The 230686-nt window shown below is 54.8% G+C and carries 199 protein-coding genes, 4 tRNA genes, 3 rRNA genes, 4 pseudogenes and 2 riboswitches (2 of these 212 running past the window's edge); of the genes and pseudogenes, 132 read left to right on the forward strand and 78 right to left on the reverse strand.

Annotated elements, in window-relative coordinates:
- From rplL to rpoC, 3 genes are all read left to right on the forward strand, one after another.
- Positions 1-263 carry the 3' portion of a 50S ribosomal protein L7/L12 gene (rplL, locus tag AC6I77_RS01065; RefSeq protein WP_008927142.1) on the forward strand. It extends 100 nt beyond the left edge of the window, so the window shows 263 of its 363 coding nt (coding positions 101-363); its start codon lies off the left edge, out of view; its stop codon occupies positions 261-263.
- A gap of 329 nt (positions 264-592) precedes the next feature.
- Entirely contained in the window at positions 593-4621 is a 4029-nt protein-coding gene (gene rpoB / locus AC6I77_RS01070; RefSeq protein ID WP_008927143.1) for a DNA-directed RNA polymerase subunit beta, read from the forward strand.
- 129 nt (positions 4622-4750) lie between these two features.
- Positions 4751-8974 carry a DNA-directed RNA polymerase subunit beta' gene (gene rpoC / locus AC6I77_RS01075; protein WP_003850116.1) on the forward strand — a complete coding sequence of 1408 codons (4224 nt, stop codon included), beginning with the start codon at positions 4751-4753 and terminating at the stop codon, positions 8972-8974.
- 54 nt (positions 8975-9028) lie between these two features.
- Here rpoC and AC6I77_RS01080 read toward each other — a convergent pair whose 3' ends face one another.
- Positions 9029-9211 (reverse strand): DUF1127 domain-containing protein, encoded by a 183-nt coding sequence (locus tag AC6I77_RS01080; protein WP_039660706.1) that lies wholly within the window; start codon positions 9209-9211, stop codon positions 9029-9031.
- 174 nt (positions 9212-9385) lie between these two features.
- On the opposite strand from AC6I77_RS01080, the gene AC6I77_RS01085 reads away from it, so the two are divergent.
- Positions 9386-10840: an aminotransferase-like domain-containing protein gene (locus tag AC6I77_RS01085; RefSeq protein ID WP_039660698.1), complete on the forward strand. Its 1455-nt coding sequence runs from the start codon at positions 9386-9388 to the stop codon at positions 10838-10840.
- Between the two features lie 193 nt (positions 10841-11033).
- On the opposite strand, the gene thiE is transcribed toward AC6I77_RS01085, so the two are convergent.
- The 3 genes from thiE to AC6I77_RS01100 all read right to left on the reverse strand — a co-directional run bounded on the left by thiE (position 11034) and on the right by AC6I77_RS01100 (position 14433).
- Positions 11034-11660, reverse strand: coding sequence for a thiamine phosphate synthase (gene thiE / locus AC6I77_RS01090; protein WP_110411737.1), 627 nt, complete (start codon positions 11658-11660; stop codon positions 11034-11036).
- Positions 11661-11662: 2 nt separating this feature from the next.
- The gene (thiC, locus tag AC6I77_RS01095; RefSeq protein WP_039660700.1) at positions 11663-13585 is read right to left on the reverse strand and encodes a phosphomethylpyrimidine synthase ThiC; all 1923 of its coding nucleotides are present in this window, start codon (positions 13583-13585) and stop codon (positions 11663-11665) included.
- Between the two features lie 87 nt (positions 13586-13672).
- Positions 13673-13773, reverse strand: a riboswitch (TPP riboswitch).
- Between the two features lie 153 nt (positions 13774-13926).
- Positions 13927-14433: an Rsd/AlgQ family anti-sigma factor gene (locus tag AC6I77_RS01100; protein WP_003850126.1), complete on the reverse strand. Its 507-nt coding sequence runs from the start codon at positions 14431-14433 to the stop codon at positions 13927-13929.
- Positions 14434-14522: 89 nt separating this feature from the next.
- On the opposite strand from AC6I77_RS01100, the gene nudC reads away from it, so the two are divergent.
- From nudC to AC6I77_RS01130, 6 genes are all read left to right on the forward strand, one after another.
- The gene (gene nudC / locus AC6I77_RS01105) at positions 14523-15293 is read left to right on the forward strand and encodes an NAD(+) diphosphatase (protein ID WP_039660701.1); all 771 of its coding nucleotides are present in this window, start codon (positions 14523-14525) and stop codon (positions 15291-15293) included.
- A 40-nt stretch (positions 15294-15333) separates the two neighbouring features.
- The gene (gene hemE, locus AC6I77_RS01110) at positions 15334-16401 is read left to right on the forward strand and encodes a uroporphyrinogen decarboxylase (RefSeq protein ID WP_008927148.1); all 1068 of its coding nucleotides are present in this window, start codon (positions 15334-15336) and stop codon (positions 16399-16401) included.
- Between the two features lie 2 nt (positions 16402-16403).
- Entirely contained in the window at positions 16404-17072 is a 669-nt protein-coding gene (gene nfi, locus AC6I77_RS01115; protein ID WP_003850133.1) for a deoxyribonuclease V, read from the forward strand.
- A 63-nt stretch (positions 17073-17135) separates the two neighbouring features.
- Positions 17136-17726 carry a YjaG family protein gene (locus tag AC6I77_RS01120; RefSeq protein WP_003850135.1) on the forward strand — a complete coding sequence of 197 codons (591 nt, stop codon included), beginning with the start codon at positions 17136-17138 and terminating at the stop codon, positions 17724-17726.
- A 188-nt stretch (positions 17727-17914) separates the two neighbouring features.
- Complete coding sequence (gene hupA, locus AC6I77_RS01125) at positions 17915-18187, forward strand: nucleoid-associated protein HU-alpha (RefSeq protein WP_003850136.1); 273 nt, start codon at positions 17915-17917, stop codon at positions 18185-18187.
- A gap of 69 nt (positions 18188-18256) precedes the next feature.
- Positions 18257-18919, forward strand: a complete 663-nt coding sequence (locus tag AC6I77_RS01130) for a DUF1481 domain-containing protein (RefSeq protein ID WP_078805341.1) — start codon at positions 18257-18259, stop codon at positions 18917-18919.
- Between the two features lie 32 nt (positions 18920-18951).
- Here the strand turns inward: AC6I77_RS01130 and purD are convergent, their stop codons facing one another.
- Positions 18952-20232, reverse strand: a complete 1281-nt coding sequence (gene purD / locus AC6I77_RS01135) for a phosphoribosylamine--glycine ligase (RefSeq protein WP_039660705.1) — start codon at positions 20230-20232, stop codon at positions 18952-18954.
- Positions 20233-20251: 19 nt separating this feature from the next.
- Positions 20252-21841, reverse strand: coding sequence for a bifunctional phosphoribosylaminoimidazolecarboxamide formyltransferase/IMP cyclohydrolase (gene purH / locus AC6I77_RS01140; RefSeq protein ID WP_003850143.1), 1590 nt, complete (start codon positions 21839-21841; stop codon positions 20252-20254).
- Between the two features lie 632 nt (positions 21842-22473).
- Here purH and AC6I77_RS01145 point away from each other — a divergent pair.
- From AC6I77_RS01145 to aceK, 8 genes are all read left to right on the forward strand, one after another.
- Positions 22474-24016: ribosomal RNA gene (locus AC6I77_RS01145) — 16S ribosomal RNA — on the forward strand.
- A gap of 86 nt (positions 24017-24102) precedes the next feature.
- Positions 24103-24178 (forward strand) — tRNA-Glu (locus tag AC6I77_RS01150).
- 212 nt (positions 24179-24390) lie between these two features.
- Positions 24391-27298 (forward strand): 23S ribosomal RNA (locus AC6I77_RS01155).
- 93 nt (positions 27299-27391) lie between these two features.
- Positions 27392-27507: ribosomal RNA gene (gene rrf / locus AC6I77_RS01160) — 5S ribosomal RNA — on the forward strand.
- Together the 16S, 23S and 5S rRNA genes with 1 tRNA gene alongside form the textbook arrangement of a ribosomal RNA operon.
- A 211-nt stretch (positions 27508-27718) precedes the next feature.
- Complete coding sequence (metA, locus tag AC6I77_RS01165; protein WP_090963629.1) at positions 27719-28648, forward strand: homoserine O-acetyltransferase MetA; 930 nt, start codon at positions 27719-27721, stop codon at positions 28646-28648.
- Positions 28649-28910: 262 nt separating this feature from the next.
- Positions 28911-30509 (forward strand): malate synthase A, encoded by a 1599-nt coding sequence (gene aceB, locus AC6I77_RS01170; protein ID WP_140033698.1) that lies wholly within the window; start codon positions 28911-28913, stop codon positions 30507-30509.
- Positions 30510-30526: 17 nt separating this feature from the next.
- Entirely contained in the window at positions 30527-31828 is a 1302-nt protein-coding gene (gene aceA, locus AC6I77_RS01175) for an isocitrate lyase (RefSeq protein WP_003852771.1), read from the forward strand.
- A gap of 62 nt (positions 31829-31890) precedes the next feature.
- Complete coding sequence (gene aceK, locus AC6I77_RS01180) at positions 31891-33639, forward strand: bifunctional isocitrate dehydrogenase kinase/phosphatase (protein ID WP_140033699.1); 1749 nt, start codon at positions 31891-31893, stop codon at positions 33637-33639.
- Here aceK and iclR read toward each other — a convergent pair.
- Positions 33614-34441: a glyoxylate bypass operon transcriptional repressor IclR gene (iclR, locus tag AC6I77_RS01185; protein WP_140033700.1), complete on the reverse strand. Its 828-nt coding sequence runs from the start codon at positions 34439-34441 to the stop codon at positions 33614-33616. The genes aceK and iclR overlap by 26 nt on opposite strands.
- A 242-nt stretch (positions 34442-34683) precedes the next feature.
- On the opposite strand from iclR, the gene metH reads away from it, so the two are divergent.
- A complete protein-coding gene (gene metH, locus AC6I77_RS01190; protein ID WP_420372168.1) occupies positions 34684-38319 on the forward strand; it encodes a methionine synthase in 3636 nt (1211 codons plus the stop codon).
- Positions 38320-38600: 281 nt separating this feature from the next.
- On the opposite strand, the gene AC6I77_RS01195 is transcribed toward metH, so the two are convergent.
- The 5 genes from AC6I77_RS01195 to pgi form a co-directional block, all read right to left on the reverse strand.
- Entirely contained in the window at positions 38601-40691 is a 2091-nt protein-coding gene (locus AC6I77_RS01195) for a YjbH domain-containing protein (RefSeq protein ID WP_039660686.1), read from the reverse strand.
- Positions 40691-41434 (reverse strand): capsule biosynthesis GfcC family protein, encoded by a 744-nt coding sequence (locus AC6I77_RS01200; protein ID WP_003852765.1) that lies wholly within the window; start codon positions 41432-41434, stop codon positions 40691-40693. The genes AC6I77_RS01195 and AC6I77_RS01200 overlap by 1 nt, the downstream gene beginning before the upstream one ends.
- Complete coding sequence (locus tag AC6I77_RS01205) at positions 41431-42078, reverse strand: YjbF family lipoprotein (protein WP_003852764.1); 648 nt, start codon at positions 42076-42078, stop codon at positions 41431-41433. Before AC6I77_RS01205 ends, AC6I77_RS01200 begins: the two co-directional genes overlap by 4 nt.
- A 194-nt stretch (positions 42079-42272) precedes the next feature.
- Entirely contained in the window at positions 42273-42530 is a 258-nt protein-coding gene (gene yjbE / locus AC6I77_RS01210) for an exopolysaccharide production protein YjbE (RefSeq protein ID WP_008926598.1), read from the reverse strand.
- A gap of 566 nt (positions 42531-43096) precedes the next feature.
- Positions 43097-44743, reverse strand: coding sequence for a glucose-6-phosphate isomerase (gene pgi / locus AC6I77_RS01215; protein ID WP_008926599.1), 1647 nt, complete (start codon positions 44741-44743; stop codon positions 43097-43099).
- Positions 44744-45134: 391 nt separating this feature from the next.
- Positions 45135-45327: riboswitch (Lysine riboswitch) on the forward strand.
- 113 nt (positions 45328-45440) lie between these two features.
- Between pgi and lysC the strand changes: the two genes are divergently transcribed.
- On the forward strand, positions 45441-46793 hold the full coding sequence (gene lysC, locus AC6I77_RS01220) for a lysine-sensitive aspartokinase 3 (RefSeq protein WP_003855819.1): 1353 nt from the start codon (positions 45441-45443) through the stop codon (positions 46791-46793).
- Positions 46794-47053: 260 nt separating this feature from the next.
- A complete protein-coding gene (gene panS, locus AC6I77_RS01225) occupies positions 47054-47971 on the forward strand; it encodes a ketopantoate/pantoate/pantothenate transporter PanS (protein WP_003855809.1) in 918 nt (305 codons plus the stop codon).
- A gap of 85 nt (positions 47972-48056) precedes the next feature.
- Here panS and AC6I77_RS01230 read toward each other — a convergent pair whose 3' ends face one another.
- From AC6I77_RS01230 to AC6I77_RS01255, 6 genes are all read right to left on the reverse strand, one after another.
- Positions 48057-49682, reverse strand: coding sequence for a Na/Pi cotransporter family protein (locus AC6I77_RS01230; protein ID WP_003855807.1), 1626 nt, complete (start codon positions 49680-49682; stop codon positions 48057-48059).
- 109 nt (positions 49683-49791) lie between these two features.
- Positions 49792-50784 carry an ABC transporter ATP-binding protein gene (locus AC6I77_RS01235; RefSeq protein WP_003855804.1) on the reverse strand — a complete coding sequence of 331 codons (993 nt, stop codon included), beginning with the start codon at positions 50782-50784 and terminating at the stop codon, positions 49792-49794.
- A gap of 2 nt (positions 50785-50786) precedes the next feature.
- Positions 50787-51572, reverse strand: coding sequence for an ABC transporter permease (locus AC6I77_RS01240; RefSeq protein ID WP_003855803.1), 786 nt, complete (start codon positions 51570-51572; stop codon positions 50787-50789).
- An 11-nt stretch (positions 51573-51583) separates the two neighbouring features.
- Positions 51584-52429, reverse strand: coding sequence for an ABC transporter permease (locus AC6I77_RS01245; RefSeq protein WP_003855801.1), 846 nt, complete (start codon positions 52427-52429; stop codon positions 51584-51586).
- Complete coding sequence (locus AC6I77_RS01250) at positions 52426-53238, reverse strand: alkaline phosphatase family protein (protein ID WP_003855799.1); 813 nt, start codon at positions 53236-53238, stop codon at positions 52426-52428. The genes AC6I77_RS01245 and AC6I77_RS01250 overlap by 4 nt, the downstream gene beginning before the upstream one ends.
- Before the next feature lie 20 nt (positions 53239-53258).
- The gene (locus AC6I77_RS01255) at positions 53259-54320 is read right to left on the reverse strand and encodes an ABC transporter substrate-binding protein (protein ID WP_008926600.1); all 1062 of its coding nucleotides are present in this window, start codon (positions 54318-54320) and stop codon (positions 53259-53261) included.
- A 206-nt stretch (positions 54321-54526) separates the two neighbouring features.
- Between AC6I77_RS01255 and AC6I77_RS01260 the strand changes: the two genes are divergently transcribed.
- From AC6I77_RS01260 to ubiA, 4 genes are all read left to right on the forward strand, one after another.
- Entirely contained in the window at positions 54527-55234 is a 708-nt protein-coding gene (locus tag AC6I77_RS01260; RefSeq protein WP_008926601.1) for a UTRA domain-containing protein, read from the forward strand.
- A gap of 69 nt (positions 55235-55303) precedes the next feature.
- Positions 55304-55714 carry a phosphate-starvation-inducible protein PsiE gene (psiE, locus tag AC6I77_RS01265; protein ID WP_003855792.1) on the forward strand — a complete coding sequence of 137 codons (411 nt, stop codon included), beginning with the start codon at positions 55304-55306 and terminating at the stop codon, positions 55712-55714.
- Positions 55715-55800: 86 nt separating this feature from the next.
- The gene (gene ubiC, locus AC6I77_RS01270) at positions 55801-56313 is read left to right on the forward strand and encodes a chorismate lyase (RefSeq protein WP_003855790.1); all 513 of its coding nucleotides are present in this window, start codon (positions 55801-55803) and stop codon (positions 56311-56313) included.
- Positions 56314-56323: 10 nt separating this feature from the next.
- Entirely contained in the window at positions 56324-57208 is an 885-nt protein-coding gene (ubiA, locus tag AC6I77_RS01275) for a 4-hydroxybenzoate octaprenyltransferase (protein WP_039660681.1), read from the forward strand.
- A gap of 60 nt (positions 57209-57268) precedes the next feature.
- On the opposite strand, the gene plsB is transcribed toward ubiA, so the two are convergent.
- The gene (gene plsB / locus AC6I77_RS01280) at positions 57269-59692 is read right to left on the reverse strand and encodes a glycerol-3-phosphate 1-O-acyltransferase PlsB (protein WP_497817210.1); all 2424 of its coding nucleotides are present in this window, start codon (positions 59690-59692) and stop codon (positions 57269-57271) included.
- Positions 59693-59820: 128 nt separating this feature from the next.
- Between plsB and AC6I77_RS01285 the strand changes: the two genes are divergently transcribed.
- The 4 genes from AC6I77_RS01285 (at position 59821) to AC6I77_RS01300 (ending at position 62707) form a co-directional block, all read left to right on the forward strand.
- Entirely contained in the window at positions 59821-60189 is a 369-nt protein-coding gene (locus AC6I77_RS01285) for a diacylglycerol kinase (RefSeq protein WP_003855779.1), read from the forward strand.
- Positions 60190-60294: 105 nt separating this feature from the next.
- On the forward strand, positions 60295-60909 hold the full coding sequence (gene lexA / locus AC6I77_RS01290) for a transcriptional repressor LexA (protein ID WP_003855777.1): 615 nt from the start codon (positions 60295-60297) through the stop codon (positions 60907-60909).
- A gap of 98 nt (positions 60910-61007) precedes the next feature.
- Positions 61008-62330 carry an MATE family efflux transporter DinF gene (dinF, locus tag AC6I77_RS01295; protein WP_039660678.1) on the forward strand — a complete coding sequence of 441 codons (1323 nt, stop codon included), beginning with the start codon at positions 61008-61010 and terminating at the stop codon, positions 62328-62330.
- Positions 62331-62494: 164 nt separating this feature from the next.
- Complete coding sequence (locus AC6I77_RS01300; RefSeq protein ID WP_003855774.1) at positions 62495-62707, forward strand: CsbD family protein; 213 nt, start codon at positions 62495-62497, stop codon at positions 62705-62707.
- An 89-nt stretch (positions 62708-62796) separates the two neighbouring features.
- Here the strand turns inward: AC6I77_RS01300 and zur are convergent, their stop codons facing one another.
- The gene (gene zur / locus AC6I77_RS01305) at positions 62797-63318 is read right to left on the reverse strand and encodes a zinc uptake transcriptional repressor Zur (protein WP_033763401.1); all 522 of its coding nucleotides are present in this window, start codon (positions 63316-63318) and stop codon (positions 62797-62799) included.
- A gap of 450 nt (positions 63319-63768) precedes the next feature.
- On the opposite strand from zur, the gene AC6I77_RS01310 reads away from it, so the two are divergent.
- From AC6I77_RS01310 to pspG, 3 genes are all read left to right on the forward strand, one after another.
- A complete protein-coding gene (locus tag AC6I77_RS01310; protein ID WP_003855763.1) occupies positions 63769-65019 on the forward strand; it encodes a conjugal transfer protein TraF in 1251 nt (416 codons plus the stop codon).
- A 105-nt stretch (positions 65020-65124) separates the two neighbouring features.
- A complete protein-coding gene (gene dusA, locus AC6I77_RS01315) occupies positions 65125-66117 on the forward strand; it encodes a tRNA dihydrouridine(20/20a) synthase DusA (protein WP_008926606.1) in 993 nt (330 codons plus the stop codon).
- A 180-nt stretch (positions 66118-66297) separates the two neighbouring features.
- Complete coding sequence (pspG, locus tag AC6I77_RS01320; RefSeq protein ID WP_003855759.1) at positions 66298-66564, forward strand: envelope stress response protein PspG; 267 nt, start codon at positions 66298-66300, stop codon at positions 66562-66564.
- A gap of 211 nt (positions 66565-66775) precedes the next feature.
- Here the strand turns inward: pspG and AC6I77_RS01325 are convergent, their stop codons facing one another.
- A complete protein-coding gene (locus AC6I77_RS01325; RefSeq protein WP_003855757.1) occupies positions 66776-67759 on the reverse strand; it encodes a quinone oxidoreductase in 984 nt (327 codons plus the stop codon).
- Between the two features lie 96 nt (positions 67760-67855).
- Between AC6I77_RS01325 and dnaB the strand changes: the two genes are divergently transcribed.
- The 6 genes from dnaB to AC6I77_RS01355 all read left to right on the forward strand — a co-directional run bounded on the left by dnaB (position 67856) and on the right by AC6I77_RS01355 (position 72825).
- Complete coding sequence (gene dnaB, locus AC6I77_RS01330; protein ID WP_003855755.1) at positions 67856-69262, forward strand: replicative DNA helicase; 1407 nt, start codon at positions 67856-67858, stop codon at positions 69260-69262.
- Between the two features lie 129 nt (positions 69263-69391).
- Entirely contained in the window at positions 69392-69871 is a 480-nt protein-coding gene (locus AC6I77_RS01335; RefSeq protein WP_003855753.1) for an Lrp/AsnC family transcriptional regulator, read from the forward strand.
- A 241-nt stretch (positions 69872-70112) separates the two neighbouring features.
- The gene (locus AC6I77_RS01340) at positions 70113-70727 is read left to right on the forward strand and encodes a YitT family protein (protein WP_003855751.1); all 615 of its coding nucleotides are present in this window, start codon (positions 70113-70115) and stop codon (positions 70725-70727) included.
- 40 nt (positions 70728-70767) lie between these two features.
- Positions 70768-71961 (forward strand): amino acid aminotransferase, encoded by a 1194-nt coding sequence (locus AC6I77_RS01345; RefSeq protein ID WP_110411787.1) that lies wholly within the window; start codon positions 70768-70770, stop codon positions 71959-71961.
- Positions 71962-72082: 121 nt separating this feature from the next.
- Positions 72083-72502: a secondary thiamine-phosphate synthase enzyme YjbQ gene (locus tag AC6I77_RS01350; protein WP_003855749.1), complete on the forward strand. Its 420-nt coding sequence runs from the start codon at positions 72083-72085 to the stop codon at positions 72500-72502.
- Positions 72502-72825 carry an MmcQ/YjbR family DNA-binding protein gene (locus AC6I77_RS01355; protein ID WP_003855748.1) on the forward strand — a complete coding sequence of 108 codons (324 nt, stop codon included), beginning with the start codon at positions 72502-72504 and terminating at the stop codon, positions 72823-72825. The genes AC6I77_RS01350 and AC6I77_RS01355 overlap by 1 nt, the downstream gene beginning before the upstream one ends.
- Before the next feature lie 53 nt (positions 72826-72878).
- Here the strand turns inward: AC6I77_RS01355 and AC6I77_RS01360 are convergent, their stop codons facing one another.
- Entirely contained in the window at positions 72879-73943 is a 1065-nt protein-coding gene (locus AC6I77_RS01360) for an NAD(P)-dependent alcohol dehydrogenase (protein WP_003855747.1), read from the reverse strand.
- Between the two features lie 233 nt (positions 73944-74176).
- A complete protein-coding gene (gene uvrA / locus AC6I77_RS01365; RefSeq protein ID WP_003855745.1) occupies positions 74177-77005 on the reverse strand; it encodes an excinuclease ABC subunit UvrA in 2829 nt (942 codons plus the stop codon).
- Positions 77006-77229: 224 nt separating this feature from the next.
- Between uvrA and ssb1 the strand changes: the two genes are divergently transcribed.
- Positions 77230-77781 carry a single-stranded DNA-binding protein SSB1 gene (ssb1, locus tag AC6I77_RS01370; RefSeq protein ID WP_003855743.1) on the forward strand — a complete coding sequence of 184 codons (552 nt, stop codon included), beginning with the start codon at positions 77230-77232 and terminating at the stop codon, positions 77779-77781.
- Positions 77782-77864: 83 nt separating this feature from the next.
- Here ssb1 and AC6I77_RS01375 read toward each other — a convergent pair whose 3' ends face one another.
- On the reverse strand, positions 77865-78386 hold the full coding sequence (locus AC6I77_RS01375; RefSeq protein ID WP_140033703.1) for an isochorismatase family protein: 522 nt from the start codon (positions 78384-78386) through the stop codon (positions 77865-77867).
- Between the two features lie 119 nt (positions 78387-78505).
- Here AC6I77_RS01375 and AC6I77_RS01380 point away from each other — a divergent pair, with 119 nt between their 5' ends.
- Entirely contained in the window at positions 78506-79333 is an 828-nt protein-coding gene (locus tag AC6I77_RS01380) for an AraC family transcriptional regulator (RefSeq protein ID WP_140033704.1), read from the forward strand.
- A gap of 77 nt (positions 79334-79410) precedes the next feature.
- The gene (locus AC6I77_RS01385) at positions 79411-80370 is read left to right on the forward strand and encodes a DMT family transporter (RefSeq protein WP_003855735.1); all 960 of its coding nucleotides are present in this window, start codon (positions 79411-79413) and stop codon (positions 80368-80370) included.
- A 923-nt stretch (positions 80371-81293) separates the two neighbouring features.
- Here the strand turns inward: AC6I77_RS01385 and AC6I77_RS01390 are convergent.
- The gene (locus AC6I77_RS01390; RefSeq protein ID WP_003855733.1) at positions 81294-81689 is read right to left on the reverse strand and encodes a transposase; all 396 of its coding nucleotides are present in this window, start codon (positions 81687-81689) and stop codon (positions 81294-81296) included.
- Positions 81690-82214: 525 nt separating this feature from the next.
- On the opposite strand from AC6I77_RS01390, the gene AC6I77_RS01395 reads away from it, so the two are divergent.
- Both AC6I77_RS01395 and AC6I77_RS01400 read left to right on the forward strand, forming a co-directional pair.
- Positions 82215-83471: an oligosaccharide flippase family protein gene (locus AC6I77_RS01395; RefSeq protein WP_003855732.1), complete on the forward strand. Its 1257-nt coding sequence runs from the start codon at positions 82215-82217 to the stop codon at positions 83469-83471.
- An 8-nt stretch (positions 83472-83479) separates the two neighbouring features.
- Positions 83480-84430 carry an ATP-grasp fold amidoligase family protein gene (locus tag AC6I77_RS01400; RefSeq protein ID WP_008926611.1) on the forward strand — a complete coding sequence of 317 codons (951 nt, stop codon included), beginning with the start codon at positions 83480-83482 and terminating at the stop codon, positions 84428-84430.
- A 66-nt stretch (positions 84431-84496) separates the two neighbouring features.
- Here the strand turns inward: AC6I77_RS01400 and AC6I77_RS01405 are convergent, their stop codons facing one another.
- Together AC6I77_RS01405 and soxS are read right to left on the reverse strand one after the other, a co-directional pair.
- Positions 84497-84778 (reverse strand): YjcB family protein, encoded by a 282-nt coding sequence (locus tag AC6I77_RS01405; protein WP_008926612.1) that lies wholly within the window; start codon positions 84776-84778, stop codon positions 84497-84499.
- 253 nt (positions 84779-85031) lie between these two features.
- Positions 85032-85457 (reverse strand): superoxide response transcriptional regulator SoxS, encoded by a 426-nt coding sequence (gene soxS, locus AC6I77_RS01410; protein WP_003855727.1) that lies wholly within the window; start codon positions 85455-85457, stop codon positions 85032-85034.
- A 100-nt stretch (positions 85458-85557) separates the two neighbouring features.
- Between soxS and soxR the strand changes: the two genes are divergently transcribed.
- From soxR to AC6I77_RS01430, 4 genes are all read left to right on the forward strand, one after another.
- Complete coding sequence (gene soxR, locus AC6I77_RS01415) at positions 85558-86043, forward strand: redox-sensitive transcriptional activator SoxR (RefSeq protein WP_003855725.1); 486 nt, start codon at positions 85558-85560, stop codon at positions 86041-86043.
- 39 nt (positions 86044-86082) lie between these two features.
- A complete protein-coding gene (locus AC6I77_RS01420) occupies positions 86083-86748 on the forward strand; it encodes a glutathione S-transferase family protein (protein ID WP_003855723.1) in 666 nt (221 codons plus the stop codon).
- A gap of 358 nt (positions 86749-87106) precedes the next feature.
- Positions 87107-88456, forward strand: a complete 1350-nt coding sequence (locus tag AC6I77_RS01425; protein ID WP_003855722.1) for an NCS2 family permease — start codon at positions 87107-87109, stop codon at positions 88454-88456.
- 145 nt (positions 88457-88601) lie between these two features.
- Entirely contained in the window at positions 88602-90251 is a 1650-nt protein-coding gene (locus tag AC6I77_RS01430) for a Na+/H+ antiporter (protein WP_003855721.1), read from the forward strand.
- A gap of 44 nt (positions 90252-90295) precedes the next feature.
- Here AC6I77_RS01430 and AC6I77_RS01435 read toward each other — a convergent pair whose 3' ends face one another.
- The gene (locus AC6I77_RS01435; RefSeq protein ID WP_008926616.1) at positions 90296-91198 is read right to left on the reverse strand and encodes a LysR family transcriptional regulator; all 903 of its coding nucleotides are present in this window, start codon (positions 91196-91198) and stop codon (positions 90296-90298) included.
- Between the two features lie 102 nt (positions 91199-91300).
- Between AC6I77_RS01435 and AC6I77_RS01440 the strand changes: the two genes are divergently transcribed.
- From AC6I77_RS01440 to AC6I77_RS01450, 3 genes are all read left to right on the forward strand, one after another.
- Complete coding sequence (locus tag AC6I77_RS01440; RefSeq protein ID WP_033763398.1) at positions 91301-91726, forward strand: CidA/LrgA family protein; 426 nt, start codon at positions 91301-91303, stop codon at positions 91724-91726.
- Positions 91719-92414, forward strand: a complete 696-nt coding sequence (locus AC6I77_RS01445) for an LrgB family protein (RefSeq protein WP_039660666.1) — start codon at positions 91719-91721, stop codon at positions 92412-92414. Before AC6I77_RS01440 ends, AC6I77_RS01445 begins: the two co-directional genes overlap by 8 nt.
- Before the next feature lie 140 nt (positions 92415-92554).
- Positions 92555-93100 carry a YfaZ family outer membrane protein gene (locus AC6I77_RS01450; protein ID WP_003855717.1) on the forward strand — a complete coding sequence of 182 codons (546 nt, stop codon included), beginning with the start codon at positions 92555-92557 and terminating at the stop codon, positions 93098-93100.
- Positions 93101-93182: 82 nt separating this feature from the next.
- Here the strand turns inward: AC6I77_RS01450 and AC6I77_RS01455 are convergent, their stop codons facing one another.
- The 3 genes from AC6I77_RS01455 to acs all read right to left on the reverse strand — a co-directional run bounded on the left by AC6I77_RS01455 (position 93183) and on the right by acs (position 97260).
- The gene (locus tag AC6I77_RS01455; protein WP_003855716.1) at positions 93183-94838 is read right to left on the reverse strand and encodes a cation acetate symporter; all 1656 of its coding nucleotides are present in this window, start codon (positions 94836-94838) and stop codon (positions 93183-93185) included.
- Positions 94835-95164, reverse strand: a complete 330-nt coding sequence (locus AC6I77_RS01460; RefSeq protein WP_078804884.1) for a DUF485 domain-containing protein — start codon at positions 95162-95164, stop codon at positions 94835-94837. Before AC6I77_RS01460 ends, AC6I77_RS01455 begins: the two co-directional genes overlap by 4 nt.
- Before the next feature lie 140 nt (positions 95165-95304).
- The gene (gene acs, locus AC6I77_RS01465; RefSeq protein ID WP_008926618.1) at positions 95305-97260 is read right to left on the reverse strand and encodes an acetate--CoA ligase; all 1956 of its coding nucleotides are present in this window, start codon (positions 97258-97260) and stop codon (positions 95305-95307) included.
- A gap of 585 nt (positions 97261-97845) precedes the next feature.
- Between acs and gltP the strand changes: the two genes are divergently transcribed.
- The 6 genes from gltP (at position 97846) to AC6I77_RS01495 (ending at position 104841) form a co-directional block, all read left to right on the forward strand.
- Positions 97846-99147: a glutamate/aspartate:proton symporter GltP gene (gene gltP, locus AC6I77_RS01470; protein ID WP_039660663.1), complete on the forward strand. Its 1302-nt coding sequence runs from the start codon at positions 97846-97848 to the stop codon at positions 99145-99147.
- A 217-nt stretch (positions 99148-99364) separates the two neighbouring features.
- Entirely contained in the window at positions 99365-99640 is a 276-nt protein-coding gene (locus AC6I77_RS01475; protein WP_497816685.1) for a type II toxin-antitoxin system RelE family toxin, read from the forward strand.
- A 116-nt stretch (positions 99641-99756) separates the two neighbouring features.
- Positions 99757-100131 carry a helix-turn-helix domain-containing protein gene (locus tag AC6I77_RS01480; RefSeq protein ID WP_003855711.1) on the forward strand — a complete coding sequence of 125 codons (375 nt, stop codon included), beginning with the start codon at positions 99757-99759 and terminating at the stop codon, positions 100129-100131.
- Between the two features lie 572 nt (positions 100132-100703).
- Positions 100704-101615, forward strand: a complete 912-nt coding sequence (gene murQ, locus AC6I77_RS01485; protein ID WP_003855710.1) for an N-acetylmuramic acid 6-phosphate etherase — start codon at positions 100704-100706, stop codon at positions 101613-101615.
- Positions 101615-103069 carry a PTS N-acetylmuramic acid transporter subunit IIBC gene (gene murP / locus AC6I77_RS01490; RefSeq protein WP_003855709.1) on the forward strand — a complete coding sequence of 485 codons (1455 nt, stop codon included), beginning with the start codon at positions 101615-101617 and terminating at the stop codon, positions 103067-103069. Before murQ ends, murP begins: the two co-directional genes overlap by 1 nt.
- Positions 103070-103296: 227 nt before the next feature.
- Entirely contained in the window at positions 103297-104841 is a 1545-nt protein-coding gene (locus tag AC6I77_RS01495; RefSeq protein WP_003855708.1) for a methyl-accepting chemotaxis protein, read from the forward strand.
- On the opposite strand, the gene AC6I77_RS01500 is transcribed toward AC6I77_RS01495, so the two are convergent.
- Entirely contained in the window at positions 104838-105803 is a 966-nt protein-coding gene (locus AC6I77_RS01500) for an AraC family transcriptional regulator (protein WP_003855707.1), read from the reverse strand. The genes AC6I77_RS01495 and AC6I77_RS01500 overlap by 4 nt on opposite strands.
- A gap of 104 nt (positions 105804-105907) precedes the next feature.
- On the opposite strand from AC6I77_RS01500, the gene AC6I77_RS01505 reads away from it, so the two are divergent.
- Positions 105908-107095, forward strand: coding sequence for an MFS transporter (locus AC6I77_RS01505; RefSeq protein ID WP_003855706.1), 1188 nt, complete (start codon positions 105908-105910; stop codon positions 107093-107095).
- Between the two features lie 212 nt (positions 107096-107307).
- Complete coding sequence (locus AC6I77_RS01510; protein ID WP_003855705.1) at positions 107308-107517, forward strand: YdgH/BhsA/McbA family protein; 210 nt, start codon at positions 107308-107310, stop codon at positions 107515-107517.
- A gap of 154 nt (positions 107518-107671) precedes the next feature.
- On the opposite strand, the gene sbmA is transcribed toward AC6I77_RS01510, so the two are convergent.
- Positions 107672-108916 carry a peptide antibiotic transporter SbmA gene (gene sbmA, locus AC6I77_RS01515; RefSeq protein ID WP_003855704.1) on the reverse strand — a complete coding sequence of 415 codons (1245 nt, stop codon included), beginning with the start codon at positions 108914-108916 and terminating at the stop codon, positions 107672-107674.
- A 275-nt stretch (positions 108917-109191) separates the two neighbouring features.
- On the opposite strand from sbmA, the gene AC6I77_RS01520 reads away from it, so the two are divergent.
- Genes AC6I77_RS01520 through AC6I77_RS01530 form a run of 3 tightly spaced genes read left to right on the forward strand, consistent with a single transcriptional unit; the run spans position 109192 to position 113034 of the window.
- Positions 109192-109926 (forward strand): gluconate 2-dehydrogenase subunit 3 family protein, encoded by a 735-nt coding sequence (locus AC6I77_RS01520; protein WP_008926626.1) that lies wholly within the window; start codon positions 109192-109194, stop codon positions 109924-109926.
- Positions 109927-109928: 2 nt separating this feature from the next.
- Positions 109929-111713 (forward strand): GMC family oxidoreductase, encoded by a 1785-nt coding sequence (locus AC6I77_RS01525; protein WP_497816686.1) that lies wholly within the window; start codon positions 109929-109931, stop codon positions 111711-111713.
- Positions 111714-111723: 10 nt separating this feature from the next.
- On the forward strand, positions 111724-113034 hold the full coding sequence (locus AC6I77_RS01530) for a c-type cytochrome (RefSeq protein WP_008926628.1): 1311 nt from the start codon (positions 111724-111726) through the stop codon (positions 113032-113034).
- 45 nt (positions 113035-113079) lie between these two features.
- On the opposite strand, the gene AC6I77_RS01535 is transcribed toward AC6I77_RS01530, so the two are convergent.
- Positions 113080-114489, reverse strand: a complete 1410-nt coding sequence (locus AC6I77_RS01535) for an MFS transporter (protein ID WP_375150994.1) — start codon at positions 114487-114489, stop codon at positions 113080-113082.
- Between the two features lie 380 nt (positions 114490-114869).
- Here AC6I77_RS01535 and nadS point away from each other — a divergent pair.
- Positions 114870-114989, forward strand: a pseudogene (nadS, locus tag AC6I77_RS01540) (NadS family protein); the annotation flags it as partial.
- Between the two features lie 80 nt (positions 114990-115069).
- Here nadS and abgT read toward each other — a convergent pair.
- From abgT to AC6I77_RS01555, 3 genes are all read right to left on the reverse strand, one after another.
- On the reverse strand, positions 115070-116587 hold the full coding sequence (abgT, locus tag AC6I77_RS01545; protein ID WP_008926630.1) for a p-aminobenzoyl-glutamate transporter: 1518 nt from the start codon (positions 116585-116587) through the stop codon (positions 115070-115072).
- 159 nt (positions 116588-116746) lie between these two features.
- On the reverse strand, positions 116747-118189 hold the full coding sequence (locus AC6I77_RS01550; RefSeq protein WP_003855696.1) for a M20 family metallopeptidase: 1443 nt from the start codon (positions 118187-118189) through the stop codon (positions 116747-116749).
- Positions 118186-119499, reverse strand: a complete 1314-nt coding sequence (locus AC6I77_RS01555; RefSeq protein ID WP_286865711.1) for an amidohydrolase — start codon at positions 119497-119499, stop codon at positions 118186-118188. Before AC6I77_RS01555 ends, AC6I77_RS01550 begins: the two co-directional genes overlap by 4 nt.
- Before the next feature lie 114 nt (positions 119500-119613).
- On the opposite strand from AC6I77_RS01555, the gene AC6I77_RS01560 reads away from it, so the two are divergent.
- The gene (locus tag AC6I77_RS01560; RefSeq protein WP_003855692.1) at positions 119614-120510 is read left to right on the forward strand and encodes a LysR family transcriptional regulator; all 897 of its coding nucleotides are present in this window, start codon (positions 119614-119616) and stop codon (positions 120508-120510) included.
- 72 nt (positions 120511-120582) lie between these two features.
- Positions 120583-121020: a VOC family metalloprotein YjdN gene (gene yjdN, locus AC6I77_RS01565; RefSeq protein WP_003855690.1), complete on the forward strand. Its 438-nt coding sequence runs from the start codon at positions 120583-120585 to the stop codon at positions 121018-121020.
- 119 nt (positions 121021-121139) lie between these two features.
- On the opposite strand, the gene AC6I77_RS01570 is transcribed toward yjdN, so the two are convergent.
- The 3 genes from AC6I77_RS01570 to AC6I77_RS01580 all read right to left on the reverse strand — a co-directional run bounded on the left by AC6I77_RS01570 (position 121140) and on the right by AC6I77_RS01580 (position 124297).
- Complete coding sequence (locus AC6I77_RS01570; RefSeq protein ID WP_033743432.1) at positions 121140-122006, reverse strand: nucleoside-specific channel-forming protein Tsx; 867 nt, start codon at positions 122004-122006, stop codon at positions 121140-121142.
- 279 nt (positions 122007-122285) lie between these two features.
- Positions 122286-123641, reverse strand: coding sequence for a sensor histidine kinase (locus AC6I77_RS01575; protein WP_003855688.1), 1356 nt, complete (start codon positions 123639-123641; stop codon positions 122286-122288).
- A complete protein-coding gene (locus tag AC6I77_RS01580; RefSeq protein ID WP_003855687.1) occupies positions 123638-124297 on the reverse strand; it encodes a response regulator in 660 nt (219 codons plus the stop codon). Before AC6I77_RS01580 ends, AC6I77_RS01575 begins: the two co-directional genes overlap by 4 nt.
- A gap of 462 nt (positions 124298-124759) precedes the next feature.
- On the opposite strand from AC6I77_RS01580, the gene AC6I77_RS01585 reads away from it, so the two are divergent.
- The 3 genes from AC6I77_RS01585 (at position 124760) to AC6I77_RS01595 (ending at position 127508) form a co-directional block, all read left to right on the forward strand.
- Complete coding sequence (locus AC6I77_RS01585; protein ID WP_003855685.1) at positions 124760-125128, forward strand: helix-turn-helix domain-containing protein; 369 nt, start codon at positions 124760-124762, stop codon at positions 125126-125128.
- A 167-nt stretch (positions 125129-125295) separates the two neighbouring features.
- A complete protein-coding gene (locus AC6I77_RS01590) occupies positions 125296-126192 on the forward strand; it encodes a LysR family transcriptional regulator (protein ID WP_039660644.1) in 897 nt (298 codons plus the stop codon).
- Positions 126193-126302: 110 nt separating this feature from the next.
- On the forward strand, positions 126303-127508 hold the full coding sequence (locus AC6I77_RS01595) for an MFS transporter (RefSeq protein WP_105099491.1): 1206 nt from the start codon (positions 126303-126305) through the stop codon (positions 127506-127508).
- A 56-nt stretch (positions 127509-127564) separates the two neighbouring features.
- Here the strand turns inward: AC6I77_RS01595 and AC6I77_RS01600 are convergent, their stop codons facing one another.
- A complete protein-coding gene (locus AC6I77_RS01600) occupies positions 127565-129955 on the reverse strand; it encodes a glucose/quinate/shikimate family membrane-bound PQQ-dependent dehydrogenase (protein ID WP_008926635.1) in 2391 nt (796 codons plus the stop codon).
- Between the two features lie 276 nt (positions 129956-130231).
- Entirely contained in the window at positions 130232-130831 is a 600-nt protein-coding gene (locus AC6I77_RS01605) for a hypothetical protein (protein ID WP_033763389.1), read from the reverse strand.
- A gap of 401 nt (positions 130832-131232) precedes the next feature.
- On the opposite strand from AC6I77_RS01605, the gene AC6I77_RS01610 reads away from it, so the two are divergent.
- Complete coding sequence (locus AC6I77_RS01610) at positions 131233-132480, forward strand: MFS transporter (RefSeq protein ID WP_003855675.1); 1248 nt, start codon at positions 131233-131235, stop codon at positions 132478-132480.
- 459 nt (positions 132481-132939) lie between these two features.
- Here the strand turns inward: AC6I77_RS01610 and AC6I77_RS01615 are convergent, their stop codons facing one another.
- On the reverse strand, positions 132940-134097 hold the full coding sequence (locus AC6I77_RS01615; protein WP_003855673.1) for a Gfo/Idh/MocA family protein: 1158 nt from the start codon (positions 134095-134097) through the stop codon (positions 132940-132942).
- 271 nt (positions 134098-134368) lie between these two features.
- Here AC6I77_RS01615 and AC6I77_RS01620 point away from each other — a divergent pair, with 271 nt between their 5' ends.
- Positions 134369-135253 carry a glucosamine kinase nucleotide-binding domain-containing protein gene (locus tag AC6I77_RS01620; RefSeq protein WP_039660639.1) on the forward strand — a complete coding sequence of 295 codons (885 nt, stop codon included), beginning with the start codon at positions 134369-134371 and terminating at the stop codon, positions 135251-135253.
- Between the two features lie 40 nt (positions 135254-135293).
- Positions 135294-136412: an ROK family transcriptional regulator gene (locus AC6I77_RS01625; RefSeq protein WP_003855670.1), complete on the forward strand. Its 1119-nt coding sequence runs from the start codon at positions 135294-135296 to the stop codon at positions 136410-136412.
- 58 nt (positions 136413-136470) lie between these two features.
- Here AC6I77_RS01625 and AC6I77_RS01630 read toward each other — a convergent pair whose 3' ends face one another.
- Complete coding sequence (locus tag AC6I77_RS01630; RefSeq protein WP_008926639.1) at positions 136471-137562, reverse strand: ABC transporter ATP-binding protein; 1092 nt, start codon at positions 137560-137562, stop codon at positions 136471-136473.
- A 12-nt stretch (positions 137563-137574) separates the two neighbouring features.
- Positions 137575-138174, reverse strand: coding sequence for a GNAT family N-acetyltransferase (locus AC6I77_RS01635; RefSeq protein ID WP_039660638.1), 600 nt, complete (start codon positions 138172-138174; stop codon positions 137575-137577).
- Between the two features lie 550 nt (positions 138175-138724).
- Between AC6I77_RS01635 and AC6I77_RS01640 the strand changes: the two genes are divergently transcribed.
- The 4 genes from AC6I77_RS01640 to AC6I77_RS01655 all read left to right on the forward strand — a co-directional run bounded on the left by AC6I77_RS01640 (position 138725) and on the right by AC6I77_RS01655 (position 143236).
- Positions 138725-140056: an extracellular solute-binding protein gene (locus tag AC6I77_RS01640; protein ID WP_003855662.1), complete on the forward strand. Its 1332-nt coding sequence runs from the start codon at positions 138725-138727 to the stop codon at positions 140054-140056.
- A gap of 57 nt (positions 140057-140113) precedes the next feature.
- Positions 140114-140986, forward strand: coding sequence for a carbohydrate ABC transporter permease (locus tag AC6I77_RS01645; protein ID WP_003855659.1), 873 nt, complete (start codon positions 140114-140116; stop codon positions 140984-140986).
- Positions 140986-141801: a carbohydrate ABC transporter permease gene (locus AC6I77_RS01650; RefSeq protein ID WP_003855657.1), complete on the forward strand. Its 816-nt coding sequence runs from the start codon at positions 140986-140988 to the stop codon at positions 141799-141801. Before AC6I77_RS01645 ends, AC6I77_RS01650 begins: the two co-directional genes overlap by 1 nt.
- A gap of 103 nt (positions 141802-141904) precedes the next feature.
- Positions 141905-143236, forward strand: coding sequence for a glycoside hydrolase family 28 protein (locus AC6I77_RS01655; RefSeq protein ID WP_008926641.1), 1332 nt, complete (start codon positions 141905-141907; stop codon positions 143234-143236).
- Between the two features lies 1 nt (position 143237).
- Here the strand turns inward: AC6I77_RS01655 and AC6I77_RS01660 are convergent, their stop codons facing one another.
- On the reverse strand, positions 143238-144308 hold the full coding sequence (locus AC6I77_RS01660; protein ID WP_008926642.1) for a tartrate dehydrogenase: 1071 nt from the start codon (positions 144306-144308) through the stop codon (positions 143238-143240).
- 64 nt (positions 144309-144372) lie between these two features.
- Between AC6I77_RS01660 and AC6I77_RS01665 the strand changes: the two genes are divergently transcribed.
- The gene (locus tag AC6I77_RS01665; RefSeq protein ID WP_008926643.1) at positions 144373-145311 is read left to right on the forward strand and encodes a LysR family transcriptional regulator; all 939 of its coding nucleotides are present in this window, start codon (positions 144373-144375) and stop codon (positions 145309-145311) included.
- 201 nt (positions 145312-145512) lie between these two features.
- The gene (locus AC6I77_RS01670) at positions 145513-146607 is read left to right on the forward strand and encodes a YncE family protein (RefSeq protein WP_105099497.1); all 1095 of its coding nucleotides are present in this window, start codon (positions 145513-145515) and stop codon (positions 146605-146607) included.
- Positions 146608-146636: 29 nt separating this feature from the next.
- Here the strand turns inward: AC6I77_RS01670 and AC6I77_RS01675 are convergent, their stop codons facing one another.
- From AC6I77_RS01675 to AC6I77_RS01690, 4 genes are all read right to left on the reverse strand, one after another.
- Complete coding sequence (locus AC6I77_RS01675; protein WP_008926645.1) at positions 146637-146930, reverse strand: DUF1330 domain-containing protein; 294 nt, start codon at positions 146928-146930, stop codon at positions 146637-146639.
- A 10-nt stretch (positions 146931-146940) separates the two neighbouring features.
- The gene (yghU, locus tag AC6I77_RS01680; protein WP_003855644.1) at positions 146941-147804 is read right to left on the reverse strand and encodes a glutathione-dependent disulfide-bond oxidoreductase; all 864 of its coding nucleotides are present in this window, start codon (positions 147802-147804) and stop codon (positions 146941-146943) included.
- 217 nt (positions 147805-148021) lie between these two features.
- A complete protein-coding gene (locus AC6I77_RS01685; protein WP_003855643.1) occupies positions 148022-148900 on the reverse strand; it encodes a sugar phosphate isomerase/epimerase family protein in 879 nt (292 codons plus the stop codon).
- 18 nt (positions 148901-148918) lie between these two features.
- Positions 148919-149962 (reverse strand): Gfo/Idh/MocA family protein, encoded by a 1044-nt coding sequence (locus AC6I77_RS01690; protein WP_008926646.1) that lies wholly within the window; start codon positions 149960-149962, stop codon positions 148919-148921.
- A 327-nt stretch (positions 149963-150289) separates the two neighbouring features.
- On the opposite strand from AC6I77_RS01690, the gene AC6I77_RS01695 reads away from it, so the two are divergent.
- The 12 genes and pseudogenes from AC6I77_RS01695 to AC6I77_RS01750 all read left to right on the forward strand — a co-directional run bounded on the left by AC6I77_RS01695 (position 150290) and on the right by AC6I77_RS01750 (position 160889).
- On the forward strand, positions 150290-151315 hold the full coding sequence (locus tag AC6I77_RS01695; protein ID WP_008926647.1) for a LacI family DNA-binding transcriptional regulator: 1026 nt from the start codon (positions 150290-150292) through the stop codon (positions 151313-151315).
- 150 nt (positions 151316-151465) lie between these two features.
- Positions 151466-152383 carry a TIM barrel protein gene (locus tag AC6I77_RS01700; protein ID WP_008926648.1) on the forward strand — a complete coding sequence of 306 codons (918 nt, stop codon included), beginning with the start codon at positions 151466-151468 and terminating at the stop codon, positions 152381-152383.
- A 10-nt stretch (positions 152384-152393) separates the two neighbouring features.
- Positions 152394-153563 carry a Gfo/Idh/MocA family protein gene (locus AC6I77_RS01705; protein ID WP_003855639.1) on the forward strand — a complete coding sequence of 390 codons (1170 nt, stop codon included), beginning with the start codon at positions 152394-152396 and terminating at the stop codon, positions 153561-153563.
- Positions 153564-154570: 1007 nt separating this feature from the next.
- Entirely contained in the window at positions 154571-155071 is a 501-nt protein-coding gene (tssB, locus tag AC6I77_RS01710) for a type VI secretion system contractile sheath small subunit (RefSeq protein ID WP_003855638.1), read from the forward strand.
- 24 nt (positions 155072-155095) lie between these two features.
- Complete coding sequence (tssC, locus tag AC6I77_RS01715; protein ID WP_438477251.1) at positions 155096-156643, forward strand: type VI secretion system contractile sheath large subunit; 1548 nt, start codon at positions 155096-155098, stop codon at positions 156641-156643.
- 17 nt (positions 156644-156660) lie between these two features.
- Positions 156661-156735 (forward strand): annotated as a pseudogene (locus AC6I77_RS01720) (hypothetical protein); the annotation flags it as partial.
- Positions 156719-156877, forward strand: a pseudogene (locus tag AC6I77_RS01725) (type VI secretion system baseplate subunit TssF); the annotation flags it as partial. The pseudogenes AC6I77_RS01720 and AC6I77_RS01725, both read left to right, overlap by 17 nt.
- Positions 156841-157926 (forward strand): type VI secretion system baseplate subunit TssG, encoded by a 1086-nt coding sequence (gene tssG / locus AC6I77_RS01730; RefSeq protein ID WP_314509791.1) that lies wholly within the window; start codon positions 156841-156843, stop codon positions 157924-157926. The pseudogene AC6I77_RS01725 and the gene tssG, both read left to right, overlap by 37 nt.
- The gene (gene tssJ, locus AC6I77_RS01735; protein ID WP_003855571.1) at positions 157904-158449 is read left to right on the forward strand and encodes a type VI secretion system lipoprotein TssJ; all 546 of its coding nucleotides are present in this window, start codon (positions 157904-157906) and stop codon (positions 158447-158449) included. Before tssG ends, tssJ begins: the two co-directional genes overlap by 23 nt.
- Positions 158449-158904: a type VI secretion system baseplate subunit TssE gene (tssE, locus tag AC6I77_RS01740; protein WP_003855573.1), complete on the forward strand. Its 456-nt coding sequence runs from the start codon at positions 158449-158451 to the stop codon at positions 158902-158904. Before tssJ ends, tssE begins: the two co-directional genes overlap by 1 nt.
- A gap of 14 nt (positions 158905-158918) precedes the next feature.
- A complete protein-coding gene (locus AC6I77_RS01745) occupies positions 158919-159389 on the forward strand; it encodes a hypothetical protein (RefSeq protein WP_003855575.1) in 471 nt (156 codons plus the stop codon).
- A 108-nt stretch (positions 159390-159497) separates the two neighbouring features.
- Positions 159498-160889, forward strand: a complete 1392-nt coding sequence (locus tag AC6I77_RS01750; protein WP_438477250.1) for a VasL domain-containing protein — start codon at positions 159498-159500, stop codon at positions 160887-160889.
- Positions 160890-161423: 534 nt separating this feature from the next.
- Here AC6I77_RS01750 and AC6I77_RS01755 read toward each other — a convergent pair.
- The 6 genes from AC6I77_RS01755 to aspA form a co-directional block, all read right to left on the reverse strand.
- Positions 161424-161499: transfer RNA gene (locus AC6I77_RS01755), tRNA-Phe, on the reverse strand.
- A 107-nt stretch (positions 161500-161606) separates the two neighbouring features.
- The gene (gene dicD / locus AC6I77_RS01760; RefSeq protein ID WP_003848326.1) at positions 161607-162185 is read right to left on the reverse strand and encodes a division control transcriptional repressor DicD; all 579 of its coding nucleotides are present in this window, start codon (positions 162183-162185) and stop codon (positions 161607-161609) included.
- Between the two features lie 62 nt (positions 162186-162247).
- On the reverse strand, positions 162248-163948 hold the full coding sequence (locus AC6I77_RS01765) for a protein-disulfide reductase DsbD (RefSeq protein WP_438477249.1): 1701 nt from the start codon (positions 163946-163948) through the stop codon (positions 162248-162250).
- Positions 163924-164238: a divalent cation tolerance protein CutA gene (gene cutA, locus AC6I77_RS01770; protein ID WP_003848322.1), complete on the reverse strand. Its 315-nt coding sequence runs from the start codon at positions 164236-164238 to the stop codon at positions 163924-163926. Before cutA ends, AC6I77_RS01765 begins: the two co-directional genes overlap by 25 nt.
- Positions 164239-164302: 64 nt before the next feature.
- On the reverse strand, positions 164303-165604 hold the full coding sequence (locus AC6I77_RS01775) for an anaerobic C4-dicarboxylate transporter (RefSeq protein ID WP_008925391.1): 1302 nt from the start codon (positions 165602-165604) through the stop codon (positions 164303-164305).
- Between the two features lie 111 nt (positions 165605-165715).
- The gene (aspA, locus tag AC6I77_RS01780; protein WP_003848319.1) at positions 165716-167152 is read right to left on the reverse strand and encodes an aspartate ammonia-lyase; all 1437 of its coding nucleotides are present in this window, start codon (positions 167150-167152) and stop codon (positions 165716-165718) included.
- Between the two features lie 328 nt (positions 167153-167480).
- Here aspA and AC6I77_RS01785 point away from each other — a divergent pair, with 328 nt between their 5' ends.
- The 4 genes from AC6I77_RS01785 to AC6I77_RS01800 all read left to right on the forward strand — a co-directional run bounded on the left by AC6I77_RS01785 (position 167481) and on the right by AC6I77_RS01800 (position 170835).
- The gene (locus AC6I77_RS01785; RefSeq protein WP_181405311.1) at positions 167481-167942 is read left to right on the forward strand and encodes an FxsA family protein; all 462 of its coding nucleotides are present in this window, start codon (positions 167481-167483) and stop codon (positions 167940-167942) included.
- A 229-nt stretch (positions 167943-168171) separates the two neighbouring features.
- Positions 168172-168465 (forward strand): co-chaperone GroES, encoded by a 294-nt coding sequence (locus AC6I77_RS01790; protein WP_003848316.1) that lies wholly within the window; start codon positions 168172-168174, stop codon positions 168463-168465.
- A 49-nt stretch (positions 168466-168514) separates the two neighbouring features.
- Positions 168515-170164, forward strand: a complete 1650-nt coding sequence (gene groL, locus AC6I77_RS01795; RefSeq protein ID WP_003848314.1) for a chaperonin GroEL — start codon at positions 168515-168517, stop codon at positions 170162-170164.
- Positions 170165-170487: 323 nt separating this feature from the next.
- Entirely contained in the window at positions 170488-170835 is a 348-nt protein-coding gene (locus AC6I77_RS01800) for a DUF4156 domain-containing protein (protein WP_008925394.1), read from the forward strand.
- 53 nt (positions 170836-170888) lie between these two features.
- Here the strand turns inward: AC6I77_RS01800 and epmB are convergent, their stop codons facing one another.
- Positions 170889-171917 (reverse strand): EF-P beta-lysylation protein EpmB, encoded by a 1029-nt coding sequence (gene epmB, locus AC6I77_RS01805; protein WP_033743098.1) that lies wholly within the window; start codon positions 171915-171917, stop codon positions 170889-170891.
- Between the two features lie 43 nt (positions 171918-171960).
- Between epmB and efp the strand changes: the two genes are divergently transcribed.
- The 3 genes from efp (at position 171961) to AC6I77_RS01820 (ending at position 172946) form a co-directional block, all read left to right on the forward strand.
- Entirely contained in the window at positions 171961-172527 is a 567-nt protein-coding gene (gene efp, locus AC6I77_RS01810) for an elongation factor P (RefSeq protein ID WP_008925396.1), read from the forward strand.
- A 51-nt stretch (positions 172528-172578) separates the two neighbouring features.
- Positions 172579-172710 carry an entericidin A/B family lipoprotein gene (locus AC6I77_RS01815; protein ID WP_003848306.1) on the forward strand — a complete coding sequence of 44 codons (132 nt, stop codon included), beginning with the start codon at positions 172579-172581 and terminating at the stop codon, positions 172708-172710.
- 101 nt (positions 172711-172811) lie between these two features.
- A complete protein-coding gene (locus tag AC6I77_RS01820) occupies positions 172812-172946 on the forward strand; it encodes an entericidin A/B family lipoprotein (protein ID WP_003848302.1) in 135 nt (44 codons plus the stop codon).
- Between the two features lie 55 nt (positions 172947-173001).
- Here the strand turns inward: AC6I77_RS01820 and AC6I77_RS01825 are convergent, their stop codons facing one another.
- Entirely contained in the window at positions 173002-173526 is a 525-nt protein-coding gene (locus AC6I77_RS01825; protein WP_039658952.1) for a lipocalin family protein, read from the reverse strand.
- A 135-nt stretch (positions 173527-173661) separates the two neighbouring features.
- Between AC6I77_RS01825 and epmA the strand changes: the two genes are divergently transcribed.
- The gene (gene epmA, locus AC6I77_RS01830; RefSeq protein WP_008925398.1) at positions 173662-174639 is read left to right on the forward strand and encodes an elongation factor P--(R)-beta-lysine ligase; all 978 of its coding nucleotides are present in this window, start codon (positions 173662-173664) and stop codon (positions 174637-174639) included.
- Positions 174640-174790: 151 nt separating this feature from the next.
- Here the strand turns inward: epmA and degS are convergent, their stop codons facing one another.
- The 3 genes from degS to zapG form a co-directional block, all read right to left on the reverse strand.
- On the reverse strand, positions 174791-175852 hold the full coding sequence (degS, locus tag AC6I77_RS01835) for an outer membrane-stress sensor serine endopeptidase DegS (protein WP_003848295.1): 1062 nt from the start codon (positions 175850-175852) through the stop codon (positions 174791-174793).
- Positions 175853-175941: 89 nt separating this feature from the next.
- Positions 175942-177315 carry a serine endoprotease DegQ gene (degQ, locus tag AC6I77_RS01840; RefSeq protein WP_008925399.1) on the reverse strand — a complete coding sequence of 458 codons (1374 nt, stop codon included), beginning with the start codon at positions 177313-177315 and terminating at the stop codon, positions 175942-175944.
- Positions 177316-177425: 110 nt separating this feature from the next.
- Positions 177426-177827: a Z-ring associated protein ZapG gene (gene zapG / locus AC6I77_RS01845; RefSeq protein ID WP_003848291.1), complete on the reverse strand. Its 402-nt coding sequence runs from the start codon at positions 177825-177827 to the stop codon at positions 177426-177428.
- Positions 177828-178005: 178 nt separating this feature from the next.
- Here zapG and zapE point away from each other — a divergent pair, with 178 nt between their 5' ends.
- The 5 genes from zapE (at position 178006) to sspB (ending at position 181659) form a co-directional block, all read left to right on the forward strand.
- Positions 178006-179133, forward strand: a complete 1128-nt coding sequence (gene zapE / locus AC6I77_RS01850) for a cell division protein ZapE (RefSeq protein ID WP_033743099.1) — start codon at positions 178006-178008, stop codon at positions 179131-179133.
- A 227-nt stretch (positions 179134-179360) separates the two neighbouring features.
- Complete coding sequence (gene rplM, locus AC6I77_RS01855; protein WP_008925400.1) at positions 179361-179789, forward strand: 50S ribosomal protein L13; 429 nt, start codon at positions 179361-179363, stop codon at positions 179787-179789.
- Positions 179790-179804: 15 nt separating this feature from the next.
- Entirely contained in the window at positions 179805-180197 is a 393-nt protein-coding gene (gene rpsI / locus AC6I77_RS01860; RefSeq protein ID WP_008925401.1) for a 30S ribosomal protein S9, read from the forward strand.
- Positions 180198-180528: 331 nt separating this feature from the next.
- Positions 180529-181170 carry a stringent starvation protein SspA gene (gene sspA, locus AC6I77_RS01865; RefSeq protein ID WP_003851135.1) on the forward strand — a complete coding sequence of 214 codons (642 nt, stop codon included), beginning with the start codon at positions 180529-180531 and terminating at the stop codon, positions 181168-181170.
- A gap of 3 nt (positions 181171-181173) precedes the next feature.
- On the forward strand, positions 181174-181659 hold the full coding sequence (gene sspB, locus AC6I77_RS01870; RefSeq protein ID WP_003851133.1) for a ClpXP protease specificity-enhancing factor: 486 nt from the start codon (positions 181174-181176) through the stop codon (positions 181657-181659).
- Positions 181660-181772: 113 nt separating this feature from the next.
- Here the strand turns inward: sspB and AC6I77_RS01875 are convergent, their stop codons facing one another.
- On the reverse strand, positions 181773-183530 hold the full coding sequence (locus AC6I77_RS01875) for a sulfite reductase subunit alpha (protein WP_008925402.1): 1758 nt from the start codon (positions 183528-183530) through the stop codon (positions 181773-181775).
- 185 nt (positions 183531-183715) lie between these two features.
- Complete coding sequence (locus AC6I77_RS01880) at positions 183716-189247, reverse strand: glutamate synthase-related protein (RefSeq protein ID WP_485525850.1); 5532 nt, start codon at positions 189245-189247, stop codon at positions 183716-183718.
- A gap of 889 nt (positions 189248-190136) precedes the next feature.
- On the opposite strand from AC6I77_RS01880, the gene arcB reads away from it, so the two are divergent.
- Positions 190137-192470: an aerobic respiration two-component sensor histidine kinase ArcB gene (gene arcB / locus AC6I77_RS01885; RefSeq protein WP_003851122.1), complete on the forward strand. Its 2334-nt coding sequence runs from the start codon at positions 190137-190139 to the stop codon at positions 192468-192470.
- 887 nt (positions 192471-193357) lie between these two features.
- Positions 193358-194077 carry a monofunctional biosynthetic peptidoglycan transglycosylase gene (gene mtgA / locus AC6I77_RS01890; protein ID WP_033762315.1) on the forward strand — a complete coding sequence of 240 codons (720 nt, stop codon included), beginning with the start codon at positions 193358-193360 and terminating at the stop codon, positions 194075-194077.
- A 3-nt stretch (positions 194078-194080) separates the two neighbouring features.
- Here mtgA and npr read toward each other — a convergent pair whose 3' ends face one another.
- The 11 genes from npr to AC6I77_RS01945 all read right to left on the reverse strand — a co-directional run bounded on the left by npr (position 194081) and on the right by AC6I77_RS01945 (position 202061).
- Entirely contained in the window at positions 194081-194353 is a 273-nt protein-coding gene (gene npr, locus AC6I77_RS01895) for a PTS phosphocarrier protein NPr (protein ID WP_003851116.1), read from the reverse strand.
- Positions 194350-195204, reverse strand: a complete 855-nt coding sequence (gene rapZ / locus AC6I77_RS01900; RefSeq protein ID WP_003851114.1) for an RNase adapter RapZ — start codon at positions 195202-195204, stop codon at positions 194350-194352. The genes npr and rapZ overlap by 4 nt, the downstream gene beginning before the upstream one ends.
- Before the next feature lie 47 nt (positions 195205-195251).
- Positions 195252-195731, reverse strand: a complete 480-nt coding sequence (gene ptsN / locus AC6I77_RS01905) for a PTS IIA-like nitrogen regulatory protein PtsN (RefSeq protein WP_008925405.1) — start codon at positions 195729-195731, stop codon at positions 195252-195254.
- Between the two features lie 152 nt (positions 195732-195883).
- The gene (hpf, locus tag AC6I77_RS01910; RefSeq protein WP_003851111.1) at positions 195884-196171 is read right to left on the reverse strand and encodes a ribosome hibernation promoting factor; all 288 of its coding nucleotides are present in this window, start codon (positions 196169-196171) and stop codon (positions 195884-195886) included.
- Positions 196172-196192: 21 nt separating this feature from the next.
- Entirely contained in the window at positions 196193-197626 is a 1434-nt protein-coding gene (gene rpoN, locus AC6I77_RS01915; protein ID WP_008925406.1) for an RNA polymerase factor sigma-54, read from the reverse strand.
- 48 nt (positions 197627-197674) lie between these two features.
- Positions 197675-198400 (reverse strand): LPS export ABC transporter ATP-binding protein, encoded by a 726-nt coding sequence (lptB, locus tag AC6I77_RS01920; protein ID WP_003851107.1) that lies wholly within the window; start codon positions 198398-198400, stop codon positions 197675-197677.
- Positions 198401-198405: 5 nt separating this feature from the next.
- Positions 198406-198957 carry a lipopolysaccharide ABC transporter substrate-binding protein LptA gene (gene lptA / locus AC6I77_RS01925; RefSeq protein ID WP_033762313.1) on the reverse strand — a complete coding sequence of 184 codons (552 nt, stop codon included), beginning with the start codon at positions 198955-198957 and terminating at the stop codon, positions 198406-198408.
- Positions 198932-199504 (reverse strand): LPS export ABC transporter periplasmic protein LptC, encoded by a 573-nt coding sequence (gene lptC, locus AC6I77_RS01930; RefSeq protein ID WP_008925408.1) that lies wholly within the window; start codon positions 199502-199504, stop codon positions 198932-198934. The genes lptA and lptC overlap by 26 nt, the downstream gene beginning before the upstream one ends.
- Positions 199501-200067 (reverse strand): 3-deoxy-manno-octulosonate-8-phosphatase KdsC, encoded by a 567-nt coding sequence (gene kdsC, locus AC6I77_RS01935; RefSeq protein WP_003851104.1) that lies wholly within the window; start codon positions 200065-200067, stop codon positions 199501-199503. The genes lptC and kdsC overlap by 4 nt, the downstream gene beginning before the upstream one ends.
- Before the next feature lie 13 nt (positions 200068-200080).
- Complete coding sequence (gene kdsD, locus AC6I77_RS01940) at positions 200081-201064, reverse strand: arabinose-5-phosphate isomerase KdsD (protein WP_078804849.1); 984 nt, start codon at positions 201062-201064, stop codon at positions 200081-200083.
- A 16-nt stretch (positions 201065-201080) separates the two neighbouring features.
- On the reverse strand, positions 201081-202061 hold the full coding sequence (locus AC6I77_RS01945; RefSeq protein ID WP_003851100.1) for a calcium/sodium antiporter: 981 nt from the start codon (positions 202059-202061) through the stop codon (positions 201081-201083).
- Between AC6I77_RS01945 and AC6I77_RS01950 the strand changes: the two genes are divergently transcribed.
- From AC6I77_RS01950 to murA, 8 genes are all read left to right on the forward strand, one after another.
- Positions 202060-202317: a hypothetical protein gene (locus AC6I77_RS01950; protein ID WP_128755139.1), complete on the forward strand. Its 258-nt coding sequence runs from the start codon at positions 202060-202062 to the stop codon at positions 202315-202317. The two genes, AC6I77_RS01945 and AC6I77_RS01950, sit on opposite strands and share 2 nt — an antisense overlap.
- On the forward strand, positions 202289-203104 hold the full coding sequence (gene mlaF / locus AC6I77_RS01955; RefSeq protein WP_497816687.1) for a phospholipid ABC transporter ATP-binding protein MlaF: 816 nt from the start codon (positions 202289-202291) through the stop codon (positions 203102-203104). The genes AC6I77_RS01950 and mlaF overlap by 29 nt, the downstream gene beginning before the upstream one ends.
- Positions 203105-203108: 4 nt before the next feature.
- Complete coding sequence (gene mlaE / locus AC6I77_RS01960; protein ID WP_008925410.1) at positions 203109-203891, forward strand: lipid asymmetry maintenance ABC transporter permease subunit MlaE; 783 nt, start codon at positions 203109-203111, stop codon at positions 203889-203891.
- 4 nt (positions 203892-203895) lie between these two features.
- Positions 203896-204441, forward strand: coding sequence for an outer membrane lipid asymmetry maintenance protein MlaD (mlaD, locus tag AC6I77_RS01965; RefSeq protein ID WP_008925411.1), 546 nt, complete (start codon positions 203896-203898; stop codon positions 204439-204441).
- A 15-nt stretch (positions 204442-204456) separates the two neighbouring features.
- Positions 204457-205092 (forward strand): phospholipid-binding protein MlaC, encoded by a 636-nt coding sequence (gene mlaC, locus AC6I77_RS01970; protein WP_008925412.1) that lies wholly within the window; start codon positions 204457-204459, stop codon positions 205090-205092.
- A complete protein-coding gene (mlaB, locus tag AC6I77_RS01975; protein ID WP_008925413.1) occupies positions 205092-205397 on the forward strand; it encodes a lipid asymmetry maintenance protein MlaB in 306 nt (101 codons plus the stop codon). Before mlaC ends, mlaB begins: the two co-directional genes overlap by 1 nt.
- A gap of 113 nt (positions 205398-205510) precedes the next feature.
- Positions 205511-205768, forward strand: a complete 258-nt coding sequence (ibaG, locus tag AC6I77_RS01980) for a BolA family iron metabolism protein IbaG (protein WP_003851098.1) — start codon at positions 205511-205513, stop codon at positions 205766-205768.
- 67 nt (positions 205769-205835) lie between these two features.
- Complete coding sequence (gene murA / locus AC6I77_RS01985) at positions 205836-207095, forward strand: UDP-N-acetylglucosamine 1-carboxyvinyltransferase (RefSeq protein ID WP_008925414.1); 1260 nt, start codon at positions 205836-205838, stop codon at positions 207093-207095.
- A gap of 73 nt (positions 207096-207168) precedes the next feature.
- Here the strand turns inward: murA and AC6I77_RS01990 are convergent, their stop codons facing one another.
- Together AC6I77_RS01990 and ispB are read right to left on the reverse strand one after the other, a co-directional pair.
- Positions 207169-207453, reverse strand: coding sequence for a helix-turn-helix domain-containing protein (locus AC6I77_RS01990; RefSeq protein WP_003851095.1), 285 nt, complete (start codon positions 207451-207453; stop codon positions 207169-207171).
- Between the two features lie 238 nt (positions 207454-207691).
- Positions 207692-208665: pseudogene (gene ispB / locus AC6I77_RS01995) on the reverse strand (octaprenyl diphosphate synthase).
- A gap of 256 nt (positions 208666-208921) precedes the next feature.
- Here ispB and rplU point away from each other — a divergent pair.
- From rplU to cgtA, 3 genes are all read left to right on the forward strand, one after another.
- On the forward strand, positions 208922-209233 hold the full coding sequence (gene rplU / locus AC6I77_RS02000) for a 50S ribosomal protein L21 (RefSeq protein WP_008925416.1): 312 nt from the start codon (positions 208922-208924) through the stop codon (positions 209231-209233).
- Positions 209234-209248: 15 nt separating this feature from the next.
- The gene (gene rpmA / locus AC6I77_RS02005; RefSeq protein WP_003851093.1) at positions 209249-209506 is read left to right on the forward strand and encodes a 50S ribosomal protein L27; all 258 of its coding nucleotides are present in this window, start codon (positions 209249-209251) and stop codon (positions 209504-209506) included.
- 242 nt (positions 209507-209748) lie between these two features.
- Positions 209749-210921, forward strand: coding sequence for an Obg family GTPase CgtA (gene cgtA, locus AC6I77_RS02010; RefSeq protein WP_003851092.1), 1173 nt, complete (start codon positions 209749-209751; stop codon positions 210919-210921).
- Between the two features lie 170 nt (positions 210922-211091).
- On the opposite strand, the gene dacB is transcribed toward cgtA, so the two are convergent.
- On the reverse strand, positions 211092-212525 hold the full coding sequence (gene dacB / locus AC6I77_RS02015) for a serine-type D-Ala-D-Ala carboxypeptidase (protein ID WP_033743117.1): 1434 nt from the start codon (positions 212523-212525) through the stop codon (positions 211092-211094).
- A gap of 248 nt (positions 212526-212773) precedes the next feature.
- On the opposite strand from dacB, the gene greA reads away from it, so the two are divergent.
- Positions 212774-213250, forward strand: coding sequence for a transcription elongation factor GreA (gene greA, locus AC6I77_RS02020; protein ID WP_003851087.1), 477 nt, complete (start codon positions 212774-212776; stop codon positions 213248-213250).
- Positions 213251-213356: 106 nt separating this feature from the next.
- On the opposite strand, the gene yhbY is transcribed toward greA, so the two are convergent.
- Entirely contained in the window at positions 213357-213650 is a 294-nt protein-coding gene (gene yhbY, locus AC6I77_RS02025; protein ID WP_008925418.1) for a ribosome assembly RNA-binding protein YhbY, read from the reverse strand.
- 127 nt (positions 213651-213777) lie between these two features.
- Between yhbY and rlmE the strand changes: the two genes are divergently transcribed.
- The 17 genes from rlmE to AC6I77_RS02110 form a co-directional block, all read left to right on the forward strand.
- Positions 213778-214407: a 23S rRNA (uridine(2552)-2'-O)-methyltransferase RlmE gene (gene rlmE, locus AC6I77_RS02030; protein ID WP_008925419.1), complete on the forward strand. Its 630-nt coding sequence runs from the start codon at positions 213778-213780 to the stop codon at positions 214405-214407.
- A 113-nt stretch (positions 214408-214520) separates the two neighbouring features.
- Entirely contained in the window at positions 214521-216446 is a 1926-nt protein-coding gene (gene ftsH, locus AC6I77_RS02035) for an ATP-dependent zinc metalloprotease FtsH (protein WP_033743100.1), read from the forward strand.
- Between the two features lie 79 nt (positions 216447-216525).
- A complete protein-coding gene (gene folP / locus AC6I77_RS02040) occupies positions 216526-217365 on the forward strand; it encodes a dihydropteroate synthase (protein ID WP_140033740.1) in 840 nt (279 codons plus the stop codon).
- Entirely contained in the window at positions 217362-218696 is a 1335-nt protein-coding gene (gene glmM / locus AC6I77_RS02045) for a phosphoglucosamine mutase (protein ID WP_003851080.1), read from the forward strand. The genes folP and glmM overlap by 4 nt, the downstream gene beginning before the upstream one ends.
- Before the next feature lie 216 nt (positions 218697-218912).
- Positions 218913-219251 carry a preprotein translocase subunit SecG gene (gene secG, locus AC6I77_RS02050; RefSeq protein WP_003851074.1) on the forward strand — a complete coding sequence of 113 codons (339 nt, stop codon included), beginning with the start codon at positions 218913-218915 and terminating at the stop codon, positions 219249-219251.
- A 37-nt stretch (positions 219252-219288) separates the two neighbouring features.
- A tRNA-Leu gene (locus AC6I77_RS02055) sits at positions 219289-219375 on the forward strand.
- 59 nt (positions 219376-219434) lie between these two features.
- Positions 219435-219511 (forward strand) — tRNA-Met (locus tag AC6I77_RS02060).
- Positions 219512-219722: 211 nt separating this feature from the next.
- Positions 219723-220175, forward strand: a complete 453-nt coding sequence (gene rimP / locus AC6I77_RS02065; protein WP_010251795.1) for a ribosome maturation factor RimP — start codon at positions 219723-219725, stop codon at positions 220173-220175.
- A gap of 24 nt (positions 220176-220199) precedes the next feature.
- Complete coding sequence (gene nusA / locus AC6I77_RS02070; protein ID WP_003851070.1) at positions 220200-221687, forward strand: transcription termination factor NusA; 1488 nt, start codon at positions 220200-220202, stop codon at positions 221685-221687.
- Positions 221688-221704: 17 nt separating this feature from the next.
- Positions 221705-224398, forward strand: a complete 2694-nt coding sequence (infB, locus tag AC6I77_RS02075; protein WP_003851068.1) for a translation initiation factor IF-2 — start codon at positions 221705-221707, stop codon at positions 224396-224398.
- Positions 224399-224463: 65 nt separating this feature from the next.
- Complete coding sequence (gene rbfA / locus AC6I77_RS02080) at positions 224464-224871, forward strand: 30S ribosome-binding factor RbfA (protein ID WP_033731320.1); 408 nt, start codon at positions 224464-224466, stop codon at positions 224869-224871.
- On the forward strand, positions 224871-225815 hold the full coding sequence (gene truB / locus AC6I77_RS02085; protein WP_003851064.1) for a tRNA pseudouridine(55) synthase TruB: 945 nt from the start codon (positions 224871-224873) through the stop codon (positions 225813-225815). Before rbfA ends, truB begins: the two co-directional genes overlap by 1 nt.
- Positions 225816-225946: 131 nt before the next feature.
- Entirely contained in the window at positions 225947-226216 is a 270-nt protein-coding gene (gene rpsO, locus AC6I77_RS02090) for a 30S ribosomal protein S15 (protein ID WP_003851063.1), read from the forward strand.
- A 310-nt stretch (positions 226217-226526) separates the two neighbouring features.
- Positions 226527-228662, forward strand: coding sequence for a polyribonucleotide nucleotidyltransferase (gene pnp, locus AC6I77_RS02095; RefSeq protein ID WP_003851060.1), 2136 nt, complete (start codon positions 226527-226529; stop codon positions 228660-228662).
- Between the two features lie 129 nt (positions 228663-228791).
- Positions 228792-229676 carry a lipoprotein NlpI gene (nlpI, locus tag AC6I77_RS02100; RefSeq protein WP_003851059.1) on the forward strand — a complete coding sequence of 295 codons (885 nt, stop codon included), beginning with the start codon at positions 228792-228794 and terminating at the stop codon, positions 229674-229676.
- Between the two features lie 105 nt (positions 229677-229781).
- Positions 229782-229838 (forward strand): protein YrbN, encoded by a 57-nt coding sequence (gene yrbN / locus AC6I77_RS02105; RefSeq protein WP_098053093.1) that lies wholly within the window; start codon positions 229782-229784, stop codon positions 229836-229838.
- 16 nt (positions 229839-229854) lie between these two features.
- On the forward strand, positions 229855-230686 hold the 5' end (the start) of the coding sequence (locus AC6I77_RS02110) for a DEAD/DEAH family ATP-dependent RNA helicase (RefSeq protein ID WP_003851058.1). Its footprint extends 1097 nt past the window's final position; 832 of the gene's 1929 nt are visible here — the first part of the coding sequence; it begins with the start codon at positions 229855-229857; the stop codon falls past the right edge of the window.

Raw genomic sequence — 230686 nt, forward strand, 5'->3', positions numbered from 1 at the left:
CTGCTGCTGCTGCTGTAGCTGTTGCTGCTGGCCCGGCTGAAGCTGTTGAAGAAAAAACTGAATTCGACGTAGTCCTGAAAGCTGTTGGCCCGAACAAGGTAGCAGTAATCAAAGCCGTACGTACTGCAACTGGTCTGGGCCTGAAAGAAGCCAAAGACCTGGTTGAAGCAACTGGCGTGATCAAAGAAGCAATCAGCAAAGACGACGCAGCTGCACTTGAAGCTGCTCTGAAAGAAGCTGGCGCTGAAGTTGAAGTTAAGTAAGACAACCTTCGGGTTGCAGTCTGAGTAGTTTCAGACTGATGGCTGGTGACTTTTTGGTCACCAGCCTTTTTGCGCTACAGGGTCTCAATGGGGTTTCACACTGTTTGTCCATTGTTACTCTTCAATATCTTTCTCTATCGACGACTTAATATACCGCTTTCCTGTGCGGGTTCCCTGCCTTCTCAAAAGCGATGAAATGATTTAAGCGTGATAGAAAGAGGTATTGCACTGCTGCCGCGCAGCCAGTGAATCAAACAAAATCGTGTTGCATGAACTGTCCTGTCAGGACGGACAGCGTGGGTCGACTTGTCAGCTAGCTGAGGAACCCTATGGTTTACTCCTATACCGAGAAAAAACGTATTCGTAAGGATTTTGGTAAACGTCCGCAAGTACTGGACATACCTTATCTCCTTTCCATCCAGCTCGACTCGTTCCAGAAGTTTATCGAGCAAGATCCAGAAGGTCAGTACGGACTGGAAGCTGCATTCCGTTCTGTATTCCCTATTGCGAGCTACAGCGGCAACTCTGAGTTGCAGTATGTGAGCTATCGCCTGGGTGAACCTGTCTTTGACGTGAAAGAGTGTCAGATCCGTGGCGTGACCTATTCGGCACCGCTGCGCGTGAAACTGCGTCTGGTGGTCTATGAGCGCGAAGCGCCAGAAGGCACCGTAAAAGACATTAAAGAACAAGAAGTCTACATGGGCGAAATTCCGCTCATGACCGACAACGGTACCTTTGTTATCAATGGTACCGAACGCGTTATCGTTTCTCAGCTGCACCGTAGTCCTGGCGTGTTCTTTGATAGCGATAAGGGTAAAACTCACTCATCGGGTAAAGTGCTGTACAACGCACGTATCATCCCTTACCGCGGATCATGGCTCGACTTTGAGTTTGACCCGAAAGATAACCTGTTTGTCCGTATTGACCGTCGTCGTAAGCTGCCGGCCACTATCATCCTGCGTGCGTTGCAGTTCACTACACCTCAGATCCTCGATATCTTCTTCGAGAAAGTGGTGTTTGAAATCCGTGACAACAAGCTGCAGATGGAGCTGGTGCCTGAGCGCCTGCGCGGTGAAACCGCTACCTTCGATATCGAAGCGAACGGCACCGTCTACGTCGAAAAAGCACGCCGTATCACTGCGCGCCATATCCGTCAGCTGGAAAAAGATGGCATTCAGCACATCGAAGTTCCGGTTGAATATATCGCGGGCAAAGTGGTCGCTAAAGACTACATCGATGAGAGCACCGGTGAGCTGATCATTGCAGCGAACATGGAACTGTCACTGGATCTGCTGGCTAAACTGAGCCAGTCCGGTCACAAGCGCATCGAAACGCTGTTCACCAACGATCTGGACCACGGTCCTTATATCTCCGAGACCCTGCGTGTCGACCCAACCAGCGATCGCCTGAGCGCACTGGTTGAGATCTACCGCATGATGCGTCCTGGTGAGCCGCCAACACGCGAAGCAGCAGAGAACCTGTTTGAGAACCTGTTCTTCTCTGAAGATCGTTACGATCTGTCTGCTGTTGGTCGTATGAAGTTCAACCGCTCATTACTGCGTGATGAAATCGAAGGTTCAGGCATCCTGAGCAAAGACGACATCATCGAAGTGATGAAGAAGCTGATCGACATCCGTAACGGTAAAGGCGAAGTGGACGATATCGACCACCTCGGTAACCGTCGTATTCGTTCAGTCGGTGAAATGGCTGAGAACCAGTTCCGTGTGGGTCTGGTGCGTGTTGAGCGTGCGGTTAAAGAGCGTCTGTCACTGGGCGACCTGGATACCCTGATGCCACAGGACATGATCAACGCGAAGCCGATTTCGGCCGCGGTGAAAGAGTTCTTTGGTTCAAGCCAGCTTTCTCAGTTCATGGATCAGAACAACCCGCTGTCAGAGATTACGCACAAACGTCGTATCTCTGCTCTCGGCCCGGGTGGTTTGACGCGTGAGCGTGCCGGCTTCGAAGTGCGTGACGTACACCCAACGCACTACGGTCGTGTCTGCCCAATCGAAACCCCTGAAGGCCCGAACATCGGTCTGATCAACTCCTTGTCTGTTTATGCACAGACGAACGAGTACGGTTTCCTTGAGACACCTTATCGCCGTGTTATCGACGGTCTGGTTTCTGACGAGATTCATTACCTCTCTGCTATCGAAGAGGGTAACTACGTTATCGCTCAGGCGAACGCCCCTCTTGATGATAACGGCGCGTTTGTTGATGACTTAGTCACCTGCCGTAGCAAAGGCGAATCAAGTCTGTTCAGCCGTGATCAGGTTGACTACATGGACGTTTCGACCCAACAGATCGTTTCTGTCGGTGCGTCCCTGATCCCGTTCCTGGAACACGATGACGCCAACCGCGCCCTGATGGGTGCGAACATGCAACGTCAGGCCGTTCCGACTCTGCGTGCTGACAAGCCGCTGGTTGGTACCGGTATGGAACGTGCTGTTGCTGTTGACTCCGGTGTTACCGCCGTTGCGAAACGTGGCGGTACCGTGCAGTACGTCGACGCATCACGTATCGTTATCAAAGTGAACGAAGACGAAATGCATGCTGGCGAAGCCGGTATCGACATTTATAACCTGACCAAATATACCCGTTCTAACCAGAACACCTGCATCAACCAGATGCCATGTGTTTCTCTGGGTGAGCCGGTTGAGCGCGGCGACGTGCTGGCAGATGGCCCGTCCACCGATCTGGGTGAACTGGCACTGGGCCAGAACATGCGCGTAGCGTTCATGCCTTGGAACGGCTACAACTTCGAAGACTCCATCCTGGTCTCCGAGCGTGTGGTTCAGGAAGATCGCTTTACGACTATCCATATTCAGGAACTGGCTTGCGTGTCGCGTGACACCAAACTGGGGCCGGAAGAGATTACCGCTGATATCCCGAACGTGGGTGAAGCCGCTCTCTCTAAACTGGATGAGTCAGGCATTGTCTACATCGGTGCTGAAGTGACCGGTGGTGACATTCTGGTGGGTAAGGTCACGCCGAAAGGTGAGACCCAGCTGACGCCAGAAGAGAAACTGCTGCGCGCTATCTTCGGTGAAAAAGCCTCTGACGTGAAAGATTCGTCACTGCGCGTACCGAATGGCGTGTCAGGCACCGTGATTGACGTTCAGGTCTTTACCCGCGATGGCGTGGAAAAAGACAAACGTGCGCTGGAAATTGAAGAGATGCAGCTGAAGCAGGCCAAAAAAGACCTGTCTGAAGAACTGCAGATTCTGGAAGCGGGCCTGTTCAGCCGTATTCAGAACGTCCTGATTTCTGGTGGCGTTGAAGCAGACAAACTGGACAAGCTGCCGCGCGAGCGCTGGCTGGAACTGGGTCTGACTGACGAAGCCAAGCAAAACCAGCTGGAGCAGCTGGCAGAGCAGTACGACGAACTGAAGCACGAGTTTGAGAAAAAACTCGAAGGTAAGCGTCGTAAAATCACCCAGGGCGATGATCTGGCACCAGGCGTGCTGAAAATCGTTAAGGTTTATCTGGCTGTTAAGCGTCAGATTCAGCCGGGTGACAAAATGGCAGGCCGTCACGGTAACAAAGGTGTTATCTCCAAGATCAACCCGATCGAAGATATGCCTTACGATGAAAACGGCACGCCGGTTGACATCGTTCTGAACCCGCTGGGCGTACCATCGCGTATGAACATCGGTCAGATTCTGGAAACCCACCTGGGCATGGCAGCGAAAGGCATCGGCGAGAAGATCAACGCCATGCTGAAGAAGCAGGAAGAAGTCGCGAAACTACGCGAATTCATCCAGCGCGCCTATGACCTGGGTAGCGATCTGCGTCAGAAAGTTGACCTGAACACCTTCTCCGATGACGAAGTTCTTCGTCTGGCAGAGAACCTGAAGAAAGGTATGCCAATCGCCACTCCGGTGTTTGATGGCGCGAAAGAGAGTGAAATCAAAGAGCTGCTGCAGCTCGGCGGCTTGCCTTCTTCCGGTCAGATTACCCTGTTTGACGGCCGTACCGGTGAGCAGTTCGAACGTCAGGTAACCGTTGGCTATATGTACATGCTGAAACTCAACCACCTGGTTGATGACAAGATGCATGCACGTTCAACCGGTTCCTACAGCCTGGTTACTCAGCAGCCGCTGGGTGGTAAGGCACAGTTCGGTGGTCAGCGCTTTGGTGAGATGGAAGTATGGGCACTGGAAGCATACGGTGCCGCGTATACCCTGCAGGAAATGCTTACCGTTAAGTCTGATGACGTCAACGGCCGTACCAAGATGTATAAAAACATCGTTGACGGTAACCATCAGATGGAACCGGGCATGCCGGAATCCTTCAACGTACTGTTGAAAGAGATTCGCTCGCTGGGTATCAACATCGAGCTGGAAGACGAGTAACCCCTTTTCAGGCTGCGGTTCGCCGCCGCCTGATAGCGCAGGGTTTAAAGCGCTCGCAATTGTACTGGTTACGGGGCGTTCAATTTCGGTTGGACGCCCTCTGAGTCTCACTCCGACGGGAGCTAATCCGTGAAAGACTTACTTAAGTTTCTGAAAGCGCAAACTAAGACCGAAGAGTTTGATGCGATCAAAATTGCGCTGGCTTCGCCAGACATGATCCGTTCCTGGTCTTTTGGTGAAGTGAAAAAGCCAGAAACCATTAACTACCGTACTTTTAAGCCAGAGCGCGATGGTCTGTTCTGTGCCCGTATCTTCGGGCCGGTAAAAGACTATGAGTGCCTGTGCGGCAAGTATAAGCGCCTGAAACACCGTGGTGTGATTTGTGAGAAGTGCGGCGTTGAAGTGACCCAGACTAAAGTACGCCGTGAGCGTATGGGCCACATCGAACTGGCGTCGCCGACTGCGCACATCTGGTTCCTGAAGTCACTGCCATCGCGTATCGGCTTACTGCTGGATATGCCACTGCGTGACATCGAGCGCGTGCTCTACTTTGAATCTTACGTGGTAATCGAAGGTGGCATGACCAACCTCGAGAAGCGTCAGATCCTGACTGAAGAGCAGTACCTTGACGCTCTGGAAGAGTTCGGTGACGAGTTCGACGCCAAAATGGGCGCCGAAGCGATCCAGGCCCTGTTGAAAAACATGGATCTGGAGCAGGAGTGCGAGCAGCTGCGTGAAGAGCTGAACGAAACCAACTCCGAAACCAAACGTAAAAAGCTGACCAAGCGTATCAAGCTGCTGGAAGCGTTCGTACAGTCTGGTAACAAGCCAGAGTGGATGATCCTGACCGTGCTGCCTGTTCTGCCACCGGATCTGCGTCCGCTGGTACCGCTGGATGGTGGCCGTTTCGCAACGTCGGATCTGAACGATCTTTATCGTCGCGTGATCAACCGTAACAACCGTCTGAAGCGCCTGCTGGATCTGGCTGCGCCAGATATCATCGTACGCAACGAAAAGCGTATGTTGCAGGAAGCGGTCGATGCACTGCTGGACAACGGTCGTCGCGGTCGTGCGATCACCGGTTCCAACAAGCGTCCGCTGAAATCGCTGGCTGACATGATCAAAGGTAAGCAGGGTCGTTTCCGTCAGAACCTGCTGGGTAAACGTGTCGACTATTCTGGTCGTTCGGTTATCACCGTTGGTCCATACCTGCGTCTGCATCAGTGCGGTCTGCCTAAGAAAATGGCACTCGAACTGTTCAAACCGTTCATTTACGGCAAGCTGGAACTGCGTGGCCTGGCCACCACCATCAAAGCCGCGAAGAAAATGGTTGAGCGCGAAGAAGCGGTTGTCTGGGATATCCTCGACGAAGTGATCCGTGAGCACCCGGTTCTTCTGAACCGTGCGCCTACGCTGCACCGTCTGGGTATTCAGGCCTTTGAACCGGTTCTGATCGAAGGTAAAGCAATCCAGCTGCACCCGCTGGTTTGTGCGGCCTATAACGCCGACTTCGATGGTGACCAGATGGCTGTTCACGTACCGCTGACGCTGGAAGCCCAGCTGGAAGCGCGTGCGCTGATGATGTCGACCAACAACATCCTGTCACCTGCGAACGGCGAGCCAATCATCGTTCCTTCTCAGGACGTTGTACTGGGTCTGTATTACATGACCCGTGACTGTGTTAACGCTAAAGGCGAAGGCATGGTGCTGACTGGCCCGAAAGAAGCTGAGCGTGTTTATCGCGCTGGCCTGGCCTCTCTGCATGCTCGCGTTAAAGTGCGTATCACTGAACACGAGAAAAACGAGCAGGATGAGTGGGTTGCTAAAACCAGCATCATCGATACAACGATTGGCCGTGCCATCCTGTGGATGATCGTGCCGAAAGGTCTGCCGTTCTCTATCGTTAACCAGGCGCTGGGCAAAAAAGCTATCTCCAAAATGCTTAACACCTGTTACCGCATTCTGGGTCTGAAGCCGACGGTTATCTTTGCTGACCAGACCATGTACACCGGTTTCGCTTACGCTGCCCGTTCAGGCGCGTCAGTCGGTATCGATGATATGGTTATTCCAGAGAAGAAAGTGGAAATCATCACCGAAGCGGAAGCGGAAGTGGCTGAAATTCAGGAACAGTTCCAGTCTGGTCTGGTAACCGCAGGCGAACGTTACAACAAAGTCATCGATATCTGGGCAGCAGCCAACGAACGTGTTGCCAAGGCGATGATGGAAAACCTCTCTACCGAAGTTGTGATTAACCGCGACGGTGCAGAAGAGCGACAGGTTTCCTTTAACAGCATCTTTATGATGGCCGACTCCGGTGCGCGTGGTTCTGCTGCACAGATTCGTCAGCTGGCCGGTATGCGTGGTCTGATGGCGAAACCAGATGGTTCCATCATCGAAACACCAATCACGGCGAACTTCCGTGAGGGTTTGAACGTACTTCAGTACTTCATCTCAACCCACGGTGCACGTAAAGGTCTGGCGGATACCGCACTGAAAACGGCGAACTCCGGTTATCTGACGCGTCGTCTGGTTGACGTTGCACAGGATCTGGTTGTTACCGAAGATGACTGTGGTACACACGAAGGCATCATGATGACGCCTGTCATCGAAGGTGGCGACGTTAAAGAGCCACTGCGTGAACGTGTACTGGGTCGTGTGACGGCAGAAGACGTTCTGAAGCCGGGCACTGCTGACATTCTGGTCCCACGCAACACGCTGCTCGATGAGCACTGGTGTGATGTGCTGGAACTGAACTCAGTTGACAGCCTGAAAGTCCGCTCTGTTGTAGGTTGTGAAACCGACTTTGGTGTGTGCGCGCATTGCTACGGTCGCGACCTGGCACGTGGTCACATCATCAACAAAGGTGAAGCGATCGGTGTTATCGCAGCACAGTCCATCGGTGAGCCAGGTACACAGCTGACGATGCGTACGTTCCACATCGGTGGTGCGGCATCACGTGCGGCTGCTGAATCCAGCATTCAGGTGAAGAACAAAGGTACCATCAAGCTGACCAACGCCAAGTCCGTAACGAACTCGGCAGGCAAGCTGGTGATCACCTCGCGTAACGTTGAACTGAAAATGATCGACGAATTTGGTCGTACCAAAGAGAGCTATAAAGTTCCTTATGGTTCTACCATGGCGAAAGGTGATGGTGAGCAGGTTGCCGCGGGCGAAACCGTTGCAAACTGGGATCCGCATACCATGCCAGTCATCACCGAAGTGGGCGGTTTCATTCGATTCACTGACATGGTTGATGGCCAGACCATTACCCGTCAGACAGATGACTTAACCGGTCTCTCTTCGCTGGTGGTTCTGGACAGTGCTGAACGTACTGCGGGCGGTAAAGATCTGCGTCCTGCGCTGAAAATTGTTGATGCCAACGGCAACGACGTTCTGATCCCGGGCACCGATATGCCGGCTCAGTACTTCCTGCCAGGTAAAGCGATTGTTCAGCTGGAAGATGGCGTTAAGATCAGTGCCGGTGACACGTTAGCGCGTGTTCCGCAGGAATCTGGCGGTACCAAAGATATTACCGGTGGTCTGCCACGCGTTGCTGACCTGTTCGAAGCGCGTCGTCCGAAAGAGCCCGCTATTCTGGCAGAGATCAGCGGCATCATCTCCTTCGGTAAAGAGACCAAAGGTAAGCGTCGTCTGGTCATTACCCCGCTGGATGGTAGCGAGCCGTACGAAGAGATGATTCCGAAATGGCGTCAGCTGAACGTGTTCGAAGGTGAACGTGTTGAGCGCGGTGACGTGGTTTCCGATGGCCCAGAGTCTCCACATGACATCCTGCGCTTGCGTGGCGTGCATGCGGTGACCCGTTACATCACTAACGAAGTGCAGGAAGTTTACCGTCTGCAGGGCGTTAAGATTAACGATAAGCACATCGAAGTCATCGTTCGTCAGATGCTGCGTAAAGCAACCATCGTGAGCGCAGGAAGTGCAGACTTCCTGGAAGGTGAGCAGGCTGAATTCTCTCGCATCAAGATCTCTAACCGTGATCTGGAAGCGAACGGAAAAGTTGGCGCAACCTTCATGCGTGACCTGTTGGGTATTACCAAAGCGTCACTGGCTACCGAATCGTTCATCTCTGCAGCATCGTTCCAGGAGACGACACGTGTCCTGACCGAAGCAGCAGTTGCAGGCAAGCGCGACGAACTGCGCGGCCTGAAAGAGAACGTCATCGTGGGTCGTCTGATTCCGGCCGGTACCGGTTATGCGTACCATCAGGATCGTATGCGCCGTAAAGCGGCAGGTGAAGTGCCGGTTGCACCGCAGGTTACTGCGGATGAAGCCTCAGCCAGCCTGGCTGAACTGTTGAACGCCGGTCTCGGCGGCAACAAAAACGATTAATCGTTCTTTGCCTGATAAAAACCCTGCCTCGGCAGGGTTTTTTTTGTCTGTCATTCAGGCATTCCAGTCGTTGCGCCTGAGACCAATGTCTTTCAACTGACTGTCACTCAGTTTCGACAGGATGACACGGGTTTCACGCCGTAGTTGCCAGCGTTTATAACTACGCCACACGAAACGAACCAGCTGGTAAGGTGTGCCTGTAAAGGGTTTAGCTGCGCGATTCTCGTCGTATCCCATGATAGTGCCCTCAGTGAAGTATCTGAGGACCATTTTCATCGCATCGCTCTGTATGATACAGACGCAAAAATCACCTTTTTTTAACATACAGATTGCGGTTGTCGTGATCTGAATGGTAAAAAAGAAGCATAACTGTACTGGTTAATGCTCATCATCTGAGACAGAGGAAATACAATGACGCGATATGAACATCTGGCCACACTGCTGGCTCAGCGCATTGAACAGGGTTTATATCGCAGTGGTGAGCGCCTGCCTTCGGTACGCAGTCTGAGTGCCGAACATGGCGTCAGTATCAGCACCGTACAGCAGGCTTATCATCTGCTGGAAGAGAAGCAGATGATCACGCCGCAGTCTCGCTCCGGCTATTTTGTCGCCTCGCGCAAAGCGACACCCCCGATGCCTGCGCTTACCCGTCCTGCACAGCGGCCGGTTGAGGTGACGCAGTGGGATGCGGTGCTGGAGCTGATTAACAGCCGACTGGAGGATGATGTGTTGCAGCTGGGCAGCGGCATGCCGGATGTGACTCAGCCGACGCTTAAGCCGCTGTGGAAAGCATTCAGCCGTCAGGCGCAGAAGCAGGACATGGCGCTGCTGAATTATGACAACCTCTATGGTGTTCTCGCGCTGCGACAACAGGTTGCACGGCTGGCAATAGACAGCGGCTGCCAGCTCACCGCCGATGACATTGTTATTACCACCGGCTGCCATGAGGCGTTATCGGTCGCCGTTCGGGCTGTCTGCGAGCCGGGCGATATCATTGCCGTTGAGTCACCGTCGTTTCACGGCATCATGCAAACCCTGCGCGGCTTTGGCATTCGTGCCATTGAGATCCCAACAGATGCGGTCACCGGTATCAGTCTGGAAGCGCTGGAACTGGCCTTTGATCAATGGCCGATTAAAGCAGTCGTTGTTGTGCCGAACTGCAATAATCCGCTGGGATTCATCATGCCTGAACAGCGTAAGCGGGCATTGCTGGCGCTGGCGCAGCGGTTTGATGCGGCGGTAATCGAAGATGATGTTTATGGTGAGTTAGCCTGGGAATACCCGCGCCCACCTACTATTAAAGCGCTGGATCTCGATGGCCGGGTTCTGCTGTGCAGCTCTTTTTCTAAAACGCTGGCGCCCGGTTTACGTGTCGGCTGGGTTGCACCAGGACGCTATCGCGACCGCGTGCTGCACATGAAATATATCGTCACAGGCTCCACCGCCACGCAGCCTCAGCATGCGGTTGCGGAGTTTATCCGCCAGGGCCATTATCAGCTGCATCTACGGCGGATGCGGCAAATCTATCATCGTAACTATGAAACCTTTAGCTGCTGGGTGCGCCACTACTTTCCCTGCGGCATCTGCGTTTCCCGCCCTCAGGGCGGTTTTCTGATGTGGATTGAACTCCCGGAAGCATTTGATGCGGTCCTGCTTAACCGGGAACTGCGCGAGTCAAAAATTCAGATTGCCGCAGGCTCACTCTTTTCGGCCTCGGGCAAATATCGCAACTGCCTGCGCTTAAACTACGGGCTGCCAATAAACGAGCAAACTGAACAGGCGCTGGCGCGGGTGGGTGCGGCTGTCGAACGCGCTATGCTCTCGTGTCAGCATGAGCCGCAGACTTCAGCCTCTGCTATCGTATAGAGGAAAGAAGAAGCAGGGCCGGCAAGAGGAGGGAACCGGCCCTGGTCAGTTAACCTTAACCTGACGGATGCCACGTTAAGGTTTTGGCTCACAGCACGCCAGCGGCAACCCTCACGTTTGCGCGCTGCTTTCCCGGAAGAATGCGGGCATTACCCGTTTTGCAGCGGCTATGTGGTACAGCTTCCACAAATCCTTAATGGCCAGGTTCTGCCAGCGCCATCAGTGTCCGGGTTGCTTCACGCCAGTCATCTGCCTGAGTAATCGCACTCACTACCGCAATACTCCCAACGCCGGTTGCCAGTACCTCAGGTGCTCGCGCAATCGAGATACCGCCAATCGCCACAGTGGGAATATGCGTCAGGCGTGCCAGATGTCGCTTCAGCTGCTCAATGCCCTGCGGCGCAGAAGGCATCTCTTTAGTCTGCGTCGGGAAAATATGCCCAAGTGCGATGTAAGAGGGCTGGATTGCCAGCGCGCGATCCAGCTCCGCGTCGTCATGGGTGGAGAGCCCCAGACGCAATCCGGCCTGATGAATGCGGGCAAGATCGGCCACATCCATATCCTCCTGCCCCAGATGTACGCCATAAGCCTGATGTTTAATTGCCAGCTGCCAGTAGTCATTGATAAACAGGCGTGCGTCATAGCGTTTTCCCAGTGCAATCGCATGGGCAATAGCGGGCTCAGCGATCGCATCGGGCTGATCCTTAATGCGCAGCTGCAGCGTGCGAACGCCCATCTCCAGCAGGCGTTCAATCCACTCGGGGCTATCAACCACCGGATAAAGCCCCAGGCGCGGGGCGGTAGCAGGGAATGCGGGCATCGTTACTCCTCCTTAATGGCATCGGCAGGGTGATAAAGCTCACCGCCGTGGCTGCGAAAACGGTCTGACATCTGCGCCATGCCCACTTCAACCGGCTCGGCACGCGCATCCTGGCGTGCTGCAAACTCGCGCACCTCCTGAGAAATTTTCATTGAGCAGAATTTAGGGCCACACATCGAGCAGAAATGAGCCACCTTTCCTGACTCCTGCGGCAGGGTTTCGTCATGCATAGCCCGCGCCGTGTGGGGATCCAGCGCCAGATTGAATTGATCTTCCCAGCGGAATTCAAAGCGCGCTTTGGACATGGCGTTATCACGGATCTGCGCAGCGGGGTGGCCTTTGGCCAGATCGGCGGCATGCGCCGCGATTTTGTAGGTGATCAATCCTTGTTTCACATCCTCTTTGTTGGGCAGACCCAGATGCTCTTTAGGTGTGACATAACACAGCATCGCACAACCAAACCAGCCAATCATGGCGGCACCGATACCCGAGGTGAAATGGTCATAGCCGGGCGCGATATCGGTGGTCAGCGGACCGAGGGTGTAGAAGGGGGCTTCATCGCACAGCTCGAGCTGTTCCGTCATGTTGCGGCGGATCATATGCATCGGCACGTGGCCCGGACCTTCAATCATTACCTGAACATCATATTCCCAGGCAATACGGGTCAGTTCACCCAGGGTACGCAGTTCGGCAAACTGCGCTTCATCGTTGGCATCCTGAATCGAACCCGGACGCAGGCCATCGCCCAGCGACAGGGAGACATCGTACGCCGTACAGATTTCACAGATCTCACGGAAGTGCTGATAGAGGAAACTCTCCTGATGATGGGACAGGCACCACTTCGCCATGATCGATCCGCCCCGCGAGACGATGCCGGTCAGACGTTTCGCCGTCATCGGGACATAACGCAGTAGCACGCCCGCGTGGATAGTGAAGTAATCGACGCCCTGTTCCGCCTGTTCAAGCAGCGTGTCACGGAATATTTCCCAGTTCAGCGCCTCCGCCACGCCATTCACTTTTTCCAGCGCCTGATAGATCGGCACCGTACCAATAGGCACCGGGCTGTTGCGCAAAATCCATTCGCGCGTTTCATGAATATAACGACCGGTAGAGAGATCCATCACCGTATCGGCACCCCAGCGAGTTGACCAGACCAGCTTTTCCACTTCTTCTTCAATGGAAGAGGTCACCGCCGAATTACCGATGTTGGCGTTAACCTTAACCAGAAAGTTGCGGCCTATGATCATGGGCTCTGATTCAGGGTGATTGATATTCGCCGGGATGATAGCGCGTCCGGCAGCAACTTCCTGACGCACAAACTCGGGGGTGATGCGGGCGGGAAGATGCGCACCAAAGCTGTGACCCGGATGCTGTTGCAGCAGCACCTCACTGCGGATTCGCTCGCGCCCCATGTTTTCGCGCAGAGCGATAAACTCCATCTCCGGGGTGATGATCCCCTGGCGGGCATAGTGCAGCTGCGTGACGCGGCGCCCGGCACGGGCACGGCGCGGTGTCGGAAGGTGATCGAAGCGCAGATGATCCAGCCCCTCGTCAGCCAGTCGCTGTTGGGTATAGCCTGAGCTGTTCTGTTCAAGAAGTTCGCTGTCGCCGCGTTCAGTAATCCAGCGCGCGCGCAGCTTTTCCAGGCCACGATGCACATCAATCTCTGCCGCGGGATCACCATAAGCGCCTGCCGTGTCATAGACCGGCACCGCTTCATTTTGCTCATAGAGAGGCTGTTCTTTGCTACCGCCAGTGTGGGTCGGGCTCAGGGTAATTTCACGCATGGGTACGCGAATATCCTTCCGGCTGCCGGTAATCCAGATGCGACGGGACTGGGGAAAGGCACTGCCGCTTTGCAGAGAATCGATAAATTCCTGCGCCTGGGCACGCTGTTCACGACGGGTCATTTTTGGGTCAGACATAGCAATCTTCCTGTTAAGAGGGAACGATGCTTGTCCGGAGTTCGGAAGGAGTAACCGTATAGACAGCGTAAGCGTGCTGACATACAGAGAATATTTACTCTTGTTCCCTTCGCAGGTTCTAACCTGATCAGGTTCCGCGGATCCCGAATTAACGGTCTCAGCCCAACTGGGCACTCCGACAAGAAGCTACTTTTTGCACTGGCGTCCTGTAACAGACCCCGGCGTAAAAAGCTTAAATTTCAATGCACAAATAAAAAAGGTTCTTTGGAAAGCGCTCCGCAGAACCTGTTTAGCATAAAAGGGCTGGAAGATAATCTCAACCCCTTTCCCGACGGCGATAATCAGGCCGGGCGGGCGATTTGGCTGTCATTCGCCACTGGCGGGGGGACGAGCTTGTTGTCCCATGCCAGCTGAATCAGCTTATCTTCAAGTGTAAACCGGGCTTCCAGCACTTCGCCCACTTCGGACAACGCCTGCTGGAAGGTCATGCAGTTTTCGTCATCAATCGCCTGCTGAAGGTGGCCGTCATAGAGCTGCATCAGACGTTCCGTATTGGCCTCCAGCGGGGGATAAATCTGCGCGGCAGCGATCATCGGGCTGTCGCCACTCATTTCACTGATCACACGCTCATAGATACTGAAGTGACCCGCAGAAAGATAATCGACCAGGCCATGACAGAAGTTGTCGAGCGCCTGTTCATCCAGACGCGTCAGCGCCTCTTTATTAGGTTTAAGACCCACCAGGTGATAATAGGTCACCAGTAGCTGACGACGGGCTTCAAGCCACGAATCGACCAGTTCATTACTGCCACCTACGCGTTCAGCCAGGACGTCTAACTGGTTAAGCATATCTAACTCCATGTGAGTTATAGTTGTTTATCTACACACTTAACATCAGGGCTTCAGCGTGCGATTTGACGCTAAGGATGACGAAATAAATGCAATGCGAAATCTCAAGCGTAGACGCTGGATGGTGGATTGTCAGCCATGAACAGAAAATTTGGTTGCCACAAGGTGATTTACCCCACGGAAACGCCGAAAAATTTGGTTTAACTGGCAGTATGGCCCGGACCATTGGTGAGTGGCAGGGCGAAAAAGTCTGGCTGATTTGTGAACCGCGTTCTGCCGATATGTTCTCAGTCCGTCAGCTAATCGATCAGGATGCAGCGCTGTTTCAGCTGGTGGGTCGCGGTGTTCAGCTGGCGGAATTCTACCGTTCTCATCGCTGGTGCGGTTATTGCGGCCATGAAATGCATCACAGCAAACATGAGTTTGCCTGTCTCTGCAGCCATTGCCGCGAGCGTTACTATCCGCAGATTGCACCCTGCATTATTGTGGCGATCCGTCGCGGCGATGAAATCCTGCTGGCGAACCATGCCCGCCATCGCAATAAGGTCTATACCGTGCTGGCGGGGTTTGTCGAAGTTGGTGAGACACTGGAGCAGGCCGTGGCCCGTGAAGTGATGGAAGAGAGCAATATCCGCGTCAAAAATGTCCGTTACGTGACCTCCCAGCCGTGGCCCTTCCCGCAATCGCTGATGACAGCATTTATGGCAGAGTATGACAGCGGCGATCTGCAACACGACGGCAAAGAACTGCTGGATGCGGCCTGGTTCCGTTTTGATGACCTGCCGTTGCTGCCACCTCCCGGCACCGTGGCGCGTCGTCTGATTGAAGATACTGTCGCCCTGTGCCGCGCCGAAGCGTGAAAGTGCTACACTACACGCCTGTTATTGAGAGAGTGTTGAGATGAGTGAACTGAAGAACGATCGTTATTTGCGTGCCCTGTTACGCCAGCCAGTTGATGTCACGCCGGTATGGATGATGCGACAAGCCGGTCGCTATTTGCCGGAGTACAAAGCGACACGCGCCCAGGCGGGTGACTTTATGTCGCTATGCAAAAACGCCGAGCTGGCCTGCGAAGTCACCCTGCAGCCGCTGCGCCGTTATCCGCTGGATGCCGCTATCCTCTTCAGTGACATCCTGACCATTCCTGATGCGATGGGACTGGGTCTCTACTTTGAAACCGGCGAAGGCCCGCGTTTCTCTAACCCTGTGACCTGTCGCGCTGACGTTGAGCGTTTACCGGTACCCGATCCAGAAATGGAACTGGGCTACGTGATGAATGCGGTCCGCACCATCCGTAAGAACCTGAACGGCGATCTGCCGCTGATTGGCTTCTCAGGCAGTCCATGGACGCTGGCCACCTACATGGTGGAAGGTGGCAGCAGCAAGGCGTTTACCAAAATCAAAAAGATGATGTATGCCGATCCGGCTACGCTGCACGCGATGCTGGATAAGCTGGCCGACAGCGTCATCCTCTACCTCAATGCTCAGATCCGCGCCGGTGCGCAGTCTGTCATGGTGTTTGATACCTGGGGCGGCGTGCTGACCGGTCGTGATTATCGCGAGTTCTCACTTCACTACATGCATAAAATTGTTGATGGCCTGCTGCGTGAAAATGACGGTCGCCGCGTGCCGGTGACGCTCTTCACCAAAGGCGGCGGGCAGTGGCTGGAAGCGATGGCAGCCACCGGTTGTGATGCGCTGGGTCTCGACTGGACCACCGATATTGACGACGCCCGCCGTCGCGTGGGCGACAAAGTTGCGCTACAGGGCAACATGGATCCTTCAATGCTCTATGCGGCACCGGAGCGTATTGAACAGGAAGTGGCCGGCATCCTGGAACGTTTTGGCTCGGGTACCGGGCATGTCTTCAATCTGGGTCACGGCATTCATCAGGATGTACCACCTGAAAATGCGGGTGTCTTTGTTGAAGCGGTGCATCGTTTATCACGTCCCTGGCATCAGGAGTAATTATGGACATTGCCGCACTCCGCGCTGAGCAGTTACAACGCGCCGCTGAGGTAGTGCGTGAGGATGACTTTGATGTGCTGCCGCCCCGTTTTATCGGCGGGGCGGACGTTGGATTTGAGCAGGAAGGCACCGTAACGCGGGCGGCGATGGTGATACTGGAGTATCCCTCGCTAACGCTGGTGGAGCATCGTATCGCGCGCGTTGAGACCACCATGCCCTACATTCCGGGCTTTCTCTCATTCCGCGAGTATCCGGCACTGATGGCCGCCTGGCAGATGCTGGAACAAAAGCCGGACCTGCTGTTTGTGGATGGGCACGGTATTTCGCATCCAAGACGACTGGGCGTCGCATCGCATTTTGGCCTGCTGGTGGATGTGCCGACGATTGGCGTTGCGAAAAGCCGTTTGTGCGGTCGTTTTGACGATCTGGACGCGCAGCCCGGGAGCCGGCAGCCGCTGATCGACAAAGGTGAGCAAATTGGCTGGGTATGGCGCAGCAAGCTGCGTTGTAATCCGTTGTTTGTCGCCACGGGTCATCGCGTCAGCCTGAATACTGCGCTGCAGTGGGTCGAAAACTGTACGCGCGGTTACCGGTTGCCGGAACCGACCCGCTGGGCCGATGCGGTTGCCTCGAACAGAACCGCTTTCCAGCGCTGGCAAAACGCGCTTTAACACTGTTTGTGCTGCGGTTTTGCAGTTACACTGCGGCCAGCGAAACGAATAAGAGCCACCTTTATGTTACAAAATCCCGTTCATCTGCGTCTGGCGAAGCTGGAAAGCTGGCAGCACCTTACGTTTATGGCCTGCCTGTGCGAGCGCATGTATCCCAACTATCGGGCGTTCTGCGAGCAGACTGAATTTGCCGATCCGGCGCTCTATCGTCGCATTCTTGATCTGATCTGGGAAAACCTGACGGTCAAAGATGCGAAGATTAACTTCGACAGCCAGCTGGAAAAGCTCGAAGCTGCCATTCCGGATGGCGATGCGTTTGACGTTTACGGCGTTTACCCGGCTATTGATGCCTGCGTGGCACTAAGCGAAGTCGTGCATGCGCAGCTGAGCGGTGAAACGCTTGAACATGCAATTGAAGTCAGCGAGACGTCAATTACCACTGTCGCTATGCTGGAGATGACCCAGGCTGGACGCGAAATGACCGATGACGAGCTGCGTGAAAACCCGGCTATCATCGATGAGTGGGACCTTCAGTGGGAGATTTTCCGCCTGCTGGCGGAGTGTGAAGAGCGCGACCTTGAATTGATTAAAGGTCTGCGATCTGATCTGCGTGAAGCTGGAATTAGCAACATCGGTATAAATTTCCAGCAGTAAGGCGATAAAACGTGACTTCAGGCCCGAATTAGCGCGCCTGGAGGCTTCACATTGGCCCCCTGTCTGGTCTACATTTGGGGGGCTGAAAATTGTGGCTATCGGTGCGTGCAGGCAGAAGAGTGCCAGAATATGGCTTTTCCCTCGCACTCGTTGCTTAGCAAGCGATAAATACACTTTAAGGATAACTTATGAACAAGACTCAACTGATTGATGTGATCGCAGAAAAAGCTGACCTGTCTAAAACCCAGGCAAAGGCAGCGCTGGAATCTACTCTGGCTGCGATCACTGAGTCTCTGAAAGATGGTGATGCTGTACAACTGGTTGGTTTTGGTACTTTTAAAGTGAACCACCGCGCTGAGCGTACCGGTCGTAACCCGCAGACTGGCAAAGAGATCAAAATCGCTGCAGCAAATGTACCGGCATTCGTGTCTGGTAAAGCGCTGAAAGACGCCGTTAAGTAAGACGTCGCACTGCGGTTAAGCTTTAAAACAGGGGGCGTTTCGCCCCTTTTGTTTAAGAGGCCAGCCATCATGACCCCGCTGTTTCAGCGTTTTTCTATTCTGTTTCTCTCCCTGATTCTTTTCGGTTGCAGCTCAACTCCGGATATTCCTCCTTTTTCTGCCAGTGGCTATCTTGCCGATCGTGGTGTTGTCCGTATCTGGCGCAAAAATAGCGATCATCAGTCGGTCCATATTCGCACCCTCTATACACCCTTCAGTGGCGGTGAAGGTGAAGTGACAGATTACGTCTGGCTGGAAGGGTCGTTGATCAGCATTCAGCGCCAGGTAAAGGGCAAACAGCCTGACGATGTGACCCTGCGCTTTGATCAGGCGGGTGGTCTCAACTTCATGCAGCGCCAGCTTGCAGGGCGGCGTGAGGCGGTCAGCCCGGATGCCATTGAGCTCTATAAGTTTGATGCGGAGCGGATGCGTAACCTCAGCGATGCGCTTTTAAGCGGCAGGGTGTTTCTGAAGCAGGGACACTGGCTGGGAAGCGATCGACTGGAGACGTGTGAAGGCCAGCAGGTCAGACCCGCTTTTGACGCTGACGATCGGCAGTTGCTGATACAGCAGCAGCAGAGCGCATCGGCACCGCTCATGGTGTCGTGGCTTGAAGCGCCGGAAGGGCTACAGTTGTTGCGGGTCAGTCAGCAGGATGACTGCTCACAGCAGCCGACAGAAGACGATATGTGAAGTGAAAAGGGGGCACGCTGTGCCCCCTGTGCTTATTTACGATTAATGGCGCGGTAGCCAATGTCGCGGCGACAGAAGCTACCCTGCCATGAGATCGGCTTTGTCAGCTCGTAAGCCCGCTTTTGTGCGGCTGCTACGTCGTCGCCCAGCGCGGTGACACACAGCACGCGGCCACCGTTGGTCAGCACCCGATCTTCTTCCAGACGTGTTCCGGCGTGGAATACCTTACCGTCAGCCACTTCCTCCAGTGGCAGACCATGAATCTGGTCGCCCTGCGCATAATCACCCGGATAACCGCCTGCTGCCAGTACCACACCCAGCGCAGGTCGTGGATCCCATTGTGACGTTTTCTGATCCAGCTTACCGTCACAGGCAGCCCGGCAAAGATCGACCAGATCCGACTGCAGGCGCAGCATGATCGGCTGCGTCTCCGGATCGCCAAAGCGGCAGTTGAATTCGATCACTTTCGGCTGTCCGGTATGATCGATCATCAGGCCCGCATAAAGAAAACCGGTGTAGACGTTGCCTTCAGCGGCCATGCCACGCACGGTCGGCCAGATCACCTGATCCATCACGCGCTGGTGGATCTCATCGGTAACCACCGGCGCCGGGGAGTAGGCACCCATGCCGCCCGTGTTGGGACCGGTGTCGCCATCACCCACACGCTTGTGATCCTGGCTGGTGGCCATGGGCAGCACATGCTCGCCGTCCACCATCACGATGAAGCTGGCTTCTTCGCCCTCCAGAAACTCTTCAATCACAATGCGGTGTCCGGCATCACCAAAGGCATTACCGGCCAGCATATCCTGAACCGCATCCTCCGCTTCCTGCAGCGTCATCGCGACAATCACGCCTTTACCTGCGGCCAGGCCGTCGGCTTTTATAACGATTGGCGCGCCTTTCTCGCGCAGATATGCGAGAGCGGGCTCAACCTCGGTGAAGTTCTGGTATTCGGCACTCGGGATCTGATGACGTGACAGGAAATCTTTGGTGAAGGCTTTAGAACCTTCCAGCTGTGCAGCGGCCTGAGTCGGACCGAAGATAGCGAGGCCTGCCTTACGGAACGCATCGACCACGCCGATCACCAGCGGCGCTTCAGGTCCGACAATCGTCAGATCGATCTTTTCGCGCTGGGCAAATTCCAGCAGGGCGGGAACATCTGTCGCACTGATCGCAATATTCTGAAGCGCAGGCTCTAATGCGGTGCCCGCGTTACCCGGCGCGACAAACACCGTTTCCGCTAACGGCGACTGAGCCGCTTTCCAGGCCAGAGCATGTTCACGTCCGCCATTACCGATTACTAAAATTTTCATCTGTTACTCTCCAGAACAATTAATGGCGGAAGTGGCGCATGTCGGTGAAGATCATGGCAATGCCGTGCTCATCAGCCGCCGCAATCACTTCTTCATCACGGATGGAGCCGCCAGGCTGGATAACACAGCTCACGCCGGACGCCGCTGCAGCATCAATTCCATCACGGAACGGGAAGAAAGCATCTGACGCCATGGCGGATCCTTTTACTTCCAGACCTTCATCGGCTGCTTTGATACCTGCAATTTTAGCGGAGTAGACGCGGCTCATCTGCCCGGCACCTATACCAATTGTCATGTTGTCGCGCGCATAAACAATGGCATTGGACTTAACAAACTTCGCCACTTTCCAGCAGAACAGCGCATCACGCAGCTCCTGCCCGGTTGGCTGGCGTTTGCTGACCACGCGCAACTGGCTGGCATCCACCATACCGAGATCGCGATCCTGGACCAGCAGGCCACCATTGACGCGTTTGAAATCCAGTGCGGCAGTACGGTTTTGCCACTGACCACAGATCAGCACACGGACATTCTGTTTAGCCGCGGTAATTTTCAGCGCGGCTTCGGAAACGGCGGGTGCGATGATCACCTCAACAAACTGGCGGCTGATAATCGCCTGAGCCGTCGCTTCATCCAGCTCGCGGTTAAAGGCGATGATGCCGCCGAACGCGGAAGTTGGGTCGGTCTGATAAGCCCGCTCATAGGCTGCCAGCAGATCATCACCGGTTGCGACACCACAAGGGTTTGCATGCTTGACGATGACGCAGGCGGGTTCACTGAACTCTTTGACACACTCGAGTGCAGCATCGGTGTCAGCAATATTGTTATAGGAGAGTGCCTTGCCCTGAACCTGCTGCGCAGTGGCCACTGAGGCTTCACTGATATTCTCTTCTATATAGAAGGCTGCATCCTGATGGCTGTTTTCGCCGTAACGCATGTCCTGCTTCTTAATGAAGTTCAGATTCAGGGTACGCGGGAAACGGCCAGCGGGCTGATTGCGTTCACCGTGATAGGCGGGTACCAGGGTGCCGAAGTAGTTAGCGATCATGCTGTCATAAGCGGCGGTGTGTTCGAAGGCTTTGATTGCCAGATCGAAACGGGTCTCAAGCGTCAGTGCGTTCTCATGAGCGTCCATTTCAGCAATGATGGCATCGTAGTCGCCGCTGCTGACCACAATGGCGACATCTTTATGGTTCTTTGCAGCAGAGCGCACCATGGTCGGGCCACCGATGTCGATATTTTCCACTGCATCTTCCAGTGAACATCCTTCACGGGCGACAGTCTGTGCAAAGGGATAGAGGTTAACGACCACCATGTCGATTGGGCTGATGTCGTGCTGCGCCATGATGGCATCATCCTGGCCGCGACGACCTAAAATGCCGCCATGCACTTTCGGATGCAGGGTTTTGACGCGTCCATCCATCATTTCCGGGAAGCCGGTGTAGTCAGAGACTTCAGTGACAGCCAGACCCGCATCCGCCAGAAGGCGAGCTGTTCCACCTGTGGAGAGCAGCTCGACACCGCGACTTGAGAGCGCCTGAGCAAATTCGAGGATACCGGCTTTGTCAGAGACACTGAGCAATGCGCGGCGTACAGGACGAGGTTGTTGCATGGTGGTTTATCCCTTGGCTTTGTTTCGCGTATATAAGAGCGTTACGTCAGGCTTCATAGCGGTTTTCTCTTCTATATAGGAAGAAAAGATCAAAAACCTCAGGTAACGCCCCGAAAAGGGGTGTCCGGAATATTGCCCGGCATTGTAGCGAAAACGTTTGCGCGATGCTCGCCTAAATTCATATAGCCCGCTCTGTGTGGATAACATTGTGTGTAACTGCGTATAACAGCGGCTTTTGCTGTGGAATGCAGCGAACGCTCTCTTTTATGCAATTTATGGGTTGCGACTCTCCGACAACTCCCTATAATGCGCATCCATCAACACGGAACACCGGCAACGGGAAGCGGGTTGAGAGGCACAGGAGACTGCGCCGCCGGAGAAAAACTTCTGAAATAGAGGTTGACTCTGCAGGAGGAAAGCGTAATATACGCCACCTCGCGACAGGACGCTAACGCACTGTTCGCACTGCTCTTTAACAATTTATCAGACAATCTGTGTGGGCACTCGCAGGATTGATATCAGCGTCTCCGGACGCAACAAAATATCAAAGCCTCACGAGTGAACACATAATGAAATTCATTATGACGTTTTACAGATGAGCACCGCTTAACTTGTTTAAGCAAATCAAACTTAAATTGAAGAGTTTGATCATGGCTCAGATTGAACGCTGGCGGCAGGCCTAACACATGCAAGTCGGACGGTAGCACAGAGGAGCTTGCTCCTTGGGTGACGAGTGGCGGACGGGTGAGTAATGTCTGGGGATCTGCCCGATAGAGGGGGATAACCACTGGAAACGGTGGCTAATACCGCATAACGTCGCAAGACCAAAGAGGGGGACCTTCGGGCCTCTCACTATCGGATGAACCCAGATGGGATTAGCTAGTAGGCGGGGTAATGGCCCACCTAGGCGACGATCCCTAGCTGGTCTGAGAGGATGACCAGCCACACTGGAACTGAGACACGGTCCAGACTCCTACGGGAGGCAGCAGTGGGGAATATTGCACAATGGGCGCAAGCCTGATGCAGCCATGCCGCGTGTATGAAGAAGGCCTTCGGGTTGTAAAGTACTTTCAGCGGGGAGGAAGGCGATGTGGTTAATAACCGCATCGATTGACGTTACCCGCAGAAGAAGCACCGGCTAACTCCGTGCCAGCAGCCGCGGTAATACGGAGGGTGCAAGCGTTAATCGGAATTACTGGGCGTAAAGCGCACGCAGGCGGTCTGTTAAGTCAGATGTGAAATCCCCGGGCTTAACCTGGGAACTGCATTTGAAACTGGCAGGCTTGAGTCTTGTAGAGGGGGGTAGAATTCCAGGTGTAGCGGTGAAATGCGTAGAGATCTGGAGGAATACCGGTGGCGAAGGCGGCCCCCTGGACAAAGACTGACGCTCAGGTGCGAAAGCGTGGGGAGCAAACAGGATTAGATACCCTGGTAGTCCACGCCGTAAACGATGTCGACTTGGTGGTTGTTCCCTTGAGGAGTGGCTTCCGGAGCTAACGCGTTAAGTCGACCGCCTGGGGAGTACGGCCGCAAGGTTAAAACTCAAATGAATTGACGGGGGCCCGCACAAGCGGTGGAGCATGTGGTTTAATTCGATGCAACGCGAAGAACCTTACCTACTCTTGACATCCAGAGAACTTTCCAGAGATGGATTGGTGCCTTCGGGAACTCTGAGACAGGTGCTGCATGGCTGTCGTCAGCTCGTGTTGTGAAATGTTGGGTTAAGTCCCGCAACGAGCGCAACCCTTATCCTTTGTTGCCAGCGCGTGATGGCGGGAACTCAAAGGAGACTGCCGGTGATAAACCGGAGGAAGGTGGGGATGACGTCAAGTCATCATGGCCCTTACGAGTAGGGCTACACACGTGCTACAATGGCGCATACAAAGAGAAGCGACCTCGCGAGAGCAAGCGGACCTCACAAAGTGCGTCGTAGTCCGGATCGGAGTCTGCAACTCGACTCCGTGAAGTCGGAATCGCTAGTAATCGTGGATCAGAATGCCACGGTGAATACGTTCCCGGGCCTTGTACACACCGCCCGTCACACCATGGGAGTGGGTTGCAAAAGAAGTAGGTAGCTTAACCTTCGGGAGGGCGCTTACCACTTTGTGATTCATGACTGGGGTGAAGTCGTAACAAGGTAACCGTAGGGGAACCTGCGGTTGGATCACCTCCTTACCTGAAGATACCTTCCCGCGCAGTGTCCACACAGATTGTCTGATAGAAAATAACGAGCAAAGTGTCTTTCGAAGACAGACTTAATTGTCCCCTTCGTCTAGAGGCCCAGGACACCGCCCTTTCACGGCGGTAACAGGGGTTCGAATCCCCTAGGGGACGCCAAAGCTTGGTGACAGGTGAAAGATGTTGCCCACATATCTTAAAGATGACTTACGAGTCATGTTTAAGATATTGCTCTTTAACAATCCGGAACAAGCTGAAAATTGAAACGACGTGTCGTTTTCATTCTCCGTAATAAGAATGAAAAACGCGACACGTTCGAGTCTCTCAAATGCTTGCAGCTCGCAGCGTTGTAAAACGCCTGTGGGTTGTGAGGTTAAGCGACTAAGCGTACACGGTGGATGCCCAGGCAGTCAGAGGCGATGAAGGACGTGCTAATCTGCGTAAAGCGACGGTAAGGTGATATGAACCGCTACAGCCGTCGATGTCCGAATGGGGAAACCCGGTGCACTCTGTGCATCATTGCAGCATGAATACATAGTGCTGCAAGGCGAACCGGGGGAACTGAAACATCTAAGTACCCCGAGGAAAAGAAATCAACCGAGATTCCCCCAGTAGCGGCGAGCGAACGGGGAGCAGCCCAGAGCCTGAATCAGCATGTGTGTTAGTGGAAGCGTCTGGAAAGTCGCAGGGTACAGGGTGATACTCCCGTACACAAAAGCACACGTGCTGTGAGCTCGATGAGTAAGGCGGGACACGTGGTATCCTGTCTGAATATGGGGGGACCATCCTCCAAGGCTAAATACTCCTGACTGACCGATAGTGAACCAGTACCGTGAGGGAAAGGCGAAAAGAACCCCGGCGAGGGGAGTGAAACAGAACCTGAAACCGTGTACGTACAAGCAGTGGGAGCCCTCTTTATGGGGGTGACTGCGTACCTTTTGTATAATGGGTCAGCGACTTATATTCTGTAGCAAGGTTAACCGTATAGGGGAGCCGCAGGGAAACCGAGTCTTAACTGGGCGTTAAGTTGCAGGGTATAGACCCGAAACCCGGTGATCTAGCCATGGGCAGGTTGAAGGTTGGGTAACACTAACTGGAGGACCGAACCGACTAATGTTGAAAAATTAGCGGATGACCTGTGGCTGGGGGTGAAAGGCCAATCAAACCGGGAGATAGCTGGTTCTCCCCGAAAGCTATTTAGGTAGCGCCTCGTGAACTCATCCTCGGGGGTAGAGCACTGTTTCGGCTAGGGGGCCATCCCGGCTTACCAACCCGATGCAAACTGCGAATACCGAGGAATGTTATCACGGGAGACACACGGCGGGTGCTAACGTCCGTCGTGAAGAGGGAAACAACCCAGACCGCCAGCTAAGGTCCCAAAGTCATGGTTAAGTGGGAAACGATGTGGGAAGGCACAGACAGCCAGGATGTTGGCTTAGAAGCAGCCATCATTTAAAGAAAGCGTAATAGCTCACTGGTCGAGTCGGCCTGCGCGGAAGATGTAACGGGGCTAAACCATGCACCGAAGCTGCGGCAGCGACACTATGTGTTGTTGGGTAGGGGAGCGTTCTGTAAGCCGTCGAAGGTGTGCTGTGAGGCATGCTGGAGGTATCAGAAGTGCGAATGCTGACATAAGTAACGATAAAGCGGGTGAAAAGCCCGCTCGCCGGAAGACCAAGGGTTCCTGTTCAACGTTAATCGGAGCAGGGTGAGTCGACCCCTAAGGCGAGGCCGAAAGGCGTAGTCGATGGGAAACAGGTTAATATTCCTGTACTCGGTGTTACTGCGAAGGGGGGACGGAGAAGGCTATATCAGCCGGGCGACGGTTGTCCCGGTTTAAGCGTGTAGGCGGAGGGTCCAGGTAAATCCGGTCCCTTATTAACGCTGAGGCGTGACGACGAGGCACTACGGTGCTGAAGTGATAAATGCCCAGCTTCCAGGAAAAGCCTCTAAGCATCAGGTAACACAGAATCGTACCCCAAACCGACACAGGTGGTCAGGTAGAGAATACCAAGGCGCTTGAGAGAACTCGGGTGAAGGAACTAGGCAAAATGGTGCCGTAACTTCGGGAGAAGGCACGCTGGCGCGTAGGTGGAGGGACTTGCTCCCCGAGCCGAAGCCAGTCGAAGATACCAGCTGGCTGCAACTGTTTATTAAAAACACAGCACTGTGCAAACACGAAAGTGGACGTATACGGTGTGACGCCTGCCCGGTGCCGGAAGGTTAATTGATGGGGTTATCCGCAAGGAGAAGCTCTTGATCGAAGCCCCGGTAAACGGCGGCCGTAACTATAACGGTCCTAAGGTAGCGAAATTCCTTGTCGGGTAAGTTCCGACCTGCACGAATGGCGTAATGATGGCCAGGCTGTCTCCACCCGAGACTCAGTGAAATTGAACTCGCTGTGAAGATGCAGTGTACCCGCGGCAAGACGGAAAGACCCCGTGAACCTTTACTACAGCTTGACACTGAACATTGAGCCTTGATGTGTAGGATAGGTGGGAGGCTTTGAAGCGCGGACGCCAGTTCGCGTGGAGCCAACCTTGAAATACCACCCTTTAATGTTTGATGTTCTAACGTAGGCCCGTGATCCGGGCTGCGGACAGTGTCTGGTGGGTAGTTTGACTGGGGCGGTCTCCTCCTAAAGAGTAACGGAGGAGCACGAAGGTCAGCTAATCACGGTCGGACATCGTGAGGTTAGTGCAATGGCATAAGCTGGCTTGACTGCGAGAGTGACGGCTCGAGCAGGTGCGAAAGCAGGTCATAGTGATCCGGTGGTTCTGAATGGAAGGGCCATCGCTCAACGGATAAAAGGTACTCCGGGGATAACAGGCTGATACCGCCCAAGAGTTCATATCGACGGCGGTGTTTGGCACCTCGATGTCGGCTCATCACATCCTGGGGCTGAAGTAGGTCCCAAGGGTACGGCTGTTCGCCGTTTAAAGTGGTACGCGAGCTGGGTTTAGAACGTCGTGAGACAGTTCGGTCCCTATCTGCCGTGGGCGCTGGAGAATTGAGGGGGGTTGCTCCTAGTACGAGAGGACCGGAGTGAACGCACCACTGGTGTTCGGGTTGTCATGCCAATGGCATTGCCCGGTAGCTAAGTGCGGAAAAGATAAGTGCTGAAAGCATCTAAGCACGAAACTTGCCCCGAGATGAGTTCTCCCTGACTCCTTGAGAGTCCTGAAGGGACGTTGAAGACTACGACGTTGATAGGCCGGGTGTGTAAGCGCAGCGATGCGTTGAGCTAACCGGTACTAATGACCCGTGAGGCTTAACCTTACAACGCCAGAGGCGTTTTTGAGAGACACGATTTTCAGCCTGTACCGGATATATCTGCGCGGCCTTAAGGGGCGGCGCGGAGAACAGAATCTGCCTGGCGGCTTTAGCGCGGTGGTCCCACCTGACCCCATGCCGAACTCAGAAGTGAAACGCCGTAGCGCCGATGGTAGTGTGGGGTCTCCCCATGCGAGAGTAGGGAACTGCCAGGCATTATATAAGTGAAGAAGCCCCGCACGAGAGTGCGGGGCTTTTTTACGTCTGCATTATTTTGCGTCTGCGCTATGTCCCTTTAACACTATCCCCCTTTAAGCTGAAACATTTTCATTTTCCGCATGAAACCTCGACATCTCACAACGATCAGGCTAATGTTGGGCATCCAGATGTCTAAACGTTTATATGGTTACGAGAGGTGAGCAGGTTATGCCAATCAGGGTTCCCGACGAATTACCGGCAGTGAATTTTTTGCGTGACGAAAACGTCTTTGTCATGACGTCGTCGCGCGCCAGTGTTCAGGAGATCCGACCGCTTAAAGTGCTCATACTGAATCTGATGCCGAAAAAGATCGAAACAGAGAATCAGTTTCTGCGTCTGCTTTCCAACTCGCCCTTACAGATCGATATTCAGCTGCTGCGCATCGACAGCCGCGAGTCACGCAATACGCCCACTGAGCACCTCAACAACTTCTACTGCAATTTTGAAGATATCCAGCATGACAACTATGACGGCTTAATCGTGACAGGTGCGCCACTGGGGCTGGTCGATTTTAATGATGTTGCTTACTGGCCTCAGATTCAGCGCGTGCTGCACTGGGCAAATGAGCACGTCACCTCAACGCTGTTTGTCTGCTGGGCCGTGCAGGCGGCGCTTAATATTCTGTATGGCATTCCCAAGCAAACCCGGCATAACAAACTGTCCGGCGTCTATGAGCATCAGATATTGCATCCTCATGCCTTACTGACCCGGGGTTTTGATGATAATTTCCTCGCACCACACTCTCGTTATGCTGATTTTCCTACTCAACTGATCACGGATTACACCGATCTTGAGCTGTTTGCTGAATCGGAACAAACCGGTGCCTATCTGATGGCGAGTAAAGACAAACGCCTGGTATTTGTTACTGGCCATCCGGAGTATGACGCGCTGACGTTGTCTGGTGAGTATCATCGTGATTATGAAGCGGGTGTGAATCCGGAAGTCCCCTATAACTATTTCCCACAGGACAATCCGGCCCTGCCACCGCGCGCGACCTGGCGTAGCCACGGTAATCTGCTGTTCTCGAACTGGCTCAACTACTACGTTTACCAGATCACGCCATTCGATCTGCGTCGCATGAATCCAACGCTGGAGTAGTCCCGCCCGAAGATCAACTGAACCGTGTTAGCCGATGGCAACACGGTTTTTTTTCGCCTGAAAAACAGCAATGAAAGTCGTTCCTTTAATAAATAAAACTTTAAATCCATATAAAACATCAGGATAGCTGGGTTAATGTATAAAAATGGAAATAGTTTTTGATTTAGAAAAATAAATGCTTATGCTCTGATTCTGTAGCTCACAAAATAAACACCGTGTGGATCCGCTGCATTCGATCCTTTGAATACAGGAGAACGCCAGCATGACAGACTCAGTGATCAGCCCTGCGCTGAATTTCAGCCAGCCCTTTAGCCATGCCGAACAACAGCTGTTAACGCCCGAAGCGGTTTCTTTTCTGGAAGCGCTGGTCGCACGCTTTGCATCGCAACGCAACGAGCTGTTGTTGGCACGCCAGCAGCGTCAGCAACGCTATGACCAGGGCTATCTGCCAGACTTCGATATGGAAACTGCTTCCATAAGAGAGGGTGCGTGGCGTATTCAATCCATTCCGGCCGACTTAGAAGATCGTCGGGTTGAGATCACCGGCCCACCGGATCGAAAAATGGTCATTAATGCCCTGAACTCAAACGTAAAAGTCTTTATGGCCGACTTTGAGGATTCGCTGTCACCGGAGTGGTCAAAGCTGATGGAAGGGCAGCTCACACTGCGCGAGGCGGTGCAGGGCACGCTGAGTTACACCAGCGACAAAGGCAAAATTTATCAGCTCGGCGCAAACCCAGCGGTGCTGATGTGCCGGGTTCGCGGTCTGCATCTGTCAGAAAAACATGTCAGCTGGCAGGGTGAGGCGATTCCGGGCGGGCTGTTTGATTTCGCGCTCTATTTCTTCCACAACGTCCGGCCTTTACTGGCCAAAGGCAGCGGGCCTTACTTCTATCTGCCGAAAACAGAGAGCAGGCAGGAGATCGCCTGGTGGCGTGAGATCTTCAGTTTCAGCGAGGATCAGTTCGATCTGCCGCGCGGTACGATCAAGGCTACCGTCCTGATTGAAACGTTACCCGCCGTGTTTCAGATGGATGAGATCCTGTGGAATCTTCGCGATCATATTGTGGGGCTCAACTGCGGCCGCTGGGATTACATCTTTAGCTACATCAAAACCCTGAAACAGCATACGGATCGCGTTCTGCCGGATCGCCAGTCAGTCACCATGTCGCAGCCGTTTCTGGATGCTTACTCACGTCTGCTGATTAAAACCTGTCATCGTCGGGGAGCCTTCGCGATGGGGGGAATGTCAGCCCTGATTCCTGCTAAAGACCCAACACGTAATGCCTGGGTACTGCAGCGCGTGACGGAAGATAAACAGCGTGAGGCGGGCAACGGGCATGACGGTACCTGGATTGCGCATCCGGGCCTGGCAGACACCGCTATGGCGGTCTTCAATGCCGTGCTGGGCGACCAACCCAACCAGTTGCATGTTATGCGGGAAGAGGATGCCCCGATCACGGCGGAGCAGTTACTTGCGCCCTGTCAGGGTGAGCGCACCGAAGCAGGGATGCGCGCCAACATCCGCGTCGCGCTGCAATACCTTGAAGCCTGGATCAGCGGTAACGGCTGTGTGCCGATTGACGGGCTGATGGAGGATGCCGCCACCGCTGAGATTGCACGGACCTCAATCTGGCAATGGATTCGTCATCAGCAAATCCTGAACAGCGGCCAGCAGGTTACGGCCGAACTGTTTCTGCGCTGGCTGAACGAAGAGCTGCACCTGCTGCAAAACGCGCTGGGCGAAGCCCGGTTCAGCGCTGGTCGCTATGACGACGCGGCACAGCTGATGGCGCAGATCACCACCGAACGCGAACTGGTTTCCTTTCTTACCCTGCCAGGCTACCGCCTGATCCCCTGAACAGAGGAGCTATTGCCATGACACGTACTCAACAGATCGATCAACTGGAACAACTCTGGCAGACCGCACGCTGGGAGGGCATTATCCGCCCTTACAGCGCAGCAGAGGTGGTTAATCTGCGCGGCTCGGTTCTGCCTGCCTGTACGCTGGCAGAGCGCGGTGCCGAAAAGTTATGGGCGCTGCTGAACGGCGAGGCGAAGAAAGGTTACATCAACAGCCTGGGTGCGCTCAGTGGCGGGCAGGCACTGCAACAGGCCAAAGCGGGCATTGAAGCGATCTATCTCTCTGGCTGGCAGGTGGCTGCGGATGCCAATGTGGCAGGACAGATGTATCCCGATCAGTCGCTCTACCCGGTGAACTCCGTACCGGAAGTGGTGACCCGCATTAACCAGACGTTTCAGCGTGCCGATCAGATTCAGTGGTCCAGCGGCATTGAAGAGGGCGACAGCCGGCATACTGATTTCTTCCTGCCGATTGTTGCCGATGCTGAAGCCGGTTTTGGCGGCGTGCTCAATGCCTATGAGCTGATGAAGGCGATGATTCAGGCGGGGGCGGCGGCTGTCCACTTCGAAGACCAGCTGGCGGCGGTTAAAAAATGCGGTCACATGGGTGGCAAAGTGCTGGTACCGACCCAGGAAGCGATTCAGAAACTGGTAGCGGCACGACTGGCGGCCGATGTAATGGGTGTGCCAACCGTGCTGCTGGCTCGCACCGACGCCGACGCCGCTGACCTGATTACCTCAGACTGCGATGAATACGATCGACCTTTTATCCGTGGCGACAGGACGGCAGAAGGCTTCTTCCGCACTCATGCCGGTATTGAACAGGCGATCAGTCGCGGACTGGCCTATGCACCTTATGCTGACATCCTTTGGTGTGAAACCTCAACACCGGATCTGGCGATGGCGCAGCGTTTTGCCGACGCTATTCATGCGCGTTTCCCCGGCAAGCTACTGGCCTACAACTGCTCGCCCTCGTTTAACTGGAAAAAGAACCTCGATGACCGCACTATCGCGCAATTTCAGCAGGCGCTCAGCGACATGGGGTATCGCTTCCAGTTCATCACGCTGGCAGGCATCCACAGCATGTGGTTCAACATGTTCGATCTGGCCCATGCCTATGCGCAGGGTGAAGGGATGCGCCACTATGTGGAAAAGGTTCAGCAGCCTGAGTTCGCGGCCCGCGATCGCGGTTACAGCTTCTCGTCACATCAGCAGGAAGTGGGCACCGGCTATTTCGATCAGGTGACCAACATCATTCAGGGCGGTAAATCCTCGGTCACCGCGCTCACCGGCTCGACCGAAGAGCACCAGTTCTGACGCTTCTCCTCTGACGGATTCCCCGCCCGCACCATGCGGGCGGGCATTGACCGGAGCTGACTATGCCGCCACGCGAATCGTTGATTGCCCACACTATCCTGCAGGGATTTGATGCTCAGTATGGCCGCTTTCTGGATATTACTGCCGGCGCGCAGCAGCGCTTTGAGCAGGCAGAATGGCAGGCAGTGCAGCATGCCATGAAGGCTCGCATTCATCTCTATGATCATCACGTCAGCCTGGTTGCCGATCAACTGCGCGTGCTGAACGGTGCGGCAAGCTGGGATGCGATGTTCTGGCTGAGGGTTAAAGATCACTATCAAAGCCTGCTACCTGGCTATCCGCGGCACGAAATTGCCGAAAGCTTCTTTAATTCCGTCTATTGCCGGCTACACGGACATGCCGACCTGCAACCTGAACGGCTGTTTATCTTCAGCTCTCAGTCCCTGACCGCGCCGGTCACACCTCTGCGCCCCTTATCACGGCGTTACCAGCCGGAGCGGGGCTGGCGGGCATTGGTAGATCAGATACTGGAGGATCTACCGCTGACGCTACCGTGGCAGCACCGCGCGCGCGATGTGGGCTGGATTGTCCGCCACCTGGAGTCGCATTTTCCCCGGCTGAGCGAGGGCTGGCTCGAGGTCAACAGTGAACTCTTTTATCGCAATAAAACGGCCTGGCTGGTGGCGCGTCTGCATCTGCCAGCGGGTATCTTTCCCTGTCTGCTGCCGATCCAGCGGACGGAAACCGGCGAACTGTGGATCGACACCTGTCTGACGGATGTAAATGACGCCAGCATTGTCTTTGGTTTTGCCCGCGCCTATTTCATGGTGTATGCCCCGGTACCTGCGGCACTGGTCGCCTGGCTGCAACCCATTCTGCCCGCCAAAACACTGGCCGAACGCTATATGGCGATTGGCTGCCAGAAGCACGGTAAAACAGAAAGCTATCGCGAATATCTTCAGGCGCTGGCAGAGAGTGAAACGGCCTTTGAGATCGCGCCTGGCGTGCGCGGCATGGTGATGCTGGTCTTCACGCTGCCGGGCTTTGACTGGGTATTCAAGGTCATCAGGGATCGCTTCGCACCACAAAAAGAGGTGACGGAAGCACAGGTCCGCGCCTGTTATCAGCAGGTCAAAGAGCACGACCGCGTGGGGCGCATGGCAGATACCCAGGAGTTTGAACAGCTTGCACTGCCGCTGGCGCGCATCTCACCAGCGCTGCTGGCGGAACTCCACGCCTGTGTGGCAGAGAAGCTGTATATCGAAGGCGATCGCCTGATTATTCGTCATCTGTGGCTGGAGCGCCGTATGCAGCCGCTGAATCTCTATCTTGCCCAGGCCAGCCCAGCAGAGCGACGTCATGCCATTGAAGAGTATGGCAATGCCATTCGACAGCTGGCGGCAGCCAATATCTTTCCCGGCGATATGCTGTTTAAAAACTTCGGCATAACCCGTCATGGGCGGGTGATATTTTACGATTACGATGAGATCCGCCCGATGCAGGAGCTGAACTTCCGGGAGGTGCCCGCGGCACGCTATGAGGAAGATGAACTCAGTGCCGAGCCGTGGTATAGCGTGGGGCCAGACGATGTCTTTCCCGAAACCTTCCGCTATGCGTTATGCAGCGAAACCGCGACCGGCGCTTTGCTGCTGGAACTGCATCCGGAAATATTCGACGCCAGCTGGTGGCGCGCACAGCAGCAGCGCATCGCGCAGGGCCACGTCGAAGAGGTGATCGCCTGGCGGCAGACGCAGCGTTTTAGCGTCTGCTATACGCCAGAGAGGGTTAGCGACCGCTGTACGCCAGCGTAACCTGACGCGCTTCGCGGATGACCAGCGCACCTAATTCCGTAATCCTGTCGTCTGTCATGCGGGCGATAGGGCCGGAGATGGAGAGGGCAGCAAACGCCTCGCCATGTTCATCATAGATGGGTGCAGCGACACAGCGCAGTCCGAGTGCATGCTCTTCATCATCCAGCGAAAAGCCCGCTTTACGCACCTGTTCCAGATTCTCTTTCAGACTCTGTGGCGACATCAGGGTTTTTGGCGTGTAGTAGTGCAATCCTTTCTGATGCAGCAGGGCAGTAATCTGTTCTTCCCCCAGATGGGCCAGAAAGGCTTTGCCTGCACCTGACGCATGCATCGGCAGCTTGCCGCCAATCGGTGCTGACATCCGCATCAGCTGGGTACACTGCACCTGATCAATGATCACCGCCTGATAGTCACTGAGGTCCAGCACCGCCAGATTCACTGTTTCACCGGACTGCTCCATCAGGCTCCGCAACACCGGATGAACCAGCGCCAGCAGATTACGGCTTTGCAAAAAACTGCTGCCAACCACAAAGGCGTGTGCGCCAATCGTCCATAGCCCGAGATCGCCCACCTGGCGGACAAAGCCCTGTTGCTGCATGGTGCTGAGCAGGCGATGTGTGGTGGAGTTAGGCAAACCCGCCTGCTGCGCGAGCTCGGTCAGCGCCACGCTGCCATGTGAATCTGCAATCAGCTCCAGCAGCGTCAGGCCGCGTGTCAGCGATTGAACCTGACCGCCCGCGGGTGCGGCGACAGGGGTGCCGCGGGGTTTCTTACCGCGCTTAACAGGAACGGGCGTGGCCATTGTTGTCTCTCCTTTTGCATTGTGGAAATCATTTTCGTTTTAATCGCGCGGTTTGCAAACGCTGGTTTTCTGGTCAGACCTGTGAGGCGATGATCTGAAAATCTCTCAGGTGAGGTTACTTTGTCGCCAGACAGGGTTGTGCCAGAATGGAAAACAGGGTTTTCCGCCAGCAGACTGACGTGAATGGGGCAACAGTGAGCAATAAAATCGACGCGCTACATCAGCAGCTCGCACAACGCATTATGGTGTTGGATGGTGGCATGGGCACCATGATCCAGAGTTACCGGCTGGAGGAAGAGGATTATCGCGGCAGCCGTTTTGCTGACTGGCCCTGCGATCTCAAAGGCAACAACGATCTGCTGGTGCTGAGTAAACCGGACGTGATCCGCGAGATCCACGACGCTTATCTGGCTGCAGGTGCAGATATCCTCGAAACCAATACCTTTAACGCCACGTCGATTGCGATGGCGGACTACCAGATGGAAAGCCTGTCGGCGGAGATCAATTATGAAGCGGCCCGGCTGGCACGAGCCTGCGCAGATGCGTGGACGGCGAAAACACCGGACCGCCCGCGTTATGTCGCGGGGGTACTCGGCCCGACCAACCGCACCTGCTCGATCTCACCCGACGTCAACGATCCGGCTTACCGAAACGTCACCTTTAATCAGCTGGTAGAGGCATACCGCGAATCAACCCGTGCGCTGGTGGAGGGCGGTTCCGACATCATTATGATCGAAACGGTGTTCGATACGCTGAATGCCAAAGCCGCCATCTATGCAGTGCAGACCGAGATGGAAGCGCTGGGTGTCACGCTGCCGCTGATGATCTCCGGCACCATCACCGATGCGTCAGGCCGGACGCTCTCCGGCCAGACCACGGAAGCCTTTTACAACTCACTGCGCCATGCCGAACCGCTCTCTTTTGGCCTGAACTGCGCGCTGGGACCGGATGAACTGCGTCAGTATGTGGCGGAGCTGTCACGCATTGCTGAAGGCTACGTGACTGCCCATCCTAACGCCGGTCTGCCCAACGCGTTCGGCGAATACGATCTTGATGCAGAGTTGATGGCGCAGCAGATTGGTGAATGGGCGACCTCGGGTTTCCTGAATATTATTGGCGGCTGTTGTGGTACGACGCCGAAGCATATAGCTGCCATGGTCGCGGCGGTTGAAGGTGTTGCGCCGCGTCCATTGCCGACGATTCCAGTGGCCTGTCGTCTCTCGGGTCTTGAGCCGCTGAACATCACCGCAGAGTCACTGTTTGTTAACGTTGGTGAGCGCACCAACGTCACTGGCTCCGCAAAATTTAAGCGGCTGATCAAAGAAGAGAAGTACAACGAAGCGCTTGAAGTGGCGCTGCAGCAGGTGCAGAGCGGCGCACAGATCATCGACATCAACATGGATGAAGGGATGCTCGATGCTGAAGCAGCGATGGTGCGCTTCCTGAATCTGATTGCAGGCGAGCCCGATATTGCCCGCGTGCCGATCATGATCGACTCCTCCAAATGGGAGGTCATTGAGAAAGGGCTGCAGTGCATTCAGGGCAAAGGGATCGTGAACTCGATTTCGATGAAAGAGGGTGAAGCCGCCTTTATCCACCATGCGCGGCAGGTCCGGCGTTATGGGGCGGCGATGGTAGTCATGGCGTTTGACGAAGTGGGCCAGGCGGATACGCGTGCCCGTAAAATTGAGATCTGCCGCCGTGCTTACCACATCCTCACCGAGCAGGTCGGTTTCCCGCCGGAAGATATTATCTTCGATCCCAACATTTTTGCAGTCGCCACCGGCATCGACGAACACAACAACTACGCCATTGATTTCATCGGTGCCTGTGAAGATATCAAGCGTGAACTGCCCCATGCCATGATCTCCGGCGGCGTCTCCAACGTATCGTTTTCATTCCGGGGCAACGATCCGGTTCGTGAAGCAATACACGCGGTGTTCCTCTACTACGCCATCCGAAACGGCATGGATATGGGCATCGTTAACGCAGGTCAGCTGGCCATCTATGACGATCTGCCGACAGAACTGCGCGAGGCGGTAGAAGATGTGATCCTTAACCGCCGGGATGATGGCACCGAGCGGCTGCTGGCGCTGGCGGAGAAATACCGTGGCGGCAAAAGCGATGGTGCGCAGGAAAAGCAGCTCGCCGAGTGGCGAAGCTGGGACGTGGTGAAGCGACTGGAGTATTCGCTGGTTAAGGGGATCACGGAGTTTATCGAGCAGGATACCGAAGAGGCGCGCCAGCAGGTGCCGCGTCCGATAGAAGTGATTGAAGGTCCGCTGATGTCCGGCATGAACGTGGTCGGTGACCTGTTCGGCGAAGGCAAAATGTTCCTGCCGCAGGTGGTGAAATCGGCACGCGTAATGAAGCAGGCGGTGGCTTATCTGGAGCCTTTTATCGAAGCCAGCAAAGAGGCGGGGCGCAGCAACGGTAAAATCGTGCTGGCCACCGTTAAAGGTGACGTACATGACATCGGCAAAAACATTGTCGGCGTGGTGCTGCAGTGTAATAACTACGAAATTGTCGACCTTGGCGTGATGGTGCCGGGCGAAAAAATCCTTAAAACGGCGCGCGAAGTGAATGCGGACATCATTGGCTTATCCGGTCTGATTACGCCGTCGCTGGATGAGATGGTCAATATGGCGAAAGAGATGGAGCGTCAGGGGTTTACCTTACCGCTGCTGATTGGCGGCGCGACCACCTCAAAGGCACATACTGCCGTCAAAATTGAGCAGCACTACAGCGGCCCGACGGTCTACGTGCAGAACGCCTCACGCACTGTTGGCGTCGTTTCATCACTGCTCTCCGCCACCTTAAAAGACGATTTCGTTGCCCGAACGCGCAAAGAGTACGAAACCGTACGCATCCAGCATGCGCGCAAAAAGCCGCGCACGCCGCCGGTCTCGCTGCAGACGGCGCGCGATAACGCCACGTCGATTGACTGGGAAAGCTACTCGCCGCCGGTGCCACACCGTCTCGGTGTCAGCCAGGTGGAGGCCAGCATTGCCACGCTGCGCCACTACATCGACTGGACGCCATTCTTTATGACCTGGTCGCTGGCGGGCAAATATCCCCGCATTCTTGAAGATGAGGTGGTCGGTGAAGAGGCGCAGCGTCTGTTCGCCGATGCCAATGCGATGCTCGACAGATTAAGTGATCAGTCACTGCTGAAACCGCGTGGTGTGGTCGGTATTTTCCCGGCTAACCGGGTCGGCGATGATATTCATCTCTACAGTGATGAGCGGCGCGATGAAGTGTTGTGTGTGAGTCATCACTTACGTCAACAGACCGAGAAAACCGACTTCGCCAACTACTGCCTGGCGGATTTTGTCGCGCCGAAAACCTCCGGAAAAGCGGATTATCTTGGCGCGTTCGCGGTGACAGGCGGACTGGAAGAGGATGCGCTGGCGGAGGCCTATGATCGTCAGCACGACGACTACAACAAGATCATGGTGAAAGCGTTGGCTGACCGTCTGGCGGAAGCCTTCGCCGAATACCTGCACGAGCGGGTGCGTAAGGTGATCTGGGGCTTTGCGCCCAACGAGAATCTCAGCAACGAAGAGCTGATTCGCGAAAATTATCAGGGGATACGTCCGGCGCCAGGCTATCCGGCCTGCCCGGAGCATACCGAAAAAGCCGCTATCTGGCGTCTGCTGGCAGTGGAAGCGCAGACCGGCATGAAACTCACCGAATCTTATGCGATGTGGCCGGGTGCGGCGGTGTCTGGCTGGTATTTCAGCCATCCTGACAGCCGCTATTTTGCCGTGGCGCAGATTCAGCGTGATCAGGTGGAAGATTATGCGGCACGCAAAGGGATGTCGGTTACGGAGGTGGAGCGCTGGCTGGCGCCGAATCTCGGCTACGATGCGGACTAAATAAAAAAAGCGGCCCGAGGTGGTTGATAAAGCCTGGTCCGCACTGCTGTGATACCGGAGCGGCGCAGGAAAGACGGTCAGATCGGAAAGGCGCTAAAGCCAGTCTTTGGCCGCTCGGCCCGCGCAATTACGCACCTCATTCCTGAGGTGCGCCCGTAAACGGACCAACGCGTTGCGTTGTTCAAAAACGCTCCTGGCGTTTTTTGCGTCTTTACGCAGGGCGTTTGCTCCCTGAGCCTGCTTCTGTAAACAGCGTTGAGCGGCCCGAAGGCCGCCTCTGCTTAGTTGAAGCGCGCGTCGCGATCCGACGTCAGATCATACAGCTGGTACTTACGGCCCAGCATCTGACCACCATCACGCGTCAGCGGCACCCAGTTCACCTGCGCGCGACCACGCGTTGGTGTCACGGTGAACAGATCCATCGGGATGGAGATATAGAAGCCTTTGGTGAAGTCGCCTTCGCCATACTCTTCAGACGACACATTAGTTTTGGTAGCATAAACACCGACCATCACGCCGCTGTCGAAGCGCTTCGACACATCAACCGTCACGCCTTTATCTTTCGCCAGATACTGACCGACGCTGGTTTTCACCAGTACATCCTGCATGAACCATGGACGCCAGTAGCCCGTCAGGTTGCCGGTTGCCGCTTTATAGCGGTTAAACTGCATCATATTGTCCCAGTCACGCTGACGAACGTAGTTGGCATCGACGCCCACCGCCCAGTTCGCATCGACCGGACGATAAAGCACCTCGCCACCCACGCCGCCGTACATTGTCTCCAGATAGCCGCCGTAGACCTGACCATAGAAGCCATTACCGAGCTGGCCCATATAGTTCGCCTGCAGATCGTTGACGTAGACATTGTTCTCAACGTAGTCGCGGATATGGGTACGCACGCGCGGCAGGGAAGAGTCCGCCGGTGCGCCGTTGTAGTTGAACTTGTCATAGTTGTTGGCGAGGTTACCAAACAGACTGCCGCCCACCAGCAGGTGGTCCGTCAGCCAGTAATCCGCGCTGGCCATCACGCCGACCTGATACATATAGAAGCTTTCCGGGCCGCCCACCGACTGATTCAGCACCGGCGACAGGCTGTAGTTCAGGCGATCTTTACGGATAAACATGCCCTGCTCAGTGGTACCCGGATCGACCGGTTCTTTGCGTGTCTGTTGCAGCGGCTTCTCATGGCCCAGCGGATAGCCTTCCAGATCGTTACGCAGGCTGGCGACTTTCGTCTCCGTGGTTACCTGCGGCATGTTAAAGCGCGACTCGGTGACATTGATCGTGTCGATGCCGTCAGGCAGGTGGTTCATGATAATGCGGTTAGCGCGATCCACCCCTTCACGGGTATCGCGATACTTCGTCTGCTCGCCTGACACATACAGCGTATGGCCCTGAGTCTGAATACGCGGACCGTCGAGACCGGCGTTGTATTTCAGATCGGTCAGCTGAGAACCCACCACCGTCGTCTCCAGCAGTTTTGGCTGCGGCTGCGGATTGTAGGCCGGCTTCTCGCTGTCGATGTGCGCCTGGCGCAGATCGTTGAAGTTGGTTCGGATGGTGACACCAAACATAAAGGTATTGCCGCGTTCGTAGCTGGCGTTGATGTCGGCCCAGTCGGTCACACGATAGATTGCCCCAACGTTGAGCTTGCTGCGCTGATCAAGGCGGCCAGCAAAGTCATTCTGGTAGTCGTTGCCTTCATATTCCATCTTAAGGCGCAGCGGCTGCCAGGGCGTCTGATACTCCACGCCGCCAAACAGCGCCGTCGGACCATGGAACATCTGCGAGCCATTGATCGAACCCGCTTCGCCCACTTTCGGACGCTGACAATAGCTGTCGCTGTATGAGCAGAAGGGGTTCTTCAGCGTGCCGCTGTTGCCGAGGTAGCCCCAGCCGACGCCCAGCGTAAAGTCGAACGGCCCCCAGGCTTTGGTTCCCACCAAGTATTCGCTGTCGAACAGGCCAGTACCGCCGAGATCGCGGGTTCCCACCGCCACCTCTGGCAGCCAGAAACCTTCCTGCCACAGGCGCAGTTTCAAATCGAAGGCTTTATCTTTGTAGCTCTGTGTGCCGCTGAATTCTGATACCGCACTGTATTGACGGGTCCGCACGTCGGTATAACGCACCGTAGTTTCCAGCCAGGGGAAGAGCTGCAGTGAGGCAGAGTAGTAACGATACTGATCGTTGTCGCGGGCGTTGAGGCTGAATTCACCCTCTCTGGACATGCGCGCCGTCGGCACCTGCATCAGGCCAACACCACCGAAATCGGATTGTGAAGGACCCACCGGCGCGGGGAAAGTGTCAGCCTGCGCCTGACAGGCTGCCGCCACGGAAACAGCCAACAGGCTGAAGAGATAACGTTTTTTCATCAGTCTGGTATCCGGTGAGTCAGTACGGAAAGGATGCGATCGTTCAGGTCTTCATCACTGCCTGGCAGGCTCCATGACGAAAAGCCCAGCCAGATAACGCTGCCTGGCTCCACTTCCGCATGGCGGCGATTCCAGTAAGCAACCGGCACCTGCTGTGTGGCGCCTGAAGGGGCAATCACCGTGACAAAATTGCGTTCTGCCCCGGAGAGTGCGTCATGACCATCCAGATAGTCGCGTACTGATTTACCCGGCTGCCAGCTCACCTTGCCTGCGCCGCTCAGTGCGCCGAGCAGCAGCACTGAATCGGTGGGCGCCTGCAAATAGAGGTCATAGCTGCCTTCCAGCCGACGGTTGTCCGCCGGATGCAGACGAATCCAGTCCGGGTCAAGCGAAGTAAACTGGCGACCTGTCACTTTGATGGCGCTCAGCTGGCGAATCACCTCATCAATGGCCACCGCCCGATCGCCGCTGCTGTCGGCACGCCAGGCCCGTAACGCGCCCAGCGTCTGTTGATATTGCTGCCGGGCGACTGCGGTTGCGCCGCGCTCGGCAATAAAGGTACCGCGCCAGTCCGTGTTGACCTGCAGTGGAGGCAGGGTCACCAGCTGTGAGAGATCAGTGATCTGGCTCAGCTCAGCCTGACCGCCATTGTGCGGTGTATGGACAGTAACCTGCGCAGCAGCCTGCGCCCCTGCGACGCTGAACAGGCTCAGCCCGGCCAGCAAAATAGTGATTTTTTTCATGATTTCGCCGGCTTCAGAATAGTGATATCAACAGGGAAGGCATCGGCCGCCAGCATCTGATGAGCCTGCACCACATCGCCGCTGCTGTTATCGATCCAGAAGGTGTTTTCCCACTCGCGGTTACTGCTGTCGATGCTCACCTGCTCATGCCAGACACGACAAGGGATGCGGTTGCCTGCAACCGTCAGCACCTCGTCGGTGCCGCGCTGGAAGGTTGAACGCACGGTCGCGCCGCGAACCTTACCCTGCTCGGTCCACTGCACGATGCGGGTCCAGCCAGCGCCGTTGCTGATATGCAGACTGTCAGCGAGCGGATCCTGTTGCAGATTGCTGACGCTCAGCAGGTTATCGGGTAAGCCCAGAGTTTTAACCAGACGGCCATGCTGTGTTACCAGCATCGCCTGATCCTGAGTGACCCATTTCTGCTGTCCCTGCTCGCTGTAGCCCAGCACCACAAAAATGCGCGGACCGTCATTCAGACGAGCGTAGAGACTGGCATAGGGGAGATTGTTGACCTGTTGATCGGTAACGGTGACGTCATCCGGACCGTTAACCGCGAGCAGCAAAGTCTGTTCAAGACCTTTTTGCGTTTGTGTACAGGCCTGCAGCAGCAGGCAAGCGAGCAGCAGAGGAAGTTGGCGCACTGTGTGTCCCTGATAAGTCATGCCAAAGTAAAAATAACCACACAGGCGTGTGGTTATGTTTAAAGGTGCTCTGCCCGTCCCGTCTGGCTGCAAAGCGGCAGACAATGTGGCTCCGCTGAAATCCTCACCGTAGTCAGTTTTTCAGCCTCGCCGGTTTGTTACCGTTCAGTAATCAGACGCGTTTCGGGCATCCATCAACGAGTGGTGCTCGTCGTGGTTGTGGTTGTTGTACCGGTATTTGCACCGTCACCACCGCCAGAAGCGGCAATGCCGAGCCCGACCAACGCACCAAGTGCGCCGATACCGACAGCGGTAGAAGCACCAGCAGAGATTGCTCCCGCCTGCGCGCCTGCTGCCGTACCTGCTTCACCTGCTTCCTGCGGCGCAGCAAATGCGCTTGAGGAGGCGGCAACGAGGATCAAGGCTGCACCGGCAACCATAGTTTTTTTCATAACAACGTTTCCTGCATTGAGTGAATGAAGGATCTCTGACCAGCGACAATGGCTATGCAGACAGGCTGCGACCAGTGCGACGGACAGTCCCATTGCGGGCGCGTTCATTATAGGGCAACAAAATATCAGAGTTCAGTGCTATAAAAACCAGGTCAAATGGCGGGATGATTGCGTGATTTAATCAGTAATATTGGGGATAACTGCTTTTTATATCGGAGTATTTCCGGTTGATACCCTATATTTCGCTGCTGCTAAGGGGAATGCAAAGCGTAATGTTCTTTTTTATTTATAAATGGTACGGAATAAGAATAATCAGAATTTACTCAGAAGGTCTTAAATTAAATATGGCTATGAATCAATAGTTAACCTCGTAAAGTCGCTATTATCAGATCCACTTTATACTGGATTAAACGCTGTTCCGGAGCGTGATGTTCAGAATTATCCTGGGGTATTTTAAGACTTTTCCCGTGCTGGCAGGCATCTCTGTCCTGATGAATTACCCAATAAGATGTTAAAACAGACAAAAAAAGGGCGACAAGGTTGCCGCCCGGTAAAATTAATGCCGATTAACGCCAGGATTTATAACGATTAATTAAGGCATTGGTGGAACTGTCGTGAGTGGTAATTTCATCCTCATTTTCCAGTTCCGGCAGAATACGGTTTGCCAGCTGCTTACCTAATTCCACACCCCACTGATCGAAAGTGTAGATATTCAGGATGGCGCCCTGAGTGAAGATTTTGTGCTCATACAGGGCAATCAGCGCACCCAGGCTGTATGGGGTGATCTCACGCAGCAGGATGGAGTTAGTCGGGCGGTTCCCTTCAAACACTTTGAACGGCACGATATGGGCCACTGACTCTGCAGATTTACCGGCATCGGTAAACTCTTTCTCGACAACGTCGCGTGATTTACCAAACGCCAGCGCTTCGGTCTGGGCAAAGAAGTTAGAGAGCAGCTTCGGATGGTGATCTGTCAGCGCGTTATGGGTAATAGCCGGCGCAATAAAGTCACACGGAACCAGCTTGGTGCCCTGATGGATCAGCTGATAAAACGCGTGCTGACCGTTAGTGCCAGGTTCACCCCAGATGATGGGGCCAGTCTGGTAGTCCACCGGATGACCGGCGCGATCCACATACTTGCCGTTTGACTCCATATTTCCCTGCTGGAAATAGGCGGCAAAGCGGTGCATGTACTGGTCATAAGGCAGAATCGCTTCGGTTTCAGCACCAAAGAAATTGTTGTACCAGATGCCAATCAGCGCCAGCAGCACCGGCAGGTTCTGCTCAGCCGGGGTCGTTGCGAAATGCTGGTCCATGGCATGTGCGCCGCTCAGCAGCTGCTCGAAGTTTTCGAAGCCAATTGAGAGAATGATCGACAGACCGATGGCTGACCACAGTGAATAGCGGCCGCCAACCCAGTCCCAGAATTCAAACATGTTGTTGGTGTCGATACCGAATTCACCCACCGCTTTGGCATTGGTCGACAGCGCAGCAAAGTGTTTCGCTACGTGCTGCTGATCGCCAGCAGTTTTCAGGAACCAGTCGCGCGCACTGTGGGCGTTGGTCATAGTTTCCTGAGTCGTGAAGGTCTTGGAGGCAACCAGGAACAGGGTGGTTTCCGGGCTGAGGTCTTTCAGCGTTTCGGCGATATGGGTGCCGTCAACGTTGGAGACAAAATGCATGTTCAGATGGTTTTTATACGGGCGCAGCGCCTCTGTCACCATAAACGGGCCGAGGTCGGAGCCGCCGATGCCGATATTCACCACGTCAGTGATCGCTTTACCGGTATAGCCTTTCCATTCGCCGCTGATGATGCGCTCTGAGAAGCCTTTCATCTTGTCCAGCACCGCGTTGACGTCTGGCATCACATCTTTGCCATCCACCAGAATCGGCGTGTTGCTCCGGTTGCGCAGTGCGACATGCAACACCGCACGATCTTCAGTGCGGTTAATCTTCTCACCCGAGAACATAGACTTGATGGCACCGCTGAGATCGGTCTCTTTGGCCAGCGCCTGGAGCTTATCGAGCGTTTCCTGGGTGATGCGGTTTTTGGAGAAATCCACCAGCATCTGATCATCAAAGGTGGCAGAGAATTTGGCAAAACGATCGGCATCCTGGGCGAACAGATCGGCAATTTCTACCGATTTCATCTGCTCAAAATGCTGTTGCAGCGCTTTCCAGGCTGCGGTTTGTGTCGGATTGATATTTTTCATGGCAACACTCTTGTTGATATTAAGAACCGTCATTCCATCGGAGGCACATCATGCCCGTTTAGCGTTTCAGTATGACCACAGTTGTAACTGAAAGGAAAAATTTTGTCAGCGCGCACCGGACAGGCGATCGGCACGCTGTGGTTTATCGTCAGCATTCACTGGCGCGAACACCCTGCGGTGCACAGACCCCGCGCGCAGCAAAGTGTGGCGCAAAAGTCTGCGCAAAACGTTGTGCCGTATCAGGGATTGCTGCAGGTGCTGAACCCATTAAGCACTGTAGCCGCTGCGGCGCGGGTTAATTTGTTTTCTGATGCGGCTCTCCAGCCATCGCTGACATTGACAGCAGGTCCAGAAAAGGCTAAACCTATGCGCCTACTTGCGCACCTGTGCGCAAGCCAGAAGAGGCGCGTCGCCCAGGTAGTGTGTTGGAGGAACCGTATCCGGTGAAAACACATAATGGGGAGCGACGCCGAGGTGGGTCAGCACACGGTGTGCTGCCTGTCGGCTACAGGGGCTGAATCCTCTGGGTTGTCACCAGAAACGTCTGCAGTCGACGTTTCGCAAGGTGGGGCGCTTCTGGGTGACTCGTCTATCTGATCTTGTCCGCCCGTTTCTGCTCTTTCCTTGTGCCTGGCTGAAAGAATGTTTCTCGACCCTTTCATCGGCGAGAACAAGATAACCTGACACGAGGTCCTACATGTCTCAAACTCTGATAGTGGCAAAATTTGGCGGCACCAGCGTAGCCGATTTTGAAGCGATGAACCGCAGCGCCGATGTGGTGTTGCAGGACGCCAGTACGCGTCTGGTTGTGCTCTCTGCTTCGGCGGGCATTACCAATCTGCTGGTGGCGCTGGCTGAAGGCCAGCAGGCTCCGCAGCGCGCTGTTCTGCTTGATGATATCCGCCGTATCCAGTATGCCATTGTCGATCGCCTGCAGCATCCGGAAGTGATCCGCGATGAAATCGATCGGATGATCGACAATATCAGCATGCTCTCTGAAGCGGCTTCACTGGCCACCTCTAACGCCCTGACTGATGAACTGGTCAGCCACGGCGAGCTGATGTCATCACTGCTGTTTGTGGAAATTCTGCGTGAACGTCAGGTTAACGCGGAGTGGTTCGATGTCCGTAAAGTGATGCGCACCGACGATCATTTTGGCCGGGCTGTACCGGATGTTGAGGTGCTGGCGGAGCAGGCGACGGCGCAGTTACAGCCGCGCATCGGGCAGGCATTGGTCATTACTCAGGGCTTCATTGGCAGTGAACGTGAGGGGCGCACCACCACCTTAGGGCGTGGCGGCAGTGATTACACCGCCGCGCTGCTGGGCGAAGCGCTGAATGCGGCGCGGGTGGATATCTGGACAGATGTGCCAGGCATCTACACCACCGATCCCCGCGTGGTGCCGACGGCGAAGCGCATTGACGAGATCACTTTTGAAGAAGCCGCCGAAATGGCGACGTTTGGCGCGAAAGTGCTGCATCCCGCGACACTGCTTCCTGCTGTGCGTCGGGGTATTCCGGTCTTCGTCGGTTCCAGCAAGGATCCGGCAGCGGGCGGAACCCGCGTCTGCAACGAAACCCGTAACCCGCCGTTGTTCCGGGCGCTGGCTTTACGCCGCAAGCAGACGCTGTTAACGCTGCATAGCCTTAACATGCTGCATACGTTTGGTTTCCTCGCCGAACTCTTCAACATTCTGGCTCGTCACAACGTCTCGGTTGACCTGATCACCACCTCCGAAGTGAGCGTGGCGCTGACCCTCGACACCACCGGCTCGACCTCAACCAGCGCCAGTCTGCTGACCCAGGCCTTGCTGACTGAACTCTCGTCGCTGTGCCGGGTAGAGGTGGAAGAAGATCTGGCGCTGGTGGCGATTATCGGCAACCAGCTGTCAAAAGCGTGCGGTGTCGGCAAAGAGGTGTTTGGTGTACTCGATCCGTTCAACCTGCGGATGATTTGCTACGGTGCTAGCAGCTACAATCTCTGCTTCCTCGTGCCCGGCAACGATGCGGAAAGCGTGGTACGTACCCTGCATCGCAATCTGTTCGAGTAATCCTCTGGTTAATGCCGATTATCGGTGCCGTGCCAGGTGGTTCGATCTACCGCGGTTTAGAGGAAAAAGCAGCGTAATTTCGCCAATATTCTGCGGATCGGCAGCAGTCGATCCGCATTTTGCCGCCTCGCCCCATCTTCGCCTTACGCCGTGATAATGAAATGTTATGATCCCGCCTTCGTCACGGCAGTCGTTCCTGTCTGGCGATTCTCTATGGCAAACCTGCATAAAACATAACATTCTTATAAGGAAGTCTGGCTATGCTCGCCACGTTAACCCGCCTGTTCCCGCTCTGGGCCGTGCTGTTGTCTGTCGCCGCGTATTACTCTCCTGGTACCTTTCTCGGCATCGGCCCCTGGGTCACCTATCTGCTGATGCTGATTATGTTCGGCATGGGTGTGACGCTGAATATCGACGATTTCAAACGGGTGCTGACCCGACCTGCGCCGGTAATTGCCGGAACTTTCCTGCACTATCTGGTGATGCCGTTAGCCGCCTGGGGACTGGCAAAACTGTTTCATATGCCGCCCGATCTGGCAGCCGGTATGATTCTGGTCGGCTCCGTGGCCAGCGGCACCGCCAGCAACGTGATGATCTATCTGGCGAAAGGGGATGTGGCGCTGTCGGTCACGATCTCGTCAGTTTCTGCGCTGGTGGGGGTGTTCGCCACGCCGTTGTTAACCCGCTTTTACGTTGATACCCACATTCAGGTTGATGTGGTGGGTATGCTGCTGAGTATTGTGAAGATCGTGGTGATCCCGATTAGCCTTGGGCTGATCATTCATCACAGCATGAACAGCGTGGTTCGCCGGGTGGAACCCTGGCTGCCTGCATTTTCCATGGTCTGCATTCTGCTGATCATCAGCGCGGTGGTGGCGGGCAGTCAGGGCTTTATTGGATCGGTGGGTCTGATGGTGATCGCGGCGGTAATCCTGCATAACGCGATTGGCCTGCTTGGTGGTTACTGGGGTGGCAAGCTGTTTGGTTTCGATGAGTCGACCTGCCGTACGCTGGCGCTGGAAGTCGGCATGCAGAACTCCGGGCTGGCGGCCACGCTGGGCAAACTCTACTTCTCACCGCTGGCGGCATTGCCGGGCGCGCTGTTCTCGGTGTGGCACAACCTGTCAGGTTCACTGCTGGCGGGTTACTGGTCCGGTAAGCCGATTAAGAAGAAGTAACTGTGGCGGCGCATGATGATGCGCCGCTTCTCATTATTGTTGCGCCGGGTGTTTTCAGCCTGACACAACGGTCTGTTCACACGCCTTATTCGTAATCCCGCTCATCGTCGGGCTGTTCCAGCACGGTATAGGCCACGCTGCAGAACAGCGAATTCAGGCGCTTCATGTCGCCGAGTAGACCGAGGTGCAGCGAGCTGGTCTCAATGCTCTGCACGTTCTGCTGGTGCAGGCGATCAACATGGGCGTGAGAGTAGCGGCGAATCATCAGGCGGAAGCGATGTTTCGCGCGGCGCAGCCGTTTGGCGCTGGTGACATCGTGCGACAGAAACACCGACAGGCTCATTCTGAGGTTGGCAATCAACAGCTCCTGCAGCTCCTGCAGCTCTTTTAATCCCTCGGCAGAAAACGCGCGGCCCGCTGCCAGCGACTTGTCAGCCACATCGCCGCTCATCCGCTCAATAATGTCACCGGCCTGCTCCAGATTCAGCGACATCTCAATAATTTCGCCCCAGCGGCGCGAATCCTCTTCGGGGAGATCCTCTTTTGGCATCCGCGCCAGATAGAGCTTGATGGCGGTATAGAGCACATCGACATCATCATCCAGCCGACGCACCGTGCGCTCCTCGCGGGATTCGCCATGCACGACTTTATTAAACGCCTCCAGCATCTGTTCCACCACGTCACCGATGCGCAGCGCTTCGCGGGCGGCATTCACCAGCGCCAGCGCCGGGGTATCCAGCGCGCTGCGATCGAGATGCTTAGGCTTGAGGTGCAGTGCGTTATCGACGTCGTCGGCAATCATACGACGGCAAAGGCGCGCCATCAGGTCAGCAAACGGCACCATCGCCACGCAGCGAATCAGGTTGTAAAACACATGGAAGAAAATCACTAACTCTTCATCGTTAACCGGCAGCTTATCAAGCCAGGTTGCCACAATATCGACAAACGGCAGGATTACGATGCAGCCAACGAACTTAAATAGCAGGCTGCCGAGCGCCACGCGTTTACCGGCGGCATTCGAGCCGCTGGCGTTGATCATCGCCAGCAGGCCACTCCCAAGGTTGGCACCAATCACCAGACAGAGCGCGACCTTGAACGAAATGACCCCGGTGGCGGTCAGCGTTGCGGTGATCAGCACGGCGGCCAGACTGGAGTAACTGATAATGGCGAATACCGCACCCAGCAGTGCATCAAGCATCACGTCGCCGGTCAGGCTGGAGAAGAGGACCTGGACACCGGCGGCCTGGGTAATCGGACGAGCCGCTTCAACAATCAGCTGCAATGCCAGCAAAATCAGGCCCAGACCAATGCTGGCCCGGCCTAACTGACCGGCGCGGGTCTGCTTGCGGCTGAGGAAAAAGACCACGCCAAAAAAGATAAACAGCGGTGAAAGCCAGGAGAGATCAAAGGTCAGGATACGCGCCATGATGGCGGTACCGACATCCGCACCCAGAATCACTACCAGCGCGGGTGTCAGGCTGACCAGATTCTGCGCCACAAACGAGGTGACCAGCAAGGTCGTGGCGTTGCTGCTCTGCACCAGGGTGGTCACACCGATGCCCGCCAGAAACGCCATCGGTTTTTTTTCTATGCTGCGGCTCAGGACGCGGCGCAGATCGGCACCATAGACCCGCATGATGCCGGTTCGCACAATATGCGTGCCCCAGACCAGCAGGGCCACTGCAGAGAGCAGATTAAGCAGGGTTAACACGTGGTGTCGCTCCTTGTGTCAGGCTGCAAGCAGCACAGACTGCCAGCCTGACAGAGAGAGCAATCTGTGAAAGGGGATTGCCGTACTATGCGTGATTTTTTCCTGTGTTTTAAGCAACCTGGCGCAAAGTCGACATCTCTAATTGTAGACCAATCTTCCTGCCTGCGGGGTGCAAATCCGCCGCCGAGCGGTTTAGCACATCCACTGAAAGTTCCACGTCATGCGCGCGGATCCGATAGCGGATCACGTTGCCCAGCAGACTGTGGCTGAGAATTTCCGCAGGAATGCCCTGGTCTGGCGCGGTGAACAGCATCGATTCCGGACGAATGGCCACCTGGCTATTAAAAGGCTGACCAGTCAGTCGCGTTGCCTGTTCAGCACTCAACAGGTTGTAGTTGCCAATAAATCCGGCGGCGAACAGATCGACCGGCTGGGTATAGAGTGCTTCGGCGTCGCCGTTCTGCACGATTTTACCCCGGTTCATCAGCACGATGCGATCGGAGAGCGTCAGCGCCTCCTCCTGGTCATGGGTCACGAACAGGGTGGTGAGATTCAGCTCACGCTGGATGCGCCGGATCTGATCGCGCAGATGACGACGGATACGCGCATCCAGCGCCGACAGCGGCTCATCCAGTAGCAGCAGTCGCGGACGCGTCACCAGTGAACGCGCCAGCGCCACGCGCTGACACTGCCCGCCCGACAGCTGGTGCGGATAACGGCGCGCATAGTCGCTGAGTTCAACCAGCTCCAGCACCTCCAGCACCCGCTGGCGGATTTGTGCTTCGGGCAGTTTCTGCATCTTCAGGCCAAACGCGACGTTCTTCTCCACCGTCATGTTGGGAAACAGCGCATAACTCTGGAACACCATGCCGATGGCGCGCTTCTGCGGGGCCAGCGGCACAATATCTTTGCCTTCCAGCCGGATTTCACCGCTGTCGACGCTGGTTAGTCCCGCCAGACAGCGCAGCAGCGTTGATTTACCGCAGCCGCTGGGGCCAAGCAGGGTGACAAATTCCCCTTCAGCGGCGCTGAAATCGATCTGCTCGAAAATGGGCGTCGGTCCATAGGACTTGTTCAGCTCTCTGACCTCAAGGTAACTCATATTCAGCCTCGTTCGGGATTCAGGGCGTTGGCCAGCCAGGTGACCAGCAGCACCACAAAGAAGTAGGAGATCACCAGCGCGCTGGTGAAGTGACCGCTGCCGTTACGCATGTTGAAGAGGTAAACCTGCAGGGTTTCATAGCGGTTGCCGACCAGCAGGTTAGCGAAGACAAACTCACCAATCAGAAAGGAGAAAGAGAGCAGTACGGCAATCAGCATCCCTTTGCGCAGGTTGGGGAGCACCACCCAGATCGCTGCCTGCCAGGTACTGGCCCCCAGCAGCTGTGCAGCATCAATCAGCTCTTTGAGATTGATCGCCTGCATATTGTTCGACAGTGCCCGGTAGATAAAGGGGAGTGCGATAGTGAAATAACAGCCAATCAGGATCCACGGCGTGCCGGTCAGCATCAGTGGTGACGACGAGTAGAGCTGGAGTAATCCCACGGATGACACCACTGGCGGCACGGCGAACGGCATCAGGATCAGGATGTTCATTACTGAATCCAGCCGGGGGAAGTAGTAAGCAATTACAAACATGGCAGGCAGCACCAGCGCTAGCGAGAACAGCAGCGCACCAAAGCAAATCAGCAGCGAATGGCCCAGCGCCGTCAAAAATCGCGGGTCGCTCCAGAGCTGGATGAACCACTTCAGGCTGTAGCCCTGCGGCAGAATGGTATTGCTCCAGTCGGAGGAGATTGCATAAAGCAGCGTGGCCAGCAACGGCAGCGCCAGCAGGGTAAAGAGTAACCCGACCATGATTCGATGATAGAGGTGCTCAGCACGTGACATGACGGCTCCTTTCATGGCTGTTTCGCATTGAGATAGCTGCGGCGCACCAGATACTGCTGTACCAGGGTAATCAGCGCCATGATAGCCACCAGCAACATTGCCAGCGCGCTGCCGGTGTTGGGATCCAGCGAGATATCACCGGAAACCAATGCAGCGATGCGCACCGGAACCACGTTGAAATTACCGGTGGTCAGGGCGTAAATCGTGGCGTAAGCGCCGAGGGCATTCGCCAGCAGAATCACAAAGGTTCCGAGCAGCGCCGGGAAAAGAATTGGCAGTCCGATGTGCCACCAGTAGCGCCAGCGGCTGGCGCCCAGTAGTGCGGCCGACTCCTGCCACTCTTTTTTCAGCCCGTCGAAGGCGGGATAGAGCAGCAGCACGCCCAGCGGAATCTGAAACCAGGTGTAGACCAGTACCATGCCGTTGCGCGAGAAGAGTCTGAAGCTCTCAATCACACCATAATGGCGCAGCAGCAGCGTCAGGCAGCCGTTCAGCCCCAGCAGAATCACAAAGGCAAACGCCAGCGGGACACCGGCAAAGTTACTGGTCATGTTGGTAAAGGAGATAAGAAAGCGCTGCAGTCGTCCGCCGCCGAGCTGATGCAGCGAATAGCCGGTGACCAGCGCAATCAGTAATCCCCAGACGCTGGACCAGAGCGAGATATCCAGCGAAAATCGAAATGCCTGCTGGTAGAAGGGTGAGGTGAGGATGTCGTGATAGTTATCCCAGCCCCACTGGCTGTTCATGTCACTCCAGAAGCTGTTGATGGCGATCCACAACAGCGGTGCCAGCTGGAAGGCGACCCAGAACAGGGTGAAAGGTAACAGCAGCAGCAGTGCGACGCCTTTTCCCTTCATCTTTGTGACTCCGCCAGCAGGCCGCGGCAGACCGGCTTGTCATGCGCCACCTCAAGCAGTTCACACAGCGTGCCACACAGGTCGGTTTGCTGCGGCGCAAGGTCAGGCTGCAGCGAGAAAGCATGACCAAAGACAAACAGCGGCACCGTGGTCTCCTCCGGCAGAATCCCGCCGTGGGAGCGATCGTCATTCATGCCGTGATCGGCGGTCACCATCACCTGATAGCCCTCGGCCAGCCACAGCGGCATCCACTGCGACAGCAGGCCGTCGGCGATACGTGCCCGGTTGCGGTACTGCGGCGAAGAGAGCCCCGACTTATGACCGGCATCGTCGATATTCATCGGGTGGATCAGCAGAAAATCGGGATCGTGACGCAGCCGCAGGCTCTCCGCATCTTCAAACAGATGCGAGTCAGGATAGCTATCGTCAGAGTAGAAGTGGCCGAACTGAATGGGCAGGTCCGGCGCATCGGTGTGACGATCGCGCGCCGGAACGAACGGAGTGCGGTTGTAAAGCTCACTCACCCAGTGGTAGGCCGCCGCCGCCGTAGTCAGGCCCGCCGCACGCGCAAAGTGAAACACGCTGCGCTCGCGACTTAACCGGCTGACGCCATTATGAATAATGCCGCTTCTGACCGGCGGAACCCCGGTCAGAATGCACTCATAAAGCGGGCGCGACAGCGACGGCAATTCACAGGTCATACGGTAATAGAACCCGTTGCCCTGTGAACATTCGGCATGCAGGTAACCCATTGCATGTTGTGCGACCTGATTGCTCAGGCCGTCCAGCACTACCAGGATGGTCTTCATTCCGTTCTCCCTGCCGCGAATTACTGCTGCATGTTGATGATGACGTTTTCCTGCCACAGGCGCGGCAGCATTTTCGACGATTTATCCCAGGCAGCCTGATCCTTAACCGGACGGGCATTTTTATATTCTGATTGCGGCAGCAGGCGAGCCTGAACGTCTGCTGGCAGCGTCAGATGCTCAGCACGAATCGGGCGCGCATAGCCTTTAGCCAGATTGATCTGTCCCTGGTCTGAGAAGATATATTCGCGCGTCAATTTTGCGGCGTTAGGGTGTTTCGCATATTTGTTGATGATGGTGGTGTAGCCGGAGGTCACTGAGCCATCAGACGGAATCACCACTTCGTAGCGATTTCTGTCAATCTGGTCGCGGTAGTTAAGGGCGTTAAAGTCCCACACTACTGCCATCTGCACTTCACCTTTTTCAATGTTGGCAATCACCGGATCGGTCACGCCAAGACGCCCCTGTTTTGCCAGATCGGCAAAGAAGGCCAGCGCCGGTTTCAGGTTCTTCTCATCACCGCCTAAGGCGTAGTTGGCAGCCAGGACGCCGTTGGCCGCCTGAGCTGCCACGCCGACGTCACCGATAGTAACCACATACTTACCTTTCTTCAGATCGGCCCAGCTGTGGGGGATATCTTTAACCTGCTGCTTGTCGATCAGAAAAGCGATGGTGCCGGTATAAGCCAGTGCCCAGTTACCCTCTTTATCTTTGGCCCAGGCCGGAATCTGATCCCAGTGCGTCGGTTTGTAGGGCTGGGTTACACCCTTCGCGACAGCGATTGGACCAAAGGCGGCGCCCACATCGCCGATGTCAGCGCTGGCGTTCTCTTTCTCTGCATCAAATTTCGCCAGCTCCTGCGCCGATGACATATCGGTATCGCTGTGCTTAAGGCCATATTTGGTGCTGATGTCGTTCCAGGTATCTTTCCAGTTGGCCCAGCTGTCTGGCATCCCGACGCTGTTGACCTGACCTTCACTGCGCGCCGCTTTTTCCAGCGCGGCGAGGTCGTTATCGGCGGCCTGCGCAACGGGCAGGGTGAGGACTACAGCACTGGCTACTACAGAGGCGATAAACGCTTTCATCTCAGTTGCTCCGGGTGTAAGTTGATGGGCCTGGCTGGTCTAGTCCAGCAAGAACCGAGCCAATGTAGCCCCTCTATATGAACGATTTATGACAAAGCGGCGCTGTGCGGGGAATGGGCGATGAAAGACGTGGCGCGTTCGCCCGCCACAGGCGTGTTTATCTGACCAGTAAAAGTGCGAAGTCGCACCAAAATGAGGCTACTGTTGTGGAGTCGATAGCACTCAAAACGGCGGATGCGATAGCCAGCGCACTGCTGACACGCATTCAGGCAGGTGAGTTCAGCGGCGGACGCCTGCCGGCAGAGCGTGCCTTAAGCGAGGCGTTCAGCACCACGCGGATTACTCTGCGGGAAGCGCTGGGCAAGCTGGAAGCGCAGGGGATGATCTACCGTGAACTGCGTCGTGGCTGGTTTATCGCACCGCCGCGTCTGATCTACAACCCGCTGCATCACAGCCACTTTCATGCCATGGCGACGCAGCAGGGGCGTCAGGCAACCACTGAGGTGATCGCCGCTGAGCAGGTCGCGGCGCACGAGAGCGTAGCCACTGCGTTGCGGCTGGCACCCGGCTCGGCGGTTTACTGCATACGCCGCCTGCGGCGCATTGATGGGCGTGCGGTGCTCTATGTTGAGCACTACCTCAACCCCCGTTTTTTCCCTGGCCTGCTTGATGAAGACCTGACCCGTTCCCTGACCGATCTCTATGACCAGCGCTACGGTATTCGTTATGGCGGCGCGCGTTTTACGATTATGCCAGGCCCTTTACCCGAGGTCGCAGCGCCCACACTGAATGTGGCACCGGGCAGCCCCGGCTTGCTGATCACCCGCATCAACCGCAATCAGCAAAAAGAGGTGATTGACTGCGATTGTGAATACTGGCGTTACGATGCGCTCTGTGTTGATGTGGAGGCCTGAGGCGTTATTGTGATTTGCGTCACACTCGCGCATGATGCTGCGCTAATAACTCCTTTTTAAAGGCGCAACATGAGTGACAAAAATCCTTTGGCCCGCCACCTTGCAACGGTACTGCAATGGGTGCTGAATCTGGGGCTGCTGAGTCTGGCGATTATCCTGATCGTCTTTTTAGGCAAAGAAACGATTCATCTGGCAAACGTGCTGTTTAACACCAGCGAGCAGGCTTCCTCCTATCTGCTGATTGATGGAATCGTCATCTATTTCCTCTATTTCGAATTTATCGCCCTGATTGTTAAGTACTTTCAGTCGGGCTATCATTTTCCCCTGCGCTATTTTGTCTATATCGGGATCACGGCGATTATCCGCCTGATCATCGTCGACCATAAAAATCCCTTCGATACGCTCTGCTACTCTGCGGCGATTCTGATTCTTGTCGTCACCCTGTGGCTGGCAAACAGCAACCGGCTGAAACGCGAGTAATCCTCCTGCCGTCTGACACGACGGCAGGTGTTCGCATCGCCTCTCTGCGCTAAACTAGCGACCTGAAAATTATCGGGAGTGGTGCTATGTCGCAAGACGCACTCAGCTTATTACGTTCGCTCAACTGGCTTTCTCCGTCGCAGGCCACCCTTGCGCCGCCATTGCTTGACTGGCTGATGGAGGAGGATTCAATGACGCGCCGTTTTGAACAGCACTGTCAGCGGGTCACGGTTCAGCCGCTGCGTGAAGGCTTTATCGACGCCAGCGAGTTGGGTGAGGAAAGGGCGTTATTGCCAGACGACGAACGCTTCTGGCTGCGTGAAGTGCTGCTGTTCGGCGACGATCAGCCCTGGCTGGCTGGCCGCACGCTGGTGCCGGAAAGTACCCTCAACGGGCCAGAGGCGATGCTGCAACAGCTGGGCACCCGTCCTCTGGGTCGCTATCTTTTCTCCTCGTCGACGCTGACCCGCGATTTTATTGATCCGGGCCAGGTAGAGGGATTGTGGGGACGGCGTTCACGCCTGCGTCTTTCCGGCAAACCGCTGCTGCTGACTGAACTGTTTTTGCCGGCATCGCCGCTCTATCGCGATCTGGTCTGAGGATTCTGTGGTGCAAAATAGCTTAAGTATGAATAAGTGGCGGGCCTATGCTCGCCTGATGCGTATTGATAAACCGATCGGTACGCTGCTGCTGATGTGGCCAACGCTCTGGGCGTTATGGCTGGCGGATATGTCGATTCCGCCGCTGCCGGTGCTGGCGGTGTTTGTGGCCGGGGTTTTCGTGATGCGAGCAGCCGGTTGTGTGATCAATGACTACGCCGATCGGAAAGTCGATGGTCACGTTGAGCGCACAAAGCACCGTCCACTGGCCAGCGGCGCGGTCAGTGCAAAAGAGGCTAAGCTGCTGTTTGTGATTCTGGCGCTGGTGGCGTTTGCGCTGGTGCTGACCATGAATCTGATGACGATTATGCTCTCCGTCGTGGGGCTGGCGCTGGCCTGGGTCTATCCCTTTATGAAGCGCTATACCCATCTGCCGCAGGTCGTTTTGGGTGCCGCGTTTGGCTGGGCAATTCCCATGGCGTGGTCCGCAGTTAGTGAGTCCTTACCTCTGGTCTGCTGGCTGGTATTTATCGCTAATATCTGCTGGACGGTGGCTTATGACACGCAGTATGCGATGGTGGATCGGGATGATGATCTGAAGATTGGTGTGAAATCGACAGCGATTTTATTTGGACGTTTCGACAAGCTGATCATTGGCCTGCTGCAACTGGCGACCCTGCTGCTGATGGCGCTGGTGGGCATGATGCTGCATCTGAATGGTGCTTTCTACTGGACGCTGCTGCTGGCGGCTGCGCTGTTTGTTTATCAGCAGAAGCTGATCGCCGGGCGCGAACGTCAGCCCTGCTTCCAGGCTTTCCTGAATAACAACTACGTCGGGATGGTGCTGTTCCTGGGCGTACTGATGAATACGCCGCCGTTCAGTCAGCTGTTCTGAAAGTTTTGGGCATAAAAAAGGCGACCTCATGAGGTCGCCTTTTTACAATGCGCGCGGGGGTCAGTCGTGCGCCACCGCGGTTTCAATCGTCATGCGGACATCACTGGTGACCAGGTCAGCCAGAATATGCCAGGTCGCCAGGGTCTGCGCGACATCGGCATCACCGCTGTCGCTGATATACCCTTCATCACGCAACGTCAGTACCAGTGAGGTAAAGACCGCTTTGTCGAAGAACTCCGGCGCATTGATTCCGTGCAACACTGACAGACGCTGTGCCAGCGTCCGGCTCTCTTTCTCCAGCGTGCCACGGTTAATCGTCGGCTTGGCGCTGAGAATCGAGAAGGTAATGGCATAACGCTGCAGCGTTTCGCGCACACCGGCGGCCAGCAGTTGCAGCGTGCGATAGCGTGCTGCGGTAAAGCGCAACTCACCCGCTTCGACGGTAATCAGGCCCTGACGTGCCAGCTCCTGACTTACGTCGGTCAGCAGTTGTGGCAGCTCATCGGTCTGCCAGCGCAGGAACAGTTCACTCTTCAGCATCGGATAGACCAGGCTCACCTGACGCAGCAGTTCCGCTTCACTCAGCGTCTGATGTTGCTGAACAATGGCGGCAATCAGCGACGGCATCACCAGCATGTGATGAATGTTGTTACGGTAGTAGGTCATCAACACTGCCTGCTCACGTGGCAGAATGATGATGTCGCCAATACTGTCTTTTTCACTCTCAAATTTGTTCATACTCAGGGCGTGATCCAGCAGCGCTTCTGCGGAAAGATCGGGTACGGTCGCATTGGGCGAATAAGGCACATTACGCAGCAACTGGGTATAGCACTCCAGCTGTTCAATCAGCTGTTCACGGGTTAGTGAGCGCTGACGTGACGCCAGCAGCGCCGTGACACAGAGGTTCATCGCGTTAGCCGCGCCCGCTTCATTAATACGCACCATCAGACTGGCCGCGATGTCATTAACGGTCGGCGTTAACCAGCTCGGACGTTGCGGCTCAATCGGATCGATCGCGTCGCGCCATTCCGGCACCCGCTTATTGAGATAGTTGACCAGCGGCAGCGGTTCGCCGAAGTTAACGTAACCCTGACCGAGATTGCGCAGCTTGCGTAAGCCGCGCACCATCTGCATGAAGCCCTCTTTCTCTTTGGCTGCACCGCGTAGTTCTTTGGCGTAAGTGCCCACTTCCATCACGTGCTCATAACCGATGTAGATCGGCACCAGCGTGATGGGGCGATTTCCGCCGCGCAGCATCGCCTGTAAGGTCATGGCTAAGGTGCCGGTTTTCGGGTCCAGCAGGCGACCGGTACGTGAACGGCCTCCTTCGACAAAGTATTCAACTGAATAGCCGCGGGTGAACAGCTCGCCGAGATATTCGCGGAATACCGTGGCGTAAAGCTTATTGCCTTTAAAGGTACGACGAATAAAGAAGGCGCCCAGACGACGGAAAATCGGTCCGGCTGGCCAGAAGTTGAGATTGATACCCGCGGCAATGTGCGGCGGCACCAGCCCCTGATGATAGAGCACATAGGAGAGCAGCAGATAATCCATATGGCTGCGATGGCAGGGTACATAGACAATCTCGTGGCCATCCTGCGCCAGCTGGCGAACTTTTTCACCGCCATTGACGTTGATGCCCTGATAGAGACGACTCCAGAGCCAGCCCATCACACGGTCGGTGACGCGAATGGCTTCATAGGAGAAGTTAGCAGCGATCTCTTCCATCATCTCAACAGCATTCTGCTGGGCTTTCTCATGGGAGATTTTTTTGCTGCGCGCTTCATCTTCGACGGCTTTTTCAATCGCTTTGGATTGCAGCAGACGATTAAACAGATCCTGACGCGCCGGTAAACGCGGGCCGATCGCCGCCAGTCGCTGACGGGCAAAATGGATGCGTGCCACGCGAGCCAGTTTCTGGGCAATCGACTTGTCCGTACCGTGTTCCGTTGCCATGCGGCGCAGCGAGACGGTCGGCGAGAAGCGGACAAAACTGTCACGTCCGTGCCAGATGACCGCAAAGAATTTCTGCACCCCATTCAGCACACGCAGATGCGGCGTCGCTTCGCCCTGGACTTCACGTCCTGGCGCACGACCAAACATCACGGTGACCGGCAGCATCTGAATATCCAGCTCAGGATTATTGCGATGCAGGTCGAGGTAATCGTGAAAGATTTTTACCGATTCAACGCTGGGCACAAAATAGGGAAATACGCGTGGGCCATTATGAATAAACACGTGGCGCGGCAGCAGCGAACCATCAATCTCCAGCGGAATCAGCGGATCGGGCAGATGATGCCGCAGACACTGTGCGCGTAAAGTCAGTAAGTCAGCCTTCGAATCGTAAGGCAAAACATACATAATAGGTCGGGTCGGATCCAGACCATGTTCAGACACGGGATCGGCCGGAATGGCCTTACTTTTTACCAAAAAGGAGAGTGGTAAATTAAGTAATTTGTAATAGAGTTTACGCCAACCTGACATAGACAACATGAAGCCTCTTGTTAGCAAAGCGCCGCAAGCATACCAGAAAGCGCAGCGAAGATCTGTGGTGGTGCCAATTGCACGCAGCCCAGACATTGACGTCAATTGAATGAAAGGGTTCCCACATCATGGCAAATAATGCCACCGGACTTATCAGAATAGTAAAAGCCGCAGGCTACTCCTGGCAGGGACTGCGTGCCGCCTGGCAGCATGAAGCCGCCTTTCGGCAGGAAGCCCTGGCTGCGCTGGCCGCTATTATTATCGCGTGCTGGCTGGATGTCGATGTGATCGCCCGCATCCTCATGATTGGCGCCGTGGTGCTGGTCGTCATTGTCGAAATCCTCAATAGCGCCATTGAAGCGGTGGTTGACCGGATTGGTCAGGAACATCATCCCCTGGCGGGCCGGGCCAAAGACATGGGCTCGGCGGCGGTACTGATCAGCATCTTACTGGCCCTGTTTGTCTGGGTCGCGCTGCTCTGGACACATTTGCGATAAGCCTTCCATAACGCGCCTGAGGGCGCGTTTTCCCTGACAATCGGTTTCCATTTCGCCAATACCTGTATATACTCACAGCGACTGTATAAACAACCAGGGGGCGGGATGAAAGCATTAACCAGCAGGCAGCAGCAGGTCTATGACCTGATTCGCGACCATATATCTTCAACGGGCATGCCGCCTACGCGTGCAGAGATCGCCGCGCAACTGGGCTTCCGTTCGCCAAATGCGGCTGAAGAGCATCTGAAAGCGCTGGCGCGTAAAGGCGTTATTGAGATCGTTTCGGGTGCATCACGCGGCATTCGTCTGTTAATGGAAGAAGAAGTTTCAGAAGGACTACCGCTGATTGGCCGGGTTGCTGCCGGTGAGCCGATCATGGCGCAGGAACATATCGAAACCCACTACAAAGTGGATCCGGGCCTGTTCAAGCCTTCTGCCGACTTCCTGCTGCGCGTCAGCGGAATGTCGATGAAAGATATCGGGATTATGGACGGCGACCTGCTCGCGGTACATAAAACCCAGGATGTGCGCAACGGTCAGGTTGTCGTGGCACGTATTGATGATGAAGTCACCGTTAAACGCTGGAAAAAGCAGGGTGCTATCGTGCACCTTCTGCCTGAAAACAGCGATTTTGACCCTATCGTGGTCGACACCCGTGCGCAGTCACTGACCATTGAAGGTCTTGCGGTTGGCGTGGTGCGTAACGGCGAGTGGCTTTGATTCTGAGGCCTGCGTGCATTCGCCTTTTCTGATGCTATTCTGTCTGCCCTAATTTTGTTGCCTGCTTTGCTGCAGCGACACTGAGCACGGAACGGCGAATGCGCTTTATCACGGCAACGGATAAAAATCTCTGGCGGCTTGCGCTGCCGATGATCCTTTCAAATATCACCGTTCCCTTACTGGGCGTGGTCGATACTGCAGTTATTGGTCATCTCGACAGCCCTGTCTATCTTGGCGGGGTTGCGGTCGGGACCACAGTGACCAGCTTCCTCTTTATGTTGCTGCTTTTCCTTCGAATGAGTACCACTGGCCTGACGGCACAGGCGTTTGGTGCGGGCGATAAAACCGCTCTGGCACGCGCGCTGACGCAGCCGCTGATCATTGCGCTGCTGGCCGGCGTGCTGTTCATCGCATTGCGTTATCCGATTATTCAGCTGGCGACCCATCTGGTAGGTGGCAATCCTGATGTACTGGAACAGGCGGCGCTGTTTATTCAGATTCGCTGGCTCAGTGCACCTGCAACGCTGGCAAACCTGGTCATCCTGGGCTGGCTGTTGGGCGTTCAGTATGCGCGGGCGCCGGTAATCCTGCTGATAGTGGGCAATCTGGTGAACATCGTGCTCGATCTCTGGCTGGTGATGGGGCTGCACTGGGGTGTCGCGGGAGCAGCAACCGCCACGGCGCTGGCGGAGTACATCACGCTGGGCGTCGGCGGCATCATGGTCTGGCGGGTGTTAAAGCTGCGCGGTATTACGTTTAATCTGCTGAAGCAGAGCTGGCGCGGTGACAGCGGCCGACTGCTGCGACTGAACCGGGATATCATGTTGCGCTCTCTGATGCTGCAGCTCTGTTTCGCCTCGCTGACCGTGCTGGGTGCGCGGCTGGGTCCGGATGTGGTGGCGGTTAACGCGGTATTACTGATGTTCATTACCTTTACTGCCTACGCGCTGGATGGTTTTGCCTACGCGGTTGAAGCTTTTGCCGGCGAAGCGCATGGCGCAAAAGATGGCAGTAAATTGCAGCACGTCTGGCACTCAGCCTGTCGGCAGGCGGTGGTAGTCGCGCTCTTCTTCTCGCTGGTTTATGCCATTTTTGGCCCGCAGATTGTTACCCTGCTGACCTCGCTTGAGTCACTGCAGCAGACAGCTGACCGCTATCTGGTCTGGCAGATAATCATGCCGCTGATCGGCGTCTGGTGTTATCTGCTGGATGGAATGTTCATCGGGGCGACACGTGGACGCGAGATGCGTAACAGCATGGTCGTGGCGGCGGCTGGCTACTTTCTGACGCTGCTCAGCGTACCGTTGCTGGGCAACCACGGTCTCTGGCTGGCGGTGACGGTATTCCTGGCGCTGCGCGGCCTGTCACTGTGGCTCATCTGGCGTAAGCACTGGCGTCAGAACAGCTGGTTTGAGGCGTGATCCAGCAGCGCTGACCCGGGAGGATACGGATTATTCTGTATTATTCTGCATTTTTGAAATTGGCTACTACAATTAACTCTAACAAGCGAAGTTAACCCGCGCTTTGTATCGTTATTTTGTTAAGCAGCAAGATAATTATTTAACCCGAGGATTGGAGGTCTGCCATGAACAAAGATGAAGCGAGCGGCAACTGGAAGCAGTTCAAAGGCAAAATGAAAGAGAAATGGGGCAAGCTGACCGACGATGATATGCAGGTTATCGAAGGTAAACGCGATCAGCTGGTCGGTAAAATCCAGGAACGCTACGGCTATGCAAAAGATGAAGCAGAGCGCGAAGTAGCAGACTGGGAAGGCACCAATAAAGATTACCGCTGGTAATCAGCGCATTCCCCGATAGCCCGCTAAAATCGTTCCGGCGCGCCTGCACCGGAACAGTACAGGGACGGAACCGCACAAGGATGTGCCCGTCAGCCGCGTTTTCCCCGCTTTTTACCCTCATCCTGATGATTATGATCGCAACTCTCATGGTGCGTGCAGGCTTCAACGACGGCACAACTTTCACATAAACCATGTGCTTCAATCACGCTGTGGCGTAATGCAAACTGCGCTTCACCCGCCAGTGTCGCGATAATCTTTTCTACGCCCTGTGCCTGTTTCTCTGTAACGGCTGCACAACGGTCACAGACCAGCATGACTGACGTATGTGCCGGTGCTTCAAAGTGGTGACACATGACGTAGCTATTGTTGGATTCCACCCGATGAATGAAACCCTGTTCCAGCAGGAAATCCAGCGCCCGATAGACCGTGGGCGGCTTAGCCTGTGGTTCGCTGACGCGAAGTTGATCCAGCAGGTCGTAGGCGCTGATAGAGCCCGGCTGTTCCGCCATCAGGCGCAACACCTCAGCACGTTGCGAAGTCAGACGCACACCGCGCTGCAGGCACATTTTTTCGGCCTGAATCAAAATTTGCTGCGACGTCATGTTGGTCATGAAAATTCTCCGCTGGATAAGTGATGTTATTTTATCACACATAGTTTCGCGGTGCTGAGGTTGGTTTTTGTCTGATAAAACAGCATTATTCGCCTGATAAAGCAGCATATTTAGAATTCAGCCCGCTTTTTATCTCAAATATGACGATAATTCAGATCCATTCTGCAACCGTCTGAAGCGGAATTTGTTGGCATTTTGCTTTGCATCTCACTGAGTTAAGAAGTAATGTTCAGAAAGACTTAAGAAAAGTCTGGCATTGTTTGAAATGCACCGATGCAGTCTGAACTATTACAACGGTTTTTTGATTGGAAAACGTCCAATCCTTTGAATTAAGACACTGTTTCCTTTGAATTCACAGCAATAACGCGTTAGCCAGGGTTCACAATAGGGCTAACAAACTATTCAGTCGTTGAATGTTTCAATGACAATTTCTCAGGTGATGGCAGGCAAATGGTGAAAAAATCCGCTCAACGTTCAGCGCTGAAGTACTCCGCTGTAGTGACCGCGCTTTTCCTTTCTTCTTCCGCCATGGCGGCAGGGACCTGGTACGATGCACGTAATGACGCCATGGGTGGCACCGGCGTAGCATCTTCTCTTTATGGTTCCGCAGTGCTGGCGAACCCGGCATTGATGACGCGTGCTAAACCCGACGATAACGTCAGCATTATTGTTCCTTCAGCGGGTATTCAGGTTACTGACAAAGATAAGCTGCTTGATAAAGTTGATGATATTTCGGACACCGTGGATCGTTACCGCACAGTGCTGAATAACTTTACGCCAGCGGATTTCTTCCGCGGCTACCCTGAATTACGCGCCGCCTCCGGCGATGTCGCTAACAAACTCAGCGATTTGCGTGGCAACAAAGCGGATGGCAGTGCGGGTGCGGCCGTGGCCGTGACCATCCCCAATGAGACCCTGCCTTTCGCCTTTATCACCAAAGCCTACGGAACCGCGCACGTCCGCGCCAATGTCGTACAGGGTGATATCGACTATCTGCGCGGTGTTGCTGACGGTACGCGGTTCCCACGTCCTGGCGATCAAAATAACCTGCGCTCCAGCGCCAATGGCCTGGCGGCACTGACCACCGATTACGGTGTCGCGGTGGCGCATGAGTTCACCATCGCCGGTCAGCCAGTATCTGTTGGTGTGACGCCAAAAGTGCAGAAAACCTGGCTCTATAACTATACCGCCAGCATCTACAACTACGACAAGAACGACATCAACAATAGTAAGTATCGCAGCACCGACACCGGCTTTAACGTTGATGCCGGTCTGGCGACCACCTTTGCTGAAAACTGGACGCTGGGCGTGACCGGACAGAACCTGGTTTCACGCGATCTGCAGACCAGAGAGGTCAATGGTTACCGCGACACCTACCAGATTCGCCCGCTGGTCACCACCGGTCTCTCCTGGGATAAAGGTCCGTTTACCGTGACGGGCGATGTGGATCTGACGGAAACCAAACGCTTCAAAAGCCAGGATAACAGCCAGTATGCGGCGGTGGGCGCGGAATACCGCGTATTTGACTGGCTGCAGCTGCGTGGCGGTTATCGTGCGGACATGCGTTCTCACGACGAGAATGTCGCCACAGCAGGTTTTGGTGTGTCACCGTTTAACAAAGCCGTCCATCTGGATCTGGCTGGCTCAGTGGGTGCTAACAACACCTGGGGCGCGATGATGCAGCTCGGCTTTAACTTCTAACCGCGTTATTCAGGCTGTCGGGGTCGGGCGATGCACTATCGCCCGACCTTGTGTTATCCTTGCACAGAATTCCATCATCTTTAATTACCGGATTGCCTGCGCTTCATGTCTAATTTCTCTTCGCAACGCTTCTCTATTGCCCCTATGCTCGACTGGACCGATCGTCACTGTCGCTATTTTCATCGTCAGCTGACCGGCGATACGCTGCTCTACACCGAAATGGTGACCACGGGCGCGATCATTCATGGCAAAGGGGATTACCTGGCTTACAGTGAGGCGGAACATCCGGTCGCATTGCAGCTCGGTGGAAGCGATCCGGCGGCGCTGGCGCAGTGCGCGAAGCTGGCAGAGCAGCGTGGCTACGATGAAGTGAACCTCAATGTCGGCTGTCCCTCCGATCGCGTACAAAATGGTCGTTTCGGTGCCTGCCTGATGGCCGAAGCGAATCTGGTTGCGGATGCCATTAAAGCGATGCGCGACGTGGTCTCCATTCCGGTCACGGTGAAAACCCGCATCGGGATTGATGAGCTGGATAGCTATGAATTCCTGACTGATTTCATCGGCACGGTGGCGGGACGCGGCGAGTGCGAGACATTTATCATTCATGCGCGCAAAGCCTGGCTCTCTGGCCTCAGCCCTAAAGAGAACCGCGAAATTCCCCCGCTGGATTATCCACGCGTCTATCAGCTGAAACGCGATTTTCCGCATCTGACGATCGCGCTGAATGGCGGCGTGAAAACGCTGGAAGAGGCAAAGACTCATCTGCAACACCTCGATGGTGTGATGATGGGACGTGAAGCCTATCAAAACCCCGGCATTCTGGCGCAGGTCGATCAGACGTTGTTTGGTCGTCAGCATCCGGCGGCTAACCCGGTGGACGTGGTGCGCGCCATGTACCCCTACATTGAAGCGGAACTGGCGAAGGGCACCTATCTGGGGCACGTCACGCGCCATATGCTGGGACTGTTCCAGGGCATTCCCGGCGCCCGTCAATGGCGACGCCACCTGAGTGAAAACGCCCACAAACCGGGTGCTGATGTCCGTGTGCTGGAAGCCGCGCTGGCGCTGGTAGCGGATAAGATCCCGCAGGAAGCCTGATCTGCAATCCCGTCCTGAAAAACCAGCCATCAGGGTTGGTTTTTTTTACGCCACTTTATGGTTTTTTTCGCCAAAGCGTCATGCGGCTTTTGATTTTTATTATATAAAAATCAATGAATTAATGGTTGGCACGCTTCTTGTAATAGCGATAACAATCGATTTCAAAAAAGGAGCGCTGACGTGGAAATATTATTCGTATTAGGGTTTTTCCTGATGCTGTTGCTGACCGGTGTTTCGCTGATTGGTGTGCTGGCGGCACTGGTTGTCGCAACCATCGTGATGTTTGTCGGTGGACTGTTCGCACTCGTGATCAAAGTATTGCCGTGGCTGGTGCTGGCGGTGATCGCTGTATGGCTGCATCGGGCCTTTTTTGGCGACAGCGATGCGCGAGCGCGTCGTAAGCTGAGACGTAAAATCGACAGGCTGGACCGTAAAGGCTGGCGCTAAATGCGGTGATGATCACACTGTGAGAGATTGCTCAGCGCTGAACTGCAATTAACCATACTTTTTACTTATGTTTTCTGGCAGGATGCCTGAGGTCAAATCGATGTGCCATCGACTCGACATGAATTCATCGCCGCTGTCCCTACACCAGCGCGAACAAAAAATAAAAAACAGAAGAGGGCTTCCCATGGGAAGCCCTTTTTGTTGCCTGCAATTACGGGATTAACAGACAGGATCCCTGCGTGGCGCGGCTCTCCAGCAACTGGTGCGCTTTGCTGGCCTCTTTCAGCGCAAACTTCTGCTGTTCCGGCACATCCACTTTAATTGCGCCACTCGCCAGCAGAGAGAACAGTTCGGCGCTGGCGATTTCCAGCTCCTGACGGTTGGTGACATAGCCAAAGAGTGAAGGGCGGGTCACAAACAGTGAGCCTTTTTTATTCAGAATACTGAGATCAACGCCGGTTACCGGCCCCGATGCGTTACCAAAACTGACCATCAGGCCATGACGGCGCAGCGAGTCCAGCGACGCCTCCCAGGTATCTTTACCCACGGAGTCATACACCACGGCCACTTTTTTCCCTTCAGTCAGCTCGCTGACGCGCTGTGCAATGTTCTCTTCGCGGTAATTAATGGTCGCCCAGGCGCCGGCATTTTTCGCCATGGTGGCTTTTTCCGCTGAACCCACGGTGCCGATCAAATGCGCGCCCAGCGCTTTTGCCCACTGACAGGCGATTAATCCGACGCCGCCGGCGGCAGCATGAAACAGGAAGGTCTCACCGGCGCTGATTTTATAGGTCTGGCGCAACAGATATTGCGTGGTGAGTCCTTTCAGAAAGCTGGCTGCGCCCTGCTCAAAGCTGATGGCTTCCGGAAGATGCATCAGGCGATCTTCCGCCACGTTGTGCACGTCACTGTAAGCACCCATAGCCGCCATGCAGTAGACCACGCGATCGCCGGGTTTAAACAGGGTCACACCATGGCCTACGCGCGACACCACGCCCGCGGCTTCTGTCCCCAGGCCTGAGGGAAAATCGGCAACCGGATAGAGCCCGCTGCGAACATAAGTATCGATGTAATTAATCCCGATAGCGCGATTTTCAACCTGCACTTCATGTTCAGCGGGGTCAGCAGGTTCAAAATCCGTCCACGCTAAAACGTCCGGACCGCCATGTGCGCTGAACTGAATACGCTTTGCCATTCTGACTCCTGTGATTGTTTCATCATGAGGGTGAGGCACGCACCCCAACTAAGGTATACTTGCGCGTCCCCACAGAAGATCGGTAATGCATTCACTATGGCAGGAAATAAACCCACCAACAAATCGAACGAAACGCAGGATCGCCAGCTCGCAGGCGTGAAAATGCCCCCGCATTCTCTGGAAGCGGAGCAGTCGGTGCTCGGTGGGTTAATGCTGGATAACGAGCGCTGGGATAACGTCTCTGAGCGCGTCGTCGCGAATGACTTTTACAACCGCTCGCATCGGCTGATTTTTTCCGAGATGCAGCGGCTGCTGGAAAACAGCAAACCCATTGACCTGATTACGCTCTCCGAATCGCTGGAAACCCGTGGTGAACTGGAGATGGCGGGCGGATTCGCCTATCTGGCTGAACTGGCGAAAAACACCCCGAGCGCGGCAAACATTGGCGCGTATGCTGACATCGTGCGTGAACGTGCGGTGGTGCGTGAGATGATCTCCGTCGCCAACCAGATTGCCGATGCCGGTTACGATCCGCAGGGACGTAACAGCGAAGAGCTGCTCGATTTTGCCGAGTCGAACGTCTTTAAAATTGCGGAAGCGCGCGCGGATAAAGATGCTGGCCCGAAAAACATTGAGCAGATTCTGGAATCGACCGTCTCCCGTATCGAATCGCTCTATCAGACGCCGCACGATGGTGTCACCGGCGTCGATACCGGCTATCAGGATCTGAATAAAAAGACCGCAGGCCTGCAGGGCTCTGACCTGATTATTGTCGCCGCACGTCCGTCGATGGGTAAAACCACCTTTGCGATGAACCTGTGCGAAAACGCCGCCATGCTGCAGGAAAAGCCGGTGCTGATATTCAGTCTGGAGATGCCCAGCGAGCAGATCATGATGCGTATGCTGGCCTCGCTCTCCCGCGTCGATCAGACCCGCATCCGAACCGGACAGCTGGATGATGAGGACTGGGCGCGAATCTCCGGCACCATGGGCATCCTGCTGGAGAAGAAGAACATGTACATTGATGACTCTTCTGGCCTGACGCCTACCGAAGTGCGTTCGCGCGCCCGGCGCATCTACCGTGAAAACGGTGGCTTAAGCATGATCATGATCGACTACTTACAGCTGATGCGTGTGCCGGCGCTGTCGGACAACCGTACGCTGGAAATTGCGGAGATCTCCCGCTCGCTGAAAGCGCTGGCCAAAGAGCTGAATGTACCGGTGGTGGCGCTGTCGCAGCTCAACCGCTCACTGGAACAGCGTGCTGACAAGCGTCCGGTCAACTCGGATCTGCGTGAATCGGGCTCGATCGAGCAGGATGCGGATTTGATCATGTTTATCTACCGCGATGAGGTTTACCACGAAAACAGCGATCTCAAAGGGATCGCCGAGATCATTCTGGGTAAACAGCGTAATGGTCCCATCGGTACGGTGCGCCTGACCTTTAACGGTCAGTGGTCGCGCTTTGATAACTACGCGGGCCCGCAATACGACGACGAATAATCGCCGGTTTGTGCTGTCATGCACGATCTGTGCATGACAGCACCCATCATCAGAAAATAGTGTTGGACAACCTCTCGGGTAATCGGGTTATCTGTAATAAAGCGACGCCTGGACCGATGTGGAAACGGAATGACTCACGTAGACGATTACGACCTTAAAATCCTCACTTTATTACAATCTAACGGCCGTCTGACCAATCAGGAACTCAGCGATCTGGTCGGCCTTTCCGCCTCACAATGTTCCCGCCGCCGTATCAATCTGGAACAGGCTAATCTCATCCTGGGTTATCACGCCCGGCTGTCGCCCGATGCGATCGGACTTGGCATGGTGGGATTAATCGAGGTGCGCTTAATTAACCACACCGCAGAATATGTCGAGAGCTTTCACCGCATGGTGGAGCAGGAGCAGGCGATCGTGGACGCTTACAAAACGACCGGTGACGCTGACTATCTGCTTAAAGTGGCGGTGGCCGATCTCAATTCCCTCAGTGCACTAATCAGCCAGTTAGTCGCGGGCCACCAGAGTGTTTCCCATGTGAAAACCTCGGTAGTACTGGGACGAATGAAAGAGAACGGGCTGATGATGATCCCCGGAGAGAAGACGCGCTAAAAAGGTGCGTGATGTGCGGTTTTGGTGCACACTTGCGGCAATAAATGCAAGTAACGCGCATGTTAACGGACTTTAATGCATAGGTTGATGGTGCAGGCCAGAATTTGTGCACACGTTTCCGTTATAAAGCGCCTTAGATATCAACAGGATATCGCGGGCACTTCGTTTACAGCCGTTAAGGGTTGTGACGCTGGTGTGTTTTTTGCATAGAAACGGCATCTTTTGCACTGAGAAAACCTCCATGGATAACATCGCAGAACCCTCCCGCGTCCCACATTCGCGCATTGAAGATGCGCTGGCGATGGTGCTCGGCACCCTGATGGTCTCGTTCGGCGTCATTATGCTGAAACAGGCGGGCGCGCTGACCGGCAGCACCGCAGGCATCGCCTTTCTGATCAGTTATCTCTCGCCGCTTTCGTTTGGCAGCGCGTTCTTCCTGATCAACATCCCTTTTTACTGGCTGGCGGTAAAACGCATGGGCTGGGAATTTACCCTTAAAACGTTCTGTGCCGTCGGACTGGTATCGCTGTTTACCCAGCTGCACCCGCTGTTCGTCCACTTTTCTGACCTTAACCCCTTCTATGCGACACTGTTCGGTAACGTCATCATGGGAATCGGGTTTATAGTGTTATTTCGTCATAAGGCGAGCCTGGGCGGCATCAATATTCTGGCCCTGTGGCTACAGGATCGCTTTGGGATCCGCGCGGGTAAACTGCAAATGGCGGTTGATACCTGCGTCGTGCTGGCCTCACTGTTTGTGGTGAGCGGCCCCATCCTGCTTGCGTCTATTGCGGGCGCGGTGATCCTGAATCTGATAATTGCAATGAACCATCGTCCGGGACGCTATCGGGTTTAATCCGCCTCTGACCTCTGGACCAATCATGGAGACCTACACCGTGTTTCAAAACGTTGATGCCTATGCTGGCGATCCGATTCTGTCGTTGATGGAAGCGTTCAAACAAGATCCACGCGAACACAAAGTTAACCTGAGTATCGGGCTCTATTACGACGAACAGAATATCATCCCGCAGCTGAAGGCCGTCGCCGCTGCCGAAGAGCAGATCTATGCTGAGCCGCATCAGGCTTCCCTCTATCTGCCGATGGAAGGGCTGAACAGTTACCGCAGTGCGATTGCACCACTGCTGTTTGGTGCCGATCATCCGGTGTTAAACGCGGGCCGGATTGCATCGATTCAGACGCTGGGTGGTTCTGGCGCGCTGAAAGTGGGCGCGGATTTCCTGAGGCGCTACTTCCCGCAATCTGCAGTCTGGGTCAGCGATCCGACCTGGGAAAACCACATCGCGATCTTTAATGGCGCAGGTTTTGAGGTCAATACCTATCCCTGGTATGACGCAGAGACCCACGGTGTGCGATTTGATGCCTTCATCAGCACGCTGAAAACCTTGCCTGCGCAGAGCATCGTGCTGCTGCATCCCTGCTGCCATAACCCGACCGGCGCTGACCTGACTGATGCGCAGTGGGATCAGACCGTTGAGGTGCTGAAAGCACAGCAGCTGATTCCTTTCCTTGATATCGCCTATCAGGGCTTTGGTGCCGGTATGCAGCAGGACGCTTATGCACTGCGTGCGGTCGCGGCGGCGGGTCTGCCTGCGCTGGTCAGTAACTCCTTCTCCAAAATCTTTTCGCTCTATGGCGAGCGCGTAGGCGGTCTCTCCATCGTCTGTGACAGCGCCGAAGAGTCAGCGCGCGTACTGGGCCAGTTGAAAGCCACCGTTCGCCGCAACTACTCCAGCCCGCCTAACTTTGGTGCGCAGGTGGTTGCGCGCGTTCTCAATGATGAGGCACTGAAAGCCAGCTGGCTGGCTGAAGTGGAAGCGATGCGTCTGCGTATTCTCGCGATGCGTCAGTCGCTGGTGGATGTGCTGAGTACCGCGCTGCCAGGTAAAAACTTTGACTACCTGCTGAAACAGCGTGGCATGTTCAGCTATACCGGCCTGAGTGCGCAACAGGTCGATCGTCTGCGTAACGAGTTTGGCATCTATCTGGTGGGCAGCGGCCGCATGTGTGTGGCCGGTCTGAACAGCAAAAACGTGCATCAGGTCGCTGAAGCCTTTGCCGCCGTGATGTAATGGCTGTCAGGCTGTAAATTAAACCGTCAGGGTTCGCTCTGGCGGTTTTTTTATGGGTCAGGGTTTACCTTTCGGCGTCATGCTGCACACTTAAACGGGATAACCGTTTCAGGAATACGCTATGTGGCATCAACAAACTATTACGCTGAGCGCGAAGCCGCGTGGATTTCATCTGGTCACCGATGAGATCGTCAACTCGCTCTCCGGACTGCGTGATATCAAAACCGGTCTGCTGCATCTGCTGTTACAGCACACCTCGGCGTCGTTAACCTTAAATGAGAATTGTGACCCGACGGTGCGCAGCGACATGGAGCAGCATTTCATGCGGCATGTGCCGGAGAACGCACCATATCAGCATGACTACGAAGGGCGTGACGATATGCCGGCGCATATCAAATCATCGATTGTAGGCGTTTCGCTGTTATTGCCGGTTCAGCGGGGGCGTCTGGTGCTGGGCACCTGGCAGGGTATCTGGCTGGGCGAGCATCGCATTGAGGGCGGTGCCAGGCGGATTGTCGCTACGTTACAAGGGGAGTCGTAATGAATAACTCAGATTTATTGACCTACTGCATGAGCAAGCCGGGCGCGGAGCAGAGCGTCCACAGTGACTGGAAGGCAACGCAGATTAAAAGCAACGGTGTGCTGTTTGCAATGGTGCATGAGGCAAAAGGGCGGCCAGCCGTTTCGCTGAAATCGACGCCTGCGCTGGCCGAATTACTGCGCGAAGAGCATAGCGACATCATTCCCAGTGAGCATCTGAACAAGTCACACTGGAGCACGCTGTTTCTGGACGGCTCGCTGAAAGATTCGCAGATTTACTATCTGGTCGATGCTTCATTCCAGCAGGTTGCGGCTGCCCGATAAACGGCAATAAAAAAACCCTCTTACCCGAGCAAGAGGGTGTCAGATCTGACGGGTTACGCGGCAGGCTGCTCGCGCAGGGTATTGATGTCGATAACAAAGCGGTATTTCACATCGCTTTTCAGCATGCGCTCATAGGCTTCGTTAATCTGATCCATCGCGATCAGTTCAATGTCTGACGTAATGCCATGCTCACCACAGAAATCGAGCATCTCCTGGGTTTCTGCGATGCCGCCAATCAGTGAACCGGCGATGCTGCGACGCTTGAAGATCAGGTTAAACACCTGTGGTGCCGGGTGATCGTGCTCCGGTGCACCGACCAGCGTCATGTTGCCGTCCAGTTTCAGCAGGGTGATGAACGGGTTGAGATCGTGCTGAGCAGCCACGGTGTTCAGAATGAAGTCAAAGCTGTTCGCGTGCTGCGCCATCTGCTCTGGATCTTTAGAAATCACCACTTCATCGGCACCCAGACGTTTGCCATCTTCAATTTTGGACGGCGAGGTGGTGAACAGCACCACATGTGCGCCCATTGCATGGGCAATTTTCACGCCCATATGACCCAGGCCGCCTAAACCGACGATACCCACTTTCTTGCCAGGACCGACATTCCAGTGACGCAGCGGTGAGTAGGTGGTGATACCGGCACACAGCAGCGGTGCAACGCCCGCCAGCTCCAGGTTCTCCGGAATGCGCAGCACAAAGCTCTCATCAACCACCATCGACGTTGAGTAACCGCCGTAGGTAATGGCGCCGGTTTCACGATCTTCGCCGTTATAGGTGCCGACAAAGCCGTTTTCACAATACTGCTCCAGACCCTGCTGACAGCTCGGACAGCTGCGGCATGAATCGACCATACAGCCGACGCCGACCAGATCGCCGACTTTATATTTCTGCGTCTGCGGGCCAACAGCGGTCACGCGACCGACAATTTCATGACCCGGAACCACAGGGAAAATGGTGTTTTTCCACTCATTACGGGCCTGGTGCAGGTCTGAGTGGCAAACGCCACAGAACAGCACTTCAAGCTGAACGTCATGGGCGCGCAGCTCACGCGGCTTAAAATCGAACGGTGCCAGTTTGGATTTTGCATCCTGAGCAGCATACGCATGCGTAATATTCATGGTGTCTCCAGTTTCGATGTGTCGTGAGTGTTATTCGATGAAGTGCAGCAGCGTTAATGTGCTGCGAAAACAGGGCGACGCCAGGGACGTGCCAAAGAGGAACTGCTTAAGGATAGTCAGCCTGGGGAAAAGCGTATATGCCTATACATGTCTGAATCTTGCCTGATTCTGCATTTTTCTGGCTGAATCAGCAGATGACATGAAAAGGCCCGCACGCGGCGGGCCTGCAGGAATTACTTCTGTAACAGAGGCTTCAGGAAGCGTGCAGTATGGGATTTCTCACACTCCGCCACGGTTTCTGGCGTGCCGGCAACCAGGATTTCACCGCCGCCGCTGCCGCCTTCCGGACCGAGATCCACAATCCAGTCTGCGGTTTTGACCACGTCAAGATTGTGCTCAATGACCACGATGGTGTTGCCCTGATTGCGCAGCTGATGCAGCACTTCCAGCAGCTGCTGGATATCGGCAAAGTGCAGACCGGTGGTCGGCTCATCAAGAATATAGAGTGTCTGACCGGTGCCGCGCTTCGACAGTTCACGCGCCAGCTTCACACGCTGGGCTTCACCGCCGGACAGGGTCGTGGCGGACTGACCGAGGCGGATATAGGTAAGACCCACATCGATCAGCGTCTGCAACTTACGCGCCAGCGCCGGCACGGCATCGAAGAACTCACGTGCTTCTTCGATAGTCATCTCCAGCACTTCGTGAATGCTCTTGCCTTTGTACTTCACTTCCAGCGTTTCACGGTTATAGCGTTTGCCTTTGCACTGGTCGCACGGCACATAAATGTCCGGCAGGAAGTGCATTTCGACTTTCAGCACACCATCACCCTGACAGGCTTCACAACGTCCGCCTCGAACGTTAAAGCTGAAGCGACCCGGATTATAGCCACGCGAACGCGCTTCCGGCACGCCCGCAAACAGTTCACGCACCGGCGTGAAGATGCCGGTGTAGGTGGCTGGGTTAGAGCGCGGTGTACGACCAATCGGACTCTGATCGATGTCGATCACTTTGTCGAAGTGCTCCAGCCCCGCCACTTCGCGGTAAGGTGCCGGTTCGGCGATAGTCGCGCCATTCAGCGCTCGCTGGGCAATCGGGAACAGCGTATCGTTGATCAGGGTCGATTTACCCGAGCCGGACACACCGGTAATGCAGGTGAAAAGCCCGACCGGCAGCGTCAGCGTGACATCTTTGAGGTTGTTGCCGCGTGCGCCGGTAATCTTCAGCACTTTGGCCGGATCGCCTTTGACGCGTTCCTCTGGCACCGTAATACCCCGCTTGCCGCTCAGGAACTGGCCCGTCAGTGACGCGTCTTCCGCCATAATCTGATCGACGGTACCTTCAGCCACCACCTGTCCGCCATGGACGCCTGCACCCGGACCGATGTCGATGACATGATCAGCGGCACGAATCGCATCTTCATCATGCTCAACTACGATCACGGTGTTACCGAGGTCTCGCAGATGAATCAGGGTGCCAAGCAGACGTTCGTTGTCGCGCTGATGCAGGCCGATTGAAGGCTCATCCAGCACATACATGACACCGACCAGGCCGGCACCAATCTGGCTGGCCAGACGGATACGCTGCGCTTCTCCACCGGACAGGGTCTCGGCGGAACGGGACATCGAGAGATAGTTCAGGCCGACGTTGACCAGGAAGCTCAGGCGATCGCCAATCTCTTTCAGAATCTTCTCGGCGATCTGCGCGCGCTGGCCGCTGAGTTTCATGTTTTCAAAGAAGGACATCGCATGGCCGATGCTCATCTCAGAGATGGTCGGCAGCGTAGTGTTCTCGACGAAGACGTGGCGCGCTTCACGACGCAGACGGGTGCCTTCACAGCTGGCACAGGCGCGGTTGCTGATAAATTTCGCCAGCTCTTCGCGTACCGCTGAAGACTCGGTCTCTTTGTAGCGGCGCTCCATGTTATTGAGCACGCCTTCAAACGGATGACGGCGAACAGACGTATCGCCGCGATCGTTGATGTATTTAAATTCGATGCTCTCTTTGCCTGAACCGTAGAGAATCACTTTCTGCACGTTCTCGGGCAGGCTGCCGAACGACGCTTCGATATCAAAATCGAGGTGTTCCGCCAGCGAACGCAGCATCTGGAAGTAGTAGAAATTGCGGCGATCCCAGCCACGGATTGCGCCGCCTGCCAGAGAAAGTTCAGGATTCTGCACCACGCGGTCAGGATCGAAGTATTGCTGTACGCCCAGGCCGTCGCAGGTTGGACAGGCGCCTGCCGGGTTGTTAAACGAGAACAGGCGCGGCTCCAGCTCGCTCATGCTGTAACCACAGATGGGGCAGGCGAAGTTAGCCGAGAAGAGCAGCTCTTCTGCGGCGCTGTCATCCATGTCCGCCACGATAGCCGTGCCGCCGGAGAGCTCCAGCGTGGTTTCAAACGACTCCGCCAGACGGGTCGCCAGATCGTCACGCACTTTAAAGCGGTCAATCACCACTTCAATGGTGTGCTTCTTCTGCAGCTCAAGTTTCGGCGGATCGGAGAGGTCACACACTTCGCCATCGATACGTGCACGGATATAGCCCTGCGTCGCCAGATTTTCCAGCGTCTTGGTGTGCTCACCCTTGCGATCTTTCACCACCGGTGCCAGCAGCATCAGGCGACGGCCTTCGGGCTGGGAAAGCACCTGATCCACCATCTGGCTCACGGTCTGCGCCGCCAGCGGCACATCATGATCCGGGCAGCGCGGTTCGCCTACGCGGGCAAACAGCAGACGCAGATAATCGTGAATCTCAGTGATGGTTCCCACGGTTGAACGTGGGTTATGCGAGGTGGATTTCTGTTCGATGGAAATGGCGGGCGACAAACCTTCGATATGATCGACGTCCGGCTTCTCCATTAACGAAAGAAACTGGCGCGCATACGCAGAGAGCGACTCTACATAGCGGCGCTGACCTTCCGCATACAGCGTATCAAACGCCAGTGAGGATTTACCTGAACCTGACAGGCCGGTCACCACAATGAGTTTGTCGCGTGGGATGGTCAGGTTGATGTTTTTCAAATTATGGGTGCGGGCACCACGAACTTCGATCTTATCCATTCACCTTTCCCGGATTAGCAGCAGTCACCGCGCCTTGCCGACACGGCCAGAATAAACGTGTCATTATGGCACAAAAAATAGACTGAATAAATATCCAGTACTCTTGCGCGCCAGAACAGAGAGCGTTAAAACTGGAACCCCGCTCGAAAGTGGGAAACAGTCCGCAGGACGTGTTAGAATTGATAGATTAGACTGTATGCATTAACTCATCGGGAGACAGCAACATGGCCAGTCGTGGCGTTAACAAAGTGATTCTTGTCGGGAATCTGGGTCAGGATCCGGAAGTACGTTACATGCCAAATGGTGGCGCTGTTGCCAACATTACGCTGGCTACATCAGAGAGCTGGCGCGACAAGCAGACCGGTGAAAACAAAGAGATCACTGAGTGGCACCGTGTGGTGCTGTTTGGCAAACTGGCTGAAGTCGCAGGCGAATACCTGAAAAAAGGTTCGCAGGTTTACATCGAAGGCCAGCTGCGTACCCGCAAATGGCAGGATCAGGGCGGCCAGGAACGTTACACCACCGAAGTCGTGGTTAACGTTGGCGGCACCATGCAGATGCTGGGCGGCCGTCAGCAGGGTGGAAACGCGGGTGCGCCAGCAGGTGGCGGCGCGCAGGGTGGCAACAACAATGGCTGGGGTCAGCCGCAGCAGCCGCAGGGCAATAACAACCAGTTCAGTGGCGGCGCGCAGTCTCGTCCGCAGCAGCCACAGAGCGCGCCGGCCAGCAACAACAACGAACCCCCAATGGATTTCGACGACGATATTCCATTCTGATTTCGCTGGCTGGAATTCTTCTGGCAAAGAGTGCAAAAAGCCCGCTTATGCGGGCTTTTTTTATGCGCGGCTTTTGCGGCCTGTTACGACCATTCTGCCAGAATGGCCTCCGTGCTCAGCACACGCGGCACGTTGCCGGGGATCAGCAGTGAAGCCCACACCTCATTGTGCTGGTTAATCAGCGCATCGGCGCTGACCCAGCGGCGATCTGCCGTGGTGTGTGCATCCGCAGCGACGGTGATGGCATAGCCCGCACTGGCTCCGACTTTTATTGTGGTATCCAGGCAGTAGTCTGTGGCACAGCCGCACACCACAAATTCCTTAATCGCCAGCCTTTCTAACAGCGCGCCCAGCTCGGTTTGCCAGAAGCTGTCGCAGGCGGTTTTCGTGATGTAGTGCGCGCCAGCAGGCTGAGCGATTTCCGGCAGCAGCTCAAACGCTTCATTCCCCTCACACATCGTGCCTTCACGATGTTGTATAAAGAGGGTGATGTCGGCGCGTGCGGTCAGCCGGTTAATCTGCGCCACTCGTCCCGCTTTATCGAAGCGTGGCGTGCTGAATACGCCATTCTGCATATCGACAACCAATACCACCCGCTGTGCCATGCTTAACTCCATCTGGTTTAAAAAAACAGTGTTACCTGCGGCGTGATGGATAGCAATCTTTTGCATTTCCACTCTGGTCACAGGCATGCTTAACCCACTGGTTAAATAAGGAGAGAGAAGTGGACAGTGTTCCGGCGAGTTTCCCCTATGAAAAAGATCGCGCCCGCTTTCAGCAACTCGCAGAGCTGCCTGGTGTGGAGCTTTATCAGGCTCACATCTCCCGCTACGCCTTTGAACCGCATACCCATGAAGCTTTCGGAATTGGCACTATCGAAGCGGGTGCACAGCGCTTTCGCTATCGTGGCACTGAATATACGGCGCCGGAGAACTCGCTGGTCATGATGAATCCGGATGAGCTGCACACCGGTGAGTCCGCTTGCGAAGAGGGCTGGCGCTATCAGATGATCTACATTCAGCCGCAGCTGATGGACGAACTGACCGGCGATCGCGGCTGGTGGTTTAATGAGGCGCTGCTGACCGATTCACGTGTGGCGCAACCGCTCTCCCGAACACTTGCCGCACTCTGGCAGGCGGAGTCTGAACTGGCACGTCAGAGCCTGATCGCGGAACTGCTGCTGCAGATCCGTCCGCTGGCATGCATGTCTTCACAGGGCAGACCCGACACCCGGCATCGTTTTGATCAGGTAAAAGATTTCCTGCGCGACAACCTTGCTGAACCCGTGCGGCTGGATGAGCTGGCAGCGCTGGCATCGTTATCGCCATGGCACTTTTTACGCGCTTTTCGCCAGCACTATCACGTGACGCCCCATCAGATGCTGATGGCTTTCCGGCTCTATGACGCCAAGCAAAGGCTGGCTCAGGGAGAAGCGGCCGCCAGCGTCGCGGCGGCGGTGGGATTAACCGATCAGGCTCATCTCACCCGCGCTTTTGCCAATCGGTACGGCATCACGCCGGGCCGCTATCAGAAGCAGGTGCGCCAATCCTGATATCACCGCAATCTGCTACAAGCATTCCCCGCCCGAACCCGCCACACTCTGTCAAAAAGCTATATAAGGAAGGAATCATGTTTGCTGGTGTCATGTTTGCCGTCACCGCCGGGCTGATGTGGGGGCTGATCTTTGTCGGGCCACTGCTGGTGCCTGACTACCCCGGCGCGCTGCAGTCGGCGGGACGCTATGTGGCGTTTGGATTGATTGCGCTGCCGCTGGCCTGGCATGGTCGTCATCGCCTGCGTCAGCTGGCTCGCGCCGACTGGCTTGAGGCCGTAAAACTCTCGCTGGTGGGAAACCTCTTCTACTATGCGTTTCTGGCGAACGCCATTCAGCGCACTGGCGGCCCGGTCTCGACCATGATTATTGGCACACTGCCGGTGGTGATAGCCGTGACGGCCAATCTCTGTTACGGCCATCTTGAAGGAAGATTGCCGTGGCGGCGGCTGTTTCCGGCGCTTGTCATGATGGCGGCCGGCTTACTCTGCGTAAACGCGGCGGAGCTAAAAAGTCAGGGCCAGTTGCTTGATCTGAGCCGTTATCTCACTGGTATCGTGCTGGCGCTACTGGCCGTAGTCTGCTGGACCTGGTATCCGCTGCGTAATGCCCGCTGGCTGCGCACACATCCCGAGCTGCGGCCGTCGACCTGGGCCACCGCGCAGGGTCTGGTCACATTGCCCATGGCGTTGATCATGTATGCGCTGGTCAGTGTGCAGCTCACCTGGCTACAGCCCGACTTTTCGTTGCCATTTGGGCCGCGTCCCGGCGTGTTTATCTCTCTGATGCTGACCATTGGCCTGCTCTGCTCCTGGCTCGGCACCTTATGCTGGAACGCTGCCAGCCAGCGTCTGCCGACCGTATTGATGGGGCCACTGATCGTTTTCGAGATTCTTTTTGGCCTGTTGTGGACTTTTCTCTGGTATCAAAGCTGGCCACCGCAGCTCACTGTGACCGGCATTGTTTGTCTGCTGGCTGGGGTGCTGTGGGCAATGCGTATTAAACCTCAACCTCTTGTGGTCTCATTGAACGAGTAAACCGCAACGTCCATCCAAATCGCTCTGCCGCGCGAACAGCATGTCGCGCGGCTTTTTAAGATTAAACCCTATGCCGATTTGCACGCTCTCCGACAGATTTATGCCGCGAAATCGATTTCATTCCACCAGGTGATAGTACCGTCTCCCGCAATTGTCTCTCTCATCCCCCATTTTTAAGTGAAAAAACGGTACTTACGGTCTGCGGAGAACACGCCTTTTCGGGTCTGACCGTGTTTTATTGCTCAGATATCGGTCATTAATCAGGAAAAATAGCGCAGCATTATGGACGTTATGCTTTCTCTCACGGCTTTTTATTGCATGGTGGCACTGAGAACGAGAGGCGAAAAACCACCATTAACTTCACTCAGTGATAAATGAGTAAGAGAATTCCGCCGTTGCGTTATTAATTAAAGATTAATCTCTGGCATCAATGATGCGCAATGATGAGAGTGAAAAGAGAAGCGCGTAACGTTAGTGATAAGGAGCAATAAACTATTTATCCCGGATTAATCCTGGAGAAAGTTTATGCAATAAACCCATCATCGGAAATTAAAGCGCAGCCGCAGAATTTGAGTCAGGGCCACCGTTAACTTAAAACGGCGACGGCTGTTTTTCGCACGATGTTTAAAGCAGCTTAATAGTATTAAGCAGAATTAGTTCCGACGATTAGCTGGGCTTACGTAAGAAATAGAGGGCCCAATCCCGTGTCAACGAGATTGGGAAGGGAAGAATAGGCGTAGAATGCGAGACTTTTGCTGTTGTGAATCAATTTTACCGCAAAAAAAGAAGCTTAGCCGTGAAGCCATTCATTAGTTATAAATGGAGCGGAAAAGGGTGCCGCAATTGTCCTGTTAAATGATCTTCATCTCTTCTGGTAAGAACAAATCTCAGCGTTAAGTCTAAAAAGCGCGGTAGCATTGGGTTTAGCGGTTCTCCGTGCCTGACGGATAATGGTACACACTGCGACTGATATCTAATAGTCTGCAGCTACGGCGTGTACCGATGTCGAAGGTGGCCTGCAGGAAATCCACAGCCTGACGTTTTTCATTTGTCGTAAAGAAGTGCTTCAGAACGCTCTGCAGCATCTCTTTATCGGAGTTGAGCGTCTGCAACTCACGCGTGATGTTTTGCAGTTTTTCTTCCAGCTCCTTGATTTTTCTGCCTTCTTCCGAAGACAACCCAGAAAACTTCTTTTTCCAGCTATAGAACGTGGCTTCAGAGATACCTAACTCTTCACAGATCTCTCTGACTTTCACGCCCGATTCAGAAGCTTTAATGGCATTTGTGATTTGATCTTCGCTGTATCGTGACTTTCTCATAAATGCTCTTACCTTTCTTATCGATTAATGGATGAGAATGACTTTAATAATTTCTGGCACTGTAAGGTTTTATTAAGGCAGTATTAAAGTGCGCGAATTGAATTGCGAAGCCTAAATTAAGATATTTAGAAGAAATATCATCATGGGATAAATCTTATTTTATTCTTATCGGGGGGGCGTACCTTCCTGGAGGGGCATTTTTGTTATAAATTCATCGCATCCAAAATACGAAATAAATACAACGTATGCGGGATATTTAGCCTGAGCGATGTGATTAATATGGCGGTCAGGCGCTTTAGGGTTGTTTTATTTTCAGCCTGAAATCGTTTCCATTTGAAGTGATTCGCACCATTTATAATAAGAATTATCCTGAATTCACTCTCCGGATTATGACTTGCATCTCAATTTTCGGACCAGTTTGGTCTGAAGTCTTACATTTTCGCCAGGCCCACTGAGCGCTTATTAATTCGTTACAGGGATGTTGTACCGAAGCGGTTGTAGTTGAGTAATACTAAGGAAGAGTCGATGAAATTGAGCGTAATGTCTAATGCCGCCTGGATGATGTCTGAGAAGATCATCTCCGTTTTTGGCGTCATTTTTGTGACGTCTTACGTGGCGAAGTCTTTTGGCCCAACGGTGTTTGGTCAGATGGCGTTTTCAACCTCACTATTTGCGATGGTGCAAACCGTTGCGATTTTTGGCACCGAAACCATTCTGTTTAAGCGCGTCAGCAAAAATGCGTCAAAAGGCCTGCGCCTGATGACCATTGCCCGTACGCTGCGAATGGTGTTATTGCTGGTCACTTCGGTGCCAGTCTTAATCTGGGTCTGGTACAACATGCAGGAAAATTTCCTGGCGTTTGCACTGGCCTCATTTGTTGCCTCCGTTTTTGTCACCCAGGACACCTTCAGCGTTTATAACAACGCGCGTCTTGCTTCGCGTCTTAACACCATTGCTAACGCCGTGGGCATGCTGCTGAGTTTCAGCATCAGCTTTATCGTCGCCTGGCTGCGTCTCAATCCACTCTGGCTGACGCTGTCGATTGTCGCCGTCACGCTGGTGCCTTACCTGATCAAGCGTCGCAACTTTTATCAGGACCATCAGGATCAGATGCCGCCCCGCGAGAAGCGTACCGCTTATCTGCGCTATCTGATGTATGCCGGACTGCCGCTGGCCATCTCCAGCATCTTTATTTCGGTGCAGGTCAAAGCCGCACAGATGTTTCTGGCAGGCACGGCTCCCGCCCGCGATCTGGGTCTGTTTGCGGCGGCGAATACCATTTCCGCTTCCTGGATTTTTATCCCGGTAGCGCTCATCACCTCCTGCTTCACTGAGATCTTCAGGGAGCGCGGTGAGGTCGCCATTAAGCTGGCTGCGCGGCTCAATGGTTACGTTATGGGTGTTTCATTGTTGATGCTGCTTGTTATTTCGCTGTACGGCGAGCGGATCATCATTGCGTTGTACGGACCGGCATACACACAGTCAGGAAGTCTCATTACGTTGCTGTCGATAGCGACCAGCTTTTCGGCAATGGGGACCGTAGCGTATCGCTACATGGTCAAAGAGGGAGGATTTAACTACTTACTGAGGAAAATCATCTGCCTGATGGTCATCAGTCTGCCGCTCTCCTGGTGGTTGATCCAGGGTCACGGCATCATGGGGGCCGCGTGGAGCGTTTTCCTTTCAGAACTTTTGTCCCTGACCGTAATGAATTACTTCTTTAAAAACGGCGTCATTCAAAAGATTCAGGTTTCCTCACTCAACTACAAAACATACAAATGAGGTCAGATATGCTCAAGTTGAAAGAAGAACTCAGAAGAAGTGTGCAGTACTTTATTAAGAAGATGCCCTGGGCTTATCAGGACCGCATTTACTACTTCCACAAGTTCAGAAAGCTGCCCAATCTGCGTCAGCCAAAAGTGTTCAATGAGAAGGTGCTGTACCGTAAGTTTATCTTCGGCGATTACCAGAATTACGGTCGTCTGTCAGATAAGTACTCGGTGCGCGAATTCATTGCTGAAAAAATCGGTAATGAATACCTGATTCCGTTGGTACACGAAACCACTGACCCGACAACGCTGAACAGCTTACCCTGCTGGAAGGGGACGGTGATCAAGCCGAACCACGCCTCCAACATGGTTGAGATTTTGCTGGAAGAGCCGGATGCCCTGCGCAAGCAGCAGATCATTCATGACTGCTATCGCTGGCTGAAGACTGACTTTGCCAACGAAGCGCGTGAGATTCACTATCGCTACATCAAGCCACGTATCCTGGTTGAGAAGTACATTGGTGATGGCAAGAGCGCGCCGATTGATTACAAGTTCCATATGTTCAACAAGCGGGATGGCAAGTTCGAATATGTGCTGCAGGTGATCTACAACCGCTGTCAGCCGCTGCTGTCGATGAATTTCTACGTGAACAACCTCAACGAGGCCTATCACAAAATTCGCGATACCGGTCTGGATGTGTCACCGATTATGCCGTCACTGGAACATGCGCTCGAACTGAGTAAAAAACTGGCCAGTGATTTCGACTACGTACGTGTGGACTGGTATATCCATGACGAACGGATCTACTTTGGCGAACTGACCTTCACCCCAGGTGCAGGACTGGTCACCGGCTTAGATCGTGGTTTAAATCAGATGATGGGAGATATGTGGATTCAGGACCGCCGCGGAACGCAGAGCCCGGGCGCTACCGTGCAGGATGTTAATATTCCTGCCATGTTGAAGAAAATTTAAGCACACACAGCAATATAAAAAACCCCGCTTAGCGGGGTTTTTTATGCGCAAAATTCAGGCAATCAATCAGGGCATCGGCCAGTCAGCAGGCGCCTGGCTCATTGCTTCAATAAAGGCATGCTTTGAGATTTCCACGAAGTTATGCACGTTATCCATACTCAGGGTAATGCCCATCAGACCGGTGACAAACCAGCAGGTCATGCCTAAACCAATCCCGCCACACATAAATGCCATCACGTGACGGCTATCCTGACGAAGTTTAGTTTTCAGGGTGCTGGCAAAAAACATCATGACTGCGCTCAGCAATTCCCAACGCATAACAAGAAAACTGGTGGTTAACGTAGCCATTGGCCGGACCTCAATATCAACAGGTAATCCTGACAATCTGCAGACATCACCGGCGGCGAAAAAGTGTGTCAGGGGAGACTTATACGCCGTCAAACCAGGTTCAAAGTGTGACTTGGGTCACATTATATCACCCGATTTTAAATTTTGAACAAAATTTACACGGGTGTGGCAGTGACACGAAGGAAGGGTCGGCAGCAGAAGAAGAACGGCGGGGAAATCAGTCAGATGCGCCCGGAGCGGGCGCAACGGAAAATCAGCGAACCGGGCAACACTCGCCGGTGGTGCGCTGGGTAAAGCTATTGATTGGATCGTTATAGCCAAAACCTGGCAGGCGAGGGCGCTGAATCGCCTGACGACGCATGGTGTGCCGATAAGCGGTTGGCGTCTGTGCAAACTGACGACGAAACACGCGGGAAAAGGTCTGCTGCGAGTCATAGCCATACTGCATCGCAATATCAAACACCGGTCGCTGTGTCTGTGACAAAGCTTCAGCTGCCAGCGTCAGGCGGCGCTCACGAATATAGCCACCCAGCGTTTGTTTCGTTACGGAACGGAACATACGCTGCAGATGCCATTTCGAATAGCCCGATTTGGCCGCAACTTCATCAATCGACAAGCTCTTATCCAGGTTCTGGTCAATCCAGTGCGTCAGGGAATGAATGATCTCTTCTTGCATCATGGCCTCATCCTTCTGGTGTTTAATAAACGCTAATGGGAGTTTAGGGGTTTCGATGGAGAGCAAGTATAATTCCTCAAGTTAACTTGAGGTAAAGAGCCTGATGAAAAAAGAACGCAACTATCCAAAACCGGTTTTAACACCGGGTGAAGTGGCGCGCCGTAGCGGTGTGGCGGTCTCGGCGCTGCACTTCTATGAGACAAAAGGATTGATCTCCAGCACGCGAAATAGCGGCAATCAGCGGCGATACAGCCGTGACGTGCTGCGACGTGTCGCGATTATCAAGATTGCGCAGCGCATCGGTATTCCGCTGGCGACCGTGAGTGACAGTCTGGACCATATTCCCGCAAACAAGCGTATGTCCACACCAGAGTGGGATGCCCTGACGCAGCACTGGCGCGAAGAGCTGGATAAGCGTATTGAAACCCTGACCCGCCTGCGCAATGACCTCGATGGCTGTATCGGCTGCGGCTGCCTGTCGATGCGCGACTGCCCGCTGCGCAACCCCGGCGATCGGCTGGGTCAGCAGGGCTCAGGTGCCGTGCTACTCGACCCGGAACAGGATGATAAACATACCGATACAGAGTGACGTCTATACTTGGTGAAGGTCAAAACACAGGGAATCATGATGATCACCGTTCACCATCTCGAGAAATCGCGCTCACATCGGGTGCTGTGGCTGCTGGAAGAGCTTGAAGTGCCGTACCAGATTAAACGCTATCAACGCGAACCGACCATGCTGGCTCCGGAGGCGTTAAGAAAAGTGCATCCGCTGGGGAAATCGCCCGTCATTACCGATGGCAATCGGGTGGTGGCAGAATCCGGTGCCATTCTCGAATATCTTGAAGAGAAACATGACCACGCATTCCGGCTGAAAGTCAGTGATGAGGAATCACGGCTACAGTGCCGCTACTGGCTGCATTATGCCGAAGGCTCGCTGATGCCACTGCTGGTCATGAAGCTAATCTTTGGTCAGATGGGCAAAGCACCGGTGCCCTGGCTGCTGCGTCCGGTTGGGGCAGCATTCGGCAAAGGCGTGCAGAAAGCTTTCCTGGATAAACAGCTGAAGCCGCACATGCAGATGATCGAACAGCATCTGGCTACTCACCCCTGGTTTGCCGGCCAGCGTTTCTCGATTGCGGATATCCAGATGAGCTTTCCGCTGCTGGCGCTGGCGCAACGTGCCGGACTCGATCAGATGCCTGCCACGCAGAAATGGCTTCAGGTCGTGCAGCAGCGTGCTGCCTGGCAACGTGCGATTGATCAGGGCGGCGAGCTTTCACTGCCAGGTTAGTCCTCTTTTCCACCGGCGCGTTGGGTCTCCTCATGCCTGCGCCGGTGCGCTTTTTCTTCGGAAAATCGCTTTAACTTCAGGATGTCAGCAAGTGATCACGGCTTGTACCGGACGCCTCTCCCCTCTTTACCTCTGATTTTTATGCTGATGAATCTCCCTGTTGCTGTTGAAAATGTGCCGCTAAACGCCCGATAATCCTCTGCCTTTTTATCTGGCCGATTTTAGCGGCTAACTATCTGCGGCAAGGTAAACGTTTGCCTGCCAGGTTAAACCGGGCAGTGACGCCGTCTACCCGCTTATTCCAGGGACAGCGATGGTCGCAGAGCGATCCACACAACAAGAAATTTGAGGCTCAACTATGTCAACTGAATCACGCCCGGCCAGTGGAAAACTGGACGCCTGGTTCTCGATCTCGGCGCGCGGCAGCAGCGTGCGGCAGGAAATTCTGGCCGGACTCACCACCTTCCTGGCGATGGTCTACTCCGTCATCGTGGTGCCGGGAATGCTGGGCAAAGCCGGTTTCTCCCCCTCCGCCGTGTTTGTCGCCACCTGCCTGGTCGCCAGCTTTGGCTCCCTCCTTATGGGGCTATGGGCCAATCTGCCGATGGCGATTGGCTGTGCGATCTCTTTAACCGCCTTTACCGCTTTCAGCCTGGTGCTGGGTCAGCACATCAGCGTGCCGGTGGCGCTGGGTGCAGTGTTTCTGATGGGCCTGCTGTTTACCCTGATCTCGGTGACCGGCATCCGCGCCTGGATCCTGCGTAATCTGCCAATGGGTGTAGCGCACGGAACCGGCGTCGGGATTGGCCTTTTTCTGCTGCTGATTGCGGCTGACGGCGTCGGGCTGGTCGTAAAAAATCCGGCACCGGGCCTGCCGGTGGCACTGGGCCACTTCACCAGTTTCCCGGTGATGATGACGCTGCTGGGACTGGCCGCGATCATTGGACTGGAGAAGCGGCGGGTGCCCGGCGGCATTCTGCTGACGATTATCGCTATTTCACTGCTGGGCCTGATCTTTGACCCAGCGGTGAAGTGGCAGGGACTGTTTGCACTGCCAAGCCTGCGTGATGCCAGCGGGCAGTCGCTGCTGTTTAGCCTGGACATTATGGGCGCGTTGCAGCCGGTGGTGTTGCCCAGCGTGCTGGCACTCGTGATGACCGCGGTCTTTGACGCTACCGGCACGATTCGCGCGGTCGCGGGTCAGGCCAATCTGCTGGATAAACAGGGCCAGATTATTAATGGCGGCCGTGCGCTGACCAGTGATTCTGTCAGCAGCCTGTTCGCGGGACTGGTGGGCGCATCACCGGCTGCGGTCTATATCGAATCGGCGGCAGGCACCGCAGCAGGCGGCAAAACGGGTCTCACTGCGATTGTGGTTGGCCTGCTGTTTCTCGCTATTCTGTTTATGTCACCGCTGGCTTATCTGGTGCCGGCTTACGCGACCGCACCCGCCTTAATGTATGTAGGGCTGCTGATGCTCAGCAACGTGGCAAAAGTCGACTTCAATGATTTTGTCGATGCGATGTCGGGCCTGCTAACGGCCGTGATCATTGTGCTCACCTGCAACATCGTAACCGGCATCATGATCGGTTTTGCCAGCCTGGTGGTGGGCCGCCTCTTTGCCGGTGAATGGCGTAAGCTCAACGTCGGTACGGTCATTATTGCTGTCGCGCTGGTGGCATTTTACGCCGGTGGCTGGGCTATCTGACGGCACAACCGGGCGTGCGCTTGTGCGCCCGGTATTTGTCACTTTTTTCCCGCCCGGCGCACGCGTAGCTGACACCCTTCACCGCAGTTTGTTTTACACTTTAATGCTTAACCAATGATTGAAAGAAACGACGCCTAAGGAAAGCATGGAAATCTTTTTTACAATTCTCATCATGACGCTGGTCGTGTCGCTCTCTGGCGTCGCGGCTCGTATTCTCCCTTTTCAGATCCCCTTGCCACTCGTTCAGATCGCCGTGGGTGCGATGCTGGCCTGGCCAACGTTTGGTCTGCATGTCGACTTTGATCCAGAGCTGTTTCTGGTGCTGTTCATTCCGCCGTTGCTGTTTGCGGATGGCTGGAAGACGCCCATCAGTGAGTTCCTGCATCATGGCCGCGAGATAATTGGCTTAGCGCTGGCGCTGGTGCTGATTACGGTGTTCGGCATTGGCTATCTGATCTACTGGCTGGTGCCGGGTATCCCGTTGATTCCGGCGCTGGCGCTGGCGGCCGTGTTGTCGCCTACCGATGCCGTGGCGCTTTCCGGCATTGTGGGTGAAGGCCGCATTCCCAAAAAGATTATGTCGATTGTGCAGGGTGAAGCCCTGATGAATGATGCATCGGGTCTGGTTTCACTGAAATTTGCCGTGGCCGTTGCCATGGGCACGATGGTGTTTACCTGGGGCGGTGCCAGCATTGAGTTTCTGAAGGTCGCCGTGGGTGGCCTGGTCGCGGGTGTGGCAATCTGCTGGCTCTACGGTAAGTCGTTGCGCCTGCTCAGCCGCTGGAGCGGTGACGATCCGGCCACTCAGACCGTACTGCTGCTGCTATTGCCTTTCGCCTCTTATCTGATTGCTGAACATCTGGGTGTTTCAGGCATCCTGGCGGCGGTGGCGGCCGGTATGACCATCACCCGTTCCGGTATTATTCGTCAGGCCCCGCTGGCGATGCGTCTTCGTGCAAACAGCGTCTGGCAGATGCTGGAGTTCGTGTTCAACGGCATGGTCTTCCTGATGCTGGGCCTGCAGCTGCCGGATATTCTGCAGACCTCAATCGACCAGGCACAGGCCGATCCGAACGTCGAACTCTGGATGCTGTTTGCCGATATCGGGCTGGTCTACGCCGCGCTGATGATCGTGCGTTTTGGCTGGCTGTGGATTATGCAGCGTTTCAGCAAACGGCTGCTGAAGAAGAAGCCGATGGAGTTCTCTAACTACTCGCTACGTGAGCTGTTGATCGCCTCTTTTGCTGGAGTGCGCGGTGCCATTACGCTGGCCGGTGTGCTGTCGATTCCGCTGTTCCTGACCAATGGCGAGCCTTTCCCGGCGCGTTATGAGCTGGTGTTTATCGCCACCGGTGTGATTCTGTTCTCATTGCTGGTGGGCGTAGTGCTGCTGCCGATTCTCCTGCGTGGCGTGGATACCATTGATAAAGGTGCGCACCGCCGTGAGCTGCAGAATGCCCGTGCGGTAATGGCAGGCGCCGCGATTGAAAGCCTTCACAAGATGGAAGAGCGACTGGATAACGGATCGGAAGAGAACATCGATCCGGAACTGCTCAAAGAGGTGAGTCTGCGAGTGATTGGCAACCTGCGTCGTCGTGCCGAAGGAAAGAATGACCTCGAACACGCGCTGTATGCTGAGAACCTTGAGCGTCGCTTCCGTCTGACCGGATTGCGTGCCGAGCGCGCGGAGCTCTATCATCTGCGCGCGACCCAGCAAATTTCCAATGAGACGATGCAGACGTTACTGCACGATTTGGACCTACTGGAAGCGTTGCTGATCGAAAAAGAAGAGTAAGTCTGACCGGCACGCCTGCGCATTCATGCGGGCGTGCCAGCCTTTCACACCGACAGGCGCGGCGGCTCATCCGGCCAGTGCTCCCGGCAACAGTTGATCCACGCCTGCGCACTGCGCGACAGATAACTCCCTTCCCGCCAGATTAAACCCAGACTCCACTTCAGTTCCGATTCCAGCGGCAGCCACAAGAGCGACTGCTTATCCAGCCGCTGACAGATAGGCTCTGGCAGAATCGCCAGCCCCATTTCCGCCTGCACCATCGCCGCCAGAAAATCCCACTGACCGCTCCGCACTGCCACCGTGGGCGTCAGGTTAAGCCGCTGAAACGCCTGCATTAGCTGACGATTCAGCGAAAACTCCTCATTGAAAATCAGCAGCGGATGCGCGGCCAGTTCTGCCAGTCCAATCTGCTGGCGGCTGAGCCACTCCGGGCGACGCGGCAGCAGCACGCAAAGCGGATGATGCATCAGGGGCAGGGTGTTCAGCGGCAGCTCAGCGTCGACCGGCAGTGCGGTCAGGGCGATATCCAGACTGCCCGCCAGCACCGCCTGCTGAACGGTCAGACCGCCGAACTCAGAGATTTTCAGCTGAACGCCGGGATAGCGGCGGCGAAAGGCGGAAATCGATCCGGCTATCTGCATACCGACCATCGGCGGAATGCCGAGTCGCAGCTCGCCGGTTTTAAGCTGGTTGATGTCACCAATCTCCGCTTCCAGCTGATGAAACTCCTGCAGGATCGCCAGGCCACGCTGATAGACCGCCTGACCGCTGTCGGTAAGATGAAGACGACGGCCATCGCGCAGGATCAGCGTACAGCCCAGCTCCTCCTCCAGCTGGCGCAGCATTTTGCTGATGGTTGGCTGCGTCACAAACAGCTTTTGTGCCGCGCGGGTAAAACTCTGCTGGCGAACCACTTCAGTAAAGTAACGCAGGGCGCGCACGTCCATAACTATTCCTTTCAGGCATGATTACGATAATTTTAATTCATTTTTTTCACACTCTGTTGGCGTTTTATACTGGCGACATCAATTTAATCGGGGAGACAGGCGATGGCGTTAGCACTCACTCCACTCAGCAACCGCGCAGTGCAATGGCTTAGCCTGCCACTGCAGGTAGGGTTATATATTGGCCTGTTTGTCGCCAGTCAACAGCTGGTGAGCTGGCTGCACCTGCCACTGCCTGCCAATATCGTCGGGATGCTGGTGCTGCTGGCGTTGATCGTAACGCGGATTGTGCCGCTGAACTGGGTAAAAGCCGGGTCACGCTGGCTGCTGGCCGAAATGTTGCTGTTTTTTATTCCGGCGGTAGTGGCGGTCGTGAACTATGGCGCGCTGCTGCGTGTGGATGGCTGGCGCATCTGTGTGGTGATTGGTGTCAGTACGACGCTGGTGCTGGCGTCGACCGCCTGGGTCGTGGACCGGCTTTATCAGTATGAAGTCGCGCGCGCCGCGCGTAAGCAGAATCCAGATGCGTGATTTTATCATCAGTCTCTTGTGTGTCGCGGTTACGCTGCTGGTGTATGCGCTGAATAAACGGCTTTATAGCCGCTGGCGGACACTGCTGTTAATGCCACTGGTCATGACGCCGCTGGTGCTGGTCGGACTGCTGCTGCTGACGCACATCAGCTGGCAGGATTACATTGCTGAAAACCACTGGCTGCTCTGGTTGCTGGGACCCGCTACGCTGGCGTTTGCAGTGCCAGTCTATGAGAACGTGGAGATTATTAAGCGGCACTGGCTATCCCTGAGCGCGGGCGTATTGACCGCCACGGTAGTCGCTGTCTGCAGCTCGGTCTGGCTGGCGCGGCTGTTGACGCTGCCAGAGTCAATCCAGCGCAGTCTGGCGGTGCGCTCCATTACTACCCCGTTTGCGCTGGCCGCAGCCGGACCAATTGGCGGTCAGCCCGATCTGGTTGCGCTGTTTGTGGTCATCACTGGCGTGTTTGGCATGGCGGTAGGTGACGTGCTGTTTCTGCGCCTCGCAATCAAGCAGGGTGTGGCGAAAGGGGCCGGGTTTGGGGCTGCGTCGCACGGTGCCGGAACGGCGCGTGCTTATCAGCTTGGGCAGCAGGAGGGCGTGGTCGCCAGCCTGGTTATGATGCTCTCGGGCGTAGTGACCGTGGTGCTGGCTCCGCTGATTGGACACCTGATGTGGACAATATAGTCTACACTGCGTAGCGCAGAGGCAGCGGTAATTCTGAACGCGACACGTATTTTTACGTAAAGTTTCCCGGATTTTGTTGTCTCTCCGTTTCAGGCTGTTAACCTTGCGGCCGAATTAATTGTCCTTCACGGAGTGGAATCATGTTTAAGCAACTTGTTACCGGGAGCGCCCTTGGGCTGGTTTTACTGAGCGGCGCCGCTCAGGCAATTGAAGGCAGTGTTGATGTCAGCGAACACAACACCAACCTGAACTTGGGTCTGGGCACCACAACACCCGGTCTGTTTCTGAAAGGTAACTGGCTGCGTAGCGACCATGACGGCAGCACCTACGGTGCCGGTCTGGGTTACAACGTTGATTTCGGGCCGCTGCGTCTGGCGCCGACCGCAAAAGCGATTTTCACCCATCCTGAAGATGGAAAAGATGGATTTGCGGTGGCGCTGGGTGGTGCAGCACACTACAGCTTCAACAGCATGTGGGGCCTGTATGGTGAGTATTATTACGCGCCAGAGTCGTTCACCGATCACCTCGACAGCTATCAGGAAGCCGCTGGCGGCCTGAGCTTCACGCCGGTTTCACTGCTTAACCTGCGTGTGGGTTATCAGTACATCGAACTGAACAACAAAGATGGACGCAAAGATAACGTGCTGGTCGATGGCCCGTACGTGGGTGCATCTCTGCGCTTCTGATTCTGTTGCGTGAAAGAGAAGGGCGACTACTTCTGTAGTCGCCCTTTTTTATTGGCTGCTCGTTATCAATGTTAAACGGCGATCAGTGCGCCTTACCCTGTTCAATGCCGGTGCCCGTCTGCGAGCGAATAAACTGTGCGCGGAAGCGCGAACGTTCCTCTGCGCCCTGCTGCGAATGGTCGGTGACAGAGAAGAGCCAGATGCCCACAAATGCCACTACCATGGAGAACAGCGCCGGATATTCATACGGGAAAATCGGTGTCGCATTTCCCAGCACCTGCACCCACACGGTTGGGCCAAGGATCATCAGAATGACGGCAGTCAGCAGACCCAGCCAGCCGCCCACCATCGCGCCGCGCGTGGTGAGTTTTGACCAGTACATCGACAGCAGAATGATCGGGAAGTTACAGCTGGCCGCAATTGAGAAGGCCAGCCCGACCATAAAGGCGATGTTCTGCTTCTCAAACAGAATACCCAGCGCAATAGCGACCACGCCCAGCGCCAGCACGGTGATTTTAGAAACCCGCAGCTCATCTTTCTCGCTCGCCTGACCTTTGCGGTACACGCTGGCATAGAGGTCGTGAGAAACCGCCGACGCACCCGCCAGGGTCAGGCCCGCGACCACGGCCAGAATGGTGGCAAAGGCAACCGCTGAGATAAAGCCCAGGAAGGTGCTGCCGCCCACGGCGTTAGCCAGATGCACCGCCGCCATATTGGTCCCACCAATCAAGGCGCCGCTGGCATCTTTAAAGGCCGGATTAGCGCCCACCAGCAGGATGGCACCGAAGCCGATAATAAAGGTGAGGAAGTAGAAGTAACCCATAAAGCCGGTGGCCCAGAAGACACTTTTACGGGCCTCTTTGGCATCCGCGACGGTGAAGAAGCGCATCAGAATGTGCGGTAATCCGGCTGTACCAAACATCAGACCCAGCCCCAGCGACAGCGCCGAGATAGGATCTTTCACCAGTCCGCCAGGCTGCATAATCGCGATGCCTTTTGGATGGACTGCCATCGCTTCGGTGAACAGCGTATTAAAGCTGAAATTGGCCGCTTTCATTACCATGATGGCCATAAAAGAGGCACCAAACAGCAGCAGGACCGCCTTGATGATCTGCACCCAGGTGGTTGCCAGCATGCCGCCAAACAGCACGTACATCACCATCAGAATGCCCACCAGCACCACCGCCACATGATAGTTCAGGCCAAACAGCAGCTGGATAAGCTTACCGGCACCCACCATCTGCGCGATCAGGTAGAGCGCCACCACCACCAGCGAACCGCAGGCTGACAGGGTGCGAATCGGCATCTGCTTCAGACGATAGGAGGCGACGTCAGCAAAGGTATAACGACCCAGGTTGCGCAGGCGCTCGGCAATTAAAAACAGAATCATCGGCCAGCCGACCAGGAAGCCGAGCGAGTAGATCAGTCCGTCATAGCCAGAGGTGTAAACCAGCGCCGAAATGCCCAGGAACGAGGCTGCTGACATGAAGTCACCCGCCATCGCCAGGCCATTCTGAAAGCCGGTGATATTGCCGCCCGCAGTGTAGTAGTCGTTGCGCGAACGGGTGCGCTTTGACGCCCAGTAAGTAATCCCCAGCGTGGCGCCGACGAAAATCGTAAACATGATAATCGCCTGATAGTTGGTCGCCTGGCGCTGCACCGCACCGGTAATCGCATCGGCGGCCAGCGCTGAAAACGGCAACATCAGGGCCAGTAGCCATAAGGTGAGACGGGTCATGATTTCACCTCGCGGAGGATCGCTTTGGTTAAACGGTCAAATTCCCCGTTGGCGCGCCAGACATAGACACCGGTCAGCACAAATGACATCACAATCAGCCCGACGCCAATCGGGATGCCGCGCGTTACATTGGTTCCGGCATGCAGCGGCGTACCGAGCCAGCCGGGCGCAAACGCAATCAGCAGGATAAAACCGACATAGAGCACCAGCATAATCAGCGACAGCAGCGTCGCGAACGTCTGGCGCTTATGGACTAACTCATGAAAAAGCGGATTACGTTCAATCTGCTGATTGATTGCATCCTGATTCGAAAGGGCGTCATTCATCACATTTTCTCCAGAGGGCTTGCAGGCAAGAACCTCACGACAGGGCGTGGATTCAGCTGGTTATAATATTTGTGACTACCGGAACAGACTGCGTAGGGCGGGGGTGGCGGGAAGCGATCTTCCCGCCGGACAGCGTGCGCTTAAGGCATTTTGATCGACTGTTTCTCCTCAAGCAGTTTTTCAACTACGCCAGGATCGGCGAGGGTAGAGGTATCACCCAGGTTGCTGGTATCACCGGTGGCAATTTTGCGCAGAATACGGCGCATGATTTTGCCGGAGCGGGTTTTCGGCAGTGAGTCTGTCCAGTGCAGCACATCAGGCGTGGCAATGGGGCCGATCTCTTTGCGGACCCACTGGCGCACTTCGGTGTACAGCTCTGGCGACGGCTCTTCGCCGTGATTCAGCGTGATATAGGCATAAATCGCCTGGCCTTTGATGCTGTGAGGTATCCCCACCACGGCCGCTTCGGCAATTTTAGGGTGCGACACCAGCGCCGATTCAATCTCAGCGGTTCCCAGGCGGTGACCGGAGACGTTGAGCACGTCATCAACGCGTCCCGTGATCCAGTAGTAGCCATCTTCATCGCGACGGGCACCGTCTCCACTGAAGTAAACATTTTTAAAGGTAGAGAAGTAAGTCTGCTCAAAACGGTCGTGATCGCCAAAGAGGGTACGTGCCTGTCCCGGCCACGACTCGGTGATCACCAGATTGCCTTCACAGGCACCTTCCTGTGGCTGACCTTCGTTGTCCACCAGCGCCGGTTGCACGCCAAAGAACGGTCGGGTGGCGGAACCGGCTTTCAGTTCGGTCGCACCCGGCAGCGGCGTGATCATGAAGCCGCCGGTTTCGGTCTGCCACCAGGTATCCACAATCGGACAGCGGCTGTTACCAATTTTCTTGTAGTACCACTCCCAGGCTTCCGGGTTAATCGGCTCGCCGACCGAACCCATAATGCGCAGGCTGCTGCGGTCGGTGCCGGCAATCGCTTTGTCCCCTTCCGCCATCAGCGCACGGATGGCGGTCGGCGCGGTGTAAAGCAGGGTGACTTTATGTTTATCAACCACTTCCGCCATACGGCTCGGTGTTGGCCAGTTCGGCACCCCTTCAAACATCAGGGTGGTGGCACCACAGGCCAGCGGACCATACACCAGATAGCTGTGACCGGTTACCCAGCCGACATCGGCGGTGCACCAGTAGATATCATCCTGATGATAATCAAAGACGAACTTAAAGGTGGTGGCGGCATAGACCAGATACCCGCCAGTGGTATGCAGCACACCTTTAGGTTTACCGGTTGAACCCGACGTATAAAGGATAAACAATGGATCTTCCGCGCCGACTTCGGCTGCAGAATGGTTGGTGCTGGCGTTGAGCATCAGGTCATGCCACCACTGATCGCGGCCTTCAACCCAGCCCACATCTTTACCGGTGCGCTGGAACACCACCACGTTTTTCACGCTGGTGACGTTGGGATTTTTTAACGCATCATCGACATTTTTCTTCAGCGGAATGCTGCGACCGGCGCGGATCCCTTCATCGGCCGTAATCACCAGCGAAGCGCTGGAATCGACGATACGGCCAGCAACCGCTTCCGGTGAGAAGCCGCCAAAAATCACCGAGTGGACGGCACCAATACGCGCACAGGCCAGCATTGCCACCGCGGCTTCCGGCACCATCGGCATATAGATCGCCACCACGTCGCCTTTTTTCACGTCCAGCAGCTCCAGCACGTTGGCGAAGCGACAGACTTCAGCATGCAGCTGGCGGAAGGTCAGGGTTTTGCTTTCGCTGGCGTCGTCGCCTTCCCAGATAATCGCCGGGTGATCGCCGCGCGTGGCGAGATGACGGTCAAGGCAGTTTGCCGCCAGGTTGAGCGTGCCATCTTCGTACCAGCGAATGTTAATGTTACCTGGCGCAAACGAGCAGTTTTTCACTTTGCTGTAAGGCTTAATCCAGTCAAGGATTTTGCCCTGTTCGCCCCAGAAGCTGTCTGGATCGTCGACAGATTGCTGATACATCGCCTGATACTGCTCTGCTGTAATCAGGGTGTTTGCTGCAATATTCTCTGGAACAGGATGAATGTGATTTTGGCTCATGGCGGATCTCCTTGAAGATGTTAATGATATGTCAATCAATGGTTAATTAAAGCCTGCCCTGAGTCTTTGTTTCTTTTTTGCGCCACAGATCACGTGATAGTGCTTCCGCCGCAAAACGTGAAGCCGGATTGCTACTTTCGTTTAACGCTCTGACGGCGATGGGGAATTAAGAAGGGGTATGAAAAGGGAATGGGCTGGATAAAAAGCAAGCAAACGCGCCGGCAGCCTTTTTAACCAGTAGTGAATAGCTATGCGTAAATTCATCTAAGTATTACTTTTCATAACAGCAGGTTAGGTATTTTTACTTCCGGCAGCACTTTATGCTGCTTAGGTGGCTAACTTTTAATCGGATCTGCCAGGGGTTGCATTTACCACAGTGAAAATGGTACTTATCTCGCCCCTGTTCTGCAGGTATCAACTCAGACCGCGTCTGAAAATGGGTATGGGAATCATCAGATTTTCATACGAGGCGCTGTTTCTAAACACCCTCTAATTTACCGGGCTTTTTGCTCACTCCCTGTGTGTATTGTCTTCTGCACCTTCGCAGTAGAGAGAAACGGGTTTTGACTGAGGAAATTACGCGTTATGAAAGGTTTTAAAATCAGCCTGGCCTGGCAGATTCTGACAGCCCTGGTGCTTGGCATCGTTGTGGGTGCTGTATTGCATAATCAGCCAGACAATCGTGAATGGTTAGTCGCTAACATTCTCAGTCCTGCAGGCGATATCTTTATTCATCTTATCAAGATGATTGTGGTACCGATTGTGATTTCATCCCTGGTTGTCGGCATCGCTGGCGTGGGTGATGCAAAAAAGCTGGGACGCATCGGCGTCAAAACGATTCTCTACTTTGAAGTGATCACCACCCTTGCCATTGTGGTCGGTATTACGCTGGCCAACGTATTTCAACCCGGCACCGGCATTGATATGTCAACGCTGGCAACGGTGGACATCTCTAAATATGAAGCGACAACGGCAGAGGTACAGGGCGGTCCGCACAGCCTGGTCACCACCATTCTGTCGCTGATCCCGCAGAATATCTTCGCTTCCATGGCGAAGGGCGACATGCTGCCGATTATCTTTTTCTCGGTGCTGTTTGGCTTAGGTCTGTCGTCACTGCCGTCGGAACAGCGCGATCCGCTGGTAAACCTGTTCCGTGGCATTTCTGAAACGATGTTTAAAGTGACGCACATGATCATGCGTTATGCGCCGGTCGGTGTGTTTGCGCTGATTGCGGTGACCATCGCTAACTTCGGATTTGCCTCGCTGTGGCCGCTGGCTAAGCTGGTGCTGCTGGTTTACGCGGCAATTCTGTTCTTCGCTTTTGTGGTGCTGGGCGGAGTCGCGCGCTTCTGTAAGCTGCGGATTACTACGCTGATGCGTATCCTGAAGGATGAGCTGATTCTCTCTTACTCTACCTCCAGCTCAGAAACCGTGTTGCCACGCATCATGGAGAAGATGGAAGCCTACGGCGCACCAAAAGCGATAACCAGCTTCGTGGTGCCGACCGGTTATTCGTTCAATCTAGATGGTTCGACGCTGTATCAGAGTATCGCGGCGATCTTTATTGCCCAGCTGTACGGCATTGACCTGTCGCTGACCGATGAGATTGTGCTGGTCCTGACGCTGATGGTGACCTCGAAAGGGATCGCGGGTGTGCCAGGCGTGTCGTTCGTGGTGCTGCTGGCCACGCTGGGCAGCGTTGGTATTCCTCTTGAAGGTCTGGCGTTTATCGCCGGTGTTGACCGCATCATGGATATGGCGCGTACTGCGCTGAACGTGGTCGGTAACGCGCTGGCGGTGCTGGTGATTGCCCGCTGGGAAAACCAGTTCGACGCTGAACAGGCAAAAGAGTATGAGCTGCAGTTGCGTACACAGACCGCAAGCTGAGAACAGCGTTAACGTAAAGAGGGGCTCAACGAAAGTTGGGCCCTTTTTGTTTGTGTGGCTTTGTCATCGTTCTTAGCAGGATGAGCATTCAAAAAATTAGTTATATAAATATAACTAAATAACGCTTTTGATAGCTTTTTCGTTGCTTTTATGACTGAATTTGGTTATTTTTAAAGGTGGATTGAAAGCGTGCTTTGACAACAAGGAGTGTTGACGGATGCCAGAAATTAACTGGACGAAAAGGGCATTGAAACAGCTATATGGGCTACCTCAGAAAGAAGGTAACGCCATCGAAGATGCTGTAGAGGCGCTGGCTAAGTGGCCTGATATTCCCCATCTGAAGGTCGAAAAGCTGACGGATGATAAAGAGAAGCGAATGAAGTTGGTGGTGGGTCACTACCGCGTGCTGTGGAAGATAGAGAAAGGTCAGCCAGTGGTTATCGCTATTCTAGAAGTCGTAAGAAGAACATCGACCACGTATAAAAAGCGTTAGCAAGCGGTTGGGGTTAGCCTGCGTCACCACTGAGTTAAGAGCAGATAAGAACATAGCTAAGTCGCGCCAGCAGATGATCAGGTCTGGACTGTTGCGGCAGTAAGGAGTGATTAACCATGAATGCGATACAGTTTCTGACAGACGAGCGCGGGAACCGCACGGGTGCCGTCATCCCCATTGAGTTGTTTAACCGGCTCATGGCCGGGCGTCACTTAGACGACGTATTTGAGCCTCTCACCTATAAAGCGGGACCGGATGATGACGAAACGATTCCCCATGACGTAATGAAAATCAGCCGGAGGCAATCTGTTCCTTTGCATGTTGCCTGGCGTTTACATCGGCAAATGTCGCAGGAAGAGGTCGCGAACAAATTAGGCATCACGCAGGCTGGCGTTTCGAAGTTAGAGTCGAGAAAGAAACCTCAAAAACAAACGCTTGAGAAGCTGGCAGCCTTATATGACTGCAGAACGTCACAACTTTATATTGATTAAATCAACGTGCTTTTAAACCGCATTGTGCCTTTCAGTCGGACACAAAGGGTGGCTACGTAAAGTCGGCGTAAACCCATCCCTGGGGCCTCGGCCGCCGCATCCATGCGGCGGACGCTTTACTCCGCTCCCCCTTTGTATCCGCCTTTATGCCAGCTATGCGCTGTATTTTAAGAAAATCAAAAGATCGTATCGAAGGATTTATTTGCGATACAGCACGGATTTTTAAATCTTATCGGCAAGCTCAAGCCCTTTACAAACAGCAATAAAACAGCCTAAGGGAAGAAAAGGTTCACCTGAAGAGTAAAGCGTCCCACCGCCAGGGATGGCGTGGGCCGAGCGTCATGGATGACGAATGCGTCTTTACGATCAGGTGAACCTTTTCTGACTGGCTCTGATCACAAAGCCATTAAGCCCCGAATGCCAGGCACCCTGCTTAAGCTCAACGCTAACCAGCCCAATCCCCCGCAACATGATTCACCCCACAACCATTGAAAAAAGATCTCACTCAATGAATTAATCATTCGTTATGATAGTGAGTAAATTGAATAATTTATTCCTTAGCGGAGCCCGCCATGAAACTCGACCTCAGCCAGATGCTCACCGAAGGCCGTAACCCGGCCAGCCAGAACATTGATGAACTCTCCACCGAAGCGATGCTGCGCGTCATTAATGACGAAGATAAAAAGGTGGCGCTGGCGGTTGAGGCCATCGTGCCGCAAATCGCCACCGCCGTTGACGCCATCTGTGCCGCGTTTCGTGCAGGTGGACGACTGATCTATTGCGGTGCGGGCACCTCCGGGCGGCTGGGCATCCTGGATGCCAGCGAATGCCCGCCTACCTTTGGCACGCCGCGTGAGCAGGTGATTGGCCTGATTGCCGGCGGCCACACCGCAATACTACAGGCGGTTGAAAACGCCGAAGATAACCGGGAACAGGGCGCGCAGGATTTGAAAGACATCCATTTTAGCCGCCATGACGTGCTGGTCGGTATCGCCGCCAGTGGTCGCACACCTTATGTGCTGGGTGCGCTGGCTTACGCGAATGAACTGGGCGCGACCACTGTGTCGCTTAGCTGTAATCCGGGCAGCGCGATGTCACAGGTTGCCGCCATTGCGCTCACACCCGTGGTCGGTCCGGAAGTGGTCACCGGCTCCTCCCGCATGAAAGCGGGCACGGCGCAGAAACTGGTGCTCAACATGCTCACCACCGGATCAATGATCCGCAGCGGAAAAGTCTATGGCAACCTGATGGTCGATGTGGAAGCCACTAACCAGAAACTGGTGCAGCGCCAGGTCAACATCGTCATGCAGGCTACGGATTGTGATGACGCGACTGCTCGTGCGGCGCTGACCGGCTGTGGCGGACACTGCAAAACCGCCATCCTGATGGTACTGGCTGACCTGGACGCCGATGAGGCCAAAGCGCTGCTCGGTCAGCATCAGGGCTTTATCCGTCAGGCGCTACAGGCAGCGGGGGCACGCTGATGGCGAAAATCACCGAGGCACTGTTACGCGACATCCTGCAGGCGGTCGGTGGTGCGCAGAATATCGCGGCCTGCGGTCACTGCATGACACGGCTCCGCCTGACGCTGAATCAGCCAGAACAGGCTGATCTTTCCAGGTTAAAAAGCCTGCCGGGCGTGCTGGGGGTCATCGACAGCGATGCGCAGTTACAGATTGTCGTGGGGCCAGGAAAAGCGCAAACCGCCGCCGAGGGAATGCAAAGCCTGCTGTCGCAGGGTGATACTGCAATGGCTTCGCAGGGCGAAACGGCGGCGCTTAGCCAGCTGGCAGCGCAGCAGAAGCAGCAGCTAAAGGCGAAACAGACCAGTGGGGTGCATCAGTTCCTGTCGCGCTTCGCCACTATCTTCACGCCGCTAATCCCAGGCTTTATCGGCGCGGGACTGCTGCTGGGATTTGCCACGCTGATTGAACAGAGTCTCCATCTTAATGCGCCCGGCGATCACGCGCCCTGGCTGCTGCACACCGTGGCGTACATGAAGGTGTTCGGCAAAGGGCTGTTCACCTTTCTCAGTATTCTGATCGGCTATAACGCACAGAAAGCCTTTGGCGGCAGCGGCGTAAACGGCGCCATCATCGCCTCGCTGTTTGTGCTCGGCTATGTGCCCACGGCCACCACCGGCTACTACAGCGGTATGGAGAGCTTCTTTGGTCTGACGATCGATCCGCGCGGCAACATTATCGGTGTGCTGATGGCGGCGATTATCGGGGCGTGGATAGAGAAACAGCTGCGCAAAATCATTCCTGACAACCTGGATATGATCCTCACCTCGCTGTTTACGCTGGTGATCACGGGCGCCATCACCTATCTGCTGATTATGCCGCTGGGCGGCGAACTGTTTAAGGGAATGTCGTGGCTGTTTATCCACCTCAATAGCAATCCCTTTGGCTGCGCGCTGCTGGCTGGACTGTTCCTGATTGCGGTGATGTTCGGTATTCATCAGGGCTTTATTCCTGTCTATTTTGCGCTGATGGAAACCCAGGGATTTAACTCGCTGTTTCCGATTCTGGCAATGGCGGGCGCAGGCCAGGTCGGCGCATCACTGGCACTCTGGTGCAAAGCAGAAAAAGGCGCGCTGCTGCGGGCGCAGATCAAAGGTGCAATTGTCCCCGGCCTGCTTGGGGTGGGCGAGCCGCTGATCTATGGTGTCACGCTGCCCCGCCTCAAGCCCTTTATCACCGCCTGTGGCGGCGGAGCACTGGGCGGCTTTTTTATTGGATTGGTCGCGTGGCTGGGTTTGCCAGTGGGGATGAACACGGTATTCGGGCCGTCCGGGCTGGTCACTCTGCCACTGATGACCTCCAGCCAGGGCATCTTCGCCGGGATGGCAGTTTACCTGGCCGGGCTGATCGTCGCATGGACCGGCGGTTTTCTGCTCACCTGCTGGTTTGGCACCCGTAATGTTGACCTCAGTTAAGCCACTGCCGGAATTCTCCAGTCTGGCTAACGGATAAAAACAGATCAAAAGTGTGAAAGCCGCTGCAAAGTGGCTTTTTTCGCGGCAGAAATTAAAGCGTATTACTAAAGAGTCGGCGCGGGCATGCCGAAAACATAAAAAAGGGTAATCGTTATTTCTCAGCCCGCCGTTTTCACGCTGCGCCTCAGACTGTTGCGTGCAGGACGTCGGGTCTCCAAGGATTTTTGATGCGTAACAACCAGCCTGTCTCTCAGCGTGAATATCTGTTCGATGATCATGCGACACTGATGTCGACCACCGATCTCAACAGCCACATTACCTACGCCAACGACGCGTTTATCGAAGCAAGCGGATTCACTGCTGACGAGATCAACGGGCAGCCGCATAACATGGTGCGTCACCCCGATATGCCGCCAGAAGCCTTTGCCGATATGTGGGCGACGCTGAAGCAGGGCGAACCCTGGACTGCGCTGGTCAAAAACCGCCGGAAAAACGGCGACCACTACTGGGTGCGTGCCAATGCCATTCCGGTCGTACGCGACGGTAAAGTGCAGGGTTATATGTCCGTGCGCACCAAACCTACGGCTGAAGAGGTGCGTCAGACAGAAGTGCTCTATCAGGATTTTCGTGAAGGCCGCGCCAGAGGGCGACGTTTTCACAAAGGCCTGCTGGTGCGCAGCGGCTGGCGTCGTCCCGCCTCAATCCTGAAGACGCTGCCCCTGCGCTGGCGGATTCGCAGCACGCTGATGGCGTTACTGCCTCTCTCGGTGGCGGGCGTCTGGGCACTGGGCATGACCCACACTGCACTGGCAGGCTTTGCTGCGGGAATGGCTGCGCTGCTTCTGCTCTGCAGTGTGTGGCTGGAGCAGCAGATTTCACGTCCTATTGAGCGGATGTGCAAACAGGCGCTCCGCGTAGCGACCGGTGCCAGCCATCAGGTTGAACAGATGGATCGTGTGGATGAGGTCGGCGTCACGCTACGTGCCATTGGCCAGCTCGGATTGATGTTCCGCTGGCTGGTGGATGATGTCAGCGGCCAGGCGATCAATGTGCTGAGTGCCAGTGATGCCATCGCCCGCAGTAACAACGAACTGAGTCGCCGTACTGAACAGGCGGCGGCTAACGTGCAGCAAACCGCGGCGACCATGAACGAAATGACCGCGACGGTGAAGAGCAACACCGAAACTGCACATGAGGCGAATAGCCTCTCAGCCAGCACCAGTCACGCCGCCAGCAAAGGCGGCGATGTGATGACGGATATGATGGGCATGATGGGCGAAATTGCCGACAGCTCAACGCGTATCGCCAATATAACCAGCGTGATCGACGGCATTGCCTTCCAGACTAATATTCTGGCGTTGAATGCTGCGGTGGAAGCGGCGCGGGCAGGTGAGCAGGGTAAAGGCTTTGCAGTGGTCGCGGGTGAAGTTCGCAGCCTGGCGCAACGCAGCGCTAAAGCCGCCAGCGAGATTAAAATGCTGGTTGAAACCAGCAGCAGCCGGGTCAAATCGGGCAATGAGCATGCCAGCGCGGCGGGCCGGACGATGCAGGATATCGTGTCGCAGGTGCAGAATGTCACTGCGCTAATCGCCCAGATCAGTGCCGCCACGGCCGAACAGGCGACGGCGCTCAGCGAGGTCAGCTCAGCAGTAGAAGATCTCGATGATATCACCCATCAGAACGCTGCCCGCGTGACAGAAAGCGCCGAGGCGTCTGGTCGCATGACCCATCAGGCTAACCGTCTGGTGGAAGCGATCAGCGTCTTTCGCTAAGAAGCCAGCGCCTGCGTGCTTTCGCGTCCGGCACGCAGCGCGCCAGGCGACTGACCAACGATCCGCTTAAACGCGCGACTGAACGCCGCAATCGAGCCGTAGCCGAGATGATAGGCCACGGCTTCCACCGCTTCCCCATTGTTCACAATCCGCTGCACCGCCAGCCGCATCCGCAACTCCGTAAGATAACGCAGCGGCGTCATACCGGTGGCATTGAGAAAACGTCCGGCAAACACCGAGCGCGAACAGCCTGCCACGCTGGCCAGTCGCGCTACCGTCCAGTTTTCGCCCGGCTCCCGATGCATCGCGGCAATCGCCTGACTCAGACGCGGGTCGCGCATTGCCTGCACCAGCCCGCTACTCTGGCCGCAGCCGTTTTCTACCCAGCCGCGCACAATCAGCGCGGCAACGACATCCGCCAGACGCGACAGAATGCCGGCAAACCCCGCCTGACGCGTGCGTGACTCCCGCTCCATTGCGGCCAGGATCGGCTGAATCTCCGGATACTGCGACAGCAGAGTGCTCACCAGCATCACATCCGGCATGGTATTGATCAGCGGCTGCATGCCGCCAAGCTCAAACGCCATGCAGGCGCTGAACAGCAGTACGCTGTGCTCGTCCTCACCGGCATCTTCCGGGGCGGCGATGGCGCAGACGCTTTCGCAGAGCGGCTTGCTTGCCATGTTTTTAATGCACTGGCAGTCAGCCTCTTCACTGGAGATCAGGCTGTGCGGTTTACCGTGCGGCACCAGCAGCGCATCGCCGCTGTTGAGCTGAAACACCTCGCCGGAGGCGCTGCGCACCAGCAGTGAGCCACGCCCGACAAAGTGGAACTGCGCCCGGCCCGGTGCGTGCTCGTAGCGCAACCCGAATGGTGCGCTTACCGCGATGCGCTGGTAGTTCACGCCATACAGGCGCATCCCCATCAGCAGTTCACTGGTCAGATCTCCATAGTGGCTCATGTGATTCCAGACGAATTATCAAAAATGAAGGTGTAAGCATCATAGATCGTCCTGATGCGACGCTCTATGCTCACACTCACTTTTTTATCTTCCGGAGAAGCAGCATGAGTCTGACAACCGAAGTGGCTGATGAGGTTTCCTCGCCGACCCGTCCCGCGTGGGGTGCGGTATTTGCCATGGCATTTGGGGTGTTCAGCCTCATCACCGCCGAATTTTTACCTGTGAGTCTGTTAACGCCTATGGCGCACAGTCTCGGTGTATCCGAAGGGCAGGCGGGACAGACCGTCACCATTACTGCACTGGTCGCGCTGTTTACCAGCCTGGTGACCGGCAGCGTCACGCGGCGAATTGACCGCCGTATTGTGATGCTGGTTTTTTCACTGTTGCTGATCGCCTCTGCGCTGATGGTGGCCTTTGCGGCTGACCTGACGGTAATCCTGCTGGCGCGGGTGCTGCTGGGTATGGCCATTGGTGGCTTCTGGACACTTTCAACCGCTATCACTATGCGTCTGGTGCCCAGCGATCAGGTGCCACGTGCACTCTCTATTGTGTTTAGTGGTATCTCGCTGGCGACAATTATCGCTACGCCGCTTGGCAGCTATCTCGGTGGACTGGTCGGCTGGCGCAACATCTTTATGCTGACCGCCGGGCTGGGCGCGGTGGCGCTGCTGTGGCAATTCTTTACGCTGCCCGCCATGCCGGCAGAGAACAAAGCCCGCAACGGCGGGGTGCTGGCACTGCTGCGTATCGGTGTGATGCGGTGGGGCATGCTGGCCGTGATCATGATGTTTACCGGCCACTTCGCTTTCTTTACTTACCTGCGTCCGTTTCTGGAGGGTGTCGCGCAGCTCAACCTCAATCAGCTGTCGCTGGTGCTGCTGGCCTTTGGCGTAGCGAACTTTTTTGGCACCTCGCTGGCCGGTTATCTGGTCACCCGCAGTGTGTCGCTGACGCTGAGTGGCATGGCGCTGTTAATGAGTATCACCGCGCTGCTGCTGGTGAGCTTTGGTGATGTCAGCTGGCTGGTCGGCGCGGGCGTGGCGATCTGGGGGATGGCGTTTGGTTCGATGCCAACCGGCTGGTCTACGTGGATTTCACGCGCGGTGCCGGATGATGCGGAATCGGGCGGCGGTTTACTGGTTGCCACTATCCAGCTGGCGATTACCGTTGGTGCGGCGGCAGGCGGCTGGATGTTTGACCTGCGCGGCGCAGGCGGTGTGTTTGTTGCCAGCGGCGTACTGATGCTGCTGGCTGCGCTAACTATCTTCAGCCGGGTAAGGCATCACGGATAATTCTCTGAAGGCAGCGCGTTATGCTGCCTTTTTTATTGAATCTGGATTATTAACCTTTTGAGTGATAACTGTGCGAAATGTGCTTTTTATCATCAGTTTTATTGAATGAGTTAAGCAAAACCCTCCGCTTTTTACTGATCAACTTCAGGGCTAATATATCTATCAACAAGGCAGCACGCCTTACCTGATAAAAATTAACCGAGGAATTGACCATGAAATCTATCAAAACTTTTGCAGCTGTTATCGCCCTTTCTGTTCTGCCATTCGCCAGCTTCGCCCAATCTGTGACCGCTGTCGACTCTACGCTGGACGGTGCTGAAGCGAAAATCGCTGCGCAGGCTCAGGATGCTGGTGCTTCATATAAAATCACTGAAGCCTACACCAACAACGGCGTTCACATGACTGCTGAGCTGCTGAAATAAGCTGCAATTTACCCTCTGATGCTGACAGGACGCCTTCGGGCGTCCTGGCGGCGTTGTGTGGTGATGAACGAGTTTAATGTAGCCAAAACCTGTAAACGAAAAAGCCACTCTGACGAGTGGCTTTTTTATTTCAAAAAACGGCAATCCTCACCCGTTACACCTCTTCCGATGCCTCGCGCATCATCTCATGGTGGGGTACATCATCCAGAACCTGCTCAAAGCTGCGCAGACGTTTGTAGATCGACATCAGCTCAACCAGTGTTGACCACGAGGTGATCAGATACTGAAAAGAACCACGAACCTGATCGAACACGTTGCTAATTTGGTTGAGCAGACCCAGCGTTATCGTTCCTGCGGCAATTGATGGGAACAACATGACCAGGCCAAAGAGATTATCTATTTGCAAATAGAACATTCTGGCGATATTGAAGTACAGATAATGAAAATAGAGACGAAAGTAATTCAGCCTGACGTTGTCAAAAAGCACTCTTACCGTCGGCGGCGTAGCGCGGTCAGCATTGTCTTCGCCGTAAACCAGTTCTTTACGATAAGCTGCTTCTACTCGCTGGTTACGAAACTCCAGGCCCGGTAATTTTAATCCTACTACTGCTAACAATCCTGTTCCCAGTATAGACCAGACAATGGCGGCAATGACTAATGCATAAGGTATGGACCCAAGAATAGGTACGCTTTTTACGTGGTGTGATAGCTGAACAAGTACTGGCAAAAAAGCGATGAGCGTCATAATAGCTTGTATAAAACTGACTCCCCAGCCCTCCAGTGTTTGAGCAAAGCGCATCGTATCTTCCTGCACACGCTGCGCTGCGCCTTCAATATGACGTAATCGCTGCCAGTGGTGCATATAATAATTATTCATTGCGGTACGCCAGCGGAATACCCAGTGGCTGATAAAAAAGGCGTTAATGACGCCAATAGTCACAGCAACCATAACAATGCCTGCTACGCCTACAACTTCAGAATAGAGCTGGCTAATCGATACAGCACCGGCTTTTGTCAGTGCCTTTTGGATCAAGTCGTAAAACGGTTGATACCAGGCGTTAATTGCTACGCCGACCTGAACCCCGAACCAGGTAACAAAGATAATCAGCGCAGAGCCCCACACCGACCAACGCTGCCAGGGGTGATTATCAATCACTCGCCAGGCAAGTGCGAACAGGGTAGCGATTATCCAGTAATAGGAATAAAACCATACCTCCCCTGGTGCAATGAAGCGCATCACTGTCGTAGGCAAAGGCTGCTTTATCGCAGCCTCAAACGCAGGCCAAAAATGGGCAGGCAAATCGCTGGCAAAGCCGAACCAGGCAAAAATTGCTAATAAGCTCCAGACAGCCGCAGAGCTGAAAAACAGCGCTGGCCGCGGAAAAAAAGACTTAAACATAGGTACTCCGCTGTTGTGTATTGCTTGTTATAACGTTTTTGACGTGTCGCTGTCTGTAGTCTGTTGTTTCTGCTCATGACAGGAAGAAGATAGATGTTAATGAAATTGTGCGATTTTGTTTCTTTGAACTAAATCTTTGTGAATGGCAGTGATACAATATGCAAGTTTGTTACCGGTAACAAGCAGGCGCCACGCCTGTATCTGCTGATAAAAACCATTACAACGCAACCACCACTTTTTCATACCGCCAGTGAGTGCGGGAATGAGGCAATGTCATGTCAGAACAAAAAAAGGGTCATTCACGCAGGGATTTTTTGCTGAAGACAATTACCCTGGCGCCTGCGATGGCGGTAGGCTCCACCGCAATGGGCGCGCTCTCCCTTCCGCTGGCCGCGCAGGCGGCTGAAACCCCGGCCGCACCGCAGCAGGCACGTGATTACCAGCCGAACTGGTTTACCGCCGAAGAGTTTGCCTTTATTACCGCCGCCGTGGCACGCCTGATTCCCAGCGATGAACGCGGACCGGGAGCGCTGGAAGCGGGCGTGCCGGAATTTATCGATCGTCAAATGAATACGCCGTATGCCACGGGATCGAACTGGTATATGCAGGGCCCGTTTAATCCCGACCTGCCGAAAGAGCTGGGCTATCAGCTGCCGCTGGTGCCACAGCAGATTTACCGTCTTGGTCTGGCCGATGCGGATAATTACAGCAAAAAGCAGCACGGCAAGGTCTTTGCTCAGCTCAGCGGTGAGCAGCAGGATGCCTTATTGCAGGCGATGGAGAGTGGCAGCGCGGAATTCAGCCAGCTGCCGGCAAAAGTCTTCTTCAGCTTCCTGCTGCAGAACACCCGTGAAGGCTTCTTTAGCGATCCTATCCACGGTGGGAATCAGGGCATGGTCGGCTGGAAGCTGATCAACTTCCCTGGCGCCCGCGCCGACTTTATGGATTGGGTAGAGCGCGGCGAACGGTATCCGTTCCCGTCAGTGTCGATTCGCGGAGAGAGAAGCTAAGCATGGCAAATGAAATGAAAAAAGTGGATGCGGTCATTGTCGGCTTCGGCTGGGCAGGCGCGATTATGGCGAAAGAGCTGACTGAAGCGGGCCTTAACGTGCTGGCGCTGGAGCGCGGGCCGCATCGTGACACCTATCCCGATGGATCCTATCCGCAGTCCATTGATGAGCTGACCTATAACGTCCGCAAAAAGCTGTTCCAGGATCTCTCTAAAAGCACCGTGACGATTCGTCATGACGCTTCTCAGACGGCGGTACCTTATCGCCAGCTGGCGGCATTTTTGCCCGGCACCGGTACCGGTGGCGCAGGCCTGCACTGGTCAGGCGTCCATTTCCGTGTTGATCCCGTTGAGCTGCGGATGCGCAGCCATTACGAAGAGCGCTACGGTAAAAACTTCATTCCGGAAGGCATGACGATTCAGGATTTTGGCGTCAGCTACGATGAACTGGAGCCGTTCTTCGACAAGGCGGAAAAAGTCTTTGGCACCTCAGGCAGCGCCTGGAGTATCAAAGGTAAAGTGGTCGGCAAAGATAAAGGCGGTAACCCGTTTGCGCCCGACCGCTCAGATAACTTCCCGCTGCCCGCGCAGAAGCGTACTTACTCGGCGCAGTTGTTTGCTCAGGCGGCAGAGTCTGTGGGTTATCATCCTTATGATCTGCCCTCCGCCAATACGTCAGGTCCGTACACCAATACCTATGGCGCGCAGATGGGGCCGTGCAACTTCTGCGGTTACTGCAGCGGCTACGCCTGCTACATGTATTCCAAAGCGTCGCCGAACGTCAATATCCTGCCCGCACTGCGTCAGGAGCCGAAGTTTGAGCTGCGCAACAACTCCTATGTACTGCGGGTCAATCTCAGCGATGACAAAACGCGTGCCACCGGCGTGACCTATGTGGATGGACAGGGCCGTGAGCAGGTTCAGCCCGCAGATCTGGTCATTCTTTCCGCCTTCCAGTTCCACAATGTGCATCTGATGCTGCTGTCGGGCATTGGCAAACCGTACAATCCGATTACCAACGAAGGCACTGTGGGCCGTAACTTCGCCTATCAGAACCTCTCAACGCTCAAGGCGCTGTTTGATAAAAACACCACCACCAATCCGTTTATCGGTGCGGGTGGTGCAGGCGTCGCGGTGGATGATTTCAACGCGGATAACTTCGACCATGGGCCACTGGGCTTTGTCGGCGGTTCGCCATTCTGGGTCAACCAGGCGGGCACCAAACCGATCTCTGGCCTGCCAGTGCCTGCGGGTACGCCTAACTGGGGCAGCAAATGGAAAGCGGCGGTAGCGGACACCTACACGCATCACCTGTCGATGGATGCGCATGGCGCTCACCAGTCCTATCGCGCCAATTACCTCGATCTCGATCCTAACTACAAGGATGCCTATGGGCAGCCGCTGCTGCGCATGACCTTTGACTGGCAGGATAACGACATCAAAATGGCGCAGTTTATGGTCGATAAGATGCGCAATATTGCTGAAGCGATGAATCCAAAGATGATCATCGGCGGCGCGAAAAAGCCGGGCACCCATTTTGACTCCACGGTGTATCAGACCACCCATATCAGCGGCGGGGCGATCATGGGCGACGATCCCAAAACCAGTGCGGTTAACCGTTATCTGCAAAGCTGGGATGTGCCGAATGTCTTTGTTCCAGGCGCATCCGCCTTCCCGCAGGGACTGGGTTACAACCCGACCGGCATGGTGGCGGCGCTGACTTACTGGTCAGCCAAAGCTATTCGCGAACACTACCTGAAAAACCCCGGCCCACTGGTGCAGGCATAAGGATATGGCGATGAAAAATAGCATTCTGGCTCTGGTTCTTGGCTCCCTGACGTTTGCCGCACTGGCGGAGAGCAACCAGGACGATCTGGTTAAACGGGGTGAGTATCTGGCGCGTGCCGGGGACTGTGTTGCCTGCCACACCAGCAAAGGCGGCGCGGCGTTTGCCGGTGGTCTGCCGATGGCGACACCCATTGGTACCATCTACTCCACCAACATTACGCCCGATCGCGACACCGGCATTGGTGAATACAGCTACGACGACTTCCAGAAAGCGGTGCGTCACGGCGTAGCGAAAAACGGCGATACGCTCTATCCGGCGATGCCCTATCCCTCCTACGCCGTGGTCAGCGATGAAGACATGAAGGCGCTTTACGCTTACTTCATGCATGGCGTTGCGGCGGTTAAGCAGCCAAATCGGGAGAGCGACATTCCCTGGCCGCTATCGATGCGCTGGCCGCTGGCGGTCTGGCGCGGGATTTTTGCGCCCGACGTGAAAGCATTCCAGCCTGCAGCAGAGGAAGATCCGGTGCTGGCACGCGGTCGCTATCTGGTTGAAGGACTGGGCCACTGCGGGGCCTGTCATACACCGCGTAGCATCACCATGCAGGAGAAGGCGCTGACTAACGAAGAGGGCAGCGACTATCTGGCGGGCAGCAGTGCTCCTATTGATGGCTGGACCGCCAGCAACCTGCGCGGCGATAACCGCGATGGGCTGGGGCGCTGGAGCGAAGACGATCTGCGTCAGTTCCTGCGTTATGGCCGCAACGACCAGACTGCCGCGTTCGGTGGCATGACCGATGTGGTGGAACACAGTCTGCAGCACCTGAGCGAGTCTGATATCACGGCAATTGCGCGCTATCTGAAGTCACTGGGTGCGAAAGATCCCCATCAGGCAGCGTTCAGCGTGGATGATGCCACGGCAAAAGCGCTGTGGCGTGGTGATGACAGCCAGACGGGTGCTGCAACCTACGTTGACAGCTGCGCGGCATGTCATAAAACCGATGGCAGTGGCTATAAACGCTTCTATCCAGCGCTGCGCGGTAATCCGGTCGTTCTGGCGGACGATCCCACCTCCCTGATCCATATCGTGCTGGTGGGCGGGCAGTTGCCTGGCGTGAATGGCGCGCCGTCGACCATTACTATGCCAGCATTTGGCTGGCGTCTGAACGATCAGCAGGTGGCGGACGTGGTGAACTTCGTGCGCAACAGCTGGGGCAACACGGCGTCGAAACAGGTCAGCGCGAAACAGGTCGCTGAGCTGCGTAAAGATGAGAAAGATCGGCTGGGCAGTGCGGATATCAGCGTACTGGAAGGTAAATAACCGACAGTAACAGAGGCCGTCATCAACAGGATGACGGCCTTTTTTTTAAATATTCTCCAGATCGATTCCGCGTGTTTTCGGCCCGTAAATCCCTACCGACAGCATCACCATCACCATGCTCAGCACGATAAAGGTGATTACGCCTGGCGTGCCGGCATACTGCAATATCACCCCAATCAGAATACTGCTGAAGACCGTAGAAAGGCGACTGAAGGAGTAGCAGAAGCCGACTGCCCGCGCGCGGATATGGGTCGGGAAGATCTCGGTCTGATAGGCGTGGAAGCTGAAGGTCAGCCAGGCGTTGGACCAGGTGATCAGGAAGCCGCAGAGAATCAGCAACACTGGCTGCGTCTGGAAGGCGAACAGCGTGCCGAACACCACCGTCATCAGCGACGACAGGACGATCTGCCACTTATTCTCCAGCTTGTCAGCGTAGCGGCTGCAGATCAGCGAACCGAGCGGATAGGCCAGCGTGATGAAGAAGGCATAAAGCAAACTGTGCGTCACCGTGGCACCGTTGCCTGACAGCAGCGCAGGCAGCCAGTTACCAAAGCCGAAAAAGCCGATCGCCTGGAAAAAGTTCATCACCACCAGCATCAGGGTGCGCTTGCGGTAAGCGGGTGACCATATCTCGCTGAAACGCCCTCGTTTTGGCAGCTGCCCTGGGGCGTCATCGGGCTGAACAGCGGGGCCAGCCGGGATACCACAGCGCTGCTCCATCGTGGACAATACCTGATGCGCCTCCTGATGACGGCCCTGCTGCGCCAGCCAGCGTGCCGACTCCGGCAGATTTCTGCGCACCAGCCAGATCACCAGTGAACAGACCGCGCCTGCGATCACCACCCAGCGCCAGCCTTCAAGACTGAGCAGCGTTAGCGGAATCAGCCACCAGGACATCAGCGCCACGGCGGGTACCGACAAAAACTGCACGAAAAAAGAGAAGGCAAAGGCGCGGCTGCGCAGATTGGTCGGCACCCATTCCGACAGATAGGTGTCAATGGTCACCAGCTCGACGCCCAGCCCGATCCCCACCAGGAAGCGGAACAGAATAATCATCTCCGCACTTTGCTGGAACGCCATCAGCAGTGAAAACAGCCCATACCACAGCAGCGCACACATAAAGGTCAGACGGCGACCAAAGCGGTCAGCGTAGGGCGCCAGCAGGCTGGCACCGAAAAACAGGCCGAGAAAAGTGGCCGAGGCGAATGCCGCCTGATCGGAGAAGCCCAGCACGCCTGCCGCGCCGGTGTGAAAGACGCCTGCGGATAGCAGGCCGGTGCTGATATAGCCGGTTTCAAACAGGTCATAAAGCTCAAAAAAACCGCCCAGCGCCAGCAGCGTAATAAAGCGCCACAAACCCGTGGAGGAGGGCAGCGCATCAACCCGTGCGGCTAAGCTGTTGCGGGCCGCCGGTGAAGCGTGCAGTGGCGGCAGGCTGGTGGAGGTAGTGGTCATTTCAGCATGAACCTCAGGCAGTGTGAGACGACTCGCAGCCGGTCAGATAAGGATTAACAGAGTTAACCGTTAGCAAGCGAAGAAATAGCAGAATAATCAATTCATCCGCCGTTGCCGAGCGGGGCGTTGCTGACGATTTAGCAATGTACGTTGCAGGTTTTGCCATCTGTGGCGCACGTACTCCGGCAGCGACGACTGGAGCAGGATCTGCATGCCGCAAATTCCGGGCTGTCTCTCAGCCCGGTCACGTGAGGGCAGGTCCGCATGGATGCAAATGGCGTCCTTGCGCTAGCATAGTCCCGCTTTGTGACACTTTCTTCACGGACGCGGAAAAAGCTGAGCTGAAGAAGCAGACCCAATTACGGAAAGATGAGGTTAACGTGAGTTTTTTTGACGAGCTGAAAGCATCGCTGGAAGAAGCTGTTGAGATCAAAAACGGCGTCCGGGTGCCTGGTCGTGTTACGCGCTATACGGTGGCCGATGTGAAGGCTATTCGGGCACTCAACCCATGCCCCGATATCCCCCAGCCGGAAAAGAGAGAAAGCGCCACCGATAATGCCTGCATCGGTGGCACTGAGACTTAAGGCAGTTTCGGCCAGACACCCGGCCCAATTGGCAGACCCAGCAGATACCACACCATCAGCAGCGCTATCCAGCTGATAAAGAACACCAGCGGATAGGGGAAAATCAGCACGTAATAGGTGCCGAGCTGCGCATCTTTCTGATAACGCTGCAAAAAGGCCAGGAACAGCGGCAGGAAGGGCGACATGGGTGCCAGCGGCAGTACGGCGGAGTCAGCGATGCGGAAAATCATCTGAGCGAAGGCGGGATGAAAGCCGAGCAGCATAAACATCGGCACAAAGACCGGCGCCAGAATTGACCAGATTGCTGAGCCGCTGGCGATAAACATACAGAGAAACGCCGACAGGAACATCAGGCCCAGAAAGGCGGGCGCGCCGCTGACGCCTGCGCTTTCCAGCACATCGGTCAGCCCGATTGCCATGAATTTTCCCATGTTGCTCCAGTTGAAGAACGCCACGAACTGCGACAGCGGAAACACCATCACAATAAAGCCCGCCATGCCCTTCATCGGATCGACCAGCAGCTGCGGGATATCATCCGGACGGCGGATCTGCCGTGTCACCACGCCGTAAGCAATCGCCACCACAAAGAAGAACAGAATGATGATGGGCACAATGCCCTGAATAAAAGGCGAAGGAATGATGGCGCCGGTGGTGGGATTGCGTAGCGGTGCATTTTCGGGCACCACCAGCAGCGCCATCAGGGCGATAAACAGCAGCGCGGCGATCCCGGCGGCCCGCAAACCGCGGTTCTCCAGAGGCGTCAGTGCCGCCAGCTTCTCACCGTTGCCCTGCCACTGCGGCAGGCGCGGCTCGACGAATTTATCAGTGAGCAGCGCGCCCACTATCGTCAGCACAATCACCGAGGTCGCCATAAAGAACCAGTTGTCGATGACGCTGACATGCACCGTATCGCTGACGGCTTTAGCCGCTTCGGTGCTGATGCCCGAGAGCAGCACATCGGTGGTGACAATCAGCAGATTGGCGGTAAAGCCAGAGGCGACGCCGGCAATGGCCGCCAGCAGGCCTGCAACCGGATGACGGCCCACTGCCAGGAAGATCAGCGCACCGAGTGGCGGCATCACCACCAGCGCAGCATCCGAGGAAATATGGCTGAAGAAGGCGATAAACAGCACCATATAGCTGGCGTAACGACGGCTGACGCGCGACGCCATCTTCACCATCAGTGACTGTAGCAGGCCGACTTTTTCCGCCAGACCGGCACCAATCACCAGCGCCAGAATCGATCCCAGCGGGGTGAAGCTGCTGAAGTTTTTGATGATATTGGGCAGGATCCACTGAATGCCTGCGACGCTCAGCAGGTTGTTCACCCGCACCATTTCACCGTTACTGGGGTTCTTTACCGCCAGATCCAGTGCACTGATAATGGCGGTTGCCACCATCAGCACCACGATCAAATAAACAAACAGTAAGAACGGGTTGGGCACTTTATTGCCCACACGCTCGATCCAGCTGAAGAGCCTGCCGGGGCTTCGGTTCTCGGATGTTGCTTCCATGGTATGGGTTCTCGTCTTGTGTTTCCCCTATCGGCGCAGGCCCGGTCTGGCGTCGGTCATGGTATATGACCGACGGTGAGTTCAGAGTCGGCTCCGCTGAAGCAGGGATGTGTTTGCACTATTTTTATAGTGGTCCGTGTCAGAGACACGGCCGGTGGCTCATTCGGCCAGTTTTGTTGGTGTGATCCCCGCCGGGATCGGACAGATATAAGGCTGCGCGGCGCGCACCCGTTCAAACTCGGCCCGGCAGCCAGCCAGCGCCTGCGGATCCGTTAGCAGTGTTAACACCGTGGCCGCCATCACTTTGCCTGCCAGAAACATCCCCTTATGCCCGATAGTGGTGCGGCCCTGCGCCACCAGTTGCCAGGTGTGCAGCGGCGTGCCGAAGGTAAAACAGGGCGCAAAGCACTGTGCGGTCGGCGTCACCCAGCTGACATCGCCGACATCGGTGGAGCCATACAGCAGCTCACGCGTAACCGCATAGGGCGCGACCTCATCCATGAACAGCTTATTGCCCAGTTGCGCAGCCCAGGCATGACCGGCTTCGCCACCCGTACGGGCGGCATTGAGCCGGGCGTTGCGCAGATCGTCATCGGTCAGAGTGGCACGCAGTTCCGCCGCAAACGCGCGCTCTTCGTCGCTGTAGTCGGGCAAACCAAACTGATGCAAATAGCGCTCCATGACCGCTTCAAGTGCACGATTAGGCACGTAGTCTGAACAGGCTTTGTCAAAACGCACGGTCAGCGTGGTGTCGGTCATCAGTGCAGCGCCCCTGGCGATGTTAATCACCCGTTCGTAGATCGCCTGCGCCTGCGGCAGTTCCGGGGCGCGAATCAGGTAAAGCACCTCTGCATCGGCCTGCACCACATTCGGTGAAACGCCACCGCTATTGGTGATGGCGTAGTGCAGACGCGCTTCCTGCACGATATGCTCGCGCAGAAAGTTGGCACCGGTATTCATCAGCGTGACGGCATCCAGCGCGCTGCGGCCCAGGTGGGGAGAGTTGGCCGCGTGCGCCGCGATGCCTTTAAAGCTGAACGCCGCCTGGATATTGGCGAGCGTGCGCAAATTGAACATGCCGCTGAAGCCTTCAGGATGCCAGGTTACCGCGGCATCAACGTCGTCAAACAGCCCTTCGCGCACCATAAAAGTTTTGCCCGATCCGCCTTCTTCGCCAGGGCAACCGTAAAAGCGAACCGTGCCGCCCGTGTGATGCTGTTCCATCCAGGCTTTTACGGCGCACACCGCGGCTACACCTGCTGTACCGAGCAGGTTGTGGCCGCAGCCGTGTCCGTTGCCGTTAGCCTCCAGCGGCTGCGGCCGTGCACAGCCCGACTGCTGGCTCAGACCAGCCAGCGCATCGAACTCGCCGAGGATAGCGAGCACCGGCTTGCCGCTGCCCACGCTGGCGATAAAGGCGGTGTCGATGCCACCCACACCGCGTTCCACAGTGAATCCTTCTTTTTCCAGCGCGTCAGCCAGCAGAGCAGAGGATCGGGTTTCGGCAAAACGGGTTTCCGGCGTGTCCCAGATGGCGTCACTGAGCGTGCTGAAGCGGAGCTGATGGCGATCGATATACCCGGCAATAAATGCTTCTATCATCGTGATCCTCCGAACTGTGCCTGATTCAGCGTCAGTGTTGTCAGCAACGTGATGGCGTCTGGCATGACCCGCTCATCAAAGTCGAATTTCGCATTGTGGTGACCCGCCGCCAGGTCACAGCCAAAAATGACGTAAGAGGCCTGGCCGCCACGCTGCTTTACGCGCTCCATCATGTAAGTGGCATCTTCCGAACCTGCCGCCTGCGCTTTACGATCGACCACAGAGTCGAATATGCCGAGTGCATCTGCCTGCTGATGGATAAAATCGACCCACGGTTGCGTCGGGGTACAGCTGCGTGCAGCACCCATTAATGAAACCTGCTGCTCAACGCCATACATCGCGGCTGCACCGGCAATCACCCGCAGCGCCTGCTGATAAATATCGTCATTAACCTGATTAGTGACGCCACGGGTTTCGACTTTCAGCAGGGCGCAGTCGGCCACCACATTGCGGCCGGTTCCTGCCTGTAGCACGCCAACGTTAACCCGCGCCACGCCGCCGCTGTGCTGTGTTAAGCCATGCAGCGCCAGCGTCGCCTGTGCGGCAGCCAGCAGGGCGTTGCGCCCCTCTTCCGGGCGACCGCCCGCATGAGCACCGACGCCGGTGAAGTGAACATCCAGCTTGGTAGTAGCCAGGAAGCTGTCGCTGCCGCATACCACTTCGCCTGCCGGCACGCCGGTACCGATATGAATTGCGGTGAAACGCTCAACGTCATCGACCACGCCCGCCGCGACCATCGCTTTGGCACCACGCACACCCTCTTCGGCGGGCTGGAAGATCAGTTTGATTGTGCCGCTGAGTTCATCTTTCATCGCCATCAGCACGGAAGCGAGGCCCAGACCAATGGTGGTGTGACCGTCATGGGCGCAGGCGTGCATCATGCCGGCGTTGCAGGAGGCGAACCCTTCACGCTGTGGCAGATGATCGTCGGCCTGGCTTTCATTGAGATCCAGTGCATCCATATCGACGCGAAAGCCCATCACCGGACCGGGGCGACCGGTCTCAAGTGTCGCCACAATGCCGCAGAATCCGCCGGAGAAGTGGCTGATCCACTGCGGTAGCGCGCCCTGCTTTAGCGCGCGCGCCTCCTGCTGCTTCAGTACGGCTTCGTCAGGTAAGCCCATCCGCGCATCGGCGTCGATCACTTCACGGCCCAGCTTCAGTTGATAACCGAGCTTATGCAGTTCTTCTGCGACTAACGTCGCGGTGCGGAACTCCAGCCAGCCCGATTCGGCGTAGTGATGGAAGTCGCGACGCCACTGTTGCAGCTTTGGCAGCAGGGCGCAGACGTGCTCTGAAAGGGGTCTCATCGGCTCTCTCCTCGTTGTTGATTTTTTATGCACTGCATCGAATCTACACAATGGAGTTGGGCGGCATAAGATGCGAATATCTTGTGACTGATAAACAACGGTTATCGAAAAACTATGTCTGCCAATCTCAAACTTCATCAGCTGCGCGCTTTCACTGACGTGGCGCGACAGGGCAGTATCCGGGCGGCAAGCCGACTTTCCGGGCTGTCGCAACCGGCGTTAACCAAAGCGATTCAGGAGCTGGAGCGCGAGTTGGGGGCAAAGCTGTTTATCCGCCGTCAGCAGGGTGTCGTGCTGACCGATATCGGTGATAACTTTTTTCGTCATGCCAGCCTGGTACTGGCAGAGCTGCGGGTCGCCGAAGAGGATATCCAGCAGCGATTGGGGCTGGGCGGCGGTCAGGTGAATATTGGCGTGGGTGGCAGCGTGGCCCGCACCATCATGCCGCAGGTGATAAACCAGTTTCATCGCGAATACCCACTCGTGAAGGTGCGCATTGTTGAAGGCCAGCTGGTCTCAATGGTGCATGAGCTGCGTCAGGGAGCGCTTGATTTCACTATCAATACGTATGACCAGAGCCATCTCGATCAGGAGCTGATGTATGAGCGGGTAATGGAACGCGAGTACAAAGTGGTGGTGCGCAAAGGCCATCCGCTGGAGAAAGCCCGTTCTCTGGCAGAATTACAGCAGGCAGACTGGACGATGCCAACCCCGAAAGGCAGTTACTATCGCTTGCTGCACGATCTGTTTGGCGAGCGCGGCATGGCACCTAAAATCGTGGTGACCTGTGAAACCTTTATGGCCTGCACCAGCCTGGTGGCACAAAGTGATTTCATCAGTATTCTGTCGGTCGACGTGATTGACGATCCCATTCTGGGCCGTTCGCTTGTGGCACTGTCGCTCGATGACCCTTTGCCGAAAGCGATCTTCTATCTGATTCAGCGCAAAGACACGACGCTGACCCCAATGAGCAGTTATATGGCACAACTCTTTCGCCGTTATTGTCAGTAAAATCAGTACGTAAAGTCGATCGTCTACACTGTTAAGGTACTGAAAAAATCCAACCGACAAATAGAGGTTACGATGCAAGTTAGTCCTTATCTGTTTCTCTATGGCCGTTGTGAAGAGGCTATCGACTTTTACCTGCAGGCAACCGGTGGAGAGTTACTCTCTAAAATGAAATTCGGTGATATGCCGGATCAGGGTGAGCAGGTCGGCGATGAGTCCGCAGCGCCACAGCCGCCAGAAAAGATCATGCATGCGCAATTACGCATTGGTGACGGTGAGCTGATGCTCAGCGATGGCAATACCGAACAGCCTCCAGCGTCAGAGCATGCGGGTTACGCGGTCAGCCTCTCTACCCATGATGTTGAAAAGGGCAAAGCCTGGTTTGAGAAATTATCGGCAGGCGGCAAAGTGACGACGCCATGGCAGGAGACGTTCTGGTCGAACGGATTCGCGATGTTCATTGATAAATTCAACATTCCATGGCGCATCAATGTTGAGAAGCCGCAGAATTAAATGCAGAGCAGATGCAGTGCTTATCAGATTAGCCTGCAGCTGAAAAGCTGGCCCTGATGCGTGATGTCCTGGGCCAGCTCACCGACTAAACGGGCGGTTGTTGCAACCGCCCGCTATTATCAGAAGTTATAACCCGCCACCAGGTAGTAACCCCAGCCGGTCGATTTCACTTCAAACGGACCCTTGCCGAAGTTCAGCTCCTGGCCATCCGCCCACTGTCCGCCGTTATGGAAGTAACGCGCCACCGCAGAGAAGTGCCAGTGATCGTAACCCAGGGACAGAATGTGGCTGGAGGCAATAGAGTTGCTGGTGCGTGATGAACCGCCTTTCTCATTGAGATCGGAACCCCAGTCGAAGTTGGTGAAGCCCACATAGCCCAGGTTACCACCCCACAGCGTGGTGATTGGCACGAAGTATTTCACCTTAAAGCGATAGCCATCCCAGCTGTTTTCGTTCGCCGCGCCGTAGTTTTCCCACTGATATTTGGCATAGACGTTCAGCGACAGGCCGACATCGCTGTGCGTATCGATATCGGTGCCCAGACCCATGTACCAGGTGTTCTGGCGGTTATCGCTGTTACGGCCCATGTCGTAAATGTAGTTGTTGGCGAAATACCACTCTTTGAACGGGCCAAAGGCCAGGCTGGTGCCGGTCAGCTTGTCGATAGAGAAGCGTGGTTCAATCTCCATAAACATCGGTGAACCGTGGTCGAACACGCCATTGGCATTGCTGTTGCCCACGCCGAAGAAGTTAGGCACGTCGAGATAGCCGTAGAAATCAAACCAGTCTTTCCTGGCAAACGCTTCATATTCCAGATAAACGTCGTTGTTAAACTGCGGTCCGAAACGCGTGTGGTAACTACCGACCACGTTTACGCTCTGATGCCACCAGTCGGAGACATACTGCGGATCGCTTTCCGCTGCCTGCGCAGCACCACTCAATGAACATGCCAGCACGGCACCTGCTATCAACGTTTTATATTTCATTATTATCAGCCACATGCTTTTGACCGCCGCACAGCAGACGCAGTCAGAGAAAAATCGGTCCCTTGATGGGAATGAGGGTTTCACAGCAAATAACAGCCAGTTCTTCAGCCCGCGTAGCGTGCCTGTAACAGATCGATAGAAAATAGATTTTGCTCACGTTTGTCAAAAAGTGTTGCATTACAATTCAGCTAAAATGTGATGAGCTTCACAATAACGGCGTGGATCGAACGGAACCAGGCAACCGTTTACGTTGTCTGGTTCGTGATCAAACAGCGGGAATCAGGGAAGTGTAACGCGAACCTGCAAACCACAAATTGCACCCTGTGGCGAGAGGCAATTGGAAAGGGCGACGTGAATCTGATGCTTTTGAGCGACGTTGCGCACAATGGATAATCCCAGGCCGCTACCCTGGGCTTTAACGTCAGGCGAACGGGTAAAGCGATCAAATGCGCGCTCGATAAAGGATTCCGGCATGCCCGGCCCGTTATCCACAATATCGACCACGGTCTTTCCGGCAACCCGATGCAGCAGTACATCGACCAGGCTACCTTCCGGGGTGTGTAGCATGGCGTTACCAATCAGATTATCGAACAGGCTTCGCAGCTCGGAACGGCTGGCCTGCAGACGGTACTGCGTGGAGCCATTAAAGCCGATATCGATGCCGCGTTTATCCGCCACGACCATCAGCTGCTCAATGCTCTCTTTCAGCAGATCTTCCAGTTCGATATGCTCAACGCTGGCGACCACGCTCTGGTCATCCTGGCGTGAGACATTGAGTAATTGCGTGACCAGGTGACGGGTACGTGTCACGCCCGCTTCCAGCTGGCTGAACTGCCGGCTCGCTTCGCCTGGCTGAATATGCTGACGCAGGTTTTCCAGCTGTAACGTCACGGCCGTTACCGGCGTGCGCAGTTCATGGGCGGCGTCTTCCAGGAACTGACGCTGTGACGACCAGGCCTCACGCAGTTTACTCAGCAGCGAGTTATAGGCGGCCACCAGCGGCAGGATCTCATCCGGTAAACCTTCCGGTGAGACGTTGTGCGGATGATGCGTCTCCTGCGCGGCAATCTGACGCGAAGCGACCTGCAGATCCCGGGTGATCTTGCGTACGACCAGCCAGATCACCAGCAGCGACAGCGGCATCATCAGGATCATCGGAATGATCGCCGACAGCGCCCGCTTGACCATCAATGCCTTCATGTAGCTGAGGTTGTGCATCACCTGAATGGTTTTAATCTCACTGCCAGGCAAGCCGGGCCGGGTATAGATGCGCCATTCACAGTCGTCGCACTGACCGATATGGACGTCGCGATAGCCACGCTGGTTTTGCAGCGGGGCCTGCAGCTCCGGCCATGAGCTGGCGCGCAACTGACCCTGATCGTCCCATAGCTGCACCACAAAGGCGCTTTTCGCCTTGTCAGGCGCAATAAGCATCGGCATCAGGGCGGGCATCTGTTTATTGGTGGACCAGGCATCCGCGATTTTGGCCAGCTGATCGTCCTTCATGGTGCCGACCATATCGCCGTAGCAGCTGAAGAAATACCAGGTGACGCCACCGATCATCAGCAGATGAATAATCAGCAGCGTAGAGAGTAATTTGTTGCGCAGTGAGCGCATAAAGCGAAAAGGTTTCATATTGCCGGCACCCGCCAGCCCAGACCGCGCACGTTGCGGATCACGTCGTTATCCAGCTTGCGGCGCATCCCGTGGATCAACACATCCACCGCGTTGCTGCTGACTTCATCGCCCCAGCCATAGATACGGTTTTCCAGCTGCTCGCGTGACAGAATAGCGCCCGGCCGCTCCAGCAGGGCGTAGAGCAGGGCATATTCGCGCGCCGTAAGCTGTTCACGCTGGCCTTTGTAGAGCACTTCACGGGTCATCATATCCAGCTGCACATCGCCGCTGCCCAATACGGAATCTGCCGCGCCGTGGCTGCGTCGGGTAATGGCGCGCATCCGGGCCATGACTTCCTGTAAATCGAACGGTTTAAGCAGGTAGTCGTCAGCACCGCTGTCGAGTCCCTGAATCCGCTGCGCCACCGTGTCGCGTGCAGTAAGAATGAGTACTGGCGTCGCGTCGCCGCGCCCGCGCGCCCGGCGCAGGACCTGCAGGCCATCATCCCGTGGTAAGCCGAGATCGAGCAGCACGCAGCTGTAGCCGCCTTCGCTCCAGGCGTTCTGGGCATAGACGCCATCGCGCACCCAATCCACCGACCAGCCCGCGCCCTGCAGTGCCTGCTGCAGGTTAGCGCCGATCATTTCATCATCTTCAACCAGTAACACGCGCATGGCTGATCTCCTTCATAAAGATAAGAGAGAGTTTACTCACTAATTGTTAGGCCAGAATTATCCTTCCGCCGTCATACTTCGCACTGTGGCGGCGTTGGCTGCTTTTGCTCACCCCAGTCACTGACTGATGTCAGCTCCCGGGGATTCGCGCATTTGCCGCCTTGCCACAGCACGAATTATTTTGGCGGACCGCTGTTCTCTTACTTCGCACTGTAGCGGCACTGGCTGCTTTTGCTCACCCCATTCACTGACTGATGTCAGCTCTTGGGGATTCGCCCTTGCCTCAGCACAAATTATTTTGGCAGTCTGCCGGCCTTAACGTTTTGCTGGAGTCGCGTCTGGCCGCGCAATGCGGCACCCGTTTCCGTCCTTGCTAATTCTGCGCTAATTTTCTGCTAATTAAGGGATAAATTTAAACAAGTAAAGTGGTTCCACTGCACATCAGAATCGACAGGAGGAACCATGAATCAGCGCGAGTTTATTCGGAGTTTGCTGGACTGGATTGAGAATAACTTAGGACACGATCTGCACCTGGATGAAGTGGCGCGCCGCTCAGGCTATTCGCGCTGGCATCTGCAACGCCTGTTTCGACAGCATACTGGTTTTTCACTGGCAGAATATATCCGTCAGCGCCGCCTGACCGAGTCTGCGCTCACGTTGCTGAGCAGCAACGAAGCGATACTGCAGGTGGCGATGAACTACGGCTTCGATACCCAGCAGGCCTACACCCGCACCTTTAAAAACTATTTCATGATGACGCCGGGCCAGTTGCGCCGTCAGCGTCGCGTCGAGCCGGATCGGCTGCTGTTCCCCCTGGCGATGGCCAGCTGATGCCTGATAAGATCTTCCCGTCACAGCCAGCAGACGGGAAGGTCGGCCCGCGCTCTGCACCATTCTCCTCCTGCCTCTGCCTCGCTTTTTTTCCCGCCCGCCACAGCGTCCCAGCCTGAACGTGTTAGTTTGTTGCCAGCATCCCTTTATTTTCGGAGTCGGGAAACATGGAAAACGGCGCGAATTTAACCGCCATGCTGGTATTTGCTCGGGTAGTAGAATTACAGAGTTTCAGTGAAGCGGCCCGCGCACTGGGCTGGTCCAAATCCCATGTCAGTCGGGAGATCGCCCGGCTGGAGTTGCGGCTCGGTATCCGATTATTGCAGCGCACTACGCGGCGGCTGGCACTCACCGAGATGGGCCAGGCATACTATCCCTACTGTGTGCGAATGCTGGCTGAAGTGCAGCGTGCCGAAGCCTTTGTGCAGCAGTTGCATCAGCAGCCCGCCGGCCATATCCGACTTCAGGCACCCGTCACCTTCGGCTGCCAGTGTGTCGTTCCTGTTCTGAACCGTTTTCTGCGTCGTCATCTGCATATCAACGTTGATCTTGATCTGACCGATCGCAATCATGATCGGCTGGACGATCAGACGGATCTGGCGATTGTGATCCGATCCCGATCCCCGCAGCAGGGCAATTTCCGGGTATTGAGCGATATCGACTGGGGACTCTATGCCGCGCCCGCTTATCTGGCGCAGCGGCCCGCCATCACCCACCCCGAAATGCTGCCGCGCCACGACCTGCTGATGTTCCATGGTCCGGCACACACCGCCGCGCTGCCGTTCCGCCGGGATAAACAGCGACTGGCGCTGGACGTGCGCAGTCGTTTTCGCGCCAACAACAGCATGGCGCTGCTTAATGCCGCGCTGGCGGGCAGTGGCATCGCCTATTTGCCTTCCTACATGGCGCAGGAGGCGATGGCGCGTGGGGATATCCAGCAGCTGCTGCCGGAGTGGCAGATGGATCGCCTGCAAAGCTATCTCCTGCTTCACGACCATCCCGACCCGGTGTCACCGGTGACGCTACTGTGTGATGCACTGGTTGAGGCCCTAAATCCAGGTTGATTGTTGCCTGCTGACAACAATCAGCGCCACAGAGTAACTATTCTGCCAGGACTGTTGTTGCTGTGCGACTCCGGTTAGCCTGTATCCCTGATCATTCAACGGATATCACCATGCAACAGTTACCCGAAACGGCAGAGTTTCAACACTGGAAACGGAATTTAGCAGTCTGCGTCGCTGGCTCTTTTACCACTATCGTGGCGATGACGCTGCTGCTGCCGTTTCTGCCGCTCTATATTCAGCAACTGGGTGTTGAGCAGCCTGCGGCTATTGCCCGCTGGTCCGGCCTGGCCTATGGCGCAACCTTTTTCAGCGCCGCGCTGACGGCACCGTTGTGGGGCCGGCTGGCTGATCGTTATGGTCGTAAACTGATGCTGATTCGGGCCAGTCTCGGAATGGCGATTGCGATGTCGCTGATTGGCATGGCGACGGCGCCGTGGCAACTGGTGGCGCTGCGCCTGCTGGCGGGGCTGCTGGGCGGCTACGCATCGGGATCGACCATTCTGGTGGCAGCGCAAACCCCTAAAGCGCAGACCGGCTGGGCGCTGGGCATCCTCTCCTCGGGCATTATGGCGGGCAACGTGGTCGGGCCGCTGCTTGGGGGCGTCTTGCCGCCGCTGATTGGCATCCGTCAGACTTTCTGGCTGACGGGCGCGGTAATTTTTCTCGCTTTCCTCGCCACCACCTTTTTACTCAGAGAGTTGCCACGTGCTGCGGCGACGTCGCGCGGCAATCCGCAACAGCTGCCTGCAGAGCAGCCGGTTAACCACAATCTGGTGCGGCTGATGTGGCTCTCCGGCATGTTGCTGATTTTCGCCAGCATGTCGATTGAGCCGATTATCACGCTCTATGTGGGCGAGTTTGTGCGGGGTGACCATCAGGTCACAGTGGTAGCCGGACTGGTGATGTCTGCTGCGGCGCTGGGCACGATCCTGGCGGCACCCCGACTGGGTCGTCTGGCCGATCGGGTGGGGCACTGGCGGGTACTGACTGGCGGTCTGGTAATCAGCGGGCTGCTGCTGATTCCACAGGCATTTATCACGGCAGCCTGGCAACTGGTGTTATTACGTTTTCTGATGGGGATGGCCCTGGGCGGATTGATGCCGTGCATCACGGCAATTATTCGCCATAACGTGCCGGCCTCACAGCTGGGGCGGATGCTGGGGTTTTCGACCTCGGCGCAATATATCGGCCAGGTGAGCGGCCCGCTGTTTGGTGGGGTGATCGCCGGTGCGTTTGGGATGCGACCCGTGTTTCTGGCAACCTGCGGAGTAATGTTATTTTGCGCGTGGCTTAACTGGCGCGGAATGCAGAAATAGCGCGATCAAAAAAAGGCGGACCGGAGTCCGCCTTTTGTTATTCACTTTCCAGTGAATTACTTCTGATCAGGTAATGCGTAGGCAATCACATAGTCACCCAGCTTGGTACCAAACGAGCCATGACCACCCGCCGCGATGACAACATACTGCTTGCCATTCACTTCATAGGTCATCGGCGTCGCCTGACCGCCTGCTGGCAGACGTGCTTCCCAGAGCAGTTCGCCGGTATCGGTGCTGAAAGCACGCAGGTAGTTATCTGCGGTCGCTCCAATGAAGAATACCTTGCCCGCGGTGGTGACAGGACCACCCAGCATTGGCATACCCATTTTGAACGGCAGCGGAACCGGTGCGCTGTCGCGAACGGTACCGATACGCTGTTTCCAGACCACGTTGTTGGTCTTCAGATCCACCGCGGAGACATAACCCCAGGCAGGCTGTTTACAAGGCAGACCAAACGGTGACAGGAACGGGTTCAGCTCGACGCCATACGGCACGCCATACTGTGGCTGAATACCGGTTTCCGTACCTGAACCACCCTCAGCACCTTTCGGCGGCTCAATCGGGTTGCCCGGGCCACGTGGAACCAGCTTAGAGACAAACGGCAGCGCCATTGGGTTAGCAATCGCGATCTGACGATTAGGATCGACTGCGATGCCGCCCCATTCGAACATACCGAGGTTACCCGGGAAGACCAGCGTGCCCTGCTCAGATGGCGGCGTGAACGGACCTTCATAGCGCAGACGCTTGAAGATCACGCGGCACACCAGCTGGTCGAACATCGTCGCGCCCCACATGTCCTTGTCCGTCAGGTTCTGTTTCGGACGGAAGGTCAGCTCAGAGTAGGGTTGAGTGGCAGCAACATGGTCGCCTTTAGCGGCACCCTGTGGCACTGGCGTTTCTGGCGCGGGAACTACTGGCTTGCCGGTGCGACGATCCAGCACAAAGATATTGCCGGTTTTGGCTGGCGCGTAAACAACCGGTACGGTGTTGCCATCTTTATCGGTGATATCAGCCAGTGTCGGCTGAGACGGCAGATCCATATCCCACAGGTCGTGATGCACGGTCTGATAAGACCAGACCAGCTTACCGGTCGTGGCGTTCAGGGCCAGTACGCTGCTCGCATAACGTTCCTGCTCTGGCGTGCGGTTGCCGCCCCAGATATCCGGCGTGGTCACACCCATTGGCAGGTAAACGGTATCCAGTTTCGGATCGTAAACTGCCGGGGCCCATGAGTTAGGAGAGTTCATGGTGAAGGTGTGTTCATCAGCCGGAATAGCATTCGGGTCTTTCGCGCCCGGATCAAATACCCACAGCAGTTTGCCGGTATTCACATCAAAGCCACGAATCACGCCTGATGGCTCGCGAGTCGAGAAGTTATCGGTAACCGCACCCGCCATCACGATGGTGGTATTGGTAATCACCGGCGGAGAAGTTGGCTCGTACATACCTGCTGTGGTGACAGGCTGTTTATGCTGGAGATCCAGCTCGCCGTTGACACCAAAGGACGGGCAGCGTTCGCCAGTCTCTGCGTCCAGCGCAAACAGACGGCCATCGTTCACAGGCAGATAAATACGACGTGAGCAGATAGCAGGCTGAGTGTTCGCTGCATCGGCTGCTGCGGGCACTTCGTGGTAAGAGACACCGCGACAGGTCACGTGCTGGAAGGTCGGGTTCACCTTCATGCCCGGATCGAACTTCCACTTCTGCTTACCGGTTGCCGCATCCAGCGCAAACAGAATCTGGTGTGGCGAACAGAGATAAAGCGTGTCGCGGATTTTAATCGGGGTCACTTCGTCGGTGATTTCACCTGGATCGTTAGGGGTTTTCATGTCGCCTGTCTGGAACTGCCAGGCAACCTGCAACTCTTTCACGTTCTGGTGATTAATCTGCTTCAGCGGCGAGAAACGGGTTCCCTGCTGATCGCGCGCATACGCGGGCCAGTCAGCATCCGGGATGTTGCTCAGCGGCGTAGCCTGCGGAGCGTTGTCAGCGGTTTCTGGTACAGACCCGTTGATAACCTGCGGATCGTTGAATACCGCATAAGCCAGCACGATGGCACTGGCAATCAGCGCGACAGCCATCGAACCCAGTGCCGCTTTGCTGCCGGCATTGAAGCTGCGATAAACAAACGGCAGGATCAGCCAGACACCGAAGATCACCAGCACATCAGTGCGTGGTGCCAGTGCCCAGAAGTCGGTACCCACTTCCCACACGCCCCAAATCAGGGTGCCGATCAGCAGCAGCGCATAAAGAACCAGCGCGGTGCTTTTGCGACGGGAAAGCAGATAAGCGGTGATAAGCATGATCACACCGCCGAAAACGTAATACCAGGAACCACCAATGGCGGCTAACCAGCCACCGCCAATCAGCATAAACGCGCCCGTCAGCACTGCGAACAGTACTGTCAGGAAACGAATTACGCCAAAAGATGAGGAGTTTTTCCCCATAATATCGACCTCGTTTCGTTGCCATAAAACACACGAAAACAACCAGATAGGCTGTTTCCAGTTATCAAGTACAAATGATTAAAGGTGTTCTTGAGTATCTCTTCCGATAAGACAGACGGTCCCTTTGTGTTAAATGTTATAGCAAAATTAGATCGAGGTTTGATTTTTTTAGCTTAAAGCGCTTAACAATTGGAGTAATACGACATTTTATGAGGGATTAAAGGACGTTAAGCGCACCGCCATGTGCCCTTAACGCCGGAAGGCAGGATTTATGAATCAGCCGCTAATAAGATCGCCATCCGAGCGTTGCTGTTGCCAGCCGCTGATGTTTATCTCAGTAAACTGTTCAGCGGTTAAAGGCGGCGTATGACATCGCACGATGACCTCTGCACCTTTTTCACGGAATGTCGCCATAAAAAAGGGAAAGGTAAATTTTTCGTAATTATCACTGAAGAACGATTCAGTTAAAACAATACCTGAAAAAGGAAAGGATTCAAGTAGTCGCCAGTCTGCTCCCGGCGGTGCAAAATCATAAAGCCAGAAATCAAATTTCGTTGTTAATTCAAGCAGTGACGCACTGTTCGCAGCTAAGCTGGAATAATTTATTCCAATCCGGACGCGCTCATTTTGTAAATGTGCATAGGCGTCCGGAATCGCGATCATTTCCTGCAAACGAATATCGCCAACCGGAACAATCATTAATGCTTCTTCACTTGCAATTTTGTTGTGCAATGAAACAATGTTGTTTGTATTAAGTATATTTCCGCGGTCCTGGTTTTGCTCAAGATAAGGCACGCTATAGCAAATGCCTGTGACATTACGCTTAACGTGATGAATAGGTTCAGTAACATAAGGGTTATATAAACTGTTTTTCATTATCTCTACGAAATGCAATAAAAAGGATTTATTGATAATTAAGCATATAAAAAATCGCATTTTTTTAAACGCGTGAATAAATATAGATCAACTGCATAATCCAAATCACCCTTTTGTTGGATTAGAAAGTAAATATACCTATTAACAGTGAGATGATAATTCCTTTGGTATCTGATGATGTGCTGGAATATATTCAATGGTCGGTATCAATAGGTTGTTAATAATCAGGATGGGGCTGACACACCGTTACTGCAAAGTAATGCAGCGTATTGCGCAGTAAGACAGGGCTGGAGCCGAAGACCCTGCGCTCTCATCCGGGTCTGTTAACCTTGTATCGTCAACATTTACACCAATAACACCGCGCAACGACGCGGGTTTTCTCACCTGATTTGGGATAAGACATGGGATTTATGGCATCCGCAGCGGAAGAGTCGCTGTGGCGACATCGGACTTTTGTCGCCTTCTGGCTGGCGCGCACCTGCTCATCATTTGGTTTTCAGATGTTCTCGGTGGCGATCAGCTGGCAAATCTATGCGCTGACCAACAGCGCAATGGCGTTAGGGATGATTGGCCTGATGCAGTTTCTGCCGTCGGTGTTGCTGGCGCTGCCAGCGGGTCATCTGGCGGATCAGTATGACCGGCGGCGCATCGTCCTGTTCGGCCAACTGGTGGAATTTGTCGCACTGCTGGCATTAGTGGTGCTTACCTTATTTCATACTGCCGATAAGACCGCGCTTTGGGGGCTGGTGTTTATGATTGCGGTGGCAAAAGCGCTGGAGTGGCCGGCGATGTCTTCGATGTTGCCCTCACTGGTGCCTCCTTCGATTCTGGCACGAGCCATGGCGATGAATTCAGTTGGCGGGCAGGCGGCAGTGATTGTCGGGCCAACGCTTGGCGGGCTGCTTTATGTTGCTGGCCCGCATGTGGTGTATGGCGTTTCCGGGCTCTTTTATCTGATTTCGCTGACGCTGGTGAGTCTGCTGCGCTATGAGCGCCCGGTTCAGGCCCGTTTGCCAATGAATTTAAAGAATCTGTTTGCCGGTATTCACTTTATCCGTGACCGTAAAGATGTGCTTGGGGTGATTTCACTCGATCTGTTCGCGGTGTTACTGGGCGGCGCGACGGCGCTGCTGCCGATTTTTGCCAAAGATATTCTGCACACCGGGCCCTGGGGGCTGGGGATGTTGCGCGGTGCGCCATCGGTGGGGGCGTTGCTGGTGGGTATCTGGCTGAGCCGTCATAAACTGGAAAAACATGTCGGGATGATTATGTTTGGCTCAGTAGCAGGCTTTGGCGTTGCGACCCTGCTATTCGCGCTTTCCACGCAACTCTGGCTGTCACTGCTGGCGCTTTGCGCCCTGGGCGGCTTTGATATGGTGAGTATGGTGATTCGCGGTGCGCTGGTGCAGCTGGATACGCCGGATACCATGCGCGGGCGGGTGAATGCGGTTAACGCGATATTTATTAATACCTCGAATCAGCTGGGTGAATTTGAGTCGGGGTTGCTGGCCGCCTGGGTGGGCGCAGCACCTGCGGCAGCAATTGGCGGCATCGGTACGCTGATTGTGGTGGCGTTGTGGATGAAGTTGTTTCCGCATCTGCGGCGGCGTCAGAAGCTTGAGAATGAGGTGGATCCGGTTCAGGACTAGCGTTGTAGCGGGTTGGGTTGGCTGAGGAGATGTGTGCGGTTATGGTCTGCGGTGCACGCTCAGGGAACATACGCCTTTCGCAAAGACGCAAAAGCGCCATTCCTGGCAGGCTCAGCGCGGGCGATTACGCACCTCATCCCTGAGGTGCGCCCGTTGCCGGGCCAACGCGTTGCGTTGTTCAAAAACGCTCCCTGCGTTTTTATCCGGGCGGCGCGATGCTTTGCTACAGGCGTATGCTCCCATCACTATAAGTGCGTAAGTTTCCTCGGGCTGAGGAGCGGTTTGTTTGGCTGGTTGTGGGGATTTGTGCGGTGAGTGCGTGGTCGCTGGCGCAGGTTTTATTAGCTGGCTCAGTACAAAGGTTGTAACTGGCCCGAAGGCCAGTACAGGAAGTTACCAGTCATACTGCCATTCAAATCCCGGGATCAGAGGGGGAGGCTGACCCGCAGGATGGGGCTATCAGGCCCCGGTTTTTCCCAGGTTGGCGTCAAATGTTTGCCAGCTTTCACGCATATCCACTACGCTGCGGGTTTTGCGCGCCTCATCGATTTTTATGGCGGTGAGGCCCGCTTCCAGCGCGTCCACGACTGAAACTTTCAGCGGTGTTCCCTGTTTAATATGTTTAACGATCTCTTCGGCCATCAGCGCATCTGCGCCATAGTGGCCATCATAAGCGTTGCCGCTGTAGGCGGTGTCGACCTCTTTCTCACCGCTGCGCGCGTTATGTACACGGAAGTAGTTTCGTACGAAGTCGCCTTCCGCCATGCCGTCAGTGCCCATGACACAGAAACGGCGGAACTCATCCGGCACGTTCAGGTTGGCGTGGAAGGCGAGTGTTGCGCCGCCTTCGTACTCAATCAGGGCAGTCTGGTAGTCGACGATATCAGCGTCGCTGTCGAAGACGGCGTCGGTGCTCGACCAGCCGCTGGGTTTCACGTGGTAGAGCTCTGACTCCGCGGTGATCGCACCCTGCGGCGCATGCGCGGGGGTAAAGGATTTCCGGCCACCAAAGCTGGCGACGCGGATCGGACGCTCCTGTAACAGCCCTTGGTAGAGGTCGATGTCGTGGCAACATTTTTCCAGAATATAGGGACCGGCGTACTTCTCCAGACGTCGCCAGTCGCGCTGGAAGAATGCGCCGTGGTAAGGCTTGATATGTTCTGTCGCCTCGATCGAGGTGATCTCACCCAACTGTCCGGCATCGCGTGCCGCCAGCAGATCGTGATAGAGCGGGGAGTAACGCAGCACCAGACCAACCAGAATGCGTGCCTCGCCATACTGGCGCACCAGTTTCGCCATCTCCATGGTCTGCTCTTCATTAATCACCACCGGCTTTTCGGTAAACACGGTGTAGCCCGCCGCCAGCGCCTGACCCACATGTTCCAGATGCAGGAAGTTGGGTGAGCCAACCAGCACCACATCCATTCCGCCGTGTTCAAGCAGCGCGTCGATGGACGCAAAGGACTGGCCGGGCGCGATACCAAAGCTGTGCAGATTAGGCAGTCCGGCGGGCGCCGGATCGTAATAACCCACTACCGAGAAGGCGTCGTCGGCTTTGCTGAACTCTTTGATCACGTGGGACAGACGAAAGCCGAGACCGATAATGCCTACTTTCATGTTAAACCCCTGCTCCTGAATTCGGATGATGCATAGCCCGCCTGTGTCCGGACGCGCCTGTTGATAATCTGACCACCAACTTATTACGACAGAAAAACTAATGTCAATAACGTGCTGCGCATTTTGCGAGGGTGATTTTTGTTATAACCATGTAAATTAAGGAAAAAGTGTCGATATGTTTTTGCTATATTTATTTGTTATTGCGATTTAAGTTTTTTTATCCTATCGTTCGCTCATTATGGCTATAACCCTTAATCAGGGAAGGAAGCGCGTGCAACCACACTATCTCCTTGGCATTGATGGCGGCGGTACACAGTGTCGTGCGCGGTTAACCGACCTGCAGGGCCGTGTGCTGGCGGAAGCCACTGGCGGTCCAGCTAACGTCTGGTCAGATTACGACGCGGCGCTGACCTGCGTCGGGCAACTGATTGACCGGATATTGTCACACGCGGGATTAGCCCCGGAGGCTCTGGCGCAGACCGCGCTGGTTGCCGGATTAGCGGGGGCCAATGTCGCCTCGGTGCAGGCAAGGCTTGCCAGCTGGCAGCCTGCCTGTGCGGCGTTACAGGTGGTCAGCGATGTGGAAATCGCCTGTGCGGGCGCACATTCCGGCGCACCGGGCGCTGTCTTTATTATCGGCACCGGCAGTCAGGGAGCCGCGTGGGATGGCGAGCAGTTTACATTGCTGGGTGGCTGGGGCTTTGCCCTCTCTGATCAGGGATCGGGTGCTGAGCTGGGTCGTCGTGCACTGCGTCTGGCGCTGCTGGCCCATGAGGCGATCATTCCACAGAGCGCCTTTACACAGCAGCTGATGACGCAGTTTGACGACAGCCCGGAAACCATGCTGCTCTGGACGCGCTCAGCGACGCCTGCAGACTGGGCCCGCGTAGTGCCGCGAATTTTTGCAGCCGCCGACGCAGGCGATCGTCACGCTCAGGATCTGCTGCATCAGACTGCCACCGATATCGGCCTGATGGTGCGCCGTCTGATTGCGCTGAGCAGCGGGCGGGTGGCACTGATGGGTGGCCTGGCCACGCCGATTCAGCGCTGGCTGGACGACGATATTCAGGCCCGGCTGGTGAGGCCGCAGGGCGATGCCCTGAGCGGCGCGCTGATACTGGCGCAGCAGCTGGCGCCTGTCCGATTACCGATCTGACGCTGGCGGAGCCTCTTCCGCCAGATAACCCGAGGAACTTATGACCGCTCCCAACGTAACCGCGCGCATTCTGCGGTTGATTGTTGAAAATGCGCCGATCAGCCAGTCAGACCTGAAAGTCCGAAGCGGACTCAGCATGTCGACCGTGTCGCAGGCCACTAATCGCCTGCTGGCGCAGGAGATTGTGCAGGAGCTGGGGCTGCGTCGCGTATCAATGGGGCGGCCAAAAACCCTGCTGGGCCTCAATCCCGATCGCGCCAGCGTGATTGGCATTCAGCTCAATGCGGAACGTAATCTTATCGTTATGACCGATCTCAGCGGCAATCTGCTGGGCGAACAGCAGATGCCCACAGGCACGCTGACACCCCGCCAGCTTGGCGATGCGCTGGCGAAATTCCTGCGCGGCGTGGAGGAGAAGCGGGTGGGTGCGATTGGTCTGGCACTATCGGGTCTGGTGGATGCTGAAAATGGCTACTGCATTCGCTCTAAAGTGCTCGACTGGGACAACGTCCCGATTGCGCGTCTGCTGGAAGAACGTTTCTCACTGCCGGTATTTATCGAGAACGACGCCAACGCGATGGCAATGGCGGCGCTGGTGTTTGGTCAGCTTGGCAATGCACAGTCGGCGGTGATCGCCACCTATGGCAAAGGGATTGGTGCGGGCATCATCCTGAATCGTCAGCTCTACCGTGGCCGTCACGGCAAAGCGGGCGAGATTGGCAATGGGCTGGTGGGGGACGGCTCGCTGCGTCTGCTGGAGGATGTCGCCTCATCGCGTGCCATTCTGCAGCGGCTTGCAGCGCAGGAACCGGTGGAAGGCCTCACGTTGCAGGCGCTGGATCAGCGTCCTGCGCCTGAGGTACTGGCGGTGCTGGAAGAAGCAGGACGTGAGCTGGGCATTTCGCTGGCGAACCTGTCAGTGGCCTACGATCCGGATGTGGTTTATCTGGCGATGGAGCCGCACATGGCGTCGCGCATTCTGCTCGACCACATCACTCAGAGCTTCCAGGCCTACCGGCTTAAACTGACGCCACAGATGACGCCGCTGCAGTTCCTGACGGAATCGAACCGGATGTGGGCGCTGGGTGCGGCGGGTTTTGCCGTCAACCGGCTGCTTGATCTGCTGGCGGCGCAGGCCGATGAAGAGCCGGTCACCTGAGTGATCTCTCAAATAAAAAAACGGGCGCTGCGGCGCCCGTTTTTGTTTCCACGCGTCCTTAGCGCAGGCGCATTCCCTGCTCATCAAACAGCAGGCAGTGCGCGGCAGAAAAGCCCAGTTCAACCTGGGTTCCGAGCTCGCGCGTCGTCGCCTCGCGCTCTTCCACGACCAGCATCTGTTCACGCCCGATATCCAGGTAGAGATAGTTGGTGTGACCCAGCATCTCGCCATAAGCCAGCTCGCCGTGAAAGCGCAATGCGTCCGGCGTCTGCGCGGCAGGCTGGAAATGTTCAGGACGAATGCCCAGCGTGACGGTTTGTCCCTCGCGGCAGTCGGCGGCGATTTTCAGCACCAGCCCCTCAATCTTCAGTTCCGGCACCCGCAGTTGCACTTCCCCCGCGCCCGTGGCGCTGATTTCCGCCCGCAGAAAGTTCATTTTTGGTGAGCCGATAAAACCGGCGACAAACAGATTATCCGGGTCGTGATAAAGCGTCAGCGGTGCACCGACCTGCTCAATGCGGCCCTGACGCAGCACCACGATGCGGTCAGCCAGCGTCATTGCCTCCAGCTGATCGTGGGTGACATAAATCATGGTGTTGCCAAGCGAGGCGTGCAGCCGGGCAATCTCAATGCGCATCTGCAGGCGCAGCTCTGCATCAAGGTTAGAGAGTGGCTCATCAAACAGGAAGATGCGCGGATGACGGATAATCGCCCGGCCAATTGCCACGCGCTGCCGCTGTCCGCCAGAGAGCGCACGCGGCAGGCGGTCGAGCAGTTCGGTGAGATGCAGGCGGGCGGCCGTCTGGGCTATCGCCTCGTTAATCTCCGCTTTGGACTTTTTCATTACCTCCAGCGGATACGCCAGGTTGCCGCGCACCGTCATGTTGGGGTAGAGCGCATAAGACTGAAACACCATCGCGATGCCGCGCTCAGTGGCGGGCTGCTGTGTCATGTCCTGCTCCTCAATCAGCAACTGCCCGCTGCTGATCTCCTCCAGCCCGGCGATCATCCGCAGCAGCGTCGACTTGCCGCAGCCAGATGGCCCAACAAACACGACAAATTCGCCACTGTTTATCGTCAGATCGATGCCATGAATGACATTGACGTGTTCATACGACTTCTTCACATTCTGCAAGCGCAGGCTGGTCATCGGCTACCTCACTCAGAGTAACTGGCCCATGTAGATGGCATTGCTGCGCATGATTGGGGTAAACCCCATGCGCGCATAGAAGGCACAAACCTGCTCGTTCTGCAGGCTGACGCCAAGATGAACACCACTGACGCCAGCAGCGCGGAGCGCCGCCAGTTCATGCTCAATCATCCGGCGACCCCAGCCGCCTTTCTGTGCCGCCGGCAGCAGGTTGATATGCAGATGAGCAGGCCACTGCGTCACCAGGATCTCAGCGGCCTGGTCGGGATGGCGTATTGAATCGAGCACTTTGCTGTCGAGCGGGGCACTGGCGCTGCGATCGCGATATTTCTCCTGCAACTGCGGCCACCATTCGGCCTGAAGCTGCGCTTCAAACGCGCGGGTATCCGGCGCGGCGACCACGTAACCCTGCACCTCACCGTCCTGCTCCAGTACAAAAGCAAAGTCCGGCGCAAAATGCGCATAGGGCACGGCAAAACGCTGGCCGGGATAGTCAGGATCGGAGTAGAGCGCGCGGGCATCGCCGCCCGCATCGGCTGTTTCCAGGCAGATGCGGTAGAGCGCCGGGTAGTCCGCCGGTGTGGCCGGACGAATGACACCTTGATTCGCCATGGTGAGTTCTCGTGAGTGAGGGAACCGGTCAGGGATTGAACAGCTCCGCAGGTAAAAGTTACGTTAATGAAAGTGGACTTAGTTTTCAAGATAGAATAATTACCTTATCGCACTAACGCAGGCGGTTCGGCAATGTTTACCGGCATCGGGATGCACAACTGTGATCGCCAACACGCCCGGAACAGGGCGGCTGGCGGCAGATTCACGGCCGGTCAAAAGAGAAAAGTGTGAGCGTGATAGGATTTTCATATGTTTTATCAGGACGTTATTTTGCGATTATTCCTCTGGCATCTCCTGCTGCAGAAAAAGTGGCTGGCGACGTGCCGCCACGGTTAATGGTGTAAATGCCAGCGCGGCGTGCTGATTTTCACGCCATGTCACTGTTTATTTGCGCGTGCTCACAGCCTGACAATTCGGTCGGCAGGCTGTTTGACTTTATTTTTCTATTAAAGTAAGTATGAGTGAGTGCGTTTGTGTGCGGCTGCAGCCTGCAGGATGTCAGGCGGTGAGATGAAAGGATGCCGACCCTGGTCTGAAGAAGGTGAGCATAATGTCTGTTTCTTCCGTTCGTTCGTTCCGAATTCGCAATGTGGGTCGGCTGCTGGTAGCGGGCCTGCTGGCGGGCAGCGTCTCTCATGCCGCCCACGCTGCTGTCACTCTGAATGAGTGGGATATCTACAACTACCCTGAGCAGACCGCTGCGGTGGATGAAGGGATTAAAGAGTTCTCACAGCAGAATCCCGGCATCGTGATTAACCGCTCGGTTCACTCTTTTGAAGATACCCGTATTCCGCTGAAGCTGGCACTGACTGCCGGTGATGGCCCGCAGATCGCCCAGGTCAACCAGGGCGGCGGCGATATGGGTTCGCTGGTTAAAGATAAGCTGTTGCTGCCGCTCGATAGCTATGCCGCCAGCGACGGCTGGACTACCCGCTTCCCGGACTCGATTCTGAAACGTAACCGCTGGTCAGACAGCGGCGAGTTTGGTAGCGGCAAGCTGTATGGCATCGCCAGCCTGGGCGAAATGGTCGGGCTCTATTACAACAAAGCGGTGCTGGACAAAGCGGGCATTGCGGTGCCGAAAACGCTGGCTGAGCTGGAGAGTGCCATGGCGAAGCTGAAACAGCAGGGCACCGCGCCGATGATGCTCGGCCTGCTGGATGGCAACATGGGCCAGCAACTGCTTAGCACGCTATGGCAGGCGCAGATTGAAAGCCATGACCGCAAGACGCTGGATAATCTGATTTACGATGTGGGCGGCACCTTCAAAGACAGCAAGCTGGTCAATGCCGCCACGATGATGAAGAGCTGGACCGACAAAGGCTACTTCTTCCCTGGCTTCCAGGGCATTGGTCACGACGATGCGGCGACGCTGTTCCAGAACGGTCAGGCTGCGTTCCTGGTCAGCGGCACCTGGTATCTCGGCCAGTTTAAAGACAACAAAGATATTCACTTCGCCGCGATGCCTGCCGGTGAAGGCGTGAAACAGCCGCTGATGGTGGGCGGGACCGATCTGGCGTTCTCAATTACCAGCACCGCCAAAGGCAAAGATCAGCAGGAGGGTGCAGCGAAGTTCATCAACTATATGGTCTCTGATGCCATGGCGAACCGCTGGCTGAAAGTGGGCTTCCTGCCGGCCAGCACGAACAAAGCGGCCAAAATGCCAGCGGATAATCCGCTGCTGGCGGAAGCGTATCAGGTCTGGCTGACGCTCAACGACTACGACGGTTTAGGCCACTACGTGGACTGGGCAACACCGACCATGAACGCCGAGCTGAATCAGAACGTCCAGCTGCTGCTGGCGGGTCGTCAGACCCCCGATCAGATGGTGGTGAATTTTGATAACAACTATCAGCGTTACCTGAAAACCCTGAAGCATTAAGCCGGAGGCCCGGCGAACAGCCGGGCCTGAGCATCGTTCTGAACCACGAGTAGGGTTATGTTGAATTTAAGCAGCTGGCGTAATTTCCTCTATGTTCTGCCTGCGGTGCTGGTCTATGCGGTGTTTCTGCTGTTCCCGCTGCTGGCCTCGCTGGGCATCAGTTTTACCGAATGGGACGGCACCTCACTGCCGGTGTTTAGTGGCATCAGCAACTACATGCGGATGTTCAGCGATCCGGTGTTCTGGATTGCGCTGGGCAATAACGCCATCCTGATGCTGTTCTATACCCTGTTGCCGATTGGCGTCGGCCTGCTGCTCTGCAGCTTTCTGTATGACACGCGCAACAATAACGAACGTAGCGTGCTGCGCATTCTCTTCTTCCTGCCCTATATCATGCCAATGGCGGTGCTGGGTGTAGTATGGCGCTGGCTCTATAACCCGGCGTTTGGCCCCATCGACCAGATATTACGCGCGATCGGATTGCCCCAGCTGGCGCTCTCCTGGCTGGGTGATTTTACCTGGGCGCTGCCCGCTGTCGGTCTGGTCGCGACCTGGTACTTCTTCGGCTTCTGTCTGGTGCTGTTTATGGCAGGCCTGCAGCGTATGGATCCCTCACTGCTGGAAGCCGCCGATCTGGATGGCTCATCGCGCCGTCAGAAATTTATGCGTATTACGTTGCCCGGCCTGCGGCCCGAGCTGCGGATTGCGCTGCTGCTGACGGTGATCGCCAGCCTGAAAGCCTTTGACCTGGTCTATGTGATGACGCAGGGCGGCCCAGGCACCTCCACCATGGTCACCAACATCTTTATGTATAAGCAGGGCTTTGACCTGCACTATTTTGGCTACGCCTCGTCGGTGGCGGTGTTCAGCATGATTATTGTTTTAGGGATCAACTATCTGATTCATCTGGCCTTAAAGGAGCGTTACTGATGCGAAGCACGCCGGTGATTTCACGCGCGCTGATCTGGATCGTGGCGCTGATGACGATTCTGCCGTTTCTGATGGCGCTGATGACCTCGTTTAAAACCCAGATGGAGCTGTTTCAGGGCATCTTCACGCTGCCAGCCTCGCTGAATTTCAAAAACTACGTGACCGCGTGGCAGCAGGGACACTTTAACGTCTACTTCCTCAACTCGGTGCTGGTGGTGATTCCGGTCGTACTGTTCAGCGTGCTGCTGGGTATTCTGGCTGGTTTTGGTTTCGCCTGGCTGAAGATCCCCGGTAAAAAAGTGATTGGGGCGATGCTGGCCCTGGGGATGGTGCTGCCGAGTGAAGCCTTTATCATTCCGCTCTATCACGAGCTGCGCTGGATGGGGCTCACCAACACCTATCTGGCGCTGATCCTGCCGCAAATCGCCCTGTCGCTGCCCTTTACCACGCTGATGATCGCCAGCGCGTTTCAGCAGGTGCCGAAAGAGCTGGTAGAAGCGGCGGTGATGGATGGGGCGTCGCGGGTCAAAATTCTGTGGGGCATTCTGGTGCCGGCAATCTGGCCAACGCTGTCGACGCTGGGGCTGCTGCTGTTTATCTGGACCTGGAACGAGTTTCTGATCCCACTGATTCTGGTCAACAAGGATGAGCTGCGCACGCTGCCGATTGGCATGATGTTTTTCCAGAACAAAAACACCATCGACATTCCGGTGCTGATGGCGGGCGCAATGATTGTGATTATGCCGCTGATCGTGGTGTTTCTGATTTTCCAGCGCAAGTTTATCAGCGGCGTCACTGAAGGGGCCGTGAAGTAATTTGTGATATCCCGCACGAAACGGCGTACTGGCGACCAGACAAAGGTTTCCCGCGCCGTGTCGTGCTGGAATTTCTCCTCCTCAATCCTGCGGGAGACGCATGATGCACCTTTCCCTTGCTGATTTTCATCCTGTCGCCGATGGCGAAACCCCGGACACGGCCGTGCTGCAGCGCGCCATGGATCAGATTGCGGCGGCCGGCGGGGGGCGTCTTACCCTGCCTGCCGGGCGTTATCGCAGCGGCTGCCTGAATCTGCCATCTGATTTTGAACTGCACCTGGAAGCGGGTGCGGTGCTGATCGCCAGTCCGCGGCTGGCTGACTACCAGGCGGTGCAGGCACTCAGCTGTGCTGAGAAGTCCCATAACGTGCTGCTCTATGCGCTGGGCCAGCGCAATATCACTATCAGCGGCACTGGCCGCATCGATGGCGAGGGTGAAGCCTGGTTCGCCGCTGAGCGGGATGAGCAGGGTTATCGCCTGCCGCGTCCTGACCGGCCGCGCATTATCGTGTTTGAAGATTGCGAGCAGGTGACGCTGACCGCCTTTACCATCGTGCAGGCGCCAATGTGGACGGTGCATCTGGTGAGCTGTCGCCATGTGCATATCGACCATCTCACTATCGACAACGCGATGACTATGCCGAATACCGATGCGCTGGATATTGACGGATGCGAGGCGGTGTTTGTCAGCAACAGCTACCTCAGTGCCGCTGATGACGCTATCTGCATTAAAACCACCCACAAACCGGCTGCGCTGCGGCGTCCGGCGCGGCAGATTATGATCACCAACTGCCTGCTTCGCAGTTACAGCTGTGCCTTTAAAATCGGCACCGAAACCTGGGATGATGTGGAAGATGTCACGGTGACCGGCTGCACCATTTTTGATTCCAACCGGGGTATCGGCATTCTGTCGCGTGACGGCGGTGCAATGCGGCGTCTGCTGTTCAGTAACCTGACCTTTGCCTGTCACCATGCGCCGCCCTGTCACTGGGGCAAAGCCGATCCGCTGCATATTTCTGTGCGCCATCGCGATCCCGCCATCACGCCTGGCGTCGTGGAGCAGGTGCAGTTCAGCAACATGACGGGCGTGGCGGAAGGGGCGATTAATCTGCATGCGGCAGAACCGGGCTGGATACGCGATGTGGTTATCAGCCAGCTTCAGATGCGGCAGACCGTGTCGCCGATGACGCAGGGACACTATGACGTGCGACCACCCTGTAACCCCGACTCACCGACCGGCATGGGGCTGGATAACGCCTACAAACTTGACCCGAAAACCGGTGAAGCCTTTGGCGTAGAGCGCTATCCCGGCGGTTTGCCGGGCCTGTTTGCGCGCGGGGTAGAGAACCTGCAACTGCACAACCTGGTGATCAACAGGCCCGCGCCGTTACCGCCAGGCTGGCATGCTGAATGCGTGGTGCAGTTGCCGGACTGATTTACAGCGCGGCGGCGATGGCCGCGCCGAGCTCTTCGGTGCTGGCGTTGCCGCCGAGGTCGCGCGTCAGATGCTCTCCCGCCGCCAGCGTACGTTCAATTGCATTTAACACCGCATCACCCGCCGCTTTGTAGCCGAGATGCTCCAGCATCATCGCCCCACACCAGATCTGCCCGATAGGATTGGCGATGCCTTTGCCTGCGATATCCGGCGCAGAACCGTGAACCGGCTCAAACAGGCTGGGAAACAGGCCTTCCGGGTTAATATTGGCGGAGGGCGCAATGCCAATGGTGCCGGTACAGGCCGGGCCGAGATCGGAGAGGATATCCCCAAACAGGTTGCTGGCCACCACTACATCAAACCAGTCCGGGTGCAGCACGAAGTTGGCGGTAAGAATATCAATATGATACTTGTCGACGCGAACCTCGGGGAACTGGCCGGACATCGCTTCGACGCGGCTGTCCCAGTAAGGCATGGTGATAGCGATGCCGTTGGATTTGGTGGCGGAGGTCAGGTGCTTCTTCGGCCGGCTCTGCGCCAGCTGATAAGCAAACTTCAGGATGCGGTCAACACCAGTGCGCGTCATCACCGTCTCCTGAATCACCACTTCACGGTCGGTGCCAGGGAACATGGTGCCACCCACGCTGGAGTATTCACCTTCGGTGTTTTCACGCACCACATAGAAGTCGATGTCGCCAGGCTGACGGTTTGCCAGCGGCGCTTTCACCCCTGGCATCAGTCGCACCGGACGCAGATTGACGTACTGGTCGAACTCACGGCGGAACTGTAGCAGCGAGCCCCACAGTGAAACGTGGTCGGGCACCACATCGGGCCAGCCGACCGCGCCAAAATAGATCGCGTCAAAGGCTTTCAGCTGCGGAAACCAGTCGTCAGGCAGCATTTTGCCATGCTGCTGCCAGTAGTCAGCGCTGGCGTAATCGAACCACTCCCAGCGCAGCGGAATGTTAAATTTCTCAGCAGCCGCATTCATTACACGGACGCCTTCCGGCATCACTTCTTTGCCGATGCCATCGCCAGGGATCACAGCAATAGAGTAGATTTTATCAGTCACAGGGCACCTTTCCGGTTGATGTTCGAATTGTGTACGCAGTATAACTGTCGATTCCGGGGAAATAATGAGCCTGAAAGGCAATCCATTGTTGAATCAAAGTAGAGAATCCCGCACCTCCACTGATGACTTAGCCTTCTTTGTTCGCCTGGCCGCGCTGGATAGTCTGACTGCGGCGGCGCGCGAACTGGGCCTGTCACTGGCAGCGGTAAGCAAACGTCTGAGCCAGCTGGAGCAGCGCCTTGGTGTGCAATTGCTGCGCCGCACCACACGCCGGCTGGAACTGACGCCGGAAGGCCGCCGTTATCTGGCGGGCGCGCGTCCGCTGCTGGATCAGCTTGCGGCGCTGGAAGAGGCGGTCAGCGGTGAAACAGCCCAGCTGCGCGGCACCCTCAACATCAACGCCTCCTTTGGTTTTGGCCGTCGCCATATCGCGCCCTGCGTCTCGGCTTTTGCCGCGCTGCATCCGCAGCTCTCACTGTCGTTACAACTCAGCAGCCAGCCGCTTAATTTTCTTGATGCGCACATGGATATCGATATCCGCGTTGGGGAGCCGCCTGACTCGCGGCTGGTGGCACGTAAGCTGCGAACCAATCCGCGTATCCTCTGCTGTTCGCCCGCCTATGCTGCCCGGCACGGCCTGCCTGCCACTGTGCGCGATCTGGCGCAGCACAACTGCATTTTACTGCGTCAGCACGACAGCGATTTTACCCTGTGGCGGCTGACCTGCGGTGAACAGAGCATCAGCCAGAAAGTGCGCGGCAGCCTGATCACCAACGATGGTGAAGTAGCGATGCGGCTGGCGATGGATGGACATGGCATTCTGCTGCGTTCCTGGTGGGATGCGCAACACAGCCTGGCTGCGGGCGAATTGTTGCCGGTGCTACCGGACTGGCAGGCACCTGATGGTGATATCTTTGCGGTCTGGCAGGCGCAACGCCAGCTTCCGGCTCGTATTACCGCGTTTGTGGCGTTTTTGCAGAATAATCTTCAGGTTGTTGATTAGTCGAGGTTATAAATTGAGTGACGGGCACAGAAAAGCGCCTGTGGACAATAAATATACCGCATTAAGCTGATTCGGTTGCTTCAGGGTGCCGTTGCGTTTACACCCTTTTTAGTGATGCGTATGATTCTCATTCTTTTTCTTCCCTGCCTGCCCGCTGTGTTGCGGCCTGCCGGGAGCAGCAGATGGATAGGGGAGTTAACTATGAAAGCGTTGTTCAGCTCGCGTAAAGCGGCACTCGCACTGGCGATAGTCACCACCTTCAGCCTGACGGCGTGCCAGATGAGAGCGAAAAAAGTGGATGGCAATGCGCTGATGGTGATGCAGCCCTCCAGCCCCGACAATCTGATTCAGCGCGAGCTGGGCGACGGATTATATGAGATGGCGTATCTGCCCGCCAAAAATACGCTCTATGTGGCCAGTGCGCCCGAGGGCAAGGATATCAGTGGCGGTATGATCTATCGTCTTGATGGCACCACGCTGCAAAGCACCGGGGCGGGGCATTACGATCTGAAAAATGCGGGTCTGAGCAGTGGACAGGATGGCAGCGCGCTTTACACCACCCAATCAGTGGATGGTGGCATCGCTAAGATCGATCCCGATACCGGCAACGTGCTGAAGCGCCTGATGTTTGACGAGAAGAATGAGAAAGGATCGCCGGTGAAAACCCGCGAGATCTTTCTGCATGACGGGCTGCTCTATGTCGGCGGCGCAGACGAACCTGGCGTGATCTGGGTCGTTGATGCGAAAACCCTGACGCTGAAAGCCCGGATTAAAAATGCTGGCAAAGGTGTTACAGGCATTATCTTCTCGCCAGTCAGCGATCGCATTTATGCGGCGAACGGCAGCGGTGAAATCCTGGTGATCAATCCGCGCAATCACAAAATCGAGCAGCGCCTGACGGCAGGTGATGGGCAGGACACTCAGTTCCTGAATATGGCAGAAGATCCGGCAACCGGTCGCCTGTTTGTCACGGATAACGCCAAAGAGAAAAATACCCTGGTGTTTGATGAGCGCAGCGGCAAGGTGATTCAGCGCCTTGATCCAGGCGATTCAGTGGGGATTAAGTTTAACGGTAAGCGCAATGAGATTTATATCAGCCAGCGCGAATCGAAGAAGGTGCTGCAGCTGGATGGCACCACGTATGAAGTGAAAAACAGCTGGTCGTTTGAGGGGCATCCAGAAAGCCTGCTGGTCTCACCGGACGGCCAGACACTGTATGTGACTCTGAAGCAGGGCTTCAATGACGACCACAGCCATCAGCTTCTGGATGGCGTGGCGCGTATCACGCTGCAATAAAAAAGGCGGCATCGCTGCCGCCTGAAGTCTTACTTAGCTACACCCTCGACCAGCACCACGCGATAGTTCGCGCCTTTCAGACGGTGCGCTTTGGCAGCCTGATATTCCGGGCTGTCATACCATGCATGTGCTTCTTCACGGCTCGCGAATTCCAGAATTACCACACCTTCTGCTTCCTGACCTTCCAGCGTTTCCAGCTCGCCATAAAAGGCGAGAGGGTTGATCTGATGATCGCCGCGCGCCTGGCCCGCTTTCTCGGCGTAGATCGCCATTTCGTCCGGGTTCAGGGTGTTATCACGAATAAATACAACGTATGCACTCACAGGTCTCTCCTTACGCTTTTTTATCCTGGGTTTTGGTATCGAAGTCAGCCGCATCATGACGCTCATGCAGCTGATCGGCCGGGTCGCCCATGACGCGGTTGACCTTGCGGCCACGAATAACGGCAGGACGCTGTGCGATCTCTTTCGCCCAGCGAACCACATTTTTATAGGACTGCACATCCAGGAATTCGGCTGCGCCATACTGGTCATTCAGCACCATGTTGCCGTACCACGGCCAGGTGGCGATGTCAGCGATGGTGTAGTCATCACCCGCCAGATAGCGGTTATCAGCCAGCCGACGATCCAGCACATCAAACTGACGCTTCGCTTCCAGTGTGAAGCGGTTGATGGCGTACTCAATTTTTTCTGGCGCGTAGTGATAGAAATGACCGAAACCGCCGCCGAGATAAGGCGCTGAGCCTTGCAGCCAGAACAGCCAGTTCAGGGTTTCAGTACGGCCAGCGATATCTTTCGGCAGGAAGTAGCCAAACTTTTCCGCCAGATAGAGCAGAATATTGCCGGATTCAAATACCCGAATCGGCGGCGTTGCGGAGTGGTCGCTCAGCGCAGGGATTTTCGAGTTCGGGTTCACATCGACAAAACCGCTGGAGAACTGATCACCTTCGCCGATACGGATCAGCCAGGCATCATATTCAGCATCGTTGACGTTAAGTGCCAGCAGCTCTTCCAGCAGGATGGTGACTTTCTGGCCGTTAGGCGTGCCGAGCGAATAGAGCTGTAAAGGATGTTTACCGACCGGCAACGCTTTTTCATGGGTGGGACCTGCGAACGGACGATTAGTTTTCGCGCCGTTACCTTTGGCTTCAGGGTCCCAGGTCCAGACTTTTGCGGGCTGATATGCATTTTCCGACATAATGAAAGTTCGCCTTATGGTGTGGTATTGGTCTGGAGTGTAGCAGGTGCTGCAAAGGGGGTTTAACTCTGCTGGCTGTGCGAGGGTGTGCTAAAACGGGGCGAGCTCAGGCGGGTCGCGGCATCAGAGAAAAGTGAATAAAAGTGTGTCAGGCGGGGCGTTTGTTGTCCTGAACAGACATTACCGTGCAGCCAGCCATGACTGCACGGCAGGTCGGTTACAGCAGTTCGCGCTCAATCAGTTCGCGGGTTTCAATCGCCTGAACTTTCATCTTTTCCGGATAGCCAAACAGAGACGCTGCGATGATCGGTTCACCGCCGACTTTATGGGTGCGGGTAGCAAAGCCGGTGTCGCGCAGCGTTTTGAACAGGGTATCGAAGTCCACTTCGCCTTCGCCCACGCCAACATGCTGGTGGATGGTGGCATCCACGCCTGGCGGGTTAACGATATAGCGACAGTGTTTTGTATGGTTCATGGTATCGGCGATCAGCATGTGCGACAGATCGTCACCCGCGTACTCCAGCATCGGTTTCACATCCCCTTTGCCTTTGTCATAGAAGAAAGTGTGTGGCGCGCTGTAGATATACTTTACGTTATCGCTGCGGAACGACTTCACGATATCCACGGTTTCGTTGTTCTCTTCGCAGAAATCCCACGGATGCGCCTGAATTTCGACGCGGATGCCTTCACGTTCGATGATCGGCAACAGCTCTTCCATTGAGCGATAGAACATCTCTTCACAGATTTCCGGTTCGTTAGGGGTGCCGGAGAGTTCGGTGTTAATCACCTGCACACCCATCTCAACCGCAATCTCAATCATCCGCTTCCAGTTCTTCACCGCTGCCTGACGGCGCAGCTCATCCGGACCTGACCATCGGTAAACAACGATAAACGAGGAGATCTCCAGCCCGGTGGCGCTTAACGCATTTTTATACTCGGTGATGATTTCACGGCTGGCTTTAGGATGTTTATAAAACGGGTTGATCTGCGGATGTGGCGACTGTTCGATATATTTGTATCCCCAGTCGGCCACCTGATGAACCATACGGGTGATGCCTAAATCTTTGATTACATCCACATCAAAAGCGATTTTCATCTTTCTGCTCCAGGCACATTAAAGTTGCTGTTCTTCATTGAAGGTGATGCCAATCTGCTGCCTGACGTTGTCCATCGCAGCCAGGGTGATAATCGCCTGGTCAAGCGAATGGACAGGGGAGTCGGTCAGGTTCTGGCCGATACACCAGGCGAAGTGGTTAATTTCATGGCTGAGCTGTTCATACCGATTAGTGGGTTCCTGCCATTGCAGGCGGTGACACCGGTCGCTGGAGGTCAGGGTAAAATCACCAGGCGCATAGAACTGGCCCGCCAGCTCCAGCGTGGCGTCGCGACCGGCGATCACCGCACAGCCTGGCGTGTTGCTGAACAGCGTGGTATTCAGCAACGATTGCATGCCGTGCCGATGGGTAAACAGCATCGACGTCTGACCGTTAACGCGGCCATTCGGGACGGGCTGACCACGGGCGACGATCGTTTCAGGCGCACCGCCGCCCACAAACACACTCAGCGCCACCAGATAACTGCCGAGGTCAAGCATTGGGCCGCCCGCCAGGTCGGCATTGAAAATGCGATGATCCGGCGTGAAAAACTCACCATGATCGGCAATCAGGGTGTGGACCTCACCGGGTACGCCATCCTCCAGCAACTGACGGATGACGTCATACTTCGGCGTGAAGTTGCACCACATCGCCTCCATGCAGAGCAGGTTCGCGGCAGCGGCGGCCTGTTTAAGCTGCGTTGCCTGCTGCGCATTCAGCGCCAGCGGCTTTTCAATCAGCAGAGGCTTTCCGGCGGCAATCGCGCGCAGACCATCGGGGAAATGGTGGTTGTGAGGCGTAGCGATATAGACCGCATCAACATCCTCCCGCGCCAGCAGCGCATCCAGGCTGTCTGTGGCATGGCCGATTGCCCATTTGTCGGCAAAGGCCTGCGCTTTTGCCGGGTCACGTGCGGCGACTGCCGTGATCTGCTGCCGGGTATGCCGACGCAGCGCATGGGCAAAATGATCGGCTATCCAGCCTGGCCCGATAATGCCCCAGCGCAGTCGTGGAACCTGGCTGGCATCCGTTATGCGTGGAGCCGGAAGCGTTGAAGGGAACATAGCTTTTCCTTTTTTACGTACGGGCAGGTGGTGCTCAGGACTCCACTATAGAAAGCCCGCCGTCGTCGCTCTAACCTTTTGATGATGTGATCCCATCAACCGAATCGGTGTGGGATTTTTATCCGTTTTAGCAAATAGATGTTTTGAAGAGAATGCAGAAAGAAATGAATGTTTCATTTTGAGAGGGTGATCAAGGTTAGCACTGATTTTCTATCAAAAAAATGAGAGGAAATGGCCGTGTCACGATAAAGTGTTGATGGCTTATTTAACAGAATCTAAAAGCGTAGCCGTCAGCTAACGCTACCGATAGCAGCAGGGAGAAGGATAATGTCTAAAGTGACGATGACCGCGATCGCGCAGGCGGCGGGCGTGGGTGTGGCGACGGTAGACCGGGTGCTGAACCGCCGTGCGCCGGTTCGCAGCGTGACTGAACAGAAAGTGCTGGCGGCGGCGCGCGAGCTGGGTTATCGCCTGACGCAGGCACACAGTCAGGCCATCCCGACCCTGGCAGAGACTCCACTGCGCGTGAGCTTTATCCTGCTGCCTGCCCGCTATTCATTTTATCAGCAACTGGGCGAAGCGCTGAATCAGCAGCTTAAGATGCAGCAGCCACAGGGCCGCGAACCTGAATTCTGCTGGCATGACATTCACGAAGTGGACGCGGTGGCGCAGTCGCTGCGTCAGCTGGCTCAGCGCAGCGATGTGATTGCGCTGGTGGCGCTGGACCATCCGCTGATTCGTCACGCCATTCAGGATGTGTCACGACTGGGCGTACGAGTCTACGCGCTGTTCTCCGATTTCTCGCCCTGTGAGCATGCGGGGTTTATCGGCATTGATAATCAAAAAGCGGGGCGCACTGCCGCATGGATGGCGCAGCATCTGCTGCGTGAGCCGGGATGCGTCGGAGTACTGCTGGGCGATCACCGCTTTACCTGCCAGGAGAGCAGCGAGATCAGTTTTCGCTCCTATCTGCGTGAGTCGGGCATCCGTCAGCGGGTACTGGAACCGTTAAAGACTTTTGAGTCGTCAGAGGGTGGCTATCAGGCAACCCGCCAACTGCTGGAGACCCATGATGATCTGGTGATGATTTATGCGCCCTGCGGCGGCATAGAGGGTGTGGTGCGGGCACTGCGTGAGAGCGGGCGCCGGGAGATCGACCTGCTGTGCCACGGTCCGCTGCCGGGTGATGAACTGGCGCTGATTGACGGCACCATCACGCTGATGCTGCGTCATCGCCTTGATGCCATGGCAGAGGCGGTCATACATACCTGTCTCCACAGCCGATCGGAGCAGCACGACCATTTTGCGCAGGTCACCGTGCCGTTTGAGATCGTGACGCGTGAAAACCTGTAAAAAGAGCAGGTTAGCCTATATTTGATAGTAATCTATCATTTATCGCAATTTTTAAACGCGATCTCTATCAAAAAATGAAACTTTCACTGTTGTCCAGGATGAAATTTTTATTTGATACTGCCCGCAGTTCTCACTGCACAGGCAGATATCATGACCTTTCATATTGCTAATGCGCCCTGTAGCTGGGGCGTGGATGATCCCGCTAATCCCTGGCTACCGCCGTTTCACAAAGTCCTGACCGAGGCCGCGCAGGCTGGCTACCCCAGCATCGAACTCGGCCCCTGGGGTTATCTGCCAGTGAATGCCGATGAGCTGACCCGGCAGCTTAATGCCCACTCGCTTTCGCTGGTGGCGGGGACGATTTTTGATGATTTAGTCAGTGAGGCGCATTTTCCGGCGCTGGTGACGCTGACTCACAATCTGTGTCGCACGCTCGCCAGCGTGCCGACAGCCGCCAGAACACCTGGAGCCAGCGCGCCTTATCTTGTGATCATCGACTTCGGCAATCCGGAGCGGGCGAAATATGCGGGTCAGTCAGAAAAAGCGCCACGCCTTTCCGCGGATGACTGGCAGTGCATGATGCAGCACATCACTATTCTGAGCGAGATTGCCTGGCAGGAGTATGGCGTGCGGCCGGTGATCCATCCGCATGCGGGCGGCTGCATTGAGTTTGCTGATGAGCTGGCGCAGCTGGTTTCTGACATTCCGCATGACGTCGCCGGTTTATGCCTGGATACCGGCCATCTCTATTACGCCGGAATGGATCCCGTTGCGTCGCTGGAGCAGTACTGGTCGCGCATCGATTACCTTCATTTTAAAGACGTCAACCAGCAGATCTGGCGTGACGCGCGCTCTCGCGGACTCGACTTTTTCACCGCCTGCGCGCAGGGCGTGATGTGTCCGCTCGGGCAGGGCGCAATCGACTATCCGGCGGTGCGTAATCTGCTGACTGAGCGTAATTATCAGGGCTGGATCACCATCGAACAGGAGCGTGATCCGCGCCATGCCGACACCAGCCTGCGGGATGTTAAAGCCAGTCTGGACTATCTCCGATCAACAGGATTCTGAGGACAACAGCATGATTAACGGTAAAAAAGCGGCTAATCGCTCACTTCGCTGGGGCATGATCGGTGGCGGCGGCACCAGTCAGATTGGTTATATCCATCGTTCGGCGGCACAGCGTGACGGTAACTTTGTGCTGCTGGCGGGCGCGTTTGATCTTGATGCGGTACGTGGGCGCGAGTTCGGTCAGGCGCTGGGTGTGGCACCTGAACGCTGTTATCCCGATTATGCCAGCCTGTTCGCCGGGGAAGCAGGGCGCGAAGATGGCATAGAAGCGGTGTCGATCGCCACACCTAACAATACCCATTTCGCCATCTGTCGGGCGGCACTCAATGCCGGGCTACATGTTGTATGCGAGAAGCCGCTCTGTTTTACGGTCGAAGAGGCCGATGAGCTGGAGCAGCTAAGTCGTGAGAAGCAGAAAATTATTGGCGTCACTTATGGTTATGCCGGGCATCAGTTGGTTCATCAGGCCAGAGAGATGATTGCCGAAGGGGCCCTGGGAGAGATCCGCATCGTGAATATGCAGTTTGCTCATGGCTTCCATAATGAAGCGGTGGAGCTACAGAGTGAAAGCACCCGCTGGCGGGTCGATCCGCGTTTTGTTGGCCCGAGTTACGTGTTAGGCGATCTGGCGACGCATCCGCTATTTATCGCTGAAACGATGTTGCCGCAGTTAAAAGTGACGCGTCTGCTCTGTTCCCGCCAGAGCTTTGTCACGTCGCGTGCACCACTGGAGGATAACGCCTTTGTGATGATGGAGTATGACAACGGCGCGGTCGGCACGCTCTGGGCGTCGGCGGTAAATGCCGGATCGATGCATGGGCAGAAGATCCGCGTGGTTGGATCGAAAGCCAGTCTGGAGTGGTGGGATGAGCAGCCAAACCAGCTGCGATACGAAGTGCAGGGCGAACCCGTGCGGATTCTGGAGCGCGGCATGGGCTATCTCAGCCCGCGCGCGCTGGAAGAGGACCGCATTGGCGGAGGGCACTCCGAGGGATTATTTGAAGCCTGGTCGAATCTTTATCGCCGCTTCGCACTGGCTATGGATGCGACCGATCGCCACGACTCTGCCTTCCTTGAGGATTTCTGGTATCCCGATGTGCATGCCGGATTAGCGGGCGTGCGCTGGGTGGCGCAATGCGTGAAATCAGCGGACGCCGGAGCGGTGTGGGTGGCGTGCTGAAGCGAATATAACGTGAGCGAGCAGACTTTACGGCTGCGGTATAAAGTTAAGCGCTATCTCCTGTGACTGAGCATAAACCGGTTGGATCCGGGCCAGACAGCCCGTATTGGCCGGTTAATTTACTTAAAGCCCGGAACGATGGCTGACAGGAAAAGTAAGCAGCAGAGCATGAGGGGTTCCAGAAATCCGATTACCTGTGCAGAGATATAGTACCTGGACTCATGACCGCCGGAGCATTAAATAATTCTGTTAAACGCTGCACATCTCATCATTGTCTGACTCACTCTGTCTGCATCCGAACGATTGTTGTTCCTGCTCATGTTTATTCAGCAGCGGCTAACATGTGCAGGTCGCAGACGTGATTTCTATTTCCCCCTCATTCATATCGTGTCATTGCACGCGTCATTTCACTATTCCGGAAACAATCTGTTAACCAGCGTTGTCATTTTAGTTCAGCAAAATAAATAACACCGATTTAACCAAGCGATTAATTTTTATTGAAACACAGTAAATGCTGTTTGTTTTTTTAAATATTTATCTTCTCCTGCTTCCCGTTTATTGAATAAAGCCATAAATCAGATATTTCGCGCAACTGATGGAAAATCGTACTGCTTAGTGATTAATGTAAATCAGCCGCTTACTGCACACCCTTATTCTGTAAGACCTTATCGGGATTCGCAGGAAAATTCTTATAAATCATCATGATGATTCGGGCTTGTTAAAATCAGCATCGGTAATATTCTGTTACATCTTTCCGTTTACGCTCAGGCATTCAACGTTCCTACACTCCGCCTACTGGGTTTTATCTGAATTTTTTCATTTCAGACAAATGACTCAGAAATACCGTGTCGACATGCTGGTGAAGGGAATACGCCCGCTTTTAATTCCGGATTTCTGATTTACGTCGGATGACGTGAAACGTGAAGCTGTTCTGGCCGGGTCTTACTTTTCCGTTTATTTCTCACTGGCACTGACCGCTTCTGTCAATTCATAGAACAGGGACAACCATGTCTGACTCTTCCTTTCAGTCCGAAATACCCAAAGCGCGCATTAATTTAAAACTTGATTTGCACACGGGAGGCGCAGGCAAAAAAACCGAGCTCCCGCTGAAATTACTGGTGGCGGGCGACTTCAGTAACGGTCAGGCGTCTGCGCCCCTGTCCGAGCGCAAAAAAATTAACCTGAATAAAAATAACTTTGACGCCGTGCTTTCTGAATATTCCCCGAAAGTAAACCTGACGGTTAAAAACACGCTGGCCGGTGACGGCAGCGAAGACAACATCAGCCTGACCTTCCGTAGCATGAAGGATTTCACCCCGGAGCAGGTCTCCCGCCAGATTCCCCAGCTGAAAGCCATGCTTTCCATGCGAAGTTTACTGCGTGATTTAAAGGCGAACCTGCTGGACAACCAGACGTTCCGCAAAGCACTGGAAAACATCCTGCTCGACCCGACGCTAAGCGCAGAGCTCAGAGCCGAACTTTCAGCCCTGGCCCCTGAACAGCCATAACGATTTAACGGATTAATAAGGAAGATGCTGATGTCTGTACAAAACGGCAGTGCCGCGGCTGGCGAAGGTGTGGTGCAGGAACGTCCTGCAGCCGGCGGGATTTATGCCTCGCTGTTTGAAAAAATCAATCTGACGCCGGTCGCCGCGCTGAGTGCGCTGGACACCTGGCAGGACGCGCAGGCGATGTCGGAGGCCACGGCGGACGAGCGGCTGACGGCGGGCATGCAGGTTTTTCTGGAGTGCCTGACCAGGGCGGGCTCAAAGGTTGAAAAACTCGACAAACACCTGATTGACCACCATATCGCGGAGCTGGACTGGCAGATTAGCCGCCAGCTTGACGCCGTCATGCACCATGAGGCCTTTCAGGCAACAGAGAGCCTGTGGCGCGGCGTCAAATCCCTTGTCGACAAAACCGATTTCCGCCAGAACGTGAAGATTGAGCTGCTGGATATGTCCAAAGAAGACCTGCGTCAGGACTTCGAAGACAGCCCGGAAATCATCCAGAGCGGCCTCTATAAACACACCTATATCGATGAGTATGACACGCCGGGCGGGGAGCCGGTTGCCGCGCTGATTTCCGCTTACGAATTTGATGCGTCTGCGCAGGATGTCGCCCTGCTGCGCAGTATTTCCAAAGTGTCTGCCGCCGCGCACATGCCGTTTATCGGCTCTGCCGGCCCGAAATTCTTCCTGAAAGAGAGCATGGAGGAGGTGGCGGCCATCAGGGACATCGGCAACTACTTTGACCGCGCCGAATACATCAAGTGGAAATCGTTCCGCGAGACGGACGATGCCCGCTACATCGGTCTGGTGATGCCGCGCGTGCTGGGCCGGCTGCCGTACGGCCCGGACACCGTGCCGGTGCGCAGCTTCAGCTACGTGGAGGAAGTGAAAGGCCCGGATCACGACAAATACCTGTGGACCAGCGCCGCGTTTGCCTTTGCGTCCAACATGGTGCGCAGCTTCATCAGCAACGGCTGGTGTGTGCAGATCCGTGGCCCGCAGGCCGGGGGCGCCGTTCAGGACCTGCCGATTCATCTGTACGATCTGGGTACGGGTAATCAGGTGAAGATCCCGTCAGAGGTGATGATCCCGGAAACCCGCGAATTTGAGTTCGCAAACCTGGGCTTCATTCCGCTCTCTTACTATAAGAACCGCGATTACTCCTGCTTCTTCTCGGCAAACTCCACGCAGAAGCCTGCCCTGTATGACACCGCCGATGCGACGGCCAACAGCCGCATCAATGCCCGTCTGCCGTACATCTTCCTGCTGTCGCGTATTGCCCACTACCTGAAGCTGATCCAGCGCGAAAACATCGGCACCACCAAAGACCGCCGGCTGCTGGAGCTGGAGCTCAATACCTGGGTTCGCAGTCTGGTCACGGAGATGACCGATCCGGGCGACGAGCTGCAGGCCTCACACCCGCTGCGCGATGCGAAAGTGGTGGTGGAAGACATTGAGGATAACCCGGGCTTCTTCCGCGTGAAGCTGTATGCGGTGCCGCATTTTCAGGTGGAAGGGATGGACGTCAACCTGTCACTGGTTTCCCGGATGCCGAAGGCAAAATCGTAAGCTAAGGCAGGAAGCCAATGAGAACGGAACAGCCGTTATGGGGAAGAGGCGTGATGGTCTCTCCCCAGCACTTCCAGCAACAGGTCGCGCATCTGTTTATTTGGCGAGATGCTGAGTCGCTTCTTCGCGCTCTACACCGATATCTACCTGTTTAACCGCCTGATTATTATCCTGCAACCGACCGGAGAACGCCTGCAATGGGAAGAAAAGCACAACCGCCGCATTCCCGGCTGAGCCCGCGACTGGAAGCTGATCTTCACCGCATTAACTTTTACCGTTTATGTCAGCTGCTGGAGAAGCGTAATCCCGGCGGGCCGCTAATGGGCTCAACCAATCATCCGGCGGATGACCCGGTGCGATTTGCACCGCATCCGGGAATGGGGTTTCCGGTCAGTGAACTGAAAGCTGTCGACTATGACGAGGCTGATGACAGCAGGCCTCCGCTCATCCGAACAACCTTTATGGGGATGTATGGTGTCGATTCCCCCTTGCCGACCACCTATCTTGATGACATCACTCAGCGCCGTGAAGGGCATGAAGCGCTGCAGGGGTTTCTGGATATCTTCAGCCACCGCATCCTGACGCAGTTTTACCGCATCTGGCGTAAATATTCTTACCCGGCCACATTTGAGCCCGGCGGGACCGACACCATTTCGCAGTCGCTTCTGGGTCTGGTGGGGCTGGGTATTCCCGGCACCGCTAACCATATTGCCACACCCGTCTCCCGCTTTCTGGCGCTGCTGGGTGTGCTGCAACAGCCCGGTAAAACCCAGGAGGGGATGCAGGGACTGGTGACTTTGCTGGCCCCGGATACCACTGTGCAGGTCAGTCCTTACTGTCTTCGGCCTGTGGAGGTCAGTCAGCCTCTGGGGTTTTACGGTGATAACGATTTTCTGCTGGACGGTAACACGCCGCTTGGCGAAGAGGCGATGGATGCCAACAGCCAGTTGCTGATTGCTCTGTCCACAGATAATGAGCAGGAGTCGCAAAGCTGGAAGCCGGATGGCCTGCTGTATCAGGATTTTCTGGTGATGCTGCGCGTTTATCTTGGCTGGCGTTTTAAGGCAAAAATCACCCTGACCACCCGGACTCATCTGCTGGCCGCTCCACCGCTCGGCGACGGTCCTTTCTGGTTGGGTATGAACGGCGTACTGGGTGTGGAGAGAGATAATCTGCCGGACGACATCCCGCAGACTTTTACCACGGAACTGGGCTATTACACCGGCCTGCAGCCCGCTACACCACAACAAGGAAACCGACATGTTACGTACACATTTGATTAATCCCGCGTGCTGGCTACCTGCACTGCTGGCATGCAGTCTGACGGGCTGCGGGGTAACGCAGGGCATCACTGAGGGCACCAAATCGGCATTTAACGCTCTGTTTTATAAAAAGATTAATGTGCTGCATCTGGATTTCACCGCACGTGAAGCGCTGAACACCGATTCACGGGAAAGTAACTCGCTGTCTGAACCGGTGGTGGTCCGGGTTTACCAGCTGAAAGACCGCAATAACTTTGACAAAACGGTCTACCAACAGCTGCTGAAAGAGGGAGAGGCCATTCTGCAAGCCGACCTGCTTGCCAGCCGTGATGTGGTGGTGAAGCCGGGCGGTGATGTCAGCCTGAATATGCCGATGGAGGCCGACGCGCAGTTTGTGGCGGTGGTGGGATTGTTCCGCCACCCGGATACTGACAACAACACCTGGAAGCGGGTGTTACAGCGTGAAGACCTCGATCCCGATAAGCCGCGCATTCTTGAAGCGGGTAACAATCATCTGACACTACTGCCGTTCAAGGACCGCTGATGACCCAGGGACATAACACACCTTCGCTGTATGAAATGCTCACCGGCCATTTCACCGGTGGCCTTGGTCTCAACCAGGTCAGTGAGGAAAATCAGCTCATCCTGTCAGTACTCGATAATATGCAGCGCATCCTTAACTGCCGTGCCGGCACGCTTGCACATCTGCCGGATTACGGCCTGCCCGATATGACCAGAATTCTGCAGGGGATGCCGGGAACGGCCCATGAGCTGATGGGCACGCTGTCGGCCGTGCTGCTCAAATATGAACCCCGATTGAAAAAGATAGATGTTGTTCTTCAGCAGCAGAATATTCCCGGCGAACTGCGCTATGCCATTGACGCTGAACTTAAAGGGGTTGGACTGGTGCGATATGGCACGGAGTTTATGCCCGAAGGGCGTGTTCTCCTGCGCCATCTTAAACAGCAGCAGTATCTCGACACAGCAACCCGTATGTAAGGTCAGGCAACACCATGACAGTAAAATCGCAGTTCCTCAAAAAACTACGGGCCAGACAACCCGCGCCTGTCTCGTTTACCAGCAAAACGCAGGCCGATATCGCGGAGTTTCGCCTGCGAATGACGCAGCTTCAGGAGCAGATCGACGTGTGGCTGGTGGATACCGGACTGAAGGTAGAGACGCTCAGTACATCCGTGACGGACCTGCTGGTGGAGAGTGGGGTTTTTGATATTTCTGCTATCGTTCTGCGTCACGACGACAGGATCGTAAAGTTTATGCCGCTATTTCTTTACGGTCAGGGCGTGACCGGATGTGTGGAGGTGACGCTCCATGCAGCAGGCGGCATAACGTTCCTGGGGCGTTTGTGCATGCGGTCAGGTAATTCGGGTGGCTGGTCTTTTATGTCGCCAGATGCTTTATCTCTGCCTGTACAGCATTTCGATGAAAGCACGTTTTTTAATCTGATTCTGGCGCTCCTGCCGTAGCGGTCAGTACCACTATTTCTGCAGAATCACACAATCTGAAAGCGAATCCGCAACTCCCTATACAAACCCTCTTCCACTGTTTCAGATCCGTCAAATGGACAACCTGTCATGAATGACATCACCCAACGTAAAATTAAAACCGGTGGCGATCCGCGTACGCTATCGGATTACGCCGCCCTTCGCGATGAACTGAGTAAGCTGACACATCCGGCGCGTCCTGATGTTAACTGGCATTATGTCGAAAAACTCTGCCTCTCGCTGTTTGAACAAAATGGAGTGGAGCTACAGACAGTGGCCTGGTATACGCTGGCCCGCACGCAGCTAACCGGATTATTCGGTCTCAATGAAGGGCTGGCGATACTGGAAGCCCTGATAAGTCACCAGTGGGGTGCGCTATGGCCTCAGCCTGTCCATGCTCGTATGGAAATTCTCAGCAGTCTGAGTCAGCGTCTGCATCAACTGATGCGTATGATCCCGCTGAATTACAGCGACCTCAGCCAGCTTTATCATGCAGAGCAAAAACTTACCCGGCTGGGAGAAGTATTACAGCGTCTGGAGCTTAAGCATCTGAGCCAGCTTGATACCCTGCGAACACTGCTGCACAACAGTGCTGTCCGGCTGGAAAACAGTGATGATACAACCTGTTCAGGGTTAAAAAATCAGTCTGGTATTGTGTCGCCAGCTTCCGTGACGAATGCGGCTGCCGCATCCACCAGAGAGCATACGGATGGTTCGCCTGAAGATATCCAGACGCCAGGCGGCACAGTGAAATGGGTGTACGTTGCGCAGCCGGAACCGCAGCCGAATGTGGATGTGCTGGCGACAGTGCCCACGCCGGTGAAACAGTGGAAATCCTTTACGGCCGGGATGTGTACCATGCTGCTGATAAGCGCTGCCGCATTGTGGAGCTGGCACCTTATTCAACGGCCTTCCCCGCTGAGGGTTCAGCTTGCCGCCTCGCTGGCACCATTACCTGCAGTTCTTGCGCCTGACAAACTGGCGCAATTACGCCAGCAGTCTCCACTACCCGAGGAACTCCTCACTCAGACGCAGCAGCAGCTTGCCCGGCTGGATGAATTACCTGCTGACTGGAATATTGACTATAGCCGGATGTTGATTGAGCAGGCCAGGGTACTGTGGCCAGAGCAGGCAACATCTATGGCATTGCACTGGCAGCAACAGCTTAACGCTGCAGCACTACCGACAGACCGCCTGAATGGCTGGCATGAGGGGATGACAGCGCTACAGAAATTGAGTGACAGGCTAAACGGGCTGGATGAGAAGAAGGGAAAATATATGACGGTGAGTGAGCTGAAGTCAGTGGTCTTTTCCTCAATGCAGTCATTTAATCGATCCATACCGGCTGAGGAGCAACTGCGCGAGTTGTCCGCAAATCCTGCCGGTTTACCCTTGCCTGTCACAGCCAGAGTTCAACTGGAGATGCACCTGAAACAATTGATAGCCCGCTATGCGGCAATTAAACAGACCGCTAAAGAGTAAGCGCGGGAGAAACTCGTTAATTCATCCGTTTACCCAAAGAAATATGGCGGGCGATCTGACCCACCACCAGAGATCACTGACCATCAAACGGAGTCAGGCACGAAATGCGGATCGGCTTTAGCGAAGATGAGTGGCATAAAAAAGTATTGCTGAGGTGTAGAATCTGGCGCTCCAGAACGCAAAAAAACCGCCAGAGGCGGGTTTCTTTAAATTTTGGTGCCCGAACCCGGACAAAAATGCCGGGAGCATTTTTGCCTCGCGCGCCTGCGCGACCCGGAGGGCGAGCCACAGGATGTGGCGAGTATATCGAACCTTCGATAACGGGTTCGCCTCAGCACGCAAAAAACCCGCCAGAGGCGGGTTTCTTTAAATTGTGGTGCCCGAACCCGGACAAAAATGCCGGGAGCATTTTTGCCTCGCGCGCCTGCGCGACCCGGAGGGCGAGCCACAGGATGTGGCGAGTATATCGAACCTTCGATAACGGGTTCGCCTCAGCACGCAAAAAACCCGCCAGAGGCGGGTTTCTTTAAATTGTGGTGCCCGAACCCGGAATCGAACCAGGGACACGGGGATTTTCAATCCCCTGCTCTACCGACTGAGCTATTCGGGCAACGGGGCGCATTAAACCGTAAAGGCCGCGGGTCGTCAACGGCTTTCACTAAAAAACCCCAGGAAACGTGACTGATTGCCTGAATTTCAGTCAAAGCGGGTAAAACCTCAGGCCAGCGCGCCATTTTTGCGGCACAGCGCGATGCTGTAGACATCCTCCGCCAGCCGCTGAGCGGTGGCGACATCCTGCACATTACGCTTCACCAGTAGCCTGCTCAGACAACCTTCAAGGATCAGTTCCATCTGATCGGCCACCATACCTGGGTTATCCAGCTCCTGTTGCACCAGAATGTCATGGGTGAACTGCCATGAGCCGCGTTTTTGCTGCTCGGCCAGTTGATGGATGGGCTGATCGGGCTGAGGGTAGAAGCTACAGGCGGCGATAAACAGGCAGCCCGGGAAACGGCCTTTGCTGACCTGCTCACTCAGGACTTCATAGCGTGCCATCAGTTTCTGATCCGGCGACAGAGATTCATCCAGCAGAATCTGACGGCGCCAGGTTTCAATCTGCTGGCCGTGATAGCGGAGCGCATCATAAAGCAGCGCGTCGCGATCGGGCCAGAACTGCTGAAGCCGATCAAGCGTTAATTCAGTCTCTCCCGCCAGGGTTTCCAATGAGAGGGTGGCGGCGAGGCCGTTCTGTTCAAGCACATTCAATGCATGCTCGAGTATCTGTTCACGCTGCAAGTGACTCTCCTCTGGTATGCAGGCCCGGCAATTTCGCCGGGCAATGACCTGTCCAGTGTTGTTTATGGGGTAAGTTTCTGCAAATGCGCCTGGAAATCGGCGGCATTGAGAAACCCGGTGATGCGCGAGTCGGGGATTTCACGGCCCTGCGCATCAAAGAACAAAATGGTCGGTAAGCCCAGCACCCTAAGGTGCTGCAACAGCGCGTTGTCGCTGGCGCTGTTGGCTGTGACGTTAGCCTGTAGTAGCTTTACCTTGCTCAGGCTATCGCGCACGGCGCTATCACTAAAGGTATATTTTTCAAACTCCTTGCAGGCGACGCACCAGTCTGCGTAGAGATCGACCATAGTGATGCGACCATGTGCCTGCTGCAGCGCGCTATCGAGTTGTTGCGGCGTCTGGAGGGACTGGAACGGCAGCGGTGCCACAGCATGCTGTACCGCCTGACCGCCAAATGCCCAGTCCTGTAACGGACGTGCGCTGATTAACGCCGCAGCCAGCATGACAATCTGCACCACGCGCCACTTACCGCTGCTGGCACGCAGGCTGACGCTGAACGCCCAGCCAAAGAACGCCACGCCAAGCAGACTCCAGAGTCGCAATCCCCACACGTCGCCCAGTACCCGTTCCAGCAGGAAGACTGGCAACGCCAGGATGACAAAACCAAAGCCCTCTTTGACGGTTTGCATCCACGGACCGCTTTTCGGCAGCAGTCGATTTCCAGACAGGGTTACAGCGATCAGCGGTAATCCCATGCCGACCGCGTAGAGCCACAGCGTCCCGGCACCGGCCCAAAGATTTCCGCTCTGCGCGATATAAAGCAAAATAGCGCTAAGCGGGGCAGTGGTGCAGGGCGAGCAGATCAAGCCGGCCAGCGCGCCCATCAGAAAGACGCCGGGCAGCGATCCCCCCTGCTGACGATTGCTCCACAGTGTCAGACGGGTTTGCAGGCTCGAGGGCAGTTGCAGCGTAAACAGGCCGAACATCGACAGGGCCAGCACGATAAACAGCACGGAGAGCGTCAACAGCACATATGGGTGCTGCAACGCGGCCTGGAAGCGCAGGCCCGCGGCCGCGACCACCAGGCCCAGCAGCGTATAGGTCAGCGCCATTCCCTGAACATAAACCATCGCCAGCGCAAATAGCCGGCCCAGCGAATAGTGGCGATTTCCGCCCAGGATAATGCCGGAGATCAGCGGATACATCGGCAGCACACAGGGCGTAAATGCCACGCCGATGCCGATCAGCAGCGCCCAGAGCGGGGAAAAGGGCAGCGGATTAGAGGGCGTGGGCTGTGCACTGACCGGCGCAGGTGCGCTGCTGGCTGCTACCGCACTCACCGGTACGCTGCGCGTCTCGGGGGGGTAACAGAACCCGGCGGCGGCACAACCCTGATATGTCACGCTGAGTGTGGCACTGGTGCCCGCCTGTTGCAGTATCACAGGCAGCGTCAGGTCCTGCGGATAGATCTCACTTTTGCCAAAGAATTCATCCTCATGCGGCTGACCAGCCGGTAGCGTCAGCGGCGCGAGGGTCGCGTTCTGCGGCGTGATGTGGATTTGCTGGCGATAGAGGTAATAGCCCGATTTCACTTTCCAGTGCAGATTAAGCTGAGCGCCCTGCTGGTCGAAGTCAAACGTAAACGCCTGATCAACGGGCACAAAGCGGCTGGTCGCCGGATTAGAAAAGAGGGATGCGTGCGCCTGCAGACAGATAAACAGCGTCAGCAGAAGCGTAATTAAGCGAGAGATGCGTGCAGCCATGACAAGTATTCACTATCTCCATGTTGAACCGGCAGCGCCAGCAATTCGGGGACATCGTAAGGGTGTGCTTCTTTAAGCAATTCACACAGCGCCTGCTGATGATCGCTGTCGCACTTCAGCAGCATCTGGATTTCGCTGCTCTTCTCCATTTTGCCCTGCCAGAGATACCAGGATGTGGCACCCGGCAGCAGTGTCACGCAGGCTGCCAGTCTGGCCTCCAGCGCTAAGGCGGCAAGATGGTCTGCCGTGGCCTGATCAGGCGCAGTGCAGAGGATAACGACAGCATTCATCCTGAGACTCCTGTTTAAAAGAGCGGCGATGATAGCACGCTCCATCCGTAACACGATGAGCGGGCTATAACAACAACCCACCGAAGACGAAGCCAGAGAGCACCGACAGCGCAATGGCAATTACCCCTGGAATGATAAAGGCATGGTTAAAGACAAACTTGCCAATCCGGGTTGAGCCCGTGTCATCCATCTCAACGGCGGCCAGCAGGGTCGGGTAGGTCGGCAGCACAAACAGCGCCGAAACGGCGGCGAAGGAGGCGATGGCCGTCAGCGGCGTCACGCCCAGCAGCAGCGCGGCGGGCATCAGGGCTTTGGTGGTGGCGGCCTGCGAATAGAGCAGCATCGAAGCGAAGAAGAGCACCAGTGCCAGCATCCATGGATAGGTTTTTAGCGTATCTCCTGCCAGCATCTGAATCTCGGCCAGATGCGCTTTTACAAAGGTGTCACCCAGCCAGGCGACGCCCATTACGCAGATACAGGCGCTCATGCCGGATTTAAAGGTGCTGGCGCTGAGGATCTCACTGGTATCGAGTTTGCAGGTCAGGCTGATCAGTGTGGCGATGGTCAGCATAAACACCACAATCGCTTCATTGCGCGGCAGCGGTGGATTGACGATTAACCCGACGCTGGCGCTGGTTGCGGTGGCATAGAGCACCACAGCCACAATGCCCGTCAGAAACAGCAGCACCGATTTTTTCGCGCCCGGTTTTGCCTGGTAACGGCTGGCGCCGCGCAGCGTGACTTCGCCTTTGGCGAGGCGGGCCTGATAAACCTCATCATCTTTCAGCTCACGGCCTAAGAAGTTAGTCACCAGCGCGGCCAGGAAGAGACCCACCATGGTTGAGGGGATGGCAATCGCCAGCAGGGTGATATAGCCGATACCGCGCGGTTCAAGCAGTGTGGCGAAGAAGACCACGGCGGCTGAAATCGGTGACGCAGTAATCGCTATTTGTGAAGCCACTACCGCAATCGACAGCGGCCGGGAAGGGCGTACGCCTTGCTCCTTCGCCACTTCCGCAATCACTGGCAGCGTCGAGAACGCGGTATGACCCGTACCGGCCAGTAGCGTCATCAGGTAGGTGACCAGCGGGGCCAGCAGCGTGACATGGCGAGGATGACGCCGCAGCAGGCGTTCAGCCAGGCTGACGAGATAATCCATGCCGCCCGCCACCTGCATCGCAGCGATAGCCGCGATCACCGCCATGATGATTTCAATCACATCGAACGGGATAGCGCCGGGTGCCATGCCAAATCCCAGCGTCAGGATCAACACGCCCATCCCGCCAGCAAAGCCAATGCCAATGCCGCCAAGACGTGCGCCCAACCAGATCGCCATCAAGACGATAATCAGCTCAACCACAAACATGAATCACTCCTGAACATTAAATCGGTAAAACCGGGGTGTGCTGTGTACCAAAAAAAAAGGCACACCGTGTTGATCGCGGTGTGCCTTTGGTTAACCAGCGTCGGTTAAGCCTTACTGTTCGTTTTCATCGGTATAACGTTTGGCTTTATAAACCGGGTACATCAGGTTCTGTACCGAGAAGATATCGTCCAGCTCACTTTCCGTCAGCAGACCACGCTCCAGCACGACCTCTCGCACGCTTTTACCGGTTTCCGCACAGATTTTGCCGACGATGTCGCCGTTGTGGTGGCCGATGTAAGGGTTGAGGTAAGTGACGATACCAATCGAGTTAAAGACATAGGCTTCGCACACTGCGCGGTTGGCGGTAATGCCGTTGACGCACTTCTCCAGCAGGTTGTAGCAGGCGTTAGTCAGGATGCTGATTGACTCAAACAGCGCCTGGCCAATGACAGGCTCCATCACGTTGAGCTGTAACTGACCCGCTTCAGAGGCCATCGTGACGGTGATGTCATTGCCAATCACTTTAAAGCAAACCTGGTTTACCACTTCCGGCACCACCGGATTGACCTTGGCTGGCATGATGGAGGAGCCCGCCTGCAGCTCTGGCAGGTTGATTTCGTTCAGACCCGCGCGCGGACCGGATGAGAGCAGGCGCAGGTCGTTACAGATTTTGGAGAGCTTCACGGCCAGACGTTTGAGTGACGAATGGACCATCACATAAGCGCCGCAGTCAGAGGTGGCTTCAATCAGATCTTCCGCCGGTACTACTGGCAGGTTGCTGACTTCCGCCAGACGCTGTACAGCCAGATGCTGATAGCCATCCGGCGTATTGAGACGGGTACCGATGGCAGTCGCGCCCAGGTTCACTTCCAGCAGCAGTTCAGCGGTGCGCAGAATACTTTTGGTTTCTTCGTTCAGCAGTACGCTGAACGCGTGAAACTCCTGACCGAGAGTCATCGGCACGGCATCCTGTAGCTGGGTGCGGCCCATTTTCAGGATGGTCTGGAATTCATCAGCTTTGTGCTGGAAGCCTTCGGCCAGCTGGCTGATGCCATCAAGCAGTTTCAGCAGCGAGCTGTAGACCGCGATGCGGAAACCGGTTGGATAGGCGTCGTTGGTAGACTGGCATTTGTTCACATGATCGTTGGGGTTGAGGTACTGATATTCCCCTTTCTGGTGGCCCATCAGCTCCAGGCCGATGTTCGCCAGCACCTCATTGGTGTTCATGTTGACCGAGGTTCCGGCACCGCCCTGATAGACATCAACAGGGAACTGGTCCATACAGCGGCCGTTGTTCAGCACTTCGTCGCAGGCTTTAATGATGGTATCGGCAATGTTGCGCGGAATAGTCTGCAGCTCTTTATTGGCCATCGCCGCTGCTTTTTTGACCATCACCATGCCACGGACAAATTCAGGAATGTCACTGATTTTGCTGTTGCTGATATAAAAGTTCTCAATCGCACGCAGAGTATGAACGCCATAGTAGGCATCCGCCGGAACTTCGCGCATGCCTAACAGGTCTTCTTCGATACGAATGTTGTTCGCCATGATAACCTTCTTATTGTTGCCGCTAACCATCACAAAGGATGTGTTTATTTTGTCGTGGTGTGCCCGTGCCGACATATTATCCGTCTTCAAAGGGGCGTGTGCGATCATATTCTGATGCTTAAGAAAAGCACGCATGCAGATCACTTAATGCTGCAGTCTGGTTAACGATATGTGAAGTTGGTTACAAAATTAACCCCGCAGGATAAATTTGATACGATCGGTTGAAAATGGCGGCGCGGGTGCCCATCTCTTTTCTTATCATCCTCAGGATGAATGCTTTCTGCTGACCGGCACGCTGCCGTTCAGCCCCTACTTACAGGAGAGTACGGTGCGCTGGATACCGTTATTAGTCTTTTTTATTCTGGCCTGGATAGAGATTTCACTCTTCATTCAGGTGGCACACGTCATGGGCGTGCTGCTTACCATGCTTCTGGTGGTGTTCACCTCGTGCATCGGGGTGTCGCTGGTCAAAAATCAGGGCATGAAGAACTTTATGCTGATGCAGGAGAAGCTGGCGCGTAATGAAAGCCCGGCCAGTGAGATGATAAAAAGCGTGTCACTGATCATCGCGGGCTTCCTGCTGCTGTTGCCTGGCTTCTTCACTGATCTGCTGGGTCTGTTGCTGTTGCTGCCACCGGTGCAGAAGCATCTGACGCTGAAACTGATGCCCCATCTGCGCGTCTGGCGCGGACCGGGTGCTGGCCCTGACAGCGGCTATACCATGGATGGCGAGTTCGAGCGTAAAAATAGCGATCGCCTTGAGCACCATGACGATCACAAGGATCGTTAACCGCAGTTTAAGCCTCTGAAAGCGCAACCTCCGGGTTGCGTTTTTTATTTACCCCATCATCTGTTTAAAAAGTCACCACTTATCACATCCGGATAAAAAAATTTGTTGTCCGCCCCCTTGAAAGTGGGTGGTGGCGGCCCTATCTCTCTGGTCACGAGGCCGGAAGCCATGCAGCCCGGTGTTCAACCCCAAAACTGAATGATTGGACTTCTCAAAGGAGAGCTATCAAATGAAAATTCGTCCATTGCACGATCGCGTCATCGTCAAGCGTAAAGAAGTTGAAGCTAAATCAGCTGGCGGCATCGTGCTGACCGGTTCAGCAGCCGGTAAATCCACCCGTGGTGAAGTTCTGGCTGTCGGCAATGGTCGCATCCTTGAGAGTGGCGACGTTAAGCCGCTGGACGTGAAGGTTGGTGACGTCGTGATCTTCAATGAAGGTTACGGTGCTAAAACCGAGAAAATCGACAACGAAGAGGTGCTTATCATCTCTGAGAGCGACATTCTGGCCGTTGTTGAAGCGTAATTTTTACGCGTAATTCACTGAACGAAACGAATTTAAGGGATATTTAAAGATGGCAGCTAAAGACGTAAAATTCGGTAATGACGCACGCGTAAAAATGCTGCGTGGCGTGAACGTACTGGCAGATGCAGTAAAAGTTACCCTGGGCCCGAAAGGCCGTAACGTGGTTCTGGATAAATCTTTTGGTGCACCGACCATCACTAAAGATGGTGTTTCTGTGGCACGTGAAATCGAGCTGGAAGACAAGTTCGAGAACATGGGCGCGCAGATGGTGAAAGAAGTGGCCTCTAAAGCGAACGACGCTGCAGGCGACGGCACCACCACTGCAACCGTACTGGCTCAGTCTATCATCACCGAAGGCCTGAAAGCGGTCGCAGCGGGTATGAACCCGATGGATCTGAAGCGCGGTATCGACCAGGCGGTTATCGCTGCAGTTGAGAAACTGAAAGCGCTGTCTGTGCCTTGCTCAGACTCTAAAGCCATTGCGCAGGTGGGTACGATCTCTGCTAACTCCGATGAAACTGTAGGCCAGCTGATTGCTCAGGCGATGGAAAAAGTCGGTAAAGAAGGCGTGATCACCGTTGAAGAAGGCACCGGCCTGCAGGATGAGCTGGATGTGGTTGAAGGTATGCAGTTTGATCGCGGCTACCTCTCTCCTTACTTCATCAACAAGCCAGAAACCGGTGCGATTGAACTGGAATCTCCGTTCATCCTGCTGGCTGACAAGAAAATTTCTAACATCCGTGAAATGCTGCCAGTGCTGGAAGCCGTTGCGAAAGCAGGCAAACCACTGCTGATCATCGCGGAAGATGTTGAAGGCGAAGCGCTGGCAACGCTGGTGGTTAACACCATGCGTGGCATCGTGAAAGTGGCTGCTGTGAAAGCACCAGGCTTCGGCGACCGTCGTAAAGCGATGCTGCAGGATATCGCTATTCTGACCGGTGGTACCGTGATCTCTGAAGAAATCGGTATGGAGCTGGAAAAAGCGGCTCTGGAAGATCTGGGCCAGGCTAAACGCGTTGTGATCAACAAAGACACCACCACCATCATCGACGGTGTGGGTGAAGAAGCGACAATCCAGGGCCGTGTCACCCAGATTCGTCAGCAGATCGAAGAAGCAACCTCTGACTACGACAAAGAAAAACTGCAGGAGCGCGTAGCGAAACTGGCAGGCGGCGTAGCCGTTCTGAAAGTAGGCGCAGCAACTGAAGTTGAAATGAAAGAGAAGAAAGCCCGCGTTGAAGATGCGCTGCACGCAACCCGTGCTGCTGTAGAAGAAGGCGTGGTTGCAGGTGGTGGTGTGGCGCTGGTTCGCGTTGCAGCACAGCTGGCGGATCTGCGTGGTCAGAACGAAGATCAGAACGTCGGTATCAAAGTTGCGCTGCGCGCGATGGAATCTCCACTGCGTCAGATCGTGTCTAACGCCGGTGAAGAGCCATCTGTTGTTGCTAACAACGTGAAAGCGGGCGACGGTAACTACGGTTACAACGCGCAGACTGAAGAGTATGGCAACATGATCGACTTCGGTATCCTGGACCCAACCAAAGTGACCCGTTCTGCTCTGCAGTACGCGGCCTCAGTTGCAGGTCTGATGATCACCACCGAATGTATGGTCACTGACCTGCCTAAAGGCGACGCACCTGATTTAGGCGGCGGCGCTGGCGGTATGGGTGGCATGGGCGGTATGGGCGGCATGATGTAATTGCCGTTGACTGCTTAAGTCATCACAGAACCCCCGATCGGAAACGGTCGGGGGTTTTTCTTTTGGGCAGGAAAATAGTATAAGTAGTGTCGCAATCGTTCGTCTTTCCTCTTGATATCTTCCGCTGTCTGCACGCTGACTGCTGCCGCCTCGCCGGATGGACTTATTATCGTAAGTTACCGAGACGCGCCACTCTGCTGGCCTGAATACAGTATGAAATATGAAGATGATATAACGGGATTAAGGCAATGAATGTTCAGAAAAAAGAGATCTTTTTCTGCTACGCTGCCACCCGACTCTGATGATAATAAATGGGGATTACAATGCGGATTAACCTCTTGCTCGGACTGACGGCTGGCGCGTTATTGCTGGCGGGCTGCAGCAGCTCTACGCAACTCTCTTCAGCGGGGCAGCGTGTGACGTTTACCGATCAGCAGCCTGGCAATAACTGTCAGCTTCTGGGCAATATCACCGGCTCACAGAGCAACTGGCTGAGCGGTGCAGGCGGTGAAACCAGCGCACTGCGTGGTGCGGCCAATGATCTGCGCAATCGTGCAGCCGAGATGGGCGGCAACGTGATTTATGGTGCCACCAGCCCGACGCAGAATCTGTTGTCCGCGTTCGCGCCACTCGACAGCAAAATGACTGGCCAGGTTTATAAGTGCCCATAGTGTGAGTCGGGCATCCTACCGTATTCAACCGGCCAGCCTTGCGCTGGCCGTTTTTATTCCTGACGTAACTGCAAATCTAACGGTGTTTTACTCGGCTCACCGCCGATTTCACGCGCCAGCTTTGGCACCAGATAGCCGGAGACCTGTGACAACAGGGACCGAACCAGCTGGCGTGCCTCGTCGTCTGAGACAAAGAAATGCGCGGCGCCCTGGACTTTGTCCAGCACGTGCAGATAGTAGGGCAGAATACCGGCATCAAACAGCGCATTGCTCAGGGTAGCCAGCGTCTGGGCATTATCGTTGATGCCACGCAGCAGCACGCTCTGATTCAGCAGGGTCACACCGGCACGCTTCAGCCTGATCATCGACTCACGCAGCGCCTCATCAATCTCCTGCGCATGGTTAATATGCGTCACCATAATCACCTGCAGTCGGGTATCGCTTAGCATCTGACAGAGCTGTTCGGTAATACGCGCCGGTATAACGACCGGTAAGCGGCTGTGAATGCGCAGACGTTTGAGATGCGGGATCTGTTCCAGCGCGGCGATCAGCCAGGCGAGCTCATGATCTTTGGCCATCAGAGGATCGCCGCCGGAAAAAATGATCTCATCCAGCTCGGGATGTTCGGCGATATAGTCCAGTGCAGCCTGCCAGCTACGCTTATTGCCGGGATTATCCTGATAGGGAAAATGACGGCGGAAGCAGTAGCGGCAGTTAACGGCACAACCGCCTTTTACCAGCAATAATGCCCGGTTTCGGTATTTATGCAGCAATCCAGGCACAACGTTGCTTTGTTCATCGAGCGGATCGGTGCTATAACCTGGCGCATCGATGAATTCCTGGCGACGGGTCAGTACCTGAAGCAGCAGTGGGTCGTGCGCATCGCCTTTTTTCATCCGGCGGATGAACGCATGCGGTACCCGTAAGGCGAAAAGACGCCGCGCATCCGCACCTTCAGCCAGCTCGGTGTGCTGATCCAGGGCTAAAATCCGCAGTAATTCATCAGGTTCGGTGACAACATCCGCAAGTTGCTGCAACCAATCTTCTCTGGAAGGTGTTTTTAGGGTTACAATGTGTGCCATTTTTTTGGCTTAGTACCAGTGTCAATTTTCGTAGAGGGCCTTCATGGCGACTTATTCTAGCAACGATTTCCGTCCCGGTCTTAAAATCATGTTCGAAGGCGAGCCGTATGCCATCGAATCCAGTGAGTTCGTTAAACCGGGTAAAGGTCAGGCATTCGCACGCGTTAAAATGCGTCGCCTGCTGACGGGTTCTCGCGTTGAGAAAACTTTTAAATCTACCGACTCCGCCGAAGGCGCAGACGTTGTAGATACCAACCTGAACTACCTGTACAACGACGGTGAGTTCTATCACTTCATGCACCCGGAAAGCTTTGAGCAGTTCCAGGTTGAAGAGAAAACGGTAAACGATGCAGCGAAATGGCTGCAGGATAACGCTGAGTGTATCGTTACGCTGTGGAACGGTCGCCCGATCGCCGTTCAGCCGCCGAACTTTATCGAAGCTGAAGTTATCGAAACCGATCCCGGCCTGAAAGGTGATACTGCGGGTACTGGCGGCAAGCCAGCCAAGCTGTCTACCGGCGCCGTGGTGAAAGTGCCATTGTTCGTGCAAGAGGGCGAAGTGGTCAAAGTTGACACCCGCTCTGGCGAATACGTGTCACGCGTGAAATAAGATTCGCAGGCGCATCTCCGGATGCGCCTTTTTCTTGTCTGAGAGAAAAAAATGATCAAGCTGGCAAAATTAATCGCGTTCGCGTTGCTGGTCTCTTCTGCGTTAAGCGCCTGCAACACATTCCACGGTTTTGGCGAAGACGTCTCCCACTTAGGTGGTGCCATTTCCCGTGCGGCAAAATGACCTAACGGATTGTCTTTTTTAGAGTCGCGCCAGCAGCAACTGCCGTAAATCCGGCTATGCTTAAAGCGCTGTACTTTACATCCATCAAAAAGGACATTGTTATGTTAAAGAAAAGTATTGCCGCAATCTTCTCTGTACTGGTGCTCTCTTCTCTGCTGACGGCGTGTAATACAACACGTGGCGTCGGTGAAGATGTCGAAGCGGGTGGCCAGGCGATTCAGAACAGCACGAAGTAACCTGTTATTCCAACCGGTACGAAATGCTTTTCGTACCGGCTTGCCAGCTTTTGCACTATTTCTGTTTTACCCAGATTAACTCTTCCACCGGGAAACCGTTCTGACGTGCCTGTTCAACCAGTTTCTCTTTGACGCCCGGCTCCAGCTGCGGTGTGCGTGACAGTATCCAGAGATAGTGGCGATTCGGGCCGCACACCATCGCATAGCGATAATCGGGATCCAGTGCGATAACGTTGTAGCCGCCGTAGAAGGGGCCAAAGAAAGAGACCTTCAGGGATGCACGCTGTGGCTCACCAGTGAAATAGGCTTTGCCCACGCTCTCCTGCCAGCGCTGCTTTTTAACGTTGTAGCCACGATTGATCACTTTCAGACCGCCATCATCACGTGGGCTGTAGTTTGCCGTTACCTGTTCAAGGCCGCGCTCAAAAGGGTGATTAAGGCGGGCAATCTCATACCACTGACCAAGGTAGCGCTGGCTGTCGAAGTTATCTATGACCGTGACGTTTTTTGGCGGCGTGGTACTGCAGGCGACTGAGAGAAAAGCACTCAGGCTGGCAACAACTGTTTTCCATGGAGACATAGTGGGATTCCTTTGTGATTTAACCGCTTAAGTATAGAAGCTGAAACGCTGTTATTGGCAGCATAGGCGCGAGATTGTTTGCCACATGCATTGCAGGTAGACTTCCCACCCTAATTTGTATCAGGAGTCATCACCATGAGCGAAACGGCAAGCTGGCAACCAAGCGCATCCATCGCCAATTTGTTAAAACGCGCCGCTATTTTAGCTGAAGTGCGTCGTTTCTTTGCCGATCGCGGCGTGCTGGAAGTGGATACGCCGGCGATGAGTCAGGCAACGATTACCGATATCCATCTGGTGCCATTCCAGACGCGTTTTGTCGGGCCTGGCGCGGCGCAGGGGCGCGATCTCTGGCTGATGACCAGCCCGGAATATCATATGAAGCGCCTGCTGGCGGCAGGCAGTGGCCCGATTTACCAGATGGCGCGCAGCTTCCGCAATGAAGAGGCGGGACGTCACCACAACCCCGAATTCACCATGCTGGAGTGGTATCGTCCGCATTACGACATGTACCGCCTGATGAATGAAGTCGACGATCTGATGCAGCAGGTGCTGGAGTGTGACAGCGCAGAGTCGCTCTCTTATCAGCAGGCGTTTATCCGTCATCTGGAGCTGGACCCGCTGTCTGCGGATAAAGCGCAGTTACGTGAAGCGGCTGAGAAGCTGGGTGAAGGCGAGCTGGCGCGCGCAGAAGAAGATCGCGATACCTTACTGATGCTGCTGTTTATGCTGGGCGTGGAGCCGAAGATTGGTCAGGATAAACCCTGCTTCGTTTATCATTTCCCGGCCAGCCAGGCAGCACTGGCGGAGATCAGTACTGAAGATCACCGTGTGGCTGAGCGCTTCGAGGTCTATTACAAGGGCATTGAGCTGGCGAACGGTTTTCGTGAACTGACCGATAGCCGTGAGCAGCGTCAGCGCTTCGAGCAGGATAACCGTCGCCGTGCGGCGCGTGGCCTGCCTGTACATCCCATTGATACTTATCTGCTGGATGCACTGGCGCATGGTATGCCAGCCTGTTCGGGGGTCGCGCTGGGTGTTGATCGTCTGATCATGCTGGCGTTGAAAGCGGAGTCATTGAGTGACGTGATCGCGTTTCCGGTGGATCGCTGCTAATCGGTTATTCACAAACGGTGACGGAATAGTGGGGAAGGGTTGGCCCGGATGAAGAGCAAAGCGTCCGAGCCAGGATGGCGAGGCCGACCGCCATGGATGGCGGCCTTCTTTTCGATCAGCTGGGCCATCCCTGACCTGGCTCCGGTTTTAGCTAGTTACTATTGTCCGGAAATTCCTGAATGGTCACCGGCAGCGTCAGTTTCTGATCGTTGCGCAGCACCTGCACCTCAATCACTGAACCCGGGCGAATTTCTGCCACCTGATCCATCGTCTCCTGTGCGGAAATGGCCGGCTTGCCGTTTACACTGAGCAGCACATCGTTGGCCTGAATCCCGGCTTTATCTGCGGGCCCGTCTGGTGTGACCACACTGACAATGATGCCCTGAACCCGATCCAGATTGCTGCCCTGTCCATGCAGCGGCGGTAACTCACGCCCGGTAATGCCGATATAGCCGCGGATGACCCGACCATCACGAATCAGCTTATCCATGATTTTTGAGGCTAAGACCGTTGGAATGGCGAAACCAATTCCTTCCGGTGTTTCACCATCATTGCTCTTATCAAAGGTCAGGGTATTAATACCCATCAGCTCGCCGAGCGAGTTAATCAGCGCACCGCCGGAGTTACCCTGGTTGATTGAGGCATCGGTCTGCAGGAAGTTCTGTCGGCCTGACGAACTCAGACCTACGCGGCCCGTGGCGCTGATAATGCCCTGCGTCACCGTCTGACCGAGGTTGTAAGGATTGCCGATCGCCATCACCACATCACCAATGTGCGGCTGACGGTTTGGATTAATCGGGATAACCGGCAGGCCGGAGGCCGTAATCTTGAGAACCGCCAGGTCGGTCATTCCATCGGAACCCACCAGCGTCGCTTCAAAGAAGCGGCCATCCTGCAGCGCCACGATGATCTGATCAGCATTGTTGATAACATGCTTGTTGGTAAGGATGTAGCCTTTAACATTCATGATCACCCCTGAACCCAGGGTAGTGATCCCACGATTGTTGTTGGTGTGGGCGCTGCGATTGTAAACGTTCACGACAGCAGGCACGGCGCGTCGCACCCCTTGATTGAAGCTAAAGGGCGTTTCGTCGGTAATATTTTCGTGGTTATAAAGGGCGTCGCTGCCCATACGTAGTGCAGGCAGTGCTGCGAGCAAAATACCCGCCACAATCAGGCCCAGCACCACGGCACGCAAGAGTTTAAGAAACATGGTGTTAAATCACGCCAGGGGAGATCGCAGGGGAGAATAGCATGAGAGCGGCGGACACACACGTGCTTGTGTCCGCCGTAATGCGAGGTTTATCTCAACAACAGATAGATACTTTCATCGCCACGCACTACATTCAGAGCCAGCACCGGCGGTTTACCCTCCAGTATTTTACGCATTTCAGCAATGGTCTGAACCCGGTTGCGGTTAACACCGATAATCACATCATCTTTCTGCAGACCCACCTGCTCAGCGGGTGTGCCTTTCTCGATGGTATCGACCTTCACGCCTTTATCCCCGGTTTTCGTCTGTCCATCACTCAGGGTTGCGCCCTGAAGCGCAGGGGACATCAGCTGTGCGCTCGCGGTAGTCTGGGCGCTCTGCTCCAGCGTGACGGTAACCGTTAACGGTTTCCCTTCACGCAGCAGGCCGAGTTTGACCTGTTCGCCTGGCGGTGTGGTGCCGACTTTTACGCGCAACTCAGCGAAGCTGGTAATCGGCTTATCGTTGATGGACGTAATAATATCGCCTGACTTCACGCCCGCTTTCTGTGCGGCAGACTGCGGTAAGACTTCAGAAACAAAGGCACCGCGCTGCGCATCGACATTAAAGGCCTTAGCCATATCGGCCGTCATTTCAGTGCCTTTAATACCCAGCTGACCACGCTTCACTTCACCGAACTTGATCAGCTGCTGCGCGAGGTTCATAGCCATATCACTGGGAATGGCGAAGCCGATACCGATGTTTCCGCCGCTGGAGGCGAGAATAGCGGTATTGATACCGATCAGCTCGCCGTTAAGATTGACCAGCGCACCGCCTGAGTTACCGCGGTTAATCGCAGCATCGGTCTGAATAAAGTTTTCCAGCCCTTCCAGGTTCAGGCCGCTACGGCCCAGCGCAGAGATAATCCCGGACGTGGCGGTCTGTCCCAGACCAAACGGGTTACCGATCGCCACCGCGAAGTCGCCCACTTTCAGCTGATCAGAATCCGCAACTTTCACCTGCGTAAGGTTTTTCGCGCCCTGAATCTGAATCAGCGCGATATCGGTCTGCTCATCATGGCCGATCAGTTTGGCATCATATTCGCTGCCGTCGCCAAGCTGTACGCTGATCTTATCAGCACCGTTGACCACATGATTGTTGGTCAGTACGTAACCTTTGGCGGCATCAATAATGACGCCAGACCCCAGACCTTCAAACGGTTGAGGCTGGCTATTCCCGCCAGGCATCTGGCCGAAAAAGCGCTTAAGCGGTTCAGGAATATCCTGAGCCTGTGCACCTGAATCGGTGCCTTCCACGTGAACACTGACCACGGCGGGTAACACTTTCTCCAGCATCGGCGCCAGACTCGGCAGCGGCTGGCCCGCAATTTGTGCTGGCAGCGTTGCCATCGCGTCTGGCGCGGCGGCAAGACTCATCCCAATACTCAGGGCTAATGCGCTAAACAGGCGTGCTTGTTTTTTCATTGCTACAACGCTCTCGCTGCAAAAGGTGGGAGGAATTAATCAATGTGACAGTCGTTTGCGGTCAGGGTTCGCAAATTCAGTGGGCGCAGACAGGCTGCGCCCCAAAAAGATTAGTCGCGGGCAGGGCGCTCGCCACGCAGTAAACCCGATGCGCCTTCAGAGTAGTCGCGCGGCATCTGCACCGGGACCTGATCGTTATCCGCTTCAGCTTCAGTCAACTGATACGCAAACGGATTTTTCTGCCCAGGCAGATTTGGCAGCAGGTCATTGGAGCCTTTTGCCATGTGCTGATAGAGCTGACGATAATCACGCGCCATGTTGTCCAGCAGCTCCGCGCTCTGCGCGAAGTGGTTGGTCAGTTCTTCGCGATAATCAGCCAGCTCCGCTTTCGATTTTTCCAGCTCATACTGCATGCTGCGCTGCTCACGCAGCTTTTTGTTGCCAAAACGCATGGCGACTGCGCCGACAATAATACCTACCACTAAACCAATTAGCCCGTATTCCCAGGTCATAATGACTCCCGTGTTATTTCCATTGTTCCGTAGGGCATTGCACCATTTCAATAATAGTCACTATACCCGTTAATCTTATGGATGTGGAACTCTGGAGCAGCATGGCTTAGTGTAGAACGGCCTTTTTTTCAGCAACCGTGGTATGAATCAGACACCATTCAGGGACTTTGAAACAACAATGCAAACCTCAACTCCGCTTGCACGCTATGAGCAGGCGCTGTCGCAGGGCGAATTCAGGCCCGATGACGTACAACGCGAAGCAATTACCCGTTTAGACGCGCTGCAGCAGGCGCTGGTTGCCCGGCAACAATCTGCCGCGCCAGCCGCATCTGGCCTGCTGGGTCGCCTGTCAAAATTGATTGGCAAAGAGAAAAACGAGACGCCGCAACCGGTACGTGGACTCTATATGTGGGGCGGTGTCGGGCGCGGTAAGACCTGGGTCATGGATCTCTTTTTTCAGTCTATTCCTGGCGACCGAAAACTGCGCCTGCACTTTCACCGCTTTATGTTGCGGGTGCATGAAGAGCTGACGCAGCTCCAGGGTCAGAGCGATCCCTTGCTGATTATCGCGGACAAATTTAAAGCCGAAACGGACATCCTCTGTTTTGATGAGTTTTTTGTCTCTGATATCACGGATGCGATGCTACTGGGCACGCTGATGGAAGCGCTGTTTGAACGCGGTATCGCACTGGTGGCCACCTCGAACATTCCGCCCGACGATCTCTATCGCAATGGTCTGCAGCGTGCACGCTTCCTGCCAGCCATTGAGCAGATAAAACGCCACTGTGATGTGATGAACGTGGATGCCGGTATCGACTATCGGTTGCGCACGCTGACCTCCGCACACTTGTGGAACTATCCGCTGAACCCGGAAACGCACGCTGAAATGACGCGGATGTTTAAAGCGCTGTCGGGCAGCCAGCCAGAAGCGGCGCCGGTGCTGGAGATTAATCACCGCCAGATGCCGACACTGGGTGTCAGCGAAGGCGTGCTGGCGATTAACTTCAAGACCCTGTGCGGTGAAGGGCGCAGTCAGCATGACTATATTGCGCTGTCGCGCCGTTTTCACAGCGTGCTGCTGTATGACGTGCCGGTGATGATCTATAAAACCGAAGATCAGGCGCGGCGTTTCCTGGCGCTGGTCGATGAGTTCTATGAACGTCATGTGAAGCTGGTAGTCGCGGCGGAGACGTCACTGACCGAGATTTATCAGGGCACGCGGCTGAAATTCGAATATCAGCGCTGTTTATCCCGGCTTCAGGAGATGCAAAGCGAAGAGTATCTGCGTTTGCCGCACCTGCCGTGAGAATAAACAGGATAAATACCGAAATAGGGTTCGATTTTTGTAACCGACTTCTCTATAATCTTGCGACCCCACGTTACAGCAAAGGATTTTTTTCCCAAATCCTCTGTGTTCCAGTAACTCTATCCGAAGGGGTGGCTTGCTGGTCAAAATGGTCGTGTGAGCCTCATTCGTTTACTTAAGCGTTTGGGATTTCACCAACGTGTAACTTAATTTGGGTAAGCTTTTCGATGAAAACTTTTACAGCTAAACCAGAAACCGTCCAACGTGACTGGTTTGTAGTTGACGCAACGGGCAAAACTTTGGGTCGCCTGGCGACTGAACTGGCGCGCCGTCTGCGTGGTAAGCATAAAGCGGAATACACTCCGCACGTTGATACTGGTGATTACATCATCGTTCTGAACGCAGAAAAAGTTGCTGTAACCGGCAACAAGCGTACTGACAAGATCTACTATCACCACACTGGTCACATCGGTGGTATCAAACAGGCGACCTTTGAAGAGATGATTGCTCGCCGTCCTGAGCGTGTGATTGAGATCGCGGTTAAAGGCATGCTGCCGAAGGGCCCGCTGGGTCGTGCTATGTATCGTAAACTGAAAGTTTACGCAGGCAACGAGCACACCCATGCGGCACAGCAACCGCAAGTTCTTGACATTTAATCGGGATTAAAGGCAATGGCTGAAACTCAAAACTACGGCACTGGTCGCCGCAAAAGCTCTACCGCTCGCGTATTCATTAAGCCGGGTAGCGGTAACATCGTAATTAACCAACGTTCTCTGGAACAGTACTTCGGTCGCGAAACTGCCCGCATGGTAGTTCGTCAGCCGCTTGAGCTGCTGGACCTGGTTGGTAAATTCGATCTGTATGTCACTGTTAAAGGTGGCGGTATTTCTGGTCAGGCTGGTGCGATCCGTCACGGTATCACCCGCGCTCTGATGGAATACGACGAATCACTGCGTGGCGAACTGCGTAAAGCAGGCTTCGTTACTCGTGATGCGCGTCAGGTTGAACGTAAGAAAGTCGGCCTGCGTAAAGCACGTCGTCGTCCTCAGTTCTCCAAGCGTTAATTGTTTGCAGCTCCGGCTGCGACAATTGGCTCAAAAAACCCGCTTCGGCGGGTTTTTTATTTGCTGCCGTCCCCTCAACTCCCGGCGAAAACCGTAACGTCGCGCTCAATTTACCTGCAAACATTCATTCCACGCCCACAAGTAGCCTAAAATCTGGTAAACTCTGTGTCACTTTGCGCCCGCAGGCCGGTGCGTTATGCGCCTTCCCACTGTCGGGGCGTCAGTATCTACGGCGCGGCTAACCAGGTTGCGTGCGAGTTCGATAAGCAAGTGAGTCGCCGTGTGGTTGGCTATTTGCAGTATCTTTTTGTGAACAAACTTGGAGGTTTTCATGGCTGTCGCTGCCAACAAACGTTCGGTAATGACGCTGTTTTCTGGTCCTACTGACATTTTCAGCCATCAGGTACGTATCGTCCTGGCGGAGAAGGGTGTCAGCGTAGAGATCGAGCAGGTCGAAATGGATAACCTGCCGCAGGATCTGATTGACCTCAATCCGTATCGCACGGTACCGACGCTGGTAGATCGTGAGCTGACGCTGTATGAATCACGCATCATCATGGAATACTTAGATGAGCGCTTCCCGCATCCGCCACTGATGCCGGTTTATCCGGTTGCCCGTGGTGATAGCCGCCTGATGATGCATCGCATCGAGCAGGACTGGTATAGCCTGATGCGGAAAGTCGAGAACAGCACGGGTCAGGAAGCTGAAGCAGCACGCAAGCAACTGCGTGAAGAGCTGCTGGCTATCGCACCCCTGTTTGGTCGTACTCCTTACTTCATGAGCGAAGAGTTCAGTCTGGTCGATTGCTACCTGGCACCGCTGTTATGGCGTTTGCCGTCAATGGGCATCGATTTGATTGGCTCAGGTTCAAAAGAGCTGAAAGGCTACATGAACCGCGTATTTGAGCGTGACTCTTTCCTTGCTTCATTAACTGAAGCTGAACGTGAAATGCGCCTGCAAGCCCGGGCTTAACGTATGGAAATGTCGCAACTTACTGCACGTCGTCCCTACCTGCTTCGCGCCTTCTATGACTGGTTGCTCGACAATCAGCTGACGCCGCACCTCGTGGTCGATATTAATCTGCCCGGTGTGCAGGTGCCGCTGGAGTATGCGCGTGATGGTCAGATTGTCCTGAACATCGCGCCACGCGCGGTGGGTAACCTTGATTTGGCGAATGATCAGGTGTCGTTCAATGCGCGCTTTGGTGGTGTTCCTCGCCAGGTTAATGTGCCGATGGCGGCGATTCTGGCAATCTACGCGCGTGAAAACGGTGCCGGGACGATGTTTGAGCCTGAACCTGCTTACGAGCTGGGTACGCAGGAGACGTCAGAGGGTCAGGAAGAGACCATGATGTCCGTGATTGATGGCGATCGTCCTGACGATGCCCGCGATGACGAGACACCGCCTGACGACGATCCACCGCCTCGTGGCGGACGCCCTTCACTCCGTGTAGTGAAATAGCCGTGAATACCCGTCCATCCGACGGGTATTTTTTTGCCTGTTATTCATAAAAAAGAGATAAAAAAAATCCGGCTGCCTGCGCAAGCCGGATTTCTTTCAGCACACCTTTGCTATCAGTAGACGTCGCGCAGGTAGCGTTTCTCTTTCTTCAGCTGATCCACGTAGTCTGCAGCGCGCTCGGTGGAGAGCCCACCAAACTGGCGAACCACTTCATACAGCGCGTTATCCACATCCTTCGCCATGCGCGATGCATCGCCGCAGACGTAGAAGTAAGCCCCTTCCTGCAGCCAGGCATAGAGTTCTGCACCCTGCTCAAGCATCCGGCTCTGCACGTAGATCTTCTTCTCCTGATCGCGTGAGAACGCCAGATCCAGGCGGGTCAGCAAGCCATTATCCCGCCAGGCAAGTAATTCATCCTGATAGATAAAGTCATGTTCCTGATGCTGATCGCCGAAGAACAGCCAGTTTTTTCCCTGCGCGCCGGTTGCCTGACGCTCCTGCAGGAAGGCCCGGAATGGGGCGATGCCGGTACCGGGTCCCACCATGATCAGCGGTGCGCTGTTGTTAGCCGGCACGCGGAACGATTTATTGGGTGAAATAAAGATAGCGGGTTTCTCGCCACGACGCACACGCTCGGCCAGATAGGTGGAGCAGACGCCACCGCGATTACGGCCGCCGCTGTGATAACGCACTGAGGCAACAGTCAGATGCACCTGGTTAGGATGGGCTTTAGAACTGGACGAAATGGAGTAAGCACGATGCTGCAACGGACGCAGCAGAGCGACGAATTCAGGTACCGCCAGCGAGCGCGTCAGTTCAAGCTGCAGCAGGTCGAGCGTATCTTTGCCCCACAGCCACACGCCCAGCGCATCTTTATCATCATGCTGTAACACATGACGCAGTTCCTGGTTGGTGGTGTTCTGTCCGACCCATTCGATCAACTTGCGCGACGGCTCCGAAATCTCAAACTGGTAGGTCAGCAGGTCGCCGAGGCTGCGGTCGAAGCCGGGCACCGGTGTCTGGTAATCAGCATTAAGCTGAGTCAGGAGCAGGCTGACCAGCGACGGTTCATTGACCGGAATCACGCCCAGCGCATCGCCCGCTTCATACTTCAGACCGCTGTCCGACAGGTCGAATTCGAAATGACGGATATCTTTTGCTGACTGCTCGCCTGACAAACGCTTGTTGGTGATCAGTGCGGCGGCATACGGATTCGATTTATTGCTGCCAGGAATCACAGGCGCTTCAGGTGCACTCTCCAGCACGGTGCCGCTGCTGCCCGCGCTGGCAGCAAACTGTGGCATTGAGCTGTTCAGCCATTCGCTGGAAGGCTCTTCATAATCAATATCACAATCGATACGATCAACCACGCGTTTCGCGCCCAGCTGCTCAAGGCGCATATCAATGAACTTGCCCGCCTGACAGAAGCCGTCGTAACCGGTATCGCCAATCGCCAGCACGGCAAAATGCATCTGCTCCAGACGCGGTGCGGTACTGGCAGAAATCGCATCCCAGAATAGCTGTGCGTTGTCCGGCATTTCCCCTTCGCCATAGGTCGAGGTAACAATCAGCACATGGCGCATGGTGGCGAACACATCAAGATCGACATCGCCCAGCGCCTGAACCACCGGAACCAGCCCTTTCGCGCGGGCAGATTTTGCTGCGGTCTGCGCCAGCGCTTCGGCATTGCCGGTCTGCGAGCCATACAGAATGTGCAGTTGCGTGGTCGCGGCTGCACCCGTACCTGCGGCAGGTTGCTGTTTGTCTTCTAACACCAGCAAACGGGAGTGAAGCCCCGCAAGAAAGCCAGCCAGCCAGTACTTCTGATCGCCATTAAAAGGTGCATCTTCTGGAATATAAGGAATTTTCATGGGTACGTTTACTCAATCCCGTTCTCGCCCGATATCAGTGGCGTTGTCCGGTGTGACAGCCGTTCCGCTTTCCCGTGCCGCAGATTTTGCAGCAGGGGAGAGCGGTTTTGCATCTGTCCGGTACAACGATTAATCCGGGCAATGATCAATTAATAATATTCAGTTCAGCCTGATCAGTATCACTGTCAGGAGAGTTTACCCACCGCAGCGGCGATTTCCGGCAATGCCGCACGTGCAAACAGCTCTTCAAAGTCAGGCAGATGACCCAGCACTTCCCGGTTACAGGCATCCTGATACATGATCCAGCCGTAGGTTGCCAGGCTGTCCATGGAGCGGATATTACGTTGCGTCAGCGCCGCTTTGTAATCTGACATGCGTTTGGTCCCAATCAGACTCGCCAGTTCGTCATCGCTGTAACTCTCGATGGCGGAACGGGCATGACGCTGCAGCTTACTGACCAGCGAAAAGTCTTCCGTCATCAGCAGATTACGCACCGCTTTTTCTACCGCCGGATCTTCAACCGGCGTGCCTTTCGGCAATTTTGCCAGTGCCAGTTGCTGGGCAAAGCTGAGCACGGTGTAGTTGTTCAGCAGGACAAACATCTCCTGCGTATCGGTCGCGCCATAGGCTGGTACGGCACCGTTGGCGATGGTTTTACCCTGACGCCACGCGGCTTTAAACTTGGCAACCTGATGGCCTGCCAGCGCCGTAGATAGCTCTTCGAGCAGATCTTTACGGCTCTTGGCTTTCAGGATCTCACCGCCATCCTGATAGAGCAGCAGCGAACGTGGCATCACATAAACAAAGTGATGACACTCTGTTTCCCAGTTTTCCAGCAGCCAGGCAGCACGTGGCGATTTCGTTGCCTCAAGATGCCAGTTGAGCATGGTCAGTACCGCCTGCTTGTGCACCTGCGCCATCTCATCCTGATCGGCAATGGAGCCAAACCGCACAGAGTCCCCGGCAGCGTGGCTTGCCAGCGATCCATAGGGATCGTACTGGTAGGCAAAGCCGCCACTCATGCCGTTGCCAAATCCTTTACCAAAGGTGCCCAGGTTTAGAATGGCGCCGTTGGTCATATATTCACAGCAGAAGTCACCCACGCCTTCAACGACGGCCGTTGCACCTGAGTTACGCACCGCGAAGCGGTCACCGGCCTGCCCCTGAACGAACAGACGTCCGCCAGTTGCACCGAACAGCGCAAAGTTACCAATCAGCACGTTGCCATCGGCATCCTGCGCGCCGCCACCCGGCGACATCACAATCAGTTCGCCGCCACACTGTCCTTTGCCGACACCGTCATTACAGGTGCCATAGTGGGCCAGCTGCATGCCATCGTTGCAGAATGCGCCAAATGACTGGCCGGCAGAGCCGGTTGTGGAAATTTTTACGCTCTCAGGCGCCAGATAGCGGCGACCGCGATCGTCAGTCATGACAGCAGGCATCAGGTTTAACTGCTCCGCGCTCAACTGATGGTTCAGCATGCGTTCGATATCGATAGCCAGCTGACCACCGACACTTTTGTTGCGGTTATTCAGCACGATGCCATCGCCCAGTGCGACGTCAGGATTTCCCTGCTCCACCAGCGACAGTTTCAGCTGCTCAATCCAGCCATCATCCAGTTCAAAATCTTTTTCCAGATAAACCGGCTTGTCGATTTTCAGTTCAGGCACCACGGTGAGCATGGCGCGCAAGTCGAGTTTGCCCACTTCCAGCGGGTGATCCATCAGGTGCAGCAGGTCAGAGCGACCGCGCGCTTCACGCAAAGAACGCAGACCCATACGTGCCAGGATCTCACGCACTTCATGCGCCACGTTGAGGAAGTACTGCGCCAGCTGACGTGGATCGCCATCAAAGGCTTCGGCATTGGTGGTTAAGCCAGCCGGGCACTTCACATTACAGTTCTTCGCCATCACGCATTTCAGCATCATCAGCGCGGTAGTGCCGAACTCGAAACTGTCGCCGCCCAGCAGGGCAGATTTCACGACATCGCTGCCGGTCTGTTGCGCGCCAGAGCAGCGCAGCAGGACTTTATCGCGCAGACCATTGGCGCACAGCGCCTGGTGGACTTCAGCGATGCCGATTTCGGCTACGCGTCCGGTGTATTTCAGACTGGTGACAGACGCTGCGCCGGTACCGCCGGTGTTACCCGCCACGTTAATCACATCTGCACCGGCTTTGGCTACGCCAACCGCGATGGTGCCGATGCCTTCAGACGAGACCAGTTTGACGATAACGCGCACCCGCGCGGCTTTACAGTCGTGGATTAACTGCGCCAGATCTTCGATGGAGTAGGTGTCATGGTGTGGCGGTGGAGAAACCAGCTCAACGCCAGGCGTGCCGCCACGCGCAGCCGCAATCTCTACCGTGACTTTGGCTGCCGGTAACTGTCCGCCTTCGCCAGGCTTCGCACCCTGACCAATTTTGATCTCCAGCTCTTCCAGCATTGGATCTGCCAGATAGGCAGCCCAGACGCCGAAACGACCGGAAGCCAGCTGTTTGATACGGGAGGCACGAATAGTGCCATGGCGGGAGTAGTGCTCACCGCCTTCACCGCAGTTACTCATGCCGCCGACCATATTCGTGCCGTGTGCAACCGCTTCATGAGCAGGCGCGACCAGCGCACCGTGGCTCATCGCCCCGGAGGCAAAGGTACGGGTAATTTCACAGGCTGGCTGTACGTCGCTCAGCGGCAGTGAAGGCAGGGTGGTGAAGATACGTGACAGATAATCGGCCGCTTTACCGTATGCGGTCACTTTCAGACCGCCTTCAACCACTTCGCTGCTCTCAATATCGTCGCCGAAGCGGAACTTCAGAGCACGAGACAGGTTTTCCAGGCGCTCACTCTCAGGCTTCAGACCTTCAATGGCATCGGTCAGACGCAGCATGAAGTGATTCAGGCTGCCATCCACCGCTTCACACACCATGCCGCGAATCGCAAAGCCGTTGTTGGTCAGCGAGTAGCGTCCCAGTTTGCGACGGAACTCCGCTTCGCTGTCGATGTGTGTCAAATCAGCCGGGAAGGTCAGGATGTCGCGCAGGGCCGCCGGACGACGTTTACGCTCTTCGTACATCAGGCTTGAGAACTGACGATAATCGGCAGTAATGGCAAAATTGTTGATGACGTCATCCGGGATGCGCTCGAAGCTGCTGTCTTTGAACGTTTCGGGCTTGATGCCAAACGCGTTATCCAGTTTTGCCAGCGTCATCAGGCGGATAAAGTTGTCCTCTTCGCGCGCTTTGTCGGCAAAGCGAATCGGCTCTTCAGTCATGTCGATGAAAGTACGTACGGCGATGGTGCCGTAAGAGTGCCCCGCGCCTTCTGCACGCTCTTTAAACAGGCCCAGCAATGGCACTTCAGATTCACCCTGAATCTTCAGTGCGCTCTGGTGCCAGTCTACTGCCATCGCCGCGATTGCTGCGAAGCCTGCGCCGCCCACCGGTGTTCTGATATTCGGGAAATACTTTTTCAACACCGGATCATCGGTGTTGAGGAAGTTTGGCTCAAAGAACTCGCCGCTGCTGTAGCTCTCAACGGTACAGAGGCCCACTTTGCCCATGGTTTTCATCAGCGCTTTTTCAGCCGCTTTGGCATAGCGTTTAAAGGCTTTGTTGCCTTCTTCACCTTCACCAAATTTCTCCTCTGCGCGCATCTGTACGCCCAGTGGGTAGATAGCGGAAGCGCCGAAACCAAGTGTGGCGGCAATGTGGTGCGAAGAGATGCTCTGGCCGCTCTCCACCACCAGAGAAACATCCAGACGCAGGCCTTCCTGCACCAGACGCTGGTTAATGGCGGATACCACCAGCAACATCGGGATTGCAGCGTGTTTCGACGAGATGTGGCGATCGGTCAGTACGGCAATGCCACCCTGAGAGCGGGCAAAATCCACTACCTGTTGCGCCAGGTCATCAATCGCTTTTTCCAGCGCATTCGCGTTAGCCGTGGTGCTCAGCAAATCTTTACCGATCACGGGCTCATAGAGCATTTCAAAGCGGGCATAAGGCGCGATTTTCTGCTCACGTAAACGTAGCATATCAAGGTGGCTGAGGATGGGGCTCGGCACCACAATCTGACGGCCTTTACTGCGGCCCAGATGCGGTTTTGCGCCCAGCGCGACGCGCAGCGTCATACCGTCCACTTCGCGGATAGAGTCCAGCGGTGGGTTGGTCACCTGAGCAAAGCGCTGAGAGAAGTAGTGCGCCATGCCGCCTTCATGATCGGATAAGCCATTGATGGCGTTGCCGTAACCCATCGCAGAGATCTTCTCTGCGCCAGTGTTCAGCATCGGGTCCATCATGAACTTGAAGCTTTCCTGGTTGTAGTAGTAGGCAACAAAGCGCTGATAGGTTTTCAGGTCGCCACGATAACGCAACGGTGAACCCTGCTGTTCTGCCGGGATCTCAGGCAGATCGTCAAGACCGACGCGCGCTTCGTGAAGCAACGCAGAATAATCTTTCTCTGCAGCCAGTTTTTCCAGCGCCTGCAGCGTGGTGTAGCTGCGTTTTTCACGATGATCGAAATAGAGCATGCCGCCCGCTTCGATTCGGCCACGACGCAACACGCTTTCAGGTGGAAACGCGATCTGCCCGGCTTCTGACATTGCACCGATATACTCAGCCGTTTCGACTGAACGCAGTGGACGCAGGCCAAGACGGTCCAGACGAGCACCAATGACTTCGCCATTGCCAAAGATTAATGCTGCAGGGCCGTCGTTCTTCTCTTCATACAGCGAGAAATACTCCAGCATGTCGCGCACTTCTGTCGGCAGTGAACTGTCGTTTTCCCAGGCGGGCGGCATCATCGAGACAACGGCCGTGATCAGATCGAGGTTATCTTCCATCAGACGGCTGTGGATGCTCTGATCCAGACGCGAACTGTCAGACTGGCCTTTTGGCCGGACGATTTTCTTGCCACGCGCCAGCGCCAGCGCCGACTCGGCGATGCGGTTTTTGCGGTCAGTGTTCAGTTCACCGTTATGCGCCATCAGGCGGAACGGTTGTGCCATGGTGGTATGCGGATCGGTGTTAGTGGAGAAGCGGGTATGGAAGAACAGCCCGCGTACCTGATGGTCCGGATCGGTCAGATCTTTGAAGTAAGGGATCACTTCATTGGAATTCAGACGGGCTTTAAACACCTGGGTGCGTGATGACAGCGACAGCGGATAAAGACCGCCAAATTCGCTTTCGGTAAACGCACGGGCTTCAATGGTCAGCAGGGCGCGGTAGATACGTTTTTCGAAGTCGTTCTGGTCGACCACGTCCTCTGGCGCAGTGAAAATCCACTGCAAAATCGGTAGCTGAAACTGCACGGCGGCCGGGCGCGTCACGCTACTGTCGAGCGGCATGTCGCGTTTCATGATCACCGGCAGGCCAAAGCTGCTGAGTGCCTCATCCACCAGACGTTCGGCATTCGCGCGCAGCCCGGCATCTTTTGGCACGAAGAAGTTGCCGACACCAAAGCGACCCGCTTCCAGCGGCTGGCCGGTAATTTTGCGGAAGAAGTGCAGCGACAGATCAACGTTGACCCCCGCACCATCGCCGACGCCTTCCGCGGACATACCGCCGCGGTGAGGCACGGTACACAGAGCGCTGTGTGCCATCTGCAGAATCTCGTGGGTCTGCTCGCCGTCCTTACGCGTAATGAAACCTACACCACAGCTGTCACTGCCTGCTGTCGGATCATACAAGCCATAGGATTGAGGTTTTTTAGTGGACATTGAGGGTCTCCTTAAACTGCTTTGACATTACCTGCACTGATTCAGGGTCTGGGCGCACTGGGGCGCTATCATTTTCATCGCCATGCTCTGTCGAGCGCGCGTCATAGCCCTGAGCATTTCTCTCCAGACATCGGTAAAACGTCCTTAATTGAGCTGCTCTCTGATTTCCGGTCTCTTAAAGGAGATGACTTAAACCACGCGGGAGTCTTCTTGTTGCATAGATATGCCGAGACAATGGCCCGTCTGGAAAGCTTTCAGCGGATTTCCAACTTATCGGGAAAGCGTAATCAGGTCAAATGGCGTGGTCAGACGGGGTAATCAGGTGTTTAATGTATATAACTTTATGAATTAAATGATTTTTATGGTTTAAAATGTATCACTTTGGCACCCGTCGATCGGCCGATAAATGTGAACTGACTCACTGTAGTGCAGGCATCAGATCTCTGCACCATGCTGGTGACGGGGTGTTAGACAGCATTAAATGCTGTTCAACACCGTTGATGCATAGCATGTATCTGTTTTTCTTATGTCCGACTATTTGAATGAAACAGCCATTGGTTATAAGAAAAATTAATCAGGATGAGCGTGCGTAAAACATCATTAAAGATGAATGGGTATGCATATATGAAAGGTGTGCCTGCGCAGCAGGAGTCTGCCAGGATATTGAAAAAAGGCCGGACAGAGAAATCGGTGATTCGCTGGCGGCCTTACAGATTATTCATTTGGCACAGTCAGTCAAGGGTTTTAACCGCTTTGTCCTTAACGTCGCCGATCGGCCGCGCGGATGCACCATAACAGGGCGTTTTATCCCGCTTCTCCCTGCGACGTGCTGCGACGTCAGCAGGGTAACTGCGCTATTATGAGGCTGTTTCTCATCCAGGGAGTTGTTATGAAACAAATTCGTCTGTTGGCGCAGTACTACGTTGATTTAATGGTCAAGCTGGGTTTGGTGAGGTTTTCGCTGCTGCTGGCGTCTGCGCTGGTGGTGCTGGCGATGATTGTCCAGATGGCGGTCACGATGGTGCTGCGGGGCCATGTTGAGAGTATTGACGTGGTGCGTTCGGTCTTCTTCGGGCTGCTGATTACGCCCTGGGCAGTCTATTTCTTGTCCGTCGTGGTCGATCAGCTTGAAGAGTCACGACAACGACTGGCCAGGCTGGTGGACAAGCTGGAAGAGATGCGCACACGTGATCTGGAACTCAATCAGCAGATGAAAGAGACCATTACGCAGCTGAATCAGGAGATCAGCGACCGTAAAAAGGCGGAGCTGGCTCGTGAGCAGGTGATGGACAAGTTGCGTGAAGAGGTGACGCGTCGTGAGCAGGCACAGATTGAGCTGGAGCAGCAATCTTCCTTCCTGCGCTCATTCCTGGATGCTTCGCCAGACCTGGTTTTCTATCGCAACATCGATAAACAGTTCTCCGGCTGTAACCGTGCAATGGAATTACTCACCGGCAAAAGCGAAAAGCAGCTGATCGGCCTGACCCCGCGTGATATCTACGATGATGAAGCGGCAACGAAGGTGCTTGAAACAGACGAAAAAGTGTTCCGCCACAACGTCTCGCTGACCTATGAACAGTGGCTGCAATATCCCGACGGACGCAAAGCCTGTTTCGAGATCCGTAAAGTGCCTTATTACGACCGTGTGGGTAAGCGCAGCGGGCTAATGGGTTTTGGCCGCGATATAACCGAGCGTAAGCGCTATCAGGACGCGTTAGAGAACGCCAGCCGGGAGAAGACCACCTTTATCTCTACGATCAGCCACGAGCTTCGTACGCCGCTTAATGGCATTGTTGGCCTGAGCCGTATTCTGCTGGATACCGACCTTAATCAGGAACAGCTGAAATACCTGAAAACCATCCACGTCTCTGCCATCACGCTGGGCAACATCTTTAATGATGTCATTGAGGTGGACAAAATCGAACGCCGTAAAGTGCAACTGGATAATCAGCCGCTTGATTTCACCGGCTTCCTGGCCGATTTGGAAAATCTTTCCGGCCTGCTGGCACAGCCAAAAGGGCTGAAATTTGTGCTCGCGCCGCAACTGCCACTACCGCATATGATTTCCACCGACGGGACCCGCTTGCGCCAGATTCTGTGGAACCTGATAGGTAACGCCGTGAAATTTACCCAACAGGGTGAAATTGTCGTGCGGGTCACCTATGAGCAGGACGAGACGCTGCGCTTCGAGGTGCAGGACTCTGGCATGGGGATTCGCCAGGACGAGCAGGACAAGATTTTTGCCATGTACTATCAGGTTAAAGACCAGCATGGCGGCAAACCCGCAACTGGTACCGGTATCGGGCTGGCGGTATCACGCCGACTGGCGCAGGCGATGGGCGGGGATATCCGGGTTCACAGTGCACCAGGACAAGGTTCATGCTTCACCGTTGAAATCAAAGCCCCGCGTATTGCTGAAGAGGTGGAGGACGAAGGTGTGGATGACAGCCTGCCACTGCCTGCACTGCACGTACTGTTAGTCGAAGATATTGAGCTCAACGTGATTGTGGCGCGCTCAGTACTGGAAAAGCTGGGCTGTAGCGTTGAGGTCGCCATGACCGGCAGTGAGGCGCTGGCGATGTTTGACCCGCTGGAGTTTGATCTGGTGCTGCTGGATATTCAATTGCCTGATATGACCGGGCTGGATGTCTCGCGTGCGATTCGCCAGCAGTATCAGGGAACACATCTGCCACCGCTGGTTGCACTTACCGCCAATGTTCTCAAAGACAAAAAAGAGTACTTCGACGCAGGCATGGATGACGTGCTTAGCAAGCCTCTTGCGGTGCCAGCACTGACTGCGATGATTAAAAAGTACTGGGATTATCAGGCAGAAGCGGAAGAAGAAACGCTTGATGTCAGCGACGACAAAAGTCGGATGCTGCTGGATGTTGCCATGCTCGAACAGTATATCGAACTGGTCGGCCCCGGTCTGATAACCCAAAGTCTGACGATGTTTGAAAAAATGATGCCAGACTATCTTGCGGTTCTGGAATCCAATCTGATGGCCCGAGATCAGAAAGGGATTGCTGAAGAAGGCCACAAAATTAAAGGTGCGGCGGGTTCAGTAGGGCTGCAGCGTTTGCAGATGCTGGCGAAACAGATTCAGAGTCCGGAGTTACCGGCATGGTGGGACAATGTTGTTGAATGGATCGATGAGTTGAAACAGGAGTGGCGACATGATGTGCAGGTACTGCGTGACTGGGTATCAGAGCAGGAGAAGTGATATCCCGGAAAAAAATGACCCCAGCCGAGGCCGGGGTGCGCGAATACTGCGCCAACACCAGGGAAATCATTGCGACCGCTATGATATGAATAATTAATGCAGCCGCAGGGTATTGGTTAACACTGTTATCACCTTAGCAAATTCATCTTCTCGTGCGACAAGATTCATTAAAATTTGTGATATTGAGCAGCGTTTAAATACAGAAAACATTAATTTGCCAACACAGTCAAGTAAGGAATCATTTTACACGCTGTATTGATGGTGTTTTGACCATATTTGCTCTTTTTCGTGTAGTTTTAAGGCTGTCAGACTGGGACGCAGAGTCTGCGCTGCAGTAAAGTGAAGTCGCGTTAACATTCACCTCTCCAGTGTGGCTAACGCGCTGATATTGCAAGCACACAGCCTGAAATGATACGAATTATCCAAAACGATTTGGAATGATTAAAAAGAATCTAAAACTTTCTCCTTTTCCCGTCTGCACACCTGAGGCTTTAAAGGAAGCCAACAGTGCCATAATGGCCAGGAGGGAGTCATTTAAGCGCTGTTTATTTGAGCGTTATAACGAAGATTCTGATTAAGGTTTAAACTGCATCTGATTAAGAAAAAAATAATAGTTAAATATAGCGAATGATTCAATCCGGCGCTTATTACTCTTTATTAACTGTTTATCTGGAAAGCGCCTAAGCAAAGGTAAGCAATGGAACCGATTCCTTTTTTACGGAAGTCCTTGAACTATTTCGAACTGTTGCAGCATTTTGATGCAAAATGATTGAATAAAGTCTGGAAACTGTCGTCCCGTTTTCAGCGATAATCGTAAAAAGCCTGTGTTAGTGGCAGTGATTACATGAGTGATTGATTAACGTCTGGAACAAGTGTGGGAAGATTGCATGAACAAGCATAAAGGAAGCGTCGGACAGCGTATCAGACGGATTGTCGGTCGAATCGTATTGGTATGGCTGGGCGCATGGCTGGCAGGTATTTTACTCTTTTCATTCCTGCCGGTGCCGTTTTCAGCCGTGATGGCTGAACGACAGATAGGTGCCTGGTTATACGGTGATTTTAGTTATGTCGCCCATTCAGACTGGGTCGGCCATGACGAAATGTCGCCCTGGATGGGACTGGCGGTTATCGCCTCAGAAGATCAAAAGTTTCCTGAGCATTGGGGCTTCGATGTTGCGGCAATTGAATCTGTACTGGATAACAGCGACAGCCGGATGCGCGGAGCGTCCACGCTGTCACAACAGACGGCGAAAAATCTGTTTCTCTGGGATGGCCGCAGCTGGATCCGCAAAGGTCTGGAGGCGGGTTTGACAGTCGGGATTGAGACGGTCTGGACTAAGCGACGCATTCTGACCGTCTATCTCAATATCGCGGAGTTCGGGCCGGGTATCTTTGGCGTTGAAGCGGCTTCACAGCACTATTTCCATAAACCTGCCAGCCGGCTTACGGCAGCAGATGCTGCTTTGCTGGCGGCGGTTTTGCCCAATCCGATTCGTTATCGTGCTGCTGCCCCCTCAGGTTATGTCAGAGAACGGCAACAGTGGATACTGCGTCAGATGCGCCAGCTTGGCGGAGAAGGTTTTTTACAGCGTAACAAACTCGACTAGGCCTTAATCTTCGTCGAAACCCGCTTCAAATAGCTCAATGACCGCAGCCAGCGCCGGGACTTCCTCCGGCCCGCTGGCTTCAATTTCGATGTGTCCGCCTTTGGCTGAGTCGAGCATCAGCAGCGCAATCACGCTGCTGGCTTCAGCTTCCGTGCCCGCTTCATTGCGCAGCAACACTTCGGCATCAAAGCTCTGCACCAGCTCAAATAACTTCATTGCCGGACGGGCGTGCATGCCCAGCTTATTTTTAATTTCTACAGTTTGTCTGACGGTCATGATTTGCGCTTTTCCAGCGTACGATGGCGTGACTGTACATTCTTACCACGCGAACGGAAGTAATCCGCAAGCTGTTCAGCGATATAGACTGAGCGGTGTTTGCCACCAGTGCAGCCAATCGCTACGGTAAGATAGCTACGGTTGTTGGTTTCCAGCATCGGCAACCAGAGTTCAAGGTAGCTGCGCGTCTGGTAGATAAAGTTATGCACTTCTGTATGGCGATCAAGAAAGGCCGCCACCGGGCGATCGAGGCCAGTCATCGGCCGCAGCTTGGGATCCCAATGGGGATTGGGCAGAAAGCGCACGTCAAACACATAGTCAGCGTCAATAGGGATGCCATGTTTGAAGCCAAAGGATTCAAACACCATGGTCAGCTCACGTTCACGTTTACCCAGCAGGCGGGTACGCAGCATCTCGGCCAGCTCGTGCACTGACATCTCTGAGGTGTCGATGATGAGATCGGCCCGCGAACGCAATGGCTCCAGCAGATCGCTCTCTTCGTCAATCGCGCTCTCCAGGGACAGATTCTTGCTGGAAAGGGGATGCAGACGGCGCGTATCGCTGTACCGACGAATCAGCGTATTACGATCGGCGTCCAGGAACAGCAGCTGAGGTGAAAATGAGTCAGGCAGGTTATTCAGCGCGGTTTCAAAAATTTCCGGAGATTCTGGCATGTTACGCACATCAATGCTGACTGCTGCCGAAATATTACGCTCCGCCAGCGAGTTAGCTAACTCGGGCAGTAGCACGACCGGCAGGTTATCAACACAGTAGAACCCCATATCTTCCAGCGCACGGAGCGCCACTGACTTCCCCGAGCCTGAACGACCGCTAACGATCATCAGCACCATGACCTTTTCTCCCGTTTTAAAACCGGCACCTGGCCGGTAAAGACGTGTTACTGCTCTGTCTGGATTTCCGTAATAATGGCGTAGAGCTCTTCATCACTTTGGGCAGCGCGCAGACGACGGCAGACCGTTTTATCTGCCAGACGTTTCGCCACCAGTGACAGGGTGTGCAGGTGTGTTTTGCACTGGTCGGCCGGGACCAGTAAAGCAAACAACAGATCGACCGGCTGGTTGTCGACGGCATCAAATGCAATCGGCTGTTCGAGGCTGATAAAGACCCCAACCGCGCGCAGCGTATCCTCTTCCAGCTTGCCGTGAGGGATCGCAATCCCATTGCCAATACCGGTACTGCCCATGCGTTCGCGGGTCAGGATCGCTTCGAAAAGCGTCTGGTGCGGCAGGTTGAGCTGCTTAGCGGCCAGTTCGCTGATGATTTCCAGCGCACGTTTTTTGCTCTGGCAGTGTACGCCGCTGCGGGTGCAGTCTGGCGAAAGCACTGTGCTCAATTCCAGTGTAAGATCGTTGTTCATTATCATTTCACTTGCGTGTTCACCAGGCCATTCGCCGCCAGCGCGTCATTACCTCTGAGACAAGCTGCGCCTGCTCAGATGACAAAACGGGGCGGATTATCCGCCCCATCCTGTCGGCTCTGCGCGCCAGGCGCGCGTTGCTAGCGTGAAGATTAGTGTTTTTTCAGTTTATCTTTGTGTTTGGTCAGCTGACGGGCCAGCTTGTCGATCAGCCCATCAATTGCCGCATACATATCTTCCGCTTCCGATGTAGCGTGCAGCTCGCCACCATTCACGTGAAGTGTTGCATCAGCCACCTGAGTGACTTTCTCAACTTTCAGGACAATATAGACCTGATTGATATGTTCAAAATAGTGTTCCAGTTTGGCAAATTTCCCGTTGACGAACTCACGCAGAGGCGGTGTGATTTCAACATGTTGCCCGGTCAGGTTCAGCTGCATAGGTCTTCCTTCTCATTTCTTTCAAACCAGTTGTTTACGCTGGTTCGATGGCGGGATGGATAAAGACTCACGATATTTGGCGACGGTACGCCGTGCCACCATAATCCCCTGATCAGATAACATTGAGGTCAGTTTACTGTCGCTCAAGGGTTTGGCTGGATTTTCCGCCGAAATTAATTTTTTCACCAGCGCACGAATCGCGGTTGAGGAGGCTTCGCCTCCACCTTCCGTATTCACATGACTGGAGAAAAAGTACTTTAGTTCAAAAATGCCACGGGGACTGTGCAGATACTTCTGCGTAGTCACGCGAGAAATGGTCGATTCATGCATCTCAACAGCCTGGGCGATATCTGCCAGCACCATCGGACGCATAAATTCTTCACCCTGCTCGAAAAACGCCTGCTGTTGCTCAACAATGCAGCGCGTTACTTTCAGCAGCGTATCATTGCGGCTTTCCAGACTCTTAATCAGCCAGCGGGCTTCCTGCAGATTACTGCGGATAAACTGACTGTCGCTGTCGTTGCGCGCTGAACTGCCCATTGCCGCATAGTGCTGATTGATCTTGAGGCGTGGCAAGCTGTCGGCATTGAGTTCAACCGTCCAGCGACTGCCAACTTTACGCACCAGGACATCGGGAATGACATATTCTGGCTCGCTGGTATTGATCGACTGACCCGGACGCGGGTCCAGCGACTGAATCAGCACCATCGCTTCTTTCAGTACATCCTCTTTGAGGCGCGTCACTCGCATCAGGCTACGGAAATCGTGATTGGCCAGCAGGTCGAGATGCTCGCTGACGATCAGGCGTGCTTCTGCCAGCATCGGTGTGTCGGGCGCATATTGCGACAGCTGCACCAGCAGACAGTCACGCAGGTCGCGCGCACCAACACCCATTGGGTCAAAACGCTGGATGCGTTTCAGCACCGCCTCAACTTCATCCACTTCGAGATCATCGTTGCCGATACTGTCCAGGATCTCCTCAAGCGAAACGGTGAGATATCCGGTGTCATCGATAGCATCGACGATAGAGGTGGCAATAGCGCGATCGGTATCACTGAAAGGCGTCAATCCAACCTGCCACATGAGGTAGTCCTGCAGTGACTGTGTCGTTTCACCCTGATAAACCGGTAACTCATCATCCTGATAATCGGTGCCAGTGCCGGAAGGCGTGCCCGCCGTGTAGATCTCATCCCAGGTGGCATCCAGCGGCAGTTCATCGGGCATCTCTTTCTGCTCAAGCGCTTCGCGTGTATCCAGCGCCTCAGACTCCGGCGATTCCCTGGAGTCGATCTCTTCATGCAGATCAGTCTGCTCAAGCAGCGGATTGCTTTCGAGTGCAAGCTGTAACTCCTGCTGGAGTTCAAGCGTAGAGAGTTGCAGCAGACGAATCGCCTGTTGCAACTGTGGAGTCATTGCCAGCTGTTGGCTGAACCTGAGTTGTAGACCTTGCTTCATAGACAGGATGGTAGTTCCCAGGTAAACATCGGTATTAACGACACCTTATCAGAGTCTGAACTCTTCACCCAAATAAACCCGCTTAACCTGCTCATCCGCAAGAATTTCATTGGGTGTGCCATGCGCAATCAGGTGTCCCTGGCTGACAATATAAGCCCGCTCACAGACCGCTAAGGTTTCACGCACGTTATGGTCGGTAATCAGCACGCCGAGGCCGCTGTCACGCAGATGCTCAATGATTTTCTTGATGTCGATAACGGAGATCGGGTCAACACCGGCAAAAGGCTCATCCAGCAGGATAAATTTAGGATTAGCGGCCAGTGCGCGTGCGATCTCAACACGACGTCGCTCACCACCCGACAGCGCCTGACCCATGCTGTCGCGCAGGTGCTCGATGTGAAACTCTTCCATCAGCTCACGGGCGCGATCCTGGCGTTGCTCTTCTGTCAGATCATCACGAATCTGCAGTACCGCCATCAGGTTATCGTAGACGCTGAGGCGACGGAAAATGGAGGCCTCCTGCGGCAGATAGCCGATGCCACGACGCGCTCGGGCATGCAGCGGCAGGATACTGATATCTTCATCATCAATAATGATACGGCCAGCGTCACGCGGGACAATACCGACCACCATGTAAAAGGTGGTGGTCTTACCGGCGCCGTTCGGACCCAGCAGGCCGACAATCTCGCCGGACTTTACCTGCAGACTGACATCTTCTACCACGCGACGGCCTTTATATGCCTTCGCCAGGTTTTCTGCGATTAATGTGGCCATAGCTATCAGTTACTCTTCTTTCCGCTGTTGGACGAACCTTTATCCTGAAGTTGCGACGGCACCAGGACGGTAGTGACGCGCTTGTTCTGGCCCTGGCTGTAAGCCTGCATTTTCTGCTCTTTTACCAGATAGGTAATACGATCGCCTTTGATGTTGCTGTCCTGCTGCTCAATGAACGCATTGCCGGTCAGTTCAACGAAGTCGTTAGCCAGTTCGTAGTGCAGCTTTGAGGCATGGCCCTGAACCGGCTTGCCGCTGTCCTGCATCTGATAGAACGTAGCGGGGTTGCCGTAGGCATCAACGATGGTTTTCTTGCTGTCGCCACCGGGACGGGTCACCACGACTTTATCCGCCGTGATTTTGATTGAACCCTGCGTCACGATGACATTGCCGGTAAAGGTCGCGACATTGCCCTGCAAATCAAGTGCCTGATTCTGCGAGTCAATGTTGACGGGCTTATCCGAGTCACCGGTCAGGGCAAGCGCCGGAACGCTGGTTGCCAGCAACATGCTGGCCAGTAAAAGCTTCAGGCTATTTTTGTTCATTTTGAATTTCATATGAGGTTTTGACCTTCTCGATTAACTCGGCGTTCTTTGTCCGTAAATTGCCGCGCATTTTCATGCCGGTGGAGTTAAAACTGCGTCCATACAATGTTACCTGATCATCAGAGGTAACATCCTGAGTGACAAGGTTGATCTGTGCGTTATCAGTTTTAATGCGCTCAAGCTGAGAATCCTGCGTCAGCGTATTCAGCTCAACATGGCCATACAGATAAAGCATACGATCTTTGGTGAGCTTTGCTTTATCGGCGCGTAACGTCCAGGTAGGGATTTTATTCTCATCATAAGTGGTCATCACCGGATTTTCGAACCAGCTCAGCTCGTCATCCGAGAAATAGGTCACTTTGTCTGAGACCAGTTTATATGACAGCGCGCCCTGCGGGTTATAAACCACAGTGTGTGAATCAGCACTGGTGTAGGTCGGCGACTGACTGTCGGGCCCGACGGGCGTGCCATTGTCATCCTGGTTAGTAAGATTCCAGCCGATCAAAACCAGTGCAATCAAGGTCAGAATCAGCGTTATCCAACGCCTGCTTTTACTCATACTGATTGCCCTTTGGCATCCTCAAATTTGTTCTGCGCCATTAATATCAGGTCACATACTTCGCGTACCGCGCCGCGTCCACCGGCGATCCGCGTGACGTAGTGGGCGCGTGGCAACAGGATCGGGTGTGCATCCGCCACTGCCACACTTAATCCCACCTTCGCCATAACCGGCCAGTCAATCAGATCGTCACCAATATAGGCGACCTGGTCGTCGGAAAGAGACAGTTTATCCAGAAGTTCACGATAGGCCAAAAGCTTATCCGATTGTCCCTGATAAAGATGACGGATGCCGAGCGTTTTGCAGCGATCTTCCATCAGACGGGCATTACGGCCGGTAATAATAGCCACTTCTACATCAGAGGTCAGCAAACACCGCACACCATAACCGTCCCGCACGTTGAATGCCTTCAGCTCTTCGCCATTATTTCCCATGTAGATCACCCCGTCGGACATCACGCCGTCGACGTCGCAGATCAGCAGACGAATGTTGCTGGCGCGTGCCATAACATCAGCGCTGACCGGGCCATAGCAGGTTTCAATCGGGGGAGTTGCCTGTTGCATTTTCTCTTCCTGTTCAGATTACGCCAGCGCGCAGCATGTCATGCATATGTACCACACCGAGCAGACGGTCGTCATCGGCCACCAGAATCGAGGTAATGTTTTTGGTCTGCATCAGATTCAGGGCTTCAACCGCCAGCATATTTGGCCGGACGCGGATGCCACCCGGCGTCATCACTTCGCCAATGGTGGCGCGCTGAAAATCGATGCCCATATCAAAAATGCGGCGCAGGTCGCCATCGGTAAAGATGCCTTCAATTTTCATCAGACCGTCGACGATCACCGTCAGTCCCAGGTTTTTGCGCGTAATTTCCAGCAGCGCATCGCGCAGTGAAGCATCCCGCGTGACGTGCGGCAGCTCATCGCCGCTGTGCATGATATCAGCCACATGCAGCAGCAACTTGCGGCCCAGCGCACCGCCAGGATGGGAGAGGGCAAAGTCTTCCGCCGTGAATCCACGCGCTTCCAGCAGCGAAACCGCAAGCGCGTCACCCATCACCAGCGTGGCCGTCGTGCTGGAGGTGGGCGCCAGACCCAGCGGACACGCTTCCTGCGGAACATGAACACAAAGATGCACATCGGCAACCCGTCCCATCGCGCTGTCAGGCCGTCCGGTGATGCAGATCAGCGAAATATGCTGACGTTTTAACACCGGAATCAGCGCAAGAATTTCGCTGGACTCACCGCTGTTAGAGATGGCGATGACCACATCATTTTTGCTCACCATCCCCAGATCGCCATGGCTGGCTTCAGCCGGATGCACAAAAAAGGCGGGCGTGCCGGTACTGGCAAAGGTCGCCGCCATTTTTTTGCCGATATGGCCAGACTTGCCCATGCCCATGACCACTACTTTTCCCTGACAGGCATAAATGAGGGCGCAGGCGCGGGCGAAATCGTCATTGATATATTGATCGAGTTGTTCCAGTCCTTCACGCTCGATGCGCAGGACAGTTTTTCCCGCCTGCTGAAAATCAAATGCTGTTGGTTGCTGATATGACATAGTGAGTCTGTCCTTGTTAACCGTCCATAAATGCCGGCTGCATCCAGAGCAGCGTCACCCAGACGAAGAAACCACAGAGTAAAATTAAGCCTGCCGTGCGACCAACCCGACGGCGACGAAGCAGGCAAAGCAGGGCGAACAGCACGCTGACGCCCAGCATCACCCAATAATCACGGGCAAAAGCGTGATAGTCGATGCTGCCAGGATGAATCAGCGCCGGCAGGCCCAGCACGATGGCAATATTATAAATGTTGGCGCCGATCAGATTGCCGATCGCGATATCATCTTCACCTTTCAGCGCGCCAGCAATGACCGTTGCCAGCTCAGGCAGGCTGGTTCCCACGGCGATAAGCGTCAGGCCCATGACCAGTTCACTGACGCCAAAGTAGTCGGCAAAAGCGGTCGCATTATCGATCACCATCCGCGTCGACATCGGCAGTATAATCAGCGCGACGGCCAGCCAGAGAAAGGCCACTGTATTTCCGCTCTCTTCGCGAGGCAGTTCGGCCAGCTGTTCGCGGGTCAGGGTGTCGTTATTGTCCTGTTCCGCTTTCCGTGCAATGCGAATCACCACCATCAGATAAATAGCGGCTATGGCGATCAGGCCAATTCCATCCAGTCGACTAAGCTGATTGTCAAACAGCATGAATCCGCTGAGCAGGGTAACCAGCAACATTAACGGAAGTTCGCGGCGTATCAGATTAGAATGGACGTAAAGCGGGTGCATGAGCGCAGCGGCACCGAGGATCAGTAAAATGTTGGTAATATTCGAGCCGAGCGCGGTACCCACAGCAAGATCCATCTGGCCATGCTGCGCCGCTGAAAAGGAGAGGATCATCTCGGGCAGCGAGGTGCCGATGCTGACAACGGTCATGCCGATAATCAGTGGCGGGATGCCAAAAGATCGACACAATATTGAGGCGCTAAACACCAGACGATCGGCACCATATGCCAGTAAAAGCAAACCGATAATCAGCAGTGCAGAAGCTAAGAACATGAAAAATCCTTGCGTAAAAACCCGGGCCGGCAATGCTTTTCCCGACCGGTTTAAGGTTCTGTTTGGCGAGACAGGCGCTGATTTTGACCGCCTGAACGGCAAAAGTAAATTTAATGACCATTTTCGCCAAATCTTAGCGGTAAGTTTCTGTAAAGCTATCGTGAATCAGGACCGAACAGGCTACCATCGTACCCCATGTTTACGCCCGATCCTTACAAGAGGTAATAATGATCCAGCAGCAAACGAATCTGGTTGAGGTTCGTGGCGTGAGTTTTTCGCGCGGAGATCGCACTATCTTCGACGACATTTCGCTGACCGTGCCGAAAGGGAAAGTCACGGCGATAATGGGGCCATCGGGGATAGGAAAAACCACTCTGCTACGCCTGATTGGGGGGCAACTTCAGCCAACCAGCGGTGAAATCTTTTTCCGTGGCGAAAACATTCCGTCATTGTCACGCGCTAAATTGTACGAAGCGCGCAAGAAAATGAGCATGCTGTTCCAGTCTGGTGCCCTGTTTACTGACTTAACGGTCTATGAAAATGTGGCCTGGCCGCTGCGTGAACATACCCGTCTGCCTGCACCGATTCTGCACAGCACCGTATTAATGAAGCTGGAAGCGGTGGGTCTGCGCGGTGCTGCCCAGCTGAAACCAGCTGAGCTGTCGGGCGGGATGGCACGCCGTGTGGCACTGGCGCGTGCAATTGCGCTTGAGCCGGAGCTGATCATGTTCGACGAACCTTTTGTCGGACAGGATCCCATTACCATGGGCGTGCTGGTAAAATTAATCGACGAACTTAACCATGCTCTGGGCCTGACCTGTATTGTGGTCTCGCACGACGTACCGGAAGTACTGAGTATTGCGGACTATGCCTATATCGTGGCCGGACAAAAAATTATCGCACACGGCACCACGCCGGAATTGCGAGAGAATAATGACCCGCACGTGCGCCAGTTTATTGATGGCCATGCGGATGGTCCGGTTCCCTTCCGTTTTCCTGCCGGCGACTATCTCGCTGATTTAACCGGCTCAGGGAGTAACTAAACAGATGGTCTTGAAGGCGCTGGCGTCATTCGGTCGTCAGGGAATTGAAACGTGCGCCAGTTTTGGACGCGCAGGATTAATGCTGTTTCACGCGCTGGTGGGAAAACCCGCGTTCCGCAGACATACGCCGCTACTGATCAAACAACTCTATAGTGTTGGCGTACTGTCGTTACTGATTATTGTGGTTTCAGGTCTGTTTATCGGCATGGTACTCGGACTGCAGGGCTATCTGGTGCTGAACACCTATGGTGCAGAAACCAGTCTGGGTATGCTGGTGGCGCTCTCCTTGCTGCGTGAACTGGGGCCGGTTGTTACCGCGCTGCTGTTTGCCGGACGGGCAGGATCGGCACTGACGGCTGAAATCGGCCTGATGAAAGCCACTGAACAGCTCTCCAGTATGGAGATGATGGCGGTGGATCCGTTGCGCCGGGTAGTCTCGCCGCGCTTCTGGGCCGGTTTTATCAGCATGCCGCTACTGACCATGATCTTCACTGCGGTCGGTATTGCAGGCGGTGCACTGGTTGGCGTGAGCTGGAAGGGGATCGATCCCGGTTTCTTCTGGTCAGCTATGCAGAACGCGGTCGATTTCCGAACCGATGTCGTTAACTGCATCATCAAAAGCGCCGTCTTTGCCGTAACGGTCACCTGGATTGCTCTTTTTAATGGCTATGACGCGATTCCCACTTCTGAAGGGATCAGTCGCGCGACAACGCGTACCGTAGTACATGCTTCACTGGCGGTGCTCGGGTTGGATTTTGTGCTGACAGCACTGATGTTTGGGAATTGATGCAATGCAAAGCAAAAAAAGCGAAATCTGGGTTGGCATTTTTATGATTATGGCGTTGATCGCCGCATTGTTTCTCTGTCTGCGCGTCGCCGATTTAAAGTCGATGGGCACAGAGCCGACGTGGAAACTCTACGCGACCTTTGACAATATCGGCGGCCTGAAAGCCAGTTCGCCGGTCAAAATTGGTGGTGTGGTCATTGGCCGGGTAACAGAAATAGCGCTTGAGCCGAAAACGCTGCTGCCGCGTGTCACCATGGAGATCAGCGATCAGTATGCGAATAAAATTTCAGATACCAGCTCGCTGGCTGTCCGTACTCAGGGCCTGCTGGGTGAGCAGTTCCTGGCGCTGAACTTAGGCTTTGACGATCCTGAGCTCGGCTCGGCGATGCTGAAAGATGGCGATACGCTGCGTGATACGAAGTCAGCCATGGTGCTCGAAGACCTGATCGGCCAGTTCCTTTATAAGAGCGGCGATAACAAACAAAAAACTGACTCCAAAGACGCGCAGGAAGGCGACAGTGCTGCGCCTGCGGCACCGGCTCAACCTTAAAGAAGAGGGTTTACCATGTTTAAACGTTTATTGATGATTGCCATGCTGGTGGTAGCGGTACCGCTGACGGCGACCGCAGCCGATCAGAGCAATCCTTACAAGCTGATGAACGAAGCGGCGCAGAAGACATTCACCCGTCTGAAAAATGAGCAGCCGAAAATCAAGCAGGATCCCAACTACCTGCGTGAGATTGTGCGTCAGGAGCTCCTGCCATATGTGCAGATTAAATATGCAGGCGCGTTAGTGCTGGGACGCTACTATCGTGACTCAACACCTGCTCAGCGTGAAGCCTATTTCAGCGCCTTTGGTGATTACCTGGCGCAGGCGTATGGTCAGGCACTGGCACTCTATAACGGCCAGAGCTACCAGATTCAGCCCGAACAGCCGTTAGGCGACGCCCAGATTGTCGCTATTCGTGTCACCATTATTGACCCAAATGGACGTCCGCCGGTACGCCTCGATTTCCAGTGGCGTAAAAATAGCCAGAGCGGGAAATGGCAGGCTTATGACATGATCGCCGAAGGCGTCAGCATGATCACCACGAAACAAAATGAGTGGAGCGATTTGTTGCGTACCAAAGGTATTGATGGTCTGACGGCACAACTGAAGTCTTCTGCGGCACAGCCGATCACGCTGGATAAACAACAATAATGCACGAATCGTTACGCTGGGAGCGGGAAGCCAGCACGCTATTACTTAAAGGCGAACTGGATCGCGACACGCTGATGAGCCTGTGGCAGCAACGCGAGACGCTGATCAAAGATGTCGATACTATCGACGTCGCGGGGCTGGAGCGGGTGGACTCTTCCGGTCTCGCCCTGCTGGTGCACTTGCGGGAAATCGCGCGTGCACAGGGTATAACCCCATGCTTTACAGGCATCAGTGACAAACTGCGCTCGCTGATTACCCTTTACAATCTGCAACAGATTATTGTTTCTGCGGATAAAAGCGCCTGATTTCCGGTTGTTATGCTAAGCCCCTGTTTCCAGCAGGGGCTTTTGCGTATTTAAGAGTCAGCCGCTTTCCTCTACTATGTCAGCCTTATTATTATTAAGTGAAGTTAAGCCCAATGGAAAACAGTGAAATTCAGGCCGTGCTGATGGCCGCATTGCCTTTAGACGAAGTTCATGTGATGAGCAACGATGGCAGCCATTTTCAGGTGATCGCCGTAGGCGAACTGTTTGGCGAACTGAGCCGCGTGAAAAAGCAGCAGGCTGTCTATGCGCCGCTGATGGAATTCATCGCGGATAACCGCATGCATGCTGTCTCTATCAAAACTTATACTCCCGCTGAATGGGCACGTGACCGTAAACTCAACGGTTTCTGATCCTTCTGCGTGGTGAACTCGCCGTGAGCGAGTCCAATTTTTAGCTAGTTAATCGAGAGCCGTGTTGATGGAAAAATTTCGTGTGCAAGGCCCCACCCGTTTAAGTGGTGAAGTCACCATTTCCGGGGCAAAGAACGCCGCACTTCCTATTCTGTTTGCTGCCCTGCTGGCTGAAGAGCCGGTAGAGATTAAGAACGTGCCAAAGCTGCGCGACATTGATACCACCATGAAACTGCTGAGCCAGCTGGGTGCGAAGGTCGAACGCAACGGTTCTGTGCATGTCGATGCCAGTGCGGTAGATGTGTTTTGTGCGCCTTATGACCTGGTCAAAACCATGCGTGCCTCAATCTGGGCGCTGGGTCCGCTGGTGGCGCGTTTTGGTCAGGGTCAGGTTTCTCTGCCGGGTGGCTGCGCTATCGGCGCGCGTCCGGTTGATCTGCATATCACCGGTCTGGAACAGCTGGGTGCTGAGATCAAACTGGAAGAGGGCTACGTTAAAGCCTCAGTCAATGGACGCCTGAAAGGCGCGCTGATTGTCATGGACAAAATCAGCGTTGGCGCAACGGTCACTATCATGAGTGCAGCGACGCTGGCGACGGGCACCACTGTGATTGAGAATGCGGCACGTGAGCCGGAAATTGTCGATACCGCCAACTTCCTTAACACCCTGGGTGCCAAAATCAGTGGCGCAGGTAGCGACAAAATCACCATTGAAGGCGTTGAGCGTCTGGGTGGCGGTGTTTATCGCGTTCTGCCCGATCGTATCGAAACCGGTACCTTCCTGGTGGCCGCTGCCATTTCAGGCGGCAAAGTGATGTGCCACAAAACCCAGCCAGATACCATGGATGCTGTATTGGCTAAGCTGCGTGATGCGGGTGCCGATATTGAAACCGGTGAAGACTGGATCAGTCTGGACATGCACGGCAAGCGACCAAAAGCGGTTAACGTGCGCACCGCTCCGCATCCGGGGTTCCCGACAGATATGCAGGCACAGTTCACCCTGTTAAACATGGTTGCGGAAGGCACGGGTCTGATTACCGAAACCATTTTCGAAAACCGTTTTATGCATATCCCTGAACTGATTCGTATGGGCGGACATGCTGAGATTGAGAGCAACACGGCAATCTGCCATGGGGTTGAAACCCTGTCAGGTGCGCAGGTGATGGCGACCGATCTGCGTGCTTCTGCCAGCCTGGTTCTGGCGGGTTGTATTGCGGAAGGCACGACGTTCGTTGATCGCATTTATCACATCGATCGTGGCTATGAGCACATCGAAGATAAACTGAAAGCAATGGGCGCGAACATCGAGCGTGTCAGCGAAGAGTAAGTCTGCTGATGCACTCAAAAAGCCAGCCCCCTTCAGGGCTGGTTTTTTTTTCGCCTGAAAATAGCCTGCGGTCTCAGTTGCTGTCGGAATGCGCTGCAGGCGTCCGGATACGTTTTCTGCGATCCAGCAGGCGGTGGGTGTGGGGATCATAATATCGACTGGGCCAGATCTCACTCGGGTGAATCGTTAGCGCGTCGGCGATCAGCCATTCTCCTTTGGGCCACGGGCGCGTCAGCGCATTAGCCAGTGTTGACGAACTCAGACCCGATGCGCGTGATAGTGCTGCCAGCGTCATACCGCGTTTGTGCAGCGCCGCGATAATGTCAGCCGGATGCCAGTCTTCCTTTATTTTTTCCATAACCTGTTCTCCTTTTCCTTGTCATTGCGTCGTCCAGCAGGACGTTGGCTTTCCTTTTTAGTGCCATCTGGAAAGAACAGGGTTTTTATAGCAAAAAGTTTCCATTAATTTCCAGTTATTTTTAGATCCAGCGCCGGGTCTGTGGGATGACTCGCAAAAGGTGTGCAAATGCTTGCAGGAAATAAGAATAATGGGGACGGATGAGATGAAAACGGAGCCCGGAAGGCTCCGTGAGGGATCAAAAATCGCGCTGAACTGACATGTGCGCCAGCGACTCCAGGGCACTGCGCCATGGCGATTCCGGCAGAATTCTCAGGGCTTCAATGGCTTTATCCGCTTCCTGTTCGGCACGACTGCGCGTCCACTCCAGTGAACCGCACTGATTCATCGCTTCCAGTACGGGTTCCAGCAGATGGCGGCCGTTTCCCTGTTCAATAGCTTCACGGATCATCTTCGCCTGTTCAGGCGAGCCGTGCTGCATCGCATGCAGCAGTGGCAGGGTGGGTTTGCCTTCACTCAGGTCATCGCCAGTATTTTTACCCAGCGTTTCACCATCAGCACTGTAATCCAGTAAGTCGTCAATTAACTGGAAAGCCGTACCCAGATAGCGCCCATAATCCTGCAGGGCTTTTTCCTCTTCAGGTGTGGCTTCAGCCAGAATTGCAGAAGCCTGCGAGGCGGCTTCAAACAGACGCGCTGTCTTGCTGTAAATGACGCGCATGTAGCTCTCTTCAGTGATGTCGGGATCATTGACGTTCATCAGCTGCAGGACTTCACCTTCAGCAATGACGTTTACTGCCTCTGACATCAGCGCCAGGATACGCAGCGAAAACCCATGCTGGTCATCATCTGGAAGGCGCGGGTATAAATAAAGTCACCGACCAGCACGCTTGCCGCATTGCCAAACGCCGCGTTCGCGGTCGCTTTGCCACGACGCATATCGGATTCATCCACGACATCGTCATGCAGCAGCGTGGCGGTGTGGATAAATTCGATCAGCGCCGCATTGGTCACGTGCAGGTCGCCCTTGTAGCCCATGGCACGTGCGGAGAGCACGGCAATCATGGGACGGATACGCTTGCCCCCACCACTGATGATGTAATAGCCCAACTGGTTGATGAGCGAGACATCTGAATTCAGCTGGTCGAGGATGGTCTGGTTAACGGCAGCCATATCCTGTGCGGTTAATTCATTAATCTGTTCTAAGTTCATTCGTCTTTTCAGCTATGACTCGTTATCTCTGCCATGGTAAGTGGTTTACTCAGCCAGCGTTCAGGTAATCTGTTACTGATTGTACTTGAATTTTGTGCCTGAGAAACGGTTGCATTCAGCCTGTGTTTTTTTTCTGCAAGAGTGTGCAAAGTGCTCTTGTCTTCTTCTGGAGTTTTGCGTAGAATTCGCGCCCTATTGTGAATATTTAGCGCGCCGCCTGATGAACTAAAAGGCAAGCGCAGAAGCGGAGTTTTATATGTACGCGGTTTTCCAAAGTGGTGGTAAACAACACCGAGTTAGCGAAGGTCAGACCGTTCGCCTGGAAAAGCTGGACATCGCAACCGGTGAAACGATTGAGTTTGACCAGGTTCTGATGATTGCTAATGGCGAAGACGTGAAAATCGGCGCGCCACTGGTTTCAGGCGGAATGATCAAGGCAGAAGTTGTTGCTCACGGTCGTGGCGAGAAAATTAAGATTGTTAAGTTTCGTCGTCGTAAGCACTACCGTAAGCAAGCAGGCCATCGCCAGTGGTTCACTGATGTGAAAATCACTGGTATCACGGCGTAAGAGGAGATCTGACAAATGGCACATAAAAAGGCTGGTGGTTCGACTCGAAATGGTCGTGACTCCAATGCAAAACGTCTGGGTGTAAAGCGTTTCGGTGGCGAATCTGTTCTGGCAGGTAGCATCATCGTTCGTCAGCGTGGCACCAAATTCCACGCCGGTACCAATGTAGGTTGTGGTCGTGACCACACCCTGTTTGCTACCGCAGACGGTAAAGTACAGTTCGAAGTTAAAGGTCCGAACAACCGTAAATACATCAGCATCGTTGCTGAGTAAGGTTGTCGTGACGCAGACGTTTAACGTCTGAACGCACGAATTGAAGGCCCCGCAGCTCCTGCGGGGCTTTTTACATTCTGCGGTCTGTTGCGGTAAAAGCGACGCATCACAAAAGTTTGCTGTACACTTTGTGTACGCACTGGCGAAAGCCAATCCTGATTTATCCGCCGCTGGTCAGCGCAGAAGACCCTGGCGGACCCGTCTGCAGAGTGCTGCAGACGATTGTGTGACGGAGATAGAAAATGAAGTTTGTAGATGAAGCGACAATTTTGGTCGTCGCCGGTGATGGCGGTAATGGTTGCGTGAGCTTCCGCCGCGAAAAATATATCCCGAGAGGCGGCCCTGATGGCGGTGATGGCGGTGACGGCGGTGATGTTTATCTGATCGCTGATGAAAACCTCAATACCCTTATCGATTATCGTTTCGAAAAATCTTTCCGGGCAGAGCGCGGACAGAACGGCCAGAGCCGCGACTGTACAGGCAAACGCGGTAAAGATATCGAAGTTAAAGTGCCAGTCGGCACCCGGGTTATCGATCAGGGTACCGGTGAGACACTCGGTGACATGACGCGTCACGGCCAGAAACTGATGGTCGGCAAGGGCGGCTGGCATGGTCTGGGCAACACGCGCTTCAAATCCTCAGTGAACCGCAGTCCTCGTCAGAAAACGATGGGTACTCCAGGTGAAAAACGTGACCTGCAGCTGGAGCTGATGCTGCTGGCAGACGTTGGGATGCTGGGCTTACCGAACGCCGGTAAATCAACCTTTATCCGTGCTGTTTCAGCTGCCAAACCAAAAGTGGCGGACTATCCATTTACCACGCTTGTGCCGAGCCTGGGCGTAGTCCGTATGGACAGCGAGCAGAGCTTCGTCGTGGCTGATATTCCTGGCCTGATTGAAGGCGCAGCAGACGGTGCTGGCCTCGGTATCCGCTTCCTGAAACACCTTGAGCGTTGCCGCGTATTGCTGCACCTGATCGACATCGATCCGATCGATGAAAGCGATCCGGTTGAAAATGCCCGCATTATTCTCGGCGAGCTCGAAAAGTACAGCGAGAAGCTGTTCAACAAGCCACGCTGGCTGGTCTTCAACAAGATTGATCTGATTAGCGAAGAAGAAGCGCAGTCACGGGCAAAAGCCGTTGCTGAAGCGCTGGGCTGGGAAGATAAGTATTACCTGATCTCTGCCGCAAGCCGTACTGGTGTCAACGAACTCTGCTGGGACGTGATGAGCTTCATCAATGCCAACCCGAAAGAAGCCGAGCTTGAAGAGAAACAGCCGGAAAAAGTGGAGTTTATGTGGGACGATTACCACAAAGAAACCATTGAAAACACGGTCGAAGTGGAAGATGAAGAGTGGGATGACGACTGGGATGATGAAGACGACGAAGGTGTTGAAATCATCTATCAGCGTTAACCGCGCGTCTGCTACAGCGTGATATAGGATGCCCCCTTTCAGGAATGAAAGGGGGCATTGTTCTTTCTGGAGCCTGCTCTTCAGGGCGACGCTGATATCTGCTTCTGAAGCGTTCAGCCATAAAAAAACGCAGCAGGTTGATCACCTGCTGCGTTTTTATTACTGCGTAATCAGTTGTTCTGATTGATATCGCGGTAGAGTCGGCTCTCGAAACGCACCAGGGGAATACGACGGGTACGTTGATCTTCCGGCGGTACCGCATACCCGGAAAGGAACTGAACGAACGCCACCCGCGCGCCACTTGAGGTAGTGATAAAGCCCGCCAGGTTATAGACGCCCTGCAGTGAACCGGTTTTCGCCGAGACTTTGCCATCCAGTCCTGCTTCATGCAGTCCGCCCCGATATTGCAGCGTGCCATCATAGCCAGCCAGCGGCAGCATCGAAATATAATCCAGCGTGTTGTCATTCTTCGCAATGAACTGCAACACCTGCATCATGGTTTGCGGCGAAATCAGGTCGTGGCGCGACAGGCCGGAACCATCGACCTGGATGCTGTTGCCCATATCGACGTTGGCTTTCGCTTTCAGGATACGACGAACCGCATCCTGCCCGGCACGGAACGTTCCTGGTACGTTGAAGTAGTGATGACCAATAGTGCGGAACACCGTGTCGGCAATCATGTTGTCTGACTTCTTCAGCATGGTGTGCAGCAGCGTATGCAGCGGCGCGGACTGGGTCGATGCCAGTACGGTGCCAGGCTCCGTGACCTGCGTCTGACGCACCAGATGCCCGCTGTAATCAATCTCTGACGACCGCAGTTCCGCCTTGAGAATCTCGCCAGCCCAGGCCGCACCATCCTGCACGGCAAAGGCCAGCGGCAGCGGTTCGGCACGCTGACGCATACAGCCAGTCAGCGTGTAGCGGTTCAACTCGCCCGGCACCACATCCAGTTCACAATATTGCCCTTCGCCGCTGTTGCGGCCGATGGTGCGGACCTGGCTGTACATATGCGCCGGATAATAGGAGGCGATGCGAACAAAGGCATTTTCACCCGGCGTATTCGCGCTGTAGAGCGACACCGAGAAACAGTTCTTATCAACAATCGCAGCACCCGGCGGGGCGCTGAAGCACTGAGTCATATCGTTCCACGGCCAGCCCGGCGCCATGTCGTGACTGGCAAACACGGACGTGTCGATAACCAGATTGCCTTTGATATGGTTAATACCCTGCTTCTTAATCGCCGCGACCATGTTGCGCAGATCCTGACGGGTTAAAGTAGGATCACCGCCGAAACGTGCGACTAAATCGCCGTTCAGGGTGCCATCTATAATGGCGCCGCGAGTCTCAAAAGTGGTCTGAAAACGGAAATCGCCCCCCAGTTCCAGTAATGCCGCCAGCGCCGTCACCACTTTCATGGTACTGGCGGGCAGGGCCATCTGTTTTCCGTGATAATCAATGATCGGTGTTGAAGCACCCACTTTCTGGACCATCAGCGCCAGATTGGCACCGTCTGGCAGGTACTGCATGTATTCATCAACTGGCGCTGCGTGTGCCTGCAGCATAAATGCACAGCTTAATCCGGTAACAAGTCGTGAAAATCGCATAATCTCGCGGTAACTGGCAGGTGAGGGCGTCAATACTACGTTGCCGGACGGTGCAAAGTAAACGATGACCCGCAGTGAACTCTGGGGTAAAATACGTATCAAATTGCAAAACTCTTTTCTGGCCTGGAAGCATCTCCGGGTCAGGATTCTTTTATTTGCAAAAACGGGCTAATGTGCCGCAGAACGCTTTTTTCTGCAGTCACCGGTCAGGATGACATCGTTAACAGGAAAGAGGGCGAGGAGCTTAAATGAATCAGATTCCGATGACGTTAAGAGGCGCTGAAAGATTGCGCGAAGAGCTGAACGAGCTGAAAACCGTGAAGCGCCCGCGCATTATCGCCTCTATCGCTGACGCACGCGAACACGGCGATTTAAAAGAGAACGCGGAATACCATGCTGCGCGTGAAGAGCAGGGTTTTTGTGAAGGGCGTATTCAGGAGATTGAAGCCAAACTCTCCAATGCGCAGGTGATCGACGTCACCCAGATGCCTAAAACTGGCCGCGTAATTTTCGGCGCAACGGTAACCGTACTGAATGTCGAGACCGACGAAGAGTCGACTTATCGTATCGTGGGCGATGACGAAGCGGACTTTAAGCAAAATCTGATTTCGGTCAATTCGCCAATGGCGCGTGGCCTGGTGGGAAAAGAAGCCGATGATGTGGCTATTGTTAAAACCCCAGGCGGCGACGTTGAGTACGAAATCCTGAAGGTGGAATACCTTTAAGATGTTGCTACGCTTTGAAAAGCGTTAAAGCACAATGTAAAGAAAAGAAAAAGGCCGCATCGCGGCCTTTTATCTGAGGTAAGAGCATGTCACTTTCTTTGCCCACTTAACGTGGCAGAGAAATTTTGCTCTCTTTAGAGGGGCGATACAGCACCAGCGTTTTGCCGATCACCTGTACGTTGCTGGCACCGGTCTCACGCACGATAGCTTCAACGATCAGCTGTTTCGTTTCACGATCTTCCGAGGCGATTTTTACCTTGATCAGTTCGTGATGCGCCAGAGCCTGCTCGATTTCGGCCAGCACGCCTTCAGTCAGGCCGTTGCCACCCAGCATAACCACTGGCTTGAGTGGATGGGCGAGGCCCTTGAGGTGCTGTTTTTGTTTGGTACTTAGATTCATCGTAGTTTTTTACTTACTCAGGGATTGAAAACGGTTCATTCTACCGCCATCTCGGGTATATCACCAAATCGACGCAACCCATTGCGTGCAGGTTTATCGCTACGATGACGATTTAGTTGGAAATAATATGACGGGTAAAAAGCGTTCAGCCAGCTCCGGCCGCTGGCTTCAGGAACACTTTAGCGATAAATATGTGCTCCAGGCGCATAAAAAAGGGTTGCGCTCGCGCGCCTGGTTTAAACTTGATGAAATACAACAGGGTGACAAGCTGTTCAAACCCGGTATGACCGTGGTAGATCTGGGTGCCGCACCCGGTGGCTGGTCGCAATATGTGGTACAGCAAATCGGGAACAAAGGGCGCGTCATTGCCTGTGATATCCTGCCAATGGATCCAATAGTCGGTGTCGATTTCCTTCAGGGCGATTTTCGTGAAGAATCGGTGATCAATGCGCTGCTCGAGCGCGTTGGCGATCAGAAAGTTCAGGTTGTCATGTCCGACATGGCGCCGAATATGAGTGGTACACCTGCCGTAGATATTCCCCGGTCGATGTATTTAGTGGAGCTGGCGCTGGAGATGTGTCGGGATATCCTGGCACCTGGCGGCAGTTTTGTAGTGAAAGTGTTTCAGGGAGATGGCTTCGATGAATACCTGCGGGAAATTCGCTCCCTGTTTACGAAAGTAAAAATTCGTAAGCCGGACGCTTCACGTTCTCGTTCACGTGAAGTGTACATTGTGGCGACTGGGCGCAAACTATAACCAAATTGCTGGAGAAGTCCGCAGCGTTGCTGCGATTCCATGTATGCAGGAACTATAGTACCCTACGCTATCTGTTAACACCGATGTAATATGAGGTTAATCCCTTGAGTGACATGGCGAAAAACCTGATTCTCTGGTTAGTCATCGCGGTCGTGCTGATGTCAGTATTCCAGAGCTTTGGGCCCAGCGAGTCGAATGGCCGTCGGGTTGATTATTCAACCTTCCTGTCGGAAGTGAACCAGGATCAGGTCCGCGAGGCACGCATTAACGGGCGTGAAATTAACGTTGTCAAAAAAGACAGCAATAAATATACCACCTACATTCCTGTCAATGATCCTAAGTTGCTCGATAACCTCTTGACCAAAAACGTCAAAGTGGTTGGCGAACCGCCGGAAGAACCAAGCCTGCTGGCTTCAATCTTCATTTCGTGGTTCCCGATGCTGCTGCTGATCGGTGTGTGGATCTTCTTTATGCGTCAGATGCAGGGCGGTGGCGGAAAGGGCGCGATGTCCTTCGGCAAAAGCAAAGCCCGCATGTTGACGGAAGACCAGATTAAAACCACTTTCGCTGACGTCGCAGGTTGTGACGAAGCGAAAGATGAAGTGGCTGAGCTGGTGGAATATCTGCGTGAGCCGAGCCGTTTCCAGAAGCTGGGCGGTAAAATTCCAAAAGGCGTTCTGATGGTGGGGCCACCGGGTACCGGTAAAACCTTGCTCGCCAAAGCGATTGCTGGCGAAGCGAAGGTGCCTTTCTTCACTATCTCCGGTTCTGACTTTGTGGAAATGTTTGTCGGTGTTGGTGCATCCCGTGTGCGCGACATGTTCGAACAGGCTAAGAAAGCGGCACCGTGCATCATCTTCATCGATGAAATCGATGCCGTTGGTCGTCAGCGTGGCGCCGGTTTAGGCGGTGGTCATGATGAACGTGAGCAGACGCTGAACCAGATGCTGGTTGAGATGGATGGTTTCGAAGGTAACGAAGGTATTATCGTTATCGCCGCGACTAACCGTCCTGACGTACTGGACCCTGCGCTGCTGCGTCCGGGCCGCTTTGACCGTCAGGTTGTTGTAGGCCTGCCCGATGTACGCGGTCGTGAGCAGATCCTGAAAGTGCATATGCGTCGTGTGCCACTGGCTACCGATATTGATGCAGCGATCATTGCACGTGGTACCCCAGGCTTCTCCGGTGCCGATCTGGCCAACCTTGTCAACGAAGCAGCGCTGTTCGCCGCCCGTTCAAACAAGCGTGTGGTGTCGATGGTTGAGTTCGAGAAAGCGAAAGATAAAATCATGATGGGTGCGGAACGTCGCTCCATGGTGATGACGGAATCGCAGAAAGAGTCAACGGCTTACCACGAAGCCGGCCACGCGATTATTGGTCGCCTGGTACCAGAGCATGATCCGGTCCATAAAGTTACGATTATCCCGCGCGGCCGTGCGCTGGGTGTGACCTTCTTCCTGCCTGAAGGCGACGCGATCAGCGCCAGCCGTCAGAAACTGGAAAGCCAGATTTCAACGCTTTACGGCGGTCGTCTGGCAGAAGAGATCATCTACGGTGCAGAACGTGTTTCTACCGGTGCGTCTAACGACATCAAAGTCGCGACTAACCTGGCACGTAACATGGTGACGCAGTGGGGCTTCTCTGAAAAACTGGGTCCGTTGCTGTATGCAGAAGAAGAGGGTGAAGTGTTCCTTGGACGTTCTGTCGCGAAAGCGAAACACATGTCTGATGAAACTGCCCGCATCATCGACCAGGAAGTCAAACACCTGATCGACAGCAACTACCAGCGTGCTCGCCGCATTCTGGGTGAGAACATGGACATCCTTCACGCGATGAAAGACGCGCTGATGAAGTATGAAACCATTGATGCACCGCAGATCGACGACCTGATGGCACGCCGCGAAGTGCGTCCGCCAGCAGGCTGGGAAGATCCAGGCAGCAACTCAGACAGCAACGGTACGCCAAAGGCGCCACGTCCGGTTGATGAACCGCGTACGCCAAACCCAGGCAATACCATGTCAGAGCAGTACAACAAATAAGACGCAACATCGTCAGACAAAACCCCGGCTGGTCCGGGGTTTTTTACATCCAGATATTGATCAGCAAGGAGTTTTCACCATGAAGTTGTTTGCCCGTGATTCCCATCTCGATTTATCTTTCCCGCATGTGATGGGCATTCTGAATGTCACGCCGGACTCCTTTTCAGATGGTGGTAAACATAACGCGCTGGTTGATGCGCTGACGCATACCAATGAGATGGTTAATGCAGGTGCCACCATTATCGACGTGGGCGGTGAATCAACCCGTCCTGGCGCTGATGAAGTGAGTGTGGAGGAAGAGCTGGAGCGGGTGATTCCGGTGGTCGAAGCCATCGCCCAGCGTTTCGAAGTCTGGATCTCAGTGGACACCTCTAAAGCCGAGGTTATCCGGGAAGCTGCGCGAGTGGGTGCTCACATCATTAATGACGTTCGTTCACTCACTGAACCAGGCGCGCTCGATGCTGCAGCCGCTACCGGACTTCCCGTCTGTTTAATGCATATGCAGGGCGAGCCGCGCACCATGCAGCAGGCACCGTTTTACGAAAACATCTTAAGCGAAGTGGACACTTACTTCGCTCAGCAGATTGCACGCTGTGAAGCGGCGGGAATTAAAAAAAAGCGGCTGATACTCGACCCGGGCTTCGGTTTCGGTAAAAATCTCAGCCACAATTATGAACTGCTGGCTCATCTGGGCGATTTTCACCACTTCGGTCTGCCGCTGCTGGTTGGGATGTCGCGTAAATCAATGATTGGTCAGCTGTTAAATGTCGGCCCATCACAGCGTTTAACCGGCAGCCTGAGCTGCGCGGTGATTGCTGCCATGCAGGGCGTGCAGATTATTCGTGCGCATGACGTAAAAGAGACGGCCGAAGCGATGCGCGTGGTCGAAGCGACCCGAAGAGCAAAAGGAGTATCATGAGTAATCGTAAATATTTCGGTACAGACGGCATTCGCGGCAAAGTCGGTGAAACCCCCATTACCCCCGATTTTGTCCTGAAGCTCGGCTGGGCCGCAGGTAAAGTGCTGGCGCGCCATGGTTCTAAGAAGATCATTATTGGTAAAGATACCCGTATCTCTGGCTACATGCTGGAGTCCGCGCTGGAAGCAGGCCTCGCTGCGGCAGGCCTGACAGCGGCGTTTACCGGCCCGATGCCGACGCCCGCCATCGCCTATCTGACCCGCACCTTCCGCGCAGAGGCGGGCATTGTGATTTCGGCGTCGCACAACCCGTTTGACGACAACGGGATTAAGTTCTTTTCCTCCGAAGGCACCAAATTGCCTGATGACGTTGAAGAAGCGATTGAGCTGGAGATGGAAAAGCCGATTACCTGTGTTGAATCAGCGCAGTTAGGCCGTGCCAGCCGCATCGTGGATGCCGCAGGGCGTTACATTGAGTTTTGCAAAGGGACATTCCCCAGCGAACTGAATCTGAATGGCCTGAAGATTGTGGTCGACTGTGCCAATGGCGCCACCTACCACATCGCGCCGAATGTATTGCGTGAACTGGGTGCGACCGTCATTGCTATTGGTGTCCAGCCAGATGGCATGAACATTAATAAAGAGTGCGGTGCAACCGATCTCAAACTGCTGCAGCAGCGTGTGCTGGCCGAGAAAGCTGATATTGGTCTGGCCTACGACGGCGACGGCGACCGTATCATGATGATTGACCATCTGGGCGACAAAGTGGATGGTGACCAGATCCTCTATATCATTGCACGTGAAGCATTGCGCCAGGGACAGTTACGCGGCGGTGTAGTGGGTACGCTGATGAGTAACATGGGACTGGAGTTAGCGCTGAAGCAGCTTGGCATTCCGTTTACCCGCGCCAAAGTGGGTGACCGTTATGTGCTGGAGAAGATGCAGGAGAAGGGCTGGCGTCTCGGTGCTGAGAACTCCGGTCATGTGATCCTGCTCGATAAAACCACGACCGGCGACGGTATCGTTGCAAGTTTGCAAGTACTTACTGCAATGGTGCGCAACCACATGAGCCTGCACGATCTCTGCAGTGGTATGAAAATGCTGCCGCAGGTTCTGGTCAACGTGCGCTTTTCAGGTGAACATGATCCGCTGCAAAGCGATGCCGTCAAAACCGTGACCGCGGAAGTGGAAAAAGCGCTGGCAGGTCGCGGACGTGTTCTGCTGCGTAAGTCCGGCACCGAGCCATTGATTCGTGTGATGGTCGAAGGCGAAAATGAGGCGCAGGTCACCGAACTGGCGAATCGCATCGCCGATCAGGTCAAGGCCGTTTAAAACCGCAACAGGCAGTCTGCAGAGTGTGGAACTGCCTGTAAAATCACCGGGATGGCGCTTTTTTCTGCAATCAGTTCGGGTAGTAAAAATTGCACTTGCAGAGATATGCGCCTTTGGTTAGTATTCACACCCGCTTCTGATGGGTGATGACGAGACTCCCCATCAATACTGGTGAAGCTTTAACTGTACGATTATCGTGCAAGGAACAGGTTGAATATGTACGAAGCTCTTTTAGTTGTTTTCCTTATTGTAGCTATCGCCCTCGTGGGTATGATCATGCTGCAGCAAGGCAAAGGCGCTGATATGGGAGCCTCATTCGGTGCAGGCGCATCCGGTACAGTGTTTGGTTCGTCGGGTTCAGGTAATTTCATGACCCGTACTACTGGCATTTTAGCGGCATTGTTCTTCATCATCAGCCTGGTTCTGGGTAATCTGAACAGCAATAAAGCGTCAAAAGGAAGTGAGTGGGAAAATCTTTCTGCGCCGGCGCAGTCTTCTCAACAGACTGAAAAGCCAGCTCAACCGGTTACACCGGGCAGCGATATTCCTAAGTAAGGTCGTCAGCACAACGAATCGTTGTGGTCAGTGCAGTGCCGTGGTGGTGGAATTGGTAGACACGCTACCTTGAGGTGGTAGTGCCCGATTGGGCTTACGGGTTCAAGTCCCGTCCTCGGTACCAAATCGTAGTATCACTTGCATTTTTTGCAGGTCTGGCGTATTATTCGCCACGTTTTCGGACGCGGGGTGGAGCAGCCTGGTAGCTCGTCGGGCTCATAACCCGAAGGTCGTCGGTTCAAATCCGGCCCCCGCAACCACTTTCCCTTTGAGTTCTTTTTCAAATATACTGTATGCATCGACGGACGCATTCACGGCTATTTTTTGAAAGAAAATTCTTTGGATGGAGTCCGGGCCGCATTGCGGCATACAGGGTCCAGTGATTAAAAGCCCCGAATATTCGGGGTTTTTTGTTATTAGCGAATCGTAATACTGGGCTATAGGCCCTTTTTTTATGTCTTGGGGGTGGGCTTGTCCACATTAGAGCAAAAATTGACAGAGTTGGTATCGGCTCCCGTAGAAGCGCTGGGTTACGAACTGGTTGGAATTGAATTCGTTCGTAGTCGCACATCTATCCTGCGCATCTATATTGATAGTGAAGATGGCATCAATGTCGATGATTGCGCCGATGTCAGCCACCAGGTAAGTGCGGTAATGGATGTTGAAGATCCTATTACTGTTCCTTACAACCTTGAAGTCTCTTCACCGGGACTCGATCGTCCTCTGTTCACCGCTGAACACTACACCCGCTTTATGGGTGAAGAAGTGAGCCTGGTGTTGCGTATGGCCGTTCAGAACCGCCGTAAATGGCAGGGAACCATCAAGTCAGTTGATGGCGAGATGATCACGGTGCACGTTGAGGGTAGCGATGAAGTGTTCGCGCTGAGTAATATTCAGAAAGCGAACCTGGTCCCCCACTTTTAAAAGTCCGGATTGAGGCTAACCAGGATGAACAAAGAGATCTTAGCTGTTGTAGAAGCCGTTTCTAACGAAAAAGCCCTGCCGCGTGAGAAAATCTTCGAAGCGCTGGAGAGCGCGCTGGCGACTGCGACCAAGAAAAAGTACGAGCAGGAAATTGAGGTACGCGTCAGCATTGATCGCCGCAGTGGCGATTTCGATACTTTCCGCCGCTGGGAAATCGTTGAAGAGGTAACACAGCCGACGCGCGAGATCACGCTGGATGCGGCCCGCTTCGAAGATGAAGCATTCAATCTGGGCGAATATGTCGAAGATCAGATTGAATCGGTCACCTTTGACCGTATCACCACCCAGACTGCTAAGCAGGTTATCGTGCAAAAAGTGCGCGAAGCTGAGCGCGCAATGGTGGTTGATCAGTTCCGTGAGCAGGAAGGCGAAATCATCACCGGTGTGGTGAAAAAAGTTAACCGCGACAACATTTCCCTCGATTTAGGCAGCAATGCCGAAGCGGTCATTCTGCGCGAAGATATGCTGCCGCGTGAAAACTTCCGCCCGGGCGATCGTATTCGTGGCGTACTCTACTCTGTACGTCCGGAAGCGCGTGGCGCGCAGCTGTTCGTCACGCGTTCCAAACCCGAAATGCTGATTGAACTGTTCCGGATCGAGGTGCCAGAAATTGGCGAAGAACTGATTGAAATTAAAGCAGCCGCCCGTGATCCGGGTTCGCGCGCTAAAATTGCAGTCAAAACCAACGACAAACGTATCGATCCGGTCGGTGCCTGTGTGGGCATGCGCGGCGCGCGTGTTCAGGCAGTTTCCAGTGAACTGGGTGGCGAGCGTATTGATATCGTGCTGTGGGACGATAACCCGGCACAGTTTGTTATCAACGCCATGGCTCCGGCCGATGTGGCGTCAATCGTGGTTGATGAAGATAATCACACCATGGATATCGCCGTAGAAGCTGGCAATCTGGCTCAGGCGATCGGCCGTAACGGCCAAAACGTGCGTCTCGCTTCGCAGCTGAGTGGCTGGGAGCTGAACGTGATGACCGTCGATGATCTGCAGGCTAAGCATCAGGCTGAAGCACATGCAGCGATCGATATGTTCACTAAACATCTCGACATCGACGAAGAGTTCGCCACCGTACTGGTGGAAGAGGGCTTCTCCTCGCTGGAAGAGCTGGCATACGTGCCAATCAACGAGCTGCTGGAAGTCGACGGCCTCGACGAAGAGACCATTGAAGCCCTGCGTGAACGAGCAAAAAATGCGTTAACCACCCTGGCACTGGCGAAAGAAGAGAGTCTTGGAAATCAGGAGCCCGCTGAGGATCTTCTGAATCTTGAAGGCCTCGATCGTGCGCTGGCGTTCCGCCTGGCGTCGAAAGGCGTTTGCACGCTGGAAGATCTCGCTGAGCAAGGTGTTGACGATCTGACGGATATTGAAGGCCTGTCTGATGAACAAGCCGGCGCGCTGATTATGGCCGCACGTAATATCTGCTGGTTCGGCGATGACGCGTAATAACAGGAAGGAACAGCATGACAGATGTAACCGTAAAATCGCTGGCCGCAGAAATTCAGACTCCGGTCGATCGCTTGGTACAGCAATTTGCTGATGCGGGTATCCCTAAGTCTGAAAATGACGCGGTGAGCCAGCAAGAGAAAGAAACCTTACTATCTCATCTGAACCGTGAACACGGTCAGGTCGGTTCAGCTAAGCTGACGTTGCAGCGTAAAACGCGCAGCACCTTGAATATTCCAGGCACCGGGGGTAAAAGTAAGTCGGTGCAAATTGAAGTCCGCAAAAAGCGTACCTATGTGAAAGGTGATGCAGAGTCTGAGCAAGCTCAGGCAGAAGCTGAAGCCGAGGCGCAGCGTGAAGCGGAAGAGCAGGCGCAACGCGAGGCTGAAGAAAAAGCCCGTCGCGAAGCTGAACAGAAAGCGCAACGTGAAGCCGAAGACAAAGCAAGGCGCGAAGCCGCTGATAAGGCCAAACGTGCAGCAGCGGAAAATGACAAAGTGACAAATCAACCTACCGACGAAGTGACAAAGGCTGCGCAATCAGACAAAGCCCGTCGCGAAGCAGAAGCTGCTGAACTGAAGCGTAAAGCTGAAGAAGAAGCGCGCCGTAAGCTGGAAGAGGCTGCCCGCCTCGTAGCCGAAGAAGCCCGCCGTCTGGCTGAAGAGAAATCAGCTGAATGGGAAAAACCGGAAGAAGAGGATAAAGGCGACTATCACGTCACCACTTCTACCCATGCCCGTCAGGCGGAAGATGAAAACGACCGTCAGGTTGAAGCAGGTCGTGCGCGTGCGCGGACGACTGCTAAAGCTGCGCGTCCGGCGAAAAAAGGCAACAAACACTCTGAAGCCAAAACTGACCGTGAAGAAGCGCGTGCGCAGGTTCGTGGTGGTAAAGGCGGCAAGCATCGCAAACCTAGCGCACTGCAGCAGGGCTTCAACAAGCCAGCGCAGGCTGTTAACCGTGATGTTGTGATTGGCGAAACCATTACCGTAGCCGAACTGGCTAACAAAATGGCAGTGAAAGGTTCTCTGGTCATCAAAGCGATGATGAAGATGGGCGCAATGGCGACTATCAACCAGGTGATCGATCAGGAAACTGCACAGCTCGTTGCCGAAGAGATGGGCCACAAAGTAACCCTGCGTCGTGAAAACGAGCTGGAAGAAGCGGTAATGGACGATCGTGATACCGATGCTGCGCAGGAGTCTCGTGCGCCGGTTGTCACCATCATGGGCCACGTCGACCACGGTAAAACGTCTCTGCTGGACTATATCCGCTCCACTAAAATCGCCTCTGGCGAAGCGGGCGGCATTACACAGCACATCGGTGCTTACCACGTTGAAACTGACAACGGTATGGTCACCTTCCTGGATACCCCGGGCCACGCCGCGTTTACCGCGATGCGTGCACGTGGTGCGCAGGCTACCGACATCGTTATCCTGGTGGTTGCAGCAGACGATGGCGTAATGCCACAGACTGTTGAAGCTATTCAGCACGCCAAAGCCGCGAAAGTGCCGGTTGTGGTTGCCGTGAACAAGTGCGATAAGCCAGAAGCGGATCCGGATCGTGTTAAAAACGAACTGACTCAGTACGGTATCATTCCGGAAGAGTGGGGCGGCGAAAACATGTTCGTGAATGTCTCTGCGAAAGCGGGTACCGGCATTGATGATCTGTTAAACGCTATCCTGCTGCAGGCGGAAGTCCTGGAACTGACCGCTATCCGTGAAGGTATGGCGAGCGGCGTGGTGATTGAATCGTTCCTCGACAAAGGTCGTGGTCCGGTTGCCACCGTGCTGGTACGTGAAGGTACGCTGAACAAAGGCGACATCGTTCTTTGTGGTTTCGAATATGGCCGTGTTCGTGCAATGCGTGACGAACTGGGTCGCGAAGTCATGGAAGCGGGTCCGTCTATCCCGGTTGAGATTCTGGGCCTGTCCGGTGTGCCGGCTGCGGGTGATGAAGCGACTGTGGTACGTGACGAGAAGAAAGCACGCGAAGTTGCACTCTATCGTCAGGGCAAATTCCGCGAAGTTAAACTGGCTCGCCAGCAGAAATCTAAGCTCGAGAACATGTTTGCTAACATGACCGAAGGCGAAGTATCTGAACTGAACATCGTTCTGAAAGCTGACGTTCAGGGTTCTGTCGAAGCCATCTCTGATTCTCTGCAGAAACTCTCCACCGATGAAGTGAAGGTGAAGATTGTGGGTTCAGGCGTCGGCGGGATTACCGAAACCGATGCGACCCTGGCGGCTGCTTCTAACGCCATTCTGCTTGGCTTCAACGTTCGTGCCGATGCCTCTGCGCGTCGCGTCATTGACGCAGAAAGCCTGGATCTGCGCTACTACTCTGTCATCTATAACCTGATTGACGAAGTTAAAGCGGCGATGAGCGGTATGCTGGCACCAGAGTACAAACAGCAGATCATTGGTCTGGCTGCGGTCCGCGACGTATTCAAATCACCGAAGTTTGGCGCCATTGCCGGTTGTATGGTGACGGAAGGTAACATCAAACGTCACAATCCAATCCGTGTCCTGCGTGACAACGTGGTGATTTACGAAGGCGAGCTGGAATCTCTGCGTCGCTTTAAAGATGACGTCAACGAAGTGCGTAACGGCATGGAGTGCGGTATCGGCGTGAAGAACTACAACGACGTTCGCGTTGGCGATATGATCGAAGTGTTTGAAATCATCGAAATTAAACGCACCATCGAGTAATAGACTGCTGATGTGTTGCAATTTGGGAGGCCTCTGGCCTCCCGAATTATTTGGGAGAAATAATGATGGCGAAAGAATTTGGTCGCCCGCAGCGCGTTTCACAAGAGCTGCAAAAAGAGATTGCGATGATCCTGCAGCGTGAGATTAAAGATCCACGTCTTGGCATGATGGTCACGGTGTCAGGCGTTGAAGTGTCACGCGATCTTGCCTACGCAAAAGTGTTCGTCACTTTCCTTAACGACAAAGATGAAGATGCCATTAAACATGGCCTGAAAGCGCTGAAAGAAGCGTCAGGTTATATTCGCATTCTGCTGGGTAAAGCGATGCGTCTGCGCATCGTGCCTGAGCTGACCTTCTTCTACGATAACTCGTTAGTTGAAGGGATGCGCATGTCCAATCTCGTCACCAGTGTTGTGAAGAATGATGCTGAACGTCGTGGTCCGGACGCCACTGGCGATGACGAGGAGGCGTAATGAGTCGTCCGCGTCGTCGCGGTCGCGACGTCCATGGCGTGTTGTTGCTGGATAAGCCACAAGGCGTCTCGTCGAATGATGTCCTGCAGAAAGTAAAGCGTATCTTCAACGCTAATCGCGCAGGACATACCGGCGCGCTTGATCCCCTGGCCACTGGCATGTTGCCAATTTGCCTGGGTGAAGCAACCAAGTTTTCTCAATATCTGCTGGATTCCGACAAACGCTACCGTGTGATAGCCCGACTGGGCGAGAGGACTGACACGTCAGACGCCGATGGCAACATCGTGCAGACGCGTCCGGTCAGCTTCAGTCAGGCCGAACTCGATAGCGCCCTGGAGAGCTTCCGCGGCGATACGCTGCAGGTGCCCTCAATGTTTTCGGCGCTGAAGCATCAGGGTCGTCCGCTGTATGAGTATGCGCGTCAGGGCATTGTGATCGAGCGTGAACCGCGTCCGATTACGGTCTATGAGCTGCAGTTTATTCGCTGGCAGGATAATGAGCTGGAGCTGGAAATTCACTGCTCCAAAGGCACCTATATCCGCACCATCATTGATGATCTGGGTGAAAAGCTGGGATGCGGTGCGCATGTCACCATGCTGCGTCGTGTGCAGGTTGCCCGTTATCCCTATGAAAGGATGGTGACGCTGGAGCAGCTCAATACCCTGCTGGCGGAAGCCACTGACGCTGGCATCTCACTGGAATCGCAGCTTGATCCGCTGCTGCTGCCAATGGACAGCCCGGCCTCTGATTTCCCTGAAGTGAATATCCCGACTGCCGTGGCAGATTTGTTCCGTCTGGGACAGCCAGTACAGGCGAGTAATGCGCCTGCACAGGGACTGGTCAGGGTATCAGAAGGCGAAGCGCGTAAGTTTATCGGCATGGCAGAAATTGCCGCTGATGGGCGTCTTGCGCCGCGTCGTTTAGTGGTTGAGTATCAGGATTAAGTCGTGCGGCCACTTTTCGCTGATGGGGCATTTGCGTTGCTATCAGGCGCAGAGTAGAATAGTGCGGCTTTAAAGCGGGATGCTGAATTAGAGATCGGCACCCATACATTCATTTATTACCGGAGTTTATTATGTCTCTAAGCGTAGAAGCTAAAGCAGAGATCGTTGCTAAATATGGCCGTGGTGCTAACGACAGCGGTTCAACCGAAGTTCAGGTTGCCCTGTTGACCGCGCAGATTACCCATCTGCAGGGTCACTTCTCTGAGCACAAAAAAGACCACCACAGCCGCCGCGGTCTGCTGCGCATGGTATCTCAGCGTCGTAAGCTGCTGGACTACCTGAAGCGTAAAGACGTTGCACGCTACAGCAGCCTGATCGAAAGTCTCGGTCTGCGTCGCTAAGTCTGAAAAATCTGATCGTCGGGGCATTATGTGGTTTTTTGCACTGTGTGCAGCTTACGATCAGATTTGTGCGAGTTTCGTGAAGAGGGGGCCTTTATGGCCCCTTTTTTCGAGCAATCGGCAGCAATCCGGTCCAAACTGATGTATTGTTGCTTAGTGTGATCTTTAGTTTGCAGAATTTCGCGCGGCTAATGAGAGGCTTTACCGCAGAGGCGGTCGAGGGTTGTCATTAGTCGCGAGGATGCAGCTGAAGATTGGTAATCAATGGCGGGCTACAGATAGCCATGCCCCGAAGTTAAGGACTTTGACTTTGCTGAATCCGATCGTACGCAAATTCCAATATGGTCAACATACCGTCACGCTGGAAACCGGCATGATGGCTCGCCAGGCGACTGCCGCTGTAATGGTGAGCATGGACGATACTGCAGTGTTCGTCACTGTTGTAGGTCAGAAAAAATCTAAACCAGGTCAGGACTTCTTTCCACTGACCGTAAACTATCAGGAGCGTACTTACGCTGCTGGTCGTATCCCAGGCAGCTTCTTCCGTCGTGAAGGCCGTCCAAGCGAAGGCGAAACGCTGATTTCGCGTCTGATTGACCGCCCGATTCGTCCACTGTTCCCGGAAGGCTTTGTTAATGAAGTCCAGGTTATTGCAACCGTGGTTTCTGTTAACCCACAGGTTCACCCGGACATCGTTGCGATGATGGGTGCTTCTGCCGCGCTGGCGCTGTCAGGTCTGCCGTTCAATGGCCCAATCGGTGCAGCGCGCGTAGGGTATATTAACGATCAATATGTTCTGAACCCAACTGCAGATGAGCTGAAACAGTCTCGTCTGGATCTGGTTGTTGCGGGTACGCAGAATGCCGTTCTGATGGTTGAATCTGAAGCTGAGATCCTGTCAGAAGAGCAGATGCTGGGCGCTGTGGTCTTTGGCCACGATCAGCAGCAGATTGTTATCGAAAACATCAATGCCCTGGTTGCAGAAGCTGGCAAACCACGCTGGGACTGGCAGCCAGAAGCGGCTAACACCGCACTGATTTCTCGTGTTGCTGCCCTGGCAGAAGCGCGCATCAGCGATGCTTACCGCATCACTGACAAGCAGGAGCGTTACACGCAGGTTGGCGTCATTAAAGACGAAACCATTGCTGCTCTGCTGGCTGAAGATGAAACGCTGGATGGTTCAGAAATCGGCGATATCGTGCATAGCCTCGAAAAAACCGTCGTTCGTACCCGTATCCTGAATGGCGAGCCACGTATCGATGGCCGTGAAAAAGATATGATCCGCGGTCTGGACGTGCGTACTGGCGTATTGCCACGTACCCATGGTTCATCACTGTTCACCCGTGGTGAGACGCAGGCGCTGGTTACGGCCACGCTGGGTACAACCCGCGATGCGCAGAACCTGGATGAGCTGATGGGCGAGCGTACCGACAGCTTCCTGTTCCATTACAACTTCCCTCCGTACTCTGTCGGCGAAACCGGCATGGTAGGTTCGCCTAAGCGCCGTGAAATTGGTCACGGTCGTCTGGCGAAACGTGGCGTGTTAGCCGTTATGCCAAAAGCGGAAGATTTCCCTTACACCGTGCGTGTAGTGTCTGAAATCACCGAATCTAACGGTTCTTCTTCAATGGCCTCTGTCTGTGGTGCTTCACTGGCGCTGATGGATGCAGGTGTGCCAATCAAAGCCGCCGTTGCGGGTATCGCAATGGGTCTGGTGAAAGAAGATGAGAAGTTTGTGGTTCTGTCTGACATCCTGGGCGATGAAGATCACCTGGGCGACATGGACTTCAAAGTAGCCGGTAGCCGTGAAGGTATCACCGCGCTGCAGATGGACATCAAAATCGAAGGCATCACGCGTGAAATCATGCAGGAAGCGCTGAACCAGGCTAAGGGTGCGCGTCTGCACATCCTCGGCGTTATGGAACAGGCTATCAGCACACCGCGTACCGAGATTTCTGAATTTGCTCCACGCATCTACACCATCAAAATCAGCTCTGACAAGATCAAAGATGTGATTGGTAAAGGCGGCTCAGTGATTCGTGCACTGACCGAAGAGACCGGCACAACGATTGAAATTGAAGATGACGGCACCGTTAAAATTGCTGCGACCGATGGTCTGAAAGCGAAAGAAGCGATTCGTCGTATCGAAGAGATCACTGCAGAAATCGAAGTGGGCCGCGTTTACAGTGGTAAAGTGACCCGCATCGTTGACTTCGGTGCCTTCGTCGCTATCGGTGGTGGTAAAGAAGGTCTGGTTCACATTTCACAAATCGCTGATAAGCGCGTTGAGAAAGTGACTGATTATCTGCAGATGGGTCAGGAAGTGCCGGTTAAGGTGATGGAAGTTGATCGCCAGGGCCGCGTACGTCTGAGCATCAAAGAAGCGACAGAATCTAAGCCGCAGACTGAAGAAGCTGCAGCGGTGATTACACCTGACGCGGAATAAGACGTTGCTGGTTTGCCCCTCTTTGCCTGGCAGAGAGGGGCGTTTGTATCATCGCGAGGGCGGGAATCCTTGTGCACAGCAGGCGGATGACAGGATGGTTATCCCAATGTTTGTATTCGGGAGTGGGAAATGAAGCCTTTTCTGCGCTGGTGTTTTGTTGCGACAGCTTTGACGCTGGCAGGATGCAGCAACTCCAATTGGCGTAAGAACGAAGTTCTTGCAGTGCCTTTACAGCCCACACTGCAGCAGGAAGTGATACTGGCGCGCATGGAACAAATTCTTGCCAGTCGCGCTCTCACCGATGATGAACGCGCACAGCTGTTATATGAGCGCGGAGTGTTGTATGATAGTTTAGGTCTGCGGGCATTAGCGCGGAACGATTTTTCGCAAGCGCTGTCTATAAGACCAGATATGCCCGAAGTGTTTAACTACTTAGGCATATATTTAACGCAGGCGGGCAACTTTGATGCCGCCTATGACGCGTTTGATTCTGTACTTGAGCTTGATCCAACTTACAACTATGCGCATTTAAACCGTGGTATCGCCCTCTATTACGGCGGTCGATACAAGTTAGCGCAAGATGATCTGCTGGCGTTTTATCAAGACGATCCTAACGATCCTTTCCGCAGTCTGTGGCTCTATCTCGTTGAACGTGAGATGGATGCTGACAAGGCAAAAGTGGCGCTTCAACAGCGTTACGACAAAGCGGCGAAAGATCAATGGGGATGGAATATTGTCGAGTTCTACCTTGGAGATATCAACGAGAAAACGTTGATGGAAAGTCTCAAGGCGGACGCAACGGATAACACCTCGCTCGCTGAACATCTCAGTGAAACCAACTTCTATTTAGGTAAGTACTACCTAAGTCTGGGGGAGAAGGACGACGCGAAAGCGTTGTTCAAACTGGCGGTGGCCAACAACGTCAATAACTTTGTTGAACACCGATACGCATTGTTGGAACTGGCGCAACTCGGCCAGGCACAAGACGATTTATCAGAATCTGACCAGCAATAGCTGACGAACTTAATTTGCCTGTAAAACCTGTTAAGTCATCATCTTAAAGGATGAAGGCTTTTCTGTTCGTCAAAACTTTTAATTTGAGCCGGTTCACACTTTTTGATGAAAATGACTGAAAGTTTTCACGACGAGTTATGTAGACTGGCCGCCGCAATCTAAGAGGCACGTGTACTACATGACTGATATTCAAACCACTTTTGCTGACCTTGGCCTGAACGCCGACATCCTTGAATCACTGAATGGCATGGGCTACGTAAAGCCATCCCCAATCCAGGCTGAGTGTATTCCTCACCTGCTGGCGGGCCGTGACGTGTTAGGCATGGCGCAGACCGGGAGTGGTAAAACTGCGGCTTTCTCTCTGCCGCTGTTACACAACATTGATCCTACTGTTAAAGCGCCACAGATCCTGGTGCTGGCACCTACCCGCGAACTGGCGGTACAGGTTGCTGAAGCAGTTACCGAATTCTCTAAACACATGCGTGGCCTGAACGTCGTCGCCCTTTACGGCGGCCAGCGTTATGACGTGCAGCTGCGCGCACTGCGTCAGGGTCCACAGGTTGTTGTAGGTACGCCTGGTCGTCTGCTTGACCACCTGAAACGCGGTACGTTAGACCTGTCTAACCTGCGTGGTCTGGTGCTGGATGAAGCTGATGAAATGCTGCGTATGGGCTTCATCGAAGACGTTGAAACCATCATGGCACAGATTCCAGCGGATCATCAGACTGCGCTGTTCTCTGCAACTATGCCGGAAGCGATTCGTCGTATCACTAAACGCTTCATGAAAGATCCACAGGAAGTGCGTATTCAGTCAAGCCTGACCACGCGTCCTGATATCAGCCAGAGCTACTGGACTGCTTATGGTCGTAAGACCGATGCACTGGTTCGCTTCCTGGAAGCTGAAGACTTTGATGCTGCTATTATCTTCGTGCGTACTAAAAACGCGACCCTTGAAGTGGCAGAAGCGCTGGAGCGTAGTGGCTATAACAGCGCCGCGCTGAACGGTGACA

This window comes from Pantoea sp. X-Soil-ISGK-259, assembly GCF_059730705.1.

Bases quoted from the DNA above. Each gene is read 5' to 3' on its own strand.
- rpoB (WP_008927143.1), top strand. From the start codon at position 593: ATGGTTTACTCCTATACCGAGAAAAAACGTATTCGTAAGGATTTTGGT.
- AC6I77_RS01080 (WP_039660706.1), bottom strand. From the start codon at position 9,211: ATGGGATACGACGAGAATCGCGCAGCTAAACCCTTTACAGGCACACCT.
- AC6I77_RS01085 (WP_039660698.1), top strand. From the start codon at position 9,386: ATGACGCGATATGAACATCTGGCCACACTGCTGGCTCAGCGCATTGAA.
- thiE (WP_110411737.1), bottom strand. From the start codon at position 11,660: ATGCCCGCATTCCCTGCTACCGCCCCGCGCCTGGGGCTTTATCCGGTG.
- thiC (WP_039660700.1), bottom strand. From the start codon at position 13,585: ATGTCTGACCCAAAAATGACCCGTCGTGAACAGCGTGCCCAGGCGCAG.
- AC6I77_RS01100 (WP_003850126.1), bottom strand. From the start codon at position 14,433: ATGCTTAACCAGTTAGACGTCCTGGCTGAACGCGTAGGTGGCAGTAAT.
- nudC (WP_039660701.1), top strand. From the start codon at position 14,523: ATGCAATGCGAAATCTCAAGCGTAGACGCTGGATGGTGGATTGTCAGC.
- hemE (WP_008927148.1), top strand. From the start codon at position 15,334: ATGAGTGAACTGAAGAACGATCGTTATTTGCGTGCCCTGTTACGCCAG.
- nfi (WP_003850133.1), top strand. From the start codon at position 16,404: ATGGACATTGCCGCACTCCGCGCTGAGCAGTTACAACGCGCCGCTGAG.
- AC6I77_RS01120 (WP_003850135.1), top strand. From the start codon at position 17,136: ATGTTACAAAATCCCGTTCATCTGCGTCTGGCGAAGCTGGAAAGCTGG.
- hupA (WP_003850136.1), top strand. From the start codon at position 17,915: ATGAACAAGACTCAACTGATTGATGTGATCGCAGAAAAAGCTGACCTG.
- AC6I77_RS01130 (WP_078805341.1), top strand. From the start codon at position 18,257: ATGACCCCGCTGTTTCAGCGTTTTTCTATTCTGTTTCTCTCCCTGATT.
- purD (WP_039660705.1), bottom strand. From the start codon at position 20,232: ATGAAAATTTTAGTAATCGGTAATGGCGGACGTGAACATGCTCTGGCC.
- purH (WP_003850143.1), bottom strand. From the start codon at position 21,841: ATGCAACAACCTCGTCCTGTACGCCGCGCATTGCTCAGTGTCTCTGAC.
- metA (WP_090963629.1), top strand. From the start codon at position 27,719: ATGCCAATCAGGGTTCCCGACGAATTACCGGCAGTGAATTTTTTGCGT.
- aceB (WP_140033698.1), top strand. From the start codon at position 28,911: ATGACAGACTCAGTGATCAGCCCTGCGCTGAATTTCAGCCAGCCCTTT.
- aceA (WP_003852771.1), top strand. From the start codon at position 30,527: ATGACACGTACTCAACAGATCGATCAACTGGAACAACTCTGGCAGACC.
- aceK (WP_140033699.1), top strand. From the start codon at position 31,891: ATGCCGCCACGCGAATCGTTGATTGCCCACACTATCCTGCAGGGATTT.
- iclR (WP_140033700.1), bottom strand. From the start codon at position 34,441: ATGGCCACGCCCGTTCCTGTTAAGCGCGGTAAGAAACCCCGCGGCACC.
- metH (WP_420372168.1), top strand. From the start codon at position 34,684: ATGGTGTTGGATGGTGGCATGGGCACCATGATCCAGAGTTACCGGCTG.
- AC6I77_RS01195 (WP_039660686.1), bottom strand. From the start codon at position 40,691: ATGAAAAAACGTTATCTCTTCAGCCTGTTGGCTGTTTCCGTGGCGGCA.
- AC6I77_RS01200 (WP_003852765.1), bottom strand. From the start codon at position 41,434: ATGAAAAAAATCACTATTTTGCTGGCCGGGCTGAGCCTGTTCAGCGTC.
- yjbE (WP_008926598.1), bottom strand. From the start codon at position 42,530: ATGAAAAAAACTATGGTTGCCGGTGCAGCCTTGATCCTCGTTGCCGCC.
- pgi (WP_008926599.1), bottom strand. From the start codon at position 44,743: ATGAAAAATATCAATCCGACACAAACCGCAGCCTGGAAAGCGCTGCAA.
- lysC (WP_003855819.1), top strand. From the start codon at position 45,441: ATGTCTCAAACTCTGATAGTGGCAAAATTTGGCGGCACCAGCGTAGCC.
- panS (WP_003855809.1), top strand. From the start codon at position 47,054: ATGCTCGCCACGTTAACCCGCCTGTTCCCGCTCTGGGCCGTGCTGTTG.
- AC6I77_RS01235 (WP_003855804.1), bottom strand. From the start codon at position 50,784: ATGAGTTACCTTGAGGTCAGAGAGCTGAACAAGTCCTATGGACCGACG.
- AC6I77_RS01240 (WP_003855803.1), bottom strand. From the start codon at position 51,572: ATGTCACGTGCTGAGCACCTCTATCATCGAATCATGGTCGGGTTACTC.
- AC6I77_RS01245 (WP_003855801.1), bottom strand. From the start codon at position 52,429: ATGAAGGGAAAAGGCGTCGCACTGCTGCTGCTGTTACCTTTCACCCTG.
- AC6I77_RS01250 (WP_003855799.1), bottom strand. From the start codon at position 53,238: ATGAAGACCATCCTGGTAGTGCTGGACGGCCTGAGCAATCAGGTCGCA.
- AC6I77_RS01255 (WP_008926600.1), bottom strand. From the start codon at position 54,320: ATGAAAGCGTTTATCGCCTCTGTAGTAGCCAGTGCTGTAGTCCTCACC.
- psiE (WP_003855792.1), top strand. From the start codon at position 55,304: ATGAGTGACAAAAATCCTTTGGCCCGCCACCTTGCAACGGTACTGCAA.
- ubiC (WP_003855790.1), top strand. From the start codon at position 55,801: ATGTCGCAAGACGCACTCAGCTTATTACGTTCGCTCAACTGGCTTTCT.
- plsB (WP_497817210.1), bottom strand. From the start codon at position 59,692: ATGTCAGGTTGGCGTAAACTCTATTACAAATTACTTAATTTACCACTC.
- AC6I77_RS01285 (WP_003855779.1), top strand. From the start codon at position 59,821: ATGGCAAATAATGCCACCGGACTTATCAGAATAGTAAAAGCCGCAGGC.
- lexA (WP_003855777.1), top strand. From the start codon at position 60,295: ATGAAAGCATTAACCAGCAGGCAGCAGCAGGTCTATGACCTGATTCGC.
- dinF (WP_039660678.1), top strand. From the start codon at position 61,008: ATGCGCTTTATCACGGCAACGGATAAAAATCTCTGGCGGCTTGCGCTG.
- AC6I77_RS01300 (WP_003855774.1), top strand. From the start codon at position 62,495: ATGAACAAAGATGAAGCGAGCGGCAACTGGAAGCAGTTCAAAGGCAAA.
- zur (WP_033763401.1), bottom strand. From the start codon at position 63,318: ATGACCAACATGACGTCGCAGCAAATTTTGATTCAGGCCGAAAAAATG.
- AC6I77_RS01310 (WP_003855763.1), top strand. From the start codon at position 63,769: ATGGTGAAAAAATCCGCTCAACGTTCAGCGCTGAAGTACTCCGCTGTA.
- dusA (WP_008926606.1), top strand. From the start codon at position 65,125: ATGTCTAATTTCTCTTCGCAACGCTTCTCTATTGCCCCTATGCTCGAC.
- AC6I77_RS01325 (WP_003855757.1), bottom strand. From the start codon at position 67,759: ATGGCAAAGCGTATTCAGTTCAGCGCACATGGCGGTCCGGACGTTTTA.
- dnaB (WP_003855755.1), top strand. From the start codon at position 67,856: ATGGCAGGAAATAAACCCACCAACAAATCGAACGAAACGCAGGATCGC.
- AC6I77_RS01335 (WP_003855753.1), top strand. From the start codon at position 69,392: ATGACTCACGTAGACGATTACGACCTTAAAATCCTCACTTTATTACAA.
- AC6I77_RS01340 (WP_003855751.1), top strand. From the start codon at position 70,113: ATGGATAACATCGCAGAACCCTCCCGCGTCCCACATTCGCGCATTGAA.
- AC6I77_RS01350 (WP_003855749.1), top strand. From the start codon at position 72,083: ATGTGGCATCAACAAACTATTACGCTGAGCGCGAAGCCGCGTGGATTT.
- AC6I77_RS01355 (WP_003855748.1), top strand. From the start codon at position 72,502: ATGAATAACTCAGATTTATTGACCTACTGCATGAGCAAGCCGGGCGCG.
- AC6I77_RS01360 (WP_003855747.1), bottom strand. From the start codon at position 73,943: ATGAATATTACGCATGCGTATGCTGCTCAGGATGCAAAATCCAAACTG.
- uvrA (WP_003855745.1), bottom strand. From the start codon at position 77,005: ATGGATAAGATCGAAGTTCGTGGTGCCCGCACCCATAATTTGAAAAAC.
- ssb1 (WP_003855743.1), top strand. From the start codon at position 77,230: ATGGCCAGTCGTGGCGTTAACAAAGTGATTCTTGTCGGGAATCTGGGT.
- AC6I77_RS01375 (WP_140033703.1), bottom strand. From the start codon at position 78,386: ATGGCACAGCGGGTGGTATTGGTTGTCGATATGCAGAATGGCGTATTC.
- AC6I77_RS01385 (WP_003855735.1), top strand. From the start codon at position 79,411: ATGTTTGCTGGTGTCATGTTTGCCGTCACCGCCGGGCTGATGTGGGGG.
- AC6I77_RS01390 (WP_003855733.1), bottom strand. From the start codon at position 81,689: ATGAGAAAGTCACGATACAGCGAAGATCAAATCACAAATGCCATTAAA.
- AC6I77_RS01395 (WP_003855732.1), top strand. From the start codon at position 82,215: ATGAAATTGAGCGTAATGTCTAATGCCGCCTGGATGATGTCTGAGAAG.
- AC6I77_RS01400 (WP_008926611.1), top strand. From the start codon at position 83,480: ATGCTCAAGTTGAAAGAAGAACTCAGAAGAAGTGTGCAGTACTTTATT.
- AC6I77_RS01405 (WP_008926612.1), bottom strand. From the start codon at position 84,778: ATGGCTACGTTAACCACCAGTTTTCTTGTTATGCGTTGGGAATTGCTG.
- soxS (WP_003855727.1), bottom strand. From the start codon at position 85,457: ATGATGCAAGAAGAGATCATTCATTCCCTGACGCACTGGATTGACCAG.
- soxR (WP_003855725.1), top strand. From the start codon at position 85,558: ATGAAAAAAGAACGCAACTATCCAAAACCGGTTTTAACACCGGGTGAA.
- AC6I77_RS01420 (WP_003855723.1), top strand. From the start codon at position 86,083: ATGATCACCGTTCACCATCTCGAGAAATCGCGCTCACATCGGGTGCTG.
- AC6I77_RS01425 (WP_003855722.1), top strand. From the start codon at position 87,107: ATGTCAACTGAATCACGCCCGGCCAGTGGAAAACTGGACGCCTGGTTC.
- AC6I77_RS01430 (WP_003855721.1), top strand. From the start codon at position 88,602: ATGGAAATCTTTTTTACAATTCTCATCATGACGCTGGTCGTGTCGCTC.
- AC6I77_RS01435 (WP_008926616.1), bottom strand. From the start codon at position 91,198: ATGGACGTGCGCGCCCTGCGTTACTTTACTGAAGTGGTTCGCCAGCAG.
- AC6I77_RS01440 (WP_033763398.1), top strand. From the start codon at position 91,301: ATGGCGTTAGCACTCACTCCACTCAGCAACCGCGCAGTGCAATGGCTT.
- AC6I77_RS01445 (WP_039660666.1), top strand. From the start codon at position 91,719: ATGCGTGATTTTATCATCAGTCTCTTGTGTGTCGCGGTTACGCTGCTG.
- AC6I77_RS01450 (WP_003855717.1), top strand. From the start codon at position 92,555: ATGTTTAAGCAACTTGTTACCGGGAGCGCCCTTGGGCTGGTTTTACTG.
- AC6I77_RS01455 (WP_003855716.1), bottom strand. From the start codon at position 94,838: ATGACCCGTCTCACCTTATGGCTACTGGCCCTGATGTTGCCGTTTTCA.
- AC6I77_RS01460 (WP_078804884.1), bottom strand. From the start codon at position 95,164: ATGAATGACGCCCTTTCGAATCAGGATGCAATCAATCAGCAGATTGAA.
- acs (WP_008926618.1), bottom strand. From the start codon at position 97,260: ATGAGCCAAAATCACATTCATCCTGTTCCAGAGAATATTGCAGCAAAC.
- gltP (WP_039660663.1), top strand. From the start codon at position 97,846: ATGAAAGGTTTTAAAATCAGCCTGGCCTGGCAGATTCTGACAGCCCTG.
- AC6I77_RS01475 (WP_497816685.1), top strand. From the start codon at position 99,365: ATGCCAGAAATTAACTGGACGAAAAGGGCATTGAAACAGCTATATGGG.
- AC6I77_RS01480 (WP_003855711.1), top strand. From the start codon at position 99,757: ATGAATGCGATACAGTTTCTGACAGACGAGCGCGGGAACCGCACGGGT.
- murQ (WP_003855710.1), top strand. From the start codon at position 100,704: ATGAAACTCGACCTCAGCCAGATGCTCACCGAAGGCCGTAACCCGGCC.
- murP (WP_003855709.1), top strand. From the start codon at position 101,615: ATGGCGAAAATCACCGAGGCACTGTTACGCGACATCCTGCAGGCGGTC.
- AC6I77_RS01495 (WP_003855708.1), top strand. From the start codon at position 103,297: ATGCGTAACAACCAGCCTGTCTCTCAGCGTGAATATCTGTTCGATGAT.
- AC6I77_RS01500 (WP_003855707.1), bottom strand. From the start codon at position 105,803: ATGAGCCACTATGGAGATCTGACCAGTGAACTGCTGATGGGGATGCGC.
- AC6I77_RS01505 (WP_003855706.1), top strand. From the start codon at position 105,908: ATGAGTCTGACAACCGAAGTGGCTGATGAGGTTTCCTCGCCGACCCGT.
- AC6I77_RS01510 (WP_003855705.1), top strand. From the start codon at position 107,308: ATGAAATCTATCAAAACTTTTGCAGCTGTTATCGCCCTTTCTGTTCTG.
- sbmA (WP_003855704.1), bottom strand. From the start codon at position 108,916: ATGTTTAAGTCTTTTTTTCCGCGGCCAGCGCTGTTTTTCAGCTCTGCG.
- AC6I77_RS01520 (WP_008926626.1), top strand. From the start codon at position 109,192: ATGTCAGAACAAAAAAAGGGTCATTCACGCAGGGATTTTTTGCTGAAG.
- AC6I77_RS01525 (WP_497816686.1), top strand. From the start codon at position 109,929: ATGGCAAATGAAATGAAAAAAGTGGATGCGGTCATTGTCGGCTTCGGC.
- AC6I77_RS01530 (WP_008926628.1), top strand. From the start codon at position 111,724: ATGAAAAATAGCATTCTGGCTCTGGTTCTTGGCTCCCTGACGTTTGCC.
- AC6I77_RS01535 (WP_375150994.1), bottom strand. From the start codon at position 114,489: ATGACCACTACCTCCACCAGCCTGCCGCCACTGCACGCTTCACCGGCG.
- abgT (WP_008926630.1), bottom strand. From the start codon at position 116,587: ATGGAAGCAACATCCGAGAACCGAAGCCCCGGCAGGCTCTTCAGCTGG.
- AC6I77_RS01550 (WP_003855696.1), bottom strand. From the start codon at position 118,189: ATGATAGAAGCATTTATTGCCGGGTATATCGATCGCCATCAGCTCCGC.
- AC6I77_RS01555 (WP_286865711.1), bottom strand. From the start codon at position 119,499: ATGAGACCCCTTTCAGAGCACGTCTGCGCCCTGCTGCCAAAGCTGCAA.
- AC6I77_RS01560 (WP_003855692.1), top strand. From the start codon at position 119,614: ATGTCTGCCAATCTCAAACTTCATCAGCTGCGCGCTTTCACTGACGTG.
- yjdN (WP_003855690.1), top strand. From the start codon at position 120,583: ATGCAAGTTAGTCCTTATCTGTTTCTCTATGGCCGTTGTGAAGAGGCT.
- AC6I77_RS01570 (WP_033743432.1), bottom strand. From the start codon at position 122,006: ATGAAATATAAAACGTTGATAGCAGGTGCCGTGCTGGCATGTTCATTG.
- AC6I77_RS01575 (WP_003855688.1), bottom strand. From the start codon at position 123,641: ATGAAACCTTTTCGCTTTATGCGCTCACTGCGCAACAAATTACTCTCT.
- AC6I77_RS01580 (WP_003855687.1), bottom strand. From the start codon at position 124,297: ATGCGCGTGTTACTGGTTGAAGATGATGAAATGATCGGCGCTAACCTG.
- AC6I77_RS01585 (WP_003855685.1), top strand. From the start codon at position 124,760: ATGAATCAGCGCGAGTTTATTCGGAGTTTGCTGGACTGGATTGAGAAT.
- AC6I77_RS01590 (WP_039660644.1), top strand. From the start codon at position 125,296: ATGGAAAACGGCGCGAATTTAACCGCCATGCTGGTATTTGCTCGGGTA.
- AC6I77_RS01595 (WP_105099491.1), top strand. From the start codon at position 126,303: ATGCAACAGTTACCCGAAACGGCAGAGTTTCAACACTGGAAACGGAAT.
- AC6I77_RS01600 (WP_008926635.1), bottom strand. From the start codon at position 129,955: ATGGGGAAAAACTCCTCATCTTTTGGCGTAATTCGTTTCCTGACAGTA.
- AC6I77_RS01605 (WP_033763389.1), bottom strand. From the start codon at position 130,831: ATGAAAAACAGTTTATATAACCCTTATGTTACTGAACCTATTCATCAC.
- AC6I77_RS01610 (WP_003855675.1), top strand. From the start codon at position 131,233: ATGGGATTTATGGCATCCGCAGCGGAAGAGTCGCTGTGGCGACATCGG.
- AC6I77_RS01615 (WP_003855673.1), bottom strand. From the start codon at position 134,097: ATGAAAGTAGGCATTATCGGTCTCGGCTTTCGTCTGTCCCACGTGATC.
- AC6I77_RS01625 (WP_003855670.1), top strand. From the start codon at position 135,294: ATGACCGCTCCCAACGTAACCGCGCGCATTCTGCGGTTGATTGTTGAA.
- AC6I77_RS01630 (WP_008926639.1), bottom strand. From the start codon at position 137,562: ATGACCAGCCTGCGCTTGCAGAATGTGAAGAAGTCGTATGAACACGTC.
- AC6I77_RS01635 (WP_039660638.1), bottom strand. From the start codon at position 138,174: ATGGCGAATCAAGGTGTCATTCGTCCGGCCACACCGGCGGACTACCCG.
- AC6I77_RS01640 (WP_003855662.1), top strand. From the start codon at position 138,725: ATGTCTGTTTCTTCCGTTCGTTCGTTCCGAATTCGCAATGTGGGTCGG.
- AC6I77_RS01645 (WP_003855659.1), top strand. From the start codon at position 140,114: ATGTTGAATTTAAGCAGCTGGCGTAATTTCCTCTATGTTCTGCCTGCG.
- AC6I77_RS01650 (WP_003855657.1), top strand. From the start codon at position 140,986: ATGCGAAGCACGCCGGTGATTTCACGCGCGCTGATCTGGATCGTGGCG.
- AC6I77_RS01655 (WP_008926641.1), top strand. From the start codon at position 141,905: ATGCACCTTTCCCTTGCTGATTTTCATCCTGTCGCCGATGGCGAAACC.
- AC6I77_RS01665 (WP_008926643.1), top strand. From the start codon at position 144,373: ATGAGCCTGAAAGGCAATCCATTGTTGAATCAAAGTAGAGAATCCCGC.
- AC6I77_RS01670 (WP_105099497.1), top strand. From the start codon at position 145,513: ATGAAAGCGTTGTTCAGCTCGCGTAAAGCGGCACTCGCACTGGCGATA.
- yghU (WP_003855644.1), bottom strand. From the start codon at position 147,804: ATGTCGGAAAATGCATATCAGCCCGCAAAAGTCTGGACCTGGGACCCT.
- AC6I77_RS01685 (WP_003855643.1), bottom strand. From the start codon at position 148,900: ATGAAAATCGCTTTTGATGTGGATGTAATCAAAGATTTAGGCATCACC.
- AC6I77_RS01690 (WP_008926646.1), bottom strand. From the start codon at position 149,962: ATGTTCCCTTCAACGCTTCCGGCTCCACGCATAACGGATGCCAGCCAG.
- AC6I77_RS01695 (WP_008926647.1), top strand. From the start codon at position 150,290: ATGTCTAAAGTGACGATGACCGCGATCGCGCAGGCGGCGGGCGTGGGT.
- AC6I77_RS01700 (WP_008926648.1), top strand. From the start codon at position 151,466: ATGACCTTTCATATTGCTAATGCGCCCTGTAGCTGGGGCGTGGATGAT.
- AC6I77_RS01705 (WP_003855639.1), top strand. From the start codon at position 152,394: ATGATTAACGGTAAAAAAGCGGCTAATCGCTCACTTCGCTGGGGCATG.
- tssB (WP_003855638.1), top strand. From the start codon at position 154,571: ATGTCTGACTCTTCCTTTCAGTCCGAAATACCCAAAGCGCGCATTAAT.
- tssC (WP_438477251.1), top strand. From the start codon at position 155,096: ATGCTGATGTCTGTACAAAACGGCAGTGCCGCGGCTGGCGAAGGTGTG.
- tssG (WP_314509791.1), top strand. From the start codon at position 156,841: ATGGGAAGAAAAGCACAACCGCCGCATTCCCGGCTGAGCCCGCGACTG.
- tssJ (WP_003855571.1), top strand. From the start codon at position 157,904: ATGTTACGTACACATTTGATTAATCCCGCGTGCTGGCTACCTGCACTG.
- tssE (WP_003855573.1), top strand. From the start codon at position 158,449: ATGACCCAGGGACATAACACACCTTCGCTGTATGAAATGCTCACCGGC.
- AC6I77_RS01745 (WP_003855575.1), top strand. From the start codon at position 158,919: ATGACAGTAAAATCGCAGTTCCTCAAAAAACTACGGGCCAGACAACCC.
- AC6I77_RS01750 (WP_438477250.1), top strand. From the start codon at position 159,498: ATGAATGACATCACCCAACGTAAAATTAAAACCGGTGGCGATCCGCGT.
- AC6I77_RS01765 (WP_438477249.1), bottom strand. From the start codon at position 163,948: ATGGCTGCACGCATCTCTCGCTTAATTACGCTTCTGCTGACGCTGTTT.
- cutA (WP_003848322.1), bottom strand. From the start codon at position 164,238: ATGAATGCTGTCGTTATCCTCTGCACTGCGCCTGATCAGGCCACGGCA.
- AC6I77_RS01775 (WP_008925391.1), bottom strand. From the start codon at position 165,604: ATGTTTGTGGTTGAGCTGATTATCGTCTTGATGGCGATCTGGTTGGGC.
- aspA (WP_003848319.1), bottom strand. From the start codon at position 167,152: ATGGCGAACAACATTCGTATCGAAGAAGACCTGTTAGGCATGCGCGAA.
- AC6I77_RS01790 (WP_003848316.1), top strand. From the start codon at position 168,172: ATGAAAATTCGTCCATTGCACGATCGCGTCATCGTCAAGCGTAAAGAA.
- groL (WP_003848314.1), top strand. From the start codon at position 168,515: ATGGCAGCTAAAGACGTAAAATTCGGTAATGACGCACGCGTAAAAATG.
- AC6I77_RS01800 (WP_008925394.1), top strand. From the start codon at position 170,488: ATGCGGATTAACCTCTTGCTCGGACTGACGGCTGGCGCGTTATTGCTG.
- epmB (WP_033743098.1), bottom strand. From the start codon at position 171,917: ATGGCACACATTGTAACCCTAAAAACACCTTCCAGAGAAGATTGGTTG.
- efp (WP_008925396.1), top strand. From the start codon at position 171,961: ATGGCGACTTATTCTAGCAACGATTTCCGTCCCGGTCTTAAAATCATG.
- AC6I77_RS01815 (WP_003848306.1), top strand. From the start codon at position 172,579: ATGATCAAGCTGGCAAAATTAATCGCGTTCGCGTTGCTGGTCTCTTCT.
- AC6I77_RS01820 (WP_003848302.1), top strand. From the start codon at position 172,812: ATGTTAAAGAAAAGTATTGCCGCAATCTTCTCTGTACTGGTGCTCTCT.
- AC6I77_RS01825 (WP_039658952.1), bottom strand. From the start codon at position 173,526: ATGTCTCCATGGAAAACAGTTGTTGCCAGCCTGAGTGCTTTTCTCTCA.
- epmA (WP_008925398.1), top strand. From the start codon at position 173,662: ATGAGCGAAACGGCAAGCTGGCAACCAAGCGCATCCATCGCCAATTTG.
- degS (WP_003848295.1), bottom strand. From the start codon at position 175,852: ATGTTTCTTAAACTCTTGCGTGCCGTGGTGCTGGGCCTGATTGTGGCG.
- degQ (WP_008925399.1), bottom strand. From the start codon at position 177,315: ATGAAAAAACAAGCACGCCTGTTTAGCGCATTAGCCCTGAGTATTGGG.
- zapG (WP_003848291.1), bottom strand. From the start codon at position 177,827: ATGACCTGGGAATACGGGCTAATTGGTTTAGTGGTAGGTATTATTGTC.
- zapE (WP_033743099.1), top strand. From the start codon at position 178,006: ATGCAAACCTCAACTCCGCTTGCACGCTATGAGCAGGCGCTGTCGCAG.
- rplM (WP_008925400.1), top strand. From the start codon at position 179,361: ATGAAAACTTTTACAGCTAAACCAGAAACCGTCCAACGTGACTGGTTT.
- rpsI (WP_008925401.1), top strand. From the start codon at position 179,805: ATGGCTGAAACTCAAAACTACGGCACTGGTCGCCGCAAAAGCTCTACC.
- sspA (WP_003851135.1), top strand. From the start codon at position 180,529: ATGGCTGTCGCTGCCAACAAACGTTCGGTAATGACGCTGTTTTCTGGT.
- sspB (WP_003851133.1), top strand. From the start codon at position 181,174: ATGGAAATGTCGCAACTTACTGCACGTCGTCCCTACCTGCTTCGCGCC.
- AC6I77_RS01875 (WP_008925402.1), bottom strand. From the start codon at position 183,530: ATGAAAATTCCTTATATTCCAGAAGATGCACCTTTTAATGGCGATCAG.
- AC6I77_RS01880 (WP_485525850.1), bottom strand. From the start codon at position 189,247: ATGTCCACTAAAAAACCTCAATCCTATGGCTTGTATGATCCGACAGCA.
- arcB (WP_003851122.1), top strand. From the start codon at position 190,137: ATGAAACAAATTCGTCTGTTGGCGCAGTACTACGTTGATTTAATGGTC.
- mtgA (WP_033762315.1), top strand. From the start codon at position 193,358: ATGAACAAGCATAAAGGAAGCGTCGGACAGCGTATCAGACGGATTGTC.
- npr (WP_003851116.1), bottom strand. From the start codon at position 194,353: ATGACCGTCAGACAAACTGTAGAAATTAAAAATAAGCTGGGCATGCAC.
- rapZ (WP_003851114.1), bottom strand. From the start codon at position 195,204: ATGGTGCTGATGATCGTTAGCGGTCGTTCAGGCTCGGGGAAGTCAGTG.
- ptsN (WP_008925405.1), bottom strand. From the start codon at position 195,731: ATGAACAACGATCTTACACTGGAATTGAGCACAGTGCTTTCGCCAGAC.
- hpf (WP_003851111.1), bottom strand. From the start codon at position 196,171: ATGCAGCTGAACCTGACCGGGCAACATGTTGAAATCACACCGCCTCTG.
- rpoN (WP_008925406.1), bottom strand. From the start codon at position 197,626: ATGAAGCAAGGTCTACAACTCAGGTTCAGCCAACAGCTGGCAATGACT.
- lptB (WP_003851107.1), bottom strand. From the start codon at position 198,400: ATGGCCACATTAATCGCAGAAAACCTGGCGAAGGCATATAAAGGCCGT.
- lptA (WP_033762313.1), bottom strand. From the start codon at position 198,957: ATGAAATTCAAAATGAACAAAAATAGCCTGAAGCTTTTACTGGCCAGC.
- lptC (WP_008925408.1), bottom strand. From the start codon at position 199,504: ATGAGTAAAAGCAGGCGTTGGATAACGCTGATTCTGACCTTGATTGCA.
- kdsC (WP_003851104.1), bottom strand. From the start codon at position 200,067: ATGCAACAGGCAACTCCCCCGATTGAAACCTGCTATGGCCCGGTCAGC.
- kdsD (WP_078804849.1), bottom strand. From the start codon at position 201,064: ATGTCATATCAGCAACCAACAGCATTTGATTTTCAGCAGGCGGGAAAA.
- AC6I77_RS01950 (WP_128755139.1), top strand. From the start codon at position 202,060: ATGAAAAATCCTTGCGTAAAAACCCGGGCCGGCAATGCTTTTCCCGAC.
- AC6I77_RS01945 (WP_003851100.1), bottom strand. From the start codon at position 202,061: ATGTTCTTAGCTTCTGCACTGCTGATTATCGGTTTGCTTTTACTGGCA.
- mlaF (WP_497816687.1), top strand. From the start codon at position 202,289: ATGATCCAGCAGCAAACGAATCTGGTTGAGGTTCGTGGCGTGAGTTTT.
- mlaE (WP_008925410.1), top strand. From the start codon at position 203,109: ATGGTCTTGAAGGCGCTGGCGTCATTCGGTCGTCAGGGAATTGAAACG.
- mlaD (WP_008925411.1), top strand. From the start codon at position 203,896: ATGCAAAGCAAAAAAAGCGAAATCTGGGTTGGCATTTTTATGATTATG.
- mlaC (WP_008925412.1), top strand. From the start codon at position 204,457: ATGTTTAAACGTTTATTGATGATTGCCATGCTGGTGGTAGCGGTACCG.
- mlaB (WP_008925413.1), top strand. From the start codon at position 205,092: ATGCACGAATCGTTACGCTGGGAGCGGGAAGCCAGCACGCTATTACTT.
- ibaG (WP_003851098.1), top strand. From the start codon at position 205,511: ATGGAAAACAGTGAAATTCAGGCCGTGCTGATGGCCGCATTGCCTTTA.
- murA (WP_008925414.1), top strand. From the start codon at position 205,836: ATGGAAAAATTTCGTGTGCAAGGCCCCACCCGTTTAAGTGGTGAAGTC.
- AC6I77_RS01990 (WP_003851095.1), bottom strand. From the start codon at position 207,453: ATGGAAAAAATAAAGGAAGACTGGCATCCGGCTGACATTATCGCGGCG.
- rplU (WP_008925416.1), top strand. From the start codon at position 208,922: ATGTACGCGGTTTTCCAAAGTGGTGGTAAACAACACCGAGTTAGCGAA.
- rpmA (WP_003851093.1), top strand. From the start codon at position 209,249: ATGGCACATAAAAAGGCTGGTGGTTCGACTCGAAATGGTCGTGACTCC.
- cgtA (WP_003851092.1), top strand. From the start codon at position 209,749: ATGAAGTTTGTAGATGAAGCGACAATTTTGGTCGTCGCCGGTGATGGC.
- dacB (WP_033743117.1), bottom strand. From the start codon at position 212,525: ATGCGATTTTCACGACTTGTTACCGGATTAAGCTGTGCATTTATGCTG.
- greA (WP_003851087.1), top strand. From the start codon at position 212,774: ATGAATCAGATTCCGATGACGTTAAGAGGCGCTGAAAGATTGCGCGAA.
- yhbY (WP_008925418.1), bottom strand. From the start codon at position 213,650: ATGAATCTAAGTACCAAACAAAAACAGCACCTCAAGGGCCTCGCCCAT.
- rlmE (WP_008925419.1), top strand. From the start codon at position 213,778: ATGACGGGTAAAAAGCGTTCAGCCAGCTCCGGCCGCTGGCTTCAGGAA.
- ftsH (WP_033743100.1), top strand. From the start codon at position 214,521: ATGGCGAAAAACCTGATTCTCTGGTTAGTCATCGCGGTCGTGCTGATG.
- folP (WP_140033740.1), top strand. From the start codon at position 216,526: ATGAAGTTGTTTGCCCGTGATTCCCATCTCGATTTATCTTTCCCGCAT.
- glmM (WP_003851080.1), top strand. From the start codon at position 217,362: ATGAGTAATCGTAAATATTTCGGTACAGACGGCATTCGCGGCAAAGTC.
- secG (WP_003851074.1), top strand. From the start codon at position 218,913: ATGTACGAAGCTCTTTTAGTTGTTTTCCTTATTGTAGCTATCGCCCTC.
- nusA (WP_003851070.1), top strand. From the start codon at position 220,200: ATGAACAAAGAGATCTTAGCTGTTGTAGAAGCCGTTTCTAACGAAAAA.
- infB (WP_003851068.1), top strand. From the start codon at position 221,705: ATGACAGATGTAACCGTAAAATCGCTGGCCGCAGAAATTCAGACTCCG.
- rbfA (WP_033731320.1), top strand. From the start codon at position 224,464: ATGGCGAAAGAATTTGGTCGCCCGCAGCGCGTTTCACAAGAGCTGCAA.
- truB (WP_003851064.1), top strand. From the start codon at position 224,871: ATGAGTCGTCCGCGTCGTCGCGGTCGCGACGTCCATGGCGTGTTGTTG.
- rpsO (WP_003851063.1), top strand. From the start codon at position 225,947: ATGTCTCTAAGCGTAGAAGCTAAAGCAGAGATCGTTGCTAAATATGGC.
- nlpI (WP_003851059.1), top strand. From the start codon at position 228,792: ATGAAGCCTTTTCTGCGCTGGTGTTTTGTTGCGACAGCTTTGACGCTG.